190 protein-coding genes, 1 tRNA gene, 4 rRNA genes and 2 other annotated features (2 of these 197 only partly in view) are annotated in these 207,500 nt (G+C 40.3%); of the genes, 51 read left to right on the top strand and 144 right to left on the bottom strand.

Translation table 11 applies throughout. The features are described 5' to 3' along the window. From EGX73_RS06445 to pth, 15 genes are all read right to left on the bottom strand, one after another. Window positions 1-593 (bottom strand): 23S ribosomal RNA (locus tag EGX73_RS06445); it reaches 2,322 nt to the left of the window's first position. Window positions 594-765: 172 nt separating this feature from the next. Continuing rightward, a tRNA-Ala gene (locus tag EGX73_RS06440) sits at window positions 766-838 on the bottom strand. Between the two features lie 78 nt (window positions 839-916). Further along, window positions 917-2,476 (bottom strand): 16S ribosomal RNA (locus EGX73_RS06435). 674 nt (window positions 2,477-3,150) lie between these two features. Continuing rightward, on the bottom strand, window positions 3,151-4,644 hold the full coding sequence (gene lysS / locus EGX73_RS06430) for a lysine--tRNA ligase (RefSeq protein ID WP_003129138.1): 1,494 nt from the start codon (window positions 4,642-4,644) through the stop codon (window positions 3,151-3,153). Window positions 4,645-4,739: 95 nt separating this feature from the next. After that, window positions 4,740-5,750, bottom strand: a complete 1,011-nt coding sequence (gene dusB, locus EGX73_RS06425) for a tRNA dihydrouridine synthase DusB (RefSeq protein ID WP_003129136.1) — start codon at window positions 5,748-5,750, stop codon at window positions 4,740-4,742. 3 nt (window positions 5,751-5,753) lie between these two features. Further along, window positions 5,754-6,635, bottom strand: a complete 882-nt coding sequence (hslO, locus tag EGX73_RS06420; RefSeq protein WP_003129134.1) for an Hsp33 family molecular chaperone HslO — start codon at window positions 6,633-6,635, stop codon at window positions 5,754-5,756. A 257-nt stretch (window positions 6,636-6,892) separates the two neighbouring features. Next, the gene (gene ftsH / locus EGX73_RS06415) at window positions 6,893-8,986 is read right to left on the bottom strand and encodes an ATP-dependent zinc metalloprotease FtsH (RefSeq protein ID WP_003129133.1); all 2,094 of its coding nucleotides are present in this window, start codon (window positions 8,984-8,986) and stop codon (window positions 6,893-6,895) included. A gap of 73 nt (window positions 8,987-9,059) precedes the next feature. Then, a complete protein-coding gene (gene hpt, locus EGX73_RS06410; protein WP_003129132.1) occupies window positions 9,060-9,605 on the bottom strand; it encodes a hypoxanthine phosphoribosyltransferase in 546 nt (181 codons plus the stop codon). Window positions 9,606-9,624: 19 nt separating this feature from the next. Then, the gene (gene tilS / locus EGX73_RS06405) at window positions 9,625-11,010 is read right to left on the bottom strand and encodes a tRNA lysidine(34) synthetase TilS (RefSeq protein WP_003129131.1); all 1,386 of its coding nucleotides are present in this window, start codon (window positions 11,008-11,010) and stop codon (window positions 9,625-9,627) included. A gap of 217 nt (window positions 11,011-11,227) precedes the next feature. Next, the gene (locus EGX73_RS06400) at window positions 11,228-11,671 is read right to left on the bottom strand and encodes a S1 domain-containing RNA-binding protein (protein ID WP_005472931.1); all 444 of its coding nucleotides are present in this window, start codon (window positions 11,669-11,671) and stop codon (window positions 11,228-11,230) included. Window positions 11,672-11,743: 72 nt separating this feature from the next. Next, a complete protein-coding gene (locus tag EGX73_RS06395; RefSeq protein ID WP_003129129.1) occupies window positions 11,744-12,187 on the bottom strand; it encodes a septum formation initiator family protein in 444 nt (147 codons plus the stop codon). Between the two features lie 84 nt (window positions 12,188-12,271). After that, complete coding sequence (locus EGX73_RS06390; RefSeq protein ID WP_005472932.1) at window positions 12,272-12,538, bottom strand: RNA-binding S4 domain-containing protein; 267 nt, start codon at window positions 12,536-12,538, stop codon at window positions 12,272-12,274. Then, window positions 12,525-14,129 carry a polysaccharide biosynthesis protein gene (locus EGX73_RS06385; protein ID WP_003129127.1) on the bottom strand — a complete coding sequence of 535 codons (1,605 nt, stop codon included), beginning with the start codon at window positions 14,127-14,129 and terminating at the stop codon, window positions 12,525-12,527. The genes EGX73_RS06390 and EGX73_RS06385 overlap by 14 nt, the downstream gene beginning before the upstream one ends. Window positions 14,130-14,148: 19 nt before the next feature. After that, window positions 14,149-17,670, bottom strand: coding sequence for a transcription-repair coupling factor (gene mfd / locus EGX73_RS06380; RefSeq protein ID WP_003129125.1), 3,522 nt, complete (start codon window positions 17,668-17,670; stop codon window positions 14,149-14,151). Window positions 17,671-17,681: 11 nt separating this feature from the next. After that, on the bottom strand, window positions 17,682-18,242 hold the full coding sequence (pth, locus tag EGX73_RS06375; protein WP_003129124.1) for an aminoacyl-tRNA hydrolase: 561 nt from the start codon (window positions 18,240-18,242) through the stop codon (window positions 17,682-17,684). 322 nt (window positions 18,243-18,564) lie between these two features. Here pth and EGX73_RS06370 point away from each other — a divergent pair, with 322 nt between their 5' ends. Beyond that, window positions 18,565-19,548 carry an L-lactate dehydrogenase gene (locus EGX73_RS06370; RefSeq protein ID WP_003129122.1) on the top strand — a complete coding sequence of 328 codons (984 nt, stop codon included), beginning with the start codon at window positions 18,565-18,567 and terminating at the stop codon, window positions 19,546-19,548. A gap of 306 nt (window positions 19,549-19,854) precedes the next feature. Then, window positions 19,855-21,252 (top strand): L,D-transpeptidase family protein, encoded by a 1,398-nt coding sequence (locus tag EGX73_RS06365; RefSeq protein ID WP_123866831.1) that lies wholly within the window; start codon window positions 19,855-19,857, stop codon window positions 21,250-21,252. 45 nt (window positions 21,253-21,297) lie between these two features. Here EGX73_RS06365 and EGX73_RS06360 read toward each other — a convergent pair whose 3' ends face one another. Next, window positions 21,298-22,008, bottom strand: a complete 711-nt coding sequence (locus EGX73_RS06360; RefSeq protein WP_003129120.1) for a YoaK family protein — start codon at window positions 22,006-22,008, stop codon at window positions 21,298-21,300. A 79-nt stretch (window positions 22,009-22,087) separates the two neighbouring features. After that, on the bottom strand, window positions 22,088-22,597 hold the full coding sequence (locus EGX73_RS06355) for a VanZ family protein (RefSeq protein ID WP_003129119.1): 510 nt from the start codon (window positions 22,595-22,597) through the stop codon (window positions 22,088-22,090). 113 nt (window positions 22,598-22,710) lie between these two features. Between EGX73_RS06355 and EGX73_RS06350 the strand changes: the two genes are divergently transcribed. After that, complete coding sequence (locus EGX73_RS06350; RefSeq protein WP_005472935.1) at window positions 22,711-24,516, top strand: M3 family oligoendopeptidase; 1,806 nt, start codon at window positions 22,711-22,713, stop codon at window positions 24,514-24,516. 42 nt (window positions 24,517-24,558) lie between these two features. Here EGX73_RS06350 and EGX73_RS06345 read toward each other — a convergent pair whose 3' ends face one another. The 5 genes from EGX73_RS06345 to EGX73_RS06325 form a co-directional block, all read right to left on the bottom strand. Continuing rightward, on the bottom strand, window positions 24,559-25,026 hold the full coding sequence (locus EGX73_RS06345; protein WP_003129117.1) for a TspO/MBR family protein: 468 nt from the start codon (window positions 25,024-25,026) through the stop codon (window positions 24,559-24,561). Between the two features lie 165 nt (window positions 25,027-25,191). Next, window positions 25,192-26,028, bottom strand: a complete 837-nt coding sequence (locus EGX73_RS06340; protein WP_003129116.1) for a glycosyltransferase family 8 protein — start codon at window positions 26,026-26,028, stop codon at window positions 25,192-25,194. Window positions 26,029-26,173: 145 nt separating this feature from the next. Next, window positions 26,174-26,914, bottom strand: coding sequence for a GntR family transcriptional regulator (locus tag EGX73_RS06335; protein ID WP_003129115.1), 741 nt, complete (start codon window positions 26,912-26,914; stop codon window positions 26,174-26,176). 175 nt (window positions 26,915-27,089) lie between these two features. Continuing rightward, the gene (locus EGX73_RS06330; RefSeq protein WP_003129114.1) at window positions 27,090-28,370 is read right to left on the bottom strand and encodes a PTS sugar transporter subunit IIC; all 1,281 of its coding nucleotides are present in this window, start codon (window positions 28,368-28,370) and stop codon (window positions 27,090-27,092) included. Between the two features lie 199 nt (window positions 28,371-28,569). Next, the gene (locus EGX73_RS06325; RefSeq protein WP_003129113.1) at window positions 28,570-29,958 is read right to left on the bottom strand and encodes a glycoside hydrolase family 1 protein; all 1,389 of its coding nucleotides are present in this window, start codon (window positions 29,956-29,958) and stop codon (window positions 28,570-28,572) included. A gap of 157 nt (window positions 29,959-30,115) precedes the next feature. On the opposite strand from EGX73_RS06325, the gene celB reads away from it, so the two are divergent. Together celB and EGX73_RS06315 are read left to right on the top strand one after the other, a co-directional pair. Further along, window positions 30,116-31,387 carry a PTS cellobiose transporter subunit IIC gene (gene celB, locus EGX73_RS06320; RefSeq protein ID WP_103300655.1) on the top strand — a complete coding sequence of 424 codons (1,272 nt, stop codon included), beginning with the start codon at window positions 30,116-30,118 and terminating at the stop codon, window positions 31,385-31,387. Between the two features lie 113 nt (window positions 31,388-31,500). Next, the gene (locus EGX73_RS06315) at window positions 31,501-32,217 is read left to right on the top strand and encodes a GntR family transcriptional regulator (RefSeq protein ID WP_060813648.1); all 717 of its coding nucleotides are present in this window, start codon (window positions 31,501-31,503) and stop codon (window positions 32,215-32,217) included. Window positions 32,218-32,374: 157 nt separating this feature from the next. On the opposite strand, the gene EGX73_RS06310 is transcribed toward EGX73_RS06315, so the two are convergent. The 51 genes from EGX73_RS06310 to flgB all read right to left on the bottom strand — a co-directional run bounded on the left by EGX73_RS06310 (window position 32,375) and on the right by flgB (window position 78,726). Then, the gene (locus EGX73_RS06310; protein WP_103300656.1) at window positions 32,375-32,575 is read right to left on the bottom strand and encodes a heavy-metal-associated domain-containing protein; all 201 of its coding nucleotides are present in this window, start codon (window positions 32,573-32,575) and stop codon (window positions 32,375-32,377) included. 27 nt (window positions 32,576-32,602) lie between these two features. Beyond that, the gene (locus tag EGX73_RS06305) at window positions 32,603-35,065 is read right to left on the bottom strand and encodes a heavy metal translocating P-type ATPase (protein ID WP_123866830.1); all 2,463 of its coding nucleotides are present in this window, start codon (window positions 35,063-35,065) and stop codon (window positions 32,603-32,605) included. 185 nt (window positions 35,066-35,250) lie between these two features. Further along, complete coding sequence (locus tag EGX73_RS06300; RefSeq protein ID WP_123866829.1) at window positions 35,251-36,687, bottom strand: glycoside hydrolase family 1 protein; 1,437 nt, start codon at window positions 36,685-36,687, stop codon at window positions 35,251-35,253. Window positions 36,688-36,983: 296 nt separating this feature from the next. Continuing rightward, the gene (locus EGX73_RS06295; protein ID WP_005472949.1) at window positions 36,984-38,753 is read right to left on the bottom strand and encodes an ABC transporter ATP-binding protein; all 1,770 of its coding nucleotides are present in this window, start codon (window positions 38,751-38,753) and stop codon (window positions 36,984-36,986) included. Next, window positions 38,746-40,461, bottom strand: a complete 1,716-nt coding sequence (locus EGX73_RS06290) for an ABC transporter ATP-binding protein (protein ID WP_123866828.1) — start codon at window positions 40,459-40,461, stop codon at window positions 38,746-38,748. Before EGX73_RS06290 ends, EGX73_RS06295 begins: the two co-directional genes overlap by 8 nt. Then, complete coding sequence (locus EGX73_RS06285) at window positions 40,458-40,898, bottom strand: MarR family winged helix-turn-helix transcriptional regulator (RefSeq protein ID WP_123866827.1); 441 nt, start codon at window positions 40,896-40,898, stop codon at window positions 40,458-40,460. Before EGX73_RS06285 ends, EGX73_RS06290 begins: the two co-directional genes overlap by 4 nt. Before the next feature lie 217 nt (window positions 40,899-41,115). Next, entirely contained in the window at window positions 41,116-42,834 is a 1,719-nt protein-coding gene (locus EGX73_RS06280) for a hypothetical protein (protein WP_123866826.1), read from the bottom strand. A gap of 343 nt (window positions 42,835-43,177) precedes the next feature. Next, the gene (gene fliS, locus EGX73_RS06275) at window positions 43,178-43,552 is read right to left on the bottom strand and encodes a flagellar export chaperone FliS (protein ID WP_172956414.1); all 375 of its coding nucleotides are present in this window, start codon (window positions 43,550-43,552) and stop codon (window positions 43,178-43,180) included. Between the two features lie 13 nt (window positions 43,553-43,565). Then, a complete protein-coding gene (locus tag EGX73_RS06270) occupies window positions 43,566-43,895 on the bottom strand; it encodes a hypothetical protein (RefSeq protein WP_003129096.1) in 330 nt (109 codons plus the stop codon). Between the two features lie 74 nt (window positions 43,896-43,969). Then, window positions 43,970-45,391 carry a flagellar filament capping protein FliD gene (fliD, locus tag EGX73_RS06265; protein ID WP_003129095.1) on the bottom strand — a complete coding sequence of 474 codons (1,422 nt, stop codon included), beginning with the start codon at window positions 45,389-45,391 and terminating at the stop codon, window positions 43,970-43,972. A 4-nt stretch (window positions 45,392-45,395) separates the two neighbouring features. Then, on the bottom strand, window positions 45,396-45,809 hold the full coding sequence (locus EGX73_RS06260) for a flagellar protein FlaG (RefSeq protein WP_003129094.1): 414 nt from the start codon (window positions 45,807-45,809) through the stop codon (window positions 45,396-45,398). Window positions 45,810-45,912: 103 nt separating this feature from the next. Beyond that, window positions 45,913-46,986 (bottom strand): flagellin, encoded by a 1,074-nt coding sequence (locus EGX73_RS06255; RefSeq protein ID WP_123866824.1) that lies wholly within the window; start codon window positions 46,984-46,986, stop codon window positions 45,913-45,915. 137 nt (window positions 46,987-47,123) lie between these two features. Further along, window positions 47,124-48,044 carry a flagellar hook-associated protein FlgL gene (gene flgL, locus EGX73_RS06250; protein ID WP_003129092.1) on the bottom strand — a complete coding sequence of 307 codons (921 nt, stop codon included), beginning with the start codon at window positions 48,042-48,044 and terminating at the stop codon, window positions 47,124-47,126. 3 nt (window positions 48,045-48,047) lie between these two features. Next, a complete protein-coding gene (gene flgK / locus EGX73_RS06245; protein ID WP_003129091.1) occupies window positions 48,048-49,571 on the bottom strand; it encodes a flagellar hook-associated protein FlgK in 1,524 nt (507 codons plus the stop codon). Window positions 49,572-49,582: 11 nt separating this feature from the next. Beyond that, window positions 49,583-49,939 carry a hypothetical protein gene (locus tag EGX73_RS06240; protein ID WP_003129090.1) on the bottom strand — a complete coding sequence of 119 codons (357 nt, stop codon included), beginning with the start codon at window positions 49,937-49,939 and terminating at the stop codon, window positions 49,583-49,585. Further along, window positions 49,940-50,215, bottom strand: coding sequence for a flagellar biosynthesis anti-sigma factor FlgM (gene flgM / locus EGX73_RS06235; protein WP_005472958.1), 276 nt, complete (start codon window positions 50,213-50,215; stop codon window positions 49,940-49,942). A gap of 95 nt (window positions 50,216-50,310) precedes the next feature. Continuing rightward, complete coding sequence (gene fliY, locus EGX73_RS06230) at window positions 50,311-51,369, bottom strand: flagellar motor switch phosphatase FliY (RefSeq protein WP_003129088.1); 1,059 nt, start codon at window positions 51,367-51,369, stop codon at window positions 50,311-50,313. Continuing rightward, window positions 51,366-52,376, bottom strand: a complete 1,011-nt coding sequence (gene fliM / locus EGX73_RS06225) for a flagellar motor switch protein FliM (protein ID WP_005472959.1) — start codon at window positions 52,374-52,376, stop codon at window positions 51,366-51,368. The genes fliY and fliM overlap by 4 nt, the downstream gene beginning before the upstream one ends. Before the next feature lie 17 nt (window positions 52,377-52,393). Next, entirely contained in the window at window positions 52,394-52,783 is a 390-nt protein-coding gene (locus EGX73_RS06220; protein WP_003129085.1) for a chemotaxis protein CheW, read from the bottom strand. A gap of 19 nt (window positions 52,784-52,802) precedes the next feature. Then, window positions 52,803-53,165: a response regulator gene (locus EGX73_RS06215; protein WP_003129084.1), complete on the bottom strand. Its 363-nt coding sequence runs from the start codon at window positions 53,163-53,165 to the stop codon at window positions 52,803-52,805. Between the two features lie 14 nt (window positions 53,166-53,179). Then, window positions 53,180-53,767, bottom strand: a complete 588-nt coding sequence (locus EGX73_RS06210; RefSeq protein ID WP_003129083.1) for a chemotaxis protein CheC — start codon at window positions 53,765-53,767, stop codon at window positions 53,180-53,182. After that, on the bottom strand, window positions 53,764-55,815 hold the full coding sequence (locus tag EGX73_RS06205; protein WP_003129082.1) for a chemotaxis protein CheA: 2,052 nt from the start codon (window positions 55,813-55,815) through the stop codon (window positions 53,764-53,766). Before EGX73_RS06205 ends, EGX73_RS06210 begins: the two co-directional genes overlap by 4 nt. A gap of 21 nt (window positions 55,816-55,836) precedes the next feature. Further along, entirely contained in the window at window positions 55,837-56,610 is a 774-nt protein-coding gene (locus EGX73_RS06200) for a protein-glutamate O-methyltransferase CheR (RefSeq protein ID WP_003129081.1), read from the bottom strand. 5 nt (window positions 56,611-56,615) lie between these two features. Continuing rightward, a complete protein-coding gene (locus tag EGX73_RS06195; protein WP_003129080.1) occupies window positions 56,616-57,626 on the bottom strand; it encodes a chemotaxis response regulator protein-glutamate methylesterase in 1,011 nt (336 codons plus the stop codon). A 15-nt stretch (window positions 57,627-57,641) separates the two neighbouring features. Next, window positions 57,642-58,151, bottom strand: a complete 510-nt coding sequence (locus tag EGX73_RS06190) for a chemotaxis protein CheD (protein ID WP_003129079.1) — start codon at window positions 58,149-58,151, stop codon at window positions 57,642-57,644. Beyond that, window positions 58,123-58,626 (bottom strand): chemotaxis protein CheW, encoded by a 504-nt coding sequence (locus tag EGX73_RS06185; RefSeq protein WP_005472965.1) that lies wholly within the window; start codon window positions 58,624-58,626, stop codon window positions 58,123-58,125. Before EGX73_RS06185 ends, EGX73_RS06190 begins: the two co-directional genes overlap by 29 nt. An 18-nt stretch (window positions 58,627-58,644) precedes the next feature. Beyond that, on the bottom strand, window positions 58,645-59,940 hold the full coding sequence (locus tag EGX73_RS06180) for a methyl-accepting chemotaxis protein (RefSeq protein WP_005472966.1): 1,296 nt from the start codon (window positions 59,938-59,940) through the stop codon (window positions 58,645-58,647). Between the two features lie 154 nt (window positions 59,941-60,094). After that, a complete protein-coding gene (locus EGX73_RS06175) occupies window positions 60,095-60,805 on the bottom strand; it encodes a cell division ATP-binding protein FtsE (protein ID WP_003129076.1) in 711 nt (236 codons plus the stop codon). Between the two features lie 12 nt (window positions 60,806-60,817). Continuing rightward, window positions 60,818-61,600: a flagellar hook-basal body protein gene (locus EGX73_RS16390; protein WP_003129075.1), complete on the bottom strand. Its 783-nt coding sequence runs from the start codon at window positions 61,598-61,600 to the stop codon at window positions 60,818-60,820. A gap of 10 nt (window positions 61,601-61,610) precedes the next feature. Then, window positions 61,611-62,312, bottom strand: coding sequence for a flagellar hook-basal body protein (locus EGX73_RS06165; protein WP_123866823.1), 702 nt, complete (start codon window positions 62,310-62,312; stop codon window positions 61,611-61,613). Continuing rightward, entirely contained in the window at window positions 62,309-63,016 is a 708-nt protein-coding gene (locus EGX73_RS06160; protein WP_003129072.1) for a sigma-70 family RNA polymerase sigma factor, read from the bottom strand. The genes EGX73_RS06165 and EGX73_RS06160 overlap by 4 nt, the downstream gene beginning before the upstream one ends. Window positions 63,017-63,046: 30 nt before the next feature. After that, window positions 63,047-65,122 carry a flagellar biosynthesis protein FlhA gene (gene flhA, locus EGX73_RS06155; RefSeq protein WP_003129070.1) on the bottom strand — a complete coding sequence of 692 codons (2,076 nt, stop codon included), beginning with the start codon at window positions 65,120-65,122 and terminating at the stop codon, window positions 63,047-63,049. 19 nt (window positions 65,123-65,141) lie between these two features. Beyond that, on the bottom strand, window positions 65,142-66,209 hold the full coding sequence (locus EGX73_RS06150) for a flagellar biosynthesis protein FlhB (protein WP_003129069.1): 1,068 nt from the start codon (window positions 66,207-66,209) through the stop codon (window positions 65,142-65,144). A gap of 30 nt (window positions 66,210-66,239) precedes the next feature. Then, entirely contained in the window at window positions 66,240-66,989 is a 750-nt protein-coding gene (fliR, locus tag EGX73_RS06145) for a flagellar biosynthetic protein FliR (RefSeq protein WP_003129067.1), read from the bottom strand. A gap of 12 nt (window positions 66,990-67,001) precedes the next feature. Next, window positions 67,002-67,265 (bottom strand): flagellar biosynthesis protein FliQ, encoded by a 264-nt coding sequence (gene fliQ, locus EGX73_RS06140; protein ID WP_003129065.1) that lies wholly within the window; start codon window positions 67,263-67,265, stop codon window positions 67,002-67,004. A gap of 25 nt (window positions 67,266-67,290) precedes the next feature. Continuing rightward, window positions 67,291-68,055: a flagellar type III secretion system pore protein FliP gene (gene fliP, locus EGX73_RS06135; RefSeq protein WP_005232783.1), complete on the bottom strand. Its 765-nt coding sequence runs from the start codon at window positions 68,053-68,055 to the stop codon at window positions 67,291-67,293. After that, window positions 68,052-68,417, bottom strand: coding sequence for a flagellar biosynthetic protein FliO (locus EGX73_RS06130; protein ID WP_003129061.1), 366 nt, complete (start codon window positions 68,415-68,417; stop codon window positions 68,052-68,054). Before EGX73_RS06130 ends, fliP begins: the two co-directional genes overlap by 4 nt. 14 nt (window positions 68,418-68,431) lie before the next feature. Continuing rightward, window positions 68,432-68,935 carry a flagellar basal body-associated protein FliL gene (gene fliL, locus EGX73_RS06125; protein ID WP_005472968.1) on the bottom strand — a complete coding sequence of 168 codons (504 nt, stop codon included), beginning with the start codon at window positions 68,933-68,935 and terminating at the stop codon, window positions 68,432-68,434. A gap of 11 nt (window positions 68,936-68,946) precedes the next feature. After that, window positions 68,947-69,144, bottom strand: a complete 198-nt coding sequence (locus EGX73_RS06120) for a flagellar FlbD family protein (RefSeq protein WP_003129058.1) — start codon at window positions 69,142-69,144, stop codon at window positions 68,947-68,949. A 35-nt stretch (window positions 69,145-69,179) separates the two neighbouring features. Further along, window positions 69,180-70,076 (bottom strand): flagellar hook-basal body complex protein, encoded by an 897-nt coding sequence (locus EGX73_RS06115; protein ID WP_021148972.1) that lies wholly within the window; start codon window positions 70,074-70,076, stop codon window positions 69,180-69,182. 78 nt (window positions 70,077-70,154) lie between these two features. Continuing rightward, a complete protein-coding gene (locus tag EGX73_RS06110) occupies window positions 70,155-70,517 on the bottom strand; it encodes a hypothetical protein (RefSeq protein ID WP_003129054.1) in 363 nt (120 codons plus the stop codon). Then, a complete protein-coding gene (locus EGX73_RS06105) occupies window positions 70,514-70,945 on the bottom strand; it encodes a flagellar hook capping FlgD N-terminal domain-containing protein (RefSeq protein ID WP_003129052.1) in 432 nt (143 codons plus the stop codon). The genes EGX73_RS06110 and EGX73_RS06105 overlap by 4 nt, the downstream gene beginning before the upstream one ends. A gap of 12 nt (window positions 70,946-70,957) precedes the next feature. Continuing rightward, window positions 70,958-72,331, bottom strand: a complete 1,374-nt coding sequence (locus EGX73_RS06100; protein WP_003129050.1) for a flagellar hook-length control protein FliK — start codon at window positions 72,329-72,331, stop codon at window positions 70,958-70,960. Window positions 72,332-72,396: 65 nt separating this feature from the next. After that, on the bottom strand, window positions 72,397-72,816 hold the full coding sequence (gene fliJ / locus EGX73_RS06095; RefSeq protein ID WP_003129048.1) for a flagellar export protein FliJ: 420 nt from the start codon (window positions 72,814-72,816) through the stop codon (window positions 72,397-72,399). 22 nt (window positions 72,817-72,838) lie between these two features. Then, complete coding sequence (fliI, locus tag EGX73_RS06090; RefSeq protein WP_123866822.1) at window positions 72,839-74,191, bottom strand: flagellar protein export ATPase FliI; 1,353 nt, start codon at window positions 74,189-74,191, stop codon at window positions 72,839-72,841. Further along, window positions 74,188-74,946: a hypothetical protein gene (locus tag EGX73_RS06085; RefSeq protein ID WP_005472971.1), complete on the bottom strand. Its 759-nt coding sequence runs from the start codon at window positions 74,944-74,946 to the stop codon at window positions 74,188-74,190. The genes fliI and EGX73_RS06085 overlap by 4 nt, the downstream gene beginning before the upstream one ends. Continuing rightward, entirely contained in the window at window positions 74,930-75,934 is a 1,005-nt protein-coding gene (gene fliG, locus EGX73_RS06080) for a flagellar motor switch protein FliG (RefSeq protein ID WP_003129042.1), read from the bottom strand. The genes EGX73_RS06085 and fliG overlap by 17 nt, the downstream gene beginning before the upstream one ends. A 10-nt stretch (window positions 75,935-75,944) precedes the next feature. Beyond that, on the bottom strand, window positions 75,945-77,567 hold the full coding sequence (gene fliF, locus EGX73_RS06075) for a flagellar basal-body MS-ring/collar protein FliF (RefSeq protein WP_003129041.1): 1,623 nt from the start codon (window positions 77,565-77,567) through the stop codon (window positions 75,945-75,947). A gap of 27 nt (window positions 77,568-77,594) precedes the next feature. Beyond that, window positions 77,595-77,918: a flagellar hook-basal body complex protein FliE gene (fliE, locus tag EGX73_RS06070; RefSeq protein ID WP_003129040.1), complete on the bottom strand. Its 324-nt coding sequence runs from the start codon at window positions 77,916-77,918 to the stop codon at window positions 77,595-77,597. Window positions 77,919-77,925: 7 nt separating this feature from the next. Beyond that, complete coding sequence (gene flgC, locus EGX73_RS06065; protein ID WP_003129038.1) at window positions 77,926-78,342, bottom strand: flagellar basal body rod protein FlgC; 417 nt, start codon at window positions 78,340-78,342, stop codon at window positions 77,926-77,928. A 21-nt stretch (window positions 78,343-78,363) separates the two neighbouring features. Further along, window positions 78,364-78,726 carry a flagellar basal body rod protein FlgB gene (gene flgB, locus EGX73_RS06060; RefSeq protein ID WP_029487341.1) on the bottom strand — a complete coding sequence of 121 codons (363 nt, stop codon included), beginning with the start codon at window positions 78,724-78,726 and terminating at the stop codon, window positions 78,364-78,366. A 624-nt stretch (window positions 78,727-79,350) separates the two neighbouring features. On the opposite strand from flgB, the gene motA reads away from it, so the two are divergent. Together motA and EGX73_RS06050 are read left to right on the top strand one after the other, a co-directional pair. Next, window positions 79,351-80,115 (top strand): flagellar motor stator protein MotA, encoded by a 765-nt coding sequence (gene motA / locus EGX73_RS06055; RefSeq protein WP_003129033.1) that lies wholly within the window; start codon window positions 79,351-79,353, stop codon window positions 80,113-80,115. 13 nt (window positions 80,116-80,128) lie between these two features. Beyond that, window positions 80,129-80,893, top strand: a complete 765-nt coding sequence (locus EGX73_RS06050; protein WP_003129032.1) for a flagellar motor protein MotB — start codon at window positions 80,129-80,131, stop codon at window positions 80,891-80,893. A 145-nt stretch (window positions 80,894-81,038) separates the two neighbouring features. Here EGX73_RS06050 and EGX73_RS06045 read toward each other — a convergent pair whose 3' ends face one another. Further along, window positions 81,039-83,084, bottom strand: a complete 2,046-nt coding sequence (locus EGX73_RS06045; RefSeq protein ID WP_003129030.1) for a methyl-accepting chemotaxis protein — start codon at window positions 83,082-83,084, stop codon at window positions 81,039-81,041. 515 nt (window positions 83,085-83,599) lie between these two features. Beyond that, on the bottom strand, window positions 83,600-86,200 hold the full coding sequence (ppdK, locus tag EGX73_RS06040) for a pyruvate, phosphate dikinase (protein ID WP_123866821.1): 2,601 nt from the start codon (window positions 86,198-86,200) through the stop codon (window positions 83,600-83,602). 180 nt (window positions 86,201-86,380) lie between these two features. Between ppdK and EGX73_RS06035 the strand changes: the two genes are divergently transcribed. The 3 genes from EGX73_RS06035 to EGX73_RS06025 are packed head-to-tail and all read left to right on the top strand — an operon-like array spanning window position 86,381 to window position 89,705. Then, window positions 86,381-87,016, top strand: coding sequence for a helix-turn-helix transcriptional regulator (locus EGX73_RS06035; RefSeq protein ID WP_123866820.1), 636 nt, complete (start codon window positions 86,381-86,383; stop codon window positions 87,014-87,016). Window positions 87,017-87,028: 12 nt separating this feature from the next. After that, complete coding sequence (locus EGX73_RS06030; protein ID WP_003129026.1) at window positions 87,029-87,847, top strand: pyruvate, water dikinase regulatory protein; 819 nt, start codon at window positions 87,029-87,031, stop codon at window positions 87,845-87,847. After that, on the top strand, window positions 87,831-89,705 hold the full coding sequence (locus EGX73_RS06025; RefSeq protein ID WP_123866819.1) for a fructose-1,6-bisphosphatase: 1,875 nt from the start codon (window positions 87,831-87,833) through the stop codon (window positions 89,703-89,705). Before EGX73_RS06030 ends, EGX73_RS06025 begins: the two co-directional genes overlap by 17 nt. Before the next feature lie 59 nt (window positions 89,706-89,764). On the opposite strand, the gene EGX73_RS06020 is transcribed toward EGX73_RS06025, so the two are convergent. The 12 genes from EGX73_RS06020 to EGX73_RS05965 all read right to left on the bottom strand — a co-directional run bounded on the left by EGX73_RS06020 (window position 89,765) and on the right by EGX73_RS05965 (window position 102,514). Then, complete coding sequence (locus EGX73_RS06020; protein ID WP_005473005.1) at window positions 89,765-90,178, bottom strand: phosphate-starvation-inducible PsiE family protein; 414 nt, start codon at window positions 90,176-90,178, stop codon at window positions 89,765-89,767. A 172-nt stretch (window positions 90,179-90,350) separates the two neighbouring features. After that, entirely contained in the window at window positions 90,351-90,968 is a 618-nt protein-coding gene (locus EGX73_RS06015) for a hypothetical protein (protein ID WP_003129023.1), read from the bottom strand. A 227-nt stretch (window positions 90,969-91,195) separates the two neighbouring features. Next, a complete protein-coding gene (locus tag EGX73_RS06010; protein WP_003129022.1) occupies window positions 91,196-91,696 on the bottom strand; it encodes a general stress protein in 501 nt (166 codons plus the stop codon). Between the two features lie 158 nt (window positions 91,697-91,854). Further along, window positions 91,855-93,009, bottom strand: a complete 1,155-nt coding sequence (locus EGX73_RS06005) for a glycoside hydrolase family 105 protein (RefSeq protein ID WP_003129021.1) — start codon at window positions 93,007-93,009, stop codon at window positions 91,855-91,857. Then, entirely contained in the window at window positions 92,997-93,410 is a 414-nt protein-coding gene (locus EGX73_RS06000; protein WP_021148958.1) for an RDD family protein, read from the bottom strand. Before EGX73_RS06000 ends, EGX73_RS06005 begins: the two co-directional genes overlap by 13 nt. Window positions 93,411-93,414: 4 nt before the next feature. Beyond that, on the bottom strand, window positions 93,415-94,272 hold the full coding sequence (locus EGX73_RS05995; RefSeq protein WP_003129018.1) for a carbohydrate ABC transporter permease: 858 nt from the start codon (window positions 94,270-94,272) through the stop codon (window positions 93,415-93,417). Window positions 94,273-94,284: 12 nt separating this feature from the next. Continuing rightward, entirely contained in the window at window positions 94,285-95,175 is an 891-nt protein-coding gene (locus EGX73_RS05990) for a carbohydrate ABC transporter permease (protein WP_005473010.1), read from the bottom strand. A gap of 141 nt (window positions 95,176-95,316) precedes the next feature. Next, on the bottom strand, window positions 95,317-96,648 hold the full coding sequence (locus EGX73_RS05985; RefSeq protein ID WP_003129016.1) for an ABC transporter substrate-binding protein: 1,332 nt from the start codon (window positions 96,646-96,648) through the stop codon (window positions 95,317-95,319). 210 nt (window positions 96,649-96,858) lie between these two features. Then, complete coding sequence (locus EGX73_RS05980; RefSeq protein WP_005473018.1) at window positions 96,859-97,740, bottom strand: AraC family transcriptional regulator; 882 nt, start codon at window positions 97,738-97,740, stop codon at window positions 96,859-96,861. 254 nt (window positions 97,741-97,994) lie between these two features. Further along, window positions 97,995-100,082, bottom strand: a complete 2,088-nt coding sequence (locus EGX73_RS05975) for an SH3 domain-containing protein (RefSeq protein WP_029487345.1) — start codon at window positions 100,080-100,082, stop codon at window positions 97,995-97,997. A gap of 289 nt (window positions 100,083-100,371) precedes the next feature. After that, window positions 100,372-101,580: an NAD(P)/FAD-dependent oxidoreductase gene (locus EGX73_RS05970; RefSeq protein ID WP_123866818.1), complete on the bottom strand. Its 1,209-nt coding sequence runs from the start codon at window positions 101,578-101,580 to the stop codon at window positions 100,372-100,374. Between the two features lie 31 nt (window positions 101,581-101,611). Beyond that, on the bottom strand, window positions 101,612-102,514 hold the full coding sequence (locus tag EGX73_RS05965) for a prenyltransferase (protein WP_003129007.1): 903 nt from the start codon (window positions 102,512-102,514) through the stop codon (window positions 101,612-101,614). Window positions 102,515-102,608: 94 nt separating this feature from the next. Here EGX73_RS05965 and EGX73_RS05960 point away from each other — a divergent pair, with 94 nt between their 5' ends. Further along, a complete protein-coding gene (locus EGX73_RS05960; protein ID WP_003129005.1) occupies window positions 102,609-103,589 on the top strand; it encodes a polyprenyl synthetase family protein in 981 nt (326 codons plus the stop codon). A 167-nt stretch (window positions 103,590-103,756) separates the two neighbouring features. Here the strand turns inward: EGX73_RS05960 and cydC are convergent, their stop codons facing one another. From cydC to EGX73_RS05925, 7 genes are all read right to left on the bottom strand, one after another. Continuing rightward, complete coding sequence (gene cydC, locus EGX73_RS05955) at window positions 103,757-105,502, bottom strand: thiol reductant ABC exporter subunit CydC (protein WP_003129004.1); 1,746 nt, start codon at window positions 105,500-105,502, stop codon at window positions 103,757-103,759. Continuing rightward, a complete protein-coding gene (gene cydD, locus EGX73_RS05950; RefSeq protein ID WP_003129002.1) occupies window positions 105,495-107,216 on the bottom strand; it encodes a thiol reductant ABC exporter subunit CydD in 1,722 nt (573 codons plus the stop codon). Before cydD ends, cydC begins: the two co-directional genes overlap by 8 nt. Then, a complete protein-coding gene (gene cydB / locus EGX73_RS05945; protein ID WP_003129001.1) occupies window positions 107,216-108,232 on the bottom strand; it encodes a cytochrome d ubiquinol oxidase subunit II in 1,017 nt (338 codons plus the stop codon). Before cydB ends, cydD begins: the two co-directional genes overlap by 1 nt. Then, complete coding sequence (locus EGX73_RS05940; protein ID WP_003129000.1) at window positions 108,229-109,647, bottom strand: cytochrome ubiquinol oxidase subunit I; 1,419 nt, start codon at window positions 109,645-109,647, stop codon at window positions 108,229-108,231. The genes cydB and EGX73_RS05940 overlap by 4 nt, the downstream gene beginning before the upstream one ends. Window positions 109,648-110,347: 700 nt before the next feature. Next, window positions 110,348-111,790 carry a glycoside hydrolase family 1 protein gene (locus tag EGX73_RS05935; protein ID WP_003128999.1) on the bottom strand — a complete coding sequence of 481 codons (1,443 nt, stop codon included), beginning with the start codon at window positions 111,788-111,790 and terminating at the stop codon, window positions 110,348-110,350. A gap of 409 nt (window positions 111,791-112,199) precedes the next feature. After that, a complete protein-coding gene (gene pulA / locus EGX73_RS05930) occupies window positions 112,200-114,209 on the bottom strand; it encodes a type I pullulanase (protein ID WP_034705399.1) in 2,010 nt (669 codons plus the stop codon). Window positions 114,210-114,408: 199 nt separating this feature from the next. Beyond that, a complete protein-coding gene (locus tag EGX73_RS05925; protein ID WP_123866817.1) occupies window positions 114,409-115,008 on the bottom strand; it encodes a TetR/AcrR family transcriptional regulator in 600 nt (199 codons plus the stop codon). 353 nt (window positions 115,009-115,361) lie between these two features. On the opposite strand from EGX73_RS05925, the gene EGX73_RS05920 reads away from it, so the two are divergent. Genes EGX73_RS05920 through EGX73_RS15915 form a run of 3 tightly spaced genes read left to right on the top strand, consistent with a single transcriptional unit; the run spans window position 115,362 to window position 116,426 of the window. After that, entirely contained in the window at window positions 115,362-115,673 is a 312-nt protein-coding gene (locus EGX73_RS05920; protein WP_003128996.1) for a PadR family transcriptional regulator, read from the top strand. Between the two features lies 1 nt (window position 115,674). Beyond that, window positions 115,675-116,265, top strand: coding sequence for a DUF1700 domain-containing protein (locus EGX73_RS05915; protein ID WP_005473031.1), 591 nt, complete (start codon window positions 115,675-115,677; stop codon window positions 116,263-116,265). Next, the gene (locus tag EGX73_RS15915; RefSeq protein WP_005473033.1) at window positions 116,262-116,426 is read left to right on the top strand and encodes a hypothetical protein; all 165 of its coding nucleotides are present in this window, start codon (window positions 116,262-116,264) and stop codon (window positions 116,424-116,426) included. The genes EGX73_RS05915 and EGX73_RS15915 overlap by 4 nt, the downstream gene beginning before the upstream one ends. 220 nt (window positions 116,427-116,646) lie before the next feature. Here the strand turns inward: EGX73_RS15915 and EGX73_RS05910 are convergent, their stop codons facing one another. Further along, complete coding sequence (locus tag EGX73_RS05910; RefSeq protein WP_005473035.1) at window positions 116,647-117,120, bottom strand: DUF2798 domain-containing protein; 474 nt, start codon at window positions 117,118-117,120, stop codon at window positions 116,647-116,649. A gap of 260 nt (window positions 117,121-117,380) precedes the next feature. Here EGX73_RS05910 and EGX73_RS05905 point away from each other — a divergent pair, with 260 nt between their 5' ends. Next, window positions 117,381-118,751, top strand: coding sequence for an MFS transporter (locus EGX73_RS05905; protein WP_123866816.1), 1,371 nt, complete (start codon window positions 117,381-117,383; stop codon window positions 118,749-118,751). Between the two features lie 80 nt (window positions 118,752-118,831). Here EGX73_RS05905 and treP read toward each other — a convergent pair whose 3' ends face one another. Further along, window positions 118,832-120,823 (bottom strand): PTS system trehalose-specific EIIBC component, encoded by a 1,992-nt coding sequence (treP, locus tag EGX73_RS05900; RefSeq protein ID WP_003128990.1) that lies wholly within the window; start codon window positions 120,821-120,823, stop codon window positions 118,832-118,834. Window positions 120,824-121,154: 331 nt separating this feature from the next. On the opposite strand from treP, the gene EGX73_RS05895 reads away from it, so the two are divergent. From EGX73_RS05895 to treR, 3 genes are read left to right on the top strand one after another with little or no spacing between them, the layout of a single operon-like run. Then, window positions 121,155-123,782: a glycoside hydrolase family 65 protein gene (locus EGX73_RS05895; RefSeq protein ID WP_005473039.1), complete on the top strand. Its 2,628-nt coding sequence runs from the start codon at window positions 121,155-121,157 to the stop codon at window positions 123,780-123,782. Window positions 123,783-123,796: 14 nt separating this feature from the next. Next, window positions 123,797-124,447, top strand: a complete 651-nt coding sequence (gene pgmB, locus EGX73_RS05890; protein ID WP_003128987.1) for a beta-phosphoglucomutase — start codon at window positions 123,797-123,799, stop codon at window positions 124,445-124,447. Between the two features lie 53 nt (window positions 124,448-124,500). Continuing rightward, complete coding sequence (treR, locus tag EGX73_RS05885; protein ID WP_003128986.1) at window positions 124,501-125,217, top strand: trehalose operon repressor; 717 nt, start codon at window positions 124,501-124,503, stop codon at window positions 125,215-125,217. Between the two features lie 108 nt (window positions 125,218-125,325). On the opposite strand, the gene rny is transcribed toward treR, so the two are convergent. After that, entirely contained in the window at window positions 125,326-126,900 is a 1,575-nt protein-coding gene (gene rny / locus EGX73_RS05880; protein WP_029487351.1) for a ribonuclease Y, read from the bottom strand. A 239-nt stretch (window positions 126,901-127,139) separates the two neighbouring features. On the opposite strand from rny, the gene EGX73_RS05875 reads away from it, so the two are divergent. After that, window positions 127,140-128,330 (top strand): IS256-like element ISLgar5 family transposase, encoded by a 1,191-nt coding sequence (locus EGX73_RS05875; protein ID WP_000997693.1) that lies wholly within the window; start codon window positions 127,140-127,142, stop codon window positions 128,328-128,330. 165 nt (window positions 128,331-128,495) lie between these two features. Here EGX73_RS05875 and recA read toward each other — a convergent pair whose 3' ends face one another. From recA to EGX73_RS05845, 6 genes are all read right to left on the bottom strand, one after another. Beyond that, the gene (recA, locus tag EGX73_RS05870; protein WP_003128984.1) at window positions 128,496-129,542 is read right to left on the bottom strand and encodes a recombinase RecA; all 1,047 of its coding nucleotides are present in this window, start codon (window positions 129,540-129,542) and stop codon (window positions 128,496-128,498) included. A 103-nt stretch (window positions 129,543-129,645) separates the two neighbouring features. Next, window positions 129,646-130,884: a competence/damage-inducible protein A gene (locus EGX73_RS05865; RefSeq protein ID WP_003128983.1), complete on the bottom strand. Its 1,239-nt coding sequence runs from the start codon at window positions 130,882-130,884 to the stop codon at window positions 129,646-129,648. 82 nt (window positions 130,885-130,966) lie between these two features. Continuing rightward, entirely contained in the window at window positions 130,967-131,548 is a 582-nt protein-coding gene (gene pgsA, locus EGX73_RS05860) for a CDP-diacylglycerol--glycerol-3-phosphate 3-phosphatidyltransferase (RefSeq protein WP_005473048.1), read from the bottom strand. A gap of 111 nt (window positions 131,549-131,659) precedes the next feature. Then, window positions 131,660-132,565 (bottom strand): RodZ domain-containing protein, encoded by a 906-nt coding sequence (locus tag EGX73_RS05855; RefSeq protein WP_123866815.1) that lies wholly within the window; start codon window positions 132,563-132,565, stop codon window positions 131,660-131,662. Window positions 132,566-132,897: 332 nt separating this feature from the next. Further along, window positions 132,898-134,196 (bottom strand): pitrilysin family protein, encoded by a 1,299-nt coding sequence (locus EGX73_RS05850; RefSeq protein WP_003128977.1) that lies wholly within the window; start codon window positions 134,194-134,196, stop codon window positions 132,898-132,900. Further along, complete coding sequence (locus EGX73_RS05845) at window positions 134,189-135,457, bottom strand: pitrilysin family protein (RefSeq protein WP_003128975.1); 1,269 nt, start codon at window positions 135,455-135,457, stop codon at window positions 134,189-134,191. The genes EGX73_RS05850 and EGX73_RS05845 overlap by 8 nt, the downstream gene beginning before the upstream one ends. Window positions 135,458-135,606: 149 nt before the next feature. Between EGX73_RS05845 and mscL the strand changes: the two genes are divergently transcribed. Further along, entirely contained in the window at window positions 135,607-136,050 is a 444-nt protein-coding gene (mscL, locus tag EGX73_RS05840) for a large conductance mechanosensitive channel protein MscL (RefSeq protein WP_005473052.1), read from the top strand. A 129-nt stretch (window positions 136,051-136,179) separates the two neighbouring features. Here mscL and EGX73_RS05835 read toward each other — a convergent pair whose 3' ends face one another. The 12 genes from EGX73_RS05835 to EGX73_RS05775 all read right to left on the bottom strand — a co-directional run bounded on the left by EGX73_RS05835 (window position 136,180) and on the right by EGX73_RS05775 (window position 146,503). Then, window positions 136,180-136,617, bottom strand: coding sequence for a GNAT family N-acetyltransferase (locus EGX73_RS05835; RefSeq protein ID WP_123866814.1), 438 nt, complete (start codon window positions 136,615-136,617; stop codon window positions 136,180-136,182). Between the two features lie 72 nt (window positions 136,618-136,689). Next, window positions 136,690-136,935, bottom strand: coding sequence for a Veg family protein (locus EGX73_RS05830; protein ID WP_003128972.1), 246 nt, complete (start codon window positions 136,933-136,935; stop codon window positions 136,690-136,692). 87 nt (window positions 136,936-137,022) lie between these two features. After that, on the bottom strand, window positions 137,023-137,583 hold the full coding sequence (locus EGX73_RS05825; protein WP_003128971.1) for a sigma-70 family RNA polymerase sigma factor: 561 nt from the start codon (window positions 137,581-137,583) through the stop codon (window positions 137,023-137,025). Window positions 137,584-137,677: 94 nt separating this feature from the next. Continuing rightward, on the bottom strand, window positions 137,678-138,196 hold the full coding sequence (locus EGX73_RS05820) for an NYN domain-containing protein (protein WP_005473058.1): 519 nt from the start codon (window positions 138,194-138,196) through the stop codon (window positions 137,678-137,680). After that, window positions 138,193-139,020: a 23S rRNA (guanosine(2251)-2'-O)-methyltransferase RlmB gene (gene rlmB / locus EGX73_RS05815; protein ID WP_003129276.1), complete on the bottom strand. Its 828-nt coding sequence runs from the start codon at window positions 139,018-139,020 to the stop codon at window positions 138,193-138,195. Before rlmB ends, EGX73_RS05820 begins: the two co-directional genes overlap by 4 nt. After that, entirely contained in the window at window positions 138,968-139,408 is a 441-nt protein-coding gene (locus EGX73_RS05810) for a Mini-ribonuclease 3 (protein WP_003129275.1), read from the bottom strand. Before EGX73_RS05810 ends, rlmB begins: the two co-directional genes overlap by 53 nt. Beyond that, window positions 139,405-140,814, bottom strand: a complete 1,410-nt coding sequence (gene cysS / locus EGX73_RS05805; protein WP_003129274.1) for a cysteine--tRNA ligase — start codon at window positions 140,812-140,814, stop codon at window positions 139,405-139,407. Before cysS ends, EGX73_RS05810 begins: the two co-directional genes overlap by 4 nt. After that, a complete protein-coding gene (epsC, locus tag EGX73_RS05800; protein WP_003129273.1) occupies window positions 140,798-141,343 on the bottom strand; it encodes a serine O-acetyltransferase EpsC in 546 nt (181 codons plus the stop codon). The genes cysS and epsC overlap by 17 nt, the downstream gene beginning before the upstream one ends. 67 nt (window positions 141,344-141,410) lie before the next feature. Further along, window positions 141,411-141,606: a binding site (T-box leader), on the bottom strand. Then, on the bottom strand, window positions 141,603-143,060 hold the full coding sequence (gltX, locus tag EGX73_RS05790; protein ID WP_003129272.1) for a glutamate--tRNA ligase: 1,458 nt from the start codon (window positions 143,058-143,060) through the stop codon (window positions 141,603-141,605). Its footprint overlaps the feature before it by 4 nt. 177 nt (window positions 143,061-143,237) lie before the next feature. Then, the gene (locus tag EGX73_RS05785; protein WP_003129271.1) at window positions 143,238-144,365 is read right to left on the bottom strand and encodes a PIN/TRAM domain-containing protein; all 1,128 of its coding nucleotides are present in this window, start codon (window positions 144,363-144,365) and stop codon (window positions 143,238-143,240) included. 205 nt (window positions 144,366-144,570) lie between these two features. Further along, window positions 144,571-145,941 (bottom strand): DNA repair protein RadA, encoded by a 1,371-nt coding sequence (gene radA, locus EGX73_RS05780; protein WP_003129268.1) that lies wholly within the window; start codon window positions 145,939-145,941, stop codon window positions 144,571-144,573. Window positions 145,942-145,993: 52 nt separating this feature from the next. Then, window positions 145,994-146,503 carry a dUTP diphosphatase gene (locus tag EGX73_RS05775; RefSeq protein WP_005473067.1) on the bottom strand — a complete coding sequence of 170 codons (510 nt, stop codon included), beginning with the start codon at window positions 146,501-146,503 and terminating at the stop codon, window positions 145,994-145,996. A gap of 211 nt (window positions 146,504-146,714) precedes the next feature. Between EGX73_RS05775 and proB the strand changes: the two genes are divergently transcribed. Both proB and EGX73_RS05765 read left to right on the top strand, forming a co-directional pair. Further along, window positions 146,715-147,524 carry a glutamate 5-kinase gene (proB, locus tag EGX73_RS05770; protein WP_005473069.1) on the top strand — a complete coding sequence of 270 codons (810 nt, stop codon included), beginning with the start codon at window positions 146,715-146,717 and terminating at the stop codon, window positions 147,522-147,524. Continuing rightward, window positions 147,521-148,765, top strand: coding sequence for a glutamate-5-semialdehyde dehydrogenase (locus tag EGX73_RS05765; RefSeq protein ID WP_003129264.1), 1,245 nt, complete (start codon window positions 147,521-147,523; stop codon window positions 148,763-148,765). Before proB ends, EGX73_RS05765 begins: the two co-directional genes overlap by 4 nt. An 88-nt stretch (window positions 148,766-148,853) precedes the next feature. Here EGX73_RS05765 and EGX73_RS05760 read toward each other — a convergent pair whose 3' ends face one another. Then, window positions 148,854-149,249 (bottom strand): DUF4809 family protein, encoded by a 396-nt coding sequence (locus EGX73_RS05760; RefSeq protein ID WP_003129263.1) that lies wholly within the window; start codon window positions 149,247-149,249, stop codon window positions 148,854-148,856. 144 nt (window positions 149,250-149,393) lie between these two features. Here EGX73_RS05760 and EGX73_RS05755 point away from each other — a divergent pair, with 144 nt between their 5' ends. After that, a complete protein-coding gene (locus tag EGX73_RS05755) occupies window positions 149,394-149,597 on the top strand; it encodes a hypothetical protein (protein WP_003129262.1) in 204 nt (67 codons plus the stop codon). Window positions 149,598-149,638: 41 nt separating this feature from the next. On the opposite strand, the gene EGX73_RS05750 is transcribed toward EGX73_RS05755, so the two are convergent. After that, a complete protein-coding gene (locus EGX73_RS05750; protein WP_003129261.1) occupies window positions 149,639-150,457 on the bottom strand; it encodes a ZIP family metal transporter in 819 nt (272 codons plus the stop codon). 197 nt (window positions 150,458-150,654) lie between these two features. Here EGX73_RS05750 and EGX73_RS05745 point away from each other — a divergent pair, with 197 nt between their 5' ends. Next, window positions 150,655-152,277: an ABC-F family ATP-binding cassette domain-containing protein gene (locus EGX73_RS05745; protein ID WP_003129260.1), complete on the top strand. Its 1,623-nt coding sequence runs from the start codon at window positions 150,655-150,657 to the stop codon at window positions 152,275-152,277. A 62-nt stretch (window positions 152,278-152,339) separates the two neighbouring features. Here EGX73_RS05745 and EGX73_RS05740 read toward each other — a convergent pair whose 3' ends face one another. The 14 genes from EGX73_RS05740 to dnaA all read right to left on the bottom strand — a co-directional run bounded on the left by EGX73_RS05740 (window position 152,340) and on the right by dnaA (window position 168,522). Then, window positions 152,340-153,215 carry a DegV family protein gene (locus tag EGX73_RS05740; RefSeq protein ID WP_005473073.1) on the bottom strand — a complete coding sequence of 292 codons (876 nt, stop codon included), beginning with the start codon at window positions 153,213-153,215 and terminating at the stop codon, window positions 152,340-152,342. Window positions 153,216-153,367: 152 nt separating this feature from the next. After that, window positions 153,368-154,660 (bottom strand): adenylosuccinate synthase, encoded by a 1,293-nt coding sequence (locus tag EGX73_RS05735; protein ID WP_003129258.1) that lies wholly within the window; start codon window positions 154,658-154,660, stop codon window positions 153,368-153,370. A gap of 203 nt (window positions 154,661-154,863) precedes the next feature. Next, the gene (gene dnaB, locus EGX73_RS05730; RefSeq protein WP_003129256.1) at window positions 154,864-156,234 is read right to left on the bottom strand and encodes a replicative DNA helicase; all 1,371 of its coding nucleotides are present in this window, start codon (window positions 156,232-156,234) and stop codon (window positions 154,864-154,866) included. Between the two features lie 121 nt (window positions 156,235-156,355). Beyond that, window positions 156,356-156,808 (bottom strand): 50S ribosomal protein L9, encoded by a 453-nt coding sequence (rplI, locus tag EGX73_RS05725; protein ID WP_003129255.1) that lies wholly within the window; start codon window positions 156,806-156,808, stop codon window positions 156,356-156,358. Between the two features lie 13 nt (window positions 156,809-156,821). Continuing rightward, window positions 156,822-158,273, bottom strand: a complete 1,452-nt coding sequence (locus tag EGX73_RS05720) for a DHH family phosphoesterase (RefSeq protein ID WP_005473080.1) — start codon at window positions 158,271-158,273, stop codon at window positions 156,822-156,824. 258 nt (window positions 158,274-158,531) lie between these two features. Continuing rightward, the gene (gene rpsR / locus EGX73_RS05715; protein WP_003129253.1) at window positions 158,532-158,768 is read right to left on the bottom strand and encodes a 30S ribosomal protein S18; all 237 of its coding nucleotides are present in this window, start codon (window positions 158,766-158,768) and stop codon (window positions 158,532-158,534) included. Window positions 158,769-158,791: 23 nt separating this feature from the next. Further along, a complete protein-coding gene (gene ssb, locus EGX73_RS05710) occupies window positions 158,792-159,310 on the bottom strand; it encodes a single-stranded DNA-binding protein (RefSeq protein WP_003129252.1) in 519 nt (172 codons plus the stop codon). Window positions 159,311-159,352: 42 nt separating this feature from the next. Then, on the bottom strand, window positions 159,353-159,652 hold the full coding sequence (rpsF, locus tag EGX73_RS05705) for a 30S ribosomal protein S6 (protein ID WP_003129251.1): 300 nt from the start codon (window positions 159,650-159,652) through the stop codon (window positions 159,353-159,355). A gap of 223 nt (window positions 159,653-159,875) precedes the next feature. Continuing rightward, window positions 159,876-162,305, bottom strand: coding sequence for a DNA gyrase subunit A (gyrA, locus tag EGX73_RS05700; protein ID WP_229073633.1), 2,430 nt, complete (start codon window positions 162,303-162,305; stop codon window positions 159,876-159,878). A gap of 71 nt (window positions 162,306-162,376) precedes the next feature. Beyond that, a complete protein-coding gene (gene gyrB / locus EGX73_RS05695) occupies window positions 162,377-164,326 on the bottom strand; it encodes a DNA topoisomerase (ATP-hydrolyzing) subunit B (RefSeq protein WP_005473082.1) in 1,950 nt (649 codons plus the stop codon). Window positions 164,327-164,331: 5 nt separating this feature from the next. Beyond that, window positions 164,332-165,444: a DNA replication/repair protein RecF gene (gene recF / locus EGX73_RS05690; RefSeq protein ID WP_005473084.1), complete on the bottom strand. Its 1,113-nt coding sequence runs from the start codon at window positions 165,442-165,444 to the stop codon at window positions 164,332-164,334. Continuing rightward, complete coding sequence (yaaA, locus tag EGX73_RS05685) at window positions 165,431-165,670, bottom strand: S4 domain-containing protein YaaA (RefSeq protein WP_003129246.1); 240 nt, start codon at window positions 165,668-165,670, stop codon at window positions 165,431-165,433. Before yaaA ends, recF begins: the two co-directional genes overlap by 14 nt. A gap of 224 nt (window positions 165,671-165,894) precedes the next feature. Next, window positions 165,895-167,025, bottom strand: coding sequence for a DNA polymerase III subunit beta (gene dnaN / locus EGX73_RS05680; protein ID WP_123866813.1), 1,131 nt, complete (start codon window positions 167,023-167,025; stop codon window positions 165,895-165,897). Between the two features lie 159 nt (window positions 167,026-167,184). After that, window positions 167,185-168,522 carry a chromosomal replication initiator protein DnaA gene (gene dnaA, locus EGX73_RS05675; RefSeq protein ID WP_003129244.1) on the bottom strand — a complete coding sequence of 446 codons (1,338 nt, stop codon included), beginning with the start codon at window positions 168,520-168,522 and terminating at the stop codon, window positions 167,185-167,187. 509 nt (window positions 168,523-169,031) lie between these two features. Here dnaA and rpmH point away from each other — a divergent pair. The 4 genes from rpmH to jag all read left to right on the top strand — a co-directional run bounded on the left by rpmH (window position 169,032) and on the right by jag (window position 171,247). Further along, window positions 169,032-169,166, top strand: a complete 135-nt coding sequence (gene rpmH, locus EGX73_RS05665; protein WP_002356012.1) for a 50S ribosomal protein L34 — start codon at window positions 169,032-169,034, stop codon at window positions 169,164-169,166. Window positions 169,167-169,287: 121 nt separating this feature from the next. Next, window positions 169,288-169,623 carry a ribonuclease P protein component gene (rnpA, locus tag EGX73_RS05660; protein WP_003129188.1) on the top strand — a complete coding sequence of 112 codons (336 nt, stop codon included), beginning with the start codon at window positions 169,288-169,290 and terminating at the stop codon, window positions 169,621-169,623. A gap of 18 nt (window positions 169,624-169,641) precedes the next feature. Then, on the top strand, window positions 169,642-170,466 hold the full coding sequence (locus EGX73_RS05655; RefSeq protein WP_003129186.1) for a membrane protein insertase YidC: 825 nt from the start codon (window positions 169,642-169,644) through the stop codon (window positions 170,464-170,466). Window positions 170,467-170,482: 16 nt separating this feature from the next. Then, the gene (gene jag / locus EGX73_RS05650) at window positions 170,483-171,247 is read left to right on the top strand and encodes an RNA-binding cell elongation regulator Jag/EloR (protein ID WP_003129185.1); all 765 of its coding nucleotides are present in this window, start codon (window positions 170,483-170,485) and stop codon (window positions 171,245-171,247) included. Window positions 171,248-171,431: 184 nt separating this feature from the next. Here jag and EGX73_RS05645 read toward each other — a convergent pair whose 3' ends face one another. Then, complete coding sequence (locus EGX73_RS05645; RefSeq protein ID WP_003129184.1) at window positions 171,432-171,761, bottom strand: heavy metal-binding domain-containing protein; 330 nt, start codon at window positions 171,759-171,761, stop codon at window positions 171,432-171,434. A gap of 223 nt (window positions 171,762-171,984) precedes the next feature. Here EGX73_RS05645 and mnmE point away from each other — a divergent pair, with 223 nt between their 5' ends. Then, the gene (mnmE, locus tag EGX73_RS05640) at window positions 171,985-173,382 is read left to right on the top strand and encodes a tRNA uridine-5-carboxymethylaminomethyl(34) synthesis GTPase MnmE (protein WP_123866812.1); all 1,398 of its coding nucleotides are present in this window, start codon (window positions 171,985-171,987) and stop codon (window positions 173,380-173,382) included. 20 nt (window positions 173,383-173,402) lie between these two features. Continuing rightward, a complete protein-coding gene (mnmG, locus tag EGX73_RS05635) occupies window positions 173,403-175,298 on the top strand; it encodes a tRNA uridine-5-carboxymethylaminomethyl(34) synthesis enzyme MnmG (RefSeq protein ID WP_123866811.1) in 1,896 nt (631 codons plus the stop codon). A 77-nt stretch (window positions 175,299-175,375) separates the two neighbouring features. On the opposite strand, the gene EGX73_RS05630 is transcribed toward mnmG, so the two are convergent. Beyond that, the gene (locus EGX73_RS05630; RefSeq protein ID WP_123866810.1) at window positions 175,376-176,539 is read right to left on the bottom strand and encodes a site-specific integrase; all 1,164 of its coding nucleotides are present in this window, start codon (window positions 176,537-176,539) and stop codon (window positions 175,376-175,378) included. Between the two features lie 100 nt (window positions 176,540-176,639). After that, window positions 176,640-177,239, bottom strand: a complete 600-nt coding sequence (locus EGX73_RS05625; protein WP_123866809.1) for a DNA-binding transcriptional regulator — start codon at window positions 177,237-177,239, stop codon at window positions 176,640-176,642. 262 nt (window positions 177,240-177,501) lie between these two features. Between EGX73_RS05625 and EGX73_RS05620 the strand changes: the two genes are divergently transcribed. Beyond that, a complete protein-coding gene (locus EGX73_RS05620; protein WP_123866808.1) occupies window positions 177,502-177,759 on the top strand; it encodes a helix-turn-helix domain-containing protein in 258 nt (85 codons plus the stop codon). A 309-nt stretch (window positions 177,760-178,068) separates the two neighbouring features. Next, window positions 178,069-178,782 (top strand): hypothetical protein, encoded by a 714-nt coding sequence (locus EGX73_RS05615; protein ID WP_123866807.1) that lies wholly within the window; start codon window positions 178,069-178,071, stop codon window positions 178,780-178,782. 23 nt (window positions 178,783-178,805) lie between these two features. On the opposite strand, the gene EGX73_RS05610 is transcribed toward EGX73_RS05615, so the two are convergent. Continuing rightward, window positions 178,806-179,135, bottom strand: coding sequence for a helix-turn-helix domain-containing protein (locus EGX73_RS05610; protein WP_123866806.1), 330 nt, complete (start codon window positions 179,133-179,135; stop codon window positions 178,806-178,808). Window positions 179,136-179,262: 127 nt separating this feature from the next. Here EGX73_RS05610 and EGX73_RS05605 point away from each other — a divergent pair, with 127 nt between their 5' ends. The 4 genes from EGX73_RS05605 (at window position 179,263) to EGX73_RS05590 (ending at window position 180,976) form a co-directional block, all read left to right on the top strand. Further along, entirely contained in the window at window positions 179,263-179,475 is a 213-nt protein-coding gene (locus tag EGX73_RS05605) for a helix-turn-helix transcriptional regulator (RefSeq protein ID WP_123866805.1), read from the top strand. A gap of 26 nt (window positions 179,476-179,501) precedes the next feature. Beyond that, window positions 179,502-179,867, top strand: a complete 366-nt coding sequence (locus EGX73_RS05600; RefSeq protein WP_123866804.1) for a zinc ribbon domain-containing protein — start codon at window positions 179,502-179,504, stop codon at window positions 179,865-179,867. A gap of 37 nt (window positions 179,868-179,904) precedes the next feature. Beyond that, window positions 179,905-180,231: a hypothetical protein gene (locus tag EGX73_RS05595; protein ID WP_123866803.1), complete on the top strand. Its 327-nt coding sequence runs from the start codon at window positions 179,905-179,907 to the stop codon at window positions 180,229-180,231. 307 nt (window positions 180,232-180,538) lie between these two features. Beyond that, window positions 180,539-180,976, top strand: a complete 438-nt coding sequence (locus tag EGX73_RS05590; RefSeq protein WP_123866802.1) for a hypothetical protein — start codon at window positions 180,539-180,541, stop codon at window positions 180,974-180,976. Window positions 180,977-181,080: 104 nt separating this feature from the next. Here the strand turns inward: EGX73_RS05590 and EGX73_RS05585 are convergent, their stop codons facing one another. Continuing rightward, on the bottom strand, window positions 181,081-182,358 hold the full coding sequence (locus EGX73_RS05585; RefSeq protein WP_234755132.1) for a DNA cytosine methyltransferase: 1,278 nt from the start codon (window positions 182,356-182,358) through the stop codon (window positions 181,081-181,083). 201 nt (window positions 182,359-182,559) lie between these two features. Between EGX73_RS05585 and EGX73_RS05580 the strand changes: the two genes are divergently transcribed. Beyond that, window positions 182,560-184,038 carry a Sau3AI family type II restriction endonuclease gene (locus EGX73_RS05580; RefSeq protein ID WP_123866800.1) on the top strand — a complete coding sequence of 493 codons (1,479 nt, stop codon included), beginning with the start codon at window positions 182,560-182,562 and terminating at the stop codon, window positions 184,036-184,038. A gap of 13 nt (window positions 184,039-184,051) precedes the next feature. Here EGX73_RS05580 and EGX73_RS05575 read toward each other — a convergent pair whose 3' ends face one another. After that, on the bottom strand, window positions 184,052-184,483 hold the full coding sequence (locus EGX73_RS05575; protein ID WP_123866799.1) for a very short patch repair endonuclease: 432 nt from the start codon (window positions 184,481-184,483) through the stop codon (window positions 184,052-184,054). Between the two features lie 339 nt (window positions 184,484-184,822). Continuing rightward, window positions 184,823-185,275 carry a DUF2188 domain-containing protein gene (locus tag EGX73_RS05570; protein WP_005473095.1) on the bottom strand — a complete coding sequence of 151 codons (453 nt, stop codon included), beginning with the start codon at window positions 185,273-185,275 and terminating at the stop codon, window positions 184,823-184,825. A gap of 248 nt (window positions 185,276-185,523) precedes the next feature. Between EGX73_RS05570 and EGX73_RS05565 the strand changes: the two genes are divergently transcribed. From EGX73_RS05565 to guaB, 11 genes are all read left to right on the top strand, one after another. Further along, entirely contained in the window at window positions 185,524-186,417 is an 894-nt protein-coding gene (locus EGX73_RS05565; RefSeq protein ID WP_003129177.1) for an SDR family oxidoreductase, read from the top strand. A 28-nt stretch (window positions 186,418-186,445) separates the two neighbouring features. Then, the gene (amaP, locus tag EGX73_RS05560; RefSeq protein WP_005473097.1) at window positions 186,446-187,015 is read left to right on the top strand and encodes an alkaline shock response membrane anchor protein AmaP; all 570 of its coding nucleotides are present in this window, start codon (window positions 186,446-186,448) and stop codon (window positions 187,013-187,015) included. An 11-nt stretch (window positions 187,016-187,026) separates the two neighbouring features. Beyond that, window positions 187,027-187,212 (top strand): DUF2273 domain-containing protein, encoded by a 186-nt coding sequence (locus EGX73_RS05555; RefSeq protein ID WP_005473099.1) that lies wholly within the window; start codon window positions 187,027-187,029, stop codon window positions 187,210-187,212. 19 nt (window positions 187,213-187,231) lie between these two features. Beyond that, the gene (locus EGX73_RS05550) at window positions 187,232-187,960 is read left to right on the top strand and encodes an Asp23/Gls24 family envelope stress response protein (RefSeq protein ID WP_123866798.1); all 729 of its coding nucleotides are present in this window, start codon (window positions 187,232-187,234) and stop codon (window positions 187,958-187,960) included. Between the two features lie 443 nt (window positions 187,961-188,403). Next, window positions 188,404-189,117, top strand: a complete 714-nt coding sequence (gene rsmG / locus EGX73_RS05545; RefSeq protein ID WP_003129171.1) for a 16S rRNA (guanine(527)-N(7))-methyltransferase RsmG — start codon at window positions 188,404-188,406, stop codon at window positions 189,115-189,117. Window positions 189,118-189,128: 11 nt separating this feature from the next. Further along, window positions 189,129-189,893, top strand: coding sequence for a ParA family protein (locus EGX73_RS05540; protein ID WP_003129169.1), 765 nt, complete (start codon window positions 189,129-189,131; stop codon window positions 189,891-189,893). Beyond that, window positions 189,883-190,773: a ParB/RepB/Spo0J family partition protein gene (locus EGX73_RS05535; protein WP_003129168.1), complete on the top strand. Its 891-nt coding sequence runs from the start codon at window positions 189,883-189,885 to the stop codon at window positions 190,771-190,773. The genes EGX73_RS05540 and EGX73_RS05535 overlap by 11 nt, the downstream gene beginning before the upstream one ends. A gap of 10 nt (window positions 190,774-190,783) precedes the next feature. Continuing rightward, the gene (locus tag EGX73_RS05530; protein ID WP_021148890.1) at window positions 190,784-190,972 is read left to right on the top strand and encodes a DUF951 domain-containing protein; all 189 of its coding nucleotides are present in this window, start codon (window positions 190,784-190,786) and stop codon (window positions 190,970-190,972) included. Window positions 190,973-190,980: 8 nt separating this feature from the next. After that, entirely contained in the window at window positions 190,981-192,081 is a 1,101-nt protein-coding gene (ychF, locus tag EGX73_RS05525) for a redox-regulated ATPase YchF (protein ID WP_123866797.1), read from the top strand. Window positions 192,082-192,154: 73 nt separating this feature from the next. Continuing rightward, window positions 192,155-192,847 carry a DUF1129 domain-containing protein gene (locus EGX73_RS05520; protein WP_003129165.1) on the top strand — a complete coding sequence of 231 codons (693 nt, stop codon included), beginning with the start codon at window positions 192,155-192,157 and terminating at the stop codon, window positions 192,845-192,847. A gap of 207 nt (window positions 192,848-193,054) precedes the next feature. After that, complete coding sequence (gene guaB / locus EGX73_RS05515) at window positions 193,055-194,539, top strand: IMP dehydrogenase (RefSeq protein WP_021148887.1); 1,485 nt, start codon at window positions 193,055-193,057, stop codon at window positions 194,537-194,539. An 86-nt stretch (window positions 194,540-194,625) separates the two neighbouring features. Here the strand turns inward: guaB and EGX73_RS05510 are convergent, their stop codons facing one another. Both EGX73_RS05510 and EGX73_RS05505 read right to left on the bottom strand, forming a co-directional pair. Beyond that, window positions 194,626-197,328 carry an ABC transporter permease gene (locus EGX73_RS05510; protein WP_005473108.1) on the bottom strand — a complete coding sequence of 901 codons (2,703 nt, stop codon included), beginning with the start codon at window positions 197,326-197,328 and terminating at the stop codon, window positions 194,626-194,628. 10 nt (window positions 197,329-197,338) lie between these two features. Further along, the gene (locus tag EGX73_RS05505) at window positions 197,339-198,040 is read right to left on the bottom strand and encodes an ABC transporter ATP-binding protein (protein ID WP_005473109.1); all 702 of its coding nucleotides are present in this window, start codon (window positions 198,038-198,040) and stop codon (window positions 197,339-197,341) included. A 146-nt stretch (window positions 198,041-198,186) separates the two neighbouring features. Between EGX73_RS05505 and EGX73_RS05500 the strand changes: the two genes are divergently transcribed. Beyond that, window positions 198,187-198,735 carry a TetR/AcrR family transcriptional regulator gene (locus EGX73_RS05500; RefSeq protein WP_003129161.1) on the top strand — a complete coding sequence of 183 codons (549 nt, stop codon included), beginning with the start codon at window positions 198,187-198,189 and terminating at the stop codon, window positions 198,733-198,735. 34 nt (window positions 198,736-198,769) lie between these two features. Here the strand turns inward: EGX73_RS05500 and EGX73_RS05495 are convergent, their stop codons facing one another. The 4 genes from EGX73_RS05495 to EGX73_RS05480 all read right to left on the bottom strand — a co-directional run bounded on the left by EGX73_RS05495 (window position 198,770) and on the right by EGX73_RS05480 (window position 203,884). After that, window positions 198,770-200,320: a polysaccharide deacetylase family protein gene (locus tag EGX73_RS05495; protein WP_029487364.1), complete on the bottom strand. Its 1,551-nt coding sequence runs from the start codon at window positions 200,318-200,320 to the stop codon at window positions 198,770-198,772. A 134-nt stretch (window positions 200,321-200,454) separates the two neighbouring features. Next, a complete protein-coding gene (serS, locus tag EGX73_RS05490) occupies window positions 200,455-201,732 on the bottom strand; it encodes a serine--tRNA ligase (RefSeq protein ID WP_005473111.1) in 1,278 nt (425 codons plus the stop codon). A gap of 49 nt (window positions 201,733-201,781) precedes the next feature. Then, window positions 201,782-201,979, bottom strand: a binding site (T-box leader). 41 nt (window positions 201,980-202,020) lie between these two features. Further along, window positions 202,021-203,205 carry a cell wall metabolism sensor histidine kinase WalK gene (locus tag EGX73_RS05485; RefSeq protein WP_003129153.1) on the bottom strand — a complete coding sequence of 395 codons (1,185 nt, stop codon included), beginning with the start codon at window positions 203,203-203,205 and terminating at the stop codon, window positions 202,021-202,023. Continuing rightward, window positions 203,195-203,884 (bottom strand): response regulator transcription factor, encoded by a 690-nt coding sequence (locus EGX73_RS05480; RefSeq protein ID WP_003129151.1) that lies wholly within the window; start codon window positions 203,882-203,884, stop codon window positions 203,195-203,197. The genes EGX73_RS05485 and EGX73_RS05480 overlap by 11 nt, the downstream gene beginning before the upstream one ends. 716 nt (window positions 203,885-204,600) lie before the next feature. Between EGX73_RS05480 and EGX73_RS05475 the strand changes: the two genes are divergently transcribed. Together EGX73_RS05475 and EGX73_RS05470 are read left to right on the top strand one after the other, a co-directional pair. Further along, a 16S ribosomal RNA gene (locus EGX73_RS05475) occupies window positions 204,601-206,160 on the top strand. Window positions 206,161-206,382: 222 nt separating this feature from the next. Then, a 23S ribosomal RNA gene (locus tag EGX73_RS05470) occupies window positions 206,383-207,500 on the top strand; it runs 1,797 nt beyond the window's last position.

Raw genomic sequence — 207,500 nt, 5'->3', positions numbered from 1 at the left:
ATCACCCATTAACGGGCTCTAACTTGTTGTAGGCACACGGTTTCAGGATCTATTTCACTCCCCTTCCGGGGTGCTTTTCACCTTTCCCTCACGGTACTGGTTCACTATCGGTCACTAGGGAGTATTTAGCCTTGGGAGATGGTCCTCCCGGATTCCGACGGAATTCCTCGTGTTCCGCCGTACTCAGGATCCTCCTAGGTGTGAGCCAGATTTCATCTACGGGGTTTTTACCCTCTTTGACATACTTTTCCAAGTATTTCGACTATCTGTTTCAACTACCATATTGGAGTCCTACAACCCCAACAAGCAAGCTTGTTGGTTTGGGCTTTTCCCGTTTCGCTCGCCGCTACTCAGGGAATCGAATTTTCTTTCTCTTCCTGCAGGTACTTAGATGTTTCAGTTCTCTGCGTCTACCTCACAGCTGCTATGTATTCACAACTGTGTAACATCCTATAAAAGATGCTGGGTTCCCCCATTCGGAAATCTCTGGATCATAGCTTACTTACAGCTCCCCAAAGCATATCGGTGTTAGTCCCGTCCTTCATCGGCTCCTAGTGCCAAGGCATCCACCGTGCGCCCTTATTCACTTAACCTTTGACCTTACGGTCGGTGAGTACTTCTTCTAGCGATAGAAGGTTGCTCAAGAAAATAAGCGTTGAACTTATTAAAAAACTCTTTAACTTGTCAACTCGGTGTGTGTTACTTGTTTTGATTTTCTTCGATATCCAGTTTTCAATGAACAAACTTAACGACCTCTGTCGTTAATGGAGCCTAGCGGGATCGAACCGCTGACCTCCTGCGTGCAAAGCAGGCGCTCTCCCAGCTGAGCTAAGGCCCCGGGTATTTATCTTTGAGAGTAGACCTCTCAAAACTGAACAAAGGCAAACGATGTGTAGTCTTCCGTATTATTCCTTAGAAAGGAGGTGATCCAGCCGCACCTTCCGATACGGCTACCTTGTTACGACTTCACCCCAATCATCTATCCCACCTTAGGCGGCTGGCTCCAAAAAGGTTACCTCACCGACTTCGGGTGTTACAAACTCTCGTGGTGTGACGGGCGGTGTGTACAAGGCCCGGGAACGTATTCACCGCGGCGTGCTGATCCGCGATTACTAGCGATTCCGGCTTCATGTAGGCGAGTTGCAGCCTACAATCCGAACTGAGAGAAGCTTTAAGAGATTAGCTTAGCCTCGCGACTTCGCAACTCGTTGTACTTCCCATTGTAGCACGTGTGTAGCCCAGGTCATAAGGGGCATGATGATTTGACGTCATCCCCACCTTCCTCCGGTTTGTCACCGGCAGTCTCGCTAGAGTGCCCAACTAAATGATGGCAACTAACAATAAGGGTTGCGCTCGTTGCGGGACTTAACCCAACATCTCACGACACGAGCTGACGACAACCATGCACCACCTGTCACTTTGCCCCCGAAGGGGAAGCTCTATCTCTAGAGTGGTCAAAGGATGTCAAGACCTGGTAAGGTTCTTCGCGTTGCTTCGAATTAAACCACATGCTCCACCGCTTGTGCGGGCCCCCGTCAATTCCTTTGAGTTTCAACCTTGCGGTCGTACTCCCCAGGCGGAGTGCTTAATGCGTTTGCTGCAGCACTGAAGGGCGGAAACCCTCCAACACTTAGCACTCATCGTTTACGGCGTGGACTACCAGGGTATCTAATCCTGTTCGCTCCCCACGCTTTCGAGCCTCAGCGTCAGTTACAGACCAGAGAGCCGCCTTCGCCACTGGTGTTCCTCCATATATCTACGCATTTCACCGCTACACATGGAATTCCACTCTCCTCTTCTGCACTCAAGTCTCCCAGTTTCCAATGACCCTCCCCGGTTGAGCCGGGGGCTTTCACATCAGACTTAAGAAACCGCCTGCGCTCGCTTTACGCCCAATAAATCCGGACAACGCTTGCCACCTACGTATTACCGCGGCTGCTGGCACGTAGTTAGCCGTGGCTTTCTGGTTAGATACCGTCAAGGGATGAACGTTCTACTCTCATCCTTGTTCTTCTCTAACAACAGAGTTTTACGATCCGAAAACCTTCTTCACTCACGCGGCGTTGCTCGGTCAGACTTTCGTCCATTGCCGAAGATTCCCTACTGCTGCCTCCCGTAGGAGTCTGGGCCGTGTCTCAGTCCCAGTGTGGCCGATCACCCTCTCAGGTCGGCTATGCATCGTGGCCTTGGTGAGCCGTTACCTCACCAACTAGCTAATGCACCGCGGGTCCATCCATCAGTGACGCAAAAGCGCCTTTCAACTTTCTTCCATGCGGAAAATAGTGTTATACGGTATTAGCACCTGTTTCCAAGTGTTATCCCCTTCTGATGGGCAGGTTACCCACGTGTTACTCACCCGTTCGCCACTCTTTTTCTTTCGGTGGAGCAAGCTCCGGTGAAAGAAAAAGCGTTCGACTTGCATGTATTAGGCACGCCGCCAGCGTTCGTCCTGAGCCAGGATCAAACTCTCATAATGATTTGTTTGAACGATCCATAGGATCGTTAAGCTCAAATAAAATTAACTTTGCTAGCTATTGCTTGCATGTATTTTGCTTCATAAATGAAGCGCCCTACACATTGGTTCGTTTGCTTGCTTTGTTCAGTTTTCAAAGGTCTACTGCGCTGCGTTAGCAACTTTTAAATCATATCAGATCAACAAGTGAATGTCAACTCTTTTTTAAAAGTTTTTTTCGAAAGTGTTTATTCAACAACTTCCTGTGCGTCATCAGCGACTTCATTAGAATAACAAATGAATTGTTATTTGTCAACAACTTTTTTCAATCTTTTTTGTTGCTGCATCAGCATCAAATTGATTTCTTAAATTTGTGACTTCGTTATAATATCATCTGTTGGTTCTGGCGTCAATAACTTTTTTCATTTTCTTTTAGAAATGATTTTTGTCATTTGGCACATGTAATAATATACCAACTAAATGCTGTCAGGTCAATAACTTTCTCTCTTATTTTCGTAATTTCTCAAAGGCGTTCATTCTTACAATCCAATGAATTCATCGTTCGTTTTTAATTCGTTTTCGTTCCATTTAGCAGTGAGTTTCTCCCTTGTTTTTTTCTTGTTAGTCATTTTGGAGGGAACTACTGGTAAAAAAAGAAACACACAAGTAAACACCCGTGTGTCTCTCTTTATGAATTATCAACGCATTGTTGGGAATAACAGCACATCGCGAATCGATTGTGCATCTGTCAACAGCATGACTAGACGATCGATCCCGATCCCTAAACCACCGGTTGGCGGCATGCCGTATTCTAGCGCTTCAAGGAAGTCTTCATCGACTCCATGAGCTTCATCGTTTCCTTCTTGTCGTTCTTTTTCTTGTGCTTCAAACCGTTGTCTTTGATCAATTGGATCATTTAATTCGGTAAAAGCATTAGCAAACTCCCGGCCTACGATAAATAGTTCAAAACGATCTGTAAATCGAGGGTCCTTTGGATTCTTCTTCGCTAGAGGTGAGACTTCTACCGGATGTCCATAAACAAAGGTCGGTTGCTGTAAGGTTTCTTCAACAAACGTTTCAAAGAATTCATTGATAACATGTCCTACTGTCATCGTTGGAGTGACTTCCACTTGGTGTTCTTTTGCTAAAGCATGTGCTTCTTCGATTGTCATCTCTTTCCAAAAATCGACACCCGTTTGTTGTTTGATAGCATCGACCATATGCACGCGGGCAAAATCACTCGCCAAGTCGACTTCTTGTCCATCATAAGTAATCACAGCAGAATCTAAAACTTTCTCTGCTGCATTGCGGATAATTCCCTCAGTTAGATCCATAACATCTTTGAAATCTGTATAGGCTGTATAAGCTTCTAACATAGTAAATTCTGGATTATGGGTAGTATCAATCCCCTCATTACGGAAGACCCGGCCGATTTCGTAGACTTTCTCCATACCACCTACGATCAATCGTTTCAAGTGCAACTCAAGCGCGATTCGCAAATATAGATCAATATCTAACGCATTGTGATGAGTGATAAATGGACGAGCTGCTGCCCCACCCGCTTGATTATGCAAAACAGGCGTTTCCACTTCAATGTAGCCATGACCATCCAAATAGCGACGAATCTCACTGATGATCTGGCTGCGTTTCATGAATCGGTCAAAGCTATCTTTATTACTGATCAAATCCAGATAACGTTGACGGTAACGTTGCTCGATGTTGGTAAGTCCATGGTATTTGTCCGGGAGTGGGCGTAACGCTTTAGACAAAATAACGATTTCTTTTGCTTTGATCGTTACTTCCCCCGTATCAGTTTTCATGATCTCCCCTGAGACACCAAAGAAATCACCTAAGTCAGCATGCTTAAATCCTTCATACGGTTCGTCACCTACTTGATCTTTGCGGACATAAATTTGAATCTGACCATCACGATCTTGCAAATGTGCAAAGCCAGCTTTCCCTTTACCACGTTTCGTCACCATTCGTCCAGCAACACTTGCAGAAAGATTCATCTCTGTTAACTCTTCTTTTGTTCGTTGATCAAATAACTCATGCAACTCGGCAGAATTATGCGTACGTTCAAAGCGCTTGCCAAAGGGATCAATGCCTTCTTCCCGTAATTTTTCCATCTTTTCACGGCGAACCAACATTTGATCATTTAATTCTTCTTGTTTTTGTCGTTCCTCTGTCACGAGTTTTCCTCCATTCTTAACTTGGGTTTCCTTCTTATAATGCCAATGATGCCACAAAAAATCAAGCCGAAGTTCAAGATCGACTTGATTTTACTTTACTCAGGAGTATTTCCGACAGGTTGTTTTTCTGTCTTTTCTACAAATGCATCTAACAGATCAATAATCGCTTGCTTATTCTCTGTCTGGTTGATTGCCGCTTTGACTTTAGCTGCCCGTGAAATGCCTTTTAAATAGTAGGCAGCATGCTGCCGAAACTCTCGGGAAGCAACAAATTCACCTTTTAAATCAGCAAGCCTTTCCAAATGAAGTTTGGCTGTAGCGATCTTCTCCCGTGGAGTAGGTTCGGCGATCAGCTCTCCCGTTTCAAGATAATGTTTTGTACGATGGATCATCCACGGATTCCCCAATGCTGCTCGTCCGATCATGACAGCATCTGCGCCGACTTCTTCCAGCATTCGTTTGGCATCTTCTGGTGTCCGAACATCTCCGTTCCCCATAAAAGGGATCGAAATTGCTTGCTTCACCTCTCTTAATACCGACCAATTAGCCGCTCCTTCATACATTTGGACCCTCGTGCGGCCATGCATCCCAATCGCCGCTGCACCTGCCGCTTCAGCAGCTTGCGCATTTTGGACAGCGAAAATATGTTCATCATCCCAACCGATCCGCATTTTGACTGTGACCGGTTTATCAATTGCCGTAGCTACTGCATGCACCATTTCGTAGACTTTGTCTGGATCCAATAGCCACTTTGCACCAGCCTCCGCTTTAATAATTTTATTTACCGGACAACCCATATTGATGTCAATGATATCTGCTGCTGTATTTTCTGAGACAAATTGAGCCGCTTCGACCAAAGACTCTTTATTCCCACCAAAAATTTGCAAGCTTAAAGGATGTTCTGTTTCATCTATATAAAGCATTTCTAATGTTTTTTTGTTTCGTAGTTGGATTCCCCGATCACTGATCATTTCACAAACGACTAAGCCTGCGCCAAATTCTTTGACCGTTACGCGAAACGCCGCATTGGTTATTCCTGCCATAGGCGCAACGACAACTCGATTAGGGATTTCGACATTACCGATTTTCCAGCTGTGTATCGCCATCTTCTATGCCTCAGCTTCTTTCTTTAATCTAGCAAGTTCTTGTTCATCGAAATGGTATTTATTACCGCAGAATGAACAAACAGCTTCTGCACCATGATCTTCATCCATCATTTCTTGTATTTCATCCGCGCCTAATGTAATGATCGCTGTCGCAAATTTTTCTTTGCTACAATCACATCGAAATTGAACAGGCATTTTTTCTAACACTTCGACTTTGGTGTCATTCAACAATACCGTCAAAATTTCTTCAGGCGATTTCCCTTCATCCAGCAATGATGACACTCGTGGTAATTCTTGCAGGCGGTTCTCGATTGAATCAATAACCGTTTCATCTGCTCCCGGCATGATCTGCAGTAAGAAACCACCGGCTGTTCGAATAGAATCATCGGTATCAACTAACACACTCAATCCAACGGCCGAAGGGATTTGTTCAGAAACTGCTAAGTAATAAGTGAAGTCTTCTCCCAATTCTCCAGAGACAATAGGTGTTTGTCCAGAAAACGGTTCTTTCAACCCTAAATCTTTGATTACAGTAAAGATTCCTTGATCTCCTACTGCTCCTCGCACATCCAACTTTCCTTGTCCGTTTAGCGGCAAGCTGACATGCGGATTTTTTATGTACCCTTTGACATCTCCACGACCATTGCTATCAATAATGATTGCTCCAGCGGGTCCGTTCCCTTGGATTTTGACCGTTAATTTGTCATCACCCTTTAACGTGCTGCCCAAAAGCAGGCTTCCAACCATAGCGCGGCCTAGCGCTGCTGATGCTGTATTCCAAGTATCATGACGTTGTTGTGCTTCACTAACAGTTTTTGTTGCAGACACTGCATAGGCACGAACAAAACCATCATAAGCTAATGCTTTTACTAAGTAATCTTCCATTGTTTATGCTCCTTTATTTCGTTCATTAGTGAATCATACTAGGAACTTGTTTTTTTTTCAACTGAATGCCACCATTTTAGAGAAAAGCCAATGTTTTCTGTCGGTTTATTTCTCGATTTGTTAACAAGAAAGGACTGCGGCACAAGCCGTAAAACAAGCAACTGGTCCGAACCTCATTCGAATCTGTTCTCTTGTTTTGACTTATGACACAGTCCCTAGACTTTACGATAGCTAATCACCTATTGATAATTGAACGACTACTCTTGACCGTCCTCTGTTTTATCTTGAGATGAAGCTTCGTGATTTTCATTATTGTGACGAAGTTCGTCTACTTGCTGATCAAAATCTTTTTTCTCAGCAGCTTGCTTTTCAGCATCTTTCTCTTCTAAAGCGCGTTTTGCTTCTTCAAAAGTTTGAGCTTTTTCGCTTGGATATTCTGAATTCTCAGTTCCAGCAGGCATTTTGCCTTCTTCAAACAATGACTTGATTGCTTTTGCATCCAATGTTTCATATTCAAGCAGTTTTTCGGCAATCAATTTATGTTGCGCACGATGTTCTTCGATGATCTCATGTGCTTTTTGATGTGCCTCCATCAAGATACGGCGTACTTCCTGATCGATCTCGAAAGCAACTTGTTCTGAGTAAGCTTTGGTTTGACCATAATCACGACCGACGAAGACCTGATGATTGCCTTCATACTGAACTGGACCTAGTTTGTCGCTCATACCATATTCTGTGACCATACTTCTAGCTAAAGCTGTTGCTTGTTCAAAGTCATTGGATGCTCCGGTTGATTGAACGCCGAAAATGATTTCTTCTGCTGTCCGTCCACCAAGCAATCCGACGATTTGTTCAAACATATCTTCTTTCGTCATTAAGAATTGATCTTCTTTAGGTAATGCGATCATGTAACCGCCAGCACGGCCCCGAGGGATGATCGTTACTTTGTGAACGACCCGCGCACGGCTTAAGACTAAACCGACGATCGTATGACCCGCTTCATGGTAAGCAACCATTTCGCGTTCTTTTTTATTGATGACACGATCTTTCTTCGCAGGTCCTGCGATTACCCGATCTTCTGCTTCATCAATATCAGAGGCATCGATTTTCTTTTTATTGCGACGAGCAGCGACTAGCGCAGCTTCATTTAAGACATTCTCTAAATCAGCACCGGCAAAACCAGGTGTTTGTTGTGCTACGACTTTCAAATCCACATCATCCGACAACGGTTTGTTCCGTGCGTGAACTCGTAAAATAGCTTCACGGCCTTTAACATCCGGACGGCCAACAAGAATTTGTCGGTCAAAACGACCTGGACGTAACAAGGCTGGGTCTAACACGTCGGAACGGTTGGTTGCTGCAATAACAATAACTCCTTCATTGCCATCAAATCCATCCATTTCAACTAATAACTGATTCAACGTTTGCTCACGTTCATCATGTCCACCACCCATGCCGGCACCACGTTGGCGCCCAACCGCATCGATTTCATCGATAAAGATGATGGCCGGTGCGTTTTTCTTGGCTGTTTCAAATAGATCCCGGACACGGCTCGCTCCGACCCCGACAAACATTTCCACAAAGTCTGAGCCTGAGATAGAGTAAAACGGAACGCCAGCTTCTCCGGCAACCGCTTTTGCTAGCAATGTTTTCCCTGTCCCTGGAGGTCCTTCTAGCAGCACACCAGCTGGGATTCTCGCACCTAATTCGACAAAGCGTCGTGGATCTTTCAAAAATTCGACCACTTCGACTAATTCTTGTTTCTCTTCTTCAGCACCCGCTACATCAGAGAAACGAACGCGATTGGCTTTTTTGTCGGCCTCTTTCGCTTTGGATTTTCCAAAGTTCATGACACGGCCGCCACCGCCGCCACCGCCGCCTTGCTGGCTCATCATCATATAGAAGAAGAAAATGATGATTACGATTGGCAAGAAACTAATCAGCAACGATAACCAAACACCACTGTTCGATTCTTCTTCGATCGTTGTTTTAACCCCTTGATCCTTTGCTAATGTCGTAACCTCGCTCAATGTCGAGTCATTCGGCAAAATGATCGTTGTAAAACGTGTCGTACTTGCTTGCGTGCTTCCTAGTACGGAAAGCCCATTGTCATTGCTGACGGTTTGTTCGGCATTGTATTCACCGACGATCCGGTAAACACCGTTAGCAGGCTGAACGGTAAACTGTTTGACCTTTCCGTCTTTCAGCTGCTCCGTAAATGTTGAGTACTCGATTGTTGGCGTTTGCTGATTGCCATTTCCAAAAATGAAATAGACGACCATGACCATTGCTAACAAGACAAGTACATAATATAAGGTATTTTTGATCATACCGTTATTTTTCTTATTCATGCGTACCTCCTTGGCTATTTTGTTTTATCAATCCTGACCATTTAATTGTATCACAACTGATTTAGATCAGTCACTAATTTGATTGATAAACGCTTGGTTTTAAGACACCCACATAAGGGAGGTTACGGTATTGTTCCGCGTAATCCAATCCATAGCCGACCACAAATTCGTTCGGTACATCAAAGCCAATATAGTCGGCATCGATTTTCACCACACGTCCTTCTGGTTTGTCTAGCAATGTCACGATTTTAACCGACTTTGCTTTGCGATATTTAAATAGGTCTACTAGATAGGCTAATGTGCGACCGCTATCAATAATATCTTCTACGATCAGCATATCTCGGCCTTCGACATTTGTATCCAAATCTTTCAAAATCTTCACTTCGCCAGAAGAAATTGTCGCGTTTCCATAACTAGAAACATCCATAAAGTCCAATTCCAAATGACAGTCCATTTCTCGGACGATGTCTGCCATAAAAGGAACAGCTCCTTTTAATACGCCAACGACCAATGGATTTTTATCTTTGTAGATTTCCGTCAGTTCTTTACCTAGTTCAGAACAACGATTTTGGATCTCTTCTCGAGTAATCAAAATTTTCTCAATATCTTTGTCTAACATAAAGTTCTCCTTCCAACTCTTACTTCCGATATTTATAAAGAAGTATGTAGTGTATTTTATCAGTTTCTTGCTCAATACTCAAATAGGAAAATAGATAAGGCAAAAGTGCCAATACATTCTCTTGAGCGTCTGTCAGGACCCAACTAGCAGCACGCTTTTCATTCGAAATCTTCTCATCGATAAAGAAACGCCTGATTTTTTTCGTAAGACCTGGTTTCAGCTGTAACCGATCCCCTGGTTTTCGCTTCCGCAAAAAAACTGTCGCAGGATATTGTATCGGTAAAATTTGTGAAATCTCTGACCAATCCATGACTTTTTCTGGAACTTGGGCGTCACTTGGAATGTAGCCGATCCATTCATGGTCCGACAAAAAGAAACTTTCACCTTTTTTTAGAACAAAATGCGTCTCATCTACCTGCGTTTGGAGGTGAGAGCCTTTTTTAACAGCAGTGACTTTCAACTGATCATAAACTCGAACAATCTGCCAATCTTGATTTAAATCGATTATCCACTGACTGGGATTATGTTCTAGTAGATACAGCAACTGCTCTCGTTGTTTAGTATTGTACGAGATTCCTTTATCATGGGAAACTTTCTGTAGCAAACCTTCAAAAAAGTAATAGCGTTCTGCTGCGGTAAACGCAGCCAATTCATCCAAGTTTAAAAAATAGCCTTCAGCTTCCTCATGAAGTATCGTGGCGAGCCAATCTGCTTGCTGCTTTTTGATCAATTGGTCAGCATAGATCATCTCTTGAGAAAGCTGCTGAAAATGATCAAGAGCTCTCGGGTTCTCTGCTTTCAGCAGAGGGACCGCTTGATGACGCAGGCGATTTCTTTGAAACAGCGTTTGCTGATTCGTTTCATCTTCGAAATAAGCGATCCCTCTCCTTCTTGCATAGTCTCTAATCTCCTCTTTGGCGATCGTTAGGAAGGGACGGATCAAATAACCGTTACCAAAAGGTTGCTTGCGCTTGATTCCCGAAGCGTTTTGCAAGCGTCCCTCTCGCACCATCTTCATCAGCATCGTTTCCATCTGGTCATCTGCATGATGAGCGGTTAATAACCAATCATAACTCTGAAGAGTCATCGTTTCTGCAAAAAAATGATAGCGGAACTCTCTAGCGGCCGCTTCGATGCCATTTTGGGGCGGATCTTGCCAAACTCGTTCATAATATGGAATCCCGCGCGTTTGACAATAGTCCTTCAGGAACGCTGCTTCGTCGTCTGAAGCTTCCCGCAGATTATGATTGACATGAGCCACGCCAAATGTTCCTTGCTGAAACAACTCTTCGATCACATGGAGTAAAACCATTGAATCCACGCCTGTCGAAACAGCAAGCAAACAAGTAGCATCCTCTACCCATCCATCGGCTTTGATTGCATGATAGACTTTTTGCTTAAGCATTCTATCCCTCCGTGTCTCTTGCTTCTATACTTAACTTCAAACTAAAAATGACTGTCTATTGCTAAGAAAGAGAAATATCCGAACTATGCCGATTCCAAAACGCCGTGCTCCACGGCGAAAGCCTACTACATGGTAGGAGTAATCGGATATAGTTCGGATATTTTTTGAAATACTTATCGTTACGTCACAAATTCTTTTGACAACTTGCTCATCCTGTTTAGTTACGTCGACCGCCACGGCCGCCGCGTTTACCTTCCGTATTACGTCGTAATGAAGATAAACGATCATCACTATCTTTTAGAAAAGAACTCATCAATGAATCGAAGTCTTGTTTATTTACGTTCGTCGGTTGATTGCGTGAAAAAGATTTCTTCGGACTTGACCGATTGAATTCTTTTTTAGGAAAATCACGTTTTTCTTCCGGCTTTGCTTCTGCTTTACGGATCGATAGCCCGATTTTTCCATCATTGCCGATTGCCGTCACAACAACGGTTACTTCATCGCCAATAGACAACACGTCATGAATGTCTTTCACAAACCCATTTGATACTTCGCTGATATGTACCAAACCAGTTTTCCCCTCACCAAGATCAATGAACGCACCAAAATTTGTAATACCAGACACTTTGCCCTTTAGTTTCGCTCCAACTTCGATTGACATATAAAAAATGTTCCTCCTAATTTTTACCCATTTAATCATTTCAACTACTGCGATGAGTAGGTATGACCTTGTTTATTCCGAATCACTTGTCTTTGTATCACTAGCATTTGCCTCATCACCGCTTGTTTCTGTTTTTGAATCAGAAGCATCCGGCAAGACAGGGTAGATCTTTTCATTTTTCTTTGAATAAAAGAATCTACTGCGAGCTAATTTTGCAACGTATTCGTCATCTTGCAACAGTGCTACATCTCGCTTAAGTTGTGTCACTTTTTTGTCCGCTGCTTCTTGTTTTGCTACTGTTTCTGCTTTATACTCTTGTAATTTTTGCAGACGCATTTGATCATTGAACATTTGAATACCTACGATTGCAAAAATCACTAGCGCTGCAACAAAAACAGCTACAAGTCGACGTCGACGAAAGACCACTTGTCGTCGTTCTTTTTCGAACTTGGCAAATTGCTCTTTGGCATACTCGGTCTGCAATAGTTCTATTTGTTTGTTTGGCTCTTTATCCATGCTGACCTCGCTCCTGTCACTGTGATTGTTTTTTCCATTATACCAACATCCACAAAAGTTGTCTAACTGAAAATGGGACAAAAATCAAGCATTTTCTGAGATACGTTCTTCTTTGAGGATCTCGTACATTTTAGCTGCATCTTCTTTTTTAGTTGATTCGTGTAATTCTTGTACTTTTATTTCTAATACTTTATTTCCAAACTGAATACGCACCGTATCGCCGACTTTGATATCACTGCTGGATTTTGCCAATTTTCCATTGATTTGGATACGCCCTTTATCTGCTACTTCTTTTGCAACAGATCTACGTTTGATAATCCGGGATATTTTTAAAAATTTATCTAATCTCATTTTTTCCACCTCTTAATTTCAACAATTTTTTTCCAAACGGAACGAGCAGCCATTCTCGAATCGTTAATAATTTAACTTTGAGAGCCATTATAATGAAAACTGTCCCGCCAAAAAAGACCCCTCCAAGGCAAAAAATCAGCGCTTGCAGTCTTTTCGTCACTGGACCTCCACTCAACAGAGTGATCACACCATAATATAAAAACAGTGCGCAAGCCATGATCCCTAAACAAAGCAGGAGTTTTTTGCCATACCCTTGCTCTATCCAAAAGCTGTTCAATGCTTTTTTCTCAGAAAACACAAAATAGATTAAAGTACCGATCAAACCTAAAAGGGTACTCAAACTCGCACCAGTTGTTCCTAAAAGATAGGTCAAGGGCCACGTCAGCAAACCTTTAAGCAAAAGGCCGCATCCTGCTGCATAAATCCCTACACGGAATTGGTTCCGGCTTTGTTGGATGCTTTGATACGCTTGGATTGCAGCCATCAAAGCGACCGCAAAAACAAATAAGACCAACGCACTGTTGCCGGCACCATCTTTAAAAAGAGCGAAGTTGATATAAGGAAGCAGGATAGCCAAGCCAACTGCAGAAGCACTGGCAATCCCTAAAGTCAACCGCAAGTACATCTTAGCTGATTTTTCAAACAAGTGCTGATTTTTGACTGTCAGATATTTCGTCAATGTTGGCAAGAAAGTCGAACTTAGAGCCATCGCTACCACGAGACCTAACTGAACCAATGGCTGTCCTCGGTCATAGATCCCTTTTGCAATGCGGGCACTTTGTTCCGTCAAACCGCTGGCTTCAAGTGAGTTCGTCATCAAAAAGGAATCTGCCAACTGAAACAAAATCAAAAAACCGCTGTAAATGGTCAACAGTCCCCCTTCAATCAAAAAACGGCGACGCAAGGAAGGAGCATGTGCGGTAGGCATAGTTTTTGTGGGGATCGCTAACGACCGACCGGTGATTTTCCGACTATAATAGCTTAAAATCCCCCACGCCGCAAGTCCGCCAATCAATGCGCCGGACATTGCCAAAGTCCCAGTCTGATAAACATCCCATGAGAAGAGATGAAAAAAACTGGCCGCTACTAAAATCACTCCGACTCGAAGGAGCTGTTCTACTACTTGGGAAACTGCCGTCGGTACCATCTGTAAATTTCCTTGGAAACTCCCACGATAAAAAGTCAGGGGTGGTACAAAGAGGAATGTAAAGGATACCACGCGGATCAAAGATGCCAGTCCTGCGTCTCCCATGACCCGAGCGATAACATCGGCAAAGAAAAACGTCGTTGCCCATAGTCCAATCGCTGTCCAAAAAACATACGGATAGATGACTTGGATCTGGGCACGCTGCTTCTGAGGATCAGGTTGTTCGGCGATCACGCGCGAAATAAATTGCGGCAACCCAGATAAAGCCAATGTCATAGCTAATCCATAGATTGGATAGACTTGCTGATAGACGTAAAACCCTTCGTCACCAACTAAGTTTTGGAAAGGGACGCGGTAAACCGCACTTAACACTTTGGCAATGAAAGAAGCAATCGTTAAAATAAATGCTCCTTCCATCGTCCGTTTTAATTGTGACTTTGGCATCTTCTCCGCCCCTTTATAACTAATTTTCTTGTAACACGTATTTTTGTTCCCGTAGCGCTTTGACAAAATCTTGAATCTCTAACAGCCAAGTGCTTTCTTTCATCACAGCAGGAATCTGAAGTTTGATCGTCATCTGCTCGTGATCGACACCCATCGTCGCTTTAAGCTTGGTCGCTTTCAACGCTTCAAACAGCTGTTCGACAGAATAGTTTTTGGTGCCAACTTTACTTAACGTTAGGATCACTGTTTGCTGCTGTTTACGGATCGTATCTAACAATGCCCGATCCCCATTCATTTTGATTTCTCCGACAGTTAATAGGTGAGCCACTTCGACCGGATATTCTCCAAAGCGATCAAGCAGATCATCCTGCAGCTCATCCACCGCTTCTTGAGAATCCAATTCACGGATGCGTTTATAAATTTCAATTTTTTGCCGTTCATCTTCTATATAAGAAGTTGGCAGATAAGCATCGATGCCAAGATCGATCTCAACCGTTGTTTTCTCCGCTTGTGTATTTTTCCCTTGTTTACGCGCTACGGATTCTGACAGCATTTGAGAGTACATATCAAACCCAACAGCATCAATAAATCCGTGCTGTTGCGCCCCCAAGAGATTTCCTGCACCTCGAATCGAAAGATCACGCATCGCGATTTTAAATCCGGAACCTAATTCCGTAAAGTCTTTGATTGCCTGGAGCCGCTTTTCACTGACTTCGTTCAAAATTTTTTGCTGTTCGTACATAAAATAAGCATACGCAACACGATTGCTTCGACCGACACGACCTCGCAATTGATAAAGAGTAGACAAGCCCATGTAATCCGCATTTTCTACAAATAATGTATTGGCGTTCGGAATGTCGACCCCAGTTTCGATGATCGTGGTTGTCACCAACACATCGTATTGTCCTTCGATAAAATCAAACAATGTGTTTTCTAGCTGGATTTCTGTCATCTGCCCATGGGCATACCCAATACGCGCATCTGGAACTAACGCTTGGAGCTCTTCGACTTTACGTTCAATCGTATCTACTCGATTATAGAGATAAAAAACTTGTCCTCCCCGTGCCATCTCCCGCAAAATAGCTTCTCGAACTGCACCTGGATTCATTTCCATCACATAAGTTTGAATAGGATAGCGATTTTCCGGTGGCGTTTCAATCACAGAAAGATCCCGCACCCCCAACATGGACATATGCAGTGTCCGGGGAATCGGGGTAGCCGTCAATGTAAGAACATCGACTTGCGAGCGTAATTGTTTCAAGCGCTCTTTGTGTTTGACGCCAAAACGCTGTTCCTCATCGATCACCAATAATCCCAGATCTGCAAACTCTACATCTTTAGACAGCAGGCGATGCGTGCCAACTAAAATATCAATTTGGCCCTTTTTCACTTGCTCGATCGTTTCCGTTTGCTGTTTCTTCGTTCGAAAACGGCTTAACAAACCGACATTGACTGGAAACCCTTCAAAGCGATCCAGCATTGTTTCATAATGCTGTTGTGCTAAAATCGTTGTCGGCACCAGAAAGGCTACTTGCTTACTCTCTTTGATGGCCTTGAAAGCCGCCCGCAATGCCACTTCTGTCTTCCCAAAGCCAACGTCTCCGACTAATAAGCGATCCATTGGTTTTTCTTTTTCCATATCACGTTTGATCTCCGCAGTGCTGCGTAATTGATCATCTGTCTCAGAGTAAGGAAAGGCATCTTCAAATTCTTTTTGATAGCCATCATCAGGCTGAAACGCGTAACCTTTCTCCGATTCGCGTTTTGCGTATAAAAGAATGAGATCATCTGCAATGTCCTCGATTTTTGCTGAAACTTTTCGTTTCGTTTTCGCCCACTCACTGCCGCCTAATTTATTGATCTTTGGCGTTTTAGATTCAGAGGCAACATATTTTTGAATCAGATTCAACTGGGTAACTGGAATAAACAGCTTATCATCATTTTGGTAGAGGATGGTCATATAGTCTTGGTGTACACCATCTACTTCCAGCGTTTCCATACCAATGTATTTACCAATCCCGTGATTCGCATGGACGACATAGTCGCCGGCTTTTAATTCATTGTAACTCTTCAATCGCTCCGCATTGGTCACATTTTGACGCCGCGTACGTTTCTTGTTGATTTTTTGGAAGATTTCCTTTTCTGTGACAATGACCAACTTATCTTGGGGCATTTCAAACCCGCTTTGCAGTGTTTCTACAACGATTTGCGTTCGACCTGTAAAAAGTCGATCTGCTGTGGTTTGTACTGCGTAAATGGAGTGATCACGAAAATCTTGTTCCAATTTTTTTGCTCGTTCTGAATCACTTACTAAAAAGACAACCGTTTGTTGTTGTTTCTCCCAGCGATCTACTTCAACTTTCAGCAAACCCATTTGGCTGAAAAATTGTTGCATTGGTCGATATTGAAAATTGTGGATCGCTTGAAAACGAAGATTTCCCATCCCCTTTTGAAAAAGCGAGAAGAAACTTGTAGAAAATTGTTCTTTTTGAATCAGCTGCTGGACATCTTGCCCGAAAGATTGCTCAGAAAAAACGCGAAGTTCTGCAATTTTTTGTGTATGCCACTCAGCTTCTTCTCGTTCAATCTCGCGGTTTGTCTCCATAATACGAGCATAATCATCGATCATCAGCAGTGCATCTTTTGAAAAATAATCCAAAATGCTCGTCGGTTGCTGATACAAAAGATCCGCATAATAACGAGCATTCTCGTCAGGTATGCCACTTTGCCAAGCCGATGCTAATTGACCAAAATAATCTTCTAAAAAGTTTTTATCTGTGGTCTCTTTCACTACAGCGAGCCGTTTCTTCAGCAACTCTTGCAGAACTTTTTGTCCATGAGCTAAATCAGCTGGCGAAAACACTAATTCTGTTGTGGGAACAATCGTTACTTCTGACAACGTTTCTACTGAACGCTGTGTTTCCACGTCAAAAGAGCGCATCGAGTCGATCTCCACATCGAAAAGCTCGATCCGCACCGGATATTCAGCTTTCAAAGGATAAATATCCAAAATGCTTCCACGAATACTAAATTCACCAGGTTTGCCAATCATTGATTGCCGCTCATACCCCATCAATACCAATTGCTGCGGCAACTGATCTAAATTGATCTCATCCCCCACATGCCAAGAAAATTGGTAGTTCAGCCAAGTATCTTTAGCAGGCAGATATTTCCGCAATGCAGCGATCGGCATGACGTAAATTCCTTTTTTCCCGGTAGCGACAGCATTCAATGCTGTCACTCGCTCCGCTCGAGCTTCTGGTGAAGCAAACGCCATTTCGGCCGACAACACTTCATCCACCGGAAAGACATACACGTCGTCAATAATATTCCGCAAATCTTCGGCAACTTGATTGGTATAATAAAGATTTGGTGTAACAACAATGACTTGCCGATCAAATTTCTGATAAGCTCCGGCAAAAGCTAATGTTTTTGCGGAACCTGCTAAGCCAGTCAATAGCTGTCGAGATGCGTGATCCGTTAATTGTTGGTGCCAGGCAGCGACTTGCGGCACCTTATTTATTAGTTCAATCAGATCCATACAGGTCCTCCTTAATTAAATCGATTCATTGTGGCAAGAAAATCACCGGTGGTCAAGTAATCGATACTTGCTGCTGCTGCTTTATCCAAGCTTTGCAGAATCATCGGCTGGTCTTCTTTAGCAAAAGGACTTAGAACGTGATCGACCACTGTCCGGCCTGGCTGTGGTCGATCGATCCCTACTTTGATGCGATCAAATACAGATGTACCAAGATGGGAAATCAAGCTTTTCATCCCGTTATGCCCCCCCGCACTGCCTTTTTGCCGCAAACGAATTTTGCCTAACGCTAAATCAAGATCATCATAGATAACCACGATCTCTTCAGGATAAACTCCATAATAAGTCATTAAAGGCCCTACTGCCCGGCCCGATTCATTCATGAAAGTCTGAGGTTTGACCAACATGATTTTTTCACCGTTCATAAAAAATTCAGCAATTTCTGCTTCAAAAGCTGATGATTTAAAAGTAGCTTGGTATTTCTCCGCTAACGCATCGACTACCATAAACCCAACATTGTGTTTTGTTTTTTCGTATTTTTTGCCTGGATTTCCCAGACCTATAATCATTTTCATTTTTTGATCCGCTCCATTTTTTCAAAAAAATTACCACCACAAAATACTGGGCACGACAATTCTGCCCAGTAAAAACGTTCACTACGATTATAACACATAACGGACTGTTACCGTGTCTTTCCTTTGCTCAGAATTTCTCTTTCTTAAAAAAATCATTAGAAACCCTGATTTATCCTAATTCCTACAGGATAACAAAGAAAGCATTTACAAATGAAACAGCAAAATTATCTGTAACATTGTTGAGCAAATCACATGACAAAATCGCTTGAAAGTGTTAGGATGTTACCTAGTAAAACAAATATGCGGAAGGAATGATACACAAATGACTGCTAAGACAAATAAAAAAGATCACCAAAAGATAATCCTTGTTGGAGACGGTGCGGTTGGTTCCAGTTATGCATTTGCGTTAGTCACTCAAAATATTGCTCAAGAAGTAGGGATCATTGATATAAATACAGCAAAAACAGAAGGAGATGCTATCGACTTATCTCATGCGTTAGCATTTACCTCACCCAAAAAAATCTATGCTGCCACTTATGCAGATGCACATGACGCCGATGTCGTGGTGATCACAGCTGGTGCGCCACAAAAACCTGGCGAAACTCGCTTGGATCTAGTCCACAAAAACTTAAAAATCAATCGTGAAGTAGTTACACAAATCGTTGATTCAGGATTTAACGGTATCTTCCTTGTCGCTGCAAATCCAGTAGATATTCTTACCTACTCAACATGGAAATTCTCAGGTTTTCCAAAAGAGCGCGTAATCGGTTCAGGAACTTCACTAGATTCTGCTCGTTTCCGTCAAGCATTAGCTGAGTTGATCGATGTTGATGCACGTAATGTCCATGCTTATATTTTAGGGGAACATGGCGATTCAGAATTCCCAGTTTGGTCTCATGCAAATGTTGCCGGATTGCAAATTTATGAATGGGTCAAAAACAACCCCGATATTGATGAAGAAGCAATGGTTAACTTGTTCTTCAGTGTTCGTGATGCAGCTTACACAATCATTGAGAAAAAAGGTGCTACTTTCTATGGTATCGCTGTTGCCTTGGCTCGTATTACTCGTGCCATTTTGGATGATGAAAATGCAGTACTGCCGCTTTCTGTCTTTATGAATGGCGAATACGGCTTAAAAGATATTTATATCGGTGCCCCTGCTATCATTAATGCCCAAGGAATCCAAAAAGTAATCGAAATTCCATTGACGGATGGAGAACAAGATCGAATGACTGCTTCTGCAAAACAATTGAAAGACATTCTAGATGAAGCTTTTGCGAAACTAGATGCGGAAGACAATCAATAAAACGATTGCTATAAGCCACTTACAAGAGTCTGTAACATAAGACCGAACAAGAAAGAGATCCTTTGAATCAAGATGCTTCGTGTACTTTGATCCAAAGAATATTGCGTAAAGCTGCTGTGCTTTTATCACACAGCAGCTTTCGTTGAATCACTTCTTGGTTGCTGTCCTATGAGCAGACTCTTTTTATAATTTAAGAATTCTCTATTTTTTCATGGAACTTTCACTTAATCAATTCGCTTTTCTTGTAGAATATGGTATGATTTAGCCGATCTATCATTTTTAAATCATCATAAAAGGAGCCTTTAAATGACACGATCCAACAAACACACACATACTCAGAGTAAGACGAAAAAGATCGTTCTGATCGCTATCGCTGCCGTTCTAGTCGTGATTGCGGGCGGATACGCTTATCGAAGTACATATTATCAAGACCGTTTCTTGCCAAATACCTCGATCGATGATATTGACATCAGCAATAAAACGGTCGCTGAAGCCAATGATTTGTTGCATGACCGTTACAGCAAACAGTCTTTTACAATCAAAGAAGGCAATACGGATTGGAAAACCATCAATTTGGCTCAATTTGGTTTGCAAACGGATTTTACAAAAGAATTGGAAGATTTGAAAGATGAACAAAACCAGTGGACATGGGGAATGGCCTATGTATCTGCTGCAGAAGATAAAAAACTAGGTACCGTTTCTGTTGATCAACAAAAGTTGACAAGTGAAACAGCCACAATCAAAGAGGCTTTAGAAACCTTAAATGAAGGTCGGACCGCTTCTAAAGATGCCACATTGAAAAAAGGAGATGATGGCTTCTCGATTGAGCCAGAAGTTGTTGGTGATGCCATTGACGTCGAACAAACTGTCACGGATTTACAAAAAGCAATTACTAGCGGCGAAAGTGAATTGGATTTGACTGCGTATCAAAAGAAACCTAGCGTTACTTCTGATGACAAAGAACTAGCAAAAGAAATGGAATCATTGAATAAAATTGCTCAAGTAAATGCTAATTATTCCATCAATGGCTCAACTTTCCAGATTCCGACCGCAACAATCATGGATTGGCTCTCTTATAAAGATGGAAAAACCACGATTGATGAAGAAAAAGTACGGAATTATGTAGCAGATTTAGGGAACCAATACAACACAAGCACCAATGCTTCTACGTTCAAAAGCACGAAACAAAGCGAGGTATCCGTACCAGCTGGGACACTAAGTTGGACGATCCAAACTGATTCTGAAACAAGTGCATTGATCGAAGCCTTAAAGACTGGAGAAGACTTTACTCGTTCTCCAGTGGTCTTGGGTAGTGCAGATCCAAGTGGTCCACTGTTTGGAAACACTTATATCGAAGTTGATTTAAAAAATCAACATATGTGGTATTACAAAGACGGTGCAGTCGCTCTTGAAACAGACATCATTTCTGGAAAACCTAAATCACCCACTCCTACAGGTGTATTTTACGTTTGGAACAAAGAGCGGAATGCTACATTGACCGGCGAAGATTATTCTTCTCCTGTTGACTACTGGATGCCTATTGATTGGACCGGCGTTGGGATTCATGATTCAGATTGGCAACCAGAATATGGTGGTGATTTATGGAAGACCCGCGGGTCTCACGGATGTGTCAATACTCCGCCAGGTGTGATGAAAGAATTATTTGGTATGGTAGAAGTAGGAACGCCTGTTATCGTTATTTAATCTATATAATCCAAAAAGGACGGAGAATTATTTCTCCGTCCTTTTTTATACCCGATTCTGGTTTCTGATCGTAATCGTCAGTACAAAAAGTAATATGCCCGATACGACCCAAATCGTTCGGTGAAAAAGAAACATACCTAATAAACTGCTGCTGACTGCCCCGAAGAAAAATCCTCCGATGATCATCGCGATATACTTGATCTTATAATCTACAGTAGCATCTTTTTTGAAGAAACGCTGATAAAGATAATCCGCCATTGAACGCAAATTTCCGGTCGTCATCGTCGTTGCATAGGGCATTCCAGCTAATCTGCGATAAGAAGCATATTGGATGGCTGCAAAAAAAGAAAGTCCAGAATCCACAAAGACATTTGGCAATGTCTGAGCAAAAAATCCTAAAAGAAAAATACCGAGTGCTTCAAAGAAGAGGGCTACATTTTGCCAAACAATTCTACCACCTGTTGGGAAACGATGCTGCAAGCCATTAGTCACTATGATCCCTATCAAAAACAGCAAAATTGGCGGTAAATATCTGGCAGCCTGTCCAAACTCTCCAGATGCCAAATTGATTCCTAACAAAATGACATTTCCTGATTGCATACTGGCAAACACTTCTCCATGAAAGAGATAAGTATATGCGTCTAAGAATCCCCCTGCCATTGCTAAGGCAACTCCTACTGGTAGACTTTCATGCACCACGATATCCGGTTGTCGTCTATTCGGATCATTTATTTTACTGCTGTGATCTGCTTGCATCTTTTCCGCCTCTATCTTTACTTTACTATTTCTAGCTGATTGATTGCATTTTAGTTATGGTTGCTGTTAAAAAATAATCTCATTTTCTTTTCTTGCCTCGCTTTTGCCAACTAAGAATCCCCCAACTAAGTAAGACAGCTGTCAGTGCTCCAGCTGAATCGAGCATGACATCTTGGAACAAAGGTGTACGGCCACCGGTCAACATTTGATGGTACTCATCCATCCCTGCATACCCTGTTGCTGCCAACCAGCCAAAGAAAGCTGACAGCCAATAGGGAATTTTTCGATAGCTCAATGATAGAAATAAGCTACCTCCTAATACAAAGTAAGTAAAGAAATGAGCCCCTTTACGAATAAAAAATTCCACAAAAGAAAAATAACCTTTTTCGGCAATACTGATTTCAGATCCTGCATAAGAGAAAGCGAATTTGCTCAACCATTCTTTCAATGGCTCTTCTTTTAACAGGCGAGAAAGCAAACCGACTTGTGATTGTTGTTCATAAGTTTGTGACGAACTAATAAATAAAATCACCATCACAGCTACCGCAATCGTGAAATAAAAATTTGGTTCTTTCCACATTTTTTTCATCATCTCAGCCCCTCATTTTCTAATCTTACCATTTTCAGTATTCTCTGCAACTACTTTTCGAAGGGTGTGCTATACTTATTACCATCTGATAAACGAAAGGAGCAACACCCAAGATGACTTATTCTCTCAACTGGGACCTTGATTCGATTTTTTCAGGCGGCAGCACGTCTACCCAACTGCAAGAACGAATGTCCCAACTAGATGCACAAATCAAAACTTATCGCACAAAAGTAGATGCGTGGCAACCCGACAATGCCTCTCAACCAGAGGAATTAGCTGAATTATTATCATTGTCCGAAACAATCAGTAAAGGATTTTCTCAGTGCAGCAGCTTTATCAATGCATTGCTATCTGCCAACGTTAATGACAATCAGGCAAAATTACTTTCGGGCGATCTCTATGCCAAATTACCAATGCTACAAGCAGCCGAAACAGTTTTTTCGAAAAAATTGACAGAAATTTCTGATGAAGACTGGGAGACACTATTGAAAGAAGAACCCTTTGCGACTATCGCCTTTCGTTTGAGCGAAATTCGTCGCGACGGCAAGGAGCTTTTGTCGGAAGCAGAAGAAACGATTATTAACACACTTTCTTTAGACGGACTAAATGCTTGGAGTCAGCATTATGATACGATTGTTGCTTCGATTGCGATTCCATTTACCCGGTCGGATGGAACAACGATTACTCTTTCAGCTGGTCAAGCTTTCAACAAAATGATGGGTGACCCAGATCCTGAAGTTCGTGCTCAACTATTTGCGGAGTGGGAAAAAGCTTGGGGAGAAAAAGAAGATTTATTTGCCGATACATTGAATCATCTGGATGGATTCCGTCTCTCCAATTACAAACTGCACGGTGTAGATGACTATCTGAAGGAGCCTCTCGAGTATAATCGCCTGCAAAAAGCGACATTAGACGCAATGTGGGGAACGATCCAGAAGAACAAACAACCGATCGTGGACTTTTTGACACGAAAAGCCCAATTATTCGGAAAAGAAAAAATGGAGTGGCAGGATCAAGATGCTCCGATCATTTTAGGTGAAATGAAGGAACGTACCTATACATTCGATGAAGCAGCTGCTTTCATTTTAGAAAACTTTAAAAAATTCAGTCCCAAAATGGCTGATTTTGCGCAAGAAGCCTTTGAAAAAAGTTGGATCGAAGCAGAAGATCGTCCTGGCAAACGTCCTGGCGGTTATTGTACAAGTCTGCCTGAAACAAGAGAATCACGTATTTTCATGACTTATAGTAATTCCGTCAATGAGGTAGCCACTTTGGCGCATGAGTTAGGTCATGCTTTCCATAGTAGTGTTCTTTGGGACTTGCCGCAGCTTAATCAGGATTATGCGATGAATGTGGCTGAAACTGCAAGTACCTTTGCCGAACTAATCGTTGCTGATGCAACATTGAAAGAAGCAAAAACAAAAGAAGAAAAAATCAATTTGTTAGATGCCAAAATGCAAAATGCCATTGCCATGTTCATGAATATCCATGCCCGCTTTATTTTTGAAAACAGTTTTTACCAAGCACGGCAAAAAGGGCTGGTTTCTGCTGAACAAATCACAGAAATGATGGTGGCTGCACAAAAAGAAAGTTACGCCGATGGATTAGCTAGCTATCACCCACATTTCTGGGCGGCAAAACTACATTTCTTTATTGATGATGTTCCTTTCTATAACTTTCCTTACACATTTGGCTATCTTTTCAGCATGGGAATCTATGCTTATGCCAACCAAAAAGGGACGAGTTTTGAAGAAGAATATATTGCTTTGTTACAAGACACAGCTTCTATGCCGACGGAAGAATTGGCCCAAAAACATTTAGGCGTTGATCTGACAAAACCTGATTTCTGGCAAGCCGGAATCGATCGGGTCTTACAAGATATCGATACCTTCATGGAGTTGACAGAAGAATATTTATAACAAAAAACAAGCGCAGAAATCTGCGCTTGTTTTTTGTTACTATCAACTATTTAATAGTGTTAATCCGATAGTTAAATACCCCGCATAGAGACACCAAATCAGATAAGGTACAAAAAGATAGGTGGATCTTTTATCGATTCGGGCAAATAAAAACATACAGACGATGACTGTCAAAACCAATAAGACGATAACCACTGTTCCTACCCAATAAAGATTCCAGCCAAAAAAGACAATACTCCACAAAAAGTTCAACACTTGCTGGATACCAAAGAAGATATAGGCTTGTTTCTTAAATGCTGGATTTACTTTCGCAATGATGAGTAAAAACAAAGCTGTTCCCATAAAGGCATATAAAATCGTCCAAACGATACCAATAATCCCTCCTGGAGGTGCCAAAAACGGTTTGTCCATTTGGGCATACGTCGCAGCAATATCACCCGCGAACAAGCTGGAAATAATCCCAGTAATCTCGATTCCTACCACACAAACAAGCCAAAGCAAAAATTTCATTTCTATCGCTCCCTTTCGTTCTCCACTTTTCTTCCGCTACTCGGTTAAATGAATCTAGCAACGGTTTGCTGCTTTTGCCTTAGTTTCTAATATTATGGTATCATTCCTACCTTCATTTCAAAAAAGTAATGCTCGTCTCAAAGAGATCGTTGGTCGATTTCAGCTCTAGTTGTCTGATAACGACCTGCTATACTTGCTTTGTTGTTGGGCAACATATTTATAAAGCGAACCATAACGGCTCTTGTACCCTTTCTTCCAAGGCTTGTCTTTACCACAAAAATGCAGCAATACAGTATGATCGATGACCCAGTCTAAGTCCCAGTGTCCTAGGCTGATCGTTTCATATGTACGGTTTTTTCTTACATCATAATTATATAGTTGGTCTGGAATTCCCAAGATCCGATCCCCATACAGCCCATTTAGAATATCTTGATCCGGTAAAAATAAATTCAATTGATTCTTCTGAATAAATGCCGCAATCTCTTTTTCTTTTACTTCTTGACGTAACTGAGTCAGATTCATCAGCAAAACGCCCGAATTGAAATATCCTTCAGACTCATAATTTTTGAGACGCACTTTATTGATGACTGTCGTAACCTCTGTTAATTTTGAATGGTTTGCTGCCGCATAAAGATGATCTTCAAGCGGTAATTCATATAGCGGCTGCAAATCGTTGATACACAATATGTCTGCGTCTAAATATAAGACCTTATCTAGATCTTTCGGCAAATAATTTTGGGCCAATAACCGGTAATAGATCGACTCTGGATAACGATCACTGACAGGGGCTTGTTTAAAAATAGATCCTGTACCGATAATGACTGGATGGTAGACAATTCCCAGTCCATGACAAAATTGATTCAATTTCTCTGTCTGAGCAAGTTCCTTCTCTTGTAAAACAAATGCATCCAATCGGCTTGCCGATGTGTGCAACCAAATTGAATAGAGGGTTGTTTTTAATTGTTCTACAAACGTATCGTCAATCGCAAACAGCAGGTTCATACTTTTCTTCACTCCTTAAGCAATCATTGAAAACTGCTTGTATCTATCTTCGTACTATTAGTATACCTGATTCTCAGAATCTATACGAAAACAAACCATTCGGCCATCAAAAACAAAAAAACCAAAGCAGCGAGCACTTTGGTCGTTATGGTTTTCGATGATTTAAAAGATCTGGTTTCATGTCTAACATGGAATACCCGCGAACATCATACCGATTTCGGCTTCTTGAATAATCGATCGGTCTTCCCGATTCTAAATAAATAATCTGCTCTAATTCCAAAACTGGATCATCCGATTGACACTTCAAATATTGACGATCATACTCATCACTTTTCGCTGCTTGAAATGTCCGATAAGCACCGGCAAACTTATAATTCAACTCTTCTAACAAATAATCATATACCGATCGATGCAAGATTTCTTTCGTTAATCCCGTCACTAAATCTACTGGCATAAACGAATGTTCCAAAATATAAGGTTGCCCATCTAATATTCGCAAACGAATCACATGATACACCGGCTCTTCCGCAGCGACTTTCAACATCTCTTGTACTCTGCTATCTGGGAAACAGACTTCGAAGGTAATTACCTGACTTTGTAAATCTCTTTTTTGCATTTTCATCTGGTAACTAAGTCCTTTGTATTCGTTTACAGAAGACGTGTCACGATCCCAAAAAGAATGGTTCAACACTTTCGTCCCAGATCCTCGTTTCGAAAGCAACAGTCCCTCCATGATCAAAATATTGATGGCATTCTTAATGGTCATCCGACTGACACCAAATTCTTTTACTAACTCCGTTTGATGCGGCAGAAAGCTCTCTTTGGGATAAGTTCCATCTTTGATTCTTTTTCGAAGGACATCTGCTATCTCAACATACTTTGGCACAACATTCACCTCACATCCTATTAATTAAAAAAGACTGCGGCATAAGCAACAAAGACGACTACCCATCCTGTTGCTTTAGCCACCAACTAGCAACTAAAGCAACAGGATTGTCATTTTCATTCGTTCGGGTAGTTTCGTCTTGTTCTGACTTATGTCCCAGCCTAATTTTGATCGGTTAGATTTCTTTCAGACGACGATTTTCTTGGATCTGTGCCATCTTCACGAATGGAAGATAGATCACGATCGAGATAATCAAATTAACTGCAGCTAAGATTCCGCCAGCAATGCTTTGTGTTGACAAGATCCCACCAATGATCGGTGGTGTTGTCCAAGGCGCAATAACGGTACATGCTGGTACCAGTCCTGTTGCTGTGGCAAAATATGCAGTTGAAACTAATACAAGTGGTGTCAAAACATAAGGGATGAACAAAATTGGATTCAACACGACTGGCAATCCAAACATCACTGGTTCATTGATCATAAATACCCCTGGAGCCAATGATAATTTCGCTACAGTCATATAGGCTTTATGATGACGAGCAACCAAGAAAATTGCGATCAATAAGCCTAATGTTGCACCGGTACCACCTATATTAACAAATGAATCAAAAAACGGCTTATTTACAATATACGGCAATTTGTCTCCTGCTTCAAGCGCTTTCGTATTCGCTTCGATAGCTGGAATGTTAATCGTTTGCATAAATGGATCGATGATATTTGCACCATGCAAACCAAAGAACCAAAGGAAAGCAGAAATGAACCCTAGTAGCAATGCAGCTGGATAAGAGTTTGCCAATCCCATGAATGGTTGTTGCACAAGCTCATAGAAAGATAGAACCAAACTTGATACGCCGAATGCTTGGAAGATTGCTGTGAACAATGCAAAGATCGAAACAGTGATCATTGCTGGGAACAACGCTGCAAAAGAACGAGAAACTGCAGGTGGTACACCATCAGGCATGTTGATCACTAGACGAGGATTGCCTGCCAAACGACGGAAGATCTCAGTAGAAATAATAGCAACGATCAATGCCAAAAATAATCCTTGTGAACCAAGACCCGCAGCTGTCAGCAAACCATCAGCATCTGTGGCCATTGCACCTAATGCAAAAAAGCTGGCAACTGAAATTGCTCCTGCTCCTAATGCATCTTGGTCATAGCTCTTGGCCAAGTTATAAGAAACTGTGAATGCAATCAATAAAGCTAAAATAGAAAATGTACCTGCAGATAAATTATTGCCAAATGCTTGCCAGGTGCCTTCACCAAAAATACCGTTCATAAAATCAATATAAGCTGGAATAGGCAAATTATTGATCAATACCCCAAAAGATCCCAAGATCATCAATGGCATCGTTACGATAAAACCGTCACGAATCGCAACTAGATGACGTTGTGAACCGATTTTGGAAGCAATAGGAATAAAATGCTTCTCCATAAACGCGATAAACTTATTCATTTTTTTCTCCTTTCAAAAACCATCCTATAATTTAGTGAAACCGATTTCCTCTATAGAATACCACGCTTACATTTATAAGTCTAGTCTTTTTATTTATAAAACTGAGCATGGATTATACAGTCCTATTCTTTTGCTATAGACAGCACCATTTTTTGACAATAAAAAAAACACAGTGAAGCAATCTTCACTGTGTTTTGAATCAAAAGCCGTTATTGTCAGAAACTTCTTTGTACCAACGGCCAGATTTTTTAATAGTGCGCTTGGCATCATTATTCAAGTCAACAGAAATGAAGCCATAACGATTCTTGTAGGCATTCGTCCAAGACCAGTTATCCATACATGTCCACATATGGTAGCCAACACAATTGGTCCCCTCTTGGATTGCTTGGTGGACATATTTCAAATGTTCCTTGACGAATTCGATGCGATAATCGTCCTCAATGATTCCTTCATCATTGACAAAACGTTCTTCCCCTTCAACGCCCATGCCATTTTCAGAAATGTAGCATTTGATATTGCCATAATTCTCACGGGTATTGGTCAAGATATCATAAATCCCTTTTTCATAGATCTCCCATCCACGATAAGGGTTCATTTTTTTGTCAGGTTTATCATAATTATCAAAATAATCATCTGGTAATGGACCATTCGTGTGGTCGATCGGTGTTTCTTTTGCCATAATACGACGAGGCTGATAGTAATTGATGCCTAATAAGTCAATCGTGTTTTCTTGGATGATCACTAAATCTTCTGCTTCATGTTCCGGTATCATGTCTAATTCTTTGATGATCGTGACTAATTCTTCGGGAAATGTCCCTTTAACTGCTGGATCCAAAAAGGAACGGTTGAAGAAGGCATCGGCGATTTGGGCTGCTTTAACATCCTCCGGGTTTGCTTCATCTCTCGGATAGCTAGGTGTCAGATTCAAGATAATCCCTATCTCTCCACCCAATTCTAGCGCATGATATTCCTTGATTGCTTTCGCGCTCGCTAAGGTTTCATGGAAACCGGCTTGAACAGCATGCTTCATGTTGATTTCGTTTGGATAGTGGAACTGATAGAGATAGCCACCTTCTATTGGAACGATTGGTTCATTATGAGTGAACCATTTTTTGACTTTTGTACCAAACAATTCAAAACAAGTTTTGGCAAAAACGACGTAAGCCTCAACTGTCTCACGACTTAACCAACCGCCTTTTTCCTGCAAGGCCATCGGCATATCAAAATGATACAAGTTGACGAAAGGTTCAATCCCATTTGCAATCAATTCATCGAAATAATCATGATAAAAAGCCACAGCTTCTTGATTAACTTCGCCAGTTCCTGCTGGAATCAAGCGACTCCACTGGATCGATGTCCGAAATGTATTGTGTCCTGTTTCTTTCATCAGTTGAATATCTTCTTTATACCGCTTATAGACTTGGGATGTTTTTTCGGGGCCTACACGGTCAAAGAATTTTCCTGGTTCTTGCTCATACCAGTAATCCCAAATACTGGGTCCTTTTTTGTCTCCTGGAAAAGTTCCTTCTGTCTGAGGACCGCTGGCAGCAGAACCCCACCAGAATCCTTCTGGAAATTGATACGTCATCTTTTTTACACTCCCTATTCATGCTTGATACCGTAATCATAAAGGAAGCACTACCAAAAATCAATCTTTTTATTGGATAATGTATAGACATTTAAAATAAAACATGATACATTATGAATTGTAATCGATTGCAAAAAGTTGTTAGGAGTGATTTTTAATGAACGGTTTTATGGATAAAATATCTGAAAAAATCTTGCCGCTAGCCAATGCGTTAGGGCAAAACCGCTACCTCACTGTATTACGAGATGCGTTCATGCTTTCTTTTCCCATTACGATGTTTGGTTCAATCGTAGTGGTTATCAACAATCTGCCTTTTTTCAATGATGCAACGAAAGGCACTCTAAGTACCCTGTTCGGTAATGGACAAAATGCAACAATGAGCATCATGACAGTTTTTGTTACTTTTGGTATCGGCTATTATTTGTCTAAGTCTTATGATGTTGAAGGGATCTTTGGAGGCGCTGTATCTTTTGCAAGCTTTTTGATTCTAACACCATTTTTCATGACTACAGAATCAGGTGAAACAATTACTGGCGTGCTATCTCTTGATCGCTTAGGTGCCAAAGGTATGTTCATCGGAATGATCGCTGCCTTCTTAGCTGCTGAGATTTATTGTCGCGTCACAAAACGCGGTTGGCAAATCAAAATGCCTGATGGGGTGCCACCTGCAGTAACGAAGTCATTTGCTGCTTTGATTCCAGCGATCGTTACGCTAACCATCTTTTTGATGATCAATGCGATCATGACCGGCGTCTTCCATGCGAACCTTCATGATGTAATCTATGAATTGATTCAAAAACCGTTAACAGGTCTTGGCAGCAGCTTGCCTGCTACACTATTGGCACTGTTCTTGGTTCAGTTCTTATGGTTCTTTGGTCTTCATGGGCAAATCATTGTCAACTCTGTCATGGATCCTATCTGGAACACATTGATGTTGGATAATTTAGAAGCCTATCAAAATGGCGAAGCATTACCTCATATCGTGACGAAACCATTCATGGAAACTTTCACGGTTGGTTTAGGGGGTTCTGGAATGACGCTAGCTGTTGTGATTTTGATGGCTTTTGTCCTAAAGAAAAAACAATACCGCGATGTTGGTCGTTTGGCTCTTGCTCCTGGTATCTTCAATGTAAATGAACCTGCTATTTTCGGAATGCCGATCGTACTGAATGCAACGATTTTGATTCCTTGGGTAGTAGCACCCCTAGTGGTGACAACTTTCAATTACCTTGTGATGGCAGCTGGTCTAGTTCCAGCACCAACTGGTGTGTCCGTACCTTGGACCGTGCCAGTGATCGCTAGCGGTGTGTTAGCAACCAACTCTTGGTTAGGTGGCTTGCTACAAGTCATTGATGTAGTACTTGTTGGTGTGATCTGGTATCCATTCTTGCGTATTTTGGATCGTCAACAAGAAGCTTCAATCAGTTAAAACAAAAAGACTGGCAGGTCAATCAACCTGTCAGTCTTTTATTTTAAAAAAAGGCTGCCGATTCGGATTGTCGAAATCGCTTTTTTCAGCTATACTCTTTGCGAGGTGAGGAGATGCCAAAATATCAAGAAATTGCCAATATTTTAAGAACAAGAATCAGAAATAAAACCTATCCTCCAGATAGTTTATTACCTAATCAAATAGATCTCGTTGAAGAGTTCCAAGTGAGCCGCATGACCATCAAAAAAGCGATCGGGATTCTCTCTATGGAAGGACTTGTCTATTCTCAGCGAGGAGCTGGAACTAAGATTTTGAATCATCCTTTCGTGGATCGAGATACGACAACATTAACGGAATATGTCGGCTTATCCACTGAAATGCGCAAAGCAAATCGGCCATTGACTAGTGAAGTCATTGATTTTCAAGTGGCTTTTCCGAACAAGGAGATCCAAGAAAAACTGATGCTGACAGAAGAACAACCCGTCTATAAGATCATTCGTCTGCGAATTTTAGAAGGCAAACCATTTATTCTGGAGCATACGTACATGCCGGTCCATTTAGTTCCTAATCTAAAACGTTCTCACTTGGAAACTTCTATCTATCAGTATGTAAAAGAAGAACTAGGCATTCAATTTGTCGGTGCTTATCGGACGATTTCTGCGGATAAAAGCTCGTTATATGATCAGAAATATCTGGCTTGCGATCCAACCGATCCAGTATTAGAAATTCAACAAATCGTTTACCAAAAAAATGGCTCACCGATCGAATACTCCCGCAGTCGCAACCGTTATGATACGCGGGTATATTCCTATTTAGACGTTCAACGATAACAAACAGCCAAAGCGGCGCAGTAAAACTAGACAAAAGAACAACCAAAATATAGAGAAAAGATTTTTCGGTTTTTGGGTGTATTAGTCTTGTTCACTGCTCGCTTTGACTGTTTTTATTTTTGATCCATTGCTTTACTTGCTCTCTTCTCGATGTTTATCAGATAGTAAGTAAACGATAAGGCGTATCTTTTAACGCAGCTGTCACCGTTTGATCTGAGGCATCGCCTGTGACGGTCGCAGTTTTCTTGTTCAAATCAACTGTAACTTCGGTAACACCGACTACTTGAGCAAGTGTTTCTCGTACCGTTTTTGCACAGCCTTCGCATTTCATGCCGTCGACTTGATATGTTTTTTTCATAATGATCCTTCTTTCTTCTCTATTTTGTTATTGGTTTCTTGCTGCTCGTTTACTGACTGGAGTGAACCGTTTTAAACGTAGCGCATTCAATAAGACGGAAACTGAACTAAAACTCATGGCTGCCCCTGCAATCATCGGATTCAAAAGCGGTCCGCCAAAAAGATGCAGTAATCCCATGGCAACAGGGATTCCCAAAACATTATAAGCAAATGCCCAGAAAAGATTTTCTTTGATATTCTTGATGGTTGCTCGACTCAATTCCACTGCAGTCGGCACATCCATCAAGTCACTACGCATCAACACGATATCTGCAGATTCAATGGCGACATCCGTTCCTGAGCCAATGGCGATACCGACGTCTGCTTTGGCTAAAGCTGGTGCATCATTGATTCCGTCACCTACCATGGCAACTCTTTGTCCAGTTTGCTGCAGTTCTGCCACTTTAGCTGCCTTATCTTCTGGCAACACATCACTAATGACTTCATCGATACCTACTTGATCAGCAATGGCTTGTGCTGTTCGCGAATTATCCCCTGTGATCATCGCCACTTTGATGCCCATTTGATGCAGACGTTCAATGGCTTGTGCGCTGCTTGTTTTCACCGTATCGGCCACAGCAATCAACCCAATCAATGCGCCGTCCATGGCAACATACATTGGTGTTTTCCCTTGGTTTGCTAAGCCTTCGGCAGATGCAATTACAGATGAGACATCTATTTGTTTTTGATCCATCAACTTTTTATTTCCTAACAGCACGTCTTTTCCATCCAATCTTCCCGTGATTCCATGACCAGGGACGGCTTGGAAATGACTAACTGAAGAAAATGTTAATTTCTGTTGTTTGGCAGCGGCTACGATAGCTTCTCCCAGTGGATGCTCCGATCCATCTTCTGCAGAAGATGCTAGCTGCAAGACCGTTTCTTTCGTATGTTCGCCATAAGGTAAAAGATCTGTCACAACTGGTTTCCCTTCTGTGATCGTCCCGGTTTTGTCAAAAACGATCGTTGTGATGTTGCGAGTCGTTTCTAATGCATCACCGCTTTTGATTAATACACCATTCTCGGCGCCTTTCCCAGTTCCCACCATGATTGCCGTTGGTGTTGCTAATCCTAAGGCACAGGGGCAGGCAATGACTAATACCGAAATAGTGATCGTCAGTGCAAAGATCCACGACTCTTGTCCGAAGAAAAACCATGCCAGTCCTGCTAGTAACGCTAAGCCAATCACGATCGGAACAAAAACACCCGAAACTTTGTCAGCTAATCGTGCAATTGGGGCTTTCGAACCTTGGGCATCTTCCACTAGCTGGATGATCTGTGCCAGAGTGGTATCCTTGCCAACTTTTGTCGCCTGATAGCGAAACGTACCCGTTTTATTGATACTCGCTCCAACAACTGAATCACCAGGTTGTTTCTCCACCGGAAGGCTCTCTCCAGTGATCATTGACTCATCCACTGCTGAATGTCCTACTATCAGTTGTCCGTCCACAGGAATTTTTTCACCGGGACGAACAATCACAATATCGCCAGCCACGACTTGCTCGACTGGCACTTCCATTTCTGAATCATTTTTTAAGATCCGAGCAGTTTTTGGTGCTAAATCCAATAATTTCTTGATAGCTTCAGAGGTCTTGCCTTTTGATACGGATTCAAGGTATTTGCCTAGTGTGATTAATGTGAGGATCACCGCAGCTGATTCATAGTATAAATGCATCGCGAAATGCGTCTCTCCTAAATAAACCATGACCGTTCCATACAAACTATATAAAAAAGCCGCACTGGTTCCTAAAGCAACCAGAGAGTCCATATTAGGATGCCCTTTGAACAACGCTTTGAAGCCATTGCTAAAAAAAGCACCGCCAAAAATCATGACAGGGAGCACAAGGATCAATTGTGTACTAACAAATGCTACAGGCTGTGTCATAGGGTTCAAAAAGGAAGGGAGCGGCAGACCGATCATTTCGCCCATTGCTAAATAAAATAATGGCACGGTAAAAATGGCAGACAACCAAAATCGTTGCCATAACTTTTGAATTGGGTCTTTCTTTGCCGATTGCGGCTCCGCAGTTTTTTCGCCAAAAGCTTGATATCCTGCTTTAGCTACTGCCTCTTCAATGGTAGCTGTATTAAGTTGCTGCTTGTCGTAACGAACTGTCAATTTTTCCGTGGCTAAATTGACAGTAGCCGCTTGAACACCTGCAAGTTTGTTCACGGCTTTTTCAACTGTCTGGGCACAAGAAGCACAGGTCATCCCTTCAATCTGGAGTGTTGCTTGCTGCTGATTTCCTATAAGAGAGTAGCCGGCATCGGCTACTGTTTTTGCTAAGAGTTGTTCATCTACCTGCGTTTCATCGTAGCGAACGTGAAGTTTTTCCGTCGCCAAATTGACGGAGGCTTCTTCGATACCTGTGACTTTGCTGACGGCCTTCTCGACCGTCTGAGCACAAGAGGCACAGGTCATTCCTTCGATTGCATAGTTTCCTTCAGCCATTTTTATTCCTCCTTAATGAAATATCGTACTGGGTTCCTCAAATAAGCGAAAGAGGCTACCTTTTGATTACAAATGTAATCTCTACTCTTCTACTTTACCTCCACCGTTTACATTTGTCAACGATTTTCATTCTACAAAAAAAGTACGCTTCTTTTTTAGAAACGTACTTTTTATTTTGCTATGAATTAACTATTTTGTCCATTGGTCTTGATCACTTCTTGATACCAATAGAAGCTGTCTTTTTTATAACGGGTCAAACTACCGTCTTGATTTTCGTCTTGATCTATATAAACGAAACCATAACGTTTTTGGTAGCCATTCAACCAGCTTAATAAATCAGTAAATGACCAAGTACAGTAACCTAGCACCTCTGCACCATCACTGATTGCTTCTTTGATTGCATGAACATGGCTTGACAGATAATCGATGCGGTATTGATCATGAATCTGATGATCGTCTGTCAACTTGTCATATTCGCCAAGTCCATTTTCAGTGATCATCACTGGAATCCGATAGCGGCTAGTGATACGGCGTAACGCCACTCGCAACCCTTGAGGATCAATTTCCCAATCCCAATTGGTACGATCAACAAATGGATTTTCGACTTTTTTGAACATACCAGGTGTTCCTGTTTCTTCTGAACTGCCTTTTTCTCCAGTTGTATTCATTTTACCAGCGCCTACCCCATCTAACGGATTTGCTGCGTTAGTGGCAGTTTGGTAATAATTAATCCCTAAGAAATCCGGTTTTGCCGAACGCAATAGTTCCATATCTCCTGGCTCAATCGTTGGCGCGATCCCCTGTTCTTTCAAGAAGTTCATTGCTGCGATCGGATATTCGCCCCATAGGTAGACATCCATCCAATAATGCGCCATCAAATCTTCCGCATTTTCTGCTGCCAAAATATTTTTGGGATCACTGTTGATCGGATAGTTTGGTGTGTAAGCAAAGCTAGGTCCGATTTTACCCGGAATCTCCATCTCATGAAATGTATTGATTACAGAAGCATTAGCTAAGTTGGCAATATGATTCACTTCATACATTCGTTTAGGATCAGTGACACCTGGCGGATGAGCAGCTAATAAATAGCCTAGTGAGGTAAACACATTTTGTTCATTCAGACTGACCCAGTATTTGACTTTGCCGCGAAATGCTTCGAAAAGTCTCGCAGCATAATTAGTAAAATCTTCAATGATTTGGCGAGATTCCCAACCACCGTAAGCTTCTTGTAACGCTTTAGGCAAGTCCCAATGATAGAGCGTAACCATTGGTTCGATCCCTGCAGCAAGCAGTTCATCGATCAAAGCCAAGTAGAAATCTAGTCCCGCTTGATTGACTTCTCCTCGGCCTTCTGGAAAAATTCGTGTCCAAGCAACAGAAAAGCGGTAGGTTTTCAGCCCTTGTTCTTTCATCAATGCCACATCTTCTTTGAATCGATGATAGTGATCGACTGCGACATCACCGTTGGTTCCTTTAAATGTTTTTCCAGGAATGCGCACAAAATCATCCCATACAGAGGCGCCTTTCCCATCTTCTTGCCAAGCCCCTTCGACTTGGTACGCTGCAGACGCAGAGCCCCATAAGAAATCTTTGGGGAAATCTTTTAATTGTTTATGAAACACACAGGTTCCCTTCTTTCTTTCAATAATTCAGAATGTTTCCTTTCTAAGTATACCGATAAAAAAGCGGTTTGTCATGGAAACGCTGCATAATTTTGTCACTGCTTGATTGAAAAAGAAGAGGCGGCGACAAAAGGCCTGCTACAAACTGCGAACCGTGTCATTGTGTACTTCTGCGATTCAGCAAGTTTTCGGCGCACATAGACGCAACTATCTGTTGGATGCCCCAATTCTGCTACTATGCGTGGGTCTTTAGTCCAACTGCTAAGCTGCTTCTTCTGAGTCAAGCTATTCGTTGCTTATTCATCAAACTGTGCTTGGTAAAGGGCTGCATACGCACCTGCTCTAGCTAATAATTCATCATGAGTCCCTTGTTCGACGATATTACCGTTTTGGACCACTAAAATCACATCTGCGTGACGGATAGTGGAGAGACGATGAGCGATCACAAAGGACGTTTTGCCCTTCATCAGCTCAGTCATTGCCGTTTGGATCAACCCCTCGGTCTGGGTATCGACATTTGATGTGGCTTCATCTAAAATCAAGAGATCCGCATCCAAAAGCATCGCACGAGCAATGGTCAAAAGCTGCTTTTGTCCTTGCGAAATCCCGCCACCATCTTCTGTGATCAGTGTGTCATACCCTTTTGGCAATTGTTGAATGAACTCATGGACATGGGCTGCTTTAGCCGCTGCCTCTACCTCAGCAAGAGTCGCGGATGCTTTACCGTAAGCCAGGTTTTCAAAGACAGTTCCAGTAAATAACCAAGTATCCTGCAGCACCATCGCATAGCTTTTGCGCAAGCTGCTGCGCGTCGCTTTTTTGATGTCCTGTCCATCTAAACGAATCACTCCTTGATCCGGATCATAAAAACGCATTAAGAGATTCACGATCGTGGTCTTACCTGCCCCGGTTGGACCAACGATAGCGACTAAACTGCCTGGGGCAACGTCCAGCGATAGGTCCTTAATGATCATGCGATCCTTTTGATACCCAAAGGAGACATGATCCAATTGGATACGCCCGGTTACTTCTGTAAACTCATAGGCATCAGGAACATCGGAGACTTCCGGTTCTTCATCCAACAAGCGAAAGATCCGTTCTGCTGCTGCCAACGCGGATTGCAAATCGCTAAAGATATTGGCCAGCTCATTGATCGGTCCAGAAAATTTACGAGAGTACAACACGAAGGAGGAGACGCTTCCTAAAGAGAGACGACCGAATAAAAATAGCAGTGCGCCAAAGACACTGATCAGTGACAACGAAACATTGTTGATAAAGTTGATGGACGGTCCCGTCATGCTGCCATAATATTCTGCATTGTAATAAGAGGAAACTGCGGCCTGATTTTTTTCATCAAATCGTTCAATGATCGGTTCTTCTTGGTTATAGATCTTAATCGTTTGCTGACCCGAAAGAATTTCTTCTACAAATCCGTTCAATTCCCCTAGCTTTCGCGAACGACGCCGAAATAATGGCTGAAATTTCTTCATTAAATAACGAGTCAATAGAACCGAGGCAGGCACTGTCACTACAAAAATCAAAACGAGCACTGGAGAGATCAGCAACATCATAATAAACGAACCAATAATGGTGACTAAGCTACTCAGCACTTGGATGGCATCACTAGCTAATGATGTATTGATCGTATCGACATCATAACTGATTCGACTAATGATATCGCCTGTTTGGATACGATCAAAGTAGCCGATCGGCAATTCAGAAATTTTGTTGAAAATCGCTTTGCGCATGGACTGGACGACACGTTGACTCAGACGGATCATCAATAATGAGATCAGATAACTTAACACTGCTGAACAAAGATAAAAAGCAATCATCCATCCGCAATAAAAGAATACTCGGTGAAAAACAACTTTTCCTGGACCTGGCTGGATGGCATCAATGGCATAACCGGAAAGCAGTGGACCTACTAAGGAAAACAGATTGCTAGCCATCATTAAAACTGCTGATAATAGAAGAAGCCATTTCGCTTCATACAAATAGTGCCAGAGACGCTTCACAGTTTTTTTCGTCTCTTTTGGTTTTTCGGCGACTGTCTTGCTAGGCATTGATTCTTCCTCCTGTCTGTCCATGATAGATTTCCTGATAGATGGTATTCGTCGCCAGTAATGTGGCATGATCGCCGAATCCACTCATGCGGCCATTTTCCAACACAAGAATCTTATCTGCATGCTGGATCGAACTGATTCGTTGTGCAATCAAAATCGACGTTGTGTCCGCAAATTGTTGTTTAAGTACTTGGCGTAGTTTGGCGTCTGTCTGATAATCCAATGCACTGGCTGAATCATCCAAGACTAAAATTTGTGGTTCACCAGCTAATGCACGGGATAGGAGGACTCGTTGCTTTTGACCACCGCTTAGATTGCTTCCTTTCGCATGAAGTTCATAGGCCAGTTGTTGTGGCAATTGCTGGATAAATTCCTTTGCTTGTGCCCTAGCGGCAGCTTCTTCGATTTGTTCTTTTGAAAAGCGGCGCCCAAAATCAATATTTTCTTCGATCGTATCAGCAAAAAGGATGTCTTTTTGCAAAACAATGCCAAAATATTGGTGCAGCTCTTCGGGATCCAGTGAGCGGATATCACGGCCATTGATGCGGATCTGTCCATTGGTCGGATCGTATAAACGCAGCAGTAAGCGTACAATCGTTGATTTACCACTGCCGGTAGCTCCGATGATTCCTAACGTCTGTCCCTTGACTAGAGAAAAATCGATTTCCTTCAGAACGGACGTACCATCAGGATAAGTAAAAGAAACGTGGTCAAATACAATGTGTGCTTCTTCGTCTCTTGCCGGAAGGGGAACGACCTTCATGTCTTCTGGTAGTCGCAGTACCGCTTGAATACGGTCTGCGGAAGCTAATCCTTTCGAAACGATCACGAAAATTCGCGTGATGCTTAACATCGCATTGAGAATGATCGTAAAGTAGGTGAGAAAAGCAATAATCACCCCTGGCTGCGTCAACCCGGCATTCACCCGATAAGCACTCACTAAAATCACCAATGTCAATCCCGCATTCAGAAAAAAATCCATTAAAGGTGGTGTGGCAGCCATCGTCCGGTTCGCCCTTGTTTCTGCCGCAACGACTGACTGATTGACTCGCTGAAATCGTTGTTTTTCATAGTCTGCTTTCGATAATGCTTTGATCACACGAGCACCCGTCACATTTTCCCGGACGGTGCGAACTAGCGTGTCTACTCGCTTTTGCAATTGCGCAAACAATGGGATTCCTCGCTTCGAAATGATAACAGCGGCAACTAATGTGAAGGGCAAAACTCCAACTAATACGACTGTTAGCACTGGATCTAAAGTAGCTGTGATCAATACGCCTCCTAATAAGAGGATCGGCGCCCGAATGCCAAGTCGTTGGATCATGCCTACTGTTTGATGAATATTGTAAGTATCCGTAGTCAACCGCGAAACCAGCGAAGGGATACCGACTTGTTCGATCTGCGGAATCGATAAATAGGCCACTTTGGCAAAAAGATCATGACGTATGTTGCCAGTAGCGTCTCTGGCAACACTGGAAGCCATCCGATTGGCAAGAATATTTGTTACAACAGCAATCACAGAACACAGCAGCATCACACCACCCCACAAGAAAATGGCGGAAACATTTTTTGTAGGAATGATTGCATCAATGATATAGGCTAAGATCCATGGCAACAGCAGATCCATCAAAGACCCAAAAAACTTGATACTGACCCCGAGAGACATACGCCCAATATACGGGTGCAAATATTTTTTTAGTAACTTCACTGAACCTCATCTTCTTTCTTTAAAGCACGCTGTGAGTTTTCTTTTACTAGTTGTAGATCTGCCAGCAATTTTTGCTGTTCTGTTTCAGAAAACCCTGCTAAGGCTTGCTCATTCCACTGTTTCAACAATTTTTGGAGGATAGGTTGCATCGCCAACGCTTTATCGGTTGGATAAACGAGCAGTCGCCGCCCATCCAAACTGCTCGTTTGCCGACGAACATACCCTTTTTCTTCTAAGACTGCTAACTGGCGAGCAACATTGCTTTTATTGACAAAAATCAACTGACCTAAAGCTTCTTGACTGATCCCAGGGTTACGACAGACATTTAAAATGTACGTATGATGCATGGGACCTAACCCATATTTTTTTAGTTCCCTTTCCCGGTACAATGCGGCTAAACGGGCAATGTGGTTGATTGAACGAATGATTGACTCCATAATTTTTTCTCCTTTACATGCAGTAAGGTAAATACAGTAGGTTCAGTATAAAGATAATTAGTTGCGCACGCAACTAATTCCAAAAAAATTTTTCTTAAAAAAACTTAGACGCCAGAGAAGTGCTGGAGTGTTGCCCACTACAGTTGCTCCTCTGGCCTCTAAGCCAATTCATTATTCTTTGCTGTCGGAAAGCGGCCGTCGGCATTTGTTCCCTTGATTATTTTTGGCGTCTAACTGCAGCAAACAGCTGCCGCTTTTTCCAAAGAAAACCGAGAGCCAATAAAACCCATGCAGCCATTGTCACCCACAGTCCCCAGTCAAAATACCACGGCGCATCATAATCCACGATCAGCTCGTTGAGCCCTGTCTGTTGCTTAACAGTCACTGCCCCTATCGTACTCACTTTGATGTCAGAACGCTTCAATGGCTGTCCGTTAAGCTGTAAGGTCGTTCGTTGGTAATTGATGACCGGCAACGCCTTCCAGCTAGAATCTTCTCCTTGCCAGCGCAAAATCAACTGTCCATTAATAACCGCTTTTTGCACTGTCGTATTCTGCTTGATGATTTGTTCCCCGTAAGCATCGTATTTATTTTCCTTTGTGTCACGATAGATGGGAACATAATCGGGGGTTGACCGTTGGAACAGCACCAGTGCCTTCGCTTTGTCTGGACTGAAATAAGCCGCTTTCAGCGTCTGCTGATCAGAAACAAACAGATAGGAGTGGTTTCTGATTTTCACCGCGGAATCGCTGGATTGCCACTCACTCATCTTAGTACTGGTTTGAAACATAATCTGGCCCACACTGACAACTAAAAGCAAAATCAGCCAAATCGGCCGATTCAGACGGCTATCCGCTAAATAGGGCCGCAAAAGACACAATCCTGCAAGAATCAGCACTGTCGCAGGGACAAAAAAGCGAAACGGAAATTGAATCAGTTCAATCAATGGATTTTCGAGACTAGATAACCATTGCCATGGCAAATAGTTAGACGATAACAGGAAAAAAATGCCGGCAACGACAGTCAACAGCTTCAATCCATTGGGGATCTCTTGCCATTTTTTTAAAGCTCCGGCAAAAAATAGCCCACAGACCAATGGGAAAAGGTAGGGCGATGTCCACCAGTAACTGCTGGTACCCGTAATCGTATTTCGCTCCATGTGGTGATTGACGAATGGTGGCAGTAACTGATTGCTTTGATAAAGATCAAGCATTGCCAGCCAAATATTGGCAGTCAACAGCAGAAAAATCCCAATGGCGGCGAATAAATGAAGCAAGAGCCGCTTTTTACCTTGGCTTTTCAAAAAAGTGCGCAAAAAGAAAGGGATATAGATCAAAACCAATAAAATACTCGAAAAAACATGGATTTGAAACAGCGCAGCTACTGACACGCCCACAGCAAAGGGACGGATCCGTTGAAAGCGCGTCATATCGATCAATGGAATGAAACAAAAAGGCAATATTGCTGCTCCCCAAGCCGAAAACCCTTGTCGTTCGACCCAATATTGGATCGAATACGTGGTCATAAAAAGGATGCCCATGCCTACAGATAACCAGCCCGAAACTTTCAATTTTCGCAGTAACGTGTACATTGATGTTCCTGCCAAAAGGTACAGCAATCCATTTGATAAGAGTTGGTATTGGAACCAAGAACGACTGATCAAAACTAATAATCCTTGAAAATAGGCAAAAAATGGTCCATACAATGCATTGACGATCCGACCAGATTGCTGAAAACCATAAATGGAAAGAAAGTATTGATAGTTTCCTTCTTTGATTTGCTGGCTCGTCTCATAAAAACGATTAAAATGAAAGACGGCGTCCGAACCTAAAATCAAGCCACGACCGAACAATTGCGGCAACAATAGCAGCATACTTACACAGAAAATAACGAGCAATTGCAGAACTGTCGGCTTGAATAAAACTGTTTTTTTCACTAAATGACCTCCTTGCAAAACAGTTCTTATTTTTTAGAATAACAGAATTGTCGGATAAGGTAAAAAATAAGCCTTTTTGAAAAGGGTATCATTGTAAAAATTTAATGAAGCGCCCCCTTATTGAAGCGTCCCCTAATGAAAGCTAAATTCAGCTTCAAAAAAAATACACCTTCTATAACTTTTTACAAAGTACAATTACGAAGTGCATCAACGCAATAAAAAAGCCGCAAACGCGAGGTTTACGACTTTGAGCGGCTAAAAACAGCACTTCGTTGTTTTTTTCTCTATATATGCTTAATACATACTTGCTTTTCGTCTATCAGCAAGCAAACGGTAGATTTGATCAAGCTGATTGGGTAATGGCCTGCCAACTTTCTAATAACTCGTTCAGCAGTTCTGCAACCGCTTGGGCAGGAACCACTTCTTTTTTGATGTTGGCTTCAATCAGCTGCTGATACATGTATTCATACAATGCTGCAAGACCTTCAGCAATCTCACCGCCTTGTTTTTCGTCTAACGACGTACGCAGCTCCAACAAAATATTTTGTGTTTTTATAAAGTATTCATGGGCTTTTGCTAGTTCTTGTTTTTCAATCGCTAACTGAGCCAATTTGATATTCTTGATTGCTGCCTGCAAAAGCATTTCAATCAATTTGTTAGGTGACGCGCTCATCACTTGATTCTTTAAGTAGTTGTTTTGCATTTTCTGATAATTCATCTTTTTATCCTCACTATAAATCAAATTCGACGAAGGCGGCATTGTCTTCTTGCTGCAAATACGTTTTGACAAGATTATTTTTGCGGTTCAAACGTCCTAATTCTTGTTTGATCTCTTGCTGCTGGGCTTTGACCTGGTCTAAGAACACTTGATACGCTTGGATCACTTGTTGCGCCAATACACTGGTTTGGGGACTATGGCTCTGTTCTTCTGCCTGCATGGCTGCTATGACCACTGCATTGGCTGCCATCAAACGACCGGCTTCTTCGCTGTCGCCATGCCATTTTGCAAAACTAGTTAAGATCTGATTCAAACGTTCATCTAATGATACGTGTGGCTCCATAGATTGTTTCCTTTCTTGTTGACGAGGGTTTCTTATGCGAATGAAAAAATGACTGCTTTAATCGTATATCTTGCCTAGTTTGACGTATTGGCAAACTGATTGCTTAGGTAACTCAGCTGATTTTCAGCCTCCATCATCACGGAGTCTAATTTGGTGAACATTGTGATGTAACGCTCTTTTTTCATTGCTAATATATCATCAAACCGTGTGATCTGCTTGTTTAAATCCTTGATGGTACTGTCATAGGTCGCAGATTTGGTGGCAATGATCCCTTTATTGGCTGAAGTATTGACGACATAGCTGTTGGCTAATTCTTTTAGCGCTAGTGTATAGCCGGTCTCTTTCGTACTCGCAGTGCCATCGGCTTCTTTGATTTTCGTACTTGCATAAAAGAAGGACTTCACAGCAGCGGGATCTTCCGCTAGGGCTTCTTTTAACTTTGTCGTATCCAGTCCCAATGTACCATCATTATCGACGGTGGAGATGCCTAGCTTACTAGCGGTCAGCTTTGAGCCGCTGACGGCTGGAATGGTGATCAAATTTCGCAATTGAGTCTGTAGACGGGTCAACGCACTGTCTCCCACCAAGGTCCCCGTCTTGTTGTTTTCACTACTAGGATCTCCCACGGTCAAATTATCATCGATAAAACTCATCAAGCTATTGTATTGATCCACTAATCCTTGCACTGCATCAACGACTTTCGAGGTATCATTGGCTAAAGAAAGCGTCACATGCTCCTCGCTTTTTTTAGCTAATGTCAGAGTGACACCATCGATAACATCCGTCACACTGTTACTGTCGCGAGTGATCTTCATGCCGTCTAGCTCAAAAATAGCCGGTTGGCCTTGCGTCGTTGTCGCAGTTGAACCGATCCCTAACCCTTCGGCGGCATTGCCGTCGATCAAGAAATTTTTGTCGCCCATTTTGGTATTCGTTAAAATCAAGCGGTTATCCACGATACTCGCCGCAACGAAGGTCGTCTTGCTTTGGCTATTAATCTTAGCTGCCACATCTTTTAAGCTGTCTTCAGCAGTGATCTCGATCGAAGCGGTGATCGGTTTGCCATTTTCATCTACTTCCGAACTGGTCAATGACAGCTGACCACTGACATTTAGAGCTGTTTTGCTGCTTTGAGCTACTTGACTCCCCGTCACCTTCGTGGCTGTTGCTAGTTGGTTGATTTTTAAATCATAGGTACCTTCTGGGGCTTCCGTTGTTCCTGCAATTGAAGCGATACTGCTATTGGTGGTCGTCGCTTTTTTCGTTTGATAAGCATCATCTTTTTGTAATGCATCGACTTTTGACAAAAAGTTCGTCAGGCGAGTGCTGATATCACTCCACGCCGTTTTTTGTGCTTTAAGCGACGTGATTTTGTTCTCAGCGCGGGTCTTATTGATCGCATCTGCCGCCAATAATTTTTCAATATCTTCTGAAGTCACGCCAGAATAACTCCCTAGCGTTGTACTGATTCCTGAACTGCTGGTTACACTTGCCATATTTTCATCCCTTTCGATCGACCGCGATCCCCATGTCATCCCATATTTTTCCAATCACATCTAGCATGTTGGCGGGTGGGATCTCTTTGATGACTTCGTTGGTCTGCATATCCACCAAACGCACCATCGTCCGCCCCGTGCGCTCATGCACTTCATAAGCCAATTTCATATCTTTGCCCAGTAGCAGCTGATTCACTTCATCCACGGAGACTCCGATCTTGTGCTGATCGGCTGCTGAAAAATAGTGGATCGGCGGTTCAGTTGCCACTGTCCGTTCCTTTTCCTCTGTTAATCCACGCCCTTTGCTTTGCGAGCGAAGGTTGGTGGCCTCTTGATCTACGGCTTCAATCGGCCGTGTCTTAGCGACCGACGCAACGGCTTCGATCGGGTGTATTCCTGAAATTGGCTGAATATCCATCAGAGCTTCCTCATTTCTAAGCGTTTTTGTGCTGCTATGTAAAACACAAGAACTGTGCTTCCCCTAGGCAGTCCTTGTGTCAGTAGTTCCTCTGATCAAAAAATTATCCTTGTAACAAGCTTAATACACTATTAGGCATTGAGTTTGCTTGTGCCAACATTGAAGTTGCTGCTTGAGAAAGGATGTTGCTCTTCGTAAAGCTCATCATTTCTTGCGCCATATCAACGTCACGGATACGTGAGTTTGCTTCAGATAGGTTTTCTTGCGTTGTACCTAAGTTGTTGATTGTGTGTTCTAGACGGTTTTGCGCCGCACCAAGATCCGCACGTTGTGCAGAAACTGCTTTGATCGCTTTATCGATTTTTGTGATTGGGTTGTTTTCAACGATGGCAGTTTCCGCTGCTGCTGCTGCTGCTTTGCCTTCATCAGAAGCGGTAAATGTTGCTAAAGCATCATCGTATGTTTTTTGAGCTGCTGCATCATCCGCTGCTGTACCGATGGCTGTTTGTAAATCGGCAGCTGTTTTACCAGCTGCCGCATCAACTTTGCCGTCCGCTGCATATTTTGTTGTTGTATCTGCTATGAAGGCAGCCGCTACTGCTTTATCTTTTGCTGCAGCAATTTCGCTTGTGGAAAATGCTTGTGTTAAATCTAAGCCTTTTACGTCCAAGACAGTTGAGCTCATGTTTTTGATTGAAACGCTCATTGTTTGGTTTGCGTTGGCACCGATTTGGAAAGTGAATGATTTCGCATCATTGCCTTCACCAGTTAACAAGCTTTTTGTATTGAATTCAGTGTTATTCCTGATACGGTCGATTTCATCAGACAATGCGGTGTATTCTTTGTTGATCGCACTGCGGTCGTCATCACTTAACGTACCGTTTGAACTTTGTACCGCAAGATCACGCATACGCCCTAAGATACTGTGGGTTTCATTTAATGCACCTTCTGCTGTTTGGATCAATGAGATACCATCTTGTGCGTTGCTTTTTGCTTGTGACAAACCGCCGATTTGGCCTTTCATTTTTTCAGAAATTGCTAAGCCAGCTGCATCGTCCCCAGCTTTGTTGATGCGTAAGCCTGAAGATAATTTAGACAAAGAATTGCTTTTAGAAGCGTTGGCTGCCGTTAGGCGTGAGTAAGTATTCAATGCTGAAACGTTTGTATTGATTCTCATGTGTAGTTCCTCCTAATTTTTATTCGCTAAGGTTTCCCTCTGCTACTATTTATCGGAAGAAACCATTCAGGATTAAGCCTTTTTTCTAAAAAAAAATAAAAAACTTTTGCTCTCAGCAAAGAACAAAAGTTTTCGGGTTAATTTAAGTAATCTAGAATGGACATCTGCATGATTTTTGTTCCCATCGCTAGTGTTGAACGATAGGCAGTCATTTGATTTTGATATTCCATATACTTTTCCGCAATATCGACGTCTTGTTTGTTGGACAGTGTTTCGGTCAAGTTCAGCTTTTCCGTCTCGTTTCGATCAGCTGCTGCCTCCAAGCGATTGTAGAGGGTGCCGATCTGCGCCCGTACATTCACCACATTAGTGGCATGCTGGTCATGAGCGGTTAAAAGCTCGCCCCCTAATGCATCTTTATCATCACTGCGCAACGCAGACAATAAATCATTGAAGTAGGTGCTTAAATTTTGGGGATCCGCAGCTGTACCCGTCTCGTTCATCAGACGATCACCGCTGGCTAACAGATCCACCGAGACCCCGTTTGCGATTTCTCGGGGCAAGTCTTCGCTAGAGCCATTGTATTTGATACCGACGATGGCGTCATTTTTTTTGACGATCTCAAAAGGCGCCGTCGTCGTATTCGTTCCGCTAAATAGATAGCGACCATCAAAGTTGGTATTTAATGATTCCACGATGCCTTCGATCTCTTGCTCGATCTCTGAACGATTTGCGCCTAATTCCTCACTGCCGGCTGTTGCATTGGCAGAAGATTGAACCAACGAGCGAATCCGCAGCATCGAGGTACTAACACTTTCTAAAGCAGAATCTTGAGCTTTTGTCCAAGAAATACTGTCTTTGATCGTATTGTTGTAAGTTTTGTTTTGATTTAACGACACATTAAGATCCATGATTTTTGAAACCAGCAGTGGATTATCCGAGGACTTGCTGACTTCTTTCAAGCTCGATAGCTGATTCAACGTGGATTGGACTTTGGAGGCGTTGGTTCCTAGATTTCGTAAAAAATCATTGTAGGTGATTGAATTGGAAATACGCATGGTCTACACTCCTGTTCGATTGATCAATGTGTCTAACATTTCAGAAACGACCGATAATATGCGGGCATTGGCCTGAAATCCTTGTTGGAAACGAATCACATCTGACATTTCTTCATTTAATGAAACCCCGGACACCGATTGATTTTTGTATTCTAGTTGATTCAGCAGTGACAATTGAGCACTGACCGTATTGTCGGCTTGCTGTTTTGAGATCCCGTTTTTGGTAACGATACTGTTAAAATAGCTGCTGACACTCATCCCGGATGCTGCATTAGCAAACGTCAATGTCTCAGGATCAAAAGAAGCGATCGTCTTTTCTGACAATGGGAAATCCAATTTGGCACTGCTGAGTTTCGCCATTGCAGCGGCTCTTGAACCATCTCCTGCTGTATTGCTCGTTCCGCCGGCCACCAGACTTGGGTTATCTAACAGTGCTTGGCTGACCCGAATCGTCGTGGCTGTACCAGTATCATCTTGGCCGATCTCAAATAGACCGCTAGTACGAGAAGCGCCGCTGGTAAAGACCATGTTCATGGCTTGCGCGATCGTCGTCGTAAAGTTGTTCAATTCCGTCAAGCGGCTGCCGATCTCACCAGATGATGCTTGCAGGCCGCCGATCGCGCCTTCTTTGATCGGCAATTCTGTATAGGCGGTGTCGCCATTGTCGGTGGTTTTCGTCAACAAGATGGTTCCAGCTGGATAAGATCCTGTAATGGTTTCAGCAGGATTCAAGGCGTTGCCGTCTTTGGAAACCAAGGCGCCTGTGTCGCTTTGTCCCACCACCACACTAAGGGTATTGCGTTCCTCAGCACTTAAAATCGTCTGTCCACTCATGGATACAAACCCACGGCCATATTGATCGGTCTTGGTTTCGATCCCTGCTAGACCCGAGAGATCTTTCAACAGACTGTCTCGACGATCTAAGAGATCATTGGGTGTTTCACCACTCGTCGTCAACCCATAGATCTGTTCATTCAAGGATTGCAGCTGTTTGACCTTCTCATTGAAGTCCAGCGCGGATTTTTCGATGGTATCCAGCGTATCGCTTTGCAACTGCGTCATTTGTTTGCCCATTTGGTTGATGGTATCGGCAAACGTACTGCTGTTTTCCAGCACGAGGGTCTTAGACGTATCCAGTTCAGGATTGTTGGCTAATGCGGTCCAAGAATCAAACATCGTTGCCAGCTGTTTGGACAGTCCATTGTCAGAAGGCTCATTCATTAAACTTTCCAGCTGTCCTAATATGTCTGCTTTTTGTTCGTAATATGTATAGGTAGAATTGGCATTGCGTACTTGTCCAATGACAAAATCATCGACGATCCGTTCGACACTGCCGACTTTCACACCCATACCGATGCTGCCGACGCCCGCTAAATGATAAGACGCTTCGGCTTGCAAGTTGACTCGTTGTCTTGAGTAGCCGTCTGTATTGGTATTTGCAATGTTGTGGCTGCTGGTTTGCAACGCTGCTTGATTGGCGGTCATGCCCCGGGTTGCGGTGCCTAATGAACCAAATAGTCCTGTCATAGAAGTACTCCTTACATTTTTTGATCGATGATCGCTGTTGAGACAGCTTGTTTTTCTTGGTATTTCGAATACGTATTTGCTGGTGTCTTGATATTTTCTTTGACTGCATCCATCAAAACGGTTTGGAAACTAATGGCTTGTTCCGTCAGCAGGAGATTCTCGGCTTGCTGCACTTGGATCTGGCGGATGAGTTCTTTGATCGCCGCTGAAAGAGTTCCTTCATACATGGAAAAAACGGGTACGAAGGCGGTTTTTTTCTCGACGAGTTCTGGTAATTTTTCTGCTTGATTTTTGATCAAGCAGGTCTTTTCTTTTTGCAGCAACCGCAAGAACTGCTGAAGCTGACGCTCAAATTCCCGCTCTGTCATCTAGTCGACCTGCTTTTCATCTTGCTGCAGCATTTTATCGGCGATCGTTTCGGCAGATACTTGGTAGGTGCCTTCTTTGATCGCTCGTTTCAATTCTGCCACTCGCTCACTGCGACTGGCTGTTTGATTGGCACTCTTTTGAATGGCTTGAGCTGTTTCGGACAATTGAACATCGACGGTTTTTTCTGTCTGAGGAGCAGTTGGCTTTTCTTGTTTGACCGCATCGCGTTTGATGGCCTTGTCGCTGTATTCTGCGTAACCTCTTTCGATTTTCATAGGTTCTCCTCCGTTCTCATTCTTCTACCCTCTACTATCGGTCAAATCACAAAAAAGTTAAACCCATATGTTTAACTTTTTGCGATTTCTTCAAGTTAATGCAAATTGTGAATGCGTTGTTTTTGCGAAAGAATGTTGGTGATCCGTACGCCGAAGTTTTCATTGATGACCACGACTTCCCCAGTGGCGATCAGTTTGCCGTTCAACAAAATCTCTAGCGGTTCATCCGTCAGTTTTTCCAGCTCGATGACGGAGCCCGTATTGAAAGATAAAATGTCCTTAATGGTTTTTTTGCTGCGGCCTAACACGACACTTAGATCCAATGGCACATCAAGGATCAAGTCCAAATTATCCCCATCGTTCACTCCGCTGGAGGCCAATGTTTGAAATGCCGGTTTGCTGACCTCCACGGGCTTTGATGCAGCCTCTGGTTCTGGCTTAGGTGCAGCAACGGGTGCTGTTGGCTGCGGTGTTGGTGTTTCCCGAGTAACGACAGTCGCTTCATCGGACAGCATCGCACTGGCGATATCGTTGACCACAGGATCCGTAAAGATCTGCATGATTTTGCTTTCGATCAGACCTTCGACGCGCAAAGAAAATGAGATACAGTAAATCTCTTCCTCTGCCTCGATCCCGCTATACTCAATGTTTTCTGGTGTCTCCCATAGTTTGACGATCGGCGGCAAGATATCCACTTTGCGGCTGATCATCGTCGCCATCGAAGTCGAGGCAGTCCCAATCATTTGGTTCATGGCTTCTGCCACGGCGCTTAGCTCTAATTCCGTAAATTGGGTGTTGGTGGGTTCACCAGTTCCCCCCATCATCAAATCAGCGATCACGATGGCATCTTTGACTTCTAACAGCATCAAATTACTGCCTAAAAGGCCTTCTTTAAATTCAACTGTCGTTGCTACTTTTGGTGCAACGAGGTCGTTTAAGATCTCACCAAATTTGATTTTAGACACCCGGGGAGTCGTGATACTGACCCGAAGATCAAGAATGGAAGACAACGTCGTCGCCGCTTGCGACATGGAGATATTTCCAACTTCGCCAATAATGTCGACTTTGACTTGCTCTTCTAATCCTTGCGGCTGGGCTGGGGCACTTTGATTCAACAATGCATCGATTTCTGCTTGGGATAAACGTTCACTCATAGTTTTTGCTCCTCTTCTAACTTGTCTAATAACTCAATGGCTAAACGGTCCTCTTGCTTCCCAGGTTTTGCCCGGAAGTAAGGTTTTCCATCGATGAAGGTCTCTAATGGTTCAGTAATTTTTTTGTCTAGTTTGATGACATCGCCTTCTTCTAGGTGGAGAAACTCAGAAAGACTCATTTGAGCATGGCCCAGCAGAACTTCTAAATTCAAGCCGACCCCATTCAAACTTTTTTGCAACTCGCGGCTATCGTCTTGGTTGACTGGCTGATTGCTATCAAACCAATTGCGGAAACTTAATTTATCAATGATCCCTTCAAAGAAGACGTACGGGATACATAGATTGATGAAATGTTTCACTTCAAAAATTTTGATAGTAAAGGTCACTAATACGACGGGTTCGTTCGGCGACATGTTTTGCATCAATTGCGGATTCGTATCGATTCCATCCAAAACCGAATCCAAGGCAACGATGTCCTTCCAAACATTTTGGTAGACCCGTACAAATTGTGCCACCACTTCTTCCAAGATCGCTGTTTCAATATCAGTAAAACTTTTTTTCTCGCTAAAATCCATTTCGATCGGCTTGTTTTGATAAACATCTAAACCGCCGCACAACAATTCTACCAACATCATGCACAGTTGTGGGTTCATCTCGATCATCTGGATCCCGCTCAAAGGCTGCGAATGAAAGAGCCCCAATAAAGTAAATTTTGGTATCGAATGGATAAATTCGTCATAACTGACTTGTTCGATAGCTGCCAACTGCAAAGAAACATTGGTCCGCAGTTGGGTAGAAAGCATGCTGCTGCTCATCTTCGAGAAATCCTCGAAGATCATGTGCAGGGTATTGACGTACTCTTTCGACAGCTTTGTTGGTCGGCGAAAATCGTAGGCTTTCACTTTGGCTTGTTTGTCTTCTATCTCAATAATTTCTTGATCGATCTCTCCGCTGCTCATCGCATTCAACAATAAATCAATCTCTTGCTGCGTCAATACCTGATCCACACTAATCCCCCATTTTTTTAAAAAATCATGTAATCGATTTGAATCACACTGGCTACTTTTTCACCGATCGTCACGACTCCAACGGCATGTTCTGTCTCTTGATTGTCTAGTTGGATATCCTCTTCGGTGATATCAAGAACTTCAATTACTTCTTCTACGAGGACCCCTTTGGTTTCCTCTTGCTTCTTCATGATCAATATATTTTTTTCGTAGGCTGGTTCCATAATCGGAATCAGTTTTGCCAAACGAATCACCGTTACGACAGACCCCCGCAGGTTGATCAACCCTTCTACCCACTCAGGTGCTAAGGGCACCTTCGTAAAGGAAGGAGCATCAATGACCTCGTCCACCGAGTCCGCCGAAATCAAATAGTACTGCTGGGCCATTTTGAAAAGTATCATCTGCATGTCGCTATCCTCCTAGGCATTAGGCAAAGGCTTTATCAATGGCAGTGATTACGCGGTCCGTGTCAAAGGGCTTCACGATAAAGTCCACCGCACCGGCGCGAATTGCATCCATCACCATTCCTTGTTGTCCCATGGCACTGCACATCACGACTTTCGCCTGCGCATCAAACGTGCGGATCATTTTTAACGCCTCTAAGCCGTCCACTTCCGGCATCGTGATATCCATGGTCACTAAGTCCGGTGTCGTTGCTTGGTATTTTTCAAAAGCCTCTTGGCCATTTTGGGCTTCCCCCACGACTTCATAGCCGTTTTTTTCTAAAATATCCTTTAATTTCATGCGCATAAATACCGCATCATCCACGATCAATACTTTTTTTGACATTGTATTTGCCCCTTTCAAATTCCTAATGAATCAAATATGTTTTCTAGTACACCGATTTCTGGAATCAAAAATAACGATGCCTCTAATGTTTCTTTGGCATAGACGAACTCATTACGGATTACCATCACCTGCTCATCATACTGGGCCATTGCCAAATAGATGGAACTGATCGCTGCGCCAAAGAAATCATAGCTGGCACTTGGTAAAGACGCACTCAGCTGTGTTTCCAACAGTTGCCCGATCGCGATCAAAAAAGAATTGGTGAGGATGTTGGTCAACTCATTGATGACTGATTGCTTCAACTCTTCTGACGGATCGCTTTCTTGGATCATCAACTGACGCAATTTTGCGGCGGATTCATCCGTTAAGACAAACAAGAAGATCCCCCGAAACGCCCCTTCGATTTGACTTATCACCACATGTACTTCTTTGTCTTCCGCCATGATCTGCTGATACAAATCCTCATAAGCTAGAATCTCGACTTCCGGTACCCGCATATCGATCGGTTGTTGGAGGAGCTTTGATAAACTAGTCGCAGCGTGGCCACCGCCGATATTGATCAGTTCTTTTAGTCCATCGATCTGCAGCGCTGTATAACTCATAAGCGGTCATCCTTTTTTTTCTGACAGATCGCATGAATGTCTAAGATCAGTGCGATCGAGCCGTTACCCATAATCGTTGCTCCTTGATAGCGATTCAGCTTTTGCAGCAGCGGATCGATTTTCTTGATGACGATCTCTTGTTGGCCGATCAATTCATCTGCCAAAATACCGTGAAATTGTTGGTCATTGTTGACGATAATTGCGAATTTTTTCTCAGATAGGTCGCCTTCGATCGCTAAGAGTTGATCGGTCCGAATCAACGGAATCAACTCTTCTTGAAAACGATAGACCTCATCTGAGACCGTCTGAATGATCTCTTCTTCTTTGATCATCACCACGCGTTCGACTAGATTTAATGGGATCGCAAAGGTTTCTTCGCCGACGCGAACCATCAATGCTTGAATGATCGACAGGGTCAATGGCAATTTGATCACAAACTGCGTGCCTTTATTCGGCTGACTCTTCATCTCGATAGTTCCCCCTAGTTGGGTAATCTTCGATTGCACGGCATCCATCCCGACACCGCGCCCAGAAATATTGGTCACTTCTTGGGCTGTTGAAAAACCGGGGTGGAAGATCAGCTGCTGCAACGCTTCATCGGAAAGGCCTGCCGTGGCTAAGCCTTTCTTTTCAGCACTTGCTTTGATTACTTGTGGATCAAGGCCTTTGCCATCATCCTCTAATGTAATGATCACGCGATTACCTTCTTGGTAGGCCGCCAAACGAATCGTGCCCTTGCGAGGTTTGCCCAGTTTTTCCCGAACGTTGGGTGCTTCGATGCCGTGATCGGCAGAATTACGCAACAGATGGACCAGGGGTTCGCTCAACTCAGAAACCACTGTTTTATCCAATTCCGTTTCTTCCCCAAAAATGACAAGTTCCATTTCTTTTTGCAGTTCATTGGATAAGTCCCTAACCATTCTTGGAAAGCGGCTGAAGACGACATTGACTTGCTGCATGCGGATCCGCAAGACCAAATCTTGCAGCTCAGAAGTCAATCGTGAAACTTGTTCTAAGGGGTCTTTGACTGCTTCGATGTTTTCCCGCTCACTGACATCTTCTAATTGATTGCGATAGACCACCAATTCGGATACGAGATCCAAGAATGAATCTAAGCGATTCAAGTCGACTCGGATTGATTGATTTTGGGCAGACGCATGATGTGCTAGCGCCGGTGATTTTTCTTTCGTTTCTGTTTTCGCTTGTTGGAGAGCAGGAGTTTCTGACTCTTGGGCCGACGCTGGCTGAAGCAGCTCTTCTGCCTCTTCCAACACAGCGGCTGATGGATCAAAAGGTGCCACCACGAAGGCTTCGATCTCACTATTGCTGGCGATGTTTTGCTCAACATCAGCTAGTGTCTGCTGTGTCAAATACAGCAGCGAGAAATCCGATTCAAAGGTGCCTTCTTCGAGTGTTTGGGCATCTGGTTCTGCATAGAGAACATCCCCTGTTTGACCAAGCTTTTCCATGATCAAAAAGGCACGAGCGCCTTTTAACATGGATTGGGCATCTAAGCGAACAGCAATTTGAACGGCTTGATAGCCATCTCCAGCCGCTTGCTCGATCACGTACAGATCAGAAGGATCGATCTGTTGAAACTGTGGGTTTAATGCGCCCGCTGCTGTAGGTTTTTGACTTGCTTCTGTCTCGGTTGGTAGGCCGCCAGAATGTTCCGTTTGGTCAAGTTCGGCCAATAAATCGGCAATTTGAGCTGGCTGCAGGTCACGTTCTTCCCGCAGATCCTCCACAAGTTCTGACAAGCGATCCAAACATTTGAAAATCAATGAGATCGATTGCTGGGTCACTTGCAAGGTCCCTGTTTTAAACAACTCAAAAATATTTTCCATTTTATGGGTCAGCTGCGTCATGACGTCATAGCCCATCGTTGCCGCCATCCCTTTAAGGGTATGGGCAGAACGGAAAATATCATTCAGCAAGGCGCTGTCTTGTGGATCGTTTTCCAATTGCAAGACATGATCATTCAACTGTGCTAAATGATCGTCTGTTTCTTCAAAGAAAAGGGTACGATAGACACTATTGTCATCCAAATGGGTCCCTCCTTTACAAAATTATACTTTTTGATAGATAAACGAATCGATTTTCTTGAGACCGAATTGTTCCGCGAAATTGATCGTTTCTGTCGCTCCCGTAAACAAAATGCCCCCTGGGACCAATGCATCACTGAATTTTTGATAGACGGCATCCCGAGCGTCACTTTTGAAATAGATCGTCACATTGCGACAAACGATCACATCAAAAGGTCCATTGTACGGGTCTTTCAAAAGATCGTGTTGCTTAAAATGAACCCGCCGTTTGATTTCTGTCTTGATCTGAAACTGGTTCTTTTCTATTGCATCAAAAAAACGGGTACGTTCTGCCGCTGAGACATTCCGCAATTCGTGCTCTCGATAGAGTCCTTGCTTGGCTTTTGCCAAAATTTGCATATCGATATCGGTGGCCAAGACATTGGCTGCAGCAATTTGGTTTTTTTCTAGCAGCATAGCGATCGTATAGGGTTCTGCCCCAATCGAACATGCGGCACTCCAAATTTTTGGCAGCGTGGTTTTCGGGAGAACAATGGTTTTCAAGATGCGTTCAAAGGCGTCAAATAGTTCTTTGTTGCGGTAAAATTCCGTTACGTTAATGGTGATATGGGCTAAAAAAGCTGCCCGCACCCCTTCATCTCCTTCGATCAATTGCTGGTATTCCCTCAACGTTTTTGCCCCGCTGTTTTCCATGATCGTAAGGATGCGGCGCTGCATTTGATTTTCTTTGTATGCGGCTAATGGAATCCCTAACCGGCGATCCACCCATGCATTAAATAAGGCAAATTCTTCTTCCATCTTCTTCACCCGACCATCTGTGCAATTTTTGCTTCAATATCCTGCAATGGCAGGACTTCATCAACGACTCCTTGTTCAATGGCATACCGCGGCATCCCAAAAACTGTACACGTTTCTTTGTCTTGAACGATCGTATAGCCCCCAGCCGTTTGGATCTGTCGTAAACCAGCGGTGCCGTCTTTCCCCATCCCCGTTAAAACGACCGCCGCTAGTTGCGCACCATAGTAATCGGCTGCTGAGGAAAAAAGATAATCGACGGTTGGGCGCGTCCCATGCCGTTTTTCTCGCTGGTCCAGTTGCAAATGTCCTTGTTGGATCGTCATGTGGTAATCCCCCGGGCAAAGATACACTTGATTTTCAATCCGCATGCCGTCGATTGCTTCTTGTACTCGGACGGTTGTCTCTGTGTCTAATCGCTTCGCAAAGGAAGCCGTAAATCCCGCTGGCATATGTTGAACGATCAAAATTGGGCAGCGCAGATGCGCGGGCAAGCGACGGATAATGCCCAGTAAGGCACGCGGGCCGCCTGTTGAAGCGCCAATGACCAGAGCGTCAAGATGAGACGACAAGCTGTTTTGCGTCAGCTTAGTGGGTTGGGCAGCCGTTGGCACCAGTGCTTGAGCTGTGCCGGCTTCATGATCCATCGCTAAAATCTTTTGATGAAATTCAGCGATCCATTCTTTTTCGATCATCGATAGACTGACTGGTTTTTCGACAAAATCTCGTGCGCCAAGCGCTAACGCCTCAATCGTGGTTTCTTGGTTGGTTAATGAGCTAAGCATGATGACCGGAATGGCTGATTGCTGTTTCATCTTCCGCAAGGTCTCTAATCCGTTCATCACTGGCATCTCCACATCCATTACCACCAAATCGATCGCTTCTTTGGTCAAATAATCCAATGCTTGTTTGCCATTGCGGGCAGCGACGGTCACCTCGATATCCGGCAACTGATTCAATAAATCTGTCACTACTTTCCGCATGAATGCCGAATCATCGACGATCATTACTTTTTTCATATCCCTGTACTCCTTTTACAAATAAACGATTTCTTGTTTGACTTGCCGAACCATGGTTTTGAAATCCTGAAGGTCTACGACCATGGTTCGACCAGCGCTGCCGCCCACATGTTTGGCCACGATCGGAATGTTTAGCTGATCCAAGACTTCCTCGACGGCTTCAATGTTACGCTGACCAATATTGCTGGCAGCATTAAGGGTCTGGAACTGAAACATATTGGCGCCGCCAACGATTTTCGCTTGAAAGCGAGGCCGGCGGATCTTTAGTTTCAACTCGGCGACCATCGCCGGCAATGCCAAGTCCGCAAACTTCTCGGGCTTGATTTCCCGCTTGTGCAAAAAAGGCTGACTATCTGGCAGCATAATATGACTCAAGCCGCCAATATGACTGGCTTCGTCGTAAATGATCGTGCCGATGCAAGAACCTAAGCCCACCGTGATCAAACGAGTTGGCGCTTGGGCGATCTTATACTCCGAGATCCCCACATGCAGTTCCTCATTCACGGTCATCATTGTCATCGTCATTGGCGGCTGCCAATTTCTCTGTCTGATAGGCGCCTAACTCATCCTTCATCTCTGCCGCTTGTTCATAGCTGAAGAGAAACGGCAGCTCCAATGCCAGTACAAGTTCATCATCTTTTTTCAGAAAGGCTTCGATATAGTTTTGCTTAAGTCCTGACGTATTTAATTCCGCATTGCTGGGACTTTCGGCTAAGGGTAGAATGCCGACGATCTCTTCCACGTAAAGACCGATCGCCTGTTCTTGCCAGTGACACAACAAGACCACATTTTGTCCGGTTTCCGGCGTAAATTCATCAAACAGCTTTTTGCGGATGTCAATGATCGGAACCATCGCCTCTTCAATGGGTTGAATACCCAGAACAAAATCCGCCACTTCTGGCAGCTGTGTGAAAGAGGCAGCCTCAATGACCCTTACCACATAATCGATCCGCAAGGCAAAGTGTTGTTGATGACTTTTAAATACAACGTATTGTTCCATTAGCGTCACCGCTCCTTTTTAGAATTTGAAACTATCCACTTGGAATTTAAGAATATTAGCGATTGTCTCAATTTCTTGTACATTCTGTTCAAAATTTTCGATGACCAAGTAGAAGTCCTCTAGGTTTGCGGTTACTTCTTGCGTCCCAGCAGAGGTCTCAGAAACGGCAGCAGAAATATTGCTGACAGAAACATGAACCATGTCTTTTTTTTCAACGATCCCGATAATATGGGATTCAACTGTTTGGATACTTGAAACCAATTTTTCGACAATGTCAGAGATCTCATTAGCGGACTCGATGGCTTTGTTAATATTGTTGGTCTGTCTTTCGCCGCTTTCAAAGGAATCCGTCACTGCAGAGACCACTTTTTCCGATTTTTTGCGGATCGTTTCAATGATCGAACGAATGCTCTTCGTTGATTGACTGCTTTGTTCCGCTAAACTGCGGACTTCTTCTGCAACAATGGCAAACCCCCGGCCCGCTTCCCCGGCCCGAGCTGCTTCGATGGATGCATTCAATGCCAGTAAGTTGGTCTGGTCAGAAATATCATTGATCAGCTGAACAATTTTTCCGATACTTTGGACATCTTCATTCATGTCGTTCATGCTTTCCACTAATTCTGCTTGGTTTTGCCGTTCGATCTCCCAACTTTCAAACACATGGAACATCATTTCTGAATTGTGGACATTACTGCTTTGGGATTGACCGACATACCCGTTCATCAATTCGATCTCTTTGTGGATCTCTTCGATACTTAAGGCTAATTCGTCCATATCAAAGGAGGTTTGTTCCGCTTCGGAGGCTTGTGAACTAGTAGCATCTGCGATGGCGTTCATCGTCTGACGCACATTTTCAATTGAATTTTTGGCATTTTTTGAGGTTGTCGTTAGACCGCCTACCATTTTTTCCATCCGGCTACTTTCTTCATGCATGCCAACGATCACCGCTTTGAAGGTGTTTAAAACCCCTTGAAAACGATTTTGAACTTGCCCAAAAAGGGAGATTTGGTCGCTGCTGCCGATCTCATCGATATGGGATAGATCGCCAGAACCGACTGCTTCTAGTTCTGCCAACAACGTATCCATGCCTGAATGGGTCTCTTTTTTTGCTAGATAGGTCATTCCTACTAACACTGCAATTTCTAGTAGCAGTACGATCACTGAAAAAATAAAGAAACTTTTTGCTGCTTGTCCGTCTCCGTGGGTGCGGATCACGAAGAAATAGCATCCTAATAATACGATCAGGGTAAATCCTAGCGGAATCAACACCGCTAAGCGGATTTTTTTGATGATAGCTTGTACCTTCTTCTTCATAACAGTATCCTTTCTTATGCAAAATGATCAGTCGTGCTGTTTATCAAGATTCGCTCTTCACTTGATAATCGTTGGGTCACTCCTTCTTTATCCGATTATGAAAACAATCTTCTAGTTCTTTAATCGGATCTTTTGCTAGAAAAGTTAAGCATCTTCACCAGACATATGTATCTTTTGGATCAGCAAAGCGAGTATAGCCGCCTTGGTATTCATCACGAACCAAACGACCGTTTTGCAGCTCGACTACCCGATTACGGACCGTATTGACCATCGTACTGTCATGGGTCGCCAATAGGATCGTGGCACCGACTTGATTGATCCGCAAGAGCAGTTTCATAACTTCGACGGCTGATTTCGCATCCAGATTGGCGGTGGGCTCATCGGCAATCAAGACTGCTGGATCTGTGACGATCGCTCGCGCGATTGCTACTTTTTTGCGCTGTCCCACTGAAAGCTCTTCGGGATAATGATCCTTTTGAGGAAACATGCCAACCAGTTGCAGCGCTTTGGCGGTTTTTTCCTGGCGCAGCTTGCGGGGAGTGCCTAGTACTTGCAGCGCATAGTCGACGTTTTTGGCAACCGTCAGATAAGGAAGCAAAAGGTCTTCTTGTCCGACGATACCGACTTGTCGCCGAATCATATAGAGATGACGGTCTTTGAGTTGTTCCAACAAGACATTGCCGACTTGGATAGAACCGGCCGAAAGTTCTTCTTCTTTCAAGAGCAATTTGAATAACGTTGATTTGCCGGCACCGCTGGGACCCACCACATAGATAAATTCTCCTTGAGGGATCGCAACAGAAATATCGGCCAATGCCAACGTGCCATTGCTGAATTTTTTACTGACCTTGGTTAAGCGAATCATGTTCTTTCTCCTCTAATCTGTAAAACGATTGATCACGGACCACATCTCATCGGCTGTCTGCATGGCTTTCGTATTCAGTCCATACGCACGCTGGGTCGTTAACAAGTCTGTCATGGAAGTCGCTAGATCCACCGTCGACTGTACTAACTGTCCTTGCAAGACGCTGCCAAAGGCTGCCGGATTGGTTTGCGAAGTAAGCAACGCTTGATCACCGGCACTGTACAGTTGGTTGCCCACTGGCGTGATGTTTTCTGTATTCGTCGGCTGATAAAGGGTCAGCTGTCCCAACACTCGAGTCTGACCATTTTCTTCCGTCGTCAACTGACCGCTGGCATCTATTGCGATTTGCTGCGCATCCGGCCACTGAGGGGTCGGTACGTTTGTGGTCATTGCCACAGGGTACCCTTCACTATTGACTAATTGCTTGTTCTCACTTAAATGAAAATTGCCTGCTCGACTCAGCAGCAATTGACCGGTTTGGTCCCGAACCCCGAAAAAGCCATTGCCTTGGATTGCGAGATCTAATGGCTGAGCAGTGCCCGCCAGATTGCCTTGGGCAAAACTTGTGGTCGTGGTTGCCTTCGCCCCCATTGACGCACCATATTGGGCGGTGTTGCCATTAAACAGCGTTTCTTCTGCACCGATGGCATTTTCCATCAATGCTTGAAAGTGCGTCGTTTGTGCTTGGTAGCCATTGGTATTGACGTTGGCGATATTGTTGGCTGTCGTGTCTAAGTTTGTCTGCAAATGATTCAACCCAGAACGGCTGATTCCTAGTAATCCACTGATATTCATTGACTCATCCTCAAATCTTTCCTAATTCGTTGACCGCTTTTTGCAATGTCTGATTCGTTGAACTCAAGACTTTCTGATTGGCTTCAAATTCCCGAGAAGTCTGGATCATCGCCACCATTTCATCGGCAACGGATACATTGGCTTGTTCTAAGGCACCTTGCTGGATTACTGGTGCATTCACATTGGTTCCTGCTGCGTTGCTAGTCACGTAGTTTTGACCATCTGTAGTCAGTGCTTCTGGGGGAAATGATTGGATCTGAAAGTTCGCTGGTCCCAAGGCGCTGACTGCTTGTCCATTGGCACCCAAGACAAGATAGCCTTCTTGTGTTACGTATTGATTCTGCTGATTGACGGTAAAGTCGCCATTTCTCGTATACAACCGCTGACCCGCATTGTTTTGAACGACAAAGTAGCCTTCGGAAAGCAGTGCAAAATCGCTGGCGTGTCCCGTCTGTTTGACGGCGCCTTGGTCTTGGCTGATCGTACTACCTGCCAGTTGCGTCCCTAAAGACAACCCACCGATATCGCGGCGAGTATCCGCATTGGGCCCGCTTTGATAATTATGCAGCGCCACTTCATCTAGTGCCGACTGAAACAAGGCTTTTGCTTGATACCCTGTTGTATTGACATTGGCAATATTGCCGCTCGTCGTCTCTTGTCGCTTTTGTAATAATGAAATGTTCCGTGATAAGACATCCGATCCTCGAATCATGCCAGTTCCTCCTCAATCAATGTGCGCAATTTGGCAATCGTTTTGCCGTGAATTTGTGAGACCCGCGGAATTGAAATTTCTAAGATTTCAGCGATTTCTTTTAACGTCAGTTCTTCGGTATAGTACAGACTTAAAATTATTTGTTCCCGTTCCCCTAATTTTTTGATGCACGCAACCAAAGCGGTGCGTTTTTCTTCAGCGACTAAGGTATCTTCGACATTCTCGGCAGGATCCCGAACCATATCCTTTATCGTCATGCCTTCTTCTTGGTAAGCAAACAAGGTATCTTCCAAAGAGACGCTGGCTAAGTAGTGCAAACTCTCATAAATATCCGCTAGTTGACTTTGGTTGATTCCCAGCTGTTTGCAGATCTCAGTATCGGTCGCTTCTCTTTTGAGGCTTTGCTCCAACTCTTGCCGTGCTTGATAAAACTGATTGACTGCCGCCATTTTGTAACGGGAGATTTTGGCGTGCTTGCGTACTTCATCAATAATTGCCCCTTTGATGCGAATCACTGCATAGCTTTCAAAAGGAACTTTTTTTGAGGGATCGAATTTCCGCAAGGCATCCATCAGCCCAATCACCCCAATATTGTAGAGATCACCTGATTCATAATCGGCGGTTTTGATAGACAGGCGCTGAACCACCCGTTCCACTAGCGGCAGATACTTGATGATCTCCGCTTCTCGATCGACTTCATACATCGGCGATGCCCCTTCCTAAGAAAATTCTGCTTAAATGTCAATACTGCCCACCGTTTCGATCGCAATTTCATTGGGAATCTCATTTAGAGAAAGAACGGCGATATCTGGGAAATTAAAAACAATCATTTTTTTGAATGCTAACCGGATCTTAGGCGATGCCAGAATGACGAAATTGATATTTTGAGCAATCGCCGCATGTTGGATCCCACTGATGGAATCCAACAGCTTGGTCACGGTATCTGGTTTTAAGACCGGGTACGAGCCAGTTGCGGTTTTTTGGATACTTTGAGCGATGATTTCTTCTAGTTTCGGCTGGATCACCGCCACTTGCAGCTCGTGTCGTTCATTGGCATACTTGGCAGCGATCGTCCGTTTCAATGCTTGGCGGACATATTCTGTCAAAACTTCTACGTCTTTCGTGACAACGCCGTAATCGGCTAAGGTTTCTAAGATCGTTGCTAAGTCATTGATAGGAATTTGTTCATCCAATAAATTTTGTAAAACTTTTTGGACCTCGCCGAGCCGCAAAATATCGGGGATCAATTCATCGATCACGACATTGTACTGCTCTTTGATGCCCTCCAATAATTTCTTGACTTCTTGGCGACCTAACAGCTCTGGTGCATGGGCATAGATGATTTCTTTTAAGTGTGTTGCGATCACAGTCAAAGGCTCGATAATCGTAAACCCTTGCAGATCCGCCATCTCCTTATCGGATTCATCGATCCACATTGCATCCAGATGAAAGGCTGGTTCTTTTGTTGCGATTCCTTGAAAAGGAAACGGCTCTTCATTCGGGCTGATCACCATGACTTTGTTCGGGTAAATATCGCCGCGGCCGACTTCGTTGCCACGAATCTTGATCACGTAATCATTGGCATCCAAATAGAGGTTGTCGCGAATACGAACGGGACTGACTAAGATCCCTAATTCTCTGGCACTCTGTTTACGGATCGCCACAATGCGGTTCATTAAGCTGTTGTCGACCGAACTATCCACGATAGGGATTAGACCATAACCGATTTCCACTGAGATTGGTTCCACTTGGAAAGAAGCCACGGAATCATCTTCTTCCTGCGCTTCTTTTTTGCGTTCTAGTGCCAATTTTTGTTCCCATTGTTTTTGTTCCACTCGCTGCTTTTCTTCTTTTTGCGTAACCAGAAAGCTGGCTGCGAAAAGGCCTAAACCAATCAACACAAAAGGAACAAAAGGAAACCCGGGAACTAAGGCTAAGACGAAGAGAATCGCCCCCACGATCCGAAACAGTTGGGGATTACGCATCACATCTGCCGCAATATCCAAACCAAAGGAACTATCGTTATCGGAACGAGTCACGATTACCCCGGAAGCAATCGAAATCAGTAAAGAGGGAATCGAGCTGACCAAGCCATCCCCGATCGCCAGTTTCCCGAATTGGGCGAAGGCTTCCATGACGGTCATTTGTCCCCCCATGGAGAAAATGATCGCTCCGCCGACTAAATTGATGACAGTGATTAAGATCCCTGCGATCGCATCCCCTTTGACAAACTTGCTGGCACCATCCATCGAACCAAAGAAATCAGCTTCTCGCTGCAGATCTTTTCGTCGTTTGCGGGCATCCGCTTCCGTGATCAAACCAGCATTTAGGTCGGAATCGATCGCCATTTGCTTGCCGGGCATCGCATCCAATGTGAATCGAGCAGTCACTTCGGAGACACGCCCTGCACCATTGGTCACGACGACTAGCTGAACCACCATGATGATTACGAACAAAATGATCCCCACGATGTAATTGCTGCCGGCAACGACATTGGCGAAGGCATCGATCACGTGTCCGCCATTTCCTTGGGTCAAGATCAAACGAGTGGAAGATAGATTCAAGCCTAAACGAAACATCGTTGTGATCAGTAGCAAGGTTGGAAACGTAGTGAATTCCAACACTGATTTGGTAAACAGGGTGATCAGTAAAATGTTGATCGCGATCGTCAAATTGATAATGATCAGAATATCTAATAATGCACTCGGTAATGGAATAATAATCAAACCAATAATAGCTAGGACGATCACCGAGATTAAGATATCCGCCAGACCAATGCCTTTTTTCGGTTTTGAGGCAGCCTCATTCATTTTAGTTCCTCCTGTTTCCTTAAATCTTGCCGCGTTGGCTTTCTTCTAGCTGATAGACCAAAGCGATGATTTCAGCAATGGCTTCATACATTTCAACAGGGATGAGATCCCCGGGTTCTACTTGACGGTAAAGGGCCCGTGCTACTTCACGGTTTTCGATTTGTGGGATATTTTCTTTCAGTGCTTCTGCTTTCATCCGCTGCGCCAGCTGATCTGCCCCTTTGGCCAAGACCCGTGGCACCCCTTCACTGCTGGCATCGTAACGAATCGCAATGGCGAAATGGGTCGGATTGGTGATCAAAACCGTCGCTTCTTTGACGTTGGCGATGGCATTTTGGGTCATCGCACGGTATTTCGCTTTGCGCTGTGCTTTGACTTGCGGATCACCTTCCATTTGCTTGAACTCTTCTTTGACTTCCTGTTTGCTCATCATCAAGTTCTTGCGATGGCTATAGCGTTGGTAGCCGTAGTCGACTACGGCCAAAATGATCAAGAAAATCGAGATCTGTAAGAACAATTCTTTGGCCCGCAGCAGCATGAACAGGATCGTTTTTTCCAACCCCACTTCACTCAAACCCAGTAAAACAGGGACGGCGGCTAAAAATTGTTGATAGCACAAGTAGACGATCACGCCGAATTTTGCCAATGTTTTGCCTAAATTCATCAACGAGCGCAAACTGAATTGCTGCTTGATCCCGCTGATAGGGTTCAGCTTTTTAAAGTCTGGTTTGACGGCCTTTCCTGAAAACAACAGACCGACTTGGGCATAATTCGTAATAAGCCCGACTCCGAGCGCGACCAGAAAGACGGGCGCACACAACAAAAGCAGCAGCAAGATACTCTGCACCCCCAGTTTCGGCAGATCCGCCAAACTGGTTTGATAATCAGCCAGCTGCGCCAAACTTCGGGAAAAATAAGGCAAAAAAGAAGCGGCGAAAAACTGCCATAAAGACAGAGTCAAAAACGAGAAGACCAGTAGCGAAACAGCAGCTGCTAATTCCTGGGTCTTAGGTACCTCCCCGCGTTTGCGGGCATCCCGCAGCCGCTTGGCACTGGGTAGTTCGGTTTTGCCATCTTTTTCTGCCATCTTCTCACCTCCTGCTGGCTGCCTGTTACTTTATTGAAAAGACTTGATAAACTCCTGCAAGTAGCGGACCGTATCTGGCAAGTGTTTGCCTAAGTACGAAAGGACATTGGGTAATAGCAAGAGAAACACCACAAAACTGATGGCGGTTTTCATCGAAAGACTCATCATCAAAATATTGATCTGGGGAATCGACCGAGAAATCACACCTAGCACGAGGTCCACCAACAGCAGCGCAATGATCATTGGTGCTGCAAGATTGACTGCCATCACCATCATTTGGCTGAAAAGTTTGACGATGCCTTCAACCGTCGTGCCTTGGATCACCACAGAGCCTAAGGGCACGATCCGAAAAGACAACAGCAGTGCTGTAATCAGTCGATGATGCAGATCAAGTCCAAAAAACACAGCGATCGTCAGCCAATAGTACGTTTTGCCATACTGGGAAGAGGCGATTTGCAACGTCGGATCATAGGCTTGCGCCATCGAAAAACCCACTTGAAAGTCGATCAATTGGCCCGCAATTTCCACACCGGTAAAGACCAGCTGACTCAAATAGCCCATCGCCATCCCAAACAGTACTTCTTTGATGACGAAAACCGTCATCATAAAGAGGGAAAGCTCGGGAATCGCAGGTGCCGTCGGCAGACATAGGACCGTCAACGCCATGCCGATCACGATTTTTGCCAGTGACGGAAAATTTTGCTGTGAGAAGATCGGACAAAGGACGACAAACGCCAATATTCGACAAAAAATCAACACCGTCGCTTGAATCGGCGCCATCAGGTTTCCTCCTTACATTGCTGAAATCATCTTGAAGATCATTTTGGTAAAATTCAACAAGAGATTCAGCATAAAATTCCCGGCCAAAATCAAGGTCAAAAAAATCGCTAATAGTTTCGGCACAAAGCTCAACGTTTGTTCTTGGATTTGGGTAGTGGCTTGAAAAATACTGATCACCAATCCAACGAGCATGCCGACCAATAAGGCAGGGCCAGATATCGCTAAAATTCGAAGAAAGGCTTCCCTTAGCACATCAAGTACCATTTCTACTGTCATTTCCTCTTGGCTCCTTTCTTAGCGGCTATTGAAAACTCTTGATCAGCGACTCCACGATCAGATACCAGCCATCCACTAAAACAAATAGTAAGATCTTGAAGGGGAGTGAGATCATGATCGGCGACAGCATCATCATCCCCATCGACATCAAGATACTGGAGACGACCAGATCAATGATCAAAAAGGGGATAAAAATCAAAAAGCCAATACTGAAAGCCGTTCGTAATTCACTGATAATAAAAGCCGGTACCATAACGGTCAGAGGAACATCGTCAGAAGAATGATACTTTTCGGTCTCCCCATCAGCTTCCGCAAACAAGGCAATGTCTTTTTCCCGTGTCTGTACCATCATAAAGGCCTTGATTCGTTTTTCTGAGCGGTCAAAAGCTTCGGCTTGGCTGATCTCTTGTCGATCAAACGGTTCGATCGCTTGCTGGTAGACGTCGGTATACACAGGTTTCATAATAAAAAATGTCAAGAATAAGGCCAACCCGATCAATACTTGATTGGGCGGGTTTTGCTGTGTACCTAACGAACTGCGCACAAAGGACAAGACCATGATGATACGAGTAAAAGAGGTCATCATGATCAGCAAGACCGGTAAGAGGGAAAGCAGCGTCAGCAACAAGAAGGTATTGATCGTATCACTTGAGCCATTCCCATTCGACAATAAATTGTTGATGGTGGAGCTGACGTCTTCCGTGTCGAGCGCAAACGCCGTCTGCGGAAGCATCAAACTGCTGAAAAGGACCGCAGCCATGATCTTGATATCTCTGCCTTTGATCTTCATTTTTGCTTGCCTCGTTTTCCAGCAATTTCCGCCTTGGCTTTGTTGAGCCATTCAGAAAAATCTTTGCCAGCTTGCACTTGGGTGTTTTCTAGGCTTTGCTGTAAAAAAGCGGCCGTTTCTTCTGGCGTCAACTCTTTGATGATCTGATTTTGCTGTTCAGAAAAGCTCATGACATAACATTTGTCCATGATTTGGACGATCCCGATCGAAGACGACTTGCTGACGGCGATTTTTTGTAAAATACGCAACTGGTGATTGTGCTGGTTCGTGTAACGATTTAAATATTTCAAACTGATGTTGATCAAATAAAGAATAAGCAGCAAAAACCCAATCATTTTGACCAGCGATAAAAATGTTTCCATCAACACGCCTCTTTCTATTGGATCACTAAATCCGTCACATAAACATCCTTGGCGATTTCTGATCCGTATTCCTGATTAATTGTTTCTTTCAATGCTTTTTTTAAATTCGGTACACTTTCGGCGGAGCTCAAAATACCGCTGGCCTTTTGTTGGCGCAATAAGTTTACGACGCTGTCACGAATGACGGCCACATTTTTCGTAGCTTCCGCGCTTTTTTCCTCATCGGCGACTAAAATCGATAAATTGACCTTCATGTATTGCTGCTCTTGGTTGTCTTCTTTTGCCAGATTGACTAAAAATTCATCCAGTGCCACGATCGCTTCGTCTGAGGAGATTTTGCTGCTGTCTTTTGCTGTTTCAGCAGCTGCTGTTTTTTCCCCCGTCAAAAAGTGATTCGTCACTAAGGTACCGCCGATACTGCCGCCGACTACCACAATCAAAAGGATCGGCAGTAAAACAACCATACTCAAGCCTTTTTTCTCTTTTTCTGCTTTTGGTGCTTTTTCTTCTTTTGCCATCTTTCCCACCCTTACGTTTTCACTTGGTTCGAATGGATCACCATATGATACTCGATTACCCGCTGCGCAACTTCTTGCGCAGCTTCCGTCACCACTAAGGTTTTGCCGTCTGTCAGTGTAATCAATGTATCCGGCATTTCTTCGATCCGATAAATCAATGTTGGATTTAAATAGAATGGCTTGCCATTCAATGCTGTCACTAGAATCATGGTCAAACTCCTCTCAATGATGAAGCGTCACGTTCTTAACGTTTTAGATTCAATAATTCTTGCAGCATTTCATCAGAAGTCGTAATACTTCTTGAATTTGCTTGATAGGCACGGCTAGCAATGATCATTTCGGTAAATTCTGTCGAAAGATCGACATTCGACATTTCCAAGGCACCCGCCTGTAGCGTTCCTGCTCCGTTGTTGCCAGGGCCTGCGACGATTGGATTCCCTGAGTTGCTAGTTTGGACATAGTTGTTGCCGCCGACTTTTTCTAAGCCTTCTGGGTTATTAAAGGTTGCGACACCAACTTTCCCCATCACAAAGGTTTGATTGCCGTATTTTGCCAACACTAAGCCATTGGCATCGATTGCCATGGAGTTATAGGTCAAGGTTTCCCCATTGACGGTCAGTGTACTTGGAATTGATAAGGGAGATACCGTTTCTTGTCCGCTCAATGCTGTGTTTTCATCAAAGTTGTCATCATAGACAACCGGTTGACCGCCGGTGACTGAACGACCTAAGACTTGCATCCCATCACTATTGGTCAAGGTTCCGTTGCTGTCACGAACGAATGCGCCATCTCGTGTGTAATAGGTTTCGCCATTTGCTCCTGGTCCTTGTACCATAAAGTAGCCCTGTCCGCTGATATAAAAATCCATGCTGCGGCCAGTCGATTGCGGGGCACCGACTGTATTGATGGTATCGATGGAGCCCGTCTGAACCCCTAAACCGATCTGCGTTGCGTTGATTCCACCTAACCCGTTGCCTGGCGCAGTTGCGTTTGACATCGTTTGGCTCATCATGTCTTGGAAAAGTACACGACTTGACTTGAACCCAACCGTATTGACGTTGGCGATATTATTGGAAACCACGTCCATTTTCGTTTGAAGATTTTTCATTCCACTGACACCTGAATATAATGATCGTAACATGCTTGTTTTCCTCCTTATGGTTGGCGTATTTTCCTCTGTCATTCAGAAAATACTTGCAGCCCCTTTTCAGTCCAGCTGCTATTTGATAAATGTGGCGCTGTCAATATTGGTGACTGTGTGAAGTTCATTCATCCCCATCGCCGTAATGATGGTTCGTGAATGGACATCGGCGATCAAGCCCATATCTTTGTAAACGAGCAGTGATTCTTTGCTGCCTTTTTCCGCTAGCTCACTAAGCGCCGTTGAAAGGGATTGATAATCATCATCTTGTAAGGTCAATTCCCTTGCAGTCAAACGCTTTTGCGCATGATGCGAGACTTTGATGTCGTTTTGTTTTTGTTCAAGTATTGAAGAAAAGGCTTGTTTGTCCACGACTTTGCGGGGATTTTGATAAGGCTCCCCGGCAACTTTTTGCAGCCCCTGTTGAATCGTCAAACTCATTTTGCTTCGCCACCAATCTCTTGGATCGCACTCATACTGTATTCTTTGCCATTTACGACGATCGTGGCGTAGCCATTGGCAAAGCGGACCTTTTCGATGGTTCCTGACAATGTTTCTGTGCCGTCCATCAGGGTGACTTGTTTATTGATCAAGCTAAAAGCTTGCTGCTGTTGCTGTAAAATCACCGAGGTCGTCAACGTTTCGCTCAATTCATTCAAGCTCTCTAAGGTCGTAAATTGAACCAGTTGCGAGATATAGTCGGTGCTACCACCACCAGAAGAATCGCTGCCTCCCATCGATGGGTTGCTCATAGATGCTGCTAAGATCTTCAAAAAATCATCCATGGAGATATCTGAAGATTTTTTTGTTTGCGTTAATGCCGATGTATTGGCAATACCGGCCGCAGCTGCTGTAATTTCATCTGCCATAGTTCTCCTCCTTTACACTAAAATACTGATCGCATGATCGATCGGTGCTAATTGCTGCTCTTCTTCAGCCGTATTGCTTTGATGAAACGGCTTTTTGCTTTGTCCTTTTTGAGCCTGTAAAAAACGCTGTTGGCTTAACTGACTGTCACTTGCCATCATACTGCCGGCAAAGGATTGATTTGACAGCGGACCAGCCTGCTGGACAGAAGCTAACGTAGGTTCTTTGATCACTAGGATCGGCTGCTCTTGCTTTTGCAAAACTTGCTCTAGCTCATGCTTGATGGACAGCAATAATTCTTTGGCTTGCGGCTGCTGAACAGTCAGTTCTAAGCGACTGCCTTGGGCATTCGTTTCTAGAGAAAGCTGGATCGTGCCTAATTTCTCAGGAACGAATTGCAGCGTGATTTTTTTCTCGCTTGCCGTGCTGCTCGTTTGGACGAGTTGGGCAGCCGCTTTTGCTAAGGGTAGGACCGCTTGTTCCATGTTCGCTTTTGTTGGCGTGGGTCCTTGCTTGGTCAAAAGGGGAGAAACATCAAGCAGTTGCAGCGCTGGTGCCACCATTTCATTGTCAGTTGCTGTTGAAGAAGCAATGGCTTGTGCAGAAACAGCTTCCGCTTTTTTGGCGACTGTTTCATTCGTGCGTTGCAAGGTACTAGTCGTATCCGTCGCTTGGTGGGTCACTGGCGACGCTTGATCCAATGGTCCCCTTTGGCCCAATTGAGCGGTCCCTTCGGTGGACTGTTTCAGCTGTGCTTCTGTCGTCTCCGCAATCGCAGTTTTTGTTACTGAATCGATTTCCTTGATTTCCTTGAAAGGAGCGATCCCTTTTGCCGTGGACTGCTCTTCGCCTACTAAGTCTTCTGGCAAAGGCGTTTCAAGCGTTGTTGCTGCGGCTTCACTTCTGTCATTTGTCATCAAATCTAGACCTTCAAGCGTAGACTCGGAGGGGTTGATGACTGTGGTGGCTACGTCTATTGGTGCTAAAGCTGCTGAAACACTGTCGGGAGAAGCTGCTGTGCCGGCGCTCGTTTGGTTCTGCTCCGCCGTTACCATCGATGCCTGTGGCGCTTCATGAACCAAGTCTGCAAAAGGTGCCTGGCTGATCTGGCTCATTCCTGGCGCTTGTGTCGTTGCAAGCTGTTCGGGTGCTGAAGTGATTTCTGGCTCCTGCGGCAGATGTTCCATACTGCTGGCAACCCACATTTCTGGTGCAACGGCGTTTTGCTCCGTCATACCTGATGTTTCAAAGGGTGCTGACAGATTGCTTGCGGTCTGTTCCGGCAGCTGTTGCATCAGCAAACTGAAGGCTTCTGGTGACGCCTCCGTCTTTTTTGATTTGCTGCCGACAGGTACAGGGGATACGGCACTTGTTGTGATCTCTTTCATTGTTCACCTCCTCTCAGCTGATGCTTTGAAACCAAGGTCGTCTTATCACTAAAACCATTAGTTCTTTAAGAAAATAAGGCGCGATTGCCGAACTCATCCAATTGCTTTTGCTCTTCCAATTGCTCTTCATAGATGTATTCAGCAAATTGTTTTTCTCGCAGCTTTTCCACGATCTTGCGTTCCTGCTGCGCTTCTACCACCACCGATAACGACTCTGCCAATTCTTGCTTCACGTGAAACATTTTGTTCTGAACCTCATCGATGGTGGCATTCAACGCAAGCAAATAACGTTGCTGCACTTGCATCCGCCCAATGGTCATCTCATTGACATCAAAAAGCTGGGCTTTTTCCTGTGTCAGCGTATTCAGGCGCTGTTCTTGCTGAATCAATAGTTGTTGTTTTTGGGCGTAAGTTCGTTTGGCTTCTTGCTCAATAGTTTTTCGATGATCCAATACTTTTTCTAAGGAAAAGTGAAATGCTTGCATAGCTGCTCCTTTATGATCTCTTTTACATAGTTGAACGCTGGCGCTCGATCAGCGCTTCTTCACTGAACAAATGCGCCAGTTCAAAAATCGTTTGTTCAAATGGGATCCGCTCATCCACTTTTTGCTGTAAAAACCGTAGGATGGGGTGATGCAGCGCGATCGCTTGGTCGGTCAACGCATTACTGCCGCTTTTGTAGGCACCGATATCGATCAAATCCTTGGCTTCTGCATAAACGGCCATGTTTTCTTTTAGTTCCCCCGCATGTTTATGCTGCTTCGCAGAAACGAGGGTCTTCATCAAGCGGCTGAGGCTATTTTGAATATCGATGGCAGGATAATGATTTTGAGCGGCGATTTTTCGGGACAACAGAATATGTCCGTCAAGAATCCCCCGAACCGCATCAGCGATCGGTTCATTCATGTCATCACCTTCTACCAAGACGGTATAAAAAGCAGTGATCGAGCCTTTGTCCGACATCCCACTGCGTTCTAACAACTTCGGTAAAGCTGTAAACACAGAAGGGGTATAGCCTTTGGTCGTCGGCGGCTCGCCTGTCGATAGACCGATCTCCCGCTGTGCCATCGCAAAACGCGTCACCGAGTCCATCATCAATACGACTTTCTTGCCTTGATCGCGGTAATACTCAGCGATCGCCGTTGCTACATGAGCCCCTTTTAGTCGTACGAGGGGCGGCATATCGGAGGTAGCACAGACAACGACCGACTTGCGGTAGCCTTCTGGGCCTAGATCATTTTCAATAAATTCTTTGACTTCTCTTCCTCGCTCGCCGATCAAGCCGATCACGATGACATCGGCTTCGCAATAACGAGCCAGCATCCCCAATAAGGTACTCTTACCGACCCCGCTGCCGGCAAAAATGCCGATCCGTTGGCCAAGGCCAACAGTCAAGAGACCATCGATCGCCCGGACACCTGTCGGCATGATCTCAGCGATTTTTTGACGACGAAAGGGGTCAGGAGAATCTTGACTAACTGGATATTCTGGCGCACTTTCCAGATCCAGCGCCATATCTAACGGTCGTCCTAGTCCATCTAAGGTGTGCCCTAGCAGCGTATCATCGATTTTTACCGTCAATGATTTGCCAGTTGGCCGCACCAAACAGCCGGGTCCGATGCCTTCTAGCTGATCAAGGGGCATCAGGAGCACGGTTTTTTTCACAAAGCCCACGACTTCGGCTAAAGCTGTATGTGTCTTGTTTTGCAGTGCGACTTCACAGATTTCTCCTATGAAAACCGCCAGCCCTTCGACTTTGATCAGCAGACCTACGACTTCGCTGACTTTGCCGTAGGTGGTAAAAAACGGCTGTGATTGCGCCGTTTTGCGCATCTCTGTGATCGGTAATTCAAACGTCATTCCTTCACACTGCTTTCTAGAAATTGGCTCAAAAAGCGATCGATTTCTTTCCTCAGTTCAAAAACCACCAAGGCATTTTCAGTTTCGATACAAAAATCGTGTTCCGCCAAGCTGTCATCTGCCATGAGTAAATAGCGAAACCCGCTGATCGCCTGCTTTTTGGTTTCCATCAATTCTCGCAACGCTGCAAGATGCTGCTCTTGGCTGCGAACAGTCACAAATTGATCGGGTTGTTCAAATTGCCATAGCACAGACTCCACAAAAGGCAGGAAGCCTGCTTGCTCGTCTGTAAAACGTTGATTGATTAAGGCTTCGGCGATTGCCGTGCCGTAAGCGATCATTTCTTGCTTTTTTTCTGAGCGAAAGGTGTTGATCTCAGAAACGGCTTCAGCGACATTGGCTTGGGCTTGTGACATCAATGCTTGCGCGGCTTCTTTGCTGGCATTGAGTCCTTCTTGATAGCCTTGTTGAAAGCCGTCTGCTTGTCCTGCTTGAAAGCCTTCCGCTCTCGCTTCTGCTAGAATTTGCGCTGCTTGTGCTTGTGCATCGGTCAAAATCTGCTGCTTCAAGGCTTCCATTTGCTGCAAATGCCGTTCCTGCTCCAACTGGCGTGCACGTCTAGCCGCTTGCAGTTCTGGGTCTAAGCTTGCTTTCTCAATCGGCACTTTGATGGTCGTATCCGTCAAAATACTGCGAGCAGCTTCGGTCGTTTTGACCGCCTGCTGCTTCAATAAACTGCTATTTGACCACTGCATCTTGGTCGCCCCTTCCGATGTAGATCTCACCGGTTTCATCTAGCCGTCGAATCACAGCCACCACACTTTGTTGGGCTTCTTCTACAGCAGACAAGCGGGTAGGACCCATAAATTGAATTTCTTCTTGTAGATTTTCCACCGCCCGTGATGAGAGGTTGGAGAAAATAAAGTTCTTGATGTCATCGGTCGTGCCTTTAAGCGCTAAGACTAAGACATCGTTTTGAACATCTCGTAAGACTTTTTGAACATCCAAGCGTTCGAGGGTCACGATATCCTCGAAAGTAAACAAGCTGGATTTCACTTCGTTGGATAGTTCTGGTTGCCGCTTTTCTAAGTCGTTCAAAATGTTCTTTTCGGTGCTGCGGCTGACTGAGTTCAAGATTTCTACCAGTGTATGCACACCACCGACATTTTCCGTATCGTTCTCAATGTAATTCGAGAATTTGTTCTCGATCACTTTTTCGATCCGTTCGATCACCAAAGGCGACGTACTGGAGATCGTCCCGATCCGTTCAGCGATCTCCACTTGCAAATGATCAGGAAACTGCGACAAGACGCTGGCCGCTTTGTCCGGCTGCATGTAGCATAAAATCAACGCTACTGTTTGTGGATGTTCACCGATCAACAGATTGGTCAACTGTTGAACATCGGCTTTGCGAGCGATATTAAAGGGCCGTTCCCGCAGCTGAATCTGAGTCAATACGTCAATGACTTCTTTGGCTTTTTGAGGGCCTAATGCTTGGTTCAGCAAATTTTTGGCATAATCGATCCCGCCGTCTAAGACATATTTGCGGGCCGTTGCGGTATGAGAAAATTCCTCCAACACTTGATCCCGCTCTTCGGGACTGACAAAGTCGATGTTGGCGATCTCATAGCTCACTTTTTGTATAAATGATTCTGGCAGCAGCTTCATGATCTTTGCAGAGGTATCTGATCCTAGAGAGATCAGAAGAATCGCTGCTTTTTTTACCCCATCTATTGTATCCATGGCTGCCCCCTTATTTTTCTTTCATCCAAGCTTTGATTAATTCCGCCGCTACTTCAGGATTGCTTTCGGCATAATTTCTAGCCGTTTGATCCAATGTTGGTTCTCCTGAATGTTCTGCTGCGGTTTCTTGTGTGGATGCTTCTGGCGCCGCTGGTTTCGTTTCAGCAGACCGATTGCCGACACCACCAAAAACGACTTCTTGTGCAACTGTCGGACTTGCTCCAGTGCTAACTGCGGACGGTTGTGCAAAAGTGACCATTTCCTCCGTCACATCGACTTCCAGCTCGTCTTCTTTACGACGACGTCGGATCACGCCAACGATCATTAAGATCACTAAGAACAAGGTCAACACGATGCCGCCGATGATGGCATACTTGAGATAACCTTTGGCAGCTGCAATCGGTTCATTCCCTTGCGGATCAGCGGCTGGATCAACCTCTGCTTGGGCAAAGTCAAATCCTTGGATCGCGATTTGATCACCACGGTCATTGTCATAGCCGACAGCACTAGCAATCAACTGCTGCAATTCTGCTTGATCCGCTTGCGAAAGGTTCGCATTGATCACGATCGAGCTGGTCATTCGTTCGATCATGCCAGGGGCCGTAATGGTCGTGGTGGTCTCGGTATCCAATTCGTTTTCAACGGAACGGCTGTAGGAATTGTTTCCCTCTCCATCTGTGCCCGTCACATTGGAGACATTGTCATCCACCGTGCCTGTTTGGGCTTCTTGGACGGTCCCTTGCGAACCAGCAGCCTGCACTGTCTCACTCTTGATCTCTGGGTCATCATAAGTGACTTTCTTTCGCTCGATCGAATCAAAATTCAAGTCTAAATTGATCGACACTTGGAATTTGTCTGCACCATAGATCGGTGTCAGCAACTTCGCTACTTTTTCTTCTAGCGTTTTTTCATAGGAATCTTTGATGGCAATGTATTTATTGTTCAGGCCACTTAATTGACTGGCTTCATCTTCGGTTCTAGTCAAGGTATTGCCCGCGCTATCAACGACTTTTACATTTTCTGGCTTCAGCTTTTCCACTGCGCCGGAAGTCAAGGTAACGATCCCTTGCACGGACTCGTCTGAGATCTGCTGATTTTTCAAGGTCAACACGATGGAGGCGGTTGGCGCACTTTCCTCAGAAGAAAAGACACTTTCTTCTGGCATCACGAGTAAAACTTTGGCGGATTTGACTGCATCGATCGACTCGATCGCTCGCTGTAGTTCGCCCGTTACTGCCCGCTGATACATGATTTTGCGGTCTTCGTCCGTTGTCATCATGTTGGCATCATCAAATAATTCAAAGCCTGTACTGGTATTTGGTAACTTATTGTCCACGGCAAGATTGATGCGGTATTCATCGACTTGGTCCTTATCGATCAAAATCGTCGTTCCATTGTCAGCTAATTTGTAGGCGATCTGCTGTTCCTCCAAATCCTTGCTGATCGTTCCCGCATCGGCATCGCTCAGATCCGTAAACAAGATACCGTATTCAATTCGCGTATTTAAATAATAAACAGCTGCTGTGATTCCGAGAACGCTGATAACGGAAAGAACAACGATCATTTTCTTTAAAGAGCTTTGCATTTGCCAACGGTCTTTGAGTTGTTCTGTCCATTCTTTCACTTTATCCATCATTTATCCTTATTCCCTCACCCACTGCTAAAACTGCATATTTTTCACGTCATTGTAAGCTTCTAAACACTTGTTTCTTACTTGAACGGCTGTTTGTAGCGCCAGTTGCGCCTCCGTCATACGAATCATCACATTGCCTAGATCGCTTTCATCGCCGGTGATCAAATTTACAGTATCTTGATCCATGACCGTCGTTTTTTGATTCAACTGATCGACCGCATGGGTCAAGTAGGAAGAAAACTGATTTTCCTTGGCGCCTGCAACACTGGTCTCGTTTGAAGCAGCCCCCGTGCCTAGTGTCCGCAAAACGTTTTGGTAGTCTGTTAATCCTGTCGTTAAAAGTCCATCCATTTTCTCGTTACCCCTTTGATATTTCTAATGCTTTTTTCAAGATCGTTTTATTCATTTCGGATGCAGAAACATTGGCTTCGTACGTTCGAACCGCTTGCAACATTGCCACCATTTCATCGGCAATATCCACATTTGATTGACCGACATATCCCTCATCGTTGGCAGCGGGATTGGTAGGATCATAGGTCAGCTTTTCTGTCTCATCGGCAGCGATCCCCGTCACTTTGACACCATATGTAGCCGGTGTTCCTTCGCGACTATTTTTTAAATTTTCTGAAAAAAGAATACTCTTTTTTTGATAAGCAGCTGTTGTTTGTGTTTGATTCGTATTTACATTTGCGATATTGCTGGAGATCGTATCTAGTTTTAACCGTTCCAATGCTAGACCGCTCGCATTGATCGTTAGTCCGTTAAACATACCCATTTGTTTTTCCTGCGCTTTCTATCAATTACTCAATACAAGGTTCATCATTTGCAAGCGTCCGTTGACTTGTGCGGTCAATGCACTGTAATATAACCCATTGGCTGCTTGATCCAACATCTCCACTTCAAGATCCACGTTATTGCCGTTGTCTTTGATGCTGGTAGTTGCATTTTCAGTGATTTTCGGTTTTACTTGAGAAACTGACGCTTCTGTTGCAGCGTCCGTCCCTGATGAAGCGAGTGCCTGCTTTAATTCGCTTTCAAACACGATGCGTTTTGCTTTGTACCCATCCGTGTTGACATTGGCGATATTAGACGAAATCAATTCTGCGCGTTGTGCAGAAACGTTCATGGCTGTTTTTAATAAATTATAGGTATCCAACAGTAATTGCTCCTTCCATATTCTGTACCAAATGCTTTTTTTATGGGCCAGAGAAAAATATATTTATTTTTTTCAATATTTTTTTATATTATAGATTAAAAAAACAAGAACACGTGATGTCATTATAGTAGAATTGCTTTTATTTTACAATTTGATTTTACAACTTTACAGATATGTCAGTTAAGTTACAATCATGTTATGTTATTTATTAAATTAGGTTTCATCACAAACTGATCAGCAAATTTAAAAAGAAGTCTCTCTCGATTAAACGCTTTATATGGCTATCTTTAGTTTTCTATAAAAGGATGCATTTTGATAAAAAAACGTTCATTATGTATATAAATGATTAACTTTTTTTTTACTGAACGCCTGTATAAATGGTAAAAAAACGAGAAATACTTCACCAAAAAACGATACCATCTGAAAATTTCCACAGGATCTACAAACTATACCATTCATAAAAAAGCTTGGACTTTTTATCCAAAAAAACAAAAATTAAAAGAATCAGTAATTTTATCTCAGTTATTTTTAGGATTATTTTTTTTGCTATTAAGAATAATTTTAATTCACCGATAAAAATAGAAAAGGGTTAAAGCCCGGAATAAAGAATTTGGGAGGACGCAACAAATGGATTTTTTCTTGCTGATCGGTATTATTTTAGGATTGATATCTGTGGTGGTTGGAATGATTGTAAAAGGGGCCAATGTGGCTGTCCTAATCAACCCCGCAGCCGCAATCATTATTTTCGTCGGTGTGATCGCAGCCGTTATCAATTCATTTCCCAGCAGTGATATCAAAAAAATCCCGAAAATCTTCGGCGTTCTGCTGAAAAATAAAGAATACGACTTAAAAACAACGATCAATACGATTGTTGAATTGGCCAACCAAGCACGTCGTGATGGTTTATTATCTCTTGAAGGCGCCATCCAAAACTTGGAAGATCCATTTTTAAGAAAAGGTTTAGAAATGGTGGTTGATGGCATTGCTGCCGAACAGATACAAGAAATCATGGAGAATGAGATCTATGGGATAGAAGAACGCCATCGTATTGGCTCGTCTATCTTCAAAACCGCTGGAACTAGCTCTCCAACTTTAGGGGTCTTGGGTGCCGTGATCGGGCTGATTGGGGCGCTAGGCAATCTAGAAGATGTAGAAGCTTTAGGACACATGATCTCAGCTGCCTTCGTGGCAACTCTTTATGGTATTTTCTTCGGTTATGTTCTGTTCATTCCCTTTAGCTCAAGGCTATCCTTGAAATCTGAGCAAGAAGTCCAAATGATGTCGATCATCGTTGAAGGGGTCTTAGCAATCCAAGCCGGACAATCGCCAAAAAGCATTGAGAAGAAGTTATATAGCTTGATCGATCCTAAAAAACGGGAAGAACAATTATAAAGGATGAACCGATATGAAGCGAAAAAAGAAACATGAAGAACACGTAGACGAAGCGTGGCTTTTGCCTTACTCAGATATGTTGACCTTACTGCTGGCTTTATTCATTGTCATGTTTGCTATGGCGAAAGTCGATGATGAGAAATTTCAAGAAATCAGAAGTGAATTTGGCACCATCCTTTCTAGTCACCATAGCAGCTCCTCTGTGATCGGATCCGTGATCGATATGGGGGAGACTAATACGGGAAAAAAAGCACCCACATCTACGGAAGCACAAGCACAGGAAGCCTCTGTACGGACTCAACTGGAAAATCAACAATTGCAAAAAATCAGCGATCAGCTATCACAAGAATTAGCTTCTTCAGGCCTAAAAGATCAAACAGAAGTTCGCTTAGAATCTGATGGGCTCCATATCACTTTGGCTAGCAGTATCCTGTTTACATCGGGCAGTGCTGAGATCACAGCCACCACTCGGCAGTCACTGGATTTGCTCTCTGACTCACTGAAAAAACTAAAAACCAACAAAATAGTGATTGCAGGTCATACCGATAACGTACCGGAAAAAGGCAATGGCCGATACCAATCCAACTGGGATCTCAGTTCGGCCCGTGCCATTAACGTTATGGAGTATTTCATCAGTAAAGGGGCCGTCTTAGAAAAGAATGCCGCAATTCAAGCCTTTGCTGATACGGAACCCAAAGCTGATAATAACACCCCGCAAGGCCGCTCGGAAAATCGTCGTGTAGAGATGATCATCCAGCGGACAGAAATGGCTCACTAACCAGCAATAATTGTTTATAAACATCTTCATGAAAAGCCAAGACTGCTGACATCAGTCTTGGCTTTTTTTGTAGCATCTTCTTTGATAGTAAAAAAACATTCGCCAGCTATGCTTTCGAATAGCTGATGAATGTTTTCTTCTTGTTCTATTTTTCCACTTCAAATCGATTAGTCAATCGCTTCAATTCTTCCGCGATGTCTCTTAGGTCTGCCACATGGTTGGTGAATTCATCCATGGTAGCTAAAACTTCTTCCGCGTTTGCGGAAACCTCTTGTGTACCAGCGGCATTTTCTTCCGTTGATGCAGAAATATTTTCTAAGTTTTCCAACACACTATTTTGAATGTTTTCAATACGTGCACTTGCTTCTTCAATATGATGAATACCTTCAATCATATAACTGCTGCGTTGAAATACTTCTTTTGAAGACGAAATTGCTTCTTTAATTAAGTTGGTTTGTCGTACGCCACCTTTTACAGAAGCTGACGTCTGTTTGACCATTTGACTAGATTGCTCACGAATTTCTTCAATAATCGCTTCGATTTCTTTGGTAGAAGCTTTACTTTGCTCCGCCAATTTACGGATTTCAGCAGCAACAACTGCAAACCCTTTACCGGACTCTCCCGCGCTGGCTGCCTCAATTGAAGCATTCAAAGCTAACAAGTTTGTTTGGTAAGAAATATCGTTGATGACCCCAATGATTGAATTGATGTTTTGGATACTATCATTCATTCCCGTCATGTTTGACATTAAGCGTTCCATCTGTGCCAATTCTTGACGCCAGCTGTCATCGACTTGATCCATGATCGTTAAGTTTTCTTGATTAATCTTCGTGGATTCTTGCGACTTGCTGCTCATTCCGCCAACGTTATCTCGTAATTCTTTAATTACTTGCGTAAGATTTTGCATTTGCGACACACTATATTCTGTTTCCTGAGCTTGTGCACCGGTAACTTCTGCAATACCCGTGATGGTTTGAGAGACTTCTTCTGTCGCAATATTGGTTTGTTTTGAAAGTTCCAATAAAGAATCGGACATTTCTGCGACACTACTACTTTCTTTTTGCACTTTTTGGATCAATGCGCCAGTGCCTTCGATCATCACATTATAATTGTCTGCCATTTGCTGAATCTCATTCCCAGTTTTATCTGGATAAACGACTCGACGGGCTAACTGGTCCCAAGTCCATTTTTCGCCTTTAACTCTTTTAGACTGGCTCATCTTCTCTAGTTTGCCTTCACCGACTTTTCTAAAGTAGTGATTGAAACAATCGATGATCGCTGCTACTATTTTAATGGCCGCATAGGAAACAAGTCCTACAAATAGCAACATCAGGATTGTGACGATGATCGTCGTGCGGACTAACGCTCCTAACTCTTTATCTAAATCACTGGCTTTGACTTCGGAATAAGCCCAAACATTGGAATCAGCAGATTTGTCGTACAACACATCGTTGACTTTATTTGAGTCGCCCAAACCGACCTTACCATTAGGATCTTTTGCTTCTTTGATCTTTTGGAATACTTCTTCTTCTTTGATATTCTTACCGATTTGTTTCGTGTTCTTTGAAGTGACAATGATCCCAGATTCTGAAACTAATGTAATATTTCCTGTTCGTCCAACGGTAAAGTCAGACAAAATGTCTTGAATGCTTTCATATGAAACATCTACACTCAAAACCCCTACTTGATTATGGGAATTCTTAATCATAATGGAGGCTGTTGTCACAAATTGGTTCGTTACCGTATCCAAATATGGGTCTGTCCAATATACTTCTCCTTCGGCTTTAACGGCCCCCTTGTACCAAGGACGAGTCGTTGGTTTGTAATCATCTGGCAAAGGGTTGAAGGTCACATACTCATCATCTTCCGTTCCAAATGTCACTTCTAGAAAGCTATTGGTTCCAGCAATTGCTAAAGAAAGATCTGAGCGGATACGTGCCATACTAAATTCTGTTTTCATGGATGGCAGTTCAGCCATTGACTTCAATTTTCTTTCCGTCGATTGACGTAAGCTTTTTTCTTCCGCCAAAATCAAATTAACGGCACTTTCTTTATTCAAATCATTTCGTTGAATCAATAAATCCTTTGTGGTCAAATAAGAACTTGTCAGCATGACAATGATCGGGATCCCCGCAACCAAAATCAAGGTGACCATCACATAAATTCCTATCGTTTTTTTCCTTTTTTTCACAAATGTGCCACTCCTTCATTTACAATTTCACACTATCCAATGAAGACTCGTCTGAAGACGACCCTCAGTAAGGATAATCGGTCATTTCACCGAACTATTAAGAGCGTTCATTAGTAGAAAATGCAGCCATTGCTTTTCCACCATACAAATAACACTGAACCGAAATCGTCCTGTAGGAGAAACCACTCAAAACAATAGCTAAAAACCTTGTAGAATCAACTAAAAAACCATACGGTGATACCGCATGGTTTAGTTAAACGAGCACAATAAGAATTTCCATAGAATCAAAAAACAACGATATATTTTTTCAACAGCCAAAGGTGGGCTTTTAGAACGATAGTAATAGACTCTTTTAGAAAACCGGTATACTGAAGATCAAATTACTTGAGAATGTTCGAGCTATTCATAAATTAACAGTTTAGAAAAACAGACAATTCGTTGGTAATGACCGCATGTTAACAACTTCATTGCAGACTCCACTCAAGTAGCAATATAGATGGTCAGAGTATAAGCAATTATGATGCAGACTGAGCAATTGCTAACCATGCCGCTGGAATCCGATATGGAGAGCATGAAACATAATCAACACCAATAGCCCGCAAGAATGCAATAGATTGTGGATCACCGCCTACTTCACCGCAAACACCAATTGCTTTTCCCTTCGTTTGCTGGCGAATCGAAGCCACCGCTTGTTCCATTAGTTGTCCTACTCCCGATTTATCAAGATGTTGATACGGATCCTCAGACAGGATTCCTTTATCTAAATAGCGTTGAATAAAACCAGCAGCATCGTCCCGTGAAAATCCAAAAGTCATTTGCGTCAGGTCATTGGTCCCAAAACTGAAAAAATCAGCTAGCGGAGCTAATTCTTTTGTTAATAAACATGCTCTTGGTGTTTCTAGCATCATCCCAATCTTGAAAGGTACTTCTTTCTGATAGTGGGCAAAAATTTGCCGAATGTACGTTTCAAGACGTTCTCTCAAAACGCGCATTTCTTCCGGAATACTGATCAAAGGCAGCATAATCTCAGGATAAACAACACTTCCTGCATCAGAAGCTTGTAGTGCCGCTTCGATAATTGCAGCTGTCTGCATCTCATAAATCTCAGGATAAGTAATTCCTAGACGGCTTCCTCGATGCCCCATCATCGGATTTACTTCTTGTAGATCATGGATTCGTTGCTTGATTTTTTCTAGAGAATAGCCGCTGCGCTTGGCCATTTCTTCATATTCTTGTGGTCGCGGTAAAAATTCATGCAACGGCGGATCCAACAAACGAATGACGCATTTCTGTTCTTTTGTCTGCAGTAATAACTCCTTGAAGTCATTTAACTGAAACGTTTTCAGCTGAGACAAAGCTACTTGTTTTTCTTCGGTCGTTTCAGCTAAAATCACTTGCCGCATCGGCCAGATTCGAGCTTCACCAAAAAACATATGCTCCGTTCGCGCTAGCCCGATACCTGCTGCTCCAAAAGAAGCTGCTGTCTTGATTTCTTCGATAGTTTCCGCATTTGCACGTACCACTAAGTCTGCTCTCTCTTTAGACCAGTCTAAAATCGTCTGCAGCAAACCAAAATCTTGCGAGGCAACCAGTGATAGCGCCCCTTGATACAGATTGCCTGTCGTCCCATCCACTGATAGATAGTCTCCTTCTTGAATGATTACTTCACCACATCGAGCTTGTTTCAAAAATGAATCGACAGCTAACTGATCACAACCTGCCACACAACATACTCCTAGTCCTCGGGCAACGACTGCCGCATGAGAAGTCATGCCGCCTCGAGAAGTCACGATGGCTTCACTAACGACCATCCCGTCAATGTCTTCCGGTGAAGTCTCTTGTCGCAATAATATGACTTTTTCTCCCGCTTGGTGTGCACTAACCGCTGCTTCTGCCGAAAAGTAAACACGACCTACCGCTGCACCGGGACTAGCAGGCAATCCTTGACCAAGAGGAGAAGCTTTCGCAAGGGATTCCGGAGAAAAGATAGGATGCAGCAACTGATCCAGCATGTCTGGTGTCAACCGATGCAGTGCTGTTTTCTTCGTGATCTTTCCTTCAGAAACTAGATCGATAGCAATCTGTACAGCTGCTTTGGCCGTCCGCTTCCCATTACGAGTCTGTAAAACAAATAATCGCCCTTCTTCAATGGTAAATTCGATATCTTGCATATCTTTGTAATGATTTTCCAGTAACTCGGCAATCGCCGAAAACTGCGCGTGGATTTCTGGTTGTGTTTTGGCTAAATCACTAATCGGTCTTGGCGTACGAACCCCCGCGACAACATCTTCTCCTTGTGCACAAGCGAGAAATTCACCAAATAATCCTCTGTGTCCTGTCGTCGGATCGCGAGTAAAAGCAACGCCAGTTCCACTTGCAGCACCACTATTGCCAAAAACCATTTCCTGAACAGTCACGGCTGTTCCTAGATCATGAGCAATTTTGTGGATTTTACGGTAAGTGATAGCCCGGGGATTATTCCACGAACGAAACACAGCTTGAACGGCTGATAATAATTGTTCCAGCGGATCTTGAGGGAATCGTTCTTGCGTATGTTCCATATAAATACTTTTGAAAACCTCGCAAATCTCTTGCCAGTCTGGAGCGACCATTGATTGGTCAGAAGGATATCCCTTTTTATGTTTATAGGTCGTTAAATAGGATTCAAAATGACTCTTATCGATCCCTTTAACAACATCCCCATACATTTGGATAAGGCGACGGTAGCAATCATAGGCAAATGTAGGATTCTTTGTATTCGCTGCCAGCGCCTGTACCGTTTGATCAGTTAACCCCAAGTTGAGAATCGTATCCATCATCCCCGGCATGGAATACTTTGCCCCACTGCGAACAGAAACCAGTAATGGCTGCTGGTTTCCGCCAAAAGACTTGTGGGTTCGTTCTTCCAATGTAGCTACTGCTCGAATAATTTCTTCTACCAACGGCTGTGTAAGTTGCTGGTTTTCTAAAAATTGTCGGCAAACATCTGTTGTAACAATAAATCCCGCAGGAACAGGCAACCCGATACTGGTCATTTCAGCTAAATTTGCTCCTTTCCCTCCTAATAGCTCTTTTTGATCTTTCGTACCTTCTGAGAACCAAACGATATTCTTCATTTTTTTCCGCCTTCCTAATGTGATATACTATTAAACTTAAAACGAAGTATATAGCGTACATCATTGATTCGTCAAGAAGAAATTTTTAAGAAAAATTCGCGCCAAAATCCTTTATTGCATTTTCCACGCGGAAAATATATAATAAATAGCATATCACATTTATTTAAAGAAGGTGACACATTGGAATTGACAAAGCGACAACTTAAAATCATTGAAATCGTAAAAGACAATCAACCTATCAGTGGTGAAACCATCGCAAAAAAACTAGGATTCAGCCGTGCTACTTTGCGCAATGATCTCTCTATCCTGACAATGACTGGATTACTCGATGCCCGGCCCAAGGTCGGTTATTTTTATACCGGACAGACCGTAGAACCGCTGTTGTTTGATAAGCTATACCATGCAAAAGTAGCAGAGATTATGATCCCACCGTTAATGATTGAGCAATTCGTTTCGGTATATGATGCTGTGACAACCCTATTCATGTATGATGTCGGGTCTCTTTATGTGAAAAATGCAGAAGAGGAACTAATTGGTGTTCTATCCCGCAAAGACCTTCTGCGCTTCGCTATCAGCAATTCAGCAGCAGAAAAAACACCGGTGGCAATGATCATGACGCGAATGCCGAATATCGTCACGATTACTGCCGACCAAACTATTTTGACTGCAGGTACCTTATTAGCTAGGCATGAAATAGATACACTCCCTGTTGTTGATGCTGAGAATCCAAAAAAAGTCATTGGTAAAATAACCAAGTCTAAAATTATGAACTACTATATCCAAGCAGGCAATGCGATCGAAAACAATCAATTCTAAGGAGCGAAAAAAATGAAGAATGTTCGACTATATTTGATTTCAGATTCCGTTGGTGAAACAGCACAAAAATTGATTAGTGCCGTTTCCGCACAATTTCCTACGATCGATCTATCCGATATTCAACTGTATCCTTTTACAAATGATGAAGAGAGCTTATTGGAAATCTTACAAGATGCTTTACTGGATAAATCGATTGTTGTGACGACGCTTGTTAACAAAGATTTAGTGAAATTTGTCGAAGCCTTTGCTAAACGCACCGGTCTTCAACATGTCGATTTCATGACGCCATTGATCTCAGTAATCGAAGCAACCGTCGGGCTACAAGCAGTTCAGGAACCTGGCGCAATCCATCGTTTAAATCAAGAATACTTCAGTCGTGTTGCTGCAATGGAGTTTGCAGTGAAGTATGATGACGGCAAGGATCCTCGTGGTTTTCTCGATGCTGACATCGTATTGCTCGGTGTTTCCCGTACTTCCAAGACACCGTTAAGTCTATATATGGCTAATCGTGGTTACAAAGTGGCTAATCTGCCTTTAATACCTGAGGTCGCTTTACCCAAAGAGATCAATCAAATCGATCCCAAAAAAATGATCGGGCTCACTACAAATTCTGACTCACTCGTCGAAATACGCCGTTCTCGACTGGCTTCATTAGGGTTGAAAGAAACTACTAACTATACAGAACCAAGCCGGATCGATGATGAACTAGCCTATGCGAATCAATTATTCCAACAGCTAGGAATCAATGTAATCGATGTCAGCAAACGGTCGATCGAAGAAAGTTCGATGTTGATCGAAGAATTTTACAAAAATAATGCCTATGCACACTGAAGATCAATTAAATGATTTCATTGAGATTATCAATTTAGAGGCGATCCAGCAGTTACCTAAAGCAACCGAACACTTTGTCAGTGATCTGCACGGTGAATATGAAGCTTTTGATCATATCTTGCGCAATGGTTCAGGCAGCATTCGGGAAAAAGTCGAAACATTGTTTCAATACTCACTGACAGCTGCTGAGAAGACCGAGCTATGTTTTTTGATTTACTATCCAAAAGAAGTATTGCAAGAAAAAGACTATCCGCATGAGGATTGGATCCAATTAATGACTCAACTGGTCAAAGTGGCTCGTTTTACTTCCAGCAAATATACGCGGTCCAAAGTTCGAAAAGCTTTACCAAAACAATTTGCTTATATTTTAGAAGAATTGCTGTATCAATATGACTCGGACTTCAACAAAGAAGCCTATTATAAAGCGATTTTTGATAAGATCATCGACTTATCCTTAGCGCCTCTATTTTGTGAACAGCTAGCATTTTTGATTCAGCGTTTTGTCGTTGATCACCTACATGTTATTGGGGATATTTATGACCGGGGACCCGCACCTGATAAAATCATCGACCGGCTCATGGCGCTTCCTTCTTTGGATATCCAATTAGGGAACCATGATATTTTGTGGATCGGGAGTTACTGCGGTTCTTTCCCTTGTTTGGCAAGTACCATACGGATCGCTGCACGGTATGGAAATTTAGCATTGTTGAAAGAAGGCTATGGCATCGACCTCTCTAAAGCCATAGCATTTAGTCGTAAACATTATCAAGAAAATAAGGGGTTTTATCCTAAGAAAACTGTTGATGATCTTTCCGAAGAGGAAATTCACGACGCAATGCTCCTCCAGCAAGCCTTTGCAATCATTCAATTCAAGGTAGAGGCCGCTGTGATCAAACGACGCCCCGAATTTCAATTAGCGGATCGTTTGCTATTGGGTAAAATCACAAAGGATTTGCAGATTCAGCTAGAGGATCACTTTGAGCCTCTGATCCATGCTTGCTTTCAATTGGTTGATCCCGAAGCACCCTATCTTTTGACTGATGAAGAGCAAAAAGTACTGGAGGATCTTCTCAAACAATTTCAATCCTCCGAAAGGTTAGCAACCCATGTACGTTTTCTAGTAGAAAAAGGCACGATCTATCAAATTTATAATGGCAATCTACTGTACCACGGTTGCATCCCCTGTCATCCTGATGGTCGCTTCCTTTCAGTGTCCTTTGGAAAAACCTCTTATCAGGGCAAAGCATTGATGGATTTCTTTCAAGAATGTGTAAAACAGAGTTTCGCAACACCAGAAAGGACCGACGATCTGGCGACCGATGTCCTTTGGTATCTCTGGTGCGGAGAAGGGTCTTCTCTTTTCGGTAAAAAATCCATGAAAACCTTCGAGCGCTATTTCATCAGTAATAAACACACGCATATTGAAGAAAAAAACGCCTACTATACCCTAAGAGAAAAAGAAGTATTTTGCCGTCGCTTATTCGCTGCGTTTGGATTAGACTCGACAGGACACATCATTAACGGCCACACACCAGTAAAAGTGAAAAAAGGAGAGACGCCAATCAAAGCCAATGGGCACCTACTGGTAATTGACGGTGGCTTATCCCGCTCCTATCAGGAAGTTACCGGTATCGCCGGTTACACGCTGCTATCTAATTCTTTTGGGATGACACTTGCTGCTCACCAACCATTTACAGATCGTCAGACAGCAATCAAGGAGCGGAAGGATCTAATGACGCAAAAGAAAATCATCCTCCGCCAAACCAAACGAATCACTGTACGGCAAACGGATATTGGGAAGCAACTACAAGCAGAAAGTGCTAGTTTGTTCGCAAAAAATAATCCTATCAATAACTGAGACATTCAGTTTACTGATAGGATTATTTTTGATTTCTAAGTAACTTTCTGATTTATTTTTCAGATATCTTTGGAGCTATGAAAAGATTTCAACTTCTCTAATGCTTGTAAAACAAAAATCAGCACTAAAATCGCCAGCGCCAAAAACAACGTCTCCAGTCCTTTTCCTTGTGCCAACAATAACTCACGTAAAATCGCCGTGATACTGATTAGAATCAGATAACGAACAGGAATATGATGTCCTTCTTTTACATACCGCAATAACATCAAAATGATTTCAAGTAAAATAAATAGTGTAGCAATCTCTTCAATCAAAAAGGATAGATCACTGACTTTTGTCAAAGGAATGACATAAGTAACGATTTTATAAATTGCTTCTGCCATCACAACCAATACCAATACAACTAAAATTGCTAACATAATATCGACAACAGCACTGATCAGCTTTTCAAAGTTTTTAAAATATTTGCCCATAGCGCGCCCCCTTTTCACCTCATTATAAGCGAATTTAATGAAATTACTTTGTGATATGCTTGAAAAAGATGCTTTTTTATTGCACAAAATAATCACTCAATACTTCAGCAAATAGATGAATAGTCGTAAGGGATTCGCTGGTTTAAAACTCTGACTATCTTAGCCGAAGCGCTTATCTAAAAAAGGCATCAAATGGTTCTTCTAAAAGAAGTTTTAATGGTTCTGATCCATCCGCAGCATTGGCCGGATCATTACTATCAATCGGTGTATCACCAGCTTCTGTGCTCTCTTCACTTTCGTCAGAAGTAGTTGTGCCTGTACTGCTTGAACTGCTAGATGAAGAGGTTGAACTACTCGTACTTGAGCTGCTGCTAGAGGAGCTCGTCGTTTCGGATGTACTAGTCGTAGTATCAGAATTTGCTGATCCATTATTGGAAGTGCTAGATGCTGTATCTGTCTCCTTCACTACTGCTTCACTACTGTCAGCTATACTTTCTGATTCTGTAGACGGAATGGCCGATGAATCTTCATTTGATTTTGTTCCACTGGTCTGTGCAGTTGTTTCGGAGTAGGAACTGACCCGTGCTTCATAAAAAGTTTCACTGGTTGTTTCCGTTTCAGACGTACTTGTTTCGGCAACCTGCACTGGTGCTTCAGAAGATGGCTCCGAAGAATTGCGCTGGAACGGGGCCGCAACAAAAGCATTTACGTCTTGATCAATTGCCATACTCAACATAATCGTGACAAAACAACTAACGAGTGCTGACTGCAAATTAAATTTCAACTTCATTGCTATCCCTCACCTTCTCTTTATATGAAGTACCGTGCATTTTTTTGAAGAAATGGTTTTCTCCATCTATTATACAAAAAAAAGAAACGAGCAACAAATTAAGAATTCGTTGCAGCAATTGTCCCGTATTTTACAAGCTTAACATCTGAAATACAAAGAAATAACAGCCATTGCAGGGCTGCTATTTCTTTGATTATAAGCCGACCATTTACTGGATGGGATCTTTTTTATAAATTACGCAAGTGATTTGGGTCATTAATTGGTGTTTCGATATCACTATCTCCCATTCGAGGGGTCGGATGAACCGATTCATCAGGCATTGCTGTCTCACCTGTAACAGGCTGATCAATGATCGCTGTATCTGTTTCTTCGATTCGATCGGTTGCGTGATAATCGTAGACTCCTACCACTAAACGATCCTGCTCAAGGTCGTCACGATAGGCAAATAAAGGATCACTCTCATCATCAATCGTCCGATGGTCATAGTCGCCAAATGAGAAAGCATCTTTGATTTTTTCCCACATTGAACGATCATCATCTGATCCTCCAGTCGCTTCTACTTCTGCACTACTTAACGTATCTAAGCCAAACTGCTCGATGATCGTTGCATTCGCAAACAAAACAATGTCGTCTTTGTTGTACCCTTCGTTTCGCAATTGATCAATTGCTGTCAATGCTTCAGCCCGAGTGTCGTAACTGCCAATAATCGTCAGGTTTCTTTTATCCATTTGAAAGCCTCCTTATTTTGTGTACGCGTGAAATCGGTCTATCTTTCAGCACTTGCCTTTTCATTGAAGGAAGTTGCCTACCATTTCATTGTATCTTACTCTGCGAAGGAGACCAAATGGTTTGTTTGCGCTTACGAAAATGATAAGAATCACTGTCTTTATTGGTTCTGCAGTTGCAACCATTCACTGTAAGCATAAACGAACGGACCGATGCCTTTAGCATCATCGTTGACAACTGGCTCTGAAATATAATACTCATAGGAGCCATCTCTGATTTTGTAGTTGCCTTTTCCAGGCATCCCCCCTAAGCCAGCAACTAAACAGATATCTTTCAATGTAAATTCTCCGTTTTTAATAACCAATTTGTGCTTTACAAGAGCGCGTAGGATCGTCTCGCCGATTATTTTATATTGTGAAGGAAGAATAGCTAATCGACTGGCTTTTAGCATCACATAACTCAAAGCAGCAGATCCACTCGTCTCTAAATAATTGTCTTCACCGTCTGGTCTATCTGTTACTTGAAAAAAGAGACTCGTTTTTGGATCTTGATAAGCCATTACTGCACCTACAAGTTCTGTTACATAGCGCTGCAACTGCTGCTTTTCTTGGAGATAGCCTTCATGGGACAGTAAAACTTCAAGTGTGTCAACTAATGCCATAGCATACCATCCAAGAGAACGAGTCCAAAAGTTTGCGCTACAACCTGTCTTTGGATGCGCCCAAAATGCAGTTCTCGTACAGTCGTATCCGTGATACAGCAATCCTGTTCGCGGATCTTTCATTGACTCCATGACATTTTTGAATTGCCCAATCACATCACTAACATCTGCGGAGTTGCCAAACGTTAGTTGGTATTGGATCGCAAATGGTTGAACCATGTATAAACCATCTAGCCAAACTTGTTGCGGGTAGACCAGCTTATGCCACATGCTTCCTTCCTTAGTGCGCGGTTGCAACAAAACTTGCCGATACAGATTATCTAGAGCCTTGCGGTATTTGCTTTTCTTAGTGATTGCATATAACTGAAACAATAGTTTTCCTTCATTGATTGCGTCACAGTTATATTCTTTTTCATCGTACCCCAATGGATTCCCTGCCTCATCAATGTAGTGATCAATAAAGGTTTCAACAAACGCAAGATAATTCTCGTCTTGTGTTGCATTAAACATGTATTGGATCGCCAGAATCATGCAGCCATCGATATAACTCCAACGGATTGGATGATTGGCTAATCGAGCCTCTTGATTCCAAATAGGTGCTTCTGGCGAAGAATGTGCGATTACTTGATCCAAAAATTGTCTTATTTCTTCCAACTATTTTCTCCTTTACCAATTCTTAACTTTGTATGTGTAGATGCCTCATGCCCTCCTTCTTTGCCAAACAGTAGCGGCAGGCAAATGAAGAAACAGCTGGCTAGTTTGCATAAAATCTCTCGTTGAAAAATGACTGCCACTGGAACATTTTTGCGATATTTATCTGTTGAAACGATCTGCAGCTGAAAGAATGCTTTTCCAATCGTCTGCTGATTTTGCATGAATGGATATTGCAGTGCAAAATACATAACACACATCAAACAAATCGCAGTCAAAACAGCAACAAAGTCATTATTGATGACCCGACCGATTAGCGGAATTCCTCCTACAAAGATAAGAAATATGGTTAAAATCCCTAAAACAAAATCAACGATTTGTGCGAGAATTCTTCTGATCAACATATGACTACTCTTTACTTCCTGTAGAAGCAACGCCATCAATAAAGTACCGTGATCCCATAAAGAAAATTGCGATCATAGGCAACAGCCCCAAACAAGAAGCAGCGAATACTCTCCCATAGGAGACCATTGCTTCACCGTCTAATAATTGTTTCAATGCTACTGATAGAACCGTTTTATCTGAACTATTCAAATAAATCAATGGTCCTTGGAAATCATTCATGCCCCACATAAAGCTTAGCAAGGCAACGGTAATCAGAATTGGTTTGATTACGGGAATGATGATTTTGAACAAAATCTGAAATTCATTACACCCGTCCATCACTGCCGCTTCATCTAACTCTCTAGGAATTGTTCGCATAAATTGAATGATCATAAATACAAAAAACGAAGAACTAGCAAAAATATCCGCTACATAAAGGCTGGCAAAACTATCCAAAAGTCCCACCTCACGGTACAACAGATACAGTGGAATGCGAAAAGCCAGTTCTGGCATCAATAATGTAACGATCACGGCACCAAAGACAAATTTTTTCCCTTTAAACGATTTTCGTGCAATCACATAGGCGGTAATCACACAAGATAAAACTGTAAAAATCGTTTTTGGAATCAAAAATTTCAGTGTATTCCCAAAGAAAAACCAGATAGAATGGTCTCGCGTCAACTGCCAAGCATCGGAAAAATTCGTTGTAACCACACGGTCACTTGGCGGGAAAATACTCAAGCTACCAAAAATGTCCCGGTTCTCTTTAAACGCAGAACCAATCATCCAAAACAACGGATAAATCAAGATAATCCCCACACCAATCAATAATCCATAACGAATGATTTCATTCATCCGTCTTCGAGATTTACTCATTTCCATTATTCAGCCCCCTTAATCATTATAAAATACCCACCGATCAGATGACTTGAAAATAATAACCGTAAATATACCGATGATCACCAACAAAATCCATGTTAGTGCACTCGCATAGCCATAATTCCCATTTTGAAAGGCTTGATCATAAATATAAAGATTCAAGAAATAAGTCGTCTTATTTGGTCCACCTTTAGTGATTAAATACGCGGAGTTAAACTCTTGAAACGCTTTGACTAATACATTTACGGCGTTGAACAAAATTACGGGGGTAATAATCGGTACAGTGATATTGAACAGTTGTCTTATTTTTGAAGCCCCATCCATTTCTGCCGCTTCATAAACTGTTTTAGAAACACCTTGCAATGCCGATAAGAAAATCAACATGGTCGAACCGAATTGCCAAGTTTTTAAAATAATCAGGGTAAAAATCGCGAACTTTGGATCTTTTGTCCAGTTAATGGCGACATCGTTTCCGAGTGTAAAAACACTCAACACCATATTCACAGGTCCGTTGACATCAAAAAGCATGGTCCATAAAATTGAAACAGCTACATTTCCTCCTAAAATAGAAGGAATATAATAAGCGGTACGAAAGAAATTGACTCCCTTAAGCTTAAAATTCAAGATGGCTGCTACTGCAAAAGAGACAATGATAACTGCTGGGGTACCAATCAACACATATTTGATTGTTGCAAAGAAACTCGCAGTAAACGTATCGTCTTTTGTAAAAATCTCTAGATAATTTTGTAATCCGACAAACTCCGGATCACCTAAAATCGGATATTCTAACAAACTGTAGTAAAAAGAAATAATGATTGGGTAAACTTTAAAGACTAGGAAGCCAATGATCCATGGCATGAGCATGCAGTAGATCACCCAATTTGTTCTTTTCATTTTTTTCAACATCGCATTTGACTCCTTTACCTTCTAAATGAACGCCCAGATACTAATGGGTTACTTCCAGACATTCTCACTCATGTCCAATTTTATTTCGGAAAAAGAAGGGTACGGGACGTAGCTAAGTCTCGCATTCCTTCTTGTTGCTTCCTATTCTTGGTAATACTTATCAAGTGCTGCTTGCTGTTTCTCAATGAATTGCTTCGCAGCTTCCTCCGACGTGAACTTTCCTGTCCGAAATGCCTCGTAAACCGTATATCTTTCTCCCCGCACATTTTCGTCTTCAAAGTATGGATCTAACACCGTTTGTTCATAGTCATCCAATTTGGCGTACCCTTCAGCCACAGCACCTTCGACTAGTTGATTCGCTACTTGCAGATCGTAACAAACTGTGTTGCTTGAAATACCCAAAGAATCTCCGGCAGCCTTCACCGCTTGCTCATTGGTAAACAAGAACTCAATAAAAGTGGCTGCTGCTTCAGGATGTTTCGAATTTTTTGAAATTGCGTAGCCAAAATTTGGTTTCACATAGATACTTGGTTTAGAGTCAGCATCGACTTGCAAGAAATCTCCTACAACTAACTCATCTAACCCGTCGCCGCCTTTGTATGAGTTTGTCCATTTCGCCAGTGAGTTTGCCCACTCATAAACAGAGCCTGCATTGCCTTCTACCCATTGAGGGTTTGATTCCGTATCGATTGGGCTTGTTTGCTCAAAAGTCGGCAGTGCACCAGCATCTTCCAATTCTTTATATCTTTCAAGCACTTCTTTCACTTCAGCCACACTATAGTTGACTGTCCCAGCGGTCTGCATGATCTTCCCTGTATAGTTGTAAAGCATCTGAGCAATAAATAGATCTAATGAGAACTCTCCCACATTGAGATATGCGTACTGATTGTCTTCACCAGTTGGCGTATTCCCTTTCGCAATGACTTCTCCCGCTGCCAAAAGATCATCATAGGTCGTTGGCAGTTCCAACCCATTGGCTTCATAAAGTGCTTGGTTCATCAAAGGAACCCGACCGGTCATTCCGTGGGGAACCGCGGCTTGTTCACCACCCACTTGCATCGCTTCTAAATAAGAACTTTCCCAATTGTCTAGCGTCAAATAGTCACTGACCTCATTCAAGTCCATAAAGATATTCTTGCCCTTCCCGAATGAAAAGAGCCAATTGTAATTCACTTGCATCACGTCTGCTTCAGTTTTACCGGATAGCTGAGTCAATGTCTTTTCTTGCCATCCATCCCACGCACCATACTCTGTGTTAACCGTGATATGCGGATATTCCTCTTCAAAAAGAGCCACCACATCTTGCATCGCATCATGGCGATTATCCGCTCCCCACCAAGCAAACTTAATCGTCACTGCTTCTGCATCTTTTGTTGAACCACTGCTGCCAGAACCAGTAGTGTCAGGCTGAGATCCACACGCTGCTAGAACTAAAGTGCTAAAAAGACTGGCAACCAATATCTTCTTTTTCATCTGATTATTTCCTCCTCCATAAAATGCACACGTTTACAATTTTTCATTTATGTATCCGCTTACTGATTTTATCGGACAAAAAATGTCTCAGCAATAGACAAGCAAAACTTGCACAAAAAAGTGACGTAATATCCGCGAACTTGTACAATATTGACTTTTTTAACAGGAAAATAATCCTCCTTTCATGCCTGTGCAAAGATGAGTGACTATTTAGAAATTATTTTTTTCTCGCAGACTTTCTTTGTATGCAATTTGTTTCTTGCGGTATTGCAAAGGGGATGTCTCTGTATATTTTTTGAACACACGGTTGTAGTAGGTAATGTTGCTGTATCCACTTTTTCTCGCTATTTCAGCAATATCCCAATCTGTATCTTCCAGTAATCGCTGAGACTGACGGATTCGTTGAATGTTGGTATATTCAGTGATGGTGTAGCCTGTTGCACGCTTGAAGATACGGCATAAATAGGATTTGTCGAGATAAAAAGACGAAGCGATTTGTTCCAATGAATGAATCGATGCATAGTTCCGACGAATAAAGGCTGCAATTTGATTAACTAGCTCGCTTTGTTTTCCCAAACTTTCTGCCGGTTCATCAGAAAGCCCCCTGAAGTTCTTGATCCGCTGAATAAAAATAAAAAGTTCGATTAATTTTGTTTCGACCATTACCTGGTAATTGTATTCTTTGTGGATCACTTCATCTGCGATTTTCGCTAAGAGCGTTTGTACGTAAGAGCGATCCGCTGGCGGAATCTGAATGATACCATGATGTTTTAAAAAAAAGGTCTCCAGATCTATTCCCATGGATTGAGCGATTCTTGGAAATTTGCTGGCTTCATAGAGAACGAGTACACGATCATGATAAATATACTTTCCTGAGAATGTATTGTGGACACAGTCGGGGTGAATCATAACCAATGTACCAGGTTGGATTTTATAGGTTTTTTCTCCAATCAAAAAATAACGGTTCCCTTCTATAAAATATTGGATTTCGCATTCAGAATGCCAATGCTTCACCATATTGTAGATACTATCTCGTCGTGAGCGATCAATCGTCAATCCGTTCATCATCCCACTATAAACAATCGTCTTCATACTCTCCACTCCTTTCTTTGTTTTCTATTTTACCTAAAAAATAGGAAACTCCATAGGGGGGACGGAACCAAAATCTGCTTGGATTCTTTGACAGATGTAAACAGAATGATTCTAAAAGACCATTCAAAAATAAATCTATCTTCAGCGATTTTTATTACGAACAAACCAGCAAAAAAGCATTACCCGATATCACGAATGTGTATCGGGTAATGCTGATTGATTTTCTTTTGAGTTGCATGAAATCAGGTGTCTCACTATTTCACGATCAATTTTTGACCAACATAAATGATATTATTGGACAAGCGATTCCATGAAGTGATTTGGTCAATACTACTACCATACTTTTGCGCAAGAGACCACAGACTGTCCCCAGATTTAATGGTATGATATTTAGTCGAAGAACTATTATTGGCAGAACTATTACTTGAAGAAGCATTTGTCGCGGTCTTCGTAAGATAGGCACCACTGACCCAGCCTTTGCCAGAAACATAGTACCATTTGTTATTCCCATTAACACTAGTACCATTTTTGACGGCTGTTGCTGTCACGGTACTGCCTTGGCTCAATGAACCAACGATGCTGCCACTTGTCGATGCTGTAGAACGAATATTCAATGTCGCGGTCGTTTTCATCTTTTGATTGATCGAATCACCTGTATTCGATGTATTCGACGATGAGCTAGAGTCACTCGTTAAATACGCGCCGCTGACCCAGCCTTTGCCAGAAACATAGTACCATTTCGTATTGCCATTGACACTAGTACCATTTTTGACGGCTGTTACTGTTACGGTGCTGCCTTGGCTCAATGAGCCAACGATGCTGCCATTTGTCGATGCTGTAGAACGAATATTCAATGTCGCAGTCGTCTTCATCTTTTGGTTGATTCCAGTATTGGCAGTATTATCATTTGTATTGCCTGATGTTGAACCAGAATTTACTTCTGTTAAATACGCGCCGCTGACCCAGCCTTTGCCAGAAACATAGTACCATTTCGTATTACCATTGACGCTCGTTCCTGTTTTGACTGCCGTTGCTGTCACAGTGCTGCCTTGACTCAATGAGCCAACGATGCTGCCACTCGTCGATGCTGTAGAACGAATATTCAATGTCGCAGTCGTCTTCATCTTTTGGTTGATTCCAGTATTGACAGTATTATCATTTGCATTGCCTGATGTTGAACCAGAATTTACTTCTGTTAAATACGCACCACTGACCCAGCCTTTGCCAGAAACTTTATACCAATTTGTATTGCCATTGACGCTCGTTCCTGTTTTGACCGCAACTGCCGTAAAGGTTGTATTCGCAGTAAGTGAGCCGGTAACTGCTGCTGTAGTAGACGCATCTGAACGGATATTCATAGATGCAGTCGTTTTCATTTGCTTTTGAATCGCGTTTTCTCCTACAGGGGTCTCAACATTATTCATGTCACCGTTCCCAGCGGAACTGCCGCTATCGTATTGAGTTAAGTTATACGTTGCAATAAGATTGTTCAATTTGCTGGCATAGGAAGTATCAGTCGCATAGCGTCCTTGCAGCCATGCCGTTGCTTCTGTATATGATCTCGTATTGCTCTTCCAAGCACCGCTGTAATAATAGCTACCGGCAGCAAAACTGGTATTTCGTAAGACATACGCATTATCTTGGAAAGATTCTCTTAAAGATGGATATTTGCGGAACTTCGCTATAATTTGATAATAATTGCCCGAACCATTATCTTCCAATGTTGCCATTTCGACATACTGCCCATTATAACTTCCTTTGATTCCAAACATATTGTTCGCTTGGGTCGTCAAAGTCGAAGTACCCCAGCCGGATTCTAGGATAGCTTGTGCAATCATCACTGATGCATAGAGATCATTAGCGGCAGCTACTTCTGTTGCATAACCACTTGCTTTCGCAATAAATCCACTCGTATCAGCACGTGCTGAGAAGATCGAGGTTCTTGCTAACGCAGGTGCAGCAACAATTGGCGTCTCAACGACCGCTGTATCTTCCGTGATAGTTTCCTGTGGCGTTGCCGCTTCCTCAGGTGTTGTAACAGGCTGCTCTTCAATAGGAACAGTTGGTTCTGTTGTTTCCTCTGTCGAAATCGTCTCGTCAGCACTGCTTTGAATGCTGTCTCCAGTTGAATCAGTGGAGCTATTTCCTCCAGATACTTGATTTTCTGTGATCTCTGCTTGGTTTTTTGCATCATCTGAAGTCGCTGTTTCTGCAGCTAAAACCAAATTTGGTGCAATCGTTGAACCGGCTACCACAGTTGTAGCCATCGTCAACCCTTTTTTTGCTAATAATGAACGCTTCAATCGTTTTTCTAAACGGCGTCTTTCTTTACGAATCGTCATTTCATGCCTCCCAACAAACATAGTCTCTTTATTTTAACATTTTTTTAATAAAGGTACAAAAGGGGGTTTTTTCTTACCCTGTTTTCTCTTCAAAACCTGATCATTTATCTAGAGATTCAATAAAGGCCTTACGCCCTATGGTGTTAAAAACTGAAATAGTAGTAAATAGACAGAAACACCCAACATGAATCGGCATCTCTGTCTATTTTACTTATAATTAAACTATCTCCATCGGTACATGTTCTCTTCTTGCTTCTGTTAATGTTAAGTTGAAAAAATAGCGCACGACTCAATGATAAAAATCAAAGCGGCCTTTTGCTAACACTTCTTTAACCCCACCAGTTAGGAACAGGGAGCGGTCCATGATGGCTTTTTTGACAAATGATGCTGGATAACCTTTTACAGGCATTTTACCCACCAAACCAAAGGCATGCGTGTTCCCAATAGAGGCTACAGATCCTAAAGATTCAAAATGAAAGTCTTCCGTTTTTTCACCTTTAATCAAGTGTAGACAGTTTTTGGCAGCTTGATACCCCATTTTCAAAGCAATCTGTGCTGTCGTTGGATAAGGGCGATTTGTTGCAGGATCCATCACAGCTGAAACATCCCCTACTACAAAAACATTACTGTGCTCTGGATCACTTAAATCTTGGTTGACCATCACACGTCCACGGCGAGCCGCATAATTTGAATCTGCCATGACATGGCTTCCACTGACACCTGTTGTCCAAATGATCGTTTTAGCAGACAATTCTTCTGTAGCACCCGTTTCAGCATCCGTTTGATAAACAACTACTCCAGGCTTGATTTCTTTGATTGGTTTTCCTGTTAGAAATTCAACACCCCATTTTACCAAGTTATTGATTCCATAGGCAGACAGATTTTCATCAAACATCGGTAATAATCGCGTAACTGCTTCTACACAAAAGAGTTTGATTTCTTCTGATTGGACACGTGCGATCTCAGCAAATTCCTTCCGATTTTCCACTAAAGAACCTAAGAGTTCTACTCCAGTGAATCCCGCCCCACATACGACGATTTTCAATAAATCTGGATCTTGTGTTTTTTTGTATTCTTTCATTTGTTTCAATAAATGATGATAAATAGTTTCTGCTGAATCAACATCTACCATTTCCAATGCGTTTTCATTAACACCTGGGATCCCAAATGACTCAGATTCAAATCCTAATGCTACGATCAAATAATCATAGGAAAGAGATGTTTGATCCGTAAACATGATCCGTTGACTTTGACGGTCAATCGTTGCAACTTCATTTTGTAGGAAAGTTGTTTTTTGTGGTCGTACCACATCAGCGATATCGTAACTAATTCGCTCTCTTGGCTGCGTTCCAGCAGCCACTTCATGCAAATCTGTCGCTTCATAATGGTAGTCATTCTTATCTACTAATGTAATATGAAAATCACCTTTTGATCCTTGTAATACATGCAATGCTCGCAACCCTGCGTAGCCTGCTCCTAAAATGACAACTTCCTTCATTTCCTATTACTTCCTTTCTTCCTTCAAAAAATTATAAAATCAAACCGATCGCAAAACTAATGACCTGCGCACATGCTCCGACCGCAAGGATCTTTACAGCGCAGACAAAGGTTTCGCGTTTGATTTGTTTATGCATAAATAGTTTTGTCTGTTTCCAGACAAATGGTAAGACGAGAAACGTCAACAACATCGTCCATGGTGCTAAATGCAGAACCACTGCTGTCAAGATCGCTACAAATGCAATAATGTTCAAAAGAACAAATAGCCGTAATCCTTGACTCTTTCCTAAATAATGCACCAATGTATAACGATTGTTGTTTTCATCTTCCTCCAAATCACAAATGTTGTTGGCCAGCATCAAGTTAGCGATCCACAGTGTATTGGGTAGTGCGATTAGAAATATTCCACCCAAGGTCGCGCTATTCCATTGAAAGGTTTCATAAGTATTCAAATATACACAAATCAACGAAATCATGAAGCCCATCGTAAATCCTGAAAAAAACTCACCTAGCGGTAAACTCGATAAAGGCCGCGGACCTGATGAGTAAAAGATACCAATCAAGTAACAATAAAGTCCCATCCAAAACAAGGGCCAACCGACGAAATAGGCCAATACGATACCCATCACCGCCGAAACGACGATCATACCGATCATTAAGCGAAAAACGAATGGAAGCGAGAGCTGCTCGCGTCCGATAATATTTGTTTTTTCTTTGTAATCATGAACTTCTGTTGCGTGATGGTAATCGTTATAATTATCTAAAATATCTACTGCCATGTTGAAGATCAGCATAGCAATAAAGTATAACACCACATAACCTAAATGAATTGAGCCGTAGTTATACCAGCTGTAACAAATTCCGATAAAAAATGGGAGGACACTGGCTGTTTTCGCTTTAAATTCCACAAGCTCTAGAAATACTGGGAGTGTCAAATACTCATCTCCTTTTGATAAATGCACTTAACTAGTCAATAGACTCCCTTTAAGTTAGAATAAGGGCTGAATGACTGGTAGAAAGGGTTTTAATATGTTGAATTTTTGGATCGATTATCCTTCGATCGAGCAAAGACTAAAAACTGTCTGTTCGATCATTGAAGAACGCGTAACTGTTCGTAACAAAGAAATACAAGATGTATTAGTTGATTTTACTTATTCTGGAGGAAAAATGCTGCGTCCAGCATTATTTTTCTTATTCGCTGATCTAGGCGAACCCATTGATGAAAGAAATGATCAATTAACCAAAATTGCTGCTTCATTAGAAATCTTACATATGGCAACCTTGATTCACGATGACATCATTGATGATTCGCCGTTGCGTCGCGGACGCATCACTGTCCAAGCAAAATATGGCAAAGATATCGCTGTTTACACAGGTGACCTGCTCTTCACCCAATTCTTTGAGTTATTGATCGAGAGCATGAATGGCTCTCATTTTTTGGCTACAAATGCCCAAGCAATGAAACGCCTTTTGCTGGGAGAATTAGATCAAATGCACACACGCTACAATATAGATGAATCAATTGCTGATTACTTACAAAGCATCAATGGTAAAACTGCCGAATTATTCTGGCTGGCCTGCATCGAAGGTGCTCATTTTGGCGGTCTCGACTTAGAAAACCAAGAACGGGCTGGTGAGATCGGACGAAACATCGGCATCGCTTTTCAAGTTTTTGATGATATTTTGGACTATACAGCAGATTCTGGAACGTTGAAAAAACCCGTTCTTGAAGACTTGGCACAAGGTGTCTATACATTACCTCTGCTCTTTGCTAAAGAACAAAATCCTGCCGCATTTGAGAGCTATCTGTCCAAAAAAAGCGAGTTGACCACCGAGGAGGCCACAGAGGTTGCTGAATTAGTGCGCCGTTATCATGGCGTCGAAAAAGCCACCGATTTTGCTGTTTCTTATACCGAAAAAGCACTAGCCGACATCGAACTGCTGCCGAACACCCCTAGCAAAGAAAAAATTCGCGAGCTAACGCAACTGCTTTTGCAACGAAATTATTGATCATTCTTTATTCTATCCTCCGCAACTGAAAGCTATTCTGAAAATAAACGAACCAATCGGGTAAACAGTGAAGTGTTTTGAGGAGCGAATGCTCCTCAAAAACTAAGCCGACATTCATGCGATCACTAGCCGATTTTTTTGTTGTCTTGGCAAAGGTCCCAGTTTGATTACAGTCGCCCTTGATCAATAGCTAATAACTGTTGAAAGTGTTGGTTTTCGACAGCTAACTCAGCAGGCGTACCGCTCATCGTTAATTCTCCATCCTCAATAAAAATGACCTGATCCATCAGTGAGATTCCTTGCAGGTGGTGGGTGATCCAAATAATCGTCTTGTCTTCCAACTCATTGAAAAAAGTTTCCAAAACAGCTTGCTCAGTGATTGGATCTAGCCCAACAGTTGGCTCGTCTAATAAAATAATCGGTGTTTTCTTCAAAAGAATTCGCGCTAATGCCAACCGATGGCGTTCACCGCCGGAAAAACGTAACCCTGCTTCATCAACCATGGTTCGCAAACCTTCTGGCAGAGCTGTCACCATCTCTGATAAGCCTACTCGTTTCAGTACGTCCCAAACTTCTTCTTCTGACGCTTCTTCATTACCAATCCGCAAATTATTTAAAATCGTTGTATGGAACAAATAAGGACTCTGGTTGATGACTCCAATCCATTCGCTAATATCTTCACCAAAACTTGCTACCGGCTCACCATTTAAGGTAATACTACCTTGGGTCGGCAATAAATCTCCCCTGAGCAAAGAAGCAAAGGTACTTTTCCCAGAACCGCTACGTCCCAATATTGCCAGTTTTTGATGCGCAAGAATCGTTAAGCTAAGATTCTTTAGTACCTCTTTTTCAGATGGATAATGGAAACTAACCTGATTCACTTCTAAATTGAACGGTGCACTTATAGCTGATGCTGTCCGTTTTTGTTCCTCTTTTTCTGGTAATGCATTAAAACGATCAATCGAATCTTTGTATATATTGGTTTCTTGTGCCGCTGAAGGTAATGGTGCGAAAGCATCTACCAAAGGAAAGACACAAAGGACAAATGCTGCTATCCAATTAGCTAAGCCACCGTGCTCGCCAGGAAATCGCTGACTTGTCCAGACAATCAACGCAACCGTAATCACCCCGAAGATCACTTGTAAAAGGAAATCTCTTTTTCGATCAAAACGATTGATTTTCTCATCAACGCTTCGTAGATTTGCCGCCAATTGCTTGTGTTCATCGACGTATTCTGCTCCTCGCTGTGAAAATACCCAGTCAGAAACTCCTAGCACATTATCAGTCAATGTTGTATATAATTGATTCTTCATTTGTTTTTGCTTTTCTTGACGAGCGCCATTGATCACAACGGACCAGAGCGGCAGCACAAACACATTTATTCCCAACAACAGCAACATTACCAATGCAAATCCTAACGAAAAGTACCCTAATCCGATAATCAGAAAAGTATACAATAACCAAGCAATCACCGTAGGGAAAATCGTTCGCAGATATAAGTTTTGGATATGGTTGATATCTTCTGCTAATAATCCTAAAATATCGCCAGTTCGATGGGTCTGCTTAAAGAAAACGGCATCTTTTTCGACAACATTGTATAGTTTTAGGCGTAGGTTCGATGTCATTCGCAACACCCAATTATGACTTGTCAGTCGTTCAACATAACGAAAAACTGGTCGGCCGATCCCGAATGCTCGGGTCAGAACGATTGGAATGTATACTAACAAAATATTCTCTGGAATTGAGGCAGAGCGGCTAATCAGATAGCCAGAATTAAACATTAACGCGCCTCCGCAAAAGAATGTCATAAATCCTAAAAACAGCGCTGCTGCAAGAACCTTTTTGTACTTTGAAAGAAAGGGTTTGACCCAGGTATCTGTTTTTAGCGAACGCCAGAGACCGATTTTATTCAAGTTGTTCCCTCCTCATCCCATTGACTAACGCAACGAAAGCGCCATTCTTTGCTTGCAGTTCTGCCAATGTCCCCCGCTCAACAATTCTGCCTTGATCCATTACTAGGATTTGATCCATCTCTTCCATCCAGTGCAAGCGATGTGTCGCAAAGAAGACTAGATGGTTCTCCATCAACGGAAGCATCCGTTCTTTCAATTCTACTTCTGTTTCAATATCTAAATGGGCAGTTGGCTCATCAAATAATAAAATTTTTCGATGCTGGTCTAAGAAAGCACGAGCCAACGCAATTCGTTGCGCCTGTCCACCGCTTAGATGGCGTTCTCCTTCACCTAGCATTGTATCGATTCCTTGCGGCAATTCTTGAACTAATTTCGTTAAACCTGCAACTTCGATTGCTTGCCACACTTGTTCTTCAGTAGCATTTGGCTGATAGAAAGCCACATTTTCTCGCAAAGTCATCCGATAGATATAGGGGTTTTGGGGAATATAAACTAGTTGCTGCTGCCAATCCGACTGTCTTAATGCAGTCATTTTTTGGCCATCAAAAGTAATTTCGCCTTCTTTCGGAATCAAAAAGCCGCTTAAGTTATTGATCAGCGTTGATTTTCCAGAGCCACTCATCCCAATGATCCCAATTTTTTGAAATCCTTGGACCTCCAATGCAATATCTTTCAAAACAGACTTTTCTCCATAATCAAAAGATAACGAATGAATCGATAGTTCCGAATCAGCTTGCCATTGAGGTAAACTTACTGGATCAATGGCTGCTTCTGGCTCAGATAAAATCGTAGATACAGCGGTCATTGCATTTTTCCCATCTAAAGTCGCATGGTAATCACTTGAAAAATCGCGAATTGGTAAAAAATACTCCGGAGATAAAATCAAAATCGTTAGTGCTGGAAATAACAAGATTTCTTCATTGATCAAACGCAGCCCCAGTAAAACCGCAACCACAGCGATGGACAATGTTGTGAAAAAATCCAATGCAAAAGTGGAAAGAATTCCGACTCTCAACGACCCCATCGTTGCTTTACGAAAACGTTCGCTAGAAGCGAAGATACTTTTTCCATATTTTTTGCTGATCCCAAAAAGTTTCAAGGTGTCGATTCCACGTAATGAATCAATAAAGTGGTTGGACAATAATTGAAATGTGCGGTATTGTTTTTCAGCTTTACTTTGGGCGGCATAGCCTAGGATGATCATAAAAATAATGATCAGTGGAAAAACCAGCAATAAAACCAGACCTGAGATCCAATCCAAGTAAAATACTAAAGCCAAAATCACCCAAGGAATGATCGACATGTTCATAATTTTTGCCAAAATAAGTTGTAAATAGTTTTCTACCTGACTAATGCCTTCCAATACCATCGTTGTAATGTTTCCGGTACCTTGTTGCTGAACGATTTGTGGTCCTACACGAAAAATCTTTTCTAGCAGTTGATTACGTAATTCAGTAGCTTGCTGGTAACTATAGCTGTCTAATTTCTTTGTCCGAAAATAAACAATGGCCTGGCGACCTAAAAACGAACAAAAGAACAGTAGAATCCAGCCCCACTGCTCTTCTAACGATTGTCCTTCCCATAATCCAGTGATCCCACTAGCAAGACCATAGGCTTGTCCAATGATGAAGAGAGCTTGCAGGAAAGAAAGTCCTGCAAGCAATCCCATTAACCGTTTCATTCCGGGAAGCTCTATGATTTGTTTGTCGATCATTAATAACCCTCCGTCAGCTCAGTATGACTAATTCGTTTACGGAAAATATAGTAGGTCCATGCTGTATAAGCCAAAACAAACGGCAAGATTGTCAGTGATAAATAACTCATGATCTTCAATGTGTAGTGACTAGAGGAAGCTTCTGCAATCAACAAATCATAACTAGGGTCGATTGAGCTGATCAATACTCGTGGGAACAAACCAGAGAACAACAATCCGACTAGCGCCACCATGGTCAAACCACTAGCAATAAATGCCACCATTTCTTTCCCTTTAAATACAGAGATATTCGCTATCAGCGTCAAAGCCACAATCACAATCAGCAAAAGAAGCGTCGAAGCAAAATGTTTTTCAAAGAAATCTGTTTTGAAATAAAGTAGCGCGGCAAACGCCACCAAACCAAAATATAGCACACCATAAAAGGCACTCGCATAATTTCGGGCACGGTCACGGATCGGACCAGTAGTTTTTAGTGCAATATAATTCAATCCATGTAAGTAGCAAAGCAAAGTTAAGGCAATCCCGCCAACTACAGAGAAGAGATTGACGTAGTCACCGAAGTGCGCAGACATATTTCCCTCTGCATCAATTGGCATGCCTTGGACCATACTTGTAAACAAGAGTCCGAACATAAAAGGCACCAATGTACTGCCAATGGTTAATGTCCAATTCCACATATTTTTACGGTCTTCAGGCATTTTTGCCCGAAACTCAAAGGAGACACCGCGTATAATCAATCCGACTAGTATCAATAACAAAATCAAATAATAACCACTGAACAAAGAGGCATACCAGTAAGGGAAAGAAGCAAACATCGCGCCACCTGCGGTAATCAACCAAACTTCATTCCCGTCCCACACTGGTCCGATCGTATGCACGATCTGATCTTTTTCCTGTTCATTATGGGTCAATGTCTGGACAGACATCCCCACACCAAAGTCAAATCCTTCTAAAAAGAAGAAGCCGGCAAACAAAATGCCAATCAATACATACCACATTAGTTGCAATCCGGTCATCCTTCAAACGCCTCCTTATCAAATGGATCTTCTTCTGCTTCGTGCAGCGTTCCTTCCATCTGGTTGTTTTCAGGACCATGTCCTAACTCTCGCCGAATCAAATAAACCATTGTTAATGCCAAACCAGAGAAAAGAACAAAGTAAACAATATTTGAGATAACAAGCGAAGTTGCCGATACATTTGGCGAAACACTATCTTCAATCGTAAATAAACCATAGACTGTCCATGGATAGCGACCCAATTCCGTAATCAGCCACCCTGCTGTATTTGCAATGAATGGGGTAAATAATGTTATAGCCACTACCCAAAGCATCCAACGTTTCTCAAATAGCGAAGGCTTCTTCTTACGCGTAAAGAATAACCCCAATGAAGAAACCAACAACATCAATGCACCGAAACCTGCCATGATCCGGAAGCTCCAAAACAATGTGTTGACCGGAGGAAAATAGTTCCGATCTCCGTAACGTTCGATCAAATCTTGATTCACTGTGTTCATTCCGTCAATCGAACCAGATGGTTCGTTAAATGCAAGGATACTCAACATATAAGGAATCTCAACACCAAAAACCCGTTTGTGTTCTCGTTCATTTGCCCATGCAACTACAGTCCATGCCGCAGGATCTCCGGTATCTTCATACGTACCTTCCATTGCTGCAAATTTCATTGGTTGTTCTTCAACCAAATACTTCATTTGTTCGTCACCTGCGATCAACACCGTAATTGAACCAAACAAAGCTACTGCAAAACCGATCCGCATTGATTTTTTGAAAAAATCACGGTCAACTTTCTTGTCTTTTTTCAACAATTGGAAAGCTGACATTCCTGCAATCAGAATTCCTCCCATGGCAATTGCTGCAGTAATAACATGAAGGAACTCATACCAGACTTGTGGGTTAGCTAACAGGGCTCCGAAGTCAGTCATCTCAGCACGACCATTGTTCAATGTGTATCCAACTGGATGTTGCATAAAACTATTGGCAGCTAAAATCCAGAAAGCAGAGAGCATCGAGCCAATAGTAACTAACCAAAAGAACGTCATATGCAGTTTAGGGCTGACTTTATCCCATGTGAAAATCCACAACCCTAAGAAAGTTGATTCCAAAAAGAAGGCTAGCAATGCTTCTAACGCCAAAGGAGCACCAAAAATATCCCCAACAAAACGAGAATAATCAGACCAGTTCATTCCAAATTGAAATTCTTGAATGATCCCAGTTACCACTCCTACCACAAAACTTAATAGAAAAATATTTCCCCAGAACTTTGTCATTCGGCGATATTTTTCATCTTTTTTGATCACATAAAGTGTCTCCATGATTGCAACAACGACACCAGTTCCGATCGAAAACGGTACAAAGAAAAAGTGAAAAATCGTCGTCATCGCGAACTGGATTCGTGCTAATGTTACAATATCCATTTTACATCCCCCTATTTCTAAAAAAATTCATTAAAATCATTCTAAATAAAGAAAAATTCCAAATACGAATATACTCCTCTCTTAAGTAAAAAAGAAGCAACTTGCCTACTATTTTTATTTTTTAATCGCTTACTCTCCATTCTTTAAAATTGAAACGTTTTCACAAACAAAATGCTCTACATTTCTATGTTTTAATCTTATCACCATCATATGGTAAAGACCAATTATTCGAATAGATGAGGGGAAACAATTTTTCCTACTCCGTTCTCTTACTTCTTTAATCGGCTCGAAATAATTTTTATTAATCCAAACGTTCTAAGAGAAACTCATCCGCTTCACAAAATAGAGTCGCTATTTTCGAAAATATTGCATTTGATGTAACTATCTTCTGTAAAAATGCTTCACGTGAAACATTTCAGAAGAAAACCACAACGCCCTTCTAAATTTGCAAAATTTTCCATATCATCAAAAATATGTTGGTCCCCTTTTAGTTGGAAAGAAAGAGTCAGCCATTCTTAGAAAATTTAGTTTTATTCCGCTTACCAAGTGCAATTATTAAAGTTTTTCTGATTAAAATTTTTATGATGTGTTATCTATTATTTTTAGATTTTTTACTCTATTCAGACAATCTATTTTTTCAGCAAAATAACCGCACAACGATAATCCGTGTTGTGCGGCTATAAAAAAACGAGTATTAATCTTACGCTAAATCTTCTCCATTTGAAGCAATCACTTGTTTATACCAATCGAAGGATTTTTTCTTTGATCGATCCATTGTGCCATTGCCTTCATCATCAAAGTCCACGTAGATAAAGCCATAGCGTTTGCTCATTTCTCCGGTTGACGCGCTAACGAGGTCAATACATCCCCATGGTGTATATCCCATCAGGTCAACACCATCTTCAATCGCTTCACCCATTGCTTCGATATGACGACGTAAGTAATCAATGCGGTAATCGTCTTCGATTTTGCCATCTTCACTAATAGTATCGATAGCTCCTAAACCATTTTCCACGATAAATAATGGTTTCTGGTACCGATCATACAATTCATTCAACGCAATGCGCAGTCCTTCTGGATCGATTTGCCAGCCCCATTCACTTGCTTCCAAGAATGGATTGCGGACACCACCCAACAAGTTACCTTGTACTTCATCAGCTTCTTCTGTTGTGATATCCACTGCAGAAGACATGTAATAGCTAAATCCAATATAATCGACGGTATACTTAGCAATCAATACTAAATCTTCTTCGGTAATATCAAGATCTTCCTTCTTGACCCCATGCTCTTTATACAAGCGATCAGTAAATGCTGGATATTTCCCACGTACTTGCACGTCGGCACAGTAGTAGTTGAAGGCTTGGTTATGGGTCATTGTTGCTACTTGGTTGACTGGGTTTGCATCAATGCTATAGGTCGTTGCATAAATGATCATGCAACCAATTTGTAACTCAGGATTCAATTCATGCCCAATTTTTACTGCTTTACTGCTGGCAACAAATTGGTTGTGCCACGCTTGGATCACGTTTGTAAAGTCGCTAGCACCCGTACTGTTGACCATTCCTTGGCTCAATGCGGAGAAATGGAAAGCTGAATTGATTTCATTGAAAGTCATCCAGTATTTGACTTTACTATGGAAACGTTCCAAAACGACTTTTGCAAAACGCTCATAGAAATCGATCAATGCTCGATTTTTCCAGCCACCGTATTCTTTGGCTAAATGCAAGGGCATTTCATAGTGGGAGATCGTAACCACTGGCTCGATCCCGTATTTCAAACATTCATCAATCAACGCATCGTAAAATGCTAACCCAGCTTCGTTCGGTGTCGTTTCATCACCTTTTGGAAAAATACGTGTCCAAGCGATTGAAAAACGATAGCTCTTGAAGCCCATTTCCGCAAACAACGCAATGTCTTCTTTGAAACGGTCATAATGGTCGATCCCGCGATGATTTGGATAGGTGTATTTGTCCTCATCGATCGTCCAATCAAACGTATCACTGCCTAAAATCGCTAAACGCTGTTTGCCACCAGGCATTGCATCCGCCACTGACAAGCCTTTGCCATCGCGATCGAACGCCCCTTCTAATTGATTCGCTGCGGTCGCGCCGCCCCATAAGAAATTTTCTGGAAATTTTGCCATTTGCTCGTTCTCCTTTGCCTAATTTATTTTAACAAAGTCATATGTTTGCAAGTAACTGAAACAATAACTTTGCTGCTTAACATTCTAAGAAATACCCGAAAAAAATAAAAAACCTAAATAAGAGCCGCTACAAAGAGCGTTTTCTCATTTAGGTTTTGCCTGATCGAGTCAGTAACAATCCAACTTGGGTTTTTCTGTTTTTACTATAGCATTAAGCAGTCAGATTGTCATCATAAAATCGGTTTCTTTTAAACTGTTCATGTTATGGTCCACCTGTACTTCTCTCATAACCGAAAATTATTCCTATCGCTTTATAAACATTCGTAACGGTTGTATTAAAATCCATTAAATATGGATTTTAATACAATTTAACTTTCTTCGTAATTTAAAAATTTTAAAAATAAAATAACTATTTAGCTAAAAGTAAAAGACTTTTGGCAGCGATGTTGATTTCATTCACGATCTCTCCACGTGGCTCTATACCTGCTCCAAAATTATCTGCAACGATCCACCATTTCTCTTGCTTGAATTCTTCCCTATTTACCAAAATGTCTTTATTGCTGCTGTTCACCAAAACAGCTAATGATTGCCATGTATCATTGTAACCATTATTCGGAATAATATATGCAAGGAAATTTTCATTGTTACTCTCAATAAACTGAATACTTTCAGCTGTTCGAATCGTGGCATCTCTCAATGGAGGATAGAATTTACGGATCTGCCACATACCTTGATAAAATGACCGCAACTCATTAAAAGTTTGTGCGCGTTTCCAGTCTAGCTGATTAATTTCTATCGGTGAACGGAAAGAATTTTCGTCTCCTTGTTTGGTACGGCCAAACTCTTCGCCTGCTTGGGTCAATACTGCTCCTTGGCTAGTAAACAAAATGGCTGCTGCTAGTTTGTTGCGGGCTAAAAGCTCAGGATCAAAATCATAATTTCTTTCCGTCGCTGAAGCCTGCATGGTTGCCACCAGTTTGTCCCATAAGGTCAAATTATCATGGACTGAAGCATAGGCGATCACTTGGCGGGGAGATTTTGCCCAGCGCTCGGCGCCTTCTTGTCCAGCAACTTTCGTATTTCCTTGAATCGCCGTTGCCAAATTTGCCGCATAAAAGGTTTGCTTGACTTGCGGTTGACCATTCATTCCCTGAATAAAAGCTCCGTCTGTTTCTTCAAAGACATCACCTTTGATACTGTCTCTTAAATCATTGCTAAAAACCGCAACGCCTTCTGACAGTGCCCAGACATTACTTTTATTCGCTGGGATGTTTGGCTGGATGATACGATTGCTGCCGGCATCCCATGGTTCTCCGTATAGAATAACATGAGAGAAACCTTCCGAATCCAGGCTTGCACGCAGTTGATTCATCGTCTCCACATCGATCAGTCCCATCAAATCAAAACGAAATCCATCAATTTTGTACTCCTTAGCCCAATAAAGGATTGAATCAATAATAAACTTGCGCATCATTTTACGTTCTGAGGCAATTTCATTGCCACAGGCAGAGCCATCAGCGAAATTTCCTTCTTCATCCTGACGGTAGTAATAGTTTGGCACAGTCTTATTAAACCAAGAAGATTCTGTGACTGCAGTATGATTAAAAACGACGTCCATTACTACACCAATAGATTCCTCATGGAGAGACTGAATCATTTGTTTGCATTCCCGAATGCGGGCTTTGGGATCCTTCGGGTCTGAAGAATACTTTCCTTCTGGAACGTTATAATTCTTAGGATCATATCCCCAGTTGTAGGCTGTAGACAGCTCGTCATTATCAAAATCAAAGATTGGCAACAGATGAACATAGTTAATCCCCTGTTCTTTCAAATAGGCGAGCCCTGTTGGCTGCCTTTCATCTCCTTCAAGATGCGTATTCTTTTCAGTAAACGCTAGATATTTTCCACGATTTTTTTCTGAGATTCCGCTAGTTTTAGAACTACTGAAATCTTCCACATGTAATTCCCAAATGTAAGCGTCTGTAATCGTATCTTGGCCAACACATTCTGTCTGCGACCATCCCTCAGGATCCGTTTCTTTTAAATCAACGATAGCCCCACGATCCCCATTGAGACCGACAGCTTTCGCATAAAGATCAACCACTTCAACCTTCTCTTGTCCTCGCTGGATTTCAAACGTATAGAACATTTCTTTGACTTCATCCGTAACTGTGACCTTCCAACAATTATTTTCTTGCTTCATTGGAACTGTCATCACACGATCCTTGTCTTTAACCTCTCCGCTTTGATAAATAATGACTGAAACTGCATCAGCCTCTGGCGTCCAGCATTTAAAGGTTATCGCATGCTCTTGAAAGGTTACGCCAAGGTCGTTTCCTTGGTAAGTATGCTCTTCCAAAAAACAGATTCGCTGATCGATTTGAGCTTTTTTATCTGAATAATTATCTGTTTGACCCATCAAGATTCCTCCATCACTTGTTTCTTTTTAGTCATAAAACACCTTACTTTTTGCTAATTCTACCTTCTCATATTTCTTGAAAATTGCCAACAATAAACCCATACTATTCGTTTACAAGAAAATGAATGAGCCAAGAATTTTTATAAAGCAAGAAGCCTATCAAGTAATGAGAAAAATTAAAAAACAGTTTATCGTTATTTTAAAAACCAGCTTCGATGACTGATTGTGGTAATATTTCTCGATAAATATACATAGGATCAATCAGTGTACGATAAAAATAGTCTTTAATATCTTGTAAAAATTCTTCTATTGCTTGCATATTCTCTCCCCGTACATAAGTAAGAACGAGACCAGAAAAGAAAATCAAACTTTCATTATGCAATTTTTCAATGTCTTCGCAATTTGCTTTTTGATATACTTCGGATTCAGCCATTGTCTCTATAAACAATGACAATGATTGATCTCTTAAATAGGAACCACACCCTATATCATTCAAAAATAACGCAAAAAATAAGTTCCTATTTTGGCTGGCAAACAAATAATAGTTAAGCCAAAACGTATACAATGGATCATCCTCTATCTCCTTTTTCAAAGAAAGCTCGTGAATCTCTGCCAAAACATCATCAATCATTGCCTGTTTATAATTTTGCATATTCGAAAATTGGAAATAGATCGGTTGTGTAGAAATCTTTGCATATTTCGCAATTTTTCTAACAGTGATGGGAGTATACAAATATTCTTCTAAATGACTGCGTAACCTATTGATTAAATATTTCTTTGTGATTGTTTGTTTTCTCATTATTAACTCCTTTCCTGATAAACACACACTCTCTTACTAACTTCTTTCGTAGCTGGACTGAGTATCGTGTGTCTTTTATCAAGCAACTTTTCCAACAGCAATTACCTAACACAACAACTATACGTTTGTCTAAAATCCTAACAACTTTTTATTAGTAATACTTTACCAAAAGAATCTAATATAAAATAATCAATATTTTCACCGTACGATGAATTTTAAGTAAGGAAAAATGACTAGAAGCAAAAAAATAGGCGCAACCTGGAAGTTACTACGTCTTGAGACTGATTTCCACAAATCGACTTGCAAAACTATACTATGTTTTATATAGTATTATGTATAAGGTGGTGTAGTCATTGGATAGTCAACTGAAAAAAGGGATTATCGAATTCTGTGTGTTAGCTTTTTTACAAAGAGGAGACTCTTATGGATATGAAATCGTTAAAAATATTTCTCCTCTATTGCCAATCTCTGAATCAACTTTATACCCTATCTTGAAACGCTTAGAGGCAAATAAAAAAGTTTCGACTTATTCAAAAGAACATAATGGCCGGCTGAGAAAATATTATCAAATCACTGCTCATGGTCAAAATAGTATCCATGAATTTTTGACTATTGATTGGCCTCATTTAGAAAAAATTCATCATTATATTAAAGGAGACAACTGACATGGATCGCATAACATTTATTAAAAGTTTAGCAGCTGAATTAGCCTATAAGACCAAACCAAGTGAGATTCATCATCTTATTGATTATTATGATGAAATGATCCAAGATTTGATGGAAGAGGGACTCTCTGAAGTTGAAGCTGTAGCCAGATTAGGGACTCCTCAAAGTATTGCTCAAAGTGCATTAGGTGCCGAAGAAATTGTCGTAAAAGTTCCTCGGCGTTTTCATCCATTCTTATTAGTGATAATTTTTCTAGGATTTCCTCTATGGGGAAGCTTACTGTTAACCGTTCTATTGTTGATGCTTAGTGGTTTGATAGTTATTTGGTGCCTTCCATTCAGTACAAGTGTTATTGGCATAACTTCACTGATTGGCGGCATTGCAAGTGTTGTTTTAAGCCCTTTACTACTATCTCAAGGTCTTCACTTTTCTATCACCCAGTTAGGTCTAGGCGTCACGATGTTCGGAATAGGGTTAGTATGTATGATTTTTACTTATATGCTTAGTAAACCCATCTTAGGTTGGACGCAACAGTTTATTCATTTGCCTAAAGCGTTATACAAAAACTTTCAAAAGCAGGTGGTAAGATGATCAAAATAAATAAACGTTTGCTGCTAATGATAGGCGGGGCATTCATTTTTCTAGGGCTATTCATTTGTTTTTTAGGGTATGCATCATCAGGGTTTTCTCCTGAAGCATACATCGTATCTGACCGTCCTTGGTACCAACTTTTCAATTTTTTTACAGATTAAAATATGTTCAAAGCAATGATTTCACCGAGCAATGAAATTGTTGAACTATACTTTTCTTCCTATGCATACTATTATGTAAGTACATCCTGTATCCTATTTTATAGGGTAAACAAGAAACGCCATACCATCCTATGGTGTTTTTTGTTTGTTATTTAACAAATATATTTAGATAAAAAGCCACTTCTGAGTTCAACCTCAGAAGTGGCCCTTTGTATAAATTCTATTGAATTTCTTGTACCGTACCTATGGGAAATAATTTTCTAAATAATCGTCGTACAATTGGTCCGGCAATCAATAATTGTAACGGTAAAGCAACAACTACATTCTTACCAATATTAGATAACCATGTCATTAATAGTCCTTGATTTACATTCGGATGCATTACAGCACCAAAAAGTGACATAAAGAAAACCATGCCAGCAATCATCATTGATGAGATTAGACCAATCTTTTTCCAAGCTGGGGTATCTTTTTCAATAAAACGGAAAGCAAATGCTTTCGCAGGACCTGAGACAATAAACCAATCTAAAATAAACGCAATACATATAGCAAATGGCAGTTCATTCCAAGCCAATTGAAAAGCTATTGCAGTAATTCCCACCTCATACATTAAATTGTAGACACTCATGAAGTACACCATAAAAAAACACATAAATGTCGTATAGATCAAACTTTCTTTTTTGTTAATCGGCATTTAAAACTTCCTTTCTTTTTTACATACTTGATTATTCTAACAAAATAAAAATTTTGGTGTAAGGATTTTTTTGAAAAGTTTCAAATAAAATTCAGTTTTATTTTTCAAACATTTCTATTGACTCTTCAAAAAGAAGTCAGTACAATAGCTTTTAGATTAAATCGTACAGATAACAAGCAGTAATGCTTGTCGAGAGAGAGGCGGTTTCTATTTATTTAGAAACTGGCTCTTTTTTTATGAATTTTTTTAGAGGTGATAATATGGAGAAAAAAATAAAATTGTTAGGCGCTATTATAGCAACCGGTATTATGTCATTTGCTGGGGTATTGATCGAAACAGCTATGAATGTAACATTTCCGACTTTGATTAATCAATTCAATCTTTCTACTTCAAATGTGCAATGGGTTACAACAATCTATTTGCTGGTGATATCGATCATCGTACCAATTTCTACTTTTCTGTTGAAACAATTTCAAATTCGAACATTATTTTTGGCTGCTAACGGGTTGTTTTTAGCAGGATTACTGATTGATTTCCTCTCCCCTTCCTTTGCTATCCTATTACTTGGTCGTTTACTTCAAGGGGCAAGTACAGGAATTGCTTTACCGTTGATGTTTCATATCATCCTTACGTACTCTCCTTTGGAAAAAAGAGGAACTATGATTGGAATCGGAAATTTAACTACTTCAATTGCACCGGCGATTGGTCCTACTTACGGAGGTTTATTGACTTCTCTCTTGAATTGGAACTACATTTTCCTCTTCTTAATACCCGTCTTATTGGTCTCATTGGTTTTAGGTCTTTATTCAATACCTAAAATTGAAATTGAAAAAACTGGTCGTCTGGATTTGTGGAGTGTTTTGGGTATCACTTTTATGTTTAGTGGCTTTTTGCTTTTCTTAAACCAAATTGGTTCTCTTACGAGCATATTTCCATTAGCACTTGGTATTTTAGGTGCAGCTCTTTTCTATAAACGTTCCTTGCAATCTGAGCCTTTGATTCGCTTATCTGTATTCAAAAATCGTTCTTTCCGATTATTCTTATTCGGATTTCTTGTCTGTCAGTTTCTTTTACTTGGAATCTCATTTGTCTTGCCAAACTTTGTTCAAATAGTCCTTGGTCAGGACGCATTCACTGCTGGATTGGTTATGTTGCCTGGTGCGATTGTAGGTGCTGTTCTAGCTCCTCTTTCAGGCCGTATGTTGGATAGCATCGGACCTAAAAAACCGATTATGATTGGTCTTGTATTGATTACTTTTGGCTGGTTAGCGTTGGCCTTGCTATTGCACCTGACGTTTTTGTGGGCGTTTATTGCTGCCCATGTCTTTTATATGATCGGAATCGGTTGTTCGTATAGCAATATGATGACTATGGGGTTAAGTAAAATTGACCAACATTTGGCCGCCGATGGAAATGCCATCTTCAACACACTGCAACAATTTTCTGGCGCTGTCGCAACAGCTTTAGTTGCGACAATGATCGACCTTGCTCAAAAAGTAAGTCCCGATTATATTTCCGGAACAATTTTAGGGTCACAAATCGCTTTATTCTTCCTATGGGTGCTAGTATTGCTAGTCGTATTTCTAACTTTGCGCTACTTTTATAAAGAACGTGTACGCCAAACAAAATAACCCTTTAAGAAAAATAAAACAAAAAAATACGGCTCATGAATGGAATGATAGCTTCCTTTCATGAGCCTACTCTTTTTTATTTAGCGGACTTCAGCAGCCCCTACTCGATCATGCGCGTGTACACTGCCGGTTTTGTTGATTGTCAGCTGATTGATCTTTTCAGCGTTCGTAAGAACCGTAACAACATCTGTTTTCTTTCCAGCTTTGGTAACAGCTTCTAGATCCATCTCAGCAATCAATGTATCTACTGTGACAGCATCACCTTCCGACACTTTGACAGTGAATGGTGCGCCTTTTAATTCAACGGTATCTAATCCCATATGAACTAAGACCTCTGCCCCACCAGGAGTCAAAATTCCAATTGCATGTTTTGTTTCAAAAATACTTGAAACCGTCCCTGCAACAGGAGCATAGATTTTTCCGTTACTTGGACGAACTGCATAGCCATCACCCATCATTTTTTGTGAAAAAACAGGGTCTTCCACTTCACCGATTGCAATGATTTGACCATCTGCCGGTGCATAAAGCATTTCCTCAGTTACAGTAGTCTCTTTTGAAATAGTTTGAGATGGAGTGTTTGCTACACCAGCACTTGCACCTGCTGTTGCCAGTCCTTCTGCATACGCATTGTCTTCAACACTATTGACTGAATCAATTTTATTAAAGATTCCTTGACGGCGAAAAACTATGGTTAAAATAAACGGTACAACTATTGCAATCAGCATTGCCATCCCAAAAGCTAACAAACCTCCGCCTTCTGTTGCGTTGATGGCTAAAATACCAGGTAATCCACCGACTCCTATTGCATTTGCTCGCACACCCATTAAATTATTAAACATACTTGCAATACCTGAACCAATCATTGCAGCTACAAATGGATAAACATATTTTAAGTTGATCCCAAACATTGCAGGTTCTGTCACTCCCAAGTAACAAGAGATTGTTGCTGGAATTGAAACCTGTTCTTCTTTTTCATTCCCTCGATGTAAAAATACAATCGCTAATACAGCAGAACCTTGTGCAATATTAGATAGCGCAATCATCGGCCATAAATTTGTCGTACCAAATGATGAAATCAACTGCATATCGATTGCATTTGTCATATGGTGAAGTCCAGTAATAACTAATGGTGCATACAGGGCTCCAAAAATCAGACTAAACAACCAGCTGACGGAAGAAGTCAAGCCTGTATTAACAACGTTAGAAATAATGTCTCCTAACCACCAGCCAATCGGTCCTAAAACAACATGTGCAGCTAAAATTGTTGGTAATAAAGAGAATAACGGAACAAAAATCATTGAAATCGCTTCTGGTATATGCTTCCTAAAAAAGATTTCTAAATATGCTAACATAAAACCAGCCAACATCGCTGGTATAACTTGTGCTTGGTAACCAATTTTATCAATTTGTGCAAATCCAAAATCCCAAAATGGAATATCAGCAGCTGCTGTACTAGCAACAGAATAAGCATTTAACAACTGTGGAGAGACTAATGTAATCCCTAAAATAATACCAAGAATTTGAGTTGTTCCCATCTTACGAGTAATACTCCATGTGATACCTACTGGAAGAAAATGGAAAATTGCTTCCCCAGGTAGCCATAAGAAATCATTAACTCCACTCCAAAATACAGATTGGGAAACAATTGTTCCACTACCAAAATCAATTCCTTCCAAAACATTACGGAACCCCAGAATAAGTCCTCCAACAATAATAGCTGGTATAATTGGTGTAAAAATCTCTGCCAAAACTGCAATAGCCCGTTGAAACGGATTTTGATTCTTTTTTGCAATCGCTTTACTTTGTTCTTTAGAAACTCCTTCAATCCCAGATACCGCTGTAAAATCATTGTAAAACGTTGGAACATCATTTCCGATAATCACTTGAAACTGCCCAGCATTTGTAAACATCCCTTTAACACTTGGAATATCTTCAATGGCTTTCTCGTTTGCTTTCGACTGATCATTCAGTACAAATCGCATCCGCGTCGCACAGTGAGTCACAGCTGCAATATTTTCTTTACCGCCTACATACTCCAGCAATTTCTCAGCATCATCCCGATACTTCCCCATAATAATAAACCCCTTCCATTTAAACTTGTATATATATGTTTTTATTTCATGCTAATCATAACTTTATATTTACAATATTGCAAGCGTTTCATTCTATATTTTTTTCACTAAAGACATTTGTGAAAAATAATCATTCAGAACATGCTTTATTTTTGTTGGTACAAAAGGATTTTCATTCAAAAAAATAAACTTTGAGCAAATAAAAAAAACAAATCACTTTCATTTAACTTTACACAATAATTTAAAAAAACAGCCTTATTAAATTGAAAAAGCTTACAATATCGGTTATAATCATTTTGCATGTATAGACAAGTAGAAAGGAGAGAATACTGTGAACAAAATTGAGATCACTAATGATCAATGGCTATTGGCCGACCACATGGGTGCTATATTCACGTTTACAGGGACCACCAATGAACGAATAGCAGCATTAAAGAAACAATTGGAAAAGAATCAAGAGGGAGGAATCCTTTCCGACTCATTCGTCTTTACTAACGAAGAAGGAACCTTTTCATTAGATCAATGGTTAACCGAAAAATTAAATCGAGCGTTTGTATGTGGAACTGAAGAAAGCTTTGAAGAGAAGCGTTTGGAGATTCCTTGGCAATTAGAATATTATGGCTATACTCCTGGCAAAGATGAGTACTCCGTTGAATCACTATTAACAGTAGGAAATGGCTTTATAGGGTTGCGTGGTACTACACCAGAAATGGAGATTTCCGATGCCAATTATCCTGGGCTTTATTTAGCAAGTCTCTATAATACGGCGGAGTCAGAGGTGTCTGATCGTACCATTACAAATGAGGACTTCGTCAATGCACCAAATCTGCAAAAAATTTATTTAGTCATTGATAACGAAAAAATCGATATCGCACAAAATACACTTTTATCTTTTAAGCGTCAATTAAATTTAAAAACTGGATTATTTACCTCCTTCGCTGAAATCGAAACACAAACAAAAAAGCAATTAAGAATTGAAACACAAAAAATTGCTAATATGGGAAATAGTCATCACTACTCCATCCTTTACCGCTTTACTCCACTTAATTTTACCGGAGAAATCGACGTGATAAGTGAAGCAGATGGTTCGGTCTACAATTATAATGTCGCACGCTATCGAAGCTTGACAAACAAGCACTTGACCATTCAAACAACGGAGTATTTTAAGAGCAAAGCTCTACTCATTGCCCGTACAAATCAGTCTGACATTACGGTTTGCCAAGCATCACAATTATTTTCTGATGACTTTTCTCTTGAAACATTAAAATCAGAAAAAACGGCAGAAAAAGTAATTCAAAAATTAACAATTTCTGTGGAGAAAAATAGAACTTATACTTTAGAAAAATCAGTTACTGTTGCTAAATATCAAATGGGAGAACAAACAACTACTAGCAAGCTGGCACTTCTTTCACTACCACGGTTTAAAGAAATGTATGCTGAATCCAAAGAAGCTTGGCGCAAACTATGGGAGAATGCAGCCATTACCATTGATGGGGATCTCATGTCACAAAAAATGCTGAATCTTCACACATACCATCTATTAGTGTCAGCAGCACCCAACGCCTATGAGCAATCTCTTGATGCTAGTATCACAGCCCGTGGTCTCCATGGTGAGGCTTACCGTGGTCATATTTTTTGGGATGAATTATTCATCTTACCTTTTTATATTCTTCATTTTCCTAAAACCGCCAGAGAGATCTTACTTTACCGCTATCAGCGCTTAACGGCAGCCAAGAAAGCAGCCAAAGAAGCCGGATACCAAGGAGCAATGTTTCCATGGCAATCTGGTTTAGATGGAACAGAACAGTCACAAGAACTTCATTTGAATCCTATCAGTGGTGAGTGGAAAGAAGACCATAGCCGATTGCAACGTCACGTTTCTTTAGCGATTGCCTATAATGTATGGCAGTACTGGCATAACGTTCGTGACCGATCTTTTATGGAGCAATACGGTTTAGAATTAATTTTAGAAATTGCTCATTTTTGGCAGAGTGCTGCTACTTTGGATTCTCTCACAGGCCGTTACTCAATCGAAGGTGTCATGGGACCGGATGAATTTCATGAAAGCTATCCCAACAGTCAAAAAGGTGGGTTGAAAAATAATGCATATACTAATATGATGGTAGTGTGGTTGTTTGAAGAAGTGGAAAAATTACGCAACCAACTTTCACCAGAAATCTTTCAAAGTGTAGCAGCTAAAGTGCAGCTTTCAGAGGACAATTTCTCACAAATGACCGATATTCGTAAAAATTTATGTTTAGAAATTAATCCCGAAGGAATTATTGCACAATTTGAAGGCTATTTTGATTTAAAAGACTTAGACTGGGATCATTATAGAGAAAAATATGGGAACATTTATCGTATGGATCGTATTTTAAATGCTGAAGGAAAAAGCGCCGATGCATACAAAGTTGCCAAACAAGCTGACAGCCTAATGATTTTTTACAATTTTTCAACAGCGCAAGTGCATCAAATTTTAGATGATCTTACTTACCGCTTACCCGAAGATTATGTAGAAAAAAACTTGCATTATTATTTGGCAAGAACTTCTCATGGCTCTACACTCTCTCGAGTTGTACATGCTCAATTGGCAGCAATGGTTGACCAGCAAGATCTCGCTTGGTCTTTATATCAAGAGGCTCTCTATTCAGATTACCGCGATATTCAAGGAGGAACCACTGCCGAAGGAATTCATGCGGGTGTAATGGCGGCAACTCTCTATATTCCGCTAACGACATTTGCGGGAATCGATTTTCGGGAAGATGTGATGCGTATTGATCCAAATCTGCCTAAGCAATGGCAAAATATTCAATTTAATATTCAAGTCAGAGGTATTAATTATCACTTTAATGTTACACATGAAACATTGACAGTTGTAGCTGACCAAAATACAACGATCATTCTTTCTGGTGCTACTCATGAATTAAAAGCCAATAAAGAACAATCTATCAACTATTAAAGGAGAGTAACATAATGAAAAAAGGGTTTGTTTTTGATTTAGATGGTGTGATTACAGACACAGCCAAATATCACTATATCGCATGGAAAGAACTAGCCGCTGAAATCGGTATTGAAATCGACTTAAAATTCAACGAACAACTAAAAGGGATTAGTCGTATGGATTCCTTAGAGCGTATTTTAACATTAGGAAATAAAAATGATGCTTATAGTTCAGAAGAAAAAGATGCTTTAGCAAGCAAAAAAAACACTCACTATGTTCAATTACTTCAAAGTCTGACTCCGGATGACCTTCTTCCGGGTGTCAAAACTTTTCTAGAAGAAGCAAAACACAAGGGGATTCCTTGTGCTATCGCATCGGCATCTAAAAATGCGCCATTTATTTTAGATAAATTGGGTGTCATGCAGGATTTTGATGTAATCGTTGACCCAGCCACACTTTCTAAAGGTAAACCAGATCCAGAAATCTTTATCCAAGCTGCAAAAGGGCTGAACATTAAACCTAGTGATGCAGTTGGTTTTGAAGATGCCCAAGCAGGTATTGATGGCATTAAGGCAGCTGGCATGTATGCAGTTGGTGTCTATTCTGGTGAAGAACTGCATGGAGCTGACACAATCGTCGAAAAACTGACGGATCTTTCAATTGATGAATTATTGGCCAAATAGCCGATTGCTTTTCAAAAATGCCCTCGCTATAATAGGCAAGAGGAGGCAATCCCATGAATAAATTCAAAGAGATATTTTTGGATCTTGAACAAAAGATACTGTCAAACGAATACCCGCCACACTCTCTTTTACCTAGTGAGAACCAATTAATCAAAATGTACAGTGTTTCTCGTGAAACGGTTCGAAAAGCCTTGAATCTTTTAAAAAATGCTGGCTACATTCAAAAAAAACAAGGAAAAGGTTCAATCGTTTTAGATCTGAATCGTTTTGACTTTCCTATTTCTGGTCTAACTAGTTTTAAAGAATTACAAGATACTCAACGTATTCCTAGTGAAACAAAAGTAGTTGAAATTCGTAAGATCGCCGTTTCACCAAAATTACATGGTATTACTGATTGGCCAGTTGCTTCTGAAGCTTGGAAATTGGTACGTCAAAGAAAGATTGATGGTGAAGTTGTCATTCTAGATAAAGATTATTTAGATGCTTCGATTATTGAAGAATTGCCTGAACGTCGAGCACAAGACTCGATCTATGATTACTTTGAAAATGATCTTGGACTTGAAATTGCCTATGCACAAAAAGAAATTACCGTGGATCCAGTCAATAAAGAATTAAGAGATTTAATGGACCTTCATCCTGATGATCAACATGTTGTTACTGTACGTAGTTTGGTTTATCTTGAAGACACACGCTGTTTTGAATACACTGAATCGATACATCGCTTAGATAAATTTCGATTTGTAGACTTTGCGCGCAGAAGAAAAATCTAACCTCTCTTAAGTACTAGGCGGCTTTGATTAATTTTAATCCTGCTAACGAGGGCTAAACTATTTGATAAAAAAGAACCTTGGCTTTAAAAGCCAAGGTTCTTTTTTATGCTATTTAGCGTAATCAGTTGCTCGCGTTTCACGAATAACCGTTACTTTGATATGTCCTGGATAATCAAGATCATCTTCAATTTTTTTGCGGATATCACGTACTAGACGAACCGCATCTAAATCGGAGATCTCTTCTGGCTTAACCATAACTCGTACTTCTCGTCCTGCTTGTACAGCAAAACTTGAATCTACACCTTTGAAGCCATTCGCAATATTTTCTAAGTTTTGTAAACGACGGATATAGTTTTCCAACGATTCGCTACGTGCACCTGGTCTAGCAGCGGATAAAGCATCTGCTGCAGCTACCAGCACAGAGATAACTGAAGTAGCTTCTACGTCTCCATGGTGGGATGCAATTGCGTTAATGACTACAGGATTTTCTTTATATTTGGCAGCAAGTTCAGCACCAATCTCAACATGTGAGCCTTCAATTTCATGATCAAGTGCTTTCCCAATATCATGCAGCAGTCCAGCACGTTTTGCTAACTGAATGTCCTCACCTAATTCAGCAGCTAGAACACCCGAAAGTTTTGCCACTTCAATTGAGTGATTCAATACGTTTTGTCCATAACTGGTTCTAAAGCGTAAACGTCCCAATATCTTGATCAAATCAGGATGTAGGGTATGTGCACCGACTTCAAAGGCTGCTTGTTCCCCATATTCACGGATGTGTTCATCCATTTCTTTGCGGGATTTCTCAACCATCTCTTCAATACGTGCAGGATGGATCCGTCCATCTTGGATCAGTTTCTCTAATGTCATTCGTGCAATCTCTCGACGGATTGGATCGAATCCTGATAGTACAACTGCTTCTGGTGTGTCATCGATAATCAGATCAATACCGGTCAATGTTTCCAATGTCCGAATATTGCGTCCTTCTCGTCCAATGATTCGACCTTTCATCTCGTCATTTGGTAATGATACGACAGATACTGTTGTTTCTGATACTTGATCTGCAGCACAACGTTGAATTGCTAATGACAATAAGTTTTTCGCTTTACGATCTGCTTCTTCTTTTGCACGTTGCTCTGATTCTTTTACCATAATCGTTAATTCATGATTCAATTCTTCTTCCGTTGATTTCATGATCAACTCTTTGGCTTCCTCTCTAGACAAAGCCGCAATACGCTCTAATTCTTGCTGTTGCCCATCGATTAGTTTTTCTACTTCTTTTTCTCGCTCGTCAATTAATTGTTGTTTCTCACTAAGTCTGTTTTCTTTTTCTTCCAGTGAGTGCTCTCGTTTTTCCAAAGAATCATCTTTGCGATCAAGTACTTGTTCTCTTTGGAGCAAGCGATTTTCTTGTGATTTTAAATCAAGTTTGCTTTCTTTCAACTCACTTTCAATCTCTGACCGATAACGCTGATTTTCTTCCTTAGCTTCTAACAATGCTTCTTTTTTTAGAGTTTCTGCTTCTTTTTTAGCGCTTTCGATAATTCCAGTTGCAGAATTTTGCGCGCCATTGATCTCTTTTTCGTGACGAGATTTGGTCACAAAAACTCCTAATCCAAGACCGACAATTAAACCGATGATAGCGAGGAGAATGTAAAGTAGTTCCAATGAATCCACCTCCATACTATCTTTTACAATATTTTGTAGTTTTGATAAACAAATTAAAATAAATTATCAAGTTGCCTACTGCTATGTGGAAACCCACATAAGTTTATTCTAATGTTTGTACACAAGAGTGTCAACTTTAAATCCTATGTACATCACCTCCGAGAGTGTAAAATATTTTGTGTAAATAGAAAAAAGGAAGTCCCTTCTGTAGAATAGAGTTACCACAACACATTCACAGAAGAGAGGACTTCCCTATGAACGATTTTACTACAGAAATTCTAAAGACTCTAGCGAACAAAGGCGATTTGAATGAATTATTCCGTGTCCATTTGGAGAAAGCAGTCAATACGCTTCTCAAAACGGAGTTAACGGCTTTCCTAGATTACGAAAAGTATGATCGCATTGGTTTTAACACGGGTAATTCTCGTAACGGCTCCTATGACCGTACGGTCAAGACCGAGTATGGGGAACTTCATCTCCAGATTCCGCGCGACCGCAATGGTGAGTTCAAGCAACAGACTGTTCCTGCTTATAGACGGACGAATGACACGTTAGAGGAGACCGTCATTCACCTCTTCCGAAAAGGTATTACCATGTCGGAAATCGCAGACTTGATTGAGAAAATGTATGGGCATTACTACACGCCCCAAACCATGTCCAATATAACAAAATCATTTACAGAAGAGGTAACGGCGTTTAAAGGGCGGGAGCTTCATGACCGTTATGCTGCTATTTATATGGACGCAACGTATATTCCGTTAAAGCGGAAAACCGTCGCCAAGGAAGCTATTCATATCGCAGTTGGCATTCGCCCGGACGGATCAAAGGAAGTATTGAGCTATGCGATTGCACCGACTGAATCCATCACGATTTGGGAGGAAATTTTATTGGACCTTCAAGAGCGCGGTTTGAAAAATGTCCTCCTGTTCATCACGGATGGCTTAAAGGGGATGGTAGGAGCGATTAGTCGGTTCTATCCCAAAGCTCGTTTTCAACATTGTTGTGTACACGTTTCCCGTAATATCAGTCACAAAGTGCGTGTCGATGATCGTAAGGAAGTCTGTGATGATTTTAAAATGGTGTATCAAGCCTCATCTAAAGAGGTGGCGTTGGAAGCACGTGGTGCTTTTGCGGAAAAAAGGAAAACCAGCTATCCAAAAGTGGTTGAATCGATTCTTTCGAACGATCACTTGCTCACTTTCTATGATTTCCCCTTGGCCATACGCAAGAGTATTTATTCTACGAACTTGATTGAATCCTTTAATAAGCAAATCAAGAAATACAGCCACCGCAAGGAACAGTTCCAAAACGAAGAGTCGATGGAACGTTTCTTAGTCTCGTCTTTTGATACTTACAACCAAAAATTCCTAGGTCGCAGTCATAAAGGCTTTCAACAGGCCGAAGGCGAACTTGAACAAATGCTAAGCCAACTGATTGAGAATTAGAAACAATCTGCAGTAGGGAAGAATCATTTACACAAAATTATTGACGCTCCCTCACCTCCTATAGGTTTCATTTTAACGTGCAGTTTTTATGAGCAGATCTGTTATTACTGTACAAAAAAAGCCAAACACTTGAATGTTTGGCTTCTTCTTTATCGTTAAACGATCTTATTCGTCTAATGGTAGTTCTTCTTGCGCATCTTCTGTTTCAATGACCGTTTCTCCGGTACCAATGCCGTACGCATCGCGAACACGAGCAGAAACTTCCATCATCATTTCTTGATGTTCACGCATATAGTTTTTCGCGTTTTCCCGCCCCTGACCAATGCGATCTCCTTTATAAGCATACCAAGCACCGCTCTTATCAACAATGTCTTGCTCTACTGCCATATCAAGCAACTCTCCCTCTTGAGAGATTCCTTGTCCATACATCATGTCTACTTCAGCAACTTTAAAAGGTGGCGCTACTTTATTTTTGACAACTTTGATTTTTGTCCGGTTTCCGATAATGTCTGTTCCGGATTTTAATTGTTCTGCACGTCGTACCTCTAATCGAATCGTCGAATAGAATTTAAGCGCACGTCCACCAGGAGTTGTTTCAGGATTACCGAACATGATCCCAACTTTTTCACGAATTTGATTGATAAAAATCGCAATTGTTTTGGTCTTATTGATTGATCCAGATAATTTACGCAATGCTTGAGACATCAACCGGGCTTGAAGACCAACGTGGGTATCACCCATCTCACCATCGATCTCAGCTCTTGGTACCAAAGCGGCAACCGAGTCGATAACAACAATATCGACAGCTCCACTTGATACTAAAGCATCAGCGATCTCAAGACCTTGCTCACCTGTATCGGGCTGAGATAGCAGCAAATCATCGATATTTACACCCAATTTTTGTGCATATTGAGGATCTAATGCATGTTCTGCATCAATAAAGGCTGCTGTTCCGCCACCTTTTTGAACTTCAGCGATTGCGTGTAAAGCAACTGTGGTTTTACCAGAACTTTCTGGTCCATATACTTCAACAATACGTCCACGTGGATAACCACCCACACCTAAAGCAACATCCAAAGCCAATGAACCACTTGGAATCGTCGAAATTTGTTGATCGACTTTCTCACCAAGTTTCATAATGGCACCCTTACCATAGTTCTTTTCAATCTTTTTCAGTGCAGCATCTAAAGCTGCTTTACGATCATCTGCCAAACGGATAATCCCCCTTATTTTCTTCACTTTCGTGTGTCAATTACTATGTTAATAATAGTCCTTCTTTTAAAAAAATGCAAGAAAAAACGAACAAACATTCGTATCATCTTAACAATTCCTTACGTAATAGATCTAATCCTGCCATTACTGCACTATGACGAACGTATGCACGATCTCTGGAAAAATGATAGCACTTGCTTTTCACACCTTCATTGGTTGCTAAAGCAATCCAGACCGTTCCTGGGCGTTGATTCTCAAGCTCATCTGGTCCAGCTACCCCGGTAAAAGAAAGGGCGTAATCCGCTTTTTCTTTGGCTTGGGCAGCAAGCGCCATCGCTTCTGCACATTCCTTGCTGACAGTTCCATAAGCTGTTAGCAAGTCTTCATTGATTCCTAGCATCTTACTTTTTGTCTCTTTAGCATAAGTCACATAACCACCAGAAAATACACGGGACACGCCTGAGATGTCTCCCAGCGTCGCTTGAAAGAGTCCCGCTGTCAAACTCTCCGCAGCCGTCACGGTTTTTTTCTTTTCTTTCAACATATCAACGACTACTTCAGCTAATGAAGTATGCTCTCCATATCCATAAAAATATTCGCCCACTCTTGCTTGGATTTGTTGTTCTAATTCATCTAGTTTGGCTTGTCCTGCCGATTCATCCGTAGTTTTCACCGTCAAACGCAAGGTTACTTCATTGGGTTTAGCATACGGTGCGACCGTTGGGTTCTTCTGAGAATCAATTAGATCGGCAAGTTCAGTTACTAGTGCGGATTCTCCAATTCCATAAAATCGCAATACTCGAGAAATCAACTGTTCTTCTGATGAAAACTCTGTCTGCAAAATTGGACGGGCTTGTTGGATAAACATAGGTTTCAGTTCACTTGGTGGTCCAGGCAACAGGAGATATGCCGCTGTAGCTGTTCGGTAGAAGATACCGATTGCTAATCCAGTTGCATTAGGTAACGCTGTACCATCTTTGAATACCAACGTCTGCCTCAAATTATTTTCTGTCATAAAACGCTGACCATTTTTGAAAAAGGTCAGCATTTGCTCATACCCTGCTTCGTCACGAACGAGCTCTTGACCGACATGCTGTGCAACGATTTGTTTGGTTAAATCATCTTCTGTAGGTCCGAGACCACCGCAAAATACGATCAAGTCACTGCGATTCTCGGCAAGTGTTACTAGCTCTTCCAAACGCTTTGGATTGTCCCCTACAACACTATGATAGTAAACTTCGATTCCTAAACTAGCTAATTCTTCTGATAAGAAAGTTGCATTGGTATTCACCACCTGTCCCAAAAGCAATTCGGTCCCTACTGCAATAATCTCTGCCTTCATTTCATTACTCCTTCATTATCAACTACGTTGTAATTGATTTTTTTTACAAAAAAAGTTCAGAATTCCTCTGAACTTTTAGAAATTACATTGAACCTTTAAAAACACTGGCATTTTTAATGAAATAATCGATTCCAGAATAAATTGTAAAGATCAAACATACATACAACATGATTTGATCCAATGGAATGCCTATGAGTGAAAAAGGAAGATTGTTAATAAATAAGAAAATAATGGCAACCATTTGTGTTGCTGTTTTGATTTTACCAGGCCAAGCAGCAGCAAGAACTTCACCATGATGCTCTACTAACAAGAGCCTTAAACCGGTGACTGCTAACTCTCGACAAATGATGATAGAGACTACCCAAGCTGGAGCCTTATCCAATTCGACTAACATAATAAATGCAGTCATTACCAGCATTTTGTCCGCTAAGGGATCGGCAAATTTCCCAAAATTGGTAACCAATCCTCTGGAACGAGCAATCTTACCATCCAGCCAATCCGTAATGCTTGCAACAGCAAATAGAATGGCTGCTATCAGATGTGTTGTGAGTAAATCGACGCCTCCAACGTCCAATGTTCCTAAATCGATTGGCAACGCCAAAACTAAAATAAATATAGGAATCATTATGATGCGTAATACAGTTAATTGATTAGGTAAATTCAAAAAATTTGCTCCTCTCTGACAAATATTGTACGAAAAAAACGGAAATCATGCTACTACAGCACTTGCCATAGGAACAATGTTATCTTTCTAACTAATTAATCGTTCTTCTGATCAGTTTGTTTCTTGATACTCAATCGCTAAATGCACATTTTTTTGGAGCAATTTATACTGAGGATCATCGAAATCAATTTTTTGCCCGTTTGCCACAATCTGGATATTTTGACTTGCACCAAGTACAATGGTTGCATTGGTTGCATTTTCTGGCAATGTCGTCGATTGGACTTCGCCCGCTTGTAAAGTATATTGGTAGACATACGCATTGTCTACAAGAATGCCTACCCAACACGAGGCATCTAATCCAGTTAACTCTAATTTAATTGGATTCGTCGCATCTTTAATTGAAATGCTGATATCTGATTGGGAAGATTCCCCTTTGGTCATAGTCATTTCTTTCTCACTAGATTCTGTGCTGCTAGAAGATTGAGTCTCTGACTCGCTCGTTTCTTTGCTTGCTGTCGATTCCACCGTGCTTGAGGTTGATGTATAGGCTGAATTCTCAACCACCGGTGCCGAACTACCTTGAATCATAGGGGTTGAATGTCTGTCTTGCCAAGCCATATACCCAACAATACAGATAATAGTGACTGCTACTAATCCTAATAAAATCATTGGTAAGTAGCGGGATAAAAACGTTCCGCCTTTTTCCTCTACATGCAAAGCTTTTCTCGATCCGCTTACGGTCTCAGGTTGAGGTCTTTTAGGCAGTGGTTCTGCCAATGTATCTTTTCCATCAAATACAGAAACTAACTTATCTCCGTCCTCACCTACAGCGGCGGCATATTGACGAATAAATGCACGAACATAAAAAGTTCCTGGTAATTGTTCAAAACGATCGGCTTCGATTGCCTCCAAATACCTTTTTTGAACTTTTGTCATTTGCTGTAATTCATCTAATGAAATATGTTTATCTAAACGGGCTTGCCGTAATTTTGCTCCAATCGTAGTTTCGTTGGCCACTCGATCATCTACTCCAGTCTTTACTATTCATTTTATGGAAGGCAAACACTTGGATCGGAAATCCACTTCGTTTCTCCTTGTCATCCTTGGATTGCTTAATTGATAGGTTGTTTATTAAATATAACATTTTTACTCTTGATTTTTCATCATAAATGAAAATTGTTCAATCAGTATCATTTAAAGAATACCATAAAAAAAATTGACTGAGGATAACATTCAGACAAGTCGCAAACAAAATTTAATACTTTTTGATCTCATTACTCATTCTTCTACAAAAACAAGAGCCATCTATCAGAAAATGCATAGACGGCATCTTACACAATGACGATTAATCAGTTAGTTTTAGTTGGTAGCAAGTAAAACCGACTGAATGCTTTTTGATCAATGAATACTTTAGCAGCAGATCGAACATCATTGAGCGTGATTGAACGTATAACATCTGGCAAATCAAAGAGTGTTGTTTCGCCAAATAAGCTTTGTGTAAATTGATTAGCAATAAATTCTAATGAATTGAGAGATTGAAAATATTTACCCAGCATTTTTTTCTTAAGTAACTCAAGATTCTTCTCGTTCATTTCAGGATCATTTTCATAATTCAATAAAATTTCTTCAACCGCTTGAAGCATCTCTTCAGGGTATTCTGCATCTCCAGAAAAATCAGCAAAGTAAAAACTTCGATCCAAACTTACTTCGAAACCAAACGTATCATCAATAATTCCTTGATCATACAACCTTAAGTAATTAGCTGAAGTATTACCTAAAAGTAATTGGAACAATAAATTCAAAGATTGTTTATATCGTAGCAACTCCCGACCTTCCGTCGGACGTTTCTCCATATTCCCTTTGATACCCAAAACACCTTTTGGTCGCGTAACGGGCATCCTCATAATACTTTCTGGAATAATTTCTTGAACGGTTTCTTCCGGAAATTGACGCTTAATTTCTTTTGCTGCAGAAAAAGTTTTTGCTGCCTGGTTTTCTCTGATCCAGTTCATTGTCTCTTCTGGATCGATGTTTCCAACTATGAACAAAGTCATATTGCTTGGGTGGTAGAATGTATGGTAGCACAGATAAAGATCTTCTGCTGTGATGGCTGCTATACTTTCAACAGTCCCAGCAATATCAATGTGAAGCGGATGCTTTGGATATAGATTCTTAATGACACCAAAAAATTGTTGCCAGTTAGGATCATCATCATACATCTGAATTTCTTGCCCAATGATCCTTTTCTCTTTCTCAACCGTTTCTTTCGTAAAATAAGGCATCTGTACAAAATCTAAAAGGGTTTCTAAATTTTTTCGAATTTGATTGGTAGCCGAAAAAAGATAACTCGTTTTTGTGAAGCTAGTAAATGCATTGGCTGATGCTCCATGTTGCCCAAATTTTTGAAAGACATCACCGTCTTCTTTTTCAAAAAGTTTATGCTCTAAGAAATGGGCAATACCATCTGGTACAGTATGCATCGTTTCATTCGCATAACCAAAATGATTATCGATAGAACCATAATCTGTACTAAAAAGACCGTATGTTTTATGAAACCCTTCTTTAGGTAATAAATAAACTGTTAATCCATTGGGTAATATCTCTTTATACAAGACTTCATTTATTTGATTATAATGTTTTTTATTCATGATCAAGCTCCTTATCTAAAAAGAATACGGCTTGAAGTTCGATCTTTTGAGCAATTTTTTGAACATCTGTGACCGATACCTCTTCCAAACGCTGTATAAATTGCTCTTCACTCATTTTAGTATTCGGTACCCACTGATTAAGATATTCTGTTTCAATCAAAGACTGTGGACTATCCAACGATAACAAAAACTGATTTTTAAGCATAGCTTTTGTCTGTGCCAATTCAGCCTCTGTAATTTCTCCTCTTTGTAAACTTTGAAGTTGTTGTTCAATCAAAGTAAAGACTTGATCCCGGTTACTGCCATCAATTCCTGTTTGAACAGATAAATAACCTCGAAATGTATCCACATTACTTGATGCATAGTAAGCTAAGCTCTCTTTTTCTCTAACATTCATAAATAGTTTTGAATGAGGAAATCCGCCAAATAATCCATTAAAAACCATGAGAGAGAAACGTTCCGGTTGATTATAATAAACACCCGTACGATAACCTAAGTTCAGTTTTGCCTGAGTCACAGGCTCTCTGACGATTTTCTCGCGGATAATATTTTCCAAATCTTGACGATAAAAAACAGAAAGATCTTTTTCAGGACGATTTTCAAAGGGGAGATCCTTCATAACTTCAATTACTTGATCTTCTTCGACATCCCCAATCACAAAAATATCTACAGCATCTTCTTTAATCATAGAACTATATGTTTCTGTTAGTTCTTTTGCCGTCACATCTTCCAAATCTTCAGGACGACCAAAACTTGGAAATTTTTGATTGTCACTTTTTGAAAAAAATAATTCTTGTAAGCTTAATGAAGCAAACGCCTGTTTATCCTCAGCAATACTTCTCATATAAGCAATCAAATTGCTTTTTTCGATCGTAAAATTTTTTGATTCAAATTCATCTTGAACAATATTTGGGAAAAAAAGCACTTCTTTCAAAAAAGAAACAGCTTGGGTAAATAGTTCTTCATCAGCAACATATTTTCCGTTGACGAACGACATCGCTGCATTGACTTGATGAAGATCCCCTTTTTTATTAACATTCATGCCAAAGCTTGCTCCATACAATTCTGCCAGTTGCGTACTAAAGGCTGTTTGAGTGGGATAACGCAAACTAGTTGTCTCTAATAAACTCGTCAATAATGTGCGTTTCGCAGCCGTTTCAGCCGCTAATTGCGAAGTAAATCGAATAAAAACACGGATTGTTTTATATTTTTTAGTCGGCAAAACCGTGAGTCGAACATTTTTTTTTAGTTCAATTGCCATAATGCACCTCTTATCCTCTCAAAAATCATCTCTTCAATTATAGCATAATGCAGAATTTTTCCAGAAAAATTACTCATTTTACGGGCGTATATTTTTATAAATCATCGTTTATTCGTTATACTAAGAATAAATTTAAAGGAGGTTTGTTTATGATCAAGGAATTTAAAGAATTTATTTTGCGCGGAAATGTGATTGACTTAGCTGTTGGGGTTGTCATCGGGAGTGCCTTCACAGCGATTGTCACCAGTTTGGTAGAAGGTCTTTTAACACCATTAGTTTCGCTGGTATTTTCATTTTTCGGCAGCGAAGATGCATTTTCAGGGCTTGTTTGGGAGCCTAAAAAAAATGTCGTCTTTAATTTCGGTCAAGTGATTACTGCAATTATTACATTCTTGATTACTGCTTTTGTTCTATTCTTAATCGTTAAAGCTGTGAATAAATTGCGCAATCTTCATCAAAAACCAGTTGAAGAAGAAGAACCAGAAGTTACTGCCGAAGACTATCTTCAAGAAATTCGTGACTTATTGAAAGTACAAACAGAATCCCGTACCAATATCACAACTAATGATATAAACCGTGATCCTTTTAACTAGATAGTTTTTTAGAATGATTCGAACAATAATGGATAGCTCTTGAAATCAGAAAAGCTCTGGCAAATACATGTCAGAGCAGAGAGTTATTCATGATTTGTTCATCTTTTTTTTTATAAGTAATGACTGCTTTTATTTCTCTTTTCTCATAACCACATGTAAAATTCCATCTTCATCAAAAGGATCGGAAACAGTGACAAAATTATATTTCCCGTAAAATTTCTGCAAATGCGCTTGAGCTTCGATTTCAATCGGAGCATTTGGATAGAAACGATTTAGTTGTTTGATGATTTCTTGTAGCAATTGATCCCCATGCCCTTGTCCACGGAACAGAGGATTTACTAAAACTCGACAAAAATGAACCGTACCTTCGATAAAATATATCCTTGCATAAGAAACAAGTTGTTGCTGTTCATCAAAAATACAAAGATGTTTAGCAATCAAATCAATTGCATCTACTTCTTGATAGGGACAATTTTGTTCTACGACAAACACTTGAGTACGTAAAGCAGCGATTTGGTGAAATTCTAATCCGGTCATCTCATGCAACTCTTTTATCATAACAATCATTCTACTATCTCCTAACTAATCAATAATAAAAAATACAAAAAAAGAGCTAACATTTTGTCAGCCCTTTTCTGATCAAACAGCTTTTGTTAAAAATTCAATCTCAACCGTTCGAGTAAGAATATCCGAATAACTATAGGAAACACGTTCGAACGAATTTTCGTTTGGATCTAAATCCACGACAAACACAGAAGGGTATGTTTCTGTCAAAACACCACGGCGTTCCGTTTGACGTTTACGCCCAGTTTGAGCAACTAGCATGATTTCACTGCCTATACGACCTTCTAAATCTTTTTTGATTGTTGCTAAAGTTGTTGGCATCGCATTCACCTCAAGCAACAGTATACTATAATTTACAGAAAATTTCAAGTTTACCATAAAATAATTATTCTTTCAATAAGATTTTCTCTAAGGGTTCATAAGAAGCGCTCTCAATTTCTTTTTACCGCGGTTGTAAGCGCTTTTAATTTGTTGCAGTGGAAGTTCTGTTTGTTCTGCGATTTGTTCAAGTTCTAATCCTTTCAAGTAATTCATTATAACGATTTGCTCTAACTTCGAAAATGGCGAATCGTATTTATTCATAGTTTCTTGAAGCATTAAATACTTCTCCGCTTTTTCAGTTTGTTCATTTTGATCGGAGAGAAAATTTGGTCCTTCATGAGAAATTTTTTCTTCAAGAGAAGAAGAATTTAATTGTGCTTTTCTTTTTTGTGCTTGTTGCAACCGTAATAAACTGCAGACGCGATTTTCAAACGAGCGTTTGAACAAAACTCCTAGTGTTGTTCCACGGTTTTCATCATAAGCCTGCAGACATTTGTTAAAAACAATACGGCCTTCTTGCATCCAATCATCTAAATCATAATCTTTGAGATAATATTTTTTGTACATAATCTCGACGATAGGGCGATACTTGAAAAACATTGCTTCAAATTCTTCTGAACTCCTACTGATTGATTCGTTTGATTTCATTTTGTTACGCTCCTTTTATGCTTAATTTTTGGTACAAAAAGAGCGTAACATATTCTTGTTCATTAGTTTCTCATTTAACGAACCAACTTTGTCCCTAACTCAAATCATGCAGTTTTTTTTCTAATTCAGCTAATTGTTCAGGCGTCCAAGGAGAGTTTCTGCGAAAATTTTCAAATTTGATGTCTGTTTGATGCTGATGGATTGCTTCTTCTGTTTTTTCAATACTTTTATAAAGCTCTCGAGCAGAAGTTCGCAACGCACCTTGAGAAAACACAACCCATTGTTCTGCTAAGTCACTCGTTGCAACTGTTACTTGAGTCAAACGGTCATTCAATTCTCCAGCGATGCGTTCGATATAGCTGTCAGCAGTTTCACCTTCTTCAGTAAAGATGACTTGTAACTGATATTTACTATAGCTTTGAGTAACACCGGGAACCAATTGCGCATCAAATACAACAATAATCTTTAATCCTTCGTATTTTGAATAATTGGATAATCGATGCAATAACGCCTCTCTTGCATCTTCTAAACGATCTTGGTTTTTTAATAAGACTAATTCAGGCCAAGCACCAATCATATTATAGCCATCGACGATTAGCAGGGGCGTTTTCATTGCGGCGCCCCATTTCGACTAGTAAAAGCTTGATACATTAATAACCCAGCTGCCACACTAGCATTCAAACTTTGTACATGACCAGTCATCGGAATAGTCAACATCTCATCAACATCTTTTTTCAATCCTTCACTCATTCCTCGACCTTCATTGCCGATAATCAATCCCGCTGCCCCTTGAGCATTCCACAAACGGTAATCAGTTCCTTTCATATCCGTTCCAAAAATCCAAAAACCAGCTTGTTTTAGTTGTTGAATCGCTTGGCTTAAATTGGTGACACGAGCAATCGGAATATGTTCTACAGCACCAGTAGAAGTCTTCACGACTACAGGAGTGATTCCTACTGCACGGTGTTTCGGAATAATGATTCCGTCTACCCCACTAGCATCCGCTGTTCTCAGGATTGAACCAAAATTATGTGGATCCTCTAAATTGTCTAAAATCAAATAGAATGACTGCTCTTTTGTTTGTGCCAATAATTCATCCAGTGATAGGTATTCATAAGGGGTGATCGCTAAAATCACACTTTGATGGACGCCTTGATTGCTCATTTGATCGAGCTTTTGTTTTGGCACCCACTTGACTGGGACAGACTGTGCGCGAGCAGCTTCTTTTAACCCATCGATTTTTTCCCCTCTGGCATCCTCTGCCATAAATAATTTATTCCCGCGTCCTTCTTTCAACGCTTCAATTACCGCATGATAACCGAATACAAAATTCTCATCTATCAATTCAGTTGTTTCTTCACGAAAATTCTTTCTAGTGTGCTGTTTATTTTTTACCGTGTTTTGACGCGACGGTTTTCTTTGTTTCTTTTCCCTCATCTTCTTCCCCTACTTTCTTGATACACCAAGCTACGAGCGTGTCTAAACGATCCTGTTGCTTTGTTAAGTGTAGATACCCAATTAAGGATTCAAAGCCTGTAGCAATGCGATAGGTGGTTACATCAGCATTTTTTGCACTGGTATGGCTTTTACTATTTCGTCCACGACGGTAAAAATCATATTCTTCTTCAGTCATTATTTCTTCATCAAGCATCTTTTGGATCAATGCCGCCTGAGCTTTTGCTGATACATAGTGTGTCGCCATATGATGAAGCTGATTAGGTCTTGTTTGTCCTTGTTCAATCAAATAGTCCCGAATGTATACTTCATAGACCGCGTCCCCAATATAGGCTAACGCTAGTCCGTTCAACTGTTTGTAATCTCTCATGCGTCTCTTCTCCACCGGGTACCTTGCGCTGTGTCTTCCAAGATAATCCCTTTTTCTTTTAGCACATCCCGGATTTCATCGCTTCGGGCAAAATCTCTTGCTTGTCTTGCTTGGATACGTTCTTCGATTAGTTGTTCGATCTCTTCATCTAAAAGTTCCTCACCCACAAAGTAAATCCCAAAGATGGCTAGCCATTCCTTGAATTTTTCAACTGCAGCAGTCAATAATTCTATATCGATTGAAGCACTTTCGCTGTAAGTGTTCAACCATTTTGCAAGTTCATATACTACTGTGATACCATTTGCTGCATTAAAATCGTCATCCATTTCTTGTACAAAACGCTGTTCAAATTCTGCTAAGATGGCATGGTCGGTTCCTTCTGGGAATCCTTCTTTACTATTTTGCAAACGAAATTGTGCATTTTCTAAGGCTGTTCTCAATTTTTGCAGATTTGTTTCTGCCTCTTTCAATGTCGTTTCACTGTATTTGATTGGACGCCGATATTGGGTAGTAGCCAAAAAGAAGCGCAAAACTTGAGGATCAATTTTTTGAACCATTTCATGGACAGTAACGAAATTGCCCAAAGATTTACTCATTTTTTCTTCTTCTTCACCAATCGTGACATAACCATTGTGCATCCAATAATTAGCAAACGTCTTACCCGTTTTCGCTTCACTCTGTGCAATTTCATTTTCATGATGAGGGAAAGTCAGGTCCTGTCCACCTCCATGAATATCTATTGTTTCTCCTAAATGTTTGGTTGCCATAACGGAGCACTCGATGTGCCAACCGGGACGTCCTAGTCCCCATGGTGAATCCCAAGCGATTTCGTTTTCCTTAGCCGCTTTCCACAAAGCAAAATCTAACGGATCTTCTTTGATCTTTTGTTCTTCACCCGTTCGTTGACTGGCCCCAACTTCTAATTCATCAATTGATTGATCACTTAACTGACCATAGTGCTTGAATTTACGTGTACGGTAATACACATCATTATTTGCCATATAGGCGTATCCTTTATCTACTAATACTTGAATAAACGCAATAATGTCTTCGATGTGATCCATTACTCGCGGATTTAATGTAGCTGGTTGAACATTTAAAGCCGCAGTATCTTTATTGAATGCTTCGATAAAACGATCTGCTATTTCTGGAGCAGAAGTTTTCAATTCTTTGGCGGTCCGAATAATTTTGTCGTCAACATCGGTGAAGTTCATTACGTAATCGACTTCATACCCTCTATATTCTAAGTATCTGCGAATCGTGTCAAAAGATACTACACTACGTCCGTTGCCGACGTGGATATAATTGTAAACTGTTGGCCCGCAAACATACATTTTCACCCTACCTTGTTCGAGAGGTTGGAAAACTTCTTTTTTACGTGTTAACGTATTATAAATTTTGATCATCTTGGCTAACCTTCTTTCCTTTGATTCTTACGACTTTGGCTGGTATTCCTACAGCAGTCGCTTCATTTGGGATATCACTAAGAACCACTGCACTAGCACCGATTCTGGCGCTTTCCCCTATTGTGACAGGGCCAAGAATTTGTGCATGAGCTGAAATGAATGCCCCTTTTTTTATGGTCGGGTGGCGTTTCCCTTTTTCTTTACCTGTCCCGCCTAGTGTTACACCGTGAAATAATACGACGTCATCTTCAATAATAGCTGTTTCTCCAATTACAACACCCATCCCGTGATCGATAAAAACCCCTTCGCCAATCTGAGCACCAGGATGAATCTCGATGCCTGTCAGAAAACGCCAAAACTGGGATGTGAGTCTAGCTAGAAGAAAGAGTTTTTTTTGAAATAAAAAATGCGACCAGCGATGCCAAAACAATGCGTGAAAGCCCGGATAAGACAATACGATTTCCAGCGTTGATCGAGCTGAAGGGTCATTTTTTTTCGCTGCTGCAATTGCTTTTTGGGTCCAAGTCATCTTCTCACCTGCTTCCCCTATTGATTACTTACATACAAAAAAGCATCTTTCAAATAAGTTTCCTTATTCAAAAGACGCTCAACCACGTGGTTCCACTTTTGTTCACAGAATTTTCTGCCTTGGTGCAGGTAACGTCTGCTGCCGTTTTTGACTTGCGCCAAAACCACTCCTAGGTGCATTTCCTTACTTTTTTTAATCACTCTCACCACCCGTGATCTCTCTTCAAAAAAAAGGTAAGTACTTCGTCTATTCTTCGTGTTTATAATACATTATTTAAATGATCAAGTGCTTTTTCTTTTCCTAGTAATTCTACTGTATCCGGTAATTCTGGTCCGTGCGTTTGTCCTGAGACAGCAACACGAATTGGCATAAACAAGTTTTTGCCTTTGATTCCTGTTTCTTTTTGGATCTCTTTGATTGCAGCTTTTACTGTTGGTGCGTCAACTGTAGTCATTGCAGTCAATTTTTCTTTAAAGGCATTGAGTACAGTTGGAACAGTTTCACCCGCCAAGACTTCTTGCGCAGCAGCATCCAATTCAGGATGTTCATTAAAGAATAACTCAGAAACTTCCACAATTTGTGCAGCATAACTCATTTGTGGTTGATATAGTGAGACGATTTTTTTCAGCCATTCTCTTTTTTCTACGGAAGGCTCTTCTTCAATTCGACCTGCTTTGATTAAATATGGCAAACACATTTCTGTCAACTGATCCAGGTCCATTTGACGCATATAGTGGTTGTTGACCCACTCCAATTTTTTGGCATCAAAAGCCGCTGGTGATTTGCTCAAGCGTTCTGGATCAAACATTTGGATCAATTCAGATTGAGAAAATAACTCATCTTCTCCTACTGGGGACCAACCCAACAATGCGATAAAATTGAACATTGCTTCTGGTAAGTATCCTAATTCACGATACTGCTCAATAAATTGTAAAATTGATTCATCGCGTTTACTTAGCTTTTTACCAGTTTCGCTGTTGATGATCAGTGTCATGTGTCCAAATTGTGGCGCTTGCCAACCAAATGCTTCATAGATCATCAATTGTTTTGGTGTATTAGCAATATGGTCATCGCCCCGCAATACATGTGTGATTTTCATATGATGATCATCAACTGCCACTGCAAAGTTATATGTTGGCATCCCATCGCGCTTTTGAATGACAAAATCGCCGCCTACATTATCTGACTCAAAAACGATCTCACCTTTTACCATATCATGAAACTTATACTCTGTATTTCTAGGAACTCGGAAACGAATAACTGGTTGGATACCTTGTGCTTCTTTTTCCGCTTGCTCCTCTGGTGTTAGATTAGCGCATTTTCCGCCATAATGAGGCATTTCGCCACGTTCGCGTTGTTCTTCACGCTCTGCTTCTAGCTCTTCTTCTGTACAATAACACTTATAGGCACGATTGCTTGCTAGCAACTGATCAATCAATGGTTGGTACAACTCACCGCGTTCTGATTGGCGGTACGGTCCGTACTCTCCAGGGTTTGCAGGGGATTCATCCCAATCAATACCCAACCAAGCGAGATTCTCTAGCTGGCTCTTCTCACCATCTTCAATGTTTCTTTTTTGATCCGTATCCTCAATACGGATAATAAATTCGCCATCGTTATGACGTGCAAATAAATAGTTAAACAATGCTGTTCGGGCATTTCCGATGTGTAGATGTCCAGTTGGACTTGGAGCATAACGTACTCGCACTTTAGTCATCTTTTTCCTCTTCCTTCATCTGATTTGCAAACAATCCTTTGCTGTTCGGTTTTTACCTTCTAGCTTATAGGGAAAATCTCCGATAATAAAATAGTTCGCTCAGCTAGAATTGTACAATCATTAAGCAAAATAGTAAAGGCAACCTGCGTAAAATCCGCCAATTGCCATTGATTATTGCTAATTTTTTGTGTCATCCTGATTATCGATTCCACGACTTGAATGAGCCGGTTTAGCAAATATCATTCGTCCCGCAGCTGTCTGCAGTGCGCTCGTAACAACTACTTGGATATGTTCATTCATGTAATGCTGTCCATCTTCAACAACAACCATCGTTCCGTCATCCAAATAAGCGACACCTTGTTGTCTTTCCGTTCCAGCTTTTACAACAAGTACATTCATTGTTTCTCCAGGAATCACTACTGGTTTAACTGCATTCGCAAGAGCGTTGATATTTAACACAGGAACATTTTGAAATTCTGAAACTTTGTTTAAATTATAGTCATTTGTAACCACAATACCATCAAGGATCTTTGCTAATTTGATCAATTTGCTGTCGACCTCAGAAATATCATCGAAGTCACCCTCATACATTTCAACAGCGATACCTTCTTCTTTTTGCAAAGCATTCAAAATATCTAATCCACGTCGACCTCGTACACGTTTCAAGCTGTCTCCTGAATCTGCAATATATTGTAATTCATATAAAACAAAATTGGGAATTAATAGGACCCCTTCAAGAAAACCTGTCTTAGCAATGTCGTAGATACGTCCATCGATGATAACACTCGTATCGAGAATTTTATACTTATGAAAATGATCAGCTATTTTACGATCAAGCATCTGTTGTTCTTCAACAGGTTCTGTTTTCTTGCTTTTAGAAGAAAAGATTTTTTTCCATTCTTCGATTCGAGTCGTGCCAATTTGAAAGCCAAGATATCCCAACAACGCCATTACTAAAATAGGCGCGATTCCGTTAATAAAAGGAATATCCCAATTATAAAAAGGAATCGATACAATGACCCCGATCATTAAACCAATAATTGATCCGATTGCTCCAAATAATAAATAAGTTAGACTCAATTCACTCAATTTTTCTTCAATTTTACGAATTCCAGCTGCAATATATTTCGCTAATAGCAAAGATAATAAAAAGAAAATAAGGGCTCCAAGCAAGCTATTAGTGATATTATTGTTCAGCCATTCATTTTTTGATTGACCAATGGTTTGCCATGCAACAGGCATTAATGAGATACCTAAACTTGCTCCAGCAAGAACCATTAGCGCAGTAATGACTCGTTTCTGCATACACGTTCCTCCAAACTAATTTAGTACGAAGCTGAGACTCATAAACGAAAAAATCTTTTTTAGAAAGAGCTGGACAAAGATAGCACCTTCTGATGCAAATAGTTCTCAATAAACAGTCTTCATTCATTCTTGTTCTGATAATTTCGTTATTTTCGTCTCATCTTCGAATTTATTCTTTTTTTTTTTAACTAACACCTTATCAGAATTAACGAAAAACTTTTCGTAGGGTTTCCGATAAAGTTGACACGCCTTCTACTTCGATACCTTTGGGCGGTTGCCACCCAGTAAGATTATTTTTAGGTAAATATACTTTAGTAAATCCTAATTTTTGCACTTCTTTTACCCGTTGTTCGATCGCATTGACGCGTCGAATCTCACCAGTCAACCCAATTTCACCGATAAAACATTCCGTAGGACTCGTACCTTTTTCCTTATAACTTGAGGCTATGCTGACTGCAATTGCTAAATCGATTGCAGGTTCATTTAATTTTACACCACCAGCTGCTTTTAAATAAGCATCTTGATTCTGTAGAAGCAACCCAGCCCGTTTTTCAAGGACCGCCATGATTAATGAAACACGATTAAAATCCAATCCGGTAGTCGTTCGTTTAGCGTTACCAAACATAGTTGGTGTCACCAAAGCTTGGATCTCTACTAAAATCGGTCGACTGCCTTCCATTGCAACAACGATGGCAGAACCCGTAGCGCCTTCTAATCGCTCCTCAAGAAAGACTTGAGAGGGGTTGGCTACTTCTTTCAATCCGCCTGCTTCCATTTCAAAAATCCCAATCTCATTTGTCGAACCAAATCGATTTTTGACGGCACGCAAAATACGGAAGCTGTGATGCTTTTCACCTTCAAAATATAAAACGGTGTCCACCATGTGCTCTAGCATTCGTGGACCAGCAATTGAACCTTCTTTGGTTACATGTCCCACAATAAAAATAGCAATCCCGTTGGTTTTAGCCAGTTTTAGAAGTTCGGCAGTCGTTTCTCGAACCTGACTCACGCTTCCTGCCACACTAGTGATATCTGGTTGTGTCATCGTTTGTATCGAATCTATGATGACATAATCCGGTGTTAGATTTTCGATTGCCTTGCTTATCTCAGACATATCCGTTTCTGGATATAAATAAAATTCCGTATCAATGGCTCCTAAACGCTGGGCACGCATTTTTATCTGCTCTGCACTTTCCTCACCCGAAACATACAATACTTTGCCGCCAATAGCTGCAAGCTGCTGTGAGACTTGCAGTAAAAGAGTCGACTTGCCGATTCCTGGATCACCACCAATCAAAATCAATGATCCCGGAACAACACCACCACCCAAAACTCGGTTTAGCTCTGCTAGTTTGGTCTGTACTCGTGGTTCTTTCTTTGGTATGACATCAGCAATTTTTGTTGGTTGCATCCGTTGTCCCGTAAGAGTAGTCCGTACTCGCCGATCCGTTGTTTCTTGAATCACTTCTTCTACCATCGAATTCCAACTACCACAATTAGGGCACTTCCCTAAATACTTTGGTGAAGAATATCCGCAATTTTGGCAGACAAACTGACTCTTTGCTTTCTTAGCCATTGCAAACCTCCAATTCGTTATCTAGGACTGACTGCATGCGTATATCGAACAATCACAGATCTGAGGAACCAAATCCTCCAGAGCGTGATTGACTGGTTACATCTTGATCCGCTTTTAAAAACGGCAAGAAGATCCCTTGACCAATTCGTTCACCTTTTTTGATGGTCAAATCACTGGGACCAAAATTCGTAAATTGAAACATGATATGCCCTTCATTATCAGAATTATTGTAATAATCACTGTCAATGACTCCGACACCATTTGTTAGTAACAAAAAACGTTTGAGAGGATTGCTCGAACGATTCGTTAATTGTAAATACTCTTCTTTTCCCATATATGATTTGATTCCAGTCGGAACCAGTGTCGGTTTGATTGCTTTTTGAACATCTTTAGCTGTCAACGCTTGGATGCCATTCATCAACCCCGCTTTCCATATACTAGGTATTACGACTTCTTCTGCCGCTTCAAAATCATACCCTGCCGCATGGTGTGTTGCGCGTTGCGGAAGAGCTATATCCTTATCTGCATATGTTGAAACAATTTCAAATCCACGTGTCTTCATCTTTTCCTCCAATTAATAAACATATAGTCATTTTAGCATAGTAACCCTTGTTTTCTTTAATGAAAACAAAATTAACAGAAACTCTTTATATTTTCTTCGCTTCCGCAGTCAAAAAAACGAAGAAAATAGAAAAAAGACATGACGAAAGGCTATTTTGCTAGTACAATAGAAAAAATATTATTTACTGAATTCAGAAGAGGTGGTTACATCCATGCGAGAGAAACTAAAAAAAGCGAATCGAGTCGTTATCAAAATCGGGACCAGTTCCCTCGTCTATCCCAATGGAAATATCAACTTCTCGAGTATTGATGAACTGGCTTTTGTTCTGTCCGATCTAAAGAATCAAAACAAAGAGATTATTCTCGTTTCTTCTGGTGCTATTGGTGTAGGGATGAATAAACTAAACATTCCACAACGTCCTGTAGAAATCCCCCAGCAACAAGCTGTTGCAGCCGTGGGGCAAGCCGAATTAATGAATATTTACAATCACCGTTTTCAAGTTTACAATCAAAAAACTGCTCAATTATTGTTGACTCGAGATATTATTGAGTTTCCTCAAAGTCGAGAAAATGTATGTAATACATTGGAGCAGCTCTTAGCGATGGGAATTATCCCAATAATCAACGAGAATGATACAGTTGCCATAGATGAGTTGGACCATCTTACTAAATTTGGTGATAATGATCAATTATCTGCAATTGTAGCGCAGTTAGTCCATGCGGATCTGCTGATTATGCTATCCGACATCGATGGGTTTTATACTGCTAATCCGCTACATCATAAAACTGCTAAACTTTATGATGAAATTACTGAGATTACACCTGATTTAATGAAACAAGCAACCGGAAAAGGAAGTCCGTATGGAACTGGTGGCATGTCAAGCAAATTAAAAGCTGCGGATCGTATTCTCAAAACAGATGCCACAATGATCTTGGCGAATGGGAAACAGCCTAAAATCATTTTTGATATCTTAGCTGGCAAAAAGGTTGGCACTTACTTTTACAAGGAGGAAACATTATGATCGATTTAATGCAATTGGGAAAGCAAGCAAAAAAGAGTGCGGCCTCACTTAGCTTACTAACCGCTACTGAGAAAAATCACTTACTATCAGCTATGGCCGATACACTTGAAAGAAATCGTTCACGAATTTTAACAGAAAATAAAAAAGACCTTGCTGCTGCAAAAAAAAATGCATTAAATTCAACTTTAATTGATCGCCTAGAATTAACTGATGAACGAATCAAGGAGATGGCAACTGGTATTCGAAAAATCGTTCAGCTCCCTGATCCACTTGGAATCGTGGACAAAATGTGGCGCAATAGTGATAATCTCTTAATTGGTAAACAACGTGTACCATTAGGTGTTGTGGGAATTATTTATGAAGCAAGACCCAATGTTACAACAGATGCTGCCGGTCTATGTTTCAAATCTGGGAATGCTGTCATTTTGCGAGGAGGTAAAGAAGCCTTCTACTCAAATCAAATCCTTGTAAATCTTTTGCAAGAAACATTAAGCGCCAATGGATATTCACCCTATTCTATTCAATTTGTTGATGACACCAGTCATGCAGTGGCTGATCAAATGATGCGCTTGAACAAGTACTTGGATGTACTGATTCCACGAGGCGGTGCTAACCTCATTCGTCGTGTCAAAGAAACAGCAACAGTTCCTGTCATTGAAACAGGAACAGGTAACAACCATATCTTTATTGACAAAGATGCACAGCTTCCGATGGCTGTCGACATTGTTGTCAATGCCAAAACTCAGCGACCTTCTGTTTGCAATGCAATCGAAACGATCCTCGTTCATAAAAGTTGTGCAGCAGACTTTCTACCTTTACTAGAAAAAGAACTGAAAAATAAAGTAGAGTTGCGTGCTGATACTAACGCGCGAAACTATTTAATAAATGCGCAACCTGCTACTGAAGAAGATTGGCAAACCGAATTTCTAGATTATATTGTAGCCATCAAAGTTGTAGATTCCATCGATGAAGCAATTGCCCACATCAATCATTACAACACTAAGCATTCTGAAGCTATCGTCACGGATAACTACTTTGCCTCTCAGAAATTCTTACAAGAAGTAGATGCTGCTGCAGTATATGTCAATGCATCTACACGATTCACGGATGGGTTTGTTTTTGGTTTTGGAGCAGAAATCGGCATTTCAACTCAGAAATTGCATGCTAGAGGCCCAATGGGACTCGAAGCTCTGACTTCCACCAAATATATTATCTATGGAGAAGGTCAAATACGTAAATAAAAAAGCTGCTTGATTCCGGAGACTTCAATCTTTAAGTGATTTTCACTTTTGATTGAAAGTTTCTTTTTCAAGCTGCTTTTCTGATTGATTATGCTTGTTCAATTACAAATTCAACTGGTTCCATAGCGAAGAGTTGCTGTAAAACTGCATTTGCTTCTGTAAACAATTCCTGATCACAGGCTTTTTTCTGACAAACAATTCTTTGTTCTTTTGAAACAAATACTTGTGTAGCATCATTATCCACAAATTTCACTTCTTGATTCTCTTTTCGAAAAATGTAGCCCTCTTCTTCGTCTAATAATAGCGCTGTCTGCCAATGCTCATTTTGGATAAGTGGCATTACTAAAGATGCTACGTCCAGATTTTCTACAGAAACTTCTTTACCATTCTCTAAGTGCATCGTAAACGTTTCTAACTCAAAGGCCTGGCAAGCATTGCACCCTCCTTCCGTAATAAAATGTTTACTTTTGATAATTGCTTTCATGTTCTCACCTGCTTTTTTTTACCAGTTTACCTCACTAACATCTCTTTGACTACCGACGGAGAAAAAATTCCGCCTTAAGATGGATGTTCCACCTCTTCTTTCTTGATAAAATAAATTTAAGAAAAAGGTATAGGAGGATTTATTATGAATACACAAAGTTTGTTAGGTAAAATCGTAACTGTTGTAGCAGTTTTAGTTCTGGCTTCATTGCTCTTATCTCTCGTCTTAGGATTAATTGGCGGATTGATTGGTTTAATTTTTCGTTTTGGTATTCCTTTATTGTTAGCTGTTCTAATTGTTCGGTGGCTGACAAACGTTCGACAACGACCAAAAAAATACTATAACTAACAAAAAGACTTGGAGCATTATCTGTTCCAAGTCTTTTTTGATTATCCTAAAGCAACATCCAAAACCATCATCAGAATGAAGCCTGTCATAACACCAAAAACTGCAAAATGCCGTCGACTACTAGCTGTTTGTTGTGCTTCAGGTATTAGTTCCTCTACCACTACATAAATCATCGCTCCCGCTGCAAATGCTAAAGCATATGGCAAAACGGCTGTCATACTTGTTACCAGCAAAGCGCCTATAACACCGGCAATCGGTTCAACGATCCCAGAAGCTTGTCCATAGACAAAGGCCTTATTACGACTCAATCCTTCCTGTCTTAAAGGAATGGATACAGCAGCTCCTTCGGGAAAATTTTGGATCCCAATACCTATAGCTACTGAAATAGCTGCCAAAACTGCTGCCCGAGGATCTTCCGAGCTGGCGGCTGCTCCAAAAGCCACACCAACTGCCAAGCCTTCAGGAATATTGTGTAATGTGATGGAGAAGACCAACAGAATCGTTCGTTTTAAATGGCTTGGAAAGCCTTCTGTTTCATGGTTAGGACCAAAGTGCATATGCGGTAATGTTTTGTCTGCAGCATATAAAAATAGTCCACCCAATCCAAAACCAATACTAACCACAAGCCATGGGATATCCCCATTTTCTTCCGCACGAGCGATAGCAGGGTCTAGTAATGACCAAAAACTCGCAGCAATCATTACACCGGAAGCGAATCCCAACATCGTATTCAGAACATTTTTATTGATATCCTTAAAAAAATAAACAAGTGCCGCACCTAGAGCAGTCATGGCGTATGTAAATAAAGTACCAGCCAAAGCCTGCTGCCACGGGGACAGTTGCATTAACCATTCAACCAAAACATTTCTCTCCTCCTATCTTCTCCCTTTACTCTAGCATAGGAAAACGCTTGATTCTAGCCTTTTGTTTTACTCAAAATAATTCTAAGCTCCTTGTTTGATTGTAGGGAAATCCTTGAGTTTACTTGAAACTTTCAACATTCATCGCTATAATGCTAGGAGACTCAATGTCAATATATATAAAGTGAGGAAAAGAATTGATTACAGTAAGTGATGTAAGTTTGCATTTTTCAGATCGCAAACTGTTCGACGATGTTAATATTAAGTTTACGCCTGGCAATTGCTATGGTTTGATTGGTGCAAATGGTGCTGGTAAATCAACTTTCTTAAAAATATTATCTGGAGAAATCCAACCATCTACAGGAAATGTTTCATTAGGACCCGATGAACGAATGGCTGTTTTGAAACAAAATCATTTTGACTTCGAAGAATACCCAGTTATTGAAACTGTTATCATGGGTCACAAACGATTATACGACGTAATGAAAGAAAAAGATGCGATCTACATGAAAGAAGACTTTAGTGACGAAGATGGTATCCGTGCTGCTGAACTAGAAGGAGAGTTTGCTGAACTGGATGGTTGGGAAGCTGAACCTGAAGCCGCAGTTCTCTTACAAGGGTTGAATATCCCTGATGAATTACACCATGTCCAAATGAAAGAATTAACAGCTGGTCAACGTGTGAAAGTGTTGTTAGCACAAGCTCTTTTCGGAAAACCAGACGTCTTGCTCTTGGATGAGCCGACTAATGGATTGGATATCCAATCTATTAACTGGTTAGAAGAATTTTTAATCAACTTTGATAATACCGTTATCGTAGTTTCCCATGACCGTCACTTCTTAAATAAAGTATGTACCCATATGGCAGATCTAGATTTTGGGAAGATCAAACTGTATGTCGGAAACTATGATTTTTGGTTAGAATCAAGTCAATTAGCAGCAAAATTGCAATCACAATCAAATGCGAAAAAAGAAGAACAAATCAAAGAACTGCAAGAATTTATTGCCCGCTTTAGTGCAAACGCGTCAAAATCAAAGCAAGCCACTTCTCGAAAGAAAATGTTGGATAAAATCACACTTGATGATATTCAACCTTCTTCACGCCGCTATCCTTTTGTAGGATTTAAACCAGAACGGGAAATTGGGAATGACTTGTTGCAAGTAGATAATGTCAGTGTGACTATTGACGGTAAAAAGATTTTAGATAATATCTCATTCACTTTGAATAAAGATGACAAAGTTGCTTTTATTGCCAACAACGACATCACAACGACTACATTATTCAAAGTTATTATGGGCGAGATCGTGCCAGATACTGGTAGTGTACGCTGGGGTGTTACAACACAACACGCTTACTTGCCAAAAGATACTACTGGTGAATTTGATACGGATACACCAATTGTTGATTGGTTGCGTCAGTATGCTAGTAAAGAAGAGGATGATAATACATTCTTACGTAGTTTCTTAGGTCGGATGCTGTTTTCAGGTGATGAAGTCTTAAAACCAGTCAATGTTCTATCGGGTGGCGAAAAAGTTCGTTGTATGTTATCAAAACTAATGCTATCAAAAGCTAATGTTCTTGTCTTAGACGATCCAACAAATCACTTAGATTTAGAATCGATTACTGCATTGAATGATGGCCTTATGGCTTTTACCGGCTCTTTACTTTTTGCCTCTCATGACCATCAATTTATTCAAACGCTTGCAAATCGAATTATCGCCGTTTCAAATAAAGGTGTTGTTGATCGTGCAGAGACTACCTATGATGAGTTCTTAGACAACAAAGATGTACAACAAAGAATTCAAGAATTATATAATTGATCTCCAAATGAAAAAGCCAAATGCAAGAACTCTTGCATTTGGCTTTTATATTTAAGAGAAAATCAATCACTGATCAAACGTGTTTTTCCGAATGAAAAAAGTGCCAAACAACCATATCCTGTATGGCTGGCAATTGTTGGTCCTAAAGGATAATGATAAATAATTAATGCTGGAAATTGCTCTTTCAAGAGTCTTAACACTTTTTCTGCTGCTTCGTCATCACCTGCATTTGCAAGATAAACCGTCTCTATTTGAGATTCACGCAGATTCGCTACTGTTTTATCAACAATTTTTTGAATTGATTTATTTCGACCTCTCACTTTATCGACATTTTTCAACTTTCCATCTGTATCTACAGTAATAATTGGTTTAACATTTAATAGGCCGCCAATGGCCGCTGCTGTTTTAGATATTCTACCGCCTCTTTCAAGATGTCGAAGATCATCAACTGTCACCCAAGAATCTAGAGATAATTTATGTTCTTCTACCCACTGGCTGACCTCATGAAGAGACCAACCTTCACTTTGTCTTTTTGCTGCTTCCGCTACTAAAAAACCCTCTCCCAAACTAGCAGATTTTGTATCAATGAGTGTGATTTCAGCATGAGGGTATTCTTCTTTAAGAATAGCAACAGCTTGAACAGCGCTTTGAAAAGAACCGCTCATTCCAGACGAAAAACCTAGATAAAGTATCGGTGTGTGCGATTCTACATATGGACGAAAAAATTCAACATAACGTCCGACGTTGATTTGAGAAGTTGTCGGTTGTGCATTTTCTTTTAATTTTTCTAAAAACCACTTGGCATCAAATTGTTCACCCATATCATCGATATATTCTTTTCCTTCAAGTTCAATTGTCATAGATATATATTGAACACCCAATTCAGCTAATCTTTTTGCTGGTAGATCACAACATGAATCTGTAATGATTTGATACATAGGTACACCCCCTTTGATAACCTTATTATAGCAAAAAAAGAACAAGGCAGAAGAAATCATACTTGAAGACGGGAAAATCATCGATTTTCTTCTAAAATACTCTGCCTTGTTCTTTCTACTATTCAATTCTACTAATTAATTCTACCCACTGATTAGATTTGTGCCCAAACACTCTCTAATATATTCGTTTGATTACGATCTGGCCCTACTGAAAATGTTGAGATACGAACCCCAACTAATTCAGAGATACGATGTACATAGTTACGTGCATTTTCAGGAAGATCAGCTAATGTTTTGCATCCAGTAATATCTTCTGACCAGCCTGGTAACTCTTCATAGACTGGTTTACAACGATTCAATTCTTTTAGACTTGCAGGATAATGATAAATCAATTCTCCATCTAATTCATAAGCAGTACAAATTTTTACAGTTTCCAAGCCGCTCAAAACATCAATTGAATTTAGAGACAGATTCGTGATACCAGAAACACGTTTTGAATGACGCATGACAACAGAGTCAAACCAACCAACACGACGTGGACGACCAGTTGTCGTACCATATTCACGGCCAACTTCACGAATTTGATTGCCTGTTTCATCAAAAAGTTCTGTTGGGAATGGGCCATCACCAACTCTTGAAGTATATGCTTTACAAACACCAACTACTTTATTGATTTTAGAAGGACCCACACCACTACCAATAGTTACTCCACCAGCTACTGGATTTGAGGATGTTACGAACGGATATGTTCCTTGATCAATATCTAGCATAACTCCTTGAGCACCTTCAAACAGTACGCGTTTTCCTTGATCTAGCGCATCGTTTAGAATAACTGAAGTATCCGTTACATATTTCTTGATTTGTTGACCATATTCATAATACTCTTCAAAAATTTCTTCAAAAGCAATCGGCTCATCATCAAACATTTTAACAAATTGACGATTTTTTTCTTCAAGATTGATACGTAATCTTTCTTCAAAAATTTCTTTATCAAGAAGATCAGCAATTCGAATACCTACACGAGCGGCTTTATCCATATAAGCTGGACCAATCCCTTTGATCGTTGTTCCGATTTTATTGTCACCTTTAGCATCTTCTTGTAACTGATCTAATTTGATATGATACGGTAAAATAACATGGGCACGGTCAGAAATTTTCAAATTATCTGTTATTATATTATTCTCTTTTAGATAGGCAAGTTCCTTAACAAGAGATTTTGGATTCACAACTACGCCATTTCCGATCACGCTAATTTTATCTTTATAAAAAATACCGGATGGAATCAAGTGTAATTTATATGTCACTCCATCAAACTTAATAGTATGTCCTGCATTGTCTCCACCTTGATAACGTGCAATCACTTCCGCATTTTCACTCAAAAAGTCGGTAATCTTCCCTTTTCCTTCATCGCCCCATTGGGTACCTACTACTACTACAGATGACATTTAATGACCTCTTTCTTTATATATTGCACTCCATAAGTATTGTACCAGTATTCGATCATGGATTCAATCTAAAATCGAATGATTGAATTCATTAAAATGAAAAAAAGCAGAAAAAAACGAACTATATTTTATTTATTTTTTTTATACAAAGCTAAATACGAATAAAAAAAAGCGACCGGCAATAGTACCAGTCGCAACCTATCCTATGCAAACTCAACTCTTGGAGATAGAGAGGAAAACTTATTGTATTCCTTGATAAACAATAATTCAACTGTTCCCCGTGCTCCACTTCTGTTCTTTTCAATAATCACTTCAATGACATTATTGTTTTGCGGCTCTTCACCGCCATCCTCTTCGTCACCTTCACGTTGATAGTAATCGTCTCGATAGAGAAATGCAACAATGTCTGCATCTTGCTCAATAGATCCAGATTCACGAATATCACTTAAAACTGGACGTTTATCTTGGCGTTGTTCCACCCCTCGTGATAATTGAGAAAGCGCAATAACTGGAACTTTTAATTCTTTGGCTAATTTCTTCAATTGCCGAGAAATCTCAGAGACCTCTTGTTGACGGTTTTCTCTTCCTGTACCTTCAATCAATTGCAAATAATCAATCAATATCAAACCCAAATTCCCTTTTTCCTGTGCTAATTTACGACAACGTGCTCGAATCTCGGAAATTTTGATTCCAGGTGTATCATCAATATAAATACTAGCATTCGACAAACTTCCCATGGCCACGATCAAATTGCGCCACTCTTCTTCTGACAGTTGACCGGTCCGTAAATGGCTGGCTTCAATAGATCCTTCCGCACATAGCATTCGATTGACTAATGATTCTGCACCCATCTCTAAGCTGAAGATGGCGACAGAACGATCTGTTTTTGTTCCTACATTTTGTGCTATATTTAGTGCAAAAGCTGTTTTACCAACAGCAGGACGTGCTGCTAAAATAATTAGCTCTTCTTTTTGAAGTCCAGCTGTCATTTTATCTAAAGCTGCATAGCCAGTAGGCAATCCGGTAATTTCTTCGTTATTTTGCGCTAACTGATCAATATTTTCAATTGTTCGATTTAACACATCAGCAATAGACTGAAATCCGTTGCTATTTCTTTTTTCTGAAACCTCTAAAATGCTTTTCTCTGCTTGATCGACAATCGATTGAACATCTTCATCTTGTTCAAACCCCTTTGTCACGATACGACTAGCGGTTTGAATCAAGTTGCGTAAAGTCGCTTTGTCGTCCACGATTTTTGCATAATAAGCAATACTAGCGGCCGAAGGAGAAGCTTGGCTAAGTTCTGTTAAATAAGTAAGCCCGCCGATATCTTCCAGACTATTACTTTTTTCTATTTCTGCTTTCAATGTGATTAGGTCGATGGATTCATTACGATCATTGAGTTGAATCATCGCTTGAAAGATAATCTGATGGCTGCGCCGATAAAAATCTTGTGGTTCAATAATTTCCATCGCATCAATAATTGAATCCGCGTCTAAAAAGATTGCTCCTAAAACCGCTTGCTCAGCTTCAATGTCTTGAGGCGGAATTTGATTTTGCCATACTTCATTCATGACTTTCGCTCCTAATCTAGTGTTCATTTATTCTACAGGATATCAAATCAAAGCACAAGAGAACCTCGATTACAAAAATATCCGCTTAAAAAAACCCAACATTTTACTGTTGGGAAACTTTTTATTCTTGTACCGTTTGGACGGTAATTGTAGCAGTTACTTTAGAATGTAATTTGACGGGCACCTTTGTATAACCTAATGCCCGAATGGGTTGTTCTAACTCAATTTTCCGCTTGTCCAATTTTATACTATATTGTTTGTTCAAAGCATCAGCAATTTGTTTTGATGGAATAGAACCAAACAATCGACCATCTTCTCCTGCTTTCGCTTTAATTCTAACAACTGTTTCTTCCTTTTCAAGGACTGTTTTTAGTTCTTCAGCCTCCGCCAGTAATTCCGCTTCATGTTTTTCTTGTGCTTTTTGTTTTCCTTTTAATTCGGCCATGCTTTCATTATTAGCTGGTTTAGCTAAGTTGTTTTTAATTAAGAAGTTTTGTGCATACCCATTTGGTACATCCTTAATATCTCCTTTTTTTCCTTTTCCTTTAACATCTTGCAAGAAAATAACTTTCATCTGTGGTCACTCCTCATTCTCTTTCTAACTTGTTAAGTTCTTGAATTAACATTTTTTTGACTTCATCCAAGCTTTTATCCTTGATTTGAGTAGCTGCATTTGTGAAGTGGCCTCCTCCACCAAGTGCTTCCATTAAAACTTGCACGTTGATTTTGCCAGTGCTTCGAGCACTAATACCGATCAACTTACTAGGCTGCCTTGTGATCACAAAAGCAGCATGAATCCCATTGATTGATAAAAGCGTATCCGCTGCCTTAGCGACTGTCACACTGTCATATACTCGTTTATCATCAGCTACTGCGATAACGATATCTTCTTTGTAATGTTTGCTTTTAGAAACTAGTTCACTAATCATTAAATAGGAGTCTAAATCCGTACTAAGCATATATTGAACAAGTGAAGTATCCGCACCATGATTTTTGAGGTATCCAGCTATATCAAAAGTTCTACCAGTTGTTCGAACAGAGAAATTCTTTGTATCGACATAAATTCCCGCCAATAAAGAAGTAGTGATAAATTTGGGAATTTGTGTTTTGCGAGTAGAACGATATTGTATCAACTCAGCGACTAACTCTGATGCCGAAGATGCTGTTGATTCAATATAAGTCAACAACGGCTTATCTGGAAACTCATCTCCGCGACGGTGATGATCAATTACAGCAATTTTATCAAATACATCATAAACTTTTTGTGAGATTGACATAGACGGTTTATGATAATCAACCATTACTAAGACACTTTCCTCATTGGATAAAGTTACAGCTTCCTCACCTGAAATAACAATTCGTTCTAAATCAGGATATTTCTTCAATTCTTCTAATACCCGTTCAATATCCGCAGTAATTTCTTTAGGATTTAAAATGATGTAACATTCACGTTCACTCATCATTGCCATATAAGCAACTCCAAAGGCTGCACCTAAAGCATCCATATCAGGGTACCTGTGTCCCATGATAAATACCTTTTTATTATCAGCAAATATTTTTTTTAATGTAGTACTCATAGCCCGAGAGCGAACACGAGTTCTCTTGGGCGTACCATCTGTATTCCCCCCAAAAAACTGTGGTTTTGCTTCCTCATCAGCTTTCTTCAGTACCACTTGATCCCCACCACGTACCAAGGCGATATCTAAATTATTTTGAGCTACTTCGCCTATTGTCTCTAGCGATTCTTCTCCGTAAGAGATTCCCATACTAATGGTTAAGGCTAAGTCATTCTTTTCAGCAATATTACGAACACGTGTCAAAAATTCAAAATTCCCTTTTTTCATCTTCTCAATATCTTCAATCTTGGCAACAAAAAGAAAGCGTTCAGAATTAATCCGCTTATAAAAGATATGATTTTCACTGGCCCAATCTGAAATCAGCGTCGTGATCAAAGAGTTCAAGTAGGATATTTGTTTGTCATCTTTTTTGTCAATTAGATCATCATAGTTATCAATTGAAATAAGTCCGATTGCTGACATAATTTAACTCCTCAATAAACTGCTATAGAAATATTAAACACTTTTATATTTTACCACATCTTATACGAATAAGCGATTTCCTAAATAAAGTTTCACGTGAAACTTTATTTAGGAAACCACAAATCAAATACCGGCAAAGATTTTTTCGTTATTTAAAGATTGAATTAAATAACAAATACACTAAATGTTTTTAGTAATAGTATATACAAAAAAGTTGACAACTGTCAAAAACAGTTGTCAACTTTTGAATAGTAAAAATTATTCTTCGCCTACAAATGGAAGTAATCCCATGATACGTGCGCGTTTAATTGCAACAGTTAATTTACGTTGGTTTTTAGCCCCTGTACCTGTTACACGACGTGGCAAAATTTTTCCACGTTCAGAAATGAAACGTTTTAACAATTCTGTATCTTTATAATCGATGTGTTCGATATGATTTGCAGCAATATAGTCTACTTTGCGACGTTTACGTCCGCCTCTTCTTTGTTGTGCCATTCTATTTCCCTCCTATCAATTTATTAGAATGGTAAATCATCGTCTGAAATGTCAATTGACGAGTTTCCGAATGGATCAGAATTATCTCGATCAAAGTTAGGCATTCCTGATGGTTGAGAGGATTGATTTTGATTTGTGCTATTGTTTCCGAATCCAGAAGAACCACTAGTATTATACGAAGTATTTCCACCGCTTTCGGTAGTGCGTCGTTGTTCAGAAGCATTTCGAGATTCTAACAATTGAAAATTGTCTGCTACAACTTCAGTTACATATACACGTTGTCCTTGTTGATTGTCATAAGAACGTGTTTGGATTCTTCCAGTCACACCAAGTAATGTACCCTTACGAGCATAATTAGCCAGTGTTTCTGCAGGTTTTCTCCAAATCACACAATTGATGAAATCAGCTTCACGTTCTCCACTTTGGTTTGTAAAATTACGATTTACAGCCAATGTAAAAGACGCGACGCCAGTGCCGTTAGCAGTGTATCGTAAATCAGGATCTTTGGTTAATCTTCCTACTAATACAACATTATTAATCAAAGTTCATCATCTCCTCATCGCTTTGTTTCATGTGAAACAATTTTATTCTTCTTCTTTGACAATCATGTGACGGATAATATCGTCATTGATTTTAGCAAGACGGTCAAATTCATTGATTGCACTTGCATTTGATGGAGAAGAAACTTTAACGATGTGATAGATACCCTCACGGAATCCATCCATTTCATACGCTAGACGGCGTTTTTGCCAATCTTTAGACTCGATAACTTCAGCTCCGTTATCTGTCAAGATCGTGTCAAAACGTGCGATCAATGCAGATTTTGCTTCTTCATCAATGTTTGGACGAATGATGTATAAGATCTCATACTTCGTATTTTCCATTGATTATTCACCTCCCTGTGGTCTTAGGCCCCTAGTATATTCTAGGAGCAGAGAGAGTCGCCTGATTAGACTACTCACAAATACCAATTATACATTTTTTTCATCCATAATACAAGATTAATTTTTTGACTTTTGACAGTAAAATTGCTTGCATCAATAAGTACGCACAAAATATTTTCATTTATTAAAAAAACTCCAACAACATCGTGTTGGAGTTACATTACTATTCATCATTCTGACTTTCAGAAGATATTTCTTCTTCTGTTTCAGAAACTTCCGGATCTACAGTGGCCATCGTGACTACTTTCGCTCCGTTTTCCATCTTCATTAAGCGAACGCCTAAAGTTGCACGTCCAGTTTGAGATACTGTTTCAGCGTTAAATCGGATAATGACACCTTTGTCTGTAATTAGCATGATATCTTCTTTGCCTGAAACTGTAGTCAATCCAGCTAACGGTCCATTTTTCGCAGTAATATTCGCAGTTTTTATTCCTTTACCACCACGCCCTTTTATTGGGTATTCTGAACCTTTTGTACGTTTTCCGTAGCCATTCTCTGTGATAACTAATACTTCACTATCTTCTTTGATCACAGAAGCGCCGACAACATAGTCATCTTCTCTTAAACGGATGCCTCGAACGCCTGCAGCAGTTCGTCCCATATCTCGAACCAGCTCTTCTTTAAATGTAACTGAATAGCCATTGTGTGTACCAATAATCATCACATCTTGCCCATTGGTTTCTACTACATTAACTAATTCATCATTTTCGCGTAACCCAATAGCAATCAATCCATTGGCCCGAATATTGGAGAAAGCAGTAACTGATGTACGTTTTACTATACCTAGCCGTGTCGTGAAGAACAGATAACGTCCTTCTTGAGGTCCTCCAGAAGCAGAGATAATCGCTTCGATGCGTTCGTTTGAATCAATACCTAAAAGATTGATCACAGGAATACCTTTAGCAGCTCGTCCGTATTCAGGAATTTCGTATCCTTTAGCTTTATAAACTTTCCCCATGTTAGTAAAGAAAAGTAAAGTATCATGAGTTGAACAAGAAATCAACGTTTTAACAAAGTCTTCATCGTGAATCCCCATGCCTTGAACACCACGACCTCCACGACGTTGAGCCCGAAATTCAGAATTTGCTACTCGTTTGATATACCCATTATTTGTCAGCGTAATGACAATTTCTTCTTCTTCAATCAAATCTTCATCTTCAAGACTCAATACTTCTCCAACAAGTAATTCTGTTCGGCGCTCATCACCAAAGCGTTGACCTAATTCTTGCAATTCTGTTTGGATAATTTCTAAAACTCGCTGAGGATTAGCTAAAATATCTTTTAAGTCAGCAATCAATTCCAACAAACTTTGATATTCATTTTCAATCTTGTCTCTTTCTAATCCTGTTAAACGACGCAAACGCATATCTAGAATCGCTTGCGCTTGTCGATCTGATAGACTGAAACGTTCCATCATTGTGTTTTTTGCTTCATCATCTGAATTAGATGCTCTAATCAATGCAATGATTTCATCAATATGATCAAGAGCAATCCGTAATCCTTCCAAGATGTGAGCACGTGCTTCTGCTTTGTTTTTGTCAAATTGAGTACGACGCGTTACTACCTCTTGTTGATGCTCGATATAATTTTCTAAAATTCGTTTCAAACTTAAAATTTTTGGTACGCCTTTTTCAATCGCCAGCATATTAAAGCCAAAAGATGATTGAAGAGCCGTCATTTTATAAAGGTTGTTCAAAATAACTGAAGCACTAACGTCACGACGAACATCGATCACAATACGCATACCTTCTCGAGAAGATTCATCGCGCAAGTCCGTAATACCTTCGATTCGTTTGTCTCGATGAAGTTCTGAAATCCGCTCAATTAATTTTGCTTTATTGACCATGTACGGCAATTCGGTGACTAGAATTCTTTCTTTACCATTAGGCATCTCAGTAACTTCAACTTTTCCTCGTACCGTAATGGACCCTTTACCTGTCTCATAGGCCCGTCGAATACCTGATTTACCCATAACTAGGCCGCCCGTTGGAAAATCAGGTCCGGGCAAAACTTCCATCAATTCATTCGTTGTTACTTCAGGATTTTCCATTAGCAGCTCAATAGCCGCAATTACTTCATTCAAATTATGTGGTGGAATGTTCGTTGCCATACCTACCGCAATACCTGTTGTACCATTGACTAAGAGATTAGGAAAACGAGCAGGCAATACTGCAGGTTCTCTTTCAGTATCGTCGTAATTACTTTGAAAATCGACGGTATCTTTATTAATGTCTCTTAGCATTTCCATTGCTAATTTGCTCATGCGGGCTTCAGTATACCGCATCGCGGCAGCACCATCACCATCGACTGAACCAAAGTTACCATGACCATCCACTAACATATAACGATAACTAAACGGTTGCGCCATCCGCACCATTGATTCGTAAATCGCACTATCACCATGAGGGTGATATTTACCCATTACATCACCGACGATACGGGCTGATTTTTTATGAGGTTTGTCTGGTGTAACCCCTAATTCATTCATTCCATATAAAATTCTACGATGAACTGGTTTTAGTCCATCTCGAACATCTGGCAAGGCCCTTGCAACAATAACACTCATCGCATAATCGATAAAGGACTCACGCATTTCACTTGTCAGATTGACATCATGAATATTTTGTTTTGCTTCACTCAAGCTATTTCCTCCTTTACGATTGGCTAGATATCAAGATTTTTAACATAATGTGCATTCTCTTCAATAAAGGCACGCCTTGGTTCTACACGATCGCCCATTAGCATTTCAAAAATTTGATCTGCTTCAATTGCATCGTCTACACTTACACGGAGCATCATCCGGTTTTCCGGATCCATTGTTGTTTCCCAAAGCTGATGGTCATCCATCTCACCTAAACCTTTGTATCGTTGAACACTTGGTTTAGGCGTTGCAGGCAATGACTCGATTGTATTCTTCAAATCTTGTTCTGCGTTTTTGCCTGGTTGGATATAATGGATATTTTTTCCTTGTTTTACCCCATAAAGTGGTGGTTGAGCAATATAAACATACCCAGCTTCAACAATTGGTCGCATATAGCGATAGAATAAAGTTAATAGCAATGTTCGGATATGTGCGCCATCGACGTCGGCATCAGTCATAATTACTAATTTATGATAACGTGCCTTAGAAACATCAAAGTCTGCTCCAAATCCTGTGCCCATCGCTGTAAATAGTGAACGGATTTCTTCATTTGCCAAAATTTTATCCATGCTTGCTTTTTCGACATTTAAAATTTTCCCTCGAATAGGCAGAATCGCTTGGAATTCACGACTTCGTCCTTGTTTAGCTGATCCTCCAGCTGAGTCTCCTTCGACAATAAATAATTCGCATTTCTCAGGATCATTACTTGAACAATCTGCTAGCTTACCTGGCAGATTACTAATTTCAAGAGCACCTTTACGTCGAGTCATCTCACGCGCACGCTTAGCTGCTTGACGTGCTTTAGAGGCTAGCAGTCCTTTTTCAACTACTTGGCGCCCAACTGCTGGATTCTCCATCAAAAATTTTGTGAAATGCTCTGAAAATAAACGATCAGTTACAGTCCGCACTTCTGAGTTCCCTAATTTTGTTTTTGTTTGTCCTTCAAACTGAGGATCTGGATGTTTGATGGAAATAACCGCTGTAAGACCTTCTCGAACATCTTCACCTGTTAGATTCTCATCATTTTCTTTCATTAGCTTAGACTTACGTGCATAGTCATTGATAACCCGAGTCAAAGCTGTCTTGAATCCAGACTCATGGGTACCACCTTCATACGTATGAATATTATTAGCAAAACTTAGCAAATTGTTATGATAGCTATCTGTGTATTGTAGAGAAACTTCAACCGTGATGCCCTGTTGTTCCCCTTCAAGATAGATTGGTTCAGGAAAAATAACTGTCTTACTTGCATTTAAGTGTTCAACGTAGCTTTTAATTCCGCCGTCATAATGATATTCCTTCAGAACAGGATGTTCTTCTCGTTTATCTTCAATTGAAATTTTTAAGCCGCGATTCAGAAAAGCTAATTCTCGAACACGTGTAGCCAACTTATCAAAGTTAAAAACAGTAGTTTCTGTAAATATTTCAGGATCCGGTACAAAGTGAACAGTAGTCCCATGACGATCTGTTTCGTCAATCACTTTTAGATCTTCGACAACAGCTCCCCGATGGTATTCTTGATAATAAACTTTGCCTTCTTTGTATACTTTAACATCTAATGTGGTAGATAATGCGTTTACCACTGAAGAACCTACACCATGCAAACCCCCTGAAACTTTATATCCGCCACCGCCAAATTTTCCACCTGCATGAAGAATAGTAAATACAGTTTCAACAGCAGGTCTGCCAGTCTTTGCTTGAATATCTACAGGAATTCCCCGACCGTCATCGACAACAGTAATACTATTATCTTCTTCGATAATTACTTGAATTGCTGTAGCAAAACCAGCAAGTGCTTCATCAATCGAATTATCTACGATTTCCCACACAAGGTGATGGAGCCCTTCTGAACTGGTCGATCCGATATACATTCCTGGACGCTTGCGTACCGCTTCTAAACCTTCTAAGACTTGAATCTGACTGGCGTCATATTCTTTGGCACGTTCAACTAAACTTTTTTCTTCTTCTGTCATTCAGTCTATTCTCCTTTTATGTGTCCTTTGTCTACGTAAAAAATCTCTGCTTCAACAGACATTTTATCTTTTACATGTTCAAGTGTGGTTGTAGTAATAAATGTTTGTACTTTTCCTTCAATTGTTTCTAGTAAGTGTAACTGACGAGAATCGTCTAATTCACTCATGACATCATCTAACAAAAGAATCGGATATTCTCCCGTTTCTTCTTTCATCAAATCAATCTCTGCCAATTTTACACTTAATGCAGTGGTTCGCTGTTGACCTTGGGATCCGAATGTTTGAACATTCCTATCATTGATTAAAAAGTTGAGATCATCTCGGTGTGGACCCACTAGAGAAATCTGTCTCATTTTTTCACGTGTTTTCACTTGATCCAGTGCATCTTTGAATTGTTGTTGAACTTGTTCTAGAGATGCACTTACAGTACCAACACTAGACAAGTATTCTATTTGTAAAACTTCTTTTTCATCACTTATTTTTTGATGGAGTTGATTGGCCCAAAATGCTAATCGTTTTACAAAACGTTGTCGTGCAAAAATGATCTTGCTGCCAAATTCAATCAATTGTTCAGTCAACACAGTGAGATAGAGCTCATCATTTTGCTTTTTTTCAAATAATTGCTTCAAATACTGATTTCGCTGTTTCAAAACACTTTGATATTGCACAAGATCATACAAATAAATCGGATCAATCTGTCCAATTTCCATATCGATAAATTTTCTTCTTACTTGAGGACTTCCTTTAACAAGTGAAAGATCTTCGGGGGCAAAAAGAATTACATTCAATTGCCCTATGTAACTACTAAGTTTTTTTTGCTCAATATGATTGACTTTCGTTTTACGACCTTTTTTAGTTAAAAATAATTCTAATGGTATGGTAGAATGCCCTCGAGACACAGCTCCGCTAACTTGAGCCCCAGCTGTATCCCAACGAATCAACTCTTGTTCACTTGTAGTTCGATGACTTTTTGTCATCGCTAAAACATAAATACTTTCTAAAACATTGGTTTTTCCTTGAGCATTCTCGCCTAAAAAAATGACAAGATTTTTATCGAAAGATAATTCCAAAGATTCATAGTTGCGATAATTATTTAGCTGAAGATTATTCAGACGCATCTGAGGCTTCCTTCTTTACCATAAAAAAAGTACCCTCATCAGGTATCTCAATCCTCATTCCCGCATATAATTTGCGGCCTCGTCTATTCTCTGGCTCTCCGTCTACAAGTACCGTATGTTCAGCTAGGAACCATTTTGCTTGTCCTCCACTGCTGATTACGCTGACTTCTTTCAACATTTGTCCTAACGTCATATATTCAGTTTCTAAAGGTATTTGCATTTTCATATTATCCCTCGATTCTATAGAAGAACGTATACCATTATTATACTCTTTTTTAAGGAATAAAACAAATTTATCCGTATAATTTTCATTCTGAGAAGTTTTGATTGTTTTAGATAAAAAATAAGCAAAAACAAAAAGAAGGGCTTAAAATCGATTTTAAGCCCTTCTAAACTATTTTTGTATTTTCAGACGTTTGTTTCATGCATTTACAATAAATATGAAAAATTCTAATTTGTGCGGACTGGTGTAATCAATTGAATAAAGCTTCCTTGACTTTCAGTTGGTTCCAAAGTGAATGGTCTGATAGCAGAAATAAAGCGAATCGTGATGTTTGTATCTCCAAAAGCTCTTAGAGCCGCCTTCATGTAATCAGGATTGAAAGAGATTTCCAATGGTTCTCCTGAAACTTGCTCGTAGGATAGATCTTCTTCTACTTTACCAATCTCAGGAGAATTCCCATATAAAATAACAGAATCTTCATTTATTGACAAACGAACAATGTTATTTCTTCCTTCATGTGAAAGTAAAGATGCGCGTTCGATGGCTGACAACAATTCTGGAACTGAAAATTCAATTTCTGTGTTAAAACTTGATGGTATCAATCGATTTGTATCTGGGTAAGTCCCTTCTAATAGGCGTGAATAGAACTTCATTGTATTGGTTTGGAACAATACTTGATTATCCATGATACTGATTTGAATAGCTTCTTCTTCATCTGTTAAAGAACGGGACAATTCAGTCAAACTTTTCCCAGGAATAACGATGTTGAAATTCGCTTCCCCACTTTCTAATGGAATTACTCGTTGACTTAATCGATGGGAATCTGTAGCTACAGCTAATAATTTCTTATTTTCAAGAACAAAATGAACACCGGTTAGAATTGGACGACTTTCGTGCTGTGAAACAGCAAAAACTGTTTCGTTAACAATTTTATTTAGAATCTGAGCAGGAACTTCGATGCGATCTTGACTTTCGACAACTGGTAAATGTGGATAACTATCAGCATCTAATCCATTTACAGTAAAGTTAGCTTTCCCTGAAGTTATTGCTACTTGGTTATTTTCTATCACTTCCAGCGTAACAGTATTATCCGGTAAGCGACGAATGATTTCACTAAAAAATCGTGCTTGTAAAATAATTGCTCCTGTTTGTTCAATTTTCATTTGAACTTTTTCTTTCTCTACGCTTAAAAAAGTCTCAATTGAAATATCAGCATTACTTCCTGTCAGAGTTAAACCTTTATCAGTTAGAACTAATTTAACACCTGTAAGGATCGGTATGGTAGTTTTTGATGAAATGGCACGTTGAACGGTTTGTAATTCTTGCATGAACTCTGTTCGATTTAAAGTTACTTTCATTAGGAGCACTCCTTTTATTTATAGTTATTAAATAAGGTAATAGTAGTAATAGGCTTGTTAGTATTGTGGATAACTAGAAAATATCATTGAGACGTCAACGAAAACGCCTGTGTATAACCTGTGCATAACTTTTTGACATGTTTTTGCTTTATCCACAACTCAACTAAAGAGAATGTTTTTGATTTCTGAAATTTCATTCTTAATGGTAGGATCCGTTTCTGAAAGATGTTGGATTTTTTCATGAGCATGAATGACTGTAGTATGATCTTTACCTCCGAATTCAGCTCCAATTTTAGGTAAAGAGTTATCCGTTAGTTCACGAGAAAGAAACATGGCGATTTGCCGAGGTACGACAATTCCTTTGACACGTTTTTTTCCTTTGAGATCATTTATATGGATATGGTAGTATTTTGCAACTTCCTCTTGGATTTGCAATATAGAAACTTGAGTGCTTCCATGACTTGACTTTAATGCTTTGATTGCTTCTGCAGCTAAGCTTGTTGTAATATCCGAATTTTGCATAGTTGCAAATGCTTGTACACGCACTAATGCGCCTTCTAATTCCCGAATATTCGAATCAATTTGTCCTGCGATATAACTCAGTGTATCGTCAGGGATTTCGAGGCGTTCAGCTTCTGCTTTTTTTCTTAAAATCGCTGTTCTAGTTTCTAGATCTGGAGGTGTAATATCTACAGATAACCCCCATGCGAAACGTGAAACCAATCGTTCAGGTAACGTGGGTATTTCATTTGGTAAGCGATCACTTGTCAAAACGATCTGCTTGTTATTTCGATAAAGCTCTTCAAATGTATTAAAGAATTCTTCTTGTGTCCCTTCTTTATTGACCAAAAACTGAATATCATCAACAAGTAAGAGATCAACATTTCGGTATTCATTCCGAAAATCTTCCATTTTATTCTTTTGGATCGAAGTAATAAAATCATTAGTGAAGTTCTCACTGCTCACATATTTGATTTTTGCATTTGGTCTTTTTAACAGCATTTGATGTCCGATAGCATGCATCAAGTGAGTTTTTCCTAGACCCACACCACCATAGAAGAATAACGGATTATAGATAGAACCGGGATCTTCAGCTACAACTAAAGCTGCAGCATGAGCCATCTGATTTCCTTTACCTATAACAAATGTATCAAAAGTATATTTTTCGTTTAGAATAGTTTTTCCTTTTTTTTCTGCTTTTTCAGTAACTGTTTGTTCAACAGAAGGCGATTTTTGCAGAGCTTCTGCTTCTTCAGCAGTGACAAAACTAGGAATTAGTTCTTCACCGGTCTTCATGAAGCCCATCTCAACAATTTTTGCAGCTAGATTTTTTTCCCAATAAGATTTATGAAGATCACTGGGTACTTCAATCAATAACTGATTTTTTTCAAAAGATAATATGTTGGCTGTTTCGATCCAAGCACTGTAACTTGCTGGATTAAGTTCTTCTTTAAAAGATTTCTGAAGATCTCGCCAAATGGAATCAGCAGATGACATAAATTGTCCTCCTATAGCTAAGAATAGATAATACTAATTTAGCACGGATGGAAGAAGTTTTCCACAGATTATAATAAAAAAGGTTAGAAAAAAATACTTTTCCACATCTATGGAAAAAAGAACAGGAGAAATTAACTTATCAAATTTACGGTTATCCACAGAGGAGGAGTGTTTGTGGATTGTTACAATAATCTCTTGTTTATCCACAAGTAACTGTTAATCAAATACGTTGATGTAAAAGCATTTTACTGATTTATGCACAGCTAGAAAAGTGTATGTGGATAACTTTTTAGAAGGGTGTTTATTTGTGGAAAAAGCAGGAAAAACTTGTGGAAATAAGTTATCCACAAAAATGCAAAATCCACAAGTAACACACAGTTCATTTAGTTTATGTGGAAAACAAGACAGTAAAGTGGGTGAATTTTATATTGACAAAACACTGTCTGACTCGTTATACTATCAAAGTATGTCTATGCGCATAATCATTATTTTGATGGAGGTGTCACTAAATGAAAAGAACTTATCAACCAAATAAACGTAAACGTCAAAAAGTTCACGGATTCCGTAAACGTATGAGTACAAAAAATGGACGTCGTGTTTTAGCAAGTCGTCGTCGTAAAGGCAGAAAGGTTATTTCTGCATAAGCCACTGAATGCCAGTGGTTTTTTTTATGCCGTTTTTTAAGGAATATAGTGAATCCCTTTTACTAAATATGGTATTATTGACAGGTGAGTAACCAAAGTAGAAAGAAATGAAGGAACCAAGATGAGAAAGGCATATCGCGTAAAAACAGAACAAGACTTTCAAAAGGTTTTTCAGAAAGGAAAGTCTTTTGCAAACCGTAAATTTGTTGTCTATGTTCTGCAGAAAGATCAGCCACATTTTCGTGTCGGATTATCTGTAGGAAAAAAAGTAGGAAATGCTGTTAAACGAAATGAGATCAAACGAAAAATCAGAGCAAGTCTCACGGATATGCAACCTAGAATCAAACCTACACTCGATTTCATCGTAATTGCTCGTCCAAGTGTTTCGAATTGCTCTTCTCAAGAAGTATACTCGAATTTAGAGCATGTGTTAAAGCTTGCTAAAATCATTAACTAACGGAAAGGAATTATTTAAGTGAAAAAAGGAAAACGTATCTTACTATTTTTGGGGATCGTCTCATTGGTAGTTGTCTTGTCTGCCTGTAGCGCAACTGGGGAAGTGAATGCGCAAAGTTCAGGATTATGGGATCGTTATATCGTTTATTACTTTGCTGAAGCGATCAAGATGCTATCTTTTGGCAATGCTGGGATTGGGATCATTCTATTTACTCTGATCATTCGGATTATTCTCATGCCTTTAATGCATTTTCAAACAAAGAGTATGCGAAAAACTCAAGAATTGCAGCCAAAATTAAAAGCTCTGCAACAACAATATGCATCGAAAGATAGTGAAACACAAAATAAATTACGTGCAGAAACGCAACGGCTTTATGCAGAAAATAATGTGAATCCTTATGCCGGATGTTTGCCGCTACTTGTCCAAATGCCAATTTTGATGGCATTATGGCAATCGATTTCGCGGGTTCCAGCTTTACAAGAAGGAAAATTTTTGTGGTTACAATTAGGGGACCGAGATCCTTACTTTATTTTACCTATATTAGCTGCACTATTTACATTTGCAAGTACTTATTTGTCTAGTATGAGTCAAATAGAATCAAATGCTAGTTTAAAGATAATGAATTTTGCAATGCCATTGATGATTTTATTGATGGGGATCAATATCGCTAGTGGTTTATCTTTATACTGGGTTGTATCCAATGCATTCCAAGTAGTACAAACGTTGATTTTGAATAATCCATTCAAGATTCGTCAAGAAAGAGAAGAAGCTGCTCGAAAAGAAAGAGAACGAGAAAGAGCGCTGAAGAAAGCAATGAGTCCTAAGAAAAAACGTAAGAAATAAAAGGAGGTTGCAGATAATGCCGATTTATGAAGGTCTTACAGTAGATGAAGCTATCCAAGAAGGATTGCATGCTTTAGGTTTAAACAAGGATCAAGCAGTGATCGATGTTTTGGATGAGGGGAAAAAAGGTTTTTTGGGTATTGGTAAAAAGAATGCCCGCGTATCAATTGAAAGAAGTGCTGCGGATGAATCAAAAATCATCACAGAATCAGTAACTGAAATAATTGAAGAAATCTTAGAACCTGAACTTGAGGAATCAGTGCTTACTGCAAAATCGCAAGCAGATACGGAAGAAAAACCTAACGCAAAGGATCTTTCTGATGATGAAGCACTTACTCATCTTGCTTTATATTTGACTAACATTTCTAAAGCATTGAATGCACCAGCCCTTGTAAAAACAGCACGAGAAGATGGCTTGATCGTTTTTCATCTAGATACACAAAAGCAAGGACTCCTGATTGGAAAACATGGAAAAACACTAAATGCTTTACAATATCTGGCACAAGTATATATTCATCGAATCGCAGCAAATAAGCTATCCGTGGTTGTTAATGTAGGTGATTATCGTGAAAAGCGTCAGGCAATTTTAGAGCGTCTGGCCAATAGAACAGCAGAAAAAGTTAAACGCACAGGTAGACCAGTCTTTTTAGAACCTATGCCAGCTTTTGAAAGAAAGCAAATCCATTCTGCATTAAGTAAGGATGCCCAAATACAAACACACTCTGAAGGTGACGAGCCTTATCGGTACTTGGTGGTTGAACCAGCGAAAAAAAACTTTTAAGTCTAAAGGAATTGACAAGATATTTGAAACCAAGTATTCTTGACTAGAAATCATTCTTATCAAAGTAAACATACGATGAGTAGTTCTTACTTTGGTGAAAAAAAGAGTCCGTTTGCCACGGACTCTTTTTTTATATTAATTGTATTGGTAGTATCGAGGTTTAGCAGTTTATTGTTGAGGGAAATTAGCCGCCGATTGTAGATTGTGTAAACTGTACAACTGTTCCATAAGCAAAAATTTCTAAAAAAGTTTTCCCGTTTTCTACGATCCGATCATGTTCAAAATGGCAGTTGATTACAGCATTAGCACCATAACTGTGCGCTTTTTCTTTCAGACGAAAAGCAACATCAGAGAGAAGCGCATTCAAATCGATTTCAGGATCAAATAAATCTACTTCAATTTTATCTGCGGCAAAGACAATATCGCGAACAATGTATGGCCGATTGACATTTCCGGTAGAAAGAATGATTTCCTTGATGCGAGAAGAAGTATCTATTTTTTTGGACGTATCCATAAAAATCCCTCATTTCTTATTGTTTCCTTTATTTTAAATGTTTTTAGTGTTTGATGCAAAAGATTAAAAGTTTACCAAGTAGACTTGCGACAAAATAAAAAGTATGCTAATCTATTCCCAGAATTTTATATGACAAGCAGTCAAAGTGCTAAGTCTATCCGTTATGAGTTTGACGGGTGGAGTGGGCGCTTTTTTTATGCGAAAAATTAGGAGGAGCTTTAGTATGGTGAGTATTACGCAGGAATTTGATACGATTGCAGCAATATCTACGCCCCCTGGTGAAGGAGCGATCAGTATTGTTCGATTAAGTGGTGAACAAGCAATTTCCATAGCAGATGCTGTCTTTCAATCAGGAAAGAAAAAACTAATAGATGTGAGTAGCCACACGATACATTATGGCCATATTTTTGACCCTGAGAAGTATCAAATGATGGATGAAGTTATGGTATCGATCATGAGAAAACCAAAAACTTTTACTAGAGAAGATATAGTAGAAATCAATTGTCACGGCGGGATTGTTGTCGTTAATCAAATTTTGCAATTAGTTTTGCGTCAAGGAGCACGGTTGGCTGAACCGGGAGAGTTTACAAAGCGTGCTTTTCTTAATGGGCGTGTTGATTTATCTCAAGCTGAAGCAGTGATGGATTTGATTCGTGCAAAAACTGATAAAGCAATGAATCTCGCTATCAACCAATTAGATGGTAACCTCTCAAGATTGATCCGACAACTACGGCAAGAGATCTTAGAGACATTGGCACAGGTAGAAGTAAATATCGATTATCCAGAATATGATGATGTCGAAGAATTGACAACACGTTTATTATTAGAAAAGGCAAATCAAGTCCAGAAACAGATACAAGCTCTTTTACAGACAGCACAGCAAGGAAAAATTTTACGAGAAGGTCTCAGTACAGCAATTATTGGTCGGCCAAACGTAGGCAAGTCAAGTCTGCTAAATCACTTATTACGGGAAGAGAAAGCAATTGTAACAGATATTGCAGGTACTACTAGAGATGTTATTGAAGAGTATGTAAACGTACGTGGTGTGCCTTTAAAGTTAGTTGATACCGCAGGAATTCGTGAAACAGAAGATATCGTTGAGAAAATTGGTGTTGAACGTAGTCGCAAAGCACTCAGTGAAGCGGATTTGATTTTATTAGTACTAAATCAAAGTGAGTCACTCACGACAGAAGATAAACAATTATTGGATATTACATCTGGAAATAAACGAATCATTTTGCTAAATAAAACAGATTTACCTTCAAGAATCAATCAAGAAGATTTAGTGCCCTATTTAGAGAATGAGCCTGCTCTTCCTATTTCGGTATTAACGAGTGAAGGATTGGATCAACTTGAACAAGCAATAGCTGACTTGTTTTTTGGTGGAAATACAGGAGACAAAGATGCTTCTTATCTCTCAAACACTCGTCATATTGCATTATTGGAAAAAGCAGAACAATCATTAGCAGAAGTGATTCAAGGAATTGAAAGTGGGATGCCTGTTGATCTTGTGCAAATCGACATGACTCGTTGCTGGGATTATTTAGGCGAAATTGTTGGAGATAGTGTTCAAGATGAATTAATTACGCAGTTATTTAGTCAATTTTGTTTAGGAAAATAAAATTACCAAAGGAGAATACGATGCAAGAATATCAAGCAGAAGAATATGAAGTCATAGTAGTTGGTGCAGGTCATGCTGGATCAGAGGCTGCTCTTGCAGCTAGCCGTATGGGGTGTAAAACATTATTGTTAACCATCAATTTAGATATGGTTGCATTTATGCCTTGTAATCCATCAGTAGGAGGTCCTGCTAAAGGTGTAGTTGTTAGAGAGATTGATGCTCTCGGGGGCGAGATGGGGAAGAACATCGACAAAACATACATTCAAATGAGAATGTTGAATACAGGTAAAGGACCGGCTGTGCGTGCATTGCGTGCACAAGCAGATAAACATGCCTATGCTTCTGAAATGAAAAAAACCATTGAAATGGAGCAAAATTTGACATTACGCCAGGGTATTGTAGAGAAATTGATTGTTGAGGATGGTATTTGTAAAGGCGTTGTTACTGCAACTGGAGCTCGTTACCAAGCAAAATCGGTGATCATTACTGCTGGAACTGCGCTACGTGGGGAAATTATTATTGGTGAACTAAAATATTCTTCGGGACCTAATAATTCTCAACCATCCATTGGACTTGCTGATCATTTAAAAGAGTTAGGTTTAGAAATTGCGCGCTTCAAAACTGGTACGCCGCCACGTGTGAAGTCAAGTACCATCAACTATGATGTAACTGAGATCCAACCCGGTGACGAAGCCCCTAATCACTTTAGTTACAGTACACCAGATAGCCAATACAAAACCAATCAAGAACCTTGCTGGTTAACCTATACCAATGAACATACACATCAAATCATTAATGATAATATTCATCGTGCACCAATGTTTACTGGAATCGTTGAAGGGGTTGGAGCAAGGTACTGCCCTTCGATCGAGGACAAAATCGTACGTTTTGCCGATAAATCACGCCACCAATTATTTTTAGAGCCAGAAGGTTTAGATACCGAAGAAGTGTATGTCCAAGGACTTTCAACTTCTCTTCCAGAAGACGTCCAAGTCAATATGCTCCATTCGATTGCCGGGCTTGAAAAAGTTGAGATGATGCGTACGGGTTATGCTATTGAATATGATGTTGTAGTACCACATCAGTTACGACCAACGTTAGAAACAAAAGTCATCGCTAACCTTTTTACAGCAGGACAAACAAATGGAACGAGCGGATATGAAGAAGCAGCGGGTCAAGGATTGATTGCTGGCATAAATGCTGCTCTTAAGATTCAAGGAAAAGAGCCTTTTATTATGAAACGTAGTGATGGATACATCGGAGTAATGATCGATGATCTAGTAACAAAAGGGACTAATGAGCCATACCGTCTATTGACATCGAGAGCAGAATATCGGTTGTTGCTGCGTCACGATAATGCGGATCTTCGTCTAACAGAAGTCGGACACCAAATTGGCTTAGTGGAAGAGCCACAATACCAAGCCTATCTAACAAAAAAAACAGCTGTAGAAGAGGAAATCCAACGTCTAAAAAAAGTACGTATCAAACCAACACCATCTGTTCAAACTTTCCTCAAAGAGAAAGGAACCGCTCCATTAAAAGATGGTGTTCTAGCAAATGAATTTCTACGCCGTCCAGAAGTAAATTATCAAGAACTCTTGCAGTTTATCGAAGCAAACCCTGCATTAAAGCCGAAGGAAATTGAGCAAGTAGAGATTCAGATCAAATATGAAGGATATATCAAAAAAGCCCTTGAAAAAGTAGAAAAACTAAAACGCATGGAAGCAAAACGGATTCCTGAAAACATTGATTATGAAGCAATCAATGGTCTTGCAACTGAAGCAAAACAAAAACTACAAAAAATACAACCAGAAACCATCGCTCAGGCCAGCCGAATTAGTGGCGTAAATCCAGCCGACATAAGTATATTGATGGTCTACATCGAACAAGGGAAGATTGCGAAAGTAAGCCATTAAAACGCTTGATATCAAAGGATTAAGGGGTAAAAAAGTATCCTCATAATATCATCTGACTCCGTTTTTGACCTCGCTTATCATCCGTTCATGTAAGAATCAAATAATTCGACTGTTTCATTTTGCCGATTTTTTGATACTTTAATATAAATGTCCATGGTTGTTTTAGAAGAAGAATGCCCTAGCCTATCTTGTACATCTTTTACTTGAGCACCTGCCTCAAAGAGAAGGGTAGCATGAGTCTTTCTAAAGCCATGGACTTTGATTATCTTCATATCCGGGAACTTCCGTGCTACTTTATCCATGACATGGTTAGGGTAGCCTTTGTAAAGGAAGTCCCTTTTTTTATTCCCTTTGATAGTGCTGATTACAGGTATATCATCTATATTATCTATCCGAATACCCCTAGAAAGGTTCTTTTTTGTTACAGAACGTTTCCATTTTTTTAGAATACGTAAGGTTCCATTATCAATTGAAATTACTCTCTTTGATTTGTCTGTTTTTGTAGGGTTAATACATAGAGAGCCATCGGATAGTTCTACTAACGTTTTGTTGAAACGGATAGTTTGATTATCGAAATCTATGTCTTTCCATGTCAGCCCGAGTATTTCTCCTTTTCGTGCCCCTGTATAAGAAGCTATTCTAAAGAATACTAAAGCCCGCTCATCTTTTAACTTATGCAAACATTCAAAAAACAGATGTAGCTCCTCTTTTGAATAGACTTCCTCTTTGATCTCAGTAGAATTACTAATTGATTTAGGTGTAATTGTCCTCTCCATGGGATTGTTATCAATCACACCCAAAAGTACGCCATAGTTGAAAACTTGTGATGCGTAACTTCTAATTTTTTGAAAAGATTGATATTTTGTAGCCCAATCTGTTAGTATTTTTTGACATATAGAAGGAGTGATAGAGTCCAGTTTCATTTTTCCAAATGAAGGGAGTATTTGGTTAGTAAAGTAGTTTTTTATCCGTTGCTCAGTAGTATTACGGATATTAAGTGTATGCTGGCTCATCCACAGATAATATAATTCTCTGTATGTCCGTATGGAGTTATTATTTATTCCCTTGGATTCGATTTCTAATTGTAATCTAGCTAAATCTAAGCAAGCTTCCTTTTTTGTTTTAAAACCTCTACGTGTTGTCCGTCTTTCTTTTCCAGTTATGGGATCTTTGCCCATGTAAAGCTTGTAGAACCACGCTGTTGTGCCATCACTTTTCTTATATTGTTTCAGTATTGCCATTGATAAAACCTCCTTACAGAAGCCGTACAAGCCCGCTGAGAGCTCATAGGCTAATTTCCATCGCATTCCCCCTTTCTTTTAAACAAATTACCAGCTGTACTCATTTTTGTATCTTATTACCTAGATATTTTATTAATAATTTCAATTCATCAATCGTTAGCTCGTTTTTTTCAATATCAATTAATAAATTCTCTACTTTCGGCGGAAGAGTTTTGACAAATAGATTTATTTTTAAGCTGTTCTCCGTATGCATCAAGAATAAATCTACAATATTAGCTATATCAAAATAATCAAAATTTAAACGTTTGGTATCCTCAATTACGTTTTTTATAATTAAACTCTTTTTTTCCTCGGACATAGATTCATAGAAACTGAATAGCTCATATTGTTGAGAATGTTTCAATTTATCTTTCACCTTAGAATACAGAAAGGACTCGGTTGTAAACAATGAAACGAGGTATTTCTCAAAATTTCCGTAGACAATATCTTCAGCTGTTGTTTTGCCTAGTATAGCAATCAGCTCAAGACTACCATTATTAGGTAGCCTTTTTCCTTTTTCCCAATTAAAAACGGCGGCTTTTGTTGTGCCATTAATTAGCTGTCCGAATTGTTCCATTGTACAGTTAAAACTTTCACGAATAGTTTTAATTCTTTTCCCAACTACTGTGGGATCGTAAAAATCGTATTTTTTATAATTCATTATTATCACCTGTTTTAATAATACTATTTTATGTTTACTTAGTAAACATTTTTTATTGACTTATTATTGTAAATGTTTTTTAATAGTGTTGTAAAAAAGAGTTTTCACGGGTTGGGGAATTTTTTTTAGGGTTATTGACTTCTGTCAATAACCCTTTTTAAAGGCTTTTTATTAGTGTTATTCAACCTTTTTTATGTTGATATTCTATTCATTTACATATATGATTCGGTGTATAAATTTTGTTTTTTAGGAGGCTTAAAAATTGAAAATAGAGGTAAACACTGAAAGGATATTTGAGGAATTAAAGTCAGAGTTGAGAAGTGAAATAAAGTTGATAACTGAAATAAATAGGTTTGGAGATTATCTCACTACATCGCAGACAAAAGAATATTTAGGAGATATTTCCACAAACACGTTGGCTAAATTACGTAAACAAGGATTAAAACGAGTTACTATTGATGGTCTGTGTCTATACAAGAAAGCAGACATTGTTGAGTTCTTGGATGAGCATAAGTATTGATTCACTTAATTTAAATAAAATTATTTATTTCTTAATACTGAGTAGTCTTGGCAAAAGGCATAATTAGGGCTTTAAGACCTTGGGGCTACTCGCCCCAAACCCGAGCAATCTTTCAGATTGACCGAGGAAGGGGGCTTTGCCCCCTCCCGAGGATAGTTGCTTTGCTAATTATAAAAATGACTTTATGCTCAGTTATTAAAAGAAAAATACTTTATATCCATATATACATCGGATAAAAAAATAATTAATCATCTTCTCACAGTTATTAGGGGCGCAAAAACAAAAAAACGGACAATGAGGTCATAGAAAATGAAAAAAAATAGTCTTGAGATAAAAAATTTCGATATTATCAACTGGAAAATTAAAAGTACCGAAAAAGGAAAATGGACGCTTAAATGGCTCTTTTCAATTTTATCACCGTATCATATTTGGGATAAAAGGACTATAAAAGATGAATTTACGTATAGTATTCTTTTTGAATTGAGGAATGGCAAAAAAAGATTTACTACTACGGGTAGTGATATTTCGTATGAGGAGTACCTTCTATCGGATTGTTCAGAAAGTTCTTACGAAATAATTAAAATCTTATCCAATGCGAAACGGGCGACGATTGATAGATTTTTCCAGAAGGAACTCAATAAGAAAAGAAGAATGGAAAAAGATCTTAAAATTGAGTTTGAAAAGAAGTACGGTAAACTATCCAATGATGAAAAGCAATTTATCAAAAAAAATCGGTTATCTAAGATAAATAGATATAAGAACAAGTACGAGATAGGGGATTTATCAGACAATTTCTCGTACGGTGGGTTATCGGAAAATGTTTCTATTCACCAAAGAAATATGGAAATAATGGATGAACTTATTCAGAGGTTAAAAGATACAGAATTAGTATTTTTAATGGAAATAATGATGATGGAACCAGAGGTAATTTCAAAAAAGCAAGGTATAAAAACAGAATCTGTTAACAGAAAAATCATCCGATTGCGCGAAAAAGTGCTTAGTATTATCGATGAAAGCGGCTAAACCATTCAATAATAGGGGATTTATCAGATAAAGTTATTTCGCTCAATTTCTTGTTTTTTTAGTAGTCTCATATAAGAGATAGTGTTTTCTCTGTCCCGGGGATTAAGAGAGCGATATAAGGTTAAGAAGTCTTCCTCTGTCTCAACTATTTCTTTGTCTATAAAATGGCTTACGGGTACTCCTAATGCCTTAGAAAGGGCAGTTAAACTTTCTAAATTGGGTTCAGTTATAGAATTTTCCCACCGTGCAACAGCTTGTTGTGTAGAGAATATTTTTTCAGCTAGTTCTTTTTGTGTCCATCCCAAAGCTTTTCTTTTCTCTCTAATCATTTTTGCATATAATTTTTGTTCCAAAATAACACCTCCGTTCACAATAGAATACAACAACTTGTTGTAAAAGTGTCGTTTCAAAATGTTTTATGCTTTATTAGAGTTGAAATACATCATTGTGTTGTTTATAATGGATGCAAGGAGTGGAATGATGAAAAAAATAAGTAACCTTAGCCGATACAGACAAGAGAAAGGATTTTCTCAAATTGAGCTAGCAAAAAAAATGCATGTAACACAACAGTGTATAAGTTCATGGCAAACCGGAAGAACTATTCCCAAACCTTACCAAATGAAAATTCTTTCTGAAATTTTAGACATACCTGTAAACGAGTTGTTTTACGAGAAATTTAATAGAGTCGATTAATCAATCTTATAATCAGGAGGATGAGTATGTATTGCAAAAAGTGTGGTAAAGAGATAGCGGATGAAAGTAAATATTGTCAGTTTTGTGGGACATCTCAGAGAATGAACCACTTAGCAGTGTCAGAGGTTGAAAAGAAGAATACTGATCAGATTTTCATTGAAGTAAAAGAGCATATGGATAAAGGGAAAGAGACAGGAAAATTATATTTGATTATTGGATGGATTTCTATGTTGATTTCATTACTATTTATTCCTGTAGCGTTTGGGGCTATTTCTGTTATTATGGGATATCTTTATCGAGATACGGATGAAAAAATGGGAACTGTTTTGATGATAGCAGGTATAGCAGGTGCTATTCTAGGGGTTCTTTTGGGTATGTCAGCGAATTATTAGTAAGAAGTAAACCTTTGAAAAATTAGGAGACTGAATATTGAATAAAATAAATATAAATAAAAATTTTATTATCGTAGGAGTTGTTTTACTAGCTGTTATAATGATTATTTTTTATAGAAGAACGGATTCATCCGGACTCGAAAAAACGTCTGCACCATTAGTAACTCAAATCCTTCAAGAGCAGTATGGAATAAATCATTATTGTGATGATGTTACAATAATCAAGAATAATGGAGATAATACCTATCTAGCTAAAGCTACACTGGGGAACGGGAGTGTTATCAATGTGAAAATTGAGTATTATCCAAAGAAAGACCGGGTATATGTAGAAGTACCATATACTGAAGTATTATTGTTAAATTAATATATGATGTACCCCCACCCCCTTAAAAATTAACCGTATTTTAGGAGATACCTTCAGAAAGAAAATTCTAGCTGGAGGTTCTTTTATTAAGTGATTTTAGTCCGACTATATTGTATACTATATGAAATGAAACAGAATATTTCTGATGAAAATTGTTATGGTAGGATTTAACAGTTTCAGATACCTAAATATCATTTATGATTTTTTTTTAAAATAGTGTCTTTTTAGTCACAAGATAGTGTGTTTTTTTAGCAAAAAATGCTGTTTCATTTATTTCATATATATCTGAAATCAGGAGATTGAGATAATGAATTTATTCACGAATTCTAAAATAGTAATTTTAAAGTATAAAAAAAGTTCTCTGATGATCATTATATTATTATCTGCTTTGATTTTTTGGGGAGTCCGAGATAACAAGGGCTTTGAGGGGTACTATAATGGTATGGATGAGCAAGGTGACAGTATTTATATTGAAATTACAAAAGATAGATTGAAGTTATTGCAAGGAAATCAGTTAACCGAGCATGCTTATACTATTGAAGATATTAAAACAGATGAAGGAAAATATATCAATACTTTATTAATGGTGAAAGATAATGGGACAATCATTACTTTTGCAGAATCTAAAGGAGAAAATGGAAGTTATGCCATGTTGTTGTCAAGAGATGACGGAAACACCTTGAATTCTGTAAATTTTAAGAAGGTTGAAAAAGATGTTAACCCGATTGGAGAAATCAATAAATAGGTGGTAATAATTATAGTTAAAACGTTATTTAATCTTAAGTCATAAGTATTTTGTATAAAAAAAGGAGAGGAGAGCATACGCTCTCCTCTTTTAAATGGTGAAAATCAGAGTAATTGCTGTAACTCGTCACCTATTCGTTCAACGATTTTTGTAACTAGAGCATTTCCCATAAAGAATAAACGCATCCGGTCTGAAACTTCTACTACCTCCCCGGTAGACAATTTTTTGTATTTTGTCCAGTCATCAGGGAAATCCTGCAATCGTTCAGCCTCTATAGGAGTCAACAAACGATAACGATTTTCAATTTTTAATAAATGTGTCGATCTGTTTAAAGAACCTTCCGAAGTCAGCATAGTACGTCCTGGCATATCTAAATTATCATAAGGTGACATCCCTCCTTCTGAAAATGTATAGGTATGGCCTTCAGCAGTAACTCTCTCTATTTTTTTTGCCCCACGAAGATACTCGAATTTTTTGATTTTAATTTCATCGGTTAAGTAATACTTTTCAGCTATTTCATTTGCTGGTTGAATAATTTCTCTTAATGTAATGGGCTTTTCTTCGCCATATGGCTCCGTATCTATAGTAAAGTAACGTCCATGTCTCATTATTCCAGTATTGTATACTTTACCAGTAAAATTGTCTGATATTTCTACTATGTCATTTGATAACTTATATGAAGCTTGTCTGCCTTTATAAATATTTTTTATTATAGGGAATTGGCGAGCAAAAAGACCTTCCGTGAAAATATAATCATCATAGCGATGTTCTTCATCATCAACCATTTTTTGTTCGAACTGCATGTCTATTTTGCTTCCAAAATTAGTATCATTTTTGTAAACGAAAAAAAAGACACGACGTCTACGTTGACTACGCCCATAGTCTGCTGCGTTGATAACACGCCACTCTACTGAATATCCTAAATCATTAAAAGAAGCAAGCATTATAGCAAAATCTCTTCCACGTTGTTTAGAAGGAGATTTAAGTAAACGGTCGACATTCTCTAGTATGAGATACTTCGGTTTTATATGATTTGTAGCACGGATTATTTGCCAAAAAAGAACCCCTTTTTTACCTTCTATACCCATCTCATGCTTTTTACTACGTGCAACAGAATAGTCTTGGCAAGGGAAGCCTCCAACAATAATATCAGCATTCATCCGTTCAAATTCTTCATTTGTTATCTCTTCGATATTTCTATTAATATTCTCGCTATTCGGAAAGTGATAATTATATACTTCAAAAGCATCTTGAGATTTGCGAGAAGGCTCCCATTGGTTTGCCCACTTTGTTTTGAACAGGCCAGCATTAGAATGCTCTAGGCCAACTCTGAATCCACCTACACCTGCAAAAAGTTCTAATACATTTAATGTTTCACTCATTTTGGCGAACATCCTTTCGGTTTTAACTTAAATGTATTATACAATAAATAAACCGATTTGAAAAGATCAAAATCCAAAATGTTAAGCCTTATTCAAAAGACTTTGTTGAGTATATTTGATGTCTTTTAATCGATTTGGCTTCTTCTTAGCAATGTAGTATAGTTTTATGTGGAAATAAGTGTAGATTGGAGGATGTAAACAATGACGGGGTACTTAACAAAAGAGCAAGTACATAACAGGGCCAAAGAGTCGGTAGGGAAGTCTCTGATAGAATTAAATAATGGCCTCTCCCTTTTCGATAGTCAAAACAAAAATTCTATAGGAGACATATTTGAGGCTTGGTTTGGCAAAGTAAGAGATAGTGAAAGCAAACCAGACCTAGAAGAAGCCGGTGTAGAGTTAAAGGCTACCCCAATAAAGAAATTGAAAAATGGCCAGTATAGCGCTAAAGAACGGTTAGTGTTGAATATCATTAATTATAATAATGTTGTTAATGAGACATTTGAAGAAAGCCATTTTTTGTACAAAAATAAAACTATGGAAATAGCATTTTATGAGTACCTCAAAGATACACCGAAAGATCAGTGGACTATCCGAGAAGCTATTCTATATGAGATGTGTAAAAATCCTATAGATTTCAAAATCATACAACAGGACTGGGAAGTTATACAGAAATATATTTTAGAAGGAAAAGCTCATGAGCTGAGTGAAAGTTTGACTAATTATCTTGCTCCGTGTACAAAGGGAGCAACTGCTATAAAATCTCTCCGAACACAACCTTTTTCAGAAGAAAAAGCCAAACAGCGAGCATACTCATTAAAGTCTGGTTACATGACTTCGATTTTGCGTAAATATGTATTCGGTGAAGAAAAAATTGACTCAATCGTAAAAGATACTTTTCAACTTGAAGATAATAATTTGGAAGAACTAATATTAAACCATTTTGAGCCATATATAGGAAAAACTTTTCAATCTCTATGTGAAAAATTTAAAATCAAAACATCTTACCAAGCTAATTATAGAATAGTCTCTTCGATCTTGGGATTATCTAGTAACACTACCAAGACGGAACCTTTTCCAAGAGTTGACGAATTTGAAAAAGCTTCAATAGTAGTTAAAACAGTATATTTTGATAGAACAGGAAATAATAAAGAAAGCATGTCCTTTCCGGCGTTTAATTTTATTGACCTCAGTAATCAGGCCTGGGAAAAAGAAGATGGGGAGCCGAGTAGTGAATGGCATAATTTTTTATTGGATACAAGATTTTTGTTTATTGTTTTTAAAGAAGAAAAAGAAGGTGTCATATTCAAAGGAGTTAAATTCTTTAGTATGCCAAAAGAAGATATAGAAGGGCCGGTTCGCACAGTATGGGAAGATACTGTAGCTAAACTTCGAGAAGGAGTAAAATTGGAAGCCGTTCCAGATAAATCTACTAGGGATGGATGGCGAATTAAAAATAATTTTATAAAGAAAAATGATAAAATGATTTGTCATATTAGACCCCATGCCCGTGAAAGAGATTATTCTGAAGAAGGGCGTTATGCGGATAAGCTTCCAGTACCAGCAAAATGGATTAATAAACCTGATAATGATAACTATTCAAATCAATGGATGACAAAACAATGTTTTTGGATAAATAATGACTATATAAAAGAACAATTAAAAGACTTGATTTTATAAAGAAAGAGGAGAGTTACTCCTCTTTCTTTTGTCTTACATAATCCAATATAACCGTTGTACAATGGTCTAGATTTTTCAAAATATCTTTTTCCCAGAAATGTATAGGTACCCACCCCATTTGTATTAGTTTTTTGTTGTTTTGTTCATCTCTTTTTATATTTTCTTCAATTTTGTTAATCCAATAGTCTCGATTTCGCTTTAATTTCTTTTTTCTATTTTCCCAGTCATATCCATGCCAAAATTCACCATCGACGAAAATTGCTAATCTATATTTGGTGATTGCTATATCTGGAGAACCGGGTAATGCTTTGTAGTTTTTACGATATCTGATACCTTGATGCCACAATTCTTTAGCCAGCAGGCTTTCAGCTTTTCCTCCCTTAAGGCGTACATTTGCCATACGTTTTGATATTTCGGGAGTTGTTAATAATTTTCTATGTTTCATTTTTAACCTCCAGTTTCTTAGTACAACTAAGAAATATTAGTAAGAAATATAGATTGGTGATTCGCTTAAGATGTTCTAGGATAAAACTGATAGAAAAAGATGCGAGTATATACTATACAAATATTAATTAATTTAATTCTCAGCGGGTTTGTTTTGACTCCGTGTTTGACTCCGTTATATTGATTTTAAATGATATTGTATTAATAGTTAACAGTTTCGAATTAAAGATTTTGTATCCAAATCATTCAATATGATATTTGTTGATAGCTAAATTTGTGTCTACATCGAACAAGGAAAGATTGCGAAAATAACAGAACCAGCCTAAAGAGGCTGGTTTTTTTATTCGGAAAAGTCGTAATCTTTTTGGTGACTACCGTCTTTTTTAAATACTTCTACACCAGTTTTTTTATTTTCAGCGATTTCTTTTGCCCGAGCAATGGCATCTTCTTTAATATTAAAATGATCACTAGCTCGTTTAGCGCCTTCAGATAAAACAATCCATTTATCTTCTTCAAATTTTACTTGAACATTGGCTGTCAGAAGTTTTTTTGCATTTTTATTTTTGGTATGCGGATCATCTTTTTGAGGATTTTTTTCCTTACGAAATTCTTTCTTTTCTTCTTCACTGGCATTTTCTAGCCATTTTTCCGCTTGGCTAGTAGCAATAGGAATTGCCCGATCGTCTGTATAGCCATCATTCAACAAAGCATTTGCAATATCAATTGCTTTTTTTCGAACCAACGGATCCAAGTTTTTCATTGAAGCAGGATAATCTTTCATATTCCAAGGCATTTTGTACTCCCCCTTTTTTCTTTTAGTTTACCTACTTTTGCCAAAATATGGAAAAAATTGAATTTCAGTACGGAAAGAGAAATAAATTATTTTACCTTCTATATCCTTATTAAAACCCTTTTTGTGTACGCTTTCTTTGCTCATTTTTTATTGAAATTATTTTTGATTTTAAAATTAAATAAGCGTTATATTTCCAAAAAAAAATTTAATGGTTTAGAATTTTGTTATAGACAAAAGGAGGATGTAAGATGAGTGAACCTATTTTGAATGATCCGCGCGAACTTTATCAAACAGGTAAATTTAAAAAACAGGATCAAGATACTCCTGCTTTGCAAGAAGAAATGATGCCTGAGCCGGATTGTGGAGAAGAAACATATGAAGGAACAAATCAATTAGAAAATCGACGGGTACTGATTACGGGTGGAGATTCAGGAATTGGTCGAGCGGCAGCCATTGCTTTTGCACGAGAAGGGGCCGATATCGCCTTACATTTTTTTCCAGGAGAAGAAAAAGATGCCGAGGAAGTTGCTCACTATATCGAACAAGCTGGACGTAAAGCTATCCTATTACCATATGATCTGAGAGATGAAGCAGCTCCTCAAGAAATCGTTGAAAAAGCAGTAAAAGGGCTAGGCGGTTTGGATACCCTTGTTTTGAACGCTGCGCAACAAATCACACGTCCCTCTATTTCAGAATTACCCTTTGAGCAAGTAAAAGATACGTTCATGGTGAATATATTATCCATGTTTGCTTTAGTTAAAGCTGCAGAACCTCATCTCCCAGCAGGTGGGGCCATTGTGACAACGACTTCTGTTCAAGCTTTTAGTCCAAGTGCTCATTTAATGGATTATGCTGCAACTAAGGCTGCTATTGCTAGTTTCACAGTTAGTTTGGCAAAACAGTTTGCTGAAAAGGGAATTAGAGTAAACGGTGTAGCACCAGGCCCAATTTGGACACCTCTACAGTTGGATCATGGACAACCTCAGGATCAGTTACCTGAATTTGGCCAAAATTCGTTGTTACAACGTGCAGGACAACCAGCCGAGTTAGCACCTGTGTATGTTTTTCTGGCGTCGAACAAAGCAAGCTATGTAACAGCTCAAATTTATGGAGTAACTGGTGGAGAAGCAATCAATCTATAAGAAGTGATCAAATATTAGGAGGTGTCTTATGAATAAAGGATGGAAAACTTTAGCGATTGTAGTTTCATTGATTTTTATTACTGTGTTATTGCCAATATTATTATTGGGCAATCCTTATTTTAGTTTACCGTTTGGCTTAGATCGAAAAGAAAGATTTATTTCCTTCTTTTTCACGAATTATTTCCTACAACAATATCTTTTTTGGGCAGCAGCAGTTCTAATTATCTTTTTCCTTTGTTTCATTCTAGTTATTATCTTCTATCCTAGAACAAAGGCTACTTTTGTTTTGAAAGAGGATAAAGGAACATTGTCGATTGATAAAAAAGCAATTGAAGGTTTAGTACGAACAAAGGTTAGTGAAAAAGAATTTGTTGATGGACCTAAAGTGAATGTTAAAGCAACTAAAAATCGAATCAGCGTAAAAATCAAAGGAAGATTAAAACGTACTTCTGCATTGGTAGGTAAAACAGAGAATTTGATGACTGAGATCCAGCAAGATTTGCAGAGAACGTTAGGATCAAGTGAAAAAGTCAAAGTCGATGTTTCTTATACGAACTACGAAGAACAGAACACTACAGAAAATCCACGTGTAGAATAGGAGGTCTATCAATGAAAGAGCTTGAACAATATAAGATCCCTATTATCTTTGGAGCGATTGGATTAGTGTTAGCTTTACTATTTGTCAGCATTGGCTTTTTCAAAACACTACTGATCATTATGCTCACAGGATTAGGCTTTGCCCTAGGGATGTACGTACAGAGAACGGGAATGTTAGATCAATTTCTAAAACAATAAGAACTCAGGAGGAATTTAAATGAATAACGAAAAAAACGAATTAAAAAATGAAAAACCAGTAAGTGCACATCCAGATCCAGTCGTACCAAACACGGATCATACGACAAAAGAAAACGATATTCCGATGACAGAAGCACCAGACCCAGTTGTACCTCATGCGCAAGAAGCGGTTGAACAGCACCAAGCAACAGTTGGAAACCAACATCATAATCAGACAGAAAAACCTAGTGGATTTCAAGGTCCTACTGGAGAAACATCCGTAAATGGTTCTTTGACCTATGATGATAAAGTTATTCAAAAAATTATTGGTATCGCTCTGGAAGATGTTGATGGTCTGTTAACAGTTGATGGAGGGTTTTTCTCAAATATTGCAGAGAAATTAGTAAATACAGATAATGTAACCTCTGGGATCAATACTGAAGTTGGCAAAAAACAAGTCGCTGTTGATATGGATATTGTGGTAGAGTACGGACGAAATATTCCAGAAGTTGCGGAGAGAGTTAAAGAAGTGATTCATAGAGAAGTAGCCAATATGACTCAACTAGATGTAATTGAAGTCAATATCAATGTGGTCGACATTAAGTCAGAAGCTGAATATCAAGAAGATAGCGAGACAGTTCAAGCTAAAGTCTCCAACGCGGCATCAAAAACAGGAGATTTTGCTTCTCGACAAACAGAAAAAGCTAAAGGTGCAGTAGAACGAACATCTGATCGTATGCAAGAAAATAATGAACCTCGCGTTCATTAATTAATAATAGAAAAAATAAGAGCTATCCTTCATGTTGAAGGGTAGCTCTTATTTTATCGATCAATTTTTTTGAAAAACAGATTCTTTCTATATTATTTAACTAAAAAATTGATAGAACTGATAATACACTTTTACAGCTGCTTACTGACTATTCATACAAGTAACAATTTCATCAGAATACAGATACAATTTTGTAATTGTATTTTTTAAGTCTAGTGAGTTAGTATTTACCGGTCATGGAAAATGATGCATTTTTTTGTCTGAGTACAAGTTCAAATTTTTGCCATAAACTAACCACAAACAATTAAATAAAAACCGTCGTGGAAAAATTAAAATCTCTTTGAAAGCAATGTATTCCTATTGCATCTCAAAACTTTTTGCGTTAAAGTAGGAATTAGTCTGTGAAACATTTTTCTGTTTCACAAAAATAGAAAGGATTCATTATGCTGCCAGAAGAATTTCAAAAACAATTATCTATTCAAGGAATTGAGTTGTCATCTGAACAGCTCAAGCAATTTGCTACTTACTATGATCGGTTGATTGAATGGAATCAAAAAATGAACCTCACTGCAATTACCGATCAAAAAGAAGTATATTTGAAACACTTTTATGATTCGATTTCTTTAGCTTTTGTGACAGCATTCAAAGAAGATGCACATTTATGTGATGTCGGTTCTGGAGCAGGTTTTCCTAGTATTCCATTGAAAATCATCTTCCCACAACTAAAGATAACAATCGTTGATTCACTGAATAAACGGATTACTTTTCTACAAACTTTAGTGGCAGATTTAGGTTTAAAAGATGTTTACTTGTTTCACGATCGAGCAGAAACATTTGGTCAAAAAGAGTTCCGAGAATCCTTTGATTATGTCACTGCTCGAGCAGTAGCTCGTTTAAATATTTTAACGGAACTATGCTTGCCTCTCGTTAAAAAGAACGGGTATTTCTTTGCCTTAAAAGCAGCAAAAAGCGAAGAAGAATTAATAGAAGCAAAATCAGCAATCGCATTACTTGGTGGTAAGTTTATTGAAGAAAAAAAATTGACATTACCTGTTAGTAATGATGAACGGCATCTTTTGATCATCAAAAAAACGAAAGAAACGCCAAAAAAATACCCGCGCAAACCTGGTTTGCCGGCGAAACAACCAATCAAGTAGGAGGAAGCAGAATGGCACGTATTATTTCGGTGGCAAATCAAAAAGGCGGCGTAGGCAAAACAACAACTACAGTCAACCTGGGTGCTTGTTTGGCTTATGTAGGAAAAAAAGTCTTACTAGTAGATATTGATGCTCAAGGAAACGCCACAAGTGGAGTAGGAATTCGTAAACCAGATGTTGATAAAGATATCTACGATGTATTGGTGAATGAAACACCAATCGTAGAGGCAATATTGCCAAGTAGTCGTGAGAATTTAGATATTGTTCCTGCGACGATTCAATTAGCTGGTGCTGAAATTGAATTAACTTCAATGATGGCTCGGGAATCTCGTTTGAAATCGGCATTGAATGAAATCAAAGATCAATATGACTATATATTTATTGATTGCCCCCCCTCTCTTGGACATTTGACGATCAACGCATTTACAGCCAGCGACTCTATTTTAATACCCGTTCAATGTGAATATTACGCATTGGAAGGACTAAGTCAGTTATTGAATACCGTGCGTCTAGTTCAAAAGCACTTTAATCCTGAATTAGAAATTGAAGGTGTTTTGTTGACAATGTACGATGCACGGACAAATCTAGGTGCTGAAGTAGTAGAAGAAGTTCGTCGTTATTTCCAAGAAAAAGTTTATGAGACAATTATTCCACGTAATGTACGCTTATCAGAAGCCCCAAGTCATGGTCTATCTATTATTGATTATGATCCACGTTCAAAGGGTGCTGAAGTATATCAGACATTAGCAAAGGAAGTGTTGACTCGTGAAAAATAAAGGGAAAGGTTTAGGACGGGGGATCGATGCACTATTTCAAGATCTTCAAGGCTTAGAAGAAGTAGATATCAAAACAGAGGAAGTGGTTGAGCTCCCTTTAAATGAATTAAGACCAAACCCTTACCAGCCACGTAAAACCTTCGATGAAGTCTCACTTCAAGAACTAGCTAATTCAATTCAACACGCAGGTGTTTTTCAGCCGATTATTGTTAGAAAATCTACTGTAAAGGGCTATGAAATCATTGCTGGTGAACGACGTTTTCGTGCATCCAAGTTAGCAAAAAAAGAAACGATACCTGCAATTATCCGTGATTTTGATGAAGAAGCAATGATGCAAGTAGCTGTTCTAGAGAATCTGCAAAGAGAAGATTTAAATCCTTTAGAAGAAGCTGAAGCGTATGAAATGCTGATGAAAAATCTTAAATTAACACAAGCAGAAGTGGCAACACGATTAGGCAAAAGTCGTCCTTATATTGCAAATTATCTTCGTCTATTATCATTGCCAAAGTTGGTAAAAGAGATGGTACAAGATGAACGCTTATCAATGGGACAGGCGCGCACACTGCTAGGGTTAAAAAATAAAGATCTGATTTTAAAATTAGCCAATCGATGTGTGAAAGAAAATCTTACTGTTCGCCAATTAGAACAATTAGTGTCTGAAATGAATGATGCTAAAAATGAGAAGAAGAAAATTCCTCGTTTGATTCGTGAAAAACCCTATTATTTGCGGGAAAGTGAAGAACGACTAATGGACAAGTTTGGGACAAATGTTGAAATCCATGAAAAGGAAGGTAAGGGGAAAATAGAGATTGAGTACCTTTCACAGAAAGATTTAACACGAATCCTTGATTTATTGAACATTCAATTTGATGAAGCTTGAGGTGATAAATATGTATGATCTTGGTGACATTGTTGAAATGAAGAAACCCCATGCATGTAAAGCAAACCGTTGGGAAATTATCCGTATGGGTGCGGACATCAAAATAAAATGTACGAACTGTGGCCATATTGTTATGCTTACTCGCCGTGAGTTCGACAAAAAAATGAAAAAAATCCTAGAAAAAAAAGAGAAAGAGTGAAATAATAAATGGCTTTAACTGCTGGAATCGTTGGACTACCTAATGTAGGTAAATCTACTTTATTTAATGCTATAACGAAAGCTGGAGCGGAAGCAGCAAACTATCCTTTTGCTACGATCGATCCAAATGTAGGGATGGTGGAAGTCCCTGATTGGCGTTTACAACGTTTGACGGAATTAGTACATCCAAAAAAAACTGTACCGACAACATTTGAATTTACGGATATCGCAGGAATCGTTCGCGGAGCTAGTAAAGGAGAAGGACTAGGAAATCAATTTCTAAGTCATATCCGTCAGGTAGATGCTATTTGTCATGTAGTCCGTTGTTTTGATGATGACAATATTACACACGTTGAAGGACGGGTAGATCCACTAGCGGATATCGATACTATTAATTTAGAATTAGTCTTGGCTGATTTAGAATCTATCAATAAACGTTATGCACGTGTTGCTAAAGTTGCGAAAACAAAAGATAAAGATGCTGTAGCTGAATTAGCAGTTTTAGATAAAATTAAACCTGTTTTAGAAGAAGGTCTATCCGCACGTTCTATTGAATTTACTGAAGAAGAACAAAAAATCGTTAGAGGATTGTTTTTGCTGACAACAAAACCTGTTCTATATGTAGCAAACGTTGCAGAAGATGATGTGGCAAATGCAGAAGAGAATCCCTATGTTAAAAGTGTGAAAGAATTTGCCGAGAGTGAACATGCGGAAGTGATCGTCATTAGTGCTCGAGCAGAAGAAGAAATCGCTGAATTGGATGATGAAGATAAAGCAGAATTTTTGGAAGCTTTAGGCATTGAAGAATCTGGTTTAGATCAACTGATTCGTGCGGCCTATGATTTATTAGGATTAGCCACTTACTTTACAGCTGGGGAACAAGAGGTTCGTGCATGGACTTTCCGAAAAGGAATCAAAGCGCCTCAAGCTGCAGGAATTATTCATACAGATTTCGAGCGAGGGTTTATCCGTGCAGAAACTGTTTCCTTTGAAGATTTGGATAAGTATGTCAATATGCATGCAGCAAAAGAAGCTGGGCGTGTTCGTTTAGAAGGAAAAGAATACGTCGTTCAAGACGGCGATGTTATGTTATTCCGTTTTAATGTATAAAAGGCTTTCTTCCAAAAAAAAATATGGTAAAATGTCCTTTGTGAAGAAATCACGCAGAAGGGAGAAATGATTTATGGAACCAGAAACTCTGCGCTCGTATGTTTCCGAAAATCGTGAATTAGAAAAACAACTAACAAAACGTAACCAACAATATATTTTTGATTTAAAAAAATCTTTGGAGGCAGCTAATCTTTCTGAAGAAGAAAAAACTGTCGCATTACATGAGATGTTACCGATTCTTGTTCAAGAACAAAAAGGTGGTAAAACCGCTAGACAACTTTTTGGGACAGTCTCTGAACGTACGGAAGCAATCATCACGAAGCCAGTTGAACAAAAAGAATCAGGTCCATTCTTGATGTGGTTAGACAATACGTTGCTTATTTTAGGTATTTTTGGATTAATGCTCGGCGTGATGGGGGTATTTACAAAAGGTCAAGCACAGCCTTACGGATTGTTGACCCTCTTCTTAATGGCCATGTTAGCTGGTTGGGTCTTCTACTTAATGTACAAGTACATGTATCAATATGAACGTCCAGGCGCAGATAAAAGTAAACGTCCGAAAATGTGGAAAATTATTTTGATTTTAGTTGGAGCTTTCTTAGTATGGATCGTGACTATCTCACTTTCTGCTATGCTTCAACCACCACTTAATCCACAGGTCGACCCATTAATCGAAATTGTGATTGGGGCTGTGGCACTAGCAGCTAAATATTACTTGAAGAAGAAATACAATATTATTAGTAGCTTATCTGTTCCTAGAGGATAATAATAAGTTCCCACATGTCATTCATGCGTGTGGGTCTTTTTTATTATGTGTCATACAAGAGGGAGAAAATAGAAATCTTTTGTGATTCTGGCTGTTTTCTCAGATTACACAGGAATAAATAAGAAAGCTTTCCGAATAGTTGACTTATGAAAAAATATTTGCTATTTTTTTAAAAATACATATTAACTTTAAGGAGTGGTTACAAAAATGTCCAACTGGGAAACCAAATTTGTAAAAAAAGGGTTAACGTTTGATGATGTATTATTGATACCTGCAGAAAGTCATGTGTTGCCAAATGATGTGGATATGCATGTGCAGCTTGCAAAAAATATTACGTTAAATATACCGATCATGAGTGCCAGTATGGATACAGTAACTGATAGTAAAATGGCAATATCAATGGCTCGTCAAGGTGGATTAGGGGTCATTCATAAAAATATGAGTATTGCTGCCCAAGCAGATGAAGTGCGGAAAGTAAAACGTTCTGAAAGTGGCGTAATCATTGATCCGTTCTTCTTAACACCTAGTCATCTAGTAGCAGATGCAGAACACCTTATGAGTAAATACCGAATCAGCGGTGTCCCTATTGTTGAAACAATGGAGAATCGTGAACTAGTTGGAATCATCACGAATCGAGATATGCGTTTTGTTACGGATTATTCAATCGCAATTTCTGATGTAATGACCAAAGAAAAATTAGTTACGGCACCGGTTGGTACTTCTTTGAAAGATGCAGAGAAAATCTTGCAAAAACATAAGATCGAAAAATTACCGATCGTTGATGATGAAGGTATTTTAAGTGGATTGATTACGATCAAAGATATTGAAAAAGTCATTGAATTCCCCAACGCGGCTAAAGACACTCATGGCCGTTTATTAGTAGCGGCAGCTGTAGGTGTGACCAGTGATACCTTTGAAAGAGCACAAGCATTGTTAGATGCTGGAGCAGATGCGATCGTAATCGATACTGCTCATGGACATAGTGCAGGCGTACTGCGTAAAATTTCTGAAATCAGAGCACATTTTCCTGAAGCAACATTAATTGCAGGGAATGTCGCAACTGCTGAGGGAACAAAAGCTCTATACGACGCTGGTGTAGATGTCGTTAAAGTTGGTATTGGTCCTGGTTCCATCTGTACGACACGTGTTGTCGCTGGTGTAGGTGTCCCTCAGTTAACGGCTATTTATGATGCTGCCTCAGTGGCTCGACAATATGGAAAAGCCATTATTGCAGATGGTGGTATCAAATATTCTGGTGATATTGTCAAAGCTTTGGCTGCTGGCGGACATGCAGTTATGCTAGGAAGTATGTTGGCAGGAACGGATGAATCTCCAGGGGAATTTGAAATTTATCAAGGTCGACGTTTCAAAACCTATCGGGGAATGGGGTCACTAGGAGCTATGGAAAAAGGTTCAAGTGATCGTTATTTCCAAGGTGGAGTTAATGAAGCAAATAAACTTGTTCCAGAAGGAATTGAAGGCCGAGTGGCTTATAAAGGCAGTGTTGCAGATATTTTATTCCAAATGATCGGCGGTCTAAAATCAGGGATGGGATATGTTGGAGCAGCGAACTTAAAACAACTAAGAGATGAAGCACAGTTTATCCAAATGAGCGGAAATGGTTTGAAAGAATCTCACCCTCACGATGTGCAAATTACTAAAGAAGCACCAAACTATTCTGTGAAGTCTTAGAAATTGTTTCACGTGAAAACATTAAATAAAAAATGGCGGCCAGTAGTCTTAATAAGACACTGACCGCCATTTTTTGTATGGGAAAATTATTCATTTGATTTCAATGCGTCGATCATATCAACATGCTTCAATTTATAATGAGTAACCAACATAACAATGATTGTAAATAAAATGGTCATGCCGCCGGCTAACGCATAAGCAGCCCAACTAATCACTAATGGAAAAACCATGTTTTCCATCGATGCCTGTCGGAGAATAAAATCAGTCAGTAAGTATCCGACTCCATAACCAGCTAGGATCCCTAACAAAGTAAAGACAACATTCTCACGAACAATATACATTGTAACTTCTTTGTCGTAAAAACCTAAAACTTTAATTGTAGAGAGTTCCCGAATCCTTTCCGATACATTAATGTTTGTTAAATTGTATAGAACAACAAATGCCAAGGCGCCAGATAAAATGACCAAGATAAGAACAATGGAATTCAGATTCCCCATGGACTCATTTTGCGCTTTGATTTGACTAGACAGGAAGGTAGTATTCTGAACTTGGTCTGTTTTCAATAGTTCTTTAGCTAATGCGTCTTCTTGCTTTTGTTCCATCTTTTTACTCTTGATAAGAAGCGATGTAGGCTGATAGTTCGTATTTGTTGCTTTTTCATAGTCATTTCTAGAAAGATAAAGTGAGTTACCTAAATAATTTTCAGCGATACCAGCTATCTTCACTGTTACAGCTGTTTGATCCTTATCATAAAAGGTTAGCTCATCTCCAATGTGGATATCAAAAAGCTCCGCATATTTCATCGTTAGGATGGCCCCATCATCTAGTGACATTTTTTTTCCATCGGTAGAGTGTAGATGCATATAGTTCGAGAATGAGTCAGTATCAGAAGGTACCACTAAAGACAGACTTTGCTTTCCTTGTTCTTTGGACCGTAACTCAATTGTTTCATTCAATACAAGCAGGGATTGTTGAATTGTTGGATCTTCTTCTAATATTTCAAAAACTTCGGTATTGTTTGTTTTACTATCTTTTAATGTGACGATTGCTTGATAATCAGTGATAGGACCAAATTGTTTTTGCGAAACAGCACTTAATGAATCTTTTAGACCCACTCCAGCGACCATAAGTCCTGCACATCCTGCGATCCCAATTATTGCCATAATCATTCGTGATTTATAGCGAAAAATGTTTCGGTAACTGATTTTTTGATTAAAGCTCAAGCGTGACCAAAGTGGTTGAATGTATTCTAGAAAAATTCTTTTCCCTGGCTTTGGTGCACGTGCCTGCAATAGTTGCGCTGGTTTTTCTCGCAAATCACGATAGAGGACAACAAGGGCTGCACCTAAAGTAGCAAGAATAAAGGCGACTGTAGCTTGAATGATTGGCCCCCAAACATAGTAAACCCGGACACCACCTAAAAGATACCGTTCACTAGAAAGAAAATAGATTAATCGAGGTAGAAATTCGATACCTAGTACAGCTCCTAAGAGAATTCCTATACTAGATGATAAAAGAGCATAGATGATATATTTTCGAGCTATCTCTCTTTTTGCATATCCCAAAGCCTTTAATGTGCCAATTTCTTTTCGATTTTCTTCTACCATTCTAGTCATGGTGGTAAAAGTTATTAAAGCTGCTACAAAAAAGAAGAATACTGGAAAGACATTTGCAATTGCCGCTATACGATCAGATAAACCGCCGTATTCTTGAAACCCAGGATTATCTTTTCTTAGATTAAATAAATAAGTAGGCTCTTCCATTTCATTTATTTCATTTTCTTTTTTTTGTAATGTAGATTCTGCATCAGCTAACTTCTCTTTTTCTTCATTGATTTGATTTTGTTGTTTAATCAATGTCGATTCAGCAGTTTTCAGTTGTTCAATAGCACCAGCTTGTTGTTGAGACGGTAACAGAAGGGTTGCACTTTTTTGTTGTTCAATCTGAGCTTTAGCAGCATCTAATTCTGTTTGTGCATCTAATAGCTGTGCTTTTCCAGTTTCAATTTTTTCCTTAGCAGGTTTCAATTCTTCCATTGCGTCATGTTTGATTTCTGCTACACGTTCTTGTGGACGATCAGCAAAAAGCGTTTCTACTTTTTCTTGATTCTTTTCCATTTTTTCTTGATAGGAATCAGAGTAAGTTTCTAAATCTTTCACATTATCAAAAGACAGATAGAGCACCGATTGGACATCACTCAGAAATTGATTTTCGGGAAGGTAAGCAAAATATGTTACTGTACCACTGCCAACATTCGCATAGCCTCGTTCAGCTTTACTGATAAATAGGGGCGAGTTGGCAAAACCAACGATTTTGAAGTTTTTATCCTTTATAGTATCCTGCGAGTCGATAGTATAAGTATCGTTTAACTGATAGCCATATTCTTTCGCTTGTGTATCTAAGACAATTTCATTGCTATTCTTTGGTAAATGGCCTTCTTCAAGGATTAATGCGTTTTGTTTTTGGCTTTTGTTGTAAGAATTGATTTGGACAACTTCATCTGCTTCTGCTACATAATAAAATTGGTAGCCTGATTCCACTTGAATCCCTGACTCTTTAGCTACTTTAAGATCTTGATCGGTGATACCTAGTGTTGATGTAACCTGTATATCAGCTAAGTTATGTTCATCAACATAAGTACTTGCAGAATGATTCAAAATAGGCCCAGTTGCTTTGACACCTACATACAAAAAAGTACCTAGAAAGATGATTAAAACAATAGCGATAAATCTTCCTTTAGACTGTTTGATTTCTCGTAAGCTTGCTTTTAAATACGTCTTATTTTTCATTTGTTTCCTCCTACCAAACGATCTCATCGATTGAAATAGGGGATTCATTAATTTCTACAGAGCGCACTGTAGCATCATTAATACGAATCACGCGATCAGCAATGGGAGCAATGGCACTGTTGTGCGTAATGATTAAAACAGTATTTCCAGCTTGACGACTTGCGCTTTGCAACAGCTTCAATACTTGTTTACCGGTTTCAAAATCTAATGCTCCTGTTGGTTCGTCACAAAGAAGTAATTTCGGATTTTTTGCTAGCGCTCGGGCAATGGACACTCGTTGCTGTTCGCCACCTGATAATTGAGAAGGAAAGTTATTGGACCTATTTTCTAATCCTACTTGCTTAAGCACAGCATCTGGGTCAAGTGCGTTCGGTGATATCTCTGTTGCTAACTCGATATTTTCTTTTGCTGTTAGATTTGGGACTAAATTATAAAATTGAAAAACGAAGCCTACATCTTTGCGCCGATATTCTGTAAGTTGTTTATCCGAAAATTGTGCAATATCAATATTATCGATAATGATTTGACCTTCATCAGGTGAATCCATCCCACCTAATATATTTAGAATAGTCGATTTTCCAGCTCCGCTTGGACCTAAAATAACGACTAGTTCTCCTTCTTCAATTGAAAAGGATAGGTCTTCATTAGCGGTAATCGTGGTTTCGCCCATTTTATATCTTTTATACGTATTTTTTACTTCTACATAACTCATATAACGCCTCCATATTTTGAACACCTGTTGATTTAATCACATAGCGTTAGTATACTAAGAAAGAAAAAAAGGGGCAATCCTCAAATCTTATTCATCTGTTATTAAATAAACATTTAAGTTATTTTTGTATAGAAAGGATTGAAGTTATGGTAGGAATAGTTGGAAATCGCCGAACACAATATACAAAAAAAGTGATTCGAAAAGCATTTCAAGAGATTTTGATGGAAAAAGAATTTGAAAAAATCACAATTACAGAGATTGCCCAGCGTGCTGATATCAATCGAGGAACTTTTTATAAGTATTACAAAGATACTGCAGACCTTTTAGAGGAGATTGAGAAAGAAATCGTTGAACAAATTGCAGATAATTTGCAACAAGAAAATCTCCCATTAGATCTATGGCTAGAAAAATTATTACTTATACTGCAAGAAAATCCTAGTGTAAGTCATTTGATTCTGCTTAATAACAGTCATTTATTAGATTTGTTATTGGAAAAAATCAGACCGGAAACGTTTAAACGCTTTACTATTTATTTCGAAGATGCAACAAGAGAAGAATTAGAGTTATGTTTGAGTTATTTTGTCTGTGGCTCGATCGGGTTGATTGAACGCTGGCTAAAAGATTTTTCTGAGATGCAGCCTAAAGCAGTTTCTCATTTACTTATTCAAATATTTACTACAAATGTTTATGAATAAAAGAAAAGCGAACGCCAATACGTTCGCTTTTCTTTTATTCTACTAGTCGTTCATCATTCATACCAAAATATTGATGCAATGGTTTTTGTTTTCCTGACAATAGTTGATCGATCGTCACAAATTCGTATCCTTCATGTTTTAACATAGAGATCAATCCTGGTACAGCTTTGACTGATTCAGGATGGATATCGTGGATTAAGATGATTGCGCCATTAAAGACATTCTGTTTAACAACATTATTGATTGTTCCAGGATTTTTTGATTTCCAATCCTGTGAGTCAATATCCCATTGAATAATTGGCATGCCAATTGTTTCAGCACTTTTTTTATCAATAGCGCCATAAGGGGGACGGATATTGCGAGGCAAGACGCCTGTAGCCTTGAAAATAGCTTTGTTGGTTTTATTTATTTCCCTTTGTAATTCATCTGTCGAAAGTGTATTCAATTGTGGATGAGAATACGAGTGACTTGCTACCTCATGACCCTCGTCGTGGACTTGTTTTGCAACATCTGGATTTTGATCCACCATCTGTCCTAACATGAAAAAAGTAGCTTTCACGTTATCTGTTTTTAGTATATTCAACAAATCAAGTGTTGAGCTATTATTTGGACCATCATCAAAAGTAAGAGCGACGTACTTTTTATTTTCATCTAATGCAGGTAATGTATCTTTTATACTTTCTTGCGAAACCAGATCTGTATCAATGAATGGAGCAATATCTTTGTATTTTAGAGTGACTTTAGAAGTTCCAGTTGAATTTTTTGGTAAGACGATAGTCAATTCATCAGGTGTATAAGTCATTTTACTATCATAAGAAATTCTATCCATTGTTAATACAGCATCAATGATTTTTTCAGGTTCTTTGGCTTGATCAAGTATGGATTGCTGAATCACCTGTTGAATACCTAAGAGACTTCCTTCATCTGGAATCAAATCCTTATTTGTGATTTCTTTGCCAGTTTTTTCGGAAACATAAATGGCTTTCTCAGAAATACTGTCTGGCTTTTTAAAATTTTCCTTACTGCGATCCCAGATAAAACTATCTGCTTCAATTCTATACTGACCAATTTTAGAAGATATTGCTGTTGCTTTTATTCTGGCAACTGTAAGCACTTCTTTTTCACGATGCTTTTTTTGTTGCTTTTGAGCAAGCTCGTCTAAGAGCTGGTTTGCATTTTTGAAAGGAACAGTATTTTCATCAACTGGACGGTAAACAAGGCACTTATTTTCTCCGTCATTTATAGTATCTATTTTCGTTGAAATTCCACTTTGGTCTTGCTCTTCTTGGATTGAAGCCATGAGATTTTTTGCAGCAGTTTCATATTTGGCTTGAGCTTCTGCTTCTTGCTGTTTTAATGTATAAACAATATAGCCGCCAGTAGCGACAATTACTAGAATAAGTGCGGTAAACAATGCGAATATATACTTGCTATAATTAGATTTTTTCTTCGGTATTTTTTGTTGTTTGTTTTCGTTTCCGGTTTTGGGCTTTACAGCTTCATTCAATTGATTTGTATTTTCACAGGTATCAGGTTCTTGTTTGTGACGTTGGCTACGACGTGCATAGGTATTTTTGTCAGACATATGACTTTATCCCTCCATTTATCATCATAAAGTAAAATAAACGTAACATAACTGTAATATATTTTCAACAATAGGGGGGTATTTCTTAGAATATTTAAAGAAAAAAGGTAGGAATTCTCGTCCTACCTTGTTCTTCAATTTTTTTCAATTCGGGTAACTCCACCCATATAAGGAACTAGTACTTCTGGTATAGTCACACTACCATCTTCATTTTGATAGTTTTCTAATACGGCAGCAACAGTTCTACCGACTGCTAGTCCTGAACCATTTAATGTATGCATGTAATGAATCTTGCCATCGTTATCTCTATAACGGATCATTGCTCGACGTGCTTGAAAATCTTCACAATTAGAACATGAACTGATTTCTCGATATGTTTCTTGTGCTGGAATCCATACTTCCAAATCATACGTTTTAGCAGCAGAGAAGCCCATGTCACCTGTAGACAATGCCATTACTCGATAAGGAAGTTGTAATTTTTGTAAAATGTCTTCTGCATTTGCAGTCATTTTTTCTAATTCTTCATAAGAGTGTGCTGCTTCACTTAGTTTGACCATTTCAACTTTGTTGAATTGATGTAATCGAATTAATCCGCGAGTATCACGACCAGCACTTCCAGCTTCTGAGCGGAAAGAAGGACTTAATGCTGTGAAGTAAACCGGTAGTTGGTCAAGATCCAATATTTCTCCATTATAATAATTCGTTAAAGGAACCTCAGCAGTAGGAATCAAGGTAAGATCTGTTTCCGCTAATTGGAAAACATCTTCTTTGAATTTAGGAAACTGTCCAGTTCCAAACATTGCATCGCTATTAACAATATATGGAGTAATCATCTCAGTGTACCCATGTTCATAAACATGTTGGTCTAGCATAAAGTTATATAAAGCTCGTTCAAGACGGGCACCTAATCCTTTATAGTAGACAAACCGGCTACCGGCTACCTTTGCACCTCGTTCAAAATCTAATATTCCTAGGTTTTCGGCAATATCCCAATGAGGCTTTGCTTCGAAATCAAATTCTTTTGGTGTAGCCCAGCGTCTTACTTCAACATTGTCATCTTCATCTTTTCCAACTGGGACAGAGTCATGAGGCAGATTAGGTAATGTCGTTGCGATCAATTTGATTTCTGAATCAATTTTTGCAATCTCGTCATCAAGAGACTTGATTTTAGTACCGACTTCTTTCATCTCAGTAATTTTATCATCTGCTGCTTTTTTTGCTCGTTTTAGTTGAGCTATTTCTGCAGAAACTTCATTTCGAACTTTTTTTAATTCTTCTGTCTCTACTAGGAGTTGTCGTCTCCTTTCATCTAACTTTAAGAATTCTTCTAATACTTCTTTTTTTACTCCGCGAGTCTGTAATTTTGTTTGGACTTTGTCAAAATTTTGCCGAATCATTTTAATATCTAACATAATTCTTCCCCCTTGTTTTTCATATAAAAAAAGACCTTTTCATCCCTATTCTTGGGACGAAAAGATCTTTCGCGGTACCACCCGAGTTCAGCATAACGCTGCCCTTGTTGCCCGTAACGTGGGCACACGATCTTTCTTTCAAAAGATACACTTTTAATGAACTGGATTCCATTCTTTCCATTACTGATTCTCACCAACCATCAGTTCTCTGAAAAAGTAAAAAATGTACTAGGTTCTATGCTTTATTAGTAAGTATTTTCTCTAGAATAGCGAAAAAGCGTTAGTTCGTCAACCATAGTTTTGGGTATTTGATAAATCATTTCTCTTTAATGGGAGATGGATAATAAAGGAGGTCCAATCCGGAGTAGATTTTGCAAAAATGTAGCCACCATGCAAGGCAACGATGCTTTGAGCAATGGCAAGACCAAGTCCAGTTCCCCCAGTTTCCTGCGAACGTGATTCCTCCACTCGATAGAAGCGGTCAAATAAGGAGTCTAATGAATGTTTGGGAATCATTTGTCCATTGTTCTTAACTGTTAGAATGGCTTCTGTTCCTACTTTTTCCACTTCCATTACGATTTTGTCAGCGCCTTTTCCATACTTTAAAGCATTAGACAATAAATTATTGAAAACTCGTACAAGCTTCTCAGTATCACCGTCCATAATAATGTGCTCTGGGCGAGTGTGAGTCTCAATCTTTATTCCTTTACGAGATGCTTCTAATTCAAAATCTGCAGCTAGTTGTTCGACTAATTGCGCCATATCAAAAGAAATGACATTTATTGGGACGCTAGGCTGTCTTACTTTTGTGTATTCGAAAAGATCGTCTACTAAAGATTTCATTTGCTTTGCTTTGACATAAGCGGTATGAGTATATTTCAATAACTCTTCTTCAGAATGATACTGACGATCTTCAATCAGGCCTAGATAACCAATAATAGAAGTTAAAGGGGTTCGGATATCGTGACTAACATTTGTAATTAATTCATCCTTCGACTGTTCAATCCTTCGTTCATCTTCAATGGCGGCGACGGTACTATCTACCAAGCCGTTAATATTTGAAACAATCCGATTGAGGTCACCACGCAGTTCAAATGGAATACGATGATCATAGTTTCCCTCTGCAATATAATGAAGCTCACTAATAATATGCCGTAGCTGCATTTGACGGTATCGACGAATCAAACGCCAATATAAAACAATCACATCTAATAAAAAGAACAAAGGGATAATGAAATTGCGGCCACTTTGAAAAATATCCGTGTCAAAAGCAGACGTAAAAGCGTTTTTTGACTCATAGATCGCCTCCACTAACAACGGTGAATTCTCTCTTATAGAAGTCAAGATGACTAAAATCGCGACATTTAATAGAAGTAAAAGGATTACAGTAACGATTCCTTCTGCAAATAATTCACTGATTTCTTTAGAAGTGAGGGTGATACGTTTCTTTTTTTCTATTGGATTACTTCGCATCTATTTTATAGCCAACTCCCCACACTGTTTGAATGACTTTCTCGCCATCAGTTGCTTCTTCTATCTTATCACGCAGATGACTCACATGAACCATTACGGTTTTGGCTGACACGACACTCTCTTGCTTCCACACACGCTCAAAAATTTCATCAGCACTAAATACACGATTCGGATGGGATGCTAATAGGTAGAGAATACCAAATTCAAGAGCGGTCAATTGGATCTCATTTCCGGTGATTGTTTTTACTTCATGAGAATCACGATTAATGATCAATGAGCTAACTTCTAAGATATCTGGCTGATTAGAGGGAGCTTGCATTTTTGTTCGACGGAGCAGAGACTTGACGCGAGCCATCACTTCCAAAGGATTGAATGGTTTTGTTACATAGTCGTCTGCACCAGCAACTAGACCTCGTATTTTATCCATATCAGTAGTCTTAGCAGTTAGCATGATGATTGGAATTTGTGATTCTTTTCGCAACTCTTTTACAACCTGCATGCCATCCATTTCAGGCATCATGATATCCAATATCAGTAATTCAATATCTGGAGTAGTTCTAATTTTTGTTAAAGCTTCTTTACCATCATAAGCTTTGACGGCTTCATAACCTTCATTATGAAGATAGATACTTAATAGTTCAACAATCTCTTTATCATCATCAGCAACAAGTATTTTCATATAAATCCTCCTAGGAACAATATTCTTTTCTCCTATTTTAGCAAATATTCTAGGAAATTGATAAAATCATACTTAAATTTATAAGAATGATAGGAAATAATACTTACAACAAGAATAAAAACCGAACATTGAGAATTCAAATAATCATCATAGTTTCCAAATGGAGAGATTATTCCATAGAATTAACTAAAATATATGATGGAACCGCAGTATTTAGAAACGTTGAAATATCAATGATTTTACTGTTGACGAATGGCAAGATAGTTGCTATATTATTACATGTGCCAAATGACAAAAATCATTTCTAAAAGAAAATGAAAAAAGTTATTGACGCCAGAACCAACAGATGATATTATAACGAAGTCACAAATTTAAGAAATCAATTTGATGCTGATGCAGCAACAAAAAAGATTGAAAAAAGTTGTTGACAAATAACAATTCATTTGTTATTCTAATGAAGTCGCTGATGACGCACAGGAAGTTGTTGAATAAACACTTTCGAAAAAAACTTTTAAAAAAGAGTTGACATTCACTTGTTGATCTGATATGATTTAAAAGTTGCTAACGCAGCGCAGTAGACCTTTGAAAACTGAACAAAGCAAGCAAACGAACCAATGTGTAGGGCGCTTCATTTATGAAGCAAAATACATGCAAGCAATAGCTAGCAAAGTTAATTTTATTTGAGCTTAACGATCCTATGGATCGTTCAAACAAATCATTATGAGAGTTTGATCCTGGCTCAGGACGAACGCTGGCGGCGTGCCTAATACATGCAAGTCGAACGCTTTTTCTTTCACCGGAGCTTGCTCCACCGAAAGAAAAAGAGTGGCGAACGGGTGAGTAACACGTGGGTAACCTGCCCATCAGAAGGGGATAACACTTGGAAACAGGTGCTAATACCGTATAACACTATTTTCCGCATGGAAGAAAGTTGAAAGGCGCTTTTGCGTCACTGATGGATGGACCCGCGGTGCATTAGCTAGTTGGTGAGGTAACGGCTCACCAAGGCCACGATGCATAGCCGACCTGAGAGGGTGATCGGCCACACTGGGACTGAGACACGGCCCAGACTCCTACGGGAGGCAGCAGTAGGGAATCTTCGGCAATGGACGAAAGTCTGACCGAGCAACGCCGCGTGAGTGAAGAAGGTTTTCGGATCGTAAAACTCTGTTGTTAGAGAAGAACAAGGATGAGAGTAGAACGTTCATCCCTTGACGGTATCTAACCAGAAAGCCACGGCTAACTACGTGCCAGCAGCCGCGGTAATACGTAGGTGGCAAGCGTTGTCCGGATTTATTGGGCGTAAAGCGAGCGCAGGCGGTTTCTTAAGTCTGATGTGAAAGCCCCCGGCTCAACCGGGGAGGGTCATTGGAAACTGGGAGACTTGAGTGCAGAAGAGGAGAGTGGAATTCCATGTGTAGCGGTGAAATGCGTAGATATATGGAGGAACACCAGTGGCGAAGGCGGCTCTCTGGTCTGTAACTGACGCTGAGGCTCGAAAGCGTGGGGAGCGAACAGGATTAGATACCCTGGTAGTCCACGCCGTAAACGATGAGTGCTAAGTGTTGGAGGGTTTCCGCCCTTCAGTGCTGCAGCAAACGCATTAAGCACTCCGCCTGGGGAGTACGACCGCAAGGTTGAAACTCAAAGGAATTGACGGGGGCCCGCACAAGCGGTGGAGCATGTGGTTTAATTCGAAGCAACGCGAAGAACCTTACCAGGTCTTGACATCCTTTGACCACTCTAGAGATAGAGCTTCCCCTTCGGGGGCAAAGTGACAGGTGGTGCATGGTTGTCGTCAGCTCGTGTCGTGAGATGTTGGGTTAAGTCCCGCAACGAGCGCAACCCTTATTGTTAGTTGCCATCATTTAGTTGGGCACTCTAGCGAGACTGCCGGTGACAAACCGGAGGAAGGTGGGGATGACGTCAAATCATCATGCCCCTTATGACCTGGGCTACACACGTGCTACAATGGGAAGTACAACGAGTTGCGAAGTCGCGAGGCTAAGCTAATCTCTTAAAGCTTCTCTCAGTTCGGATTGTAGGCTGCAACTCGCCTACATGAAGCCGGAATCGCTAGTAATCGCGGATCAGCACGCCGCGGTGAATACGTTCCCGGGCCTTGTACACACCGCCCGTCACACCACGAGAGTTTGTAACACCCGAAGTCGGTGAGGTAACCTTTTTGGAGCCAGCCGCCTAAGGTGGGATAGATGATTGGGGTGAAGTCGTAACAAGGTAGCCGTATCGGAAGGTGCGGCTGGATCACCTCCTTTCTAAGGAATAGTACGGAAGACTACACATCGTTTGCCTTTGTTCAGTTTTGAGAGGTTTACTCTCAAAATAGTTTGTTCATTGAAAACTGGATATCGAAGAAAATCAAAACAAGTAACACACACCGAGTTGACAAGTTAAAGAGTTTTTTAATAAGTTCAACGCTTATTTTCTTGAGCAACCTTCTATCGCTAGAAGAAGTACTCACCGACCGTAAGGTCAAAGGTTAAGTGAATAAGGGCGCACGGTGGATGCCTTGGCACTAGGAGCCGATGAAGGACGGGACTAACACCGATATGCTTTGGGGAGCTGTAAGTAAGCTATGATCCAGAGATTTCCGAATGGGGGAACCCAGCATCTTTTATAGGATGTTACACAGTTGTGAATACATAGCAGCTGTGAGGTAGACGCAGAGAACTGAAACATCTAAGTACCTGCAGGAAGAGAAAGAAAATTCGATTCCCTGAGTAGCGGCGAGCGAAACGGGAAAAGCCCAAACCAACAAGCTTGCTTGTTGGGGTTGTAGGACTCCGATATGGTAGTTGAAACAGATAGTCGAAATACTTGGAAAAGTATGTCAAAGAGGGTAAAAACCCCGTAGATGAAATCTGGCTCACACCTAGGAGGATCCTGAGTACGGCGGAACACGAGGAATTCCGTCGGAATCCGGGAGGACCATCTCCCAAGGCTAAATACTCCCTAGTGACCGATAGTGAACCAGTACCGTGAGGGAAAGGTGAAAAGCACCCCGGAAGGGGAGTGAAATAGATCCTGAAACCGTGTGCCTACAACAAGTTAGAGCCCGTTAATGGGTGATAGCGTGCCTTTTGTAGAATGAACCGGCGAGTTACGATAGCATGCGAGGTTAAGTTGAAGAGACGGAGCCGCAGCGAAAGCGAGTCTGAATAGGGCGAATGAGTATGTTGTCGTAGACCCGAAACCATGTGATCTACCCATGTCCAGGTTGAAGGTGCGGTAAAACGCACTGGAGGACCGAACCCACGTACGTTGAAAAGTGCGGGGATGAGGTGTGGGTAGCGGAGAAATTCCAAACGAACTTGGAGATAGCTGGTTCTCTCCGAAATAGCTTTAGGGCTAGCCTCGGAATTGAGAATGATGGAGGTAGAGCACTGTTTGGACTAGGGGCCCATCTCGGGTTACCGAATTCAGATAAACTCCGAATGCCATTCATTCATATCCGGGAGTCAGACTGTGAGTGATAAGATCCATAGTCGAAAGGGAAACAGCCCAGACCACCAGCTAAGGTCCCCAAATAACTATTAAGTGGAAAAGGATGTGGGGTTGCACAGACAACTAGGATGTTGGCTTAGAAGCAGCCACC

The sequence above is a fragment of the Enterococcus sp. FDAARGOS_553 genome (assembly GCF_003812305.1).
In the GTDB taxonomy this organism is placed as follows: domain Bacteria; phylum Bacillota; class Bacilli; order Lactobacillales; family Enterococcaceae; genus Enterococcus_D; species Enterococcus_D gallinarum.
The sequence above is the reverse complement of the archived record's forward strand: the minus strand, read 5'-3'. Positions and strand labels throughout refer to the sequence as shown.

Coding starts and splice junctions, on each gene's coding strand:
- dusB (WP_003129136.1), bottom strand. CDS start 5,750: ATGGCGATACACAGCTGGAAAATCGGTAATGTCGAAATCCCTAATCGA.
- hslO (WP_003129134.1), bottom strand. CDS start 6,635: ATGGAAGATTACTTAGTAAAAGCATTAGCTTATGATGGTTTTGTTCGT.
- ftsH (WP_003129133.1), bottom strand. CDS start 8,986: ATGAATAAGAAAAATAACGGTATGATCAAAAATACCTTATATTATGTA.
- hpt (WP_003129132.1), bottom strand. CDS start 9,605: ATGTTAGACAAAGATATTGAGAAAATTTTGATTACTCGAGAAGAGATC.
- tilS (WP_003129131.1), bottom strand. CDS start 11,010: ATGCTTAAGCAAAAAGTCTATCATGCAATCAAAGCCGATGGATGGGTA.
- EGX73_RS06400 (WP_005472931.1), bottom strand. CDS start 11,671: ATGTCAATCGAAGTTGGAGCGAAACTAAAGGGCAAAGTGTCTGGTATT.
- EGX73_RS06395 (WP_003129129.1), bottom strand. CDS start 12,187: ATGGATAAAGAGCCAAACAAACAAATAGAACTATTGCAGACCGAGTAT.
- EGX73_RS06390 (WP_005472932.1), bottom strand. CDS start 12,538: ATGAGATTAGATAAATTTTTAAAAATATCCCGGATTATCAAACGTAGA.
- EGX73_RS06385 (WP_003129127.1), bottom strand. CDS start 14,129: ATGCCAAAGTCACAATTAAAACGGACGATGGAAGGAGCATTTATTTTA.
- mfd (WP_003129125.1), bottom strand. CDS start 17,670: ATGGATCTGATTGAACTAATAAATAAGGTGCCGCAAGTCGCTGCCTGG.
- pth (WP_003129124.1), bottom strand. CDS start 18,242: ATGAAAATGATTATAGGTCTGGGAAATCCAGGCAAAAAATACGAAAAA.
- EGX73_RS06370 (WP_003129122.1), top strand. CDS start 18,565: ATGACTGCTAAGACAAATAAAAAAGATCACCAAAAGATAATCCTTGTT.
- EGX73_RS06365 (WP_123866831.1), top strand. CDS start 19,855: ATGACACGATCCAACAAACACACACATACTCAGAGTAAGACGAAAAAG.
- EGX73_RS06360 (WP_003129120.1), bottom strand. CDS start 22,008: ATGCAAGCAGATCACAGCAGTAAAATAAATGATCCGAATAGACGACAA.
- EGX73_RS06355 (WP_003129119.1), bottom strand. CDS start 22,597: ATGAAAAAAATGTGGAAAGAACCAAATTTTTATTTCACGATTGCGGTA.
- EGX73_RS06350 (WP_005472935.1), top strand. CDS start 22,711: ATGACTTATTCTCTCAACTGGGACCTTGATTCGATTTTTTCAGGCGGC.
- EGX73_RS06345 (WP_003129117.1), bottom strand. CDS start 25,026: ATGAAATTTTTGCTTTGGCTTGTTTGTGTGGTAGGAATCGAGATTACT.
- EGX73_RS06340 (WP_003129116.1), bottom strand. CDS start 26,028: ATGAACCTGCTGTTTGCGATTGACGATACGTTTGTAGAACAATTAAAA.
- EGX73_RS06330 (WP_003129114.1), bottom strand. CDS start 28,370: ATGAATAAGTTTATCGCGTTTATGGAGAAGCATTTTATTCCTATTGCT.
- EGX73_RS06325 (WP_003129113.1), bottom strand. CDS start 29,958: ATGACGTATCAATTTCCAGAAGGATTCTGGTGGGGTTCTGCTGCCAGC.
- celB (WP_103300655.1), top strand. CDS start 30,116: ATGAACGGTTTTATGGATAAAATATCTGAAAAAATCTTGCCGCTAGCC.
- EGX73_RS06315 (WP_060813648.1), top strand. CDS start 31,501: ATGCCAAAATATCAAGAAATTGCCAATATTTTAAGAACAAGAATCAGA.
- EGX73_RS06310 (WP_103300656.1), bottom strand. CDS start 32,575: ATGAAAAAAACATATCAAGTCGACGGCATGAAATGCGAAGGCTGTGCA.
- EGX73_RS06305 (WP_123866830.1), bottom strand. CDS start 35,065: ATGGCTGAAGGAAACTATGCAATCGAAGGAATGACCTGTGCCTCTTGT.
- EGX73_RS06295 (WP_005472949.1), bottom strand. CDS start 38,753: ATGCCTAGCAAGACAGTCGCCGAAAAACCAAAAGAGACGAAAAAAACT.
- EGX73_RS06285 (WP_123866827.1), bottom strand. CDS start 40,898: ATGGAGTCAATCATTCGTTCAATCAACCACATTGCCCGTTTAGCCGCA.
- fliS (WP_172956414.1), bottom strand. CDS start 43,552: ATGAATTATCAGAAAATGCAAAACAACTACTTAAAGAATCAAGTGATG.
- EGX73_RS06270 (WP_003129096.1), bottom strand. CDS start 43,895: ATGGAGCCACACGTATCATTAGATGAACGTTTGAATCAGATCTTAACT.
- fliD (WP_003129095.1), bottom strand. CDS start 45,391: ATGGCAAGTGTAACCAGCAGTTCAGGAATCAGTACAACGCTAGGGAGT.
- EGX73_RS06260 (WP_003129094.1), bottom strand. CDS start 45,809: ATGGATATTCAGCCAATTTCAGGAATACACCCGATCGAAGCCGTTGCG.
- EGX73_RS06255 (WP_123866824.1), bottom strand. CDS start 46,986: ATGAGAATCAATACAAACGTTTCAGCATTGAATACTTACTCACGCCTA.
- flgL (WP_003129092.1), bottom strand. CDS start 48,044: ATGCGTATTTCCAATTCAATCACCTACAATGATTTTTTACGAAATCTA.
- flgK (WP_003129091.1), bottom strand. CDS start 49,571: ATGACAGGACTATTTGGTTCATTAGGCACCGCAACCCGGGGCATGACC.
- EGX73_RS06240 (WP_003129090.1), bottom strand. CDS start 49,939: ATGACAGAGCGGGAATTTGAGCGTCAGCTTCAGCAGTTCTTGCGGTTG.
- flgM (WP_005472958.1), bottom strand. CDS start 50,215: ATGAAAATCGAAAGAGGTTACGCAGAATACAGCGACAAGGCCATCAAA.
- fliY (WP_003129088.1), bottom strand. CDS start 51,369: ATGAGTGAACGTTTATCCCAAGCAGAAATCGATGCATTGTTGAATCAA.
- EGX73_RS06220 (WP_003129085.1), bottom strand. CDS start 52,783: ATGCAGATGATACTTTTCAAAATGGCCCAGCAGTACTATTTGATTTCG.
- EGX73_RS06215 (WP_003129084.1), bottom strand. CDS start 53,165: ATGTCAAAAAAAGTATTGATCGTGGATGATGCGGTATTTATGCGCATG.
- EGX73_RS06210 (WP_003129083.1), bottom strand. CDS start 53,767: ATGAGTTATACAGCGCTGCAGATCGATGGACTAAAAGAACTGATCAAT.
- EGX73_RS06200 (WP_003129081.1), bottom strand. CDS start 56,610: ATGGAAGAAGAATTTGCCTTATTTAATGCATGGGTGGATCGCCGGTTA.
- EGX73_RS06195 (WP_003129080.1), bottom strand. CDS start 57,626: ATGAAAAAAGTAATGATCGTCGATGATTCGGCATTCATGCGGAAAGTA.
- EGX73_RS06190 (WP_003129079.1), bottom strand. CDS start 58,151: ATGACGATGACAATGATGACCGTGAATGAGGAACTGCATGTGGGGATC.
- EGX73_RS06185 (WP_005472965.1), bottom strand. CDS start 58,626: ATGGAACAATACGTTGTATTTAAAAGTCATCAACAACACTTTGCCTTG.
- EGX73_RS06180 (WP_005472966.1), bottom strand. CDS start 59,940: ATGAAGAAGAAGGTACAAGCTATCATCAAAAAAATCCGCTTAGCGGTG.
- EGX73_RS06175 (WP_003129076.1), bottom strand. CDS start 60,805: ATGATTCGCTTAACCAAGGTCAGTAAAAAATTCAGCAATGGCACGTTG.
- EGX73_RS16390 (WP_003129075.1), bottom strand. CDS start 61,600: ATGAATATCAGTGGATTACTAGGAATCAGCCGTTCTGGGTTGAATCAT.
- EGX73_RS06165 (WP_123866823.1), bottom strand. CDS start 62,312: ATGATTCGAGGATCGGATGTCTTATCACGGAACATTTCATTATTACAA.
- EGX73_RS06160 (WP_003129072.1), bottom strand. CDS start 63,016: ATGTATGAAGTCGATCGAGAAGCGGAGATCATCAAGTATCTGCCGCTA.
- flhA (WP_003129070.1), bottom strand. CDS start 65,122: ATGAATGAGGCTGCCTCAAAACCGAAAAAAGGCATTGGTCTGGCGGAT.
- EGX73_RS06150 (WP_003129069.1), bottom strand. CDS start 66,209: ATGGCAGAAAAAGATGGCAAAACCGAACTACCCAGTGCCAAGCGGCTG.
- fliR (WP_003129067.1), bottom strand. CDS start 66,989: ATGGCGCCGATTCAAGCGACGGTGTTGATTTTTTGTCGAATATTGGCG.
- fliQ (WP_003129065.1), bottom strand. CDS start 67,265: ATGACAGTAGAAATGGTACTTGATGTGCTAAGGGAAGCCTTTCTTCGA.
- fliP (WP_005232783.1), bottom strand. CDS start 68,055: ATGAAGATCAAAGGCAGAGATATCAAGATCATGGCTGCGGTCCTTTTC.
- EGX73_RS06130 (WP_003129061.1), bottom strand. CDS start 68,417: ATGGAAACATTTTTATCGCTGGTCAAAATGATTGGGTTTTTGCTGCTT.
- fliL (WP_005472968.1), bottom strand. CDS start 68,935: ATGGCAAAAGAAGAAAAAGCACCAAAAGCAGAAAAAGAGAAAAAAGGC.
- EGX73_RS06120 (WP_003129058.1), bottom strand. CDS start 69,144: ATGATTCTAGTGACAGCATTGAATGGCAAGCCATTCTATTTAAATCCA.
- EGX73_RS06115 (WP_021148972.1), bottom strand. CDS start 70,076: ATGTTACGATCATTATATTCAGGTGTCAGTGGAATGAAAAATCTTCAA.
- EGX73_RS06110 (WP_003129054.1), bottom strand. CDS start 70,517: ATGAGTTTGACGATTCAACAGGGGCTGCAAAAAGTTGCCGGGGAGCCT.
- EGX73_RS06105 (WP_003129052.1), bottom strand. CDS start 70,945: ATGGCAGATGAAATTACAGCAGCTGCGGCCGGTATTGCCAATACATCG.
- EGX73_RS06100 (WP_003129050.1), bottom strand. CDS start 72,331: ATGAAAGAGATCACAACAAGTGCCGTATCCCCTGTACCTGTCGGCAGC.
- fliJ (WP_003129048.1), bottom strand. CDS start 72,816: ATGCAAGCATTTCACTTTTCCTTAGAAAAAGTATTGGATCATCGAAAA.
- fliI (WP_123866822.1), bottom strand. CDS start 74,191: ATGACGTTTGAATTACCGATCACAGAGATGCGCAAAACGGCGCAATCA.
- EGX73_RS06085 (WP_005472971.1), bottom strand. CDS start 74,946: ATGCAGTGGTCAAATAGCAGTTTATTGAAGCAGCAGGCGGTCAAAACG.
- fliG (WP_003129042.1), bottom strand. CDS start 75,934: ATGGATACAATAGATGGGGTAAAAAAAGCAGCGATTCTTCTGATCTCT.
- fliF (WP_003129041.1), bottom strand. CDS start 77,567: ATGGATAAAGTGAAAGAATGGACAGAACAACTCAAAGACCGTTGGCAA.
- fliE (WP_003129040.1), bottom strand. CDS start 77,918: ATGGATGGACTTTTAACGACAGGATTAACAGACTACCAAAACGTTTTG.
- flgC (WP_003129038.1), bottom strand. CDS start 78,342: ATGGGTATGTTTAACGGACTAACGATCAATGCGAGCGGTCTAGCATTG.
- motA (WP_003129033.1), top strand. CDS start 79,351: ATGGATTTTTTCTTGCTGATCGGTATTATTTTAGGATTGATATCTGTG.
- EGX73_RS06050 (WP_003129032.1), top strand. CDS start 80,129: ATGAAGCGAAAAAAGAAACATGAAGAACACGTAGACGAAGCGTGGCTT.
- ppdK (WP_123866821.1), bottom strand. CDS start 86,200: ATGAAGAATATCGTTTGGTTCTCAGAAGGTACGAAAGATCAAAAAGAG.
- EGX73_RS06030 (WP_003129026.1), top strand. CDS start 87,029: ATGAAGAATGTTCGACTATATTTGATTTCAGATTCCGTTGGTGAAACA.
- EGX73_RS06025 (WP_123866819.1), top strand. CDS start 87,831: ATGCCTATGCACACTGAAGATCAATTAAATGATTTCATTGAGATTATC.
- EGX73_RS06020 (WP_005473005.1), bottom strand. CDS start 90,178: ATGGGCAAATATTTTAAAAACTTTGAAAAGCTGATCAGTGCTGTTGTC.
- EGX73_RS06015 (WP_003129023.1), bottom strand. CDS start 90,968: ATGAAGTTGAAATTTAATTTGCAGTCAGCACTCGTTAGTTGTTTTGTC.
- EGX73_RS06010 (WP_003129022.1), bottom strand. CDS start 91,696: ATGGATAAAAGAAACCTGACGATTATTGGCAGTTACGACACTCGGGCT.
- EGX73_RS06000 (WP_021148958.1), bottom strand. CDS start 93,410: ATGTTGATCAGAAGAATTCTCGCACAAATCGTTGATTTTGTTTTAGGG.
- EGX73_RS05995 (WP_003129018.1), bottom strand. CDS start 94,272: ATGGAAATGAGTAAATCTCGAAGACGGATGAATGAAATCATTCGTTAT.
- EGX73_RS05990 (WP_005473010.1), bottom strand. CDS start 95,175: ATGTTGAAAAAAATGAAAAGAACAAATTGGGTGATCTACTGCATGCTC.
- EGX73_RS05985 (WP_003129016.1), bottom strand. CDS start 96,648: ATGAAAAAGAAGATATTGGTTGCCAGTCTTTTTAGCACTTTAGTTCTA.
- EGX73_RS05980 (WP_005473018.1), bottom strand. CDS start 97,740: ATGAAGACGATTGTTTATAGTGGGATGATGAACGGATTGACGATTGAT.
- EGX73_RS05975 (WP_029487345.1), bottom strand. CDS start 100,082: ATGACGATTCGTAAAGAAAGACGCCGTTTAGAAAAACGATTGAAGCGT.
- EGX73_RS05970 (WP_123866818.1), bottom strand. CDS start 101,580: ATGAAGGAAGTTGTCATTTTAGGAGCAGGCTACGCAGGGTTGCGAGCA.
- EGX73_RS05960 (WP_003129005.1), top strand. CDS start 102,609: ATGTTGAATTTTTGGATCGATTATCCTTCGATCGAGCAAAGACTAAAA.
- cydD (WP_003129002.1), bottom strand. CDS start 107,216: ATGATCGACAAACAAATCATAGAGCTTCCCGGAATGAAACGGTTAATG.
- cydB (WP_003129001.1), bottom strand. CDS start 108,232: ATGACCGGATTGCAACTAATGTGGTATGTATTGATTGGCATTTTGTTT.
- EGX73_RS05940 (WP_003129000.1), bottom strand. CDS start 109,647: ATGGATATTGTAACATTAGCACGAATCCAGTTCGCGATGACGACGATT.
- EGX73_RS05935 (WP_003128999.1), bottom strand. CDS start 111,790: ATGGCAAAATTTCCAGAAAATTTCTTATGGGGCGGCGCGACCGCAGCG.
- pulA (WP_034705399.1), bottom strand. CDS start 114,209: ATGGGTCAAACAGATAATTATTCAGATAAAAAAGCTCAAATCGATCAG.
- EGX73_RS05925 (WP_123866817.1), bottom strand. CDS start 115,008: ATGAGAAAACAAACAATCACAAAGAAATATTTAATCAATAGGTTACGC.
- EGX73_RS05915 (WP_005473031.1), top strand. CDS start 115,675: ATGGATCGCATAACATTTATTAAAAGTTTAGCAGCTGAATTAGCCTAT.
- EGX73_RS15915 (WP_005473033.1), top strand. CDS start 116,262: ATGATCAAAATAAATAAACGTTTGCTGCTAATGATAGGCGGGGCATTC.
- EGX73_RS05910 (WP_005473035.1), bottom strand. CDS start 117,120: ATGCCGATTAACAAAAAAGAAAGTTTGATCTATACGACATTTATGTGT.
- EGX73_RS05905 (WP_123866816.1), top strand. CDS start 117,381: ATGGAGAAAAAAATAAAATTGTTAGGCGCTATTATAGCAACCGGTATT.
- treP (WP_003128990.1), bottom strand. CDS start 120,823: ATGGGGAAGTATCGGGATGATGCTGAGAAATTGCTGGAGTATGTAGGC.
- pgmB (WP_003128987.1), top strand. CDS start 123,797: ATGAAAAAAGGGTTTGTTTTTGATTTAGATGGTGTGATTACAGACACA.
- treR (WP_003128986.1), top strand. CDS start 124,501: ATGAATAAATTCAAAGAGATATTTTTGGATCTTGAACAAAAGATACTG.
- rny (WP_029487351.1), bottom strand. CDS start 126,900: ATGGAGGTGGATTCATTGGAACTACTTTACATTCTCCTCGCTATCATC.
- EGX73_RS05875 (WP_000997693.1), top strand. CDS start 127,140: ATGAACGATTTTACTACAGAAATTCTAAAGACTCTAGCGAACAAAGGC.
- EGX73_RS05865 (WP_003128983.1), bottom strand. CDS start 130,884: ATGAAGGCAGAGATTATTGCAGTAGGGACCGAATTGCTTTTGGGACAG.
- EGX73_RS05850 (WP_003128977.1), bottom strand. CDS start 134,196: ATGAATAAAAAACATTATAATCAAATAAATGAAGTCTTGTATAAAGAG.
- EGX73_RS05845 (WP_003128975.1), bottom strand. CDS start 135,457: ATGGCAATTGAACTAAAAAAAAATGTTCGACTCACGGTTTTGCCGACT.
- mscL (WP_005473052.1), top strand. CDS start 135,607: ATGATCAAGGAATTTAAAGAATTTATTTTGCGCGGAAATGTGATTGAC.
- EGX73_RS05835 (WP_123866814.1), bottom strand. CDS start 136,617: ATGATTGTTATGATAAAAGAGTTGCATGAGATGACCGGATTAGAATTT.
- EGX73_RS05830 (WP_003128972.1), bottom strand. CDS start 136,935: ATGCCAACAACTTTAGCAACAATCAAAAAAGATTTAGAAGGTCGTATA.
- EGX73_RS05825 (WP_003128971.1), bottom strand. CDS start 137,583: ATGAAATCAAACGAATCAATCAGTAGGAGTTCAGAAGAATTTGAAGCA.
- EGX73_RS05820 (WP_005473058.1), bottom strand. CDS start 138,196: ATGAAAACGCCCCTGCTAATCGTCGATGGCTATAATATGATTGGTGCT.
- rlmB (WP_003129276.1), bottom strand. CDS start 139,020: ATGAGGGAAAAGAAACAAAGAAAACCGTCGCGTCAAAACACGGTAAAA.
- EGX73_RS05810 (WP_003129275.1), bottom strand. CDS start 139,408: ATGAGAGATTACAAACAGTTGAACGGACTAGCGTTAGCCTATATTGGG.
- cysS (WP_003129274.1), bottom strand. CDS start 140,814: ATGATCAAAATTTATAATACGTTAACACGTAAAAAAGAAGTTTTCCAA.
- epsC (WP_003129273.1), bottom strand. CDS start 141,343: ATGACTTGGACCCAAAAAGCAATTGCAGCAGCGAAAAAAAATGACCCT.
- gltX (WP_003129272.1), bottom strand. CDS start 143,060: ATGACTAAAGTGCGAGTACGTTATGCTCCAAGTCCAACTGGACATCTA.
- EGX73_RS05785 (WP_003129271.1), bottom strand. CDS start 144,365: ATGCAGAAACGAGTCATTACTGCGCTAATGGTTCTTGCTGGAGCAAGT.
- radA (WP_003129268.1), bottom strand. CDS start 145,941: ATGGCTAAGAAAGCAAAGAGTCAGTTTGTCTGCCAAAATTGCGGATAT.
- EGX73_RS05775 (WP_005473067.1), bottom strand. CDS start 146,503: ATGAAGACACGTGGATTTGAAATTGTTTCAACATATGCAGATAAGGAT.
- proB (WP_005473069.1), top strand. CDS start 146,715: ATGCGAGAGAAACTAAAAAAAGCGAATCGAGTCGTTATCAAAATCGGG.
- EGX73_RS05765 (WP_003129264.1), top strand. CDS start 147,521: ATGATCGATTTAATGCAATTGGGAAAGCAAGCAAAAAAGAGTGCGGCC.
- EGX73_RS05760 (WP_003129263.1), bottom strand. CDS start 149,249: ATGAAAGCAATTATCAAAAGTAAACATTTTATTACGGAAGGAGGGTGC.
- EGX73_RS05755 (WP_003129262.1), top strand. CDS start 149,394: ATGAATACACAAAGTTTGTTAGGTAAAATCGTAACTGTTGTAGCAGTT.
- EGX73_RS05740 (WP_005473073.1), bottom strand. CDS start 153,215: ATGTATCAAATCATTACAGATTCATGTTGTGATCTACCAGCAAAAAGA.
- EGX73_RS05735 (WP_003129258.1), bottom strand. CDS start 154,660: ATGTCATCTGTAGTAGTAGTAGGTACCCAATGGGGCGATGAAGGAAAA.
- dnaB (WP_003129256.1), bottom strand. CDS start 156,234: ATGAATGAAGTATGGCAAAATCAAATTCCGCCTCAAGACATTGAAGCT.
- rplI (WP_003129255.1), bottom strand. CDS start 156,808: ATGAAAGTTATTTTCTTGCAAGATGTTAAAGGAAAAGGAAAAAAAGGA.
- EGX73_RS05720 (WP_005473080.1), bottom strand. CDS start 158,273: ATGTCAGCAATCGGACTTATTTCAATTGATAACTATGATGATCTAATT.
- rpsR (WP_003129253.1), bottom strand. CDS start 158,768: ATGGCACAACAAAGAAGAGGCGGACGTAAACGTCGCAAAGTAGACTAT.
- rpsF (WP_003129251.1), bottom strand. CDS start 159,652: ATGGAAAATACGAAGTATGAGATCTTATACATCATTCGTCCAAACATT.
- gyrA (WP_229073633.1), bottom strand. CDS start 162,305: ATGCGTGAGTCCTTTATCGATTATGCGATGAGTGTTATTGTTGCAAGG.
- gyrB (WP_005473082.1), bottom strand. CDS start 164,326: ATGACAGAAGAAGAAAAAAGTTTAGTTGAACGTGCCAAAGAATATGAC.
- recF (WP_005473084.1), bottom strand. CDS start 165,444: ATGCGTCTGAATAATCTTCAGCTAAATAATTATCGCAACTATGAATCT.
- yaaA (WP_003129246.1), bottom strand. CDS start 165,670: ATGAAAATGCAAATACCTTTAGAAACTGAATATATGACGTTAGGACAA.
- dnaN (WP_123866813.1), bottom strand. CDS start 167,025: ATGAAAGTAACTTTAAATCGAACAGAGTTCATGCAAGAATTACAAACC.
- dnaA (WP_003129244.1), bottom strand. CDS start 168,522: ATGTCATCTGCTGATTCCATTTGGCGAGATCTTCAGAAATCTTTTAAA.
- rpmH (WP_002356012.1), top strand. CDS start 169,032: ATGAAAAGAACTTATCAACCAAATAAACGTAAACGTCAAAAAGTTCAC.
- rnpA (WP_003129188.1), top strand. CDS start 169,288: ATGAGAAAGGCATATCGCGTAAAAACAGAACAAGACTTTCAAAAGGTT.
- jag (WP_003129185.1), top strand. CDS start 170,483: ATGCCGATTTATGAAGGTCTTACAGTAGATGAAGCTATCCAAGAAGGA.
- EGX73_RS05645 (WP_003129184.1), bottom strand. CDS start 171,761: ATGGATACGTCCAAAAAAATAGATACTTCTTCTCGCATCAAGGAAATC.
- mnmE (WP_123866812.1), top strand. CDS start 171,985: ATGGTGAGTATTACGCAGGAATTTGATACGATTGCAGCAATATCTACG.
- mnmG (WP_123866811.1), top strand. CDS start 173,403: ATGCAAGAATATCAAGCAGAAGAATATGAAGTCATAGTAGTTGGTGCA.
- EGX73_RS05630 (WP_123866810.1), bottom strand. CDS start 176,539: ATGGCAATACTGAAACAATATAAGAAAAGTGATGGCACAACAGCGTGG.
- EGX73_RS05625 (WP_123866809.1), bottom strand. CDS start 177,239: ATGAATTATAAAAAATACGATTTTTACGATCCCACAGTAGTTGGGAAA.
- EGX73_RS05615 (WP_123866807.1), top strand. CDS start 178,069: ATGAAAAAAAATAGTCTTGAGATAAAAAATTTCGATATTATCAACTGG.
- EGX73_RS05605 (WP_123866805.1), top strand. CDS start 179,263: ATGAAAAAAATAAGTAACCTTAGCCGATACAGACAAGAGAAAGGATTT.
- EGX73_RS05600 (WP_123866804.1), top strand. CDS start 179,502: ATGTATTGCAAAAAGTGTGGTAAAGAGATAGCGGATGAAAGTAAATAT.
- EGX73_RS05590 (WP_123866802.1), top strand. CDS start 180,539: ATGAATTTATTCACGAATTCTAAAATAGTAATTTTAAAGTATAAAAAA.
- EGX73_RS05585 (WP_234755132.1), bottom strand. CDS start 182,358: ATGAGTGAAACATTAAATGTATTAGAACTTTTTGCAGGTGTAGGTGGA.
- EGX73_RS05580 (WP_123866800.1), top strand. CDS start 182,560: ATGACGGGGTACTTAACAAAAGAGCAAGTACATAACAGGGCCAAAGAG.
- EGX73_RS05575 (WP_123866799.1), bottom strand. CDS start 184,483: ATGAAACATAGAAAATTATTAACAACTCCCGAAATATCAAAACGTATG.
- EGX73_RS05570 (WP_005473095.1), bottom strand. CDS start 185,275: ATGCCTTGGAATATGAAAGATTATCCTGCTTCAATGAAAAACTTGGAT.
- EGX73_RS05565 (WP_003129177.1), top strand. CDS start 185,524: ATGAGTGAACCTATTTTGAATGATCCGCGCGAACTTTATCAAACAGGT.
- amaP (WP_005473097.1), top strand. CDS start 186,446: ATGAATAAAGGATGGAAAACTTTAGCGATTGTAGTTTCATTGATTTTT.
- EGX73_RS05555 (WP_005473099.1), top strand. CDS start 187,027: ATGAAAGAGCTTGAACAATATAAGATCCCTATTATCTTTGGAGCGATT.
- EGX73_RS05550 (WP_123866798.1), top strand. CDS start 187,232: ATGAATAACGAAAAAAACGAATTAAAAAATGAAAAACCAGTAAGTGCA.
- rsmG (WP_003129171.1), top strand. CDS start 188,404: ATGCTGCCAGAAGAATTTCAAAAACAATTATCTATTCAAGGAATTGAG.
- EGX73_RS05540 (WP_003129169.1), top strand. CDS start 189,129: ATGGCACGTATTATTTCGGTGGCAAATCAAAAAGGCGGCGTAGGCAAA.
- EGX73_RS05530 (WP_021148890.1), top strand. CDS start 190,784: ATGTATGATCTTGGTGACATTGTTGAAATGAAGAAACCCCATGCATGT.
- ychF (WP_123866797.1), top strand. CDS start 190,981: ATGGCTTTAACTGCTGGAATCGTTGGACTACCTAATGTAGGTAAATCT.
- EGX73_RS05520 (WP_003129165.1), top strand. CDS start 192,155: ATGGAACCAGAAACTCTGCGCTCGTATGTTTCCGAAAATCGTGAATTA.
- guaB (WP_021148887.1), top strand. CDS start 193,055: ATGTCCAACTGGGAAACCAAATTTGTAAAAAAAGGGTTAACGTTTGAT.
- EGX73_RS05510 (WP_005473108.1), bottom strand. CDS start 197,328: ATGAAAAATAAGACGTATTTAAAAGCAAGCTTACGAGAAATCAAACAG.
- EGX73_RS05505 (WP_005473109.1), bottom strand. CDS start 198,040: ATGAGTTATGTAGAAGTAAAAAATACGTATAAAAGATATAAAATGGGC.
- EGX73_RS05500 (WP_003129161.1), top strand. CDS start 198,187: ATGGTAGGAATAGTTGGAAATCGCCGAACACAATATACAAAAAAAGTG.
- EGX73_RS05495 (WP_029487364.1), bottom strand. CDS start 200,320: ATGTCTGACAAAAATACCTATGCACGTCGTAGCCAACGTCACAAACAA.
- serS (WP_005473111.1), bottom strand. CDS start 201,732: ATGTTAGATATTAAAATGATTCGGCAAAATTTTGACAAAGTCCAAACA.
- EGX73_RS05485 (WP_003129153.1), bottom strand. CDS start 203,205: ATGCGAAGTAATCCAATAGAAAAAAAGAAACGTATCACCCTCACTTCT.
- EGX73_RS05480 (WP_003129151.1), bottom strand. CDS start 203,884: ATGAAAATACTTGTTGCTGATGATGATAAAGAGATTGTTGAACTATTA.